The organism is Peribacillus sp. FSL M8-0224 (assembly GCF_038003055.1).
GTDB lineage: Bacteria > Bacillota > Bacilli > Bacillales > DSM-1321 > Peribacillus > Peribacillus frigoritolerans.
The window spans coordinates 1,499,463-1,730,148 of sequence record NZ_JBBOOJ010000001.1 but is presented as its reverse complement, the minus strand read 5'-3'; the positions used below and the strand labels follow the sequence as shown (position 1 = coordinate 1,730,148).

Sequence of the window (230,686 nt, the reverse complement as noted above, 5' to 3'; positions counted from 1 at the left end):
CAACGATTTCCAATGGATATTTAGGTGTTAATTGATTTTCTGCAAATAGGGCAGCCACTTCAAGTGCGACCATTACACCGGCTGGTCCGTCATACGCACCGCCATTTGGTACGGAATCAAAATGTGAACCTAACAGAACGCTTGGTGCATCTTTTAAAGTACCCTCAAGCTTTCCAAAAACATTTCCAAATCCATCTTCCTTTACTGTCAGGCCGTATTCCAACATTTTATTTTTTATATAATTACGTGTAAGCAAGTCTTCCTTGCTATACGTAAGCCGGGTAGTCCCTTCTCCGGGTGTTGATGTAAATTCGCTCAAATCATTTATTTGCTTTTCTATACGTTCGCTAAGCCTCACTTAGAATCCCTCCTATTTTACAAGAATTGTACGAATATTCCTGCCAAAATAACCGATACGATTGTTACCGATATAAATCCGCCAACAAGCATCGGCGGCAGCATATGGCTTAGCAATGCTTCTTTTTCATTTTCGTCTTTTGTTAATGAATTGACGACTTCATTGGTGATAATGTAATCAGCTGGAAATCCGTATAATGCAGTTAAAGATACAGCAAAGGCCATTTCTTTGCTGACTTTTAACAATTTCCCTGCTATGAATGAGAATATATACATACCAATCACAGCTAAGATAATGCAAACAACAAGTGGGTAAAGAATCTCCATCATCATACTTGGTGTTGCATTTTTCAATCCATCAAAGACGAAAAGCATAAGGGCCATGATGGCAAATCCAAATCCATTTGCTTTTTGCAGTGTCTGTCTTTCCAAGAAACCGATACTTTTTCCAATAACCCCGAATAGTAAGCAAAGAACAAATGCATTTATAGATATAATCGGCTCTAATCCACTCGAAACTAGGTAAGCAAGTAAAGCAACAACTGCAAGTCTTAAAAATTTGAAATACTCTGTATTATATTTTTCAGGAAGTTTCTTAAACAGCCTAAGTTCCGTCAGGCCTTCTGCAGCGGCTGCAGTTTCATCCTTTTTTACCGTTAACTTTCCATTGCGGTATTGCCCCAAAAGCTTCTTCCCTTCTTTCTTCAAGACAATTGAAGTTAAAGGATATCCAGCGAAGCCTTGCATGACATAAATAACAATGGCAAAAACGGACAAGCTCGTAAGTCCTGCATCTGCCGCTCCTTCTGACATGATTATTGAAGAAACCATACCTCCCACTAATGGTGGAACCGCTACAAGGACAGTTTGCAGATCAAAAATAAAGATGCCAATTCCGAATAATAGTGCAACAATGCCAAGAATACCAGATAAGGAGATGACAATCGTCTTCCATTGATTCACCAATTCCCTTATTGAAAGCAATGTTCCCATATTCGTGATCAATAAGTACATCATCATGGTTGCCACTACCGGTGGAACACCTGCTATTGAAACGATGTCTTGCGGGAAGAATGTCCAATAACCACAAAGAAATAGAATCGCGGAAATGAAAACGGAAGGTACCCAGGCTTTTGTTCGAACCGCCACTATGTCCCCTACAAATAAAATCAGAATAACAATAACCAAAGCCAACATCTGTGACATATGAGTTCCCTCACCTTCCAATTTAATAGTTTGAATATTCTTATAAAATAATAACACTGAATCATCTGAATTTAAAGATAATTTCATATTTTCAGGTATTTATACACAGATAATAGGAAATGTAAGTGTTTTAATTTCAATTTCACACACCAAACATTCTCAAATAATTAAGGGATTGGATATATCAAAATAATTTTTCTTTGGATACTTCTTTATCTCGAGTGACTAAAACATCTAACATAAACTAATCAAGACCTATTATTTCAAAAAGAAAAAGCCGTCAAAGGACAGCTCTGATTAATTAGTAATTAATATCCTGTTATTTTTCACTGTAAAACAGTTCTTGTTTCATTCGGATTCATCCTCTAGCAAGTTTTTCCTTTGTGTATACTCGAAAATGATGGTCCAGATCAATTAGTTCAACTTTTTTAGATAAAACTGTCTAAAAGTTTATAGGCAATTGTGTTTTTATTCACCCAGTTTTTCTTTTATTATGGTGTCTTCAAGAGACAGGATCGCTTCCTTTTCATCAGTTCCTTCAGCTATGATTTTAATTTGATCTCCATGGGCAATACCAAGTGACATAACCCCCATAATAGACTTTAAATTGACCTTTTTGCCATTGTATTCAAGGTTTACTTCCGAGTTAAATTTGCTAGCGTTTTGAACTAATGTTGTTGCTGGGCGGGCATGGATACCCGTTTTTTCAATTATGGTAAATGTTTTTTCTGTCATTTTTAAATCTCCTTTTATCTAATATTAATTAAAATCAAGCTAAACTATTTATATTATTTGTTAGGGTTATATGTGTGGTACACGAATTAATATCCTAGAATGTTATATAAGTTGAACTATGAATCGAGATGCTTTGAAAGGATGTTTTGTTAAGTAACGGAAAAGAGACTAGGATTCAAAAAGGGTACGAAATGATTCAGTTCATAGCATAGAAATTATGAGATTATGACGCAATAATAACCTTAATTTGGCTTCCAGCCATTACTGCCTCAAATCCTTCGCGCCATTCTTCTAAAGGAACAATTTTTGTAATCATTATGTCTGTATCAATCTTTTGTTCTTCTAGAAGTTGTAAAGCTATGTGCCATGAGCTAGGTTTTTGGGAACGTGTACCAAGATACTTTAATTCTCTCTGAACAATCGATTCTTGATCCAGCTGGTTCATTTTATTCGCAAAAATACCCACTTGTACAAATGTTCCTTTTTTCCTTACCAATGGCAAGCCTTGATTAAGCGCTGGCACTGCACCAGAGCATTCAAACGCTATATCAACTCCATAACCATCGGTATGTTTCATGATAACTTCTTCTAAACTCTCTTCTTGAACATCGACAATTACGTCTACACCAAATGATTTAGCTAATTCTAAGCGCTGCTTATCCTTTGTGATGCCTGCTAAAATGACAAACGCACCTTGTGCTTTCACAACTTGGCATTGGAGTAGACCAATTGGTCCTGGTCCAAAAATAAGAACTTTGTCGCCTTTATTAATAGTTGTTTTTTCTAAAGCCGCATGTACACAACAAGCTAACGGCTCAGTTAGGGCTGCTGCTTCAAGGCTTATATTCTCAGACAAAACGTGAACACTTTCTTCGCGAGAAACTACATATTCAGACATACTGCCATTTACTTGAGTTCCGATTCCTTTACGGGAAAAGCATAAATTATAATCTTTTTCTAAGCAGTATTCGCACAAGCCGCATGTTGTGAATGTGGTTTCGCTTGTAACCCTGTCCCCTACCTTAATATTTTTTACTGCGTCTCCAACTTCTACAACAACTCCGGAAAATTCATGCCCCAAAACAACGGGAGTTTTTGAATTTCTATATTCTCCGGTAAATGTATGAATGTCCGTACCGCAAATTCCAGTGTAAGCAACTTTAATTTTAACTAAATCCCCTATTCCTTTTGGTTCTGGAATTTCTACTAGCGACATATTGTCATAACCTGGTTCTGCTTTCACTACTGCTTTCATTGTACCTTCACTCCTCTCTTGCAAATATTTACGCCTTGCCATAAGATTGTTCACGGCTAATAATCCTGTTTGAAGACTATCTGGGTTCCTTGAGTCTTTATCTATAAGAGATTAATTCTTCCATTTTTTTAAAAGTAAATTTCATATGTTTTTTGATATATACCTATAGAAAATCCCCTTCTCGATTAGAAGATAAAGTTCTTTTTTATCTGTCTATTAGAAAGGAGATCTCAGAGAGGATGGAGCTTGCTTAAAATAGCATTTTCCATCCATTGTTGTTTAAGTTCTTTTTGGAGATATAAATAAACCGTTTTAAAGTCGCAATATATTTCTCGTCCCGGTCGTCAACGCTTACTTTATGGGCAATTGTGCGTGCTAGGTGAACAAAGCACGTTTTGTGCGTGAGAATTTTCAAAAACACAAAATTTCAATGTTACGCCTTCTAAGACACTCTTGTAAACAATTTCAATAATTTACAGTTCGAACATAACCTTTGTAAATACCTCTTTATTACTTATGATCCGTTCAAACATTTCTGGTCCCATCTCAAGGGGAACACGATGAGATATAAGAGGTTTTACTTGTAATTGTCCTGTATTCATACAGTGAATGGTTGCATGAAACTCCCTACCGGGGAACGGCGAGGATATGGCGTTCCATGACCCATAAACATGTAACTCTCGACGAACTATTCTTTCAAAATAGAAACGGTCAATCGGCACATCAGCATACGGAATACCCATAAAAACTACTTCTCCCCCTTTTTTTGGTAAGGCGAATATTTGAGCAGAAGTAATGGGAGATCCGGCAGATTCAACTGCCAAATCAACTCCATGCCCGTTAGTAAATGTCATGATTTGTTCAAATGTATTTCTATCTTTCGGATTTATTAATACATCGGCTCCAACTTGTTTAGCTAAGGTTAATTTCTCTTTTTCAATATCAATAGCATATACTCTTTCTGCACCAAAAATTTTTGCCCATTGGATTACAAGTAAACCAATTGTTCCACATCCATAAACAGCAACAGAGTATCCTGGCTGCATGTTTGTTTTAAAAAGTCCATGAAGCGCAACTGCAGATGGCTCGACAAAGGCAGCTTCTTCAAAAGAAACACTATCTGGGATACAAATAACATTTTCTCTTGGAACCTTCACGTATGTAGCAAATCCGCCGGGGACTTTTGCGCCTGTTACAAGTAATTCAGGACATGCTGCAAAGTAGCCTGAACGACAATACTCACACTTTCCACAATAAAGCGCAGGACATACAGCCACTCGAGCGCCCACATGCAAATCCGTTACATTATCGCTAAATTCAACTACCTCACCAGCATATTCGTGTCCCCAAATGTTACCGGGAGTCACAGGGCCCAATTTTTTATAACGTGAAATATCTGAACCACAGATACCTGCATTTCTTACTCTAATAATAACTTCATCGTTCTGTTCAATTGTTGGTAGAGGAGACTCTTCATATCTCAAATCCTGAATTCCATAGAAACATAATGATTCCATTTCCAATACCACCTCCGTACTTACTGCATCCCATAAAATTTAATTACAGCATCAGCTGCTTTTCTTAAAGCTTTCATGTGTTAAGCATCAAATCTCCGTCGACTTATATAAATCAAATTCTCTTTTTATTTTTGAGAGTGGAGTATACATCCTGTTAAAGTACTCATCATACAGTTTAAAATTTTCTTGTGATGGAAGATACCTATCAAATGAATTAACGTGTATCTGGTCAATAAAGTTTTGCTTTAATGCTGCTAACATGGCGCCGCCTTTTGAAACAGCTTCCTCTGTTTTATAAGAAAGTACTTCGCAGTTAAGAATATCTGCTTTTAACTGTAGCCATAATGGGTTTAATGTGGCCGGGCCAATAACTTTAATACTCTTGATATCTTGATCTGTTAGATCTATATATGCGTCTTTTAAATTTCTCAATTCGAAGCATAGGCCAGCAAAAATCGAGTATAAAATATCTCTCTTTTCTGTTTGGTCCTGTATTCCATATAAGATTCCTTTAGAATGAGAATCACGATGTGGGGGACCACTTCCTCTTAAATGTGGAATAAAAACCAGCAAATTTTCTATAAACTCCTTCGAGTTTTTCTGGTATTCTTTATATAATCCATCACTCATTTGAGTTAATTCATCAAGAGAGGATAAAAAATTTCTTGTAAACCAATTTATACTATAACCAGCTGTTGGCATTGATCCATAGAGACTGAACAAATTGTCTTTTACATATAAACCATTTGAAATAGCATTTTGCTGAAAGTCACTATTTAAAAATGAATCTTTTTTCAATAAAAGTAACCCTTCTGTTGTTCCAGTTGAGTTTAGCAGTTCCTTATCCACATCCAAATTAGTAATTATTGATCCTGCCATATGATCGTGACCAGCTATTGAAATAGTTGTATTAGGACTTAATCCAACCTCAATAGCCAGAGAATCTTTAAGAAAAGAAATAGCTGTACCAGACTCAACAATAGTAGGAAACGTTTGAACTTCCAGTTCAAAGTCTTCAATTAAATGTTTTGACCATTTTCGGGTAGACATATCTAGCAGTAACGTTCTGGATGCAAGGCTCACATCTGTCGCGTATATTCCAGATAGCTTAAAAGCAATAAAACCTGACAAGCATGTCCATTTTTTTAATTTTAGATATTGATCAGGAAAATGATCTCTAATCCAAAGTAGCTTGGTAAGACTATGATTACTGTGAGAGACTATCCCAGTAATCTTATATATTTCTTCCCTTCCAACAATATTGTTGACTAGTTCAGCTTCAGATTTAGAGCGAGGATCATACCATGTGATGGTGGGTTCTAAGATTTGATTATGTTCGTCTAATAAAACGATAGTTTGAGCTGCACTGGCTATCGAAATAGTTTTTATCTCTTTTGGGTTTTTAATTTTTTTTGAGAGAACGTAAAGCCCTTCCTTCACACCCTCCCAAATTTTATCCATTTCAAACTCTGATTCTTTTTCATTCCATTTAGTAGGAGTAGAAAAACGATACACTTCCACTAATTCGAAATTTGGTAATTGAAATAGACAAAGTTTTACGTTAGTTGTTCCAATATCAATTCCAATTACATACATCTTCAACCCCATCCTTTAGAAACATTATCTATTTAAAGTGCTAAATTTATTAATAACTACTTCTTTAACCTCAGATTGTGCTTCTAGCAATACGCTAATAAGGTTATATTCATTTGGGTTTTGTTCATACCGTTTACCGACAGACGCAATAAATCGTTTACGAAGATCACTCGCAAGATTTATTTTGCGTACATTGTAATTTTTTAATTGCTTTAATATATCATCAGGAATTCCAGAGCCTCCATGAATGACTAATGGAATCTCAACAGTATCTGCTATTTCACGAAGTAATTCCAGGTTAATTTTTGGTTGTTCATCTAAACCATGAATATTTCCTACGGATACAGCTAAAAGATCGATTCCTGTACGCTCTACAAATTCTCTTGCAAGGTTAGGATCTGTTTGTGCCGAATCATCACTCTCGTGATCATCTTCTTTGCCACTTAATTCTCCTAATTCAGCTTCTACCGAAACTCCTCGAGCATGACAATACTCTACAACTTCTCTAGTAAATTGAATATTTTCTTCATACGGTAATTTTGAAGCATCAATCATGACAGAGTTAAAACCAGCTTCTACGGCATTTTTTACATCCTCAAAGGTCATGCCATGATCTAAGTGTAAAGTTACAGGCACTTCTACTTTCTCCGCAGTAGATTTTACAATATTGGCAATGTAATCGTATCCAGACAGCTTAACGTTTGTAGGAGCAATTTGGACAATAACTGGAAGCCCTGCCTCTTCTGCTCCCCTGATAATAGACAGTGTCATTTCTAAATTGGTAGTATTAAAGGCTGGAGCAATAAGATTTTTCTCTTCTAATAATTGTAAGAACGATTTCATATTTACTAATGGCATACTAAATCTCTCCTTATAATTTAATCTACAATAACTACTTTCATAACTTCTTCATCAGGACTTGCGGCAAATGTAATCGCTTCGCCTACTTGATCAATGGCCATTTCATGTGTAATCATTTTTTCTGCATCTATTGTTCCATTTGATATGTTTAAAATAGCTTCCTCAAATTCATATGGGGATACACTGTAGGTACCGACTATTGATATTTCGTCCTTAAAGAATCTTCCTGCATCAATAGTCACTTCAGGATATTTTTCAAAGGGAGAAAAACAGATCACTCGTCCGCCGCGTCTTAGCAGTTGTACTGCTTCTGGTAACAGAGAGGAAACACCTGCAGCAATGATAACAATATCTACACCTTGATTATCAGTAACCTTATCAACAACATCCTTGAGACTATCATTTTTAATATTTACTGTGTAATCGATACCAAACTCTTTAGCTTTTGACAGCTTATACGAAGAAACGTCAGAAATAATTACATTACTTACATCCTTATGTTTTAGGAGTTGGCCATGAATCACCCCGATCGGTCCTGCCCCCATAATTAAAACATTATCTCCAGGACGTATTTCTGCAGCTTTTTGTCCATGAATACAACAAGCTACTGGTTCTGCTAAAGATGCGTGCTGGTAGCTCATACTGTCAGGAATTCCAAAAAGTAAATGGCGTACATGTTTTTCAGATAATCGGATATATTCTGCAAAGCCGCCAGGATCAATATTCGTTTCTCTAAATTCAGGACAAAGTGTATAATGCTGTCGTTGACAATAATGACAAGTGAAACAGGGAACATGGATAGCACCAACAACTCTGTCTCCAATTTTAAATTTCGTAACACCTTCCCCTACCTTAACAATCTCACCTGCATATTCATGCCCAAGAACAGTCCCTGGATTAACGGTTTTATGAATTGCTTTGTGAATATCCGTCCCGCATAATCCACAGGCTTTTAACTTCAAGAGTACTTCTCCGAAACCAATTTTTGGATCTTCAACTTCTTCTATTCGAAAATCATTAACATCGTGAAATGCAATAGCTCTCATTATTAGATCTCCTTTTTAAGAATAAGAGGAGAGGTACCTTACTAAAAGCATTGTCCCTTTAGTTAGCAAGTACCTCCTTGTCTTTAATAAACTAACTTCAGATAGTCTAAGAAACATCCTTCAATTTACCATTCTCATCAAAATCTTTTTTGGTTATTTTATATGCCGACCAAATAACAAGACCTACAACTGGAATGGCTCCAATAGCATAGATATTCCCTTGGGATAACATGACCATCCAATAGCGGAATGGATTACCGCCGTCTAAGAAGCTGTTCACCAATTCTGATGCCCCTTCTGGGAATTGGAAATTAATACTTTTTGCTACTTGCGTAACAAGTGGAGCCAGATAAGAAGCGATGTATAAGTTTGCGATAATAACTGGTATACCAATAATAATTGATCGTATAATATTACCTCCGCAAGCAAGAACAATCATTGCCATTGGCACAGTTAAAGTTGATAAATCACCTAGTGGAATAATCTTATTTCCTGGAAGAATAACAGCTAGCAATATTGTAATTGGTGTCATCAATAAGGCTGTTGAAATAACTGCCGGATTACCAATCGCAACTGCAATATCAAGTCCGATGGTAATATCATCCCGATCAGGGAATCTCTTTTTGAGCAAGGCACGAATTGCATCAGACAGTGGGATTAAACCCTCCATAAGGATACGAACCATACGAGGCATAATAAGCATAACTGCTCCCAAGTTCATTCCTAATTTCAATACTCCATCCGCATCGTATCCTGCGAGAATTCCAATAATAATTCCCAAAATCAGACCGATCATCATCGGTTCACCAAATACTCCGAAGCGTTTTTGAATTGAATCTGGATCAGCTTTTAAGTTCCTTACCCCAGGTATGGAACCAATAATTTTATTTCCTAATACTCCAACTGGAAAAAATATGACTGCCGATAATGTGGGAAGGGAAATACCAGGCAAATTAAATCGTTTCTGTATATATGGAGCAGACCAATCAGCCATTTTAAGAATTGTGACTGTAGCTATGGCGGCAGCAAGCAATCCTAAGAAAAAGTTACCTGTTGCACTATAAACTAGCGCCCCTGCAAAGGCAAAATGCCAGTAGTTCCATAAATCAATATCGACAGTTTTTGTCCAACGAAGCATTATCATGGAAATGTTTAGTAAAACAACCATAGGAATTACAAACGGTGCGATTGGTGATGCAAAAGCAATTGCAGCAAGTGGCGGCCATCCAGTGTCGACCACTGGTAAATCAATTCCTGTTCTATCCACCATAGCTTGAGCTGCAGGTCCAACGCTCTCAATCAGTAGATTGAATATTAGGAAAATTCCAACAAAACCCATACCTATAATTACAGAGGATCTTAAAGCCTTCGCTGGTTTAACTCGAAAACAGATCGCTAGTATAAATACAACAATTGGCAACATAACCGTAGGTCCAAAACTAAGAATGTACTGGAATGCTTCTAATATCTGTTGTCCCATTTAGTTCACCCCTTCAACAGTTTAATAATTTTATCAAGCAGCTCTTCTTCTCCAACCCCTGTAATAATAGGTAATGCGTTGACAAGAGGTGTATTTAATTTTGTTTCTACTTGTGAAGTTACTACAATTAAATCAGCTGAGTTATCTAGTGAAGGTAATTCCCCTATGATTGCCTGTTGATACACAACATCAATCCCATGGCCTTTACAATGCTCTACTACCTTCTCTGCTACTACCGTTGAAGTTGCAATCCCACTCGAACACGCAAATACAATATTTTTTTTCATTTTGAAATCCCCCAATTATTATTTATTGATCAGCAAATCTGTTGTCCGATTTAGTTCACCCCTTTAACAATGTAATAATTTTATCGAGCAATTCTTCTTCCCCAACGCCTGTAATAATAGGTAATGCGTTGACAAGAGGTGTATTTAATTTTGTTTCTACTTGTGAAGTTACTACAATTAAATCAGCTGAGTTATCTAGTGAAGGTAATTCCCCTATGATTGCCTGTTGATACACGACTTCAATCCCATGGTCTTTACAATGTTCTACTACTTTCTCTGCTACTACCGTTGAAGTTGCAATCCCACTCGAACACGCAAATACAACATTTTTTTTCATTTTGAATTCCTCCTGATTTATAATTTTACTCTGCAGTCAATTTCTCTTCTAGATAACTATAAAGATGGGTCTTAGACATACTCGAAATTTCACCTAGAGACCCTTCTTCTTTAATTAACTCAAAAATTTGTTTTAGAATATTTAAATGCTTTGTACTTTTCGACAAACCTAGTAGAAAAATGACTTTCACATTAATACTATTGTTTTTATCCACCATATCTTGAAATAATATTGGTTTATCCAAAACAGCTACAGCAATAGAATCTTGCTTAACATGTTGGGGTTCAGTGTGGGGAATGGCAATTCCCATGTCATAGGTTTCCAAGCCCGTTGGAAAATTTTTTTCTCTTTTTATCAAGCTTTCATAGAAACTATCATGGATAAACCCTTGATCTAAAAGTGAGTCTGCCAGTATCCTTAATGCCTCCTCTTTATTGGATACTTCTAAATCAGTGAAAATAGATTCTTCTGAGATAATAATTTTGGACATTTTCTCGCTCCTTTCGCTTTTTTCATTTAGAAAACTTCTCAATAACCGAGAATATTTCTTTCTTTGTTTCTGCATCTTTTATTTTTTGTATATCTTTTTGGCTCTCTGCCATTCTTCTAAGCTGTAATATAGGGCGAATATGTTGTTCCTTATCCACTGCAGCAATAACGCAAATAAGCTTTACAAAATTCCCACCTTCAAATTCCACTGGTTCATTCAACTTTAAAAAGCTCATGCCTACTTGATAAACATCGTTTTCTGGTCTGGAATGGGGAATGGCAATATTTTTTGCTAACATAATGTATGTACTATCGTTTTGATATTGTTCGATCATTGCCTCCACATAGTTATGACCAATACAATTGTTTTTTAACAAAGGTTCTGAAGCAAACCATAAAGCTTCTTTCCAATCTTTCACCTTATCTCGGATGTTGATTGTTTCATAATATACTAGGTCCTTAAGCGTTAATTTTGAATTTGTTTCAACATTCGTAGCACTTACAAAACTATTTTTATTAAAAAAACTACTTAAGCCTTTCAATAACCCACTGGAATCTTTGACCTCAGCATATTTACTAATGACTTGTATAAGTTCGTTTAAATCAACATTGTTAGGTACAAGCCCATATTTTTCATTAAGTATAGTTTTCCTAATCTCGTTTTGCTCTCTCTCATTTATTAAAGATGGAACAATATACTGTTTAATATCAGTAGGTAATCTTTGTGTAGTAAATAAGACATCAATTTTTCCCTTATAATTAGAAAACTCTCTGTGGGACATAGACTCAAGGAACATAAACTCAGGAAATAGGGATTTTAAATTCACTTGCAGTAATTTTGATACTGATACACCATTAGGACAGACAACAGCTGCAATTTTCTTGTGGTTTAGTTGAACACCATGTTGAGTCAACCATCCACCAACAATCATGGTTAAAAAGGTACTTTCACTCTCAGGGATGGGACAGCCCATTAAGGATTCGATAGGACTAGCAGATACCTTGACAATCTCATGTAGATCCTCTAATTTCTCATCGAACTTAATAAACATTGACGTCATCAAACCTAAATTATATTTGATTCTATAATAGGCCGGCTTTACATGAAGGAATAACTTATCTATCAATTCCTGTTTGTTTGGAATATCAATAGCACTAATATTTTCAATAATTTTAACCATCTCAAATAGTGAGCTCTTTAAGTCTGACAACTTATTATCATTCAGAACTTGAGATGAAGATATATTCATAGTTAAAAGCTGCAAAGTAAGAAAAAGTAATTCCTTAGGTGGTATAACCTCAAGTTCAGAGAAAACTTTTGTTACGGCATGATATTCTTTAGTTTCTTTAAGATCAGAGAAATCAATATTAAAATTAGGCTCAAGGATTTTCCCTTGTTTCACTCTATTTATCCAAACAGCAATAATATAAGGTAGTGTCACTAACCTCTCGTCCGTAAATTTTATACTTAAGTGAACTTCAATCTGCTCAAGTTTTTTACGAAGAGTTTCCACCTCTCTATCCTTAAAAGAGGAATACTGTAGTAGAACCTTTTCCCCTTTATAGAATGAGACTATCGACTGGATGACCGTAATTAGTAATCGTCGTTTATCAAACTCTTTACCTTGAATTCTGTAACCGCTTTGGCGTGAGTAAATAATTTTAAGCTGATATTTTTCCAACTCGTATTGAGCTGCCTTTATTGTCCTTAATACAGTATTCTTACCAACTCCAAGCGCTGAGACCAAATGAATTAATGACAATTCCTCGTCTCTACTAAGTAGCATGAGAAGAATAACAGCAATACGCTCATTCTCAGAAAAAATATATATCTCCACATCATTATCATCATTATCAATTGGGAGTATATGCTTTAATGACGAAGAAACAATGAAATTTCCAGTTTTCGTTCTTTCAATTTTTGTTTGGTCTAAACTGCTTAACCAATTATTGATCTTTTCAAAGCTATAATTAATCTGACGCCGATTAATTCCAAGTTTGCTCTCTAAAACCGATAATGTTGTGTTTTGATTATTTAAAATTTCTTGTAATAATTTCATGCTTCTTTCATCAATCACTTAATACTCACCTCCTCCTTGACTTTATTGTAAGCGTTAGCATCATTGTCGGTATACACTATTTCATCCCCTCTTTTTGTATGTGCATTGATTCACATAAAAATGTTGTTTTAATATTAAATTATTTTAAAAAACTTTACGTCAAGTAAAACTATTACAGGTTTTGTATTGCGGAAGAATTTTCACGTCACAATCAGAATGAGTTGGTTATTTGGCGCAAGCTAGTAAGATCCCTGAAAGATGATTAATACTATTATCGAACCGACTATCCAATACTTCTGCTTATCGTTTTTCATCATTTCTTCTGCCTTACATTCACAGTCGGTTAATACAGTCTTTGGTATCATCTTTAATGCAATAATTGTCCCTAATTGAACAAGAAATAGTAACCAAGAACGGGTATAAAATCGGGTATTAGGGTCGATCGGACTGAATGCATAAGCTACAACACAAGCCGTAAATACTTTTGCTTACCAAGGCACCCGTTCAGTTTTACAAGCAAAGTAAAGGATAAAAAATCTGTCGTTTTGAATTTCTCGTCCAGTCTTAATATTCTCTATCATATTATCTCCTAATAATACCTAATAATAGTTAAGCTTTTATTCCTATTATAACAAAATAGGATTTACAAAAGATTGTTATTCCACTTACCTAATTATTAAACTAATCACGATTCCTCTATAATTCATAGGATTTTCATAGCGATATCATTATCCATTATCTATGTAAGTTCAGCATTACTCCTCAAGGATAGGGATTTATCGAATAGCAGTCTTTACCTTTGCCCTAGCATTGCAAGTACTTCCAATCATTAATGTTTGTATTCAAAAAAAGGCATGCTCCCTTTTTCGGGAATCATGCCTTATGCAATGTTGTAGCAGCCTAGGCGTTTCTAGCAACATTCTCACTTAAATGATAGGTTTGACTGTGTATAGTATACTTTTTGATTTTTTCCATGCTTGGTTCATAGCCGATTCCAGGCAATTCTGGAACACTGATCATTCCGTTTTCCACTGTAACTTCGGGGTCAGTGATATCTTCTGCCCAATAGAGGGAGGAAGCTGCGGTGTCACCGGGAAGAGTGAAGTTCGGCAGTGAAGTGATTGCAATATTATGAGCTCTTCCAATGCCTGATTCCAGCATACCTCCACACCATAGCGGAATGCCATTTTCTAGGCATAAATCATGGATTTTCTTAGATTCAGTCAAACCTCCGACACGGCCAATCTTGATATTAATAATTTTACAGCTGCCCAATTTAATAGCTTTCCTGGCATCCTCTAATGAGTGTATGCTTTCATCCAGGCAAATAGGTGTTTTTAACCTTGACTGTAAATCTGCATGGTCAATGATATCATTATAGGCAAGCGGCTGCTCAATCATCATTAAATTAAAATCATCCAAGGCGGATAACCGGTCTATATCTTTTAAGGTATAAGCTGAATTTGCATCGGCCATGAGCGGGATTTCAGGATATACTTTTCGTACCTTGTTTATTAATTCAACATCCCAGCCCGGTTTGATTTTTAGTTTAAAACGTTTATAGCCTTCACCGAGACGAGCTTCAATTATATCCAGGGTCGAATCGATCGAATCCTTTATTCCGATGCTTACCCCCACTTCAATTTTCTTTTTTGTTCCACCTAACACATTTGAAAGAGAAGCACCTTGCTTTTTAGCATACAAATCCCAAATGGCACCCTCTAAAGCGGCCTTTGCCATATAATTTCCGCGAATATGGGTGAAATATTTTTCGGAAATTTCATCAGGATGCTTGATTTCATTTTTTAGGATTATTGGAATTAGATAGTCTTCCAGTATATGCCAATTTGTTTTTAAGGTCTCTTCATTATACAGGGGGTCGAGCATCGCAACCGATTCAGCCCAACCGGAAATGCCATCATCGCTTATGGCTTCCACAAGGATAAAATCCCTATCGTATTCCGTCCCAAAGCTAGTTGTAAAAGGTTCAAGCAAGTCTAGCTTAAGATGCCTTAGAATAACTTGTTTAATTTTCACTTAGAAATTCTCCTTCTGTGATAAAACTGTTAATGGACACAGTCTTACAAATTTTTTATTAATAGCTTACACAGCCTGAAATTACTAAACACTATATATATTCTTCTAGTTCATTTCCTTGATAGCACATAAAACTGAACGGGAATTTCCGTCATGGAATTCTTCATAAAACCTGTTACCTGCCATCCTTGCTGAAATAATCCGGTAAAAATGTCCCTGGTTTTCATCCGCCATTCTTTGGCCGCTTGAATATTTGTGACTCTTATTGTTCGGAAGTCCTTTGGAAGGGCCACAAAAGCTGTTTCACATTCTTGTTCAGGCAGCGGACGAGTGAAAGTTGGAACAGGTAATCCCTTTTCAATGGTATCCCATTGAATAAGCGAGTTTTCCATCACAAAGTCCAGCGGCATTCCCCCTCCGCTAGAATCCGTTGTCTCTTTTTTATCAATATGCCATTCGACAAGAAAGCGGTCAGAAGGAATTCCGCTGTTTAAAAGATCTTCCATTTCACCATAGCAGTTTGCTATATATGTGGAGCATACCCCACCGAGCTTGGCTATATTTAAATACCCATTAACACTTTCCAAAGGATCGTATGTCCAGGTAATAAGGGAATAGCCAAGCTTTAGCGCTTCCTCACGTTGTGCTAACTTTAACTTCTCGCCTATACCTTTGTTGCGAAATTGCTCATCTATGCCTAGTATATGTGAACAAAGATAGGCTGATTGCCCATTGAATCCCGGAAAGCTGTATTGAAATCCAATCAGCTTTCCTTCGCAATAAGCTCCTATAACCAAACCGCCGTTTTTCACGGCTGTTAAGGTTTGGTGTGTGGGGATTGAGTCGGTTTCTCCCCAAATGCTGGACTCTAGCTTTCTTACGTCCTCCAGCTCTTCAATTCCATGAATGGAACGAATTACAATTTCCTGTGATTTCGTCATGGTCAACCTCCTTGGTATAGCACAAGTGTCCTTATTGACAACATAAGATGACAAGGCAGTCCACAGCTGACGGCATGTCGTTACGGGGCACTGGGCTATCATGTAAATGGTCTTTCTTAATAATACTTTCCTGCTTTTTTACAAAAGAGGTTATTCCACTTTACTGAAATCGGCCTCTTGCAATGGAGTCATTTTTGTTCTCTTTACGATTTTATAACCTAGAAAAGCCAGGAAAAATAAAGGAAGCCCGATATAGGAAATTAAAATTCCATACCAATCAATCTCAGGACCGAAAAATGCAGAGTAATTTTGTCCCAGGATTGCCGTAACACATAAAAGTGTGGCTAATACCGGACCGAATGGATACCATTTTGATACATAAGGCAAATCTTTCAAATCTCTACCTTGTGCAATATATGCCTTCCGGAAACGATAATGTGTAATCGAAATTCCTAACCAGGATAAAAAACCGGATAATCCTGCAGCATTCAATAACCAAGTATAAATCGTGCCTTCACCGAAAAGAGAGGTCAGGAAAGCTGCCATCCCAACGATGGTAGAAAAGTACACAGCGTTCACTGGAATGCCGCCTGAATTCACTTTTTTTAGAAACGAAGGGGCTTTGCCTTCTTTCGCCAGCACCCAAAGCACGCGAGAAGCTCCGTACATGGCCGAATTGCCTGCAGAAAGAACGGAAGTAAGAATGACCACATTCATAACGGAGGCAGCGATGGCAAGCCCAGCGTTTTGAAAAACTAGAGTGAAGGGACTTACCGCAATATCTTCAATATCCGAGCTTAACAAACGCGGATCATTATAGCTTATTAAAAATCCAATCACAATTATCGCCAATACATAAAACAAGAGCAGTCTCCAGAAGATTTGCTTAATGGCTTTTGGTATATTTTTTCTTGGGTTTTCACTCTCGCCGGCCGCAATTCCTACTAACTCGGTACCTTGAAAGGCAAATCCTACCACCATAAAGACACTTATAATAGATAAAAAGCCTCCTTTAAACGGTGCCTCCCCTTTGGTGATATTTTCAAAACCTACGGCATCCCCTCCCATGATCCCAACAATCATTAATAAACCTACTGCAATAAAAATGATAATCGTCAAAACCTTTATAATGGCAAACCAGAATTCTGATTCTCCATATCCTTTTACCGATAAAATATTAAGGCCAAATATGAGTGCAAGAAATAATGCGCTCCAAATGATGCCTGGAACAGAAGGCAGCCAATATTTCATTATCAGGGAGGAAGCTGCTAATTCCAGCGCGACTACGATTGCATTGTTATACCAATAGTTCCATCCGACCGCAAATCCTAATGCAGGATCGACAAACCTTGATGTATAGGTACTAAAAGAGCCTGTAATAGGAATAAGGGCAGCCATTTCGGCTAAGCTTGTCATCAAAAAGTAAACCATGATCCCGGCAATTATATAAGCAGCCACAGCTCCTCCAGGACCCGCAGTATGAATAATGGAACCGCTTGCTAAAAATAGCCCCGTTCCAATGGTGCCGCCGATTGCAATCATCGATAGATGCCTTGGTTTGAGTTTTCGCTCCAGTTGTTTTTCATCAGCAGCTGTTTGGTCCCCGGTTTGTGATGTTTGTGCCGTATTTTCCATAAAACACCCCTTCATTAATTTTTTATGTGAAAAATTTTACTCTTCTGCCGCCATCATGACTGTGTTAATTAAAATTTTCGTTCCATAAATAAGTGCTTGTAAATTAAACTTCATATCCGGATGGTGCAGACCAGGCGTTAGATCGCAGCCTAACCCTATCATGGTTGCAGTTATATCAGGATTTTCGGCTGTATAAAAATGAAAATCCTCTCCTCCTTGAGAAACACAGACTGAAACGACATTTTCCATCCCAAGGATATCTGCAATTGCGGCCTCAGCCAGCTTTATCGCCTTTTCATGCAAGGTCGCAGCTGGGACAAATTCTTCCGCAGACCAGGAGATCGATGTTTCAGTTTGTTCCATTGTCTGTTCAAAAGCTACCTTTGTTAAGCGATTTAGTTCATTCATTACATCATTTGACTGCGCTCTGGCATCAATAGCAAAGACAGCTGTTTCCGGGATAACGTTTGATGCTTTATTGTTTGTTTCAAATTGAGTCATTTTGATGGAATAAGGAATTTCGGTTTCCAGATTAATCTGCTGTAATTTTTGGACAAGCAAAGCTGCTGCTTCAATTACATTTATTCCATCTTGCGGACGGGATGCATGAGCCTGAAGGCCTTTGATTGTACCCCTTATTGTTTCGGCTGAACCATGGACAATGACGGGGGAAGCCTTCATATAAGGAACCTCCGTACTGGGTCTTACATGTACCCCGAATAAATATGTAACATTCTCCAACGCGCCATCATTGATCATTTGAAGAGCGCCTTCCCCTGTTTCTTCTGCAGGCTGAAATATAAATCGGAGAGTGTGTTTAGGCCGGATTCCGCTGGAGGCAATGGCCAACGCTGTATATAAAACCATTGTGCTATGTGCGTCGTGTCCACATGAATGATTGGCCTTAACAACTCCATCTACTTCCTGAACAAGCGCATCCATATCAGCCCTTAATGCCACAACCTTTTTTGAAATGCCTGGAACCTCGGCAATAATTCCATAATGGCCCTGAAATGTTTTTACGGTGATGCCCGCTTCCCTAAGACATTTTAAAATATAGCAAGACGTTCTTTCTTCCTGCCAGCTTGGCTCTGCCAAAGAATGCAAATCATGGTAGGACTTCATCAATGTTTCTTGATGGTGATCAATATATTGAATCGGGTCCATAATGATGCCCCTCCTCCTTTACATGAATTTTAACTTTATTAAAAACTCATTCATTAAACACCTCATAACTTGAATATAGTCTTTCTAATTTTTGCTGATGGGTATATATCCGTTTTGCGTCTTTTTGATGGATGCCAGCAATGACTAAGTCCAACAAGCTAATAACGGAAGCGATTGAATTGGTTCCGGTTTCTGCGTTTTCTTCAGTTGTCAGTGAAATATCAGAGATGCGTCCGACTGGTGACAGAAGGCGGTCTGTAACTGAAATTAAACAAACTCCTTGTTCTTTGGCACACTCAGCAACTTTTAATGTTTCATTTGCATATCTTGGAAAGGAAAAAACAACTAATGCAGACTTATTTGTGAGATTACAAAACTTTTCATAGAAGTCTCCTGTAGGTGAACATAAACTTACATTTTCCCTTAATGAACTTAGCGTATAGGAGAACCAATAGGCGGCGGCATGGGAAATTCGATGCCCTGCAATCAATATTTGGTCAGCCTGGATCAGAACATCGACTGCTTTCCATATGTCCTGAACGTTCGTATGATCTAATAGATGTCTTAAAATATGAACTTCGTTTTCTATCACTTTTGTAAAGGGATCTTGCTTGTCATCAATGCGGAGAATGGAATCAGTATTGGATAAGTCTATTTGATTTTGGTGCAGCAGCTGTTTTTGAATCCTCGACTGCATTTTACTAAACCCTTCAAATCCCAATGAATAGGAAAACCGAATGACCGTTGTTTCACTAACCTCTGCTTCCCGACCAATTTGAAATGCCGTTTTAAAGGCGGCTTCATCCAAATTTTCAATCAGATAAGCGGCAACTTTTTTTTGACCTGCCGATAGATGATCAAATTTTTCTTTTACTAATAATTTAAATGGAAGATGTTCCACCATATCACTCCTTTCTGATGAATTAAATACTTCTTTTTGAAATTATGATGAAGGTAATACTTCTCTTTTTTTATACACTATCACAATTTAATTAGAAAAAGAAGAAGTTTTTGATTTTTTTGATAATTATTAACTTCAAACTTCCCTATGTTTTTTATAAAATAACATGCCCGTTGATTTCTGAAATCCGCTCCCTTTCCGCCGACTGCCCCTGCCAAGACTCCTTGACGCAAGCGCTTGTGGGGTCTAGACTAGCCAGTTTTTCGGCAGGAGTATCGCAAATTTCTTTAATCTATTATTTATTACAGTAAAAAAACTTGAAGGATCATCCAGTCTTAAAATAATTCGGGATGAGACTATCCATCATTTTTGTCTTAATGGTCGTTCCCGGTGATTTCTGAAATCCGCTCCCTTTCGCCGACTGCCTGCCAAGACTCCTTGACGCAAGCGCTTGTGGGATCTAGGCTAGCCAGTTTTTCGACAGGAGTGTCGTAAATTTCTTCCATCCAATGAGGATTACACCTGAAAAACTTAAAGTATAAACTAGACTAAAGCTTGGTTCCGAATAGAGCAGCCTACAGTTTTTTCTTTTAAAACACAAAGTTGATTGGAGCGGGTGTACGTGACTCCTGCGGGAAAAGCGTGGCATGGGAGACCCCGCAGGCGCGCCGAGGAGGCTCCCGCCCGCCCGCGGAAAGCGAGTGCCTGAAGTGAAAATCAACGTTCCCATTTATAAACACACAAAAAAAGACTGTCGGCAAACAAAAATTTTCTAGTTTGTAGACAAAAGTATTCTATCTAAATAAAACAAAGTTGATTCGAACGGAAGGTGCGAGACTCCTGCGGGACAAACGTGTCTAGGGGAGACCCCGCAGGCGGAAGCCAAGGAGGCTCCCCAGACCGCCCGCGGAAAGCGAGTACCTGGAGTGGATATCAAATCCACCACCAAATTACATTTCTTGGTTGGGGATGTGACCATTCCCGAACCACTTTTTTAGACAAAAGGGTTTCATCAGAATTTTTATACAAGTTGATTGGAACGGAAGGTGCGAGACTCCTGCGGGAAAAACGTGTCTAGGGGAGACCCCGCAGGCGGAAGCCGAGGAGGCTCCCCAGACCGCCCGCGGAAAGCGAGTGCCTGAAGTGGAAATCAACCAACTCATAATTTTTCTTGGTTCGGGTCTCTAATTACTTTATTTGTAACAACAACTTCATTGACACCAAGATATATGTTAGAATATTCTGTAGTTTCAACTTATTCAAGGGGGGTATTTAATGGGGGAACCATCTAAAGGAAACGAGCTTTTACAAGTTATTACGGAGGGGAAACAACCTCCGAATTGTGATCTAACGTTACAGATTGAAGCAAATTATGCCCAGGATGGAATTGCGAGAGGTGTATGGAAAGTAGATGAAAAGTTTATTAACGGAATTGGTGTAGCAATGGGCGGTTTTGTCACTTCTGCAGCAGATATTATGATGGCTTATGCGATATCATCTAAATTAAGCATCGGACAATCCTTCGCATCCATTGATTTACATACTACCTTTCATCGGCCAGTAAGATTAGGAGACGTACAAGTTGAAGCAAAAGTAGACCGAATCGGAAAAAAAACAGCTTATGTACTTGCAGATTTATTTCAAAATGATAAAAAGGTGGCTAGCGTTGTGTCATCAGTTATGATCCTTTAAACCATAAAAAAAGCATGTTGCACAAAAAAGCCCTTTCGTAACATGCTTCTTTCATTTAGACCATTCGATAAAATCAAGATAGCACAAGATTCACCGCTTCGCCTAATCACCTCATTGTAAATCAATTTTATATTTTCTTTGGATAGACATCTCATCAAACAAGCCATCGCAGCACGGGGCTTTTGAGATCCATGGTGAATAGACCGTAATCAATGACGACCATTTCATCATTCTCGTTATATCCGACATTATCTAAACGCAAATCTATTGGGATCATACCGTGCCTCAGGAATTTTAATTCCAACTTGAACAGTTTCGTATATTCCTTGATTGCAAACGGCACTTTCGTGTCCACCTTCTTCATGATTATCCAGCCCGTCCCATACTCCTTAACTGGACATAAATACTTTTTGACTTCCTCATTACAGTTATTATATATATAGGCTTCATTTGCATTGCTTATTAGTCCTACTTGTGACAATGCAATTTTTAAAATATAGCCATTATTTAAATCATAGACGACCCGGTTAAAACCATGCCCGATTATTTTATACTTGAACTTGAGCGTTTTTCTGGCGGTGGATACTAATTGTCCAGCGGTTATATATATTTGGAATATCCCTATTTGAGATATCCAGGACTCAATGGCTTTCATCTCTTGCATGGACAGCATTGCACTTTTATTTGGCTGATGTAACCTTTCCTTACCATTGTTAATTGGCCACAACATATCCTAAACGTCTCCTTTTTTTAAAATTTGTTACTGCAGAGGTCTCCAAGGATGAGAAAACTATAAAAGAATAAAAGCATGTTCTCAGTTTTTCAAGATTTCCCCTTCGTTATAAATATGATATGAATCTTTTATAAAACGGCTTGTACTGTAGCTGAGAAATCATTATCATGGACAGGGAACTTCGAATCATTTGGATGAACATGTTCTAGGCACTCCCCTTTCCTTCTTTTGCAAAAAAATGGTATATTATTCTTTGACATCATGGTTTAAGACAAGGAGTGATGAAGTATTCGTAAAAGTTGGATCATTTCAGCAATGGTTGGATTATTGCTTATTTGTTTAAGTGTGATTGCCTTAAATTATTTCAAGAGCGATAAAACTGAAAAAGGGGAAAATGCGGAAGCCAAGGAATCCAAAATTCCTGAGGTTGAGGAATATGGCGGGATCCATCTTGAAAAAGTCGGGGATAAGGTTCGCCAAAAAAATTGGGGAACCTTCAGATTACTAGAAACGAAGTCTATTAATGAGGCTTTTGAATTGGCACCGATGGTCATCACAGTCAAGGATATCCGCAGGATTCAATTATCTTCACTCACAGATAAAGTAAAAGAGGAACTCAAGTCCTATACGGGATTGAGTTTTGAAGAGGCCTATTCGATATATTATAAAGAGAATTTATCCATGGAGGAAATCGATCAACAGGCGGCGTTGTCTAAAACGGATATCGTTGAAGAGGTTTCTTATCTAGAGATAACTTATTCTGTTGAAAATAAAGATTCGAAGGAACTTCAGTTCTTCAGCATGGAAAATGTTACTTTCAATGATGATCTTACATATGATGTGCCTTCTAAAAATTTCATCCATTCCGGGGATACTTTTATGGGGACAAAAAAAGTAAGTCGATCCGATTACCAACCAGGAGAATTGAGAAAAGGCACAATTGGTTTATTGGTTGATCCAGAGGCAAAATTAGATCGGCTCGATTCCTTTTCATTCACTACCGATGATATAGCGGATGGTAAGTCTCATGAATTATTGGTGGATGGGACTTCATTTGAAATTCCCCTAAAAGGAAAGTAGATTTTTAGTCTATAAACCCTAAACAAGGGGAACCTTGAATAAAGGTTCCCCTTGTTTAGGGTTTCATCTGAGCTCCCTTACGATAACTGATATGCTTATCTCCCTCCGGCAGTAGGGCTCTGTGCTTCCTCCATTAATATTCTGCGCAAGATTTTACCGACAGCTGATTTTGGCAATTGCTCCCTGAACTCAAAACTTCGCGGCACTTTATATCTGGCCAATCGCTGCATGCAAAACTCCCTTATTTCCTGCTCCGAGACTGACTTGCCTTTCTTTAAAACTATGGCCGCTTTTATCGTTTCCCCACGGTATGAATCCGGTACTCCATACACACAAGTCTCTTTTACGGCTGGATGCTGATAAATAATATCCTCGACTTCAATTGGATAAACATTATAACCGCTTGCAATGATCATATCTTTCTTTCTGCCTACGATATAAAAATATCCCTCTTCATCCATCGTCGCGATATCCCCAGTGTAAAGCCATCCATCCCGCAAAGCTGTTGCCGTTTCCTCTGGATTTTCCCAATATCCCTTCATTACTTGCGGACCTTTAATGATCAGTTCGCCTCTTTCTCCTGCTGGCAATTCATCAACGCCTGTTTTCAAATCGACGATTTTAGCATCGGTATTTGGGTATGGAATTCCGATACTTCCTTGTTTTTTCTGTCCTATGACTGGATTACGGTGTGTAGTGGGGGAAGTTTCCGACATCCCAAATCCTTCTAATATTGTAACCCGTAATTTTTTTTCGAACTGTTGAGTGATTTCTATCGGAAGCGGCGCAGAACCACAGCTGCAGTACTTAAAGCAGCATAAATCGTCCGCCGTCAAATCCGGGTGATTCAATAAAGCAATATACATGGTCGGGACACCAGGAAAAATGGTTGGCCGATGTGTTCGAATCAAATCTACCACCTTATCTATTTCAAATTTCTCTAATGTGATATAAGTTGATCCGGCATATATGGCACTATTCAATCGTCCATTACCAAAGACATGGAATAATGGGGTCAATCCAAGCATCCGTTCGCCAGGACTTTGGAGTTGAAGGGCATTAGCCGTGAAAGCAAAATCTTGAAATACATTCGAGATCAAATTAAAATGCGTGAGCATGACCCCTTTTGATTTCCCTGTAGTTCCCCCTGTATATTGAAGAACAGCCACAGCTTCCTTTGGATCGATGTCCAGAACAGGAAGTTCCTTATCTTTCCTTGATAAATCCGTTCCAGTTTCCATTAATTGCTCGGCAGATATGAACGTTAACCTTTCAGAAAAACTTGTTAGCGCTAATATTTCCCGTTGTATCTCCCGCCCAATGAACCAATTTGCTCCGGAATCCCGTAATATATAGTCCAATTCACTCGACTTATACAGTGGGTTCACTTGAACGACCATACCTCCCAAACGATGGGTGGCATAATAGGCAATGATATATTCTAGACAATTTGGCAGCATGATTGCTATACGATCGTCTTTTTGAAATCCACGGTTGTCTAAATTCACAGCAAAACGATCTGCGGCATCCTTTAATTCCATATATGTCATTTCCCGATCCCCATCTATTACGGCCTTGCAGGTTGGGTAAAGTCGGGCTGAACGTTCAAGGAGTCCATATAAGGACAATACTGGAATGTCAATTTCTGCTGGGGTTTCTTTCGGATAAAATCGATGCCAAGCTCTAGTCAATTTTTTCACACCTCATTTTTCACTATTAAAATGGAGCATACTCACTTGTCAGCCAATTTGATCACCCTTACCTCATTTATCGCGAATGATTTTAAAAATTCCTGTGCCCTTAGCAATGATGTTGCCTTCAGCATCTTTTATTTCTCCTTCAGTAAAGGCAATTTTGTATCCTTTTTGCAGGACTTTTGCTTCCGCAAATAGTTCCCCGCTTGATATGCTGGCTAAATAATGTACTGTTAAACTTGTCGTAACGACTTTAGATTTGGTGACGGAACGAGTCACCATTCCTAGGATGGTATCCAGCATGGTGGCATGAATGCCTCCGTGCAGTGTTCCATTGACATTAAGTAAATGTTCTTCAATGTTTAGCTTTATTGTTACATTCCCTTCTTCAAACCGGATGATTTCAAACCCAATATGTGAAAAGAATGCACTACTTTCGAATTGATTCCGAATATCCTCCACTTCAACAGGCAATCTTCCTCCCCCTCACTTATGCAATTCAACTTATATACGGAAAGGAGCAGAAACGTATGGGGTTTCCGCTCCTTTATCGTTGGACTATATCGTTTCAATCATGATCGCCATTCCCTGGCCGCCGCCTACACAAAGTGTAGCAACTCCATATTTTTCTTTTCTGCGAATCAGTTCATATATTAGTGTTGTCACGATCCTTGCGCCCGTTGAACCGACTGGGTGCCCAAGTGCAATGGCGCCTCCGTTTACATTCACCTTGTTTTCATCTAACGATAAATCCCTGATTACTGCCAATGCCTGTGAAGCGAACGCTTCATTTAATTCGAAAAGCCCAATTTCTTCTACTTTTTTCCCGGTGCGCTCCATAAGTTTTCCAACGGCTGGTACTGGACCAATTCCCATCACTTCAGGAGAAACTCCGGCAGTCGCCCAATCGACGATCTTTGCGATTGGCTGTACTTGCAACCGTTCCGCTTCACTGGCCTTCATTAACACCAATGCAGCTGCCCCGTCATTTCGGCCACAAGCATTCCCTGCAGTGACGGTTCCGTTTTCCCTGAATGCCGGTTTTAAGCTTGCAAGCTTTTCCATTGTGGTATCCGGGCGTGGATATTCATCCGTTTCAACGGTAACCGTACTCTTCCTGTCAGAGACCTGGACAGGAACGATCTCATCCTTGAACTTTCCTTCTTTTAACGCTTGCGCCGCTCTTCGTTGACTTTCCACTGAAAAGGCATCTTGTTCTTCCCTGGAAATGTTGTATCGCTGTGCGACATTTTCAGCGGTGATTCCCATCACCAAACTTTTTCCATAAATTTCTTGAGGCTGCTGCCCAGCTTCAGTATTAGAATCAACTAGTTGGGTCCGGTCTCCCCCAAAACGGGCACTTCTTAAATAAAGCGGTGCCCGGCTCATGCTTTCCGTACCCCCGGCAACGACTATATTTGCTTGACCTGAGCTTATCTGCTGTGCTGCTGAGGTGATGGCTTGCATTCCAGATGCACATAAGCGGTTTACCGTAAAGGCCGGTGCAGAATCGGGAATCCCTGATCGCAATGCTGCCACCCTCGCGACATTCGAGGATTCGGTCGTTTGCCTAACCTCCCCGAAAATGACTTCATCCACTTGTTCCGCTGCAATATTTGCCCGCTTGATCGCTTCTTTAATGGCAATGCTAGCCAAATGACCGGAACTAATCTCTTTAAATGCTCCACCGTACCTACCAATTGGTGTTCGTACAGCACTCACGATCACGATATCTTCTCCCATTTCGTTCCTCCCCCTTGAAATTCCGTATACTTGGGCAAAAGACTACCTGCCCGAATAAAACAGAAAACATTCAGCACTCTTCCAAGACATTTCTTGCAATGATTAAACGTTGGATTTCATTCGTTCCTTCATAGATCTTCGTTATGCGGGCATCCCGATAAAAACGTTCTACTGGATATTCAGCCATATATCCCATCCCGCCATGAATTTGTACCGCTTTATCCGCCACCCGATTAAAAACGTCAGAAGCGAACAGTTTTGCCATTGAAGCTTCCTTGATCACTTTTTTTCCTTCATCAATCTTTTGTGCCGCCATCATCGTCAATGCTCTTGCGGCTTCCGTTTCGGTTGCCATATCAGCAAGCATCCATTGAATCGCTTGGTTGTCAGCGATCGGTTTACCGAATTGGATGCGCTCTTTGGCATATTTGGCTGATAATTCAATTAATTTTCCACTTGAACCCACTGCTCTTGCGGCCAATCCTACTCGCCCTTCACCTAAAATTTTAAGTGCAGAAATATATCCCATTCCAACTTCGCCGATTACATTTTCTTCAGGTATGATACAATCTTCAAAAATGACCTGTGAGGTATATGATCCTCTTAATCCCATTTTTTTGTCCTTTTTGCCGACAGTCAAACCAGGAAAGTCTCTTTCCACTAAAAAAGCGGTAATCCCTCCCTTTGCCCCTTTATCTTTATCCGTTAAAGCGAATACGGTATAAACATCAGCTATCGGCCCATTCGTGATGAAATGTTTCGTACCGTTCATCACCCAGTAATCACCCTTCTTTTCTGCACTCGTTGCCAAATTGGTTGCATCCGATCCCGCTCCGGGTTCAGATAAAGCAAAGGCGCCAATTTTCGTGCCTGCTGCCATTTCAGGCAAGTATTTATTTTTCAAATGTTCGGATGCCAGCTTAACCAGACCTGTACTGCCAATCCCGGTGTGAGCGCTTATTAATGAAACGAAACCATTATGGGTCCTTCCTAACTGCTCTAAAACGGTAGCCTTTCCCACCGCATTTAAGCCAATTCCACCGTATTGCTCGGGAATGCTTATCCCGAATAAGCCAAGGTCTTTCGCTTTTTCCACCAAATGCCCCGGGATGGCATCTTCTTCTTCAATTTGTATGGCGAAGGGCTCCACTTCCCTTTCAACAAAATTACGGATCATTTCCTTCATTTGCTGCATTTCCTTGGTTAAAGTGATTGTCATGAGTTTATTCCTCCTTAGTACTGTTCATGTATAGTAGCCATCGACAAGTAGGGCATTTAGGTCTGAATGCTGTGCTAAATTCATTGTTTTTTTTGTAAACACACATGTAAAATCAGGCTTCACGTTCAATTATCGTAGCAATTCCCTGTCCGCCTCCAATGCAAGCTGTAATAAGGGCGAACCTTCCGGCAGAACGCTTCAATTCATGAACCGCTTTCGTAATGAGGATGGCACCCGTCGCACCTAGTGGGTGTCCATGTGCAATGGCTCCCCCGTTCACATTCACTTTTGCTAGATTCATATCAAGCTCCCGATTACAGGCAATGACTTGAGCGGCGAATGCTTCATTAATCTCAATGATGTCCATTTCATTTAAGGAAAGTCCTGATTTCTCCATTACCTTCCTTATAGCGGGAACAGGTCCTATTCCCATATAATTTGGATCTACCCCTGCAACTGCCTGTGCCCTGATCATCGCTAAAGGTTTAATCCCCAATTCCACCGCTTTTTCCCTCGACATGATGACCAATGCTGATGCGGCATCATTCAATCCCGAACTATTGCCTGCAGTCACGGACCCGCCTTCTAGAAATGCAGGCGATAATTTGGCTAGCCCTTCTTTCGTTATTTGCGGTCGTGGATGTTCATCCAAATTAAATTCGATATCGTCACCTTTTCTGACGGGAATGTGGATAGGCACAATTTGTTCATTGAACCGGCCCTCTTCCACGGCTCTGGCCATATTTTTTTGGCTTTGTAGAGCAAAGGCATCTTGTTCTTCCCTGCTGACCTCATATTTTCCCGCTAAGTTTTCAGCCGTGATTCCCATCGGGGGATCGCCAATCTCTTTTGGGGACAACCTGGACTTTCTGAACTGCGGCGGCTTTGCACTGTATGGTTTTTCCGGTCGGTCCATCAAGTATGGCGCCCTGCTCATGCTCTCGACCCCACCGGCGATATAGACATCGCCTTCGCCAGCCCGGATTGCTTGTGCAGCCAAGTTGACAGCATTTATTCCCGAGCCGCATTGACGGTCGACAGTCAGTCCCGGAAGATGAATCGAGAGGCCCGTTTCCAGTGCAGTTAACCTGGCAATGTTTCCACCCCCGCTTAACACATTCCCCATGATTACATCATCTACCATACGAGGTTCTACATTCGCTCGTTTCAAGGCTTCTTTCATCACTTCTGCTCCAAATACGTGGGCAGGAACAGATGCAAGTGCACCTCCCTGTTTTCCAATTGCTGTTCGAACTGCAGAAACTATGACGGCTTCTCTATTCATGTCCCATCCGCTCCTTTTCCTTTTATTCACTCCATTATTTGAAGGCATTCCTTCTCTTCACTAGTTTCATTGAATGTAAGCAGGTTCGACCCTGCTTATGAGGACTTAAGGTCAAAATTATCAGAACTTTTATTTTTAAGTTTCCCGGCCGGTTTAACGAATATCGCAAACAGGATGCCAAAAGCCAGGACAAGGATGGCCATGAACAATATCGATAGGTTATAACCCAATAGTTGATTTCCTCCAGCTAGACTTATGATATAGCCAGTTAATAGAGGTGCAACAATGCCCGCTAGATTTCCTGATGATGTTAAGATGCTTGTCATCAATCCCCCCCGCTCCTGCATTTCATTGATCATGATCGTTGGTCCGATTGGTAAAATGGCGTATGTAAGGCCCTTTGCTAAACACATGGCGACTATCACCCAGATTGGATTTTGAAATATCATGATTGAGGAAAAGAACAATGCACCAAGAATCATGGCGCCCGCAACGACGAATACTCTTGATGATCGCCAATTCTGATTCTTCTTGAATAAATGATCGGACGCCATCGAAACCCCCATATAAATACATACGGAAACGACTCCGATTATCGCAACGCTGGTTCCCATTTGACCTGGACTCATTTTAACGGCTTCCACTAAATAAATCGGGAGCCAAACAGAAAACCAAACAACTAAAATATACGTTGAAAAATAAGCTAGTGTAGTAAAAAAAGCAGTAGGTGAGGCCAGTAGCAGCAAAAAGTCTTTCACTTTTATTTTTTCCAGTTTTTGTTTCTTTTTCTTTTGGACGTTTTCATATACTTCAACTGGATTTTCCTTTGTTAAAAATTGAAAGAGGAAGAACCAAACAAGGCTTGCTGCACCAAGTGCTGCAAAGGCAACCTTCCAGCCGAATATCGTAATTAAGGAAACGAGGATCGGTGCCACGATCATCGCACCAACGGTCCCTCCGCCAACAACAACCGAATTTGCAAAGCCTTTCAGTTTCGGCGGAAACCACTTATCGGCATGGCTGTAAGCAATTGGGCTATAAGGCCCTTCGAATGCGCCAAGTAAAATCCTGTATAGAATTAATAACGGAAGAGCGGTGATGGCTAAAACGCCGAATTGCAAAACGGTCCATGTCAGCATGATGAACCCCAGCACTTTTTTAGCCCCCAGCCGATCAGCCCATGCTGCCCCAAAAATCCCTGTTACTGGGTAAAGCCAATAATAACTGCTTCCAACAAGACCCCACTCTGCATAGGTAAGATTGAATTCCTTCATGATGGGAACAGCTGCGAGGCCCACGATCGATTTATCTGCAAAATTGATGACGGCTCCAAAGAATAATAGAATGAGAACAACCCAACGCATATGAATCCCTCCTCTTCTTTATTTGTTTACAATGGCATACCAACCAACGTAAGGTTCAACTTAGATGGTTGAAATCACATTCCTCCTCTTTCAATCCTTCTCTAATTCCTCTTTAACTAACAATCTTTTTAATAGTTTACCCACTGTATTACGCGGAAGTTCTTTTCTTAATTCAAATACTTTTGGTACTTTATAAGGCGTCAATTGGGAATAGCAATATCCTTCTATTTCTTCAAGATCCACGGAAGCGCTTTCTTTAGGTACGATGAATGCTTTCACTATTTCTCCTTTTTCTTTATGGGGGATGCCAACCACAGCTGCCTCTTTAATGGACGGATGTTCATACAGAACCCCTTCTACCTCCTGCGGGTAAATATTGAATCCGCCGACGATGATCATTTCTTTTTTCCTGCCGACGATATAGAAATATCCTTCGTCATCCATCACAGCAAGATCGCCAGTATATAGCCAATCATTCTGTAAGGCCTTTTTGGTTTCGGCTTCGTTATTCCAATAACCCTTCATGATTTGCGGGCCTTTTATGAGCAACTCCCCGACGGATGTGTTAGGCACTTCATTATTTTCATCGTCAATGATCATACAGTCCGTGCCTGGAAAAGGGATGCCAATGCTTCCTATTTTCCTTTTTCCGAAAGGCGGATTACGATGAGTGGAAGGTGAAGCCTCAGACAAACCGAAACCCTCTCCGATTTTGGCACCGGTCAGCCCCTCAAATCGCTTTATTACTTCAACCGGCAGGGGGGCCGATCCACAAGAACAACTTTTTAAACAATTCAGTCCATAGTTTTCAATTCCTGGATGATTGACGAAAGCGTTGTACATCTTTGGAACTCCTGGAAAGAAAGTCGGACGGTACTTTTTTATTTTTGCAAGTACATCTTCAAGTTCGAATTTAGGAAATAAGAGGATGGCAGCTCCAATATAGATACCTAGATTCATTGCACTCGTCATGGCATAAACATGGTAAAGAGGCGTAGCTGCCAAAACGATTTCTTCTCCAGGTTTCAGGGAATCTCCATACATTTCAAAGCTCTGCACGACATTGGAGGTTAAATTATGGTGAGTAAGCATGACACCCTTCATCTTTCCAGTGGTGCCGCCAGTATATTGGATGACTGCCGTATCTTCATGCGGGATTATCACTACTGGCTTCTTAATCGCATCCCCGGTTTCAATCATCGTTTTAAGGGAATAGGAGCCATTTTGATCATTTTCCGTATCAATGCATACATCAAATTCATATATCGCTTTCGTTTCTTCGATTGTATTTGCGGCCGTTTGGTCAAATACAATTTTCTTGGTATCCGAGTCTATTAATATTTGCAATAGTTCCCGCGGTTTATACAAGGGATTAATTTGTACAACCAACAGACCCAGTGCCTGGGCAGCATAATAACTGATTATGAAATAAGGGTGGTTGGCCATCATCAGTCCAATCCGTTCACCTTTAACAAAGCCCATTTCTCTCCATTTACCTGCAAGTTTGTCTACCTGCATTTTTAGATTCTTATAATCCATTGACTGGTCTTCATAAATGATGGCTGTATGGTGTGGAAACTTACTTGCTGTTATATCAAGCAGTGAATAGACGGATATTTCCGGTAGCTTCATAGATTTCATACTTTCAACATACCATTGCTCCCATGGTTTATTTATCGTTTTTCGCACCATTTATCCCCCCGCACATAAACGAATTTCATATCGTGCATGTTTGATTTATAACTATTATTATGCAACTTGCATGCCAAGTCCCAATTTAATGTAAAGTCGCTTATTATTAACATCAGTCAATTCATTAATGAATTTTATTCGCAAATAATGCCTTTCTATAGGGGATTCATCGAAATGCCCATAATTCATTTTTGAATTTATATAAACTCAGCTCTTTACTAACGATATTGAAAAGTTGACTTTTACCATATTATAGATTATACCTACTCACAAATCGTGTTATAGACTTTGGGGATTATAAAATTGAAAAGCCCATCCAGCTGAGGATGGGCTTTTCGAATTTTATTGACCTACGGTTAAATAAAAAATCTATAGCTCCCTTTCCATTCCTGGATTTTTAGATTTTGCGCGTTCGTAGACTGATTTTGCCACCGCTGAATCCAAGAATCATCAAAGCCACACAACTAGTTCAATCGATCGGACCATCCTGTAAAGACCTAGATATCAAGTTCTTTAAGAACATTATCCAACATGGCCTGAAGTTGTCGTCCTTCATTTTGATCTTTGCTACTCACTCTTATGTATCCAAATTTACGGACATCCATTTTTTTACTCCTTCATCTACTTTTCTCTCTCTTATTCTATCAAAAGCGTTCGTAAATGTTTTTCTAACTTTTACGAACGGGTGTAACAATGCTATACAGACCATTTCGGAAATTTTTTAGCTTTAAACGGCGCTCAACCATTTTTGTGAAATACAACATTTTCTTTTTTGGATATTATTAAAATAATAAATCTGCTGATTTTGTTAATTTTAGCCCCTTCTTCCTATCAACCTGTCATCCTTTTATCATACCAAGAGGTTTTTGCTCGAATTTCCAAATGAAATTCTTGACAATGTAAGCGCTTTCTTTTATGATAATAATAGGTTGGATGGCATGCGTGGCCGTCATAGTATCTGGCGTAGGTGGGGCCAATACCCGGAACAGTACATAGAAAGAATAGCTTCTTCCGAATAGGAAACAGTGATTCATCAATCATATTATTCAAATACAAAAAAAACTCTGTATTCGGTCAAATTCAGGGTTCCCCTAGCTTAAAAGCTCCCCTTTAAATCCCTTATGTTTTTATTACAAATATGTATGCTAGTTTTATTGTAGAATGAGGAGGTACTTTATGAAGATCAAAAAAAGTTCCCTTTACGATGAATTACCGTTAGAATTATTGGCAGGATTTTATTATGAAATAAATAAGAACATTGAAAATGAAATCTTGTCTGGTGCTATGCAGCATGAAATTAGATTAATTGAACAAACAGCATTAAAAAGGAGTATCTCACTTGAATACCTACATGACAAGGGTGCTTGTATAATTGAAGCCGAGAAACTACTAAGAGAAACTACCCTGCAACCCTAAATTGTAGAAGTCCAATGATGTTTTCTAGTCTACCCTAGGTAAAGAATAAATTCCTTTTAATTAACCCTCTTGGCTACCAAAGGGTTGTTTTGGGTGGCATTCACCAAAAGAGATCTTCGCCTTAAAAATTCCTAGTCATTTTAATCTGTCCTTTAAAAGGCCTACAACTATAAAAGAAATGCTATTTTTAAATCATCAGCATTAAATTCCCCGTGCCATTGGAACTTTTATAATGAAGGAAAACTTCTTGTATATCGTTAAGTATTCCCAAACCTACAAATTATCAAAAATATTTTCAATGGCTGATTCCAATTCTTCTTTTCCTTCTCCTATATAACGTTTGGTCATGTTCAAATCTTTATGCCCCATCAATTTTGAAACGGTTTGAAGGTCTATCCCCTTATCGATTAATGTTTGGCAAAACGTATTCCGCAGCCTATGGGGAGTCGTATTATATTTAGTCAACATATATTGCACGGACCTTGGCGTTATGCGTTGATTCACACTGGATATGAAGATGGCTTCCGTTTCCATATTTAAAAATTCCTTGTATGCCTTGATCTTTTCACTAGCAGTCATGGAGAGTGGAATCTTCCTGTCTATATCACCTTTTGAATCCCGAATGAGGATATATTGCCTTTCTCCCTCTTTTTGAATGTCACTATGGTTCAAATCACAAAGTTCGGACACCCGGATACCCGTATGAATCATTGTGTAGACAATAGCAATATTCCTGAAATGCCCAGAGGCCTCGATTTCTTTTAGGAGAGCAGCTTGCTCAAGCATGTTCAGGGCTTTTGGCGGATCTTCTTTCTTTTCCTTTGCTTTACGATCGATGTTGAGGACGATTTCGGGTTTATCAAGGAATCTGGAAAACATGGTAATGGCTGAATAATGTTTTTCAATCGTTCCTCCACTCTTGTTTGACTGTTCCATATCGTCTAAATAGGTTTGGACGTGGAATTTTTCAATCTCTTCCGCCTCATCTTTAAACCATTGAAGAAACTGGGAGATGACTCCCACATAGGTTTTAATCGTACCATCGGATTTATTTTGACCCATTAACCATTTCGCAAAAGAATGAAGAATTTGTTTATTGTCCAGGATTTCTTCTTTACTGGTCATTCGAGAAGCCCCCTACCAAAATCATGCTATTAATAAGCCTTTCCAACGAATTGTGGAATTTATACAAAAAAACCTTAGGATAATCCTAAGGTTTAGATGCGTAGATAGGATTTGAACCTGTTTATACGGGTTTATGAATCCTAATTGATGTGATAAACATTGCTTGGCGGCGTCCTACTCTCACAGGGGGAAACCCCCAACTACCATCGGCGCTGAAGAGCTTAACTGCCGTGTTCGGAATGGGAACGGGTGTGACCTCTTCGCTATCGCCACCAAACATAAAAGGAACGTTGTTCCTTCAAAACTAGATAATAAGAAGGTATTTCATTTTTTAAAAAGCGTTGGTTAAGTCCTCGATCTATTAGTATCAGTCAGCTCCACATGTCACCATGCTTCCACCTCTGACCTATCAACCTGATCATCTTTCAGGGATCTTACTAGCTTGCGCCATGGGAAATCTCATCTTGAGGGGGGCTTCATGCTTAGATGCTTTCAGCACTTATCCCGTCCGCACGTAGCTACCCAGCTATGCCTTTGGCAAGACAACTGGTACACCAGCGGTGCGTCCATCCCGGTCCTCTCGTACTAAGGACAGCTCCTCTCAAATTTCCTGCGCCCGCGACGGATAGGGACCGAACTGTCTCACGACGTTCTGAACCCAGCTCGCGTACCGCTTTAATGGGCGAACAGCCCAACCCTTGGGACCGACTACAGCCCCAGGATGCGATGAGCCGACATCGAGGTGCCAAACCTCCCCGTCGATGTGGACTCTTGGGGGAGATAAGCCTGTTATCCCCGGGGTAGCTTTTATCCGTTGAGCGATGGCCCTTCCATGCGGAACCACCGGATCACTAAGCCCGACTTTCGTCCCTGCTCGACTTGTAGGTCTCGCAGTCAAGCTCCCTTGTGCCTTTACACTCTACGAATGATTTCCAACCATTCTGAGGGAACCTTTGGGCGCCTCCGTTACTCTTTAGGAGGCGACCGCCCCAGTCAAACTGCCCACCTGACACTGTCTCCCACCCCGATAAGGGGCGCGGGTTAGAATTTCAATACAGCCAGGGTAGTATCCCACCAACGCCTCCACCGAAGCTGGCGCTCCGGCTTCTCAGGCTCCTACCTATCCTGTACAAGCTGTACCAAAATTCAATATCAGGCTGCAGTAAAGCTCCACGGGGTCTTTCCGTCCTGTCGCGGGTAACCTGCATCTTCACAGGTACTATAATTTCACCGAGTCTCTCGTTGAGACAGTGCCCAGATCGTTACACCTTTCGTGCGGGTCGGAACTTACCCGACAAGGAATTTCGCTACCTTAGGACCGTTATAGTTACGGCCGCCGTTTACTGGGGCTTCGGTTCAAAGCTTCGCTTGCGCTAACCTCTCCCCTTAACCTTCCAGCACCGGGCAGGTGTCAGCCCCTATACTTCGCCTTGCGGCTTCGCAGAGACCTGTGTTTTTGCTAAACAGTCGCCTGGGCCTATTCACTGCGGCTTTTCTGGGCTATTCACCCTAAAAAGCACCCCTTCTCCCGAAGTTACGGGGTCATTTTGCCGAGTTCCTTAACGAGAGTTCTCTCGCACACCTTAGGATTCTCTCCTCGCCTACCTGTGTCGGTTTGCGGTACGGGCACCTTACATCTCACTAGAGGCTTTTCTTGGCAGCGTGGAATCAGGAACTTCGGTACTATATTTCCCTCGCCATCACAGCTCCGCCTTAATGGAAACGGGATTTGCCTCGTTTCCGGCCTAACTGCTTGGACGCGCATATCCAACAGCGCGCTTACCCTATCCTTCTGCGTCCCCCCATCGTTCAAACGATGTATAGGTGGTACAGGAATATCAACCTGTTGTCCATCGCCTACGCCTTTCGGCCTCGGCTTAGGTCCCGACTAACCCTGAGCGGACGAGCCTTCCTCAGGAAACCTTAGGCATTCGGTGGAAGGGATTCTCACCCTTCTTTCGCTACTCATACCGGCATTCTCACTTCTAAGCGCTCCACCAGTCCTTCCGGTCTGACTTCAACGCCCTTAGAACGCTCTCCTACCATCGACACCATACGGTGTCAATCCACAGCTTCGGTGATACGTTTAGCCCCGGTACATTTTCGGCGCGGAGTCACTCGACCAGTGAGCTATTACGCACTCTTTAAATGGTGGCTGCTTCTAAGCCAACATCCTGGTTGTCTAAGCAACTCCACATCCTTTTCCACTTAACGTATACTTTGGGACCTTAGCTGGTGGTCTGGGCTGTTTCCCTTTCGACTACGGATCTTATCACTCGCAGTCTGACTCCCAAGAATAAGTATTTGGCATTCGGAGTTTGACTGAATTCGGTAACCCGTTGGGGGCCCCTAGTCCAATCAGTGCTCTACCTCCAATACTCTCATCTTGAGGCTAGCCCTAAAGCTATTTCGGAGAGAACCAGCTATCTCCAGGTTCGATTGGAATTTCTCCGCTACCCACACCTCATCCCCGCACTTTTCAACGTGCGTGGGTTCGGGCCTCCATTCAGTGTTACCTGAACTTCACCCTGGACATGGGTAGATCACCTGGTTTCGGGTCTACGACCTCATACTCATTCGCCCTATTCAGACTCGCTTTCGCTGCGGCTCCGTCTCATCAACTTAACCTCGCATGAAATCGTAACTCGCCGGTTCATTCTACAAAAGGCACGCCATTACCCATTAACGGGCTTTGACTACTTGTAGGCACACGGTTTCAGGATCTATTTCACTCCCCTTCCGGGGTGCTTTTCACCTTTCCCTCACGGTACTGGTTCACTATCGGTCACTAGGGAGTATTTAGCCTTGGGAGATGGTCCTCCCTGCTTCCGACGGGATTTCTCGTGTCCCGCCGTACTCAGGATCCACTCAGGAGGGAACGAAGTTTCAACTACAGGGTTTTTACCTTCTTCGACGGACCTTTCCAGGTCACTTCATTTACCCCGTTCCTTTGTAACTCCATGTTGAGTGTCCTACAACCCCAAGAGGCAAGCCTCTTGGTTTGGGCTAATTCCGTTTCGCTCGCCGCTACTCAGGAAATCGCGTTTGCTTTCTCTTCCTCCGGGTACTTAGATGTTTCAGTTCCCCGGGTCTGCCTTCAGTACCCTATGTATTCAGGTAAAGATACTGTTCCATTACGAACAGTGGGTTTCCCCATTCGGAAATCTCCGGATCAAAGCTTACTTACAGCTCCCCGAAGCATATCGGTGTTAGTCCCGTCCTTCATCGGCTCCTAGTGCCAAGGCATCCACCGTGCGCCCTTTCTAACTTAACCGTTAAAAAAGATCTTACAGATGCTTTGAAAAAAATTAATTGCCTTCTATCTATTATCTAGTTTTCAAGGAACAAAGCAGAAAGTATCCATCACATCGTGATGACTGTCTTTCCTATTTGAATGAATTACTCATTCAAAACTGAACAAAACAAAAGCGCTCTCGTAATTATCCTTAGAAAGGAGGTGATCCAGCCGCACCTTCCGATACGGCTACCTTGTTACGACTTCACCCCAATCATCTGTCCCACCTTAGGCGGCTGGCTCCATGAAGGTTACCTCACCGACTTCGGGTGTTACAAACTCTCGTGGTGTGACGGGCGGTGTGTACAAGGCCCGGGAACGTATTCACCGCGGCATGCTGATCCGCGATTACTAGCGATTCCGGCTTCATGCAGGCGAGTTGCAGCCTGCAATCCGAACTGAGAATGGCTTTATGGGATTCGCTTACCTTCGCAGGTTTGCAGCCCTTTGTACCATCCATTGTAGCACGTGTGTAGCCCAGGTCATAAGGGGCATGATGATTTGACGTCATCCCCACCTTCCTCCGGTTTGTCACCGGCAGTCACCTTAGAGTGCCCAACTGAATGCTGGCAACTAAGATCAAGGGTTGCGCTCGTTGCGGGACTTAACCCAACATCTCACGACACGAGCTGACGACAACCATGCACCACCTGTCACTCTGTCCCCCGAAGGGGAAAGCCCTATCTCTAGGGTTGTCAGAGGATGTCAAGACCTGGTAAGGTTCTTCGCGTTGCTTCGAATTAAACCACATGCTCCACCGCTTGTGCGGGCCCCCGTCAATTCCTTTGAGTTTCAGCCTTGCGGCCGTACTCCCCAGGCGGAGTGCTTAATGCGTTAGCTGCAGCACTAAAGGGCGGAAACCCTCTAACACTTAGCACTCATCGTTTACGGCGTGGACTACCAGGGTATCTAATCCTGTTTGCTCCCCACGCTTTCGCGCCTCAGTGTCAGTTACAGACCAGAAAGTCGCCTTCGCCACTGGTGTTCCTCCAAATCTCTACGCATTTCACCGCTACACTTGGAATTCCACTTTCCTCTTCTGCACTCAAGTTCCCCAGTTTCCAATGACCCTCCACGGTTGAGCCGTGGGCTTTCACATCAGACTTAAGGAACCACCTGCGCGCGCTTTACGCCCAATAATTCCGGACAACGCTTGCCACCTACGTATTACCGCGGCTGCTGGCACGTAGTTAGCCGTGGCTTTCTGGTTAGGTACCGTCAAGGTACCAGCAGTTACTCTGGTACTTGTTCTTCCCTAACAACAGAACTTTACGACCCGAAGGCCTTCTTCGTTCACGCGGCGTTGCTCCGTCAGACTTTCGTCCATTGCGGAAGATTCCCTACTGCTGCCTCCCGTAGGAGTCTGGGCCGTGTCTCAGTCCCAGTGTGGCCGATCACCCTCTCAGGTCGGCTACGCATCGTCGCCTTGGTGAGCCATTACCTCACCAACTAGCTAATGCGCCGCGGGCCCATCTATAAGTGACAGCGTAAACCGTCTTTCCATCTTCTCTCATGCGAGAGAAGAACGTATCCGGTATTAGCTCCGGTTTCCCGAAGTTATCCCAGTCTTATAGGCAGGTTGCCCACGTGTTACTCACCCGTCCGCCGCTAATCTCAGGGAGCAAGCTCCCATCGATTCGCTCGACTTGCATGTATTAGGCACGCCGCCAGCGTTCGTCCTGAGCCAGGATCAAACTCTCCGAAGAAATGTTTGACTTGCTCATTTGCTTTTTTGATAGTGTGTGCTCACTTAAAATTTAACGTTGGCGCTTTGTTTTGTTCAGTTTTCAAAGAGCAATTTGTTGTAGGTTTTTCAACTATTTCATCTTAACATAACGTTGAATAGTTGTCAACTTCTACGAAGTATTTCTTTTTTAAAAATCGCTCATTAATTAGGCGACTTCATTATCATACTGCTATTTTTCTTTAGTGTCAACATTTAATCCGTAAAATAAGAATCTCTAATAACATTTTCCTCTTGAAACCATCTTGTTAATGAATTCAAAAAAAACACCCTATTTGTTTCATCTTTAAATTAATCAACTGGGACGCACTAAACTGAAGATTTTATCAAAACATGCCCTTATACTATTTAATTGGATTATTCTTTTATAAAAAAGATTGATCATTTTAATGTTCCTTAATCAACTAAACCAGCTAATAGGATGTCAACATCTTTCTCTAAAATTTTCATTTCCCTTATGATATACTATTTTTGCTCATGACAAATAACCCTCCAAAACCCTTTTGGAAGGATTTTTCTCTGTTTCACAAAATCGTTAATCAGGCTAAATCTAGGAATGCTTCTTTTCTTATTAAATAAAGCGTAATCCAATGAAGCAACTTAACTTCAACTTTATACACTTCATCTATCTCATCGGAAAAATCAACATCATTTTTCATACTCTCTACTACTTCTCTACATTTTTCACACGAGTTCATATGTTCCTCAATAAAATGAATACTATCTTGGCTGCACAAATGATCGATATAAGATGGGAGTAAACCTCTCACTATATTGCATTTATTTCCATTGTTATCCTTACCCCTTTCCCTTAATTTCATCTTTGCCCTATAAAAAGTAACTCTTGCCCAGTTTTCATTTTTCAGCTGAATTTCTCCTATTTCTTTGAAACTAAGACCACCTAAGATTCTCAAAAGTAAAACCTCTTTATATGGTTCTTCAAGTAAGTGTATTATTCGGTATAGGGCAATTTTGTCTTCCGAATAAATAAGTTCAGCTTAAGGAGAAGTATGTATTGCGTCATCTTGAAGCATATGTCTTTGTTGTTTCTTATTACGTTCAAGATGCTTATAATAGGAGTGCTTCGCTATTTGACAAAGCCAAACTGACATTTTACATTCACCATTATATCTATCAATGGATTTTACAGCTTGATAGAAGGTTTCTTGTGTTAGTTCTTCTGATAAATCTGAGTTGTGACAAAGACACATTAGATATTTAAAAACTTCTTCAGCATAATTGCTATAAATTTCATCTAGTTCTCCCAAGCCTTTTCCTCCTTTCGTCTATATATCCGATTCAAGTCAATTTTGTTACAAAAAATATTTTTTTTATTGGCTACAGAAAACCGCCAAACAAAATGGCGGCTAAAGCATTTAATTCAACATAACTAACCTGCCCCGTTACTTTAAGTGAAATTTTTCACAATATATTCTCTTATACAAACAAGAATATTTTTAATGTTTGTTTCCTTTAGCCTCTATTTGCACGTGTGAAATGAACAAAGCAGCATAAGACATACATATTAGAGTGAACTATGTAAGCTGATTTTCATAATACATTCCATTATCCTTCTTTTATTTTGAATATTTCAACTGATTACATTCCTTGCAAAAAACAAGAATAAGAAGAGGGGCAGGACACAAAATATGCTAAAAAGGAGAGTGTATATCATGGATGAAAAGGGTTTAAAACAGAACGCTAGTAATACTTTACGTACGAATAAAAAGAAAACTTTAGAAATAATAGCAAGTGTTGATGAGTTAAAAAAAGAGCATGAACCAGAGTATGTCTTTTTATATTGGGATGAATTGAGATAGCCTTTAGTTTAAGAAGTTACATGCTTTATAAGCCTTATTTGTACTTATAAAGTTACAATCCTTCTAAAAAATCCACTCTTTTAGAAGGACTTATGACCCTTTCTTTTATAACTTGTTCTGCTTTTTAATACCCGCATACCAATCGTTTCTTTGCTTTAGTTGCTTTTTACATTTTTGAACCAATTTTTCATTCACCATTCTTCATGCTCCATCATATAATACCTCAAAGGAAAACCGGGGGTATCAACATGCAAGACAATCAACATGGATCGCAAATGACTGAGGTTGAAAAGTTTGATGAATGGGTAAAAAGTTTTTTTCTGGATCCGGAAACTTGTGCGTTGGATCATCAACTTTTTTCAATTGATATATACGAAAGTGACGATGAGTATATGGTGGAAGCGGTTTTGGAAGATCATGATGTGAAAGATATTAAAGTATGCCTAAGTGATAATGAGCTATCGATCATCGTTGACGATACTCATAAGCCATTTCTTGAAAAAAAAGAAGATAAGCTACCCACACAAAGAAAAATCCCTTTCCCCTTTTCGATTTGCTCACGCAGAATTACCGCTGAATTCTCGAATCCGATTTTGGTGATTCGCATCCATAAGTTTTCCCCCGGAAAAACAGCAGAAGATATTAACATTGAGTAGTTCGTTCATAAAACTAAAAAGAATGGCCTAGGGAACCACTTCCTCCCTTAGCCATTCTTTTTTCTTGATTATCCAGCAAAATAAAAGGACGTCCGACTTCCTTTTTGTGTCGAAATGACTTGAAGCTGGGCATCGATTCTTTCTTTCAATTCCGGGACATGGGATATTATCCCGACCAATCTCCCGGTGCTTTGTATATCCATTAATGCTTCAATTGCATGATCAAGAGATTCAGGGTCGAGAGTACCGAAACCTTCATCGATGAACATGGTTTCAAGTGAAATTCCGCCAGCATTCTGCTGGACAACATCCGCAAGACCCAAGGCAAGTGCAAGGGAAGCCTTAAAGCTCTCTCCTCCCGAAAGGGTTTTGACATGCCTCTCTTGTCCTGTATATTGATCATACACAGATAACTCCAGACCGCTCTGGATATTCCTTCGTGTAGGATCAAGCTTTCGCAATAACTGATATCTTCCGCTTGTCATTTTCAGCAGCCTTGAATTGGCTTCTTTTAAGATATCATCTAAAAAGGCTGCCAGTACATAACGTTCAAAAGTTATTTTGAAGGAGTTTTGACCTTTGGAAATCTCAGACAGATGACCGACGATACTGTACCTTTCATCCAAACTTTTCTGTTCTTCCCTAATTTGCGCCAATTTCCTTTGGATTTCTTCGTTAGTCCGTTTTTCAGCCTGCAACTCATTCTGTTTTTGGCGTAACGACTCCAATTCTTCATCTATGAAATCGAATGTCTTTTTCAATCCTTCAAGATCCGGTTTGGTCACATCTTTTAATTTCATTTCCAAATCATGAAACAGACTTAAAACACTTTGCCAATTTTGATTATACTGCTGAACTTGGTCCTCCAAATTTCCAAGAGCTGCTTCCGATATTTTTGCTGCCGTATATTCTTTATAATTGGAAAAACCTTGATTGGTCATATCCGCAATTAACTTTTCCCGCTCCTCTTTCAATTCTGTATTTAAAGCCTCGATATTTCCACTTAGGGATTCTTTTTTTGCACGGATGGCCGATTCTCTTTCCTTCACCAGTTGAAGGTTTTTTTGTGCAACTTCCAAGGCCGATTGTAAGCGTTTCTGCGTATTTACAGCCATTAGATAAGCTGCATTATATTCTTCCTCTGTCCGTATTCCGTCTGGCAGGGAATCGGTTAATCCTGTTAGTTTTGTAGAGTTTTCAATATACCTGGTTTTCCCTTGGTCCTCTTTTCTCTCTAAAGAGATCAGATTTTCCTTTAGCTCGGATGCTTTCTCTTTTAAATCCAGCAACCTTTTTTCCAGATCATTTAATACTGACTTTTTCCGCATCAATTCTTTTAGCTGTTCTTGCAGCACTTTTCCTTTTTGTACAAACTGCAGCAAATGCTCATTAATATCTTCATTCCTAAACTCCGGCATGTCATTTTGTAAGTCACTTAGCTTCTCTTGTGAAGACTCTAACAGTGCGTCATATTTGGATTTCGCTTGATAATATTCACTTTCAGCTTGGCTTTTTTGTTGTTCCGCCGTTTTCAGCTTGTTTTCTTGCTCTTTCAGTTCCAAATCCGTCGGCATATGCTCATGCATCTGTGCTGGTTTTGGATGACTTTGTGAACCGCACACAGGACAATTTTCTCCAGAGTGCAACATGGAAGCAAGCATACCCGCTTGGCCTGATCGCCAGTTTCGGTTCAGGGTTTCCAGTTTTTCCTTCTCCTGAATTTGTATTCTTTGTAACTCCTGGAACCGATTATTCTTTTCATCCAGCACCCGTTTCGTATTCTGGATTTCATAAAGAACTTCTTGAAGCTTTTTAATTTTCGATAAAGCTGAATGATTTCTTTCTGCTTCAATTTCCTGATCACGATAAAGAACAGCCGCTTTTTCCGCTTCTGTTTTTTCTTGAGCGACTTTCTCAGCTTCCGCTTCGACCGACATATGTTCCGAAACAGTTTTTTCACGAAGTCGTTTACAGGTTTGCCACTCTTTTTCATCTAAGGTAACCTGTGCTTTTAAGCTTGCAAAAGTCATGACAGCCTCTTTTACCTGCTCAAGCTGATGAACAGCTCGGACTGCCTGCTCTCTTTCATTTTCCTTCAACATTTCCTTATCATAGCAATCCTGCTTCTCAATGCGCTCAGTACGTAACTTCTCGGACTGCTCACTTAACTTTTGAAGTTCGGCATTCGCATCTTGCACTTGTTTGCCAATTCGCAAATAGTATTGTTCCTGCTTTTCAAGTGAAGCCGCTTTGTGTGCCATTTTCATTTGGACTTTCACTAGTTCCATTTCTGGCAGCTTTGCTTCAAGGGCCTCTTTTTCTTTTCGAAGTTTTTCTTTTTCCGAAAATCGATTTAATAAATCGACAGCTTTTGAAAGCTCTTGATTTACTTGATCACGAGCTTTTTGCTTTTCCTGTATTTGGTTATTAATATATTCATTTTTTTCTGTTGCTTGCACAATGACTTCCTGTAACAACGGTAAAACCTGCTGTTCATTAGGCTCTTCACCTTGCAATTGCGCCTGCAGCTCTTCATGATTTCCAGGATGGATGCCTTTCATCAATTCAATTCGCCGCTGAGCACTTTTTTCGCTTTGTTTTCTTAGGATGGAAGCCTCTTCTTTTAATTTTTCTTCTATTCGTTTATAAAGTTCAGTATGAAATAATTTCTGGAGAATCTGTTCTTTATCCTTGCTGTCGGAAGTTAACAGTTTTCGGAATTCATTTTGTGGAATCATCAGGATTTGCCGGAATTGGTTCGCATCAAGTCCAATGAGTACTTTTATTTTTTCTTCAACTTCCCGTACATTCGCACCCAGCAATTTTTTTCCTTCAGGCAATACCTCATATAATTCAGCCTTTGCTCCAACCGTAGTTGTTCCTTCACCTGCTTTTTTCTTCCGTTCCTGCTGTGGCGACCGGGTCACCAAATACGTTTTTCCACGCAGGATAAATTGTAATGATACTTCAGTCAACAGGTCATCTTCGGCAAACTGACTTCGTAAATCTTGCCCGCTCCGATCTTCACCGCTGGCTTTTCCATATATCGCAAAACTAATCCCATCAAATATCGTTGTTTTCCCTGCGCCTGTCTTTCCAGAGATGACAAACATGGTCCGTTCCCCAAGGGAATTAAAGTCAATGGTTTCCCTTCCTGCATATGGTCCGAAAGCCTGCATCGTTAAAATATCCGGTCTCATTTCAAAGCCTCCTCTTTCTTAACAGCTTCAATTACCGAAACCATCAAATCCTGCTTTTGTGTATCAAAGTCCCTATCTGTCATTTCTTGATAAAACGTTTCAAACAGGTCCAATTCTGATTTCTTTTCATCTTTTACAGAAGTGAAGGAATTTTTCCTCCTAAGGTCGGTCAAATCCCATTTTCGCTCCAGATGAAGTACGTTCGGATAAATCTGACGCAAGCGGTTAATAGGATCGATGAGTGCACCCTCATCATTTAGTGTTATTTTCAAATAGTCATCCCTTTTTTGCGATTGATAGAAAGCGGGATCAAGCAACTCTTCCATAACCCCGGATATTTCCCTCATATCGAATTTGGGTGTCAAAGAACGATAGCGTATATTAAAACTTCCATCTTCTTGCATATCGACGATGGAAAGCGATTTATTCTGCTTGGCCTCGGAAAAAGAATATTTTAATAGTGATCCAGAGTAAAACACCTTAGGATGACGTATCGCGTCTGGACTATGTAAATGCCCAAGTGCCGTATAATCGAACGCATCGAATAAGTCGGATGAGACACAGCCAGAACCACCTACCGACAAGACCCTTTCCGAATCGCTCGTTTTTCCGCCTAATACAAAAGCATGTCCTACAAAGACATTCGGCTCATCCATATTGAAATTCTCGGCTATCGTTCCGGTTATCCGCTTCATTGCTTCTTGATGGGAATGGATACTATCATCTTCAAAAAGATGGCGGACCGTCCCAGGTTCTGCATAAGGAACACAATAAAAGTTCACGCCCTTGATGCGAACCGGCTCACATGTTTTTGTCAATTTCCCATGAATGTATAACTGACTATGACGATACCATGATGAACCGAATGCGAGTCTTTCCGCAGAATCATGGTTTCCCGAGATCGCAACGATCGGTGTATTCATTTTCACATTAATCGTATAAAGGATTTCATCAAGAAGCTCCACCGCTTCAGTCGGCGGAACGGAACGATCATATAAATCACCGGCAATCACCACGGCATCCGGTTTTTCCTCTTCGACAATTTCTATGAATTGCAAGAGTGCATGCCTTTGGTCATCTGTCATATGTACCCCGTGAACGATTTTACCTAAATGCCAATCAGCCGTATGGATAAATTTCATAGTTTCACTCCGTCCTAAATTTTACTTACTATTATTATATCAAAAATTTAACGAATAGCATGGTTTGGGTACAAACGTTCTAATTTTTACCACACAGCTCCATTCTTTTCCTTATTCAAATGCAAAAAGCAAACTCCAAATGAGTCTGCTTCTGAATTTAGACAAACGCGATGAAAATCGAGTTTGTCTACATTTTTTTTGCTTGTACAAATTTTGACGTTGATTTCCACTTCAGGCACTCGCTTTCCGCGGGCGGTCCGGGAGCCTTCTCGGCGCACTCGCGCCTGTGGGGTCTCCCTTAGACTCGCTATTCCCACAGGAGTCTCGCACACCTGCTCCAATCAACTATGTTTAAAAATTTGGATAGAACTCCTTTTGCCTACAGTCTTTTTTGTTTTAAAATAAATCTATTAAAACTTGAGGTGATGAGGATGCTTTCGAAACATCATTCTATTCAACGAGAACAACTTGAAATGATTACTTTTGATCAACTGGTGCCGCCGAACCATTTGGTTCGTAAAATGGAGGCTTCCATTGACTTCACTTTCATTTATGACTTGGTGAAAGATATGTATTCAGAGGTAGGACGCCGAAGTAATGATCCAGTTATTTTAGTTAAACTGACATTCATTCAATATACCTTCGCTATTCGTTCCATACGACGATTAAGTGTGTATTCGCGGATGCAAAAGAAAAGCAAGGTATGCGTTGGACTACTTTAAGGGGACTTAAAAAATTGTCGATGCAAGCGATGCTTACTTTAACTGCCATTAATTTAAAGAAGATGGCCATGTGGACATGGCAAGGTCCTAAAATAGCATAACCTAGTGGCTCGAAGAGCCCAAATCTCTTAATCTTTGGTCAAAATTTCAAAGGGAATTTTAAAAGGGGTTCGAAATTTTTTTATTCTGAACCCCTTTTGTCTACAAACTGAAGCAGACTCCAAATGAGTCTGCTTTTTTCATCATTAGCTGAATAAGTGTTCATATGGACCCATATTCACCTTTCTTTCAGCTAATTTTTTTTGCAAAAATTTATGGTCCCGCTTTGGTGTGGCAATGATATAGCCGCGTATCACTAAATCTTCCGTTATATCGCCCGCTTTTTCCTTTAGCGCCAACTCCCCGATTTTTCCCGCAATCTTATGACGTGCAACATCACGAAAAAGTTCTGGCACAGGACTCACTAAATCTTCCAGTAATTCCTTTTGCTGCTTTGACCATAAGTGCTTTGTTTGATCCAAATAGTATTCTTCCCAATCCATATCGGATTTCCCATCTTCTTTTGGAAATCTTTTCAGGAACTTTCGAAACATGAAAAAGCCACCTATGCTCATCAATATAATTAAAAGGGCTACCCAAAATAGAATGAACCATAAAAACCATCCGCTAAGCAAAGTACCACCTCATATGTATAGAATGATCGTCACTATTATTATAGACAGTAACCCATATCTTTACAAGACTGGCAATGCAATCATTCTTGACCGTTCACTTCCAGCAAGACGAGTGAAAAATCCCCTACCGCATTTTCTTCATATAGATTCGTGACCGAAGTTGCATAGTTAAAAATCTCTGCACGAAACTCCTCGTTTGACTGTGGAATCTTTAAATCAAAAACCATCTGATAAAGAAGTGTAGTAATATCATGATATTCACTATGTGTGACCTTGAAATTGAAACTGACTTTTCTGATTTCCTTACCTTCAGAATCCTTTACAGTTTCAGAAAGAAAATCCGTAACTTGCAGTGGAACATCATTTAAAATGACCTCGTCAACCATTATCAACATCTCCTTAATAAAGTGGTTAAAGACATGTTATCACTAGAAACATTCAGCGCCAATTATTCAACCTTGAAAAAATGAAAAAACGTGCACAGGAAACCTGAGCACGTTTTCTTCAAATCAATTTACTTTCCTTTTTTAACGATTATACGCCATTTAGCGTCATCGATTTGCTCGAACTCAGTGATTTCATGACCTTCTGTAGCAGCCCAACGCGGAATGCTCTCCGTTGCTTGTGTGCAATCGAAATTAATGATCAATTCCTCACCTTTTGCCATGTCCACGATCGCTTCTTTTGCTTCCACTAAAGGAAATGGACATACCATTCCAGTCGTTTCCAATACTTTTGCCATTTAATATTCCACTCCTTGATTAAAAAGTTTTTGACTTGTATCTTAAGCCGCTTTGGAAGCAGCGGCCGCCTTCTTTTGCTTACGGATAATCGTGAAATATGTTGCTACCCATGTACCCAGTAAGAAAAAGACAATCGCAATCCAACCTTGCCAAGCAAATAACGCCGAGTTCACCAGGCCATTTCCGATTGTGCATCCCCCGGCAACACTTGCACCAAATCCCATGGTTATACCGCCAATTGCATTATTACGTAACGTTTTCATATCAGGCAAACGCCAACGGAATTCCCCGCTCCCTTTGGCAGCGATGAAAGAACCTAGGAAAATTCCTACTACTAAAAACGTGCCCCAATCGATTAACGCATCATCTCCAGTGATAAGGAAAGTTAAAATGTTCGCGGAAGGCGCTGTAATTCCAAGTCCGAACATTCTCCCTGTCATTGCACTTAGCGGCCAAGCCATGATTGCAATAAGGCCGACCAATAATGCTGTCACAAAAGGATGCCAGCGTTTCTCGAATAAGATGTGGGCCAATCCCGTTTTTTTCGGTTTCATTTTAAAGATTGGAAGTTTCGGTTTTCTCAATTCACGAATCACCAATATGCCAACCAAGAGTGACACAATAATCACAAGCACCCAAGGCGAAACATTTAACGTTTCATGAATATACGTATCATTAGTACGATAAGATAACAGATTATCCCCTGCCACTTTCCATACACCATATTTCGTCATTGCTGCCCCTAGCATATATCCAAATAGGGCAACCCAACTTCCGATCATGCCCTCTCCGACACGATACCATGTTCCAGTGGCGCAACCTCCTGCCAGAACCATACCAATACCAAAAATAAAGCCACCCACAATGGTTCCCAGCCATGGAAAACCATCATTTCCAAACTGAATGACCCCTGTATCATTCAATGCATAAACTCCAATACTTTGTATCGCTATAACAACAAATGTAGCCAAAAACATCCTTCCATCTTTAGCTAAAATTAAATCACGATATGCACCAACAACACAGAAACGGCCTCTTTGAAGCACAAATCCCAGCAGTAAACCACAAATAATCCCTAACACAATCATTTGTAACATGTACCGTTTCCTCCTTAAGTAAAATAATAATAATACTAATATAATATAATCCGGATGAAATTACTAGGTTTTTGGCATGATTTTTTTCTAATGAAGTACCCATGGAAATGAAAAACCCGAGTCATCATGAATAACGACTCAGGTTTTGTAGATTATTCCTTTGATTATCAAACCATACTGCCTCCGCCGAAACTGGCTGCTTTAACTTTCTTATATTGATAAAGCATGGCAATTCTCCACGGAACGATCATCGCAAAAGCAAGTAAGAAAAACATTCCGCTCAATACACCGATTTCAATCGTGCTTCCCAGCATCAGCTTTGCCACCAGTCGAATCACCATGAGACCAATCAATATGAATATGAACGCTTTAGAGCGCAGAATATAAATTTTTTCATCTCTTACTTCAAATTTAGATGTTTTGATCAATAAGATGGAAAATAACATCCCTGCAACAAGAGCCTCCAACAATTCGTATCGAGTGACCCTGAACATCGGGAAAATAAACATCAAGGCACCGGTACTCATAAACAGCGGCGGTAAAATGATTTTCTTTTCATTCACTGGTTTTTTCGTTTCCTTCATCCGTAATATGAAAACACCTATAGCCATCACAATCGCTATACCTGTTGATATATATATCATCTCTTAACCATCCCTTTTAACTAATAATAGGTAAGTACCATTAAAAATTATATAAGACTTCAATTTATAAACAAAGTATATATTACCTATTTAAGATAAACAAGGAGGTGTTTATTAATTAAGCTCGCTTTTGATGATGCTTCCAATACCCGCCCTCGATTAAAGGCTTGACGATAAAACCTTGCGCCCCGGCTTCTATAGCCTTCGTCAACCATTTTTGCATTATGACCTTTGCGGCCTGAAATTCCTTCTTAATATCTTAGATCAGGATTTAATTTCTATATAATATTCAATGCTTACCGCCCAATCCCGCCTTCATCAACCACTTAGTGACTGACCTTAGACCCAAAATCAACGAAATGGACACCATAAGAACTAATAGCAGGCCTCAACTAGAATAATATTGAAAAAATAACTTATTATGGACTAAAAACCTGTAAAGCCACCGAATAGTCTAGACAGGACTGCAATTATTTTGGTCATCCAATCAAAAAATAAAACCACACCCATTATAATCATTAAATATCCGCCAATCTTCATGATGTATTGGCTGTACTTTTTGATCCATTTCAACTTTCCGACAAAGAAGGATAATATGAAGAACGGGATGGCAAATCCTAAAATATAGGCTGTCATATAGCTCATGGCAGCACTTGGATTCGTTGCACCCAGTGAAATGACAGCACCTAAAAGCGGACCTGCACAAGGGGTCCATCCAGCGGCGAAGGCCAGTCCGATAAGAATGGAACCTATATATCCGCTAGGTCGATTCTTGAATTCAAAACGACTGTCTTTCATCAAAGATTTCGGCTGAAAGATTCCTACAATGAATAAACCAAAAATGATAATCAGGATGGCACCAATCTGACGAATTAATTCTTTGTAATCCGAGAAAAAAGAACCTAAGTATGAAGTGCTAAAACCAATTGCAATAAAAACCAGGGAAAACCCAAGAAGGAAGAATAAAGTATGCAGCATGCTTCTTCTTTGAAGCATGGCGTTCTCGGATTTGATTTCACCTACACTCATACCAGTGATATAAGATAAAAAGGCCGGATATAGCGGTAAGCAGCACGGCGAAATAAAACTCAGGAATCCCGCCCCAAAAGCTAAAAACATATTAATATCATTCAAATAAGCTCACTCCTATGTATGTCAACCTATAAACATTGTAACAAATAAGATAAAAAAATACATTTATGGAACTGTGAATATTTCATGACAACCAATAGCTTATAACTGATGGGCGACGGGCTAAGTTAACTTATTTGAATTCATTAGTCCAAGCCGATATAATTGTTATATTCATACAGATTTTACAACGAATACATAAATTAAGGGTACCTTGAAATAAATGTTGGGGCCAGAAAGGAAATATAATGGCTAAAAAGAATGAATTTCTCGAACAGATTGAAATAAAGAGAAATGAACTTATCAAAATTGTCGCTAAAGATGGTTTAAACTCGCATGTTGCCGTTGAATATAGCCAGCAACTTGATCAGTTACTAAATAAATATAATGAACTTTTTTATAAAACCGGTACAAATTTTTAATCCGGTACATCTCCCATTGATAACCACATAAGTTATTATATGATTTATTTTGCTGTCAATCTCCCCTTTTTCATTCTTTCACAATTTGAATACATAGGCATGACATTTGCTATATTAAAAAACAGGCAAGCACTATGTGCGCTGCCTGTTTTCCTGTTTTTTATTTAAAATAATGCTTAGAAATCATGTAGCAATATCAACATCGGATGTCGGTGCATAGTTTGTCACAACTAGAACAGCAGAAGATCCAGCTAAGATGGAAGAACCGTCCGGACCACCTCCTACCCCAGTGTGACACCCGGTTGTGTACGTTATTTAATTCTCGTTGCAGTACCCTAGACAACACATATGAAGTATTTTCGATTATCTAAACATCTTAAGTAATGGCGGCCGGTTCTTAAACAATTCCTTAACTGTACTTCCAAGTCGGCAGCCTCAATTGATTTCCATATGTATTGATCACGAGTAAATGCGGAATTCACGAGTAAATGCGGAATTCACGAGTAAATGCGGAATTCACGAGTAAATCAGCTAAACTCACGAGTAAATAGAGCGAATTCACGAGTAAACGCAATATTTACGAGGGAAACAGCTAAATTCATTAGTACTGTGACAAAACTCACGAGTAACAGTGTGAAATCATGTGTAAGATGTATGTAGCAGGAGGGCATTCGTTTAAAGACCATAATTGCAAAACTATCAATGGACTATGGAGCTATTCGTTTAATAGATATCCCTTACAAATAAAAGGAGTGGTTTTTTCTACCTAAATGTATTTATTTTTAAATTCAACCTGGAAACCTCACCTATCCTCGTTCCTTTTTCTAAAGCAATCATTATAAATTTAAATGATAAAAATTGTGTTTGACAAATCGATCAAAACATATTATCTTTAATTAAAGATAAATTAACTCGAGATAATATCACTGTGTTTTTTTAAACATAAATCTCGAATTAAAGATATCTAAATTCGAAATAAATTCCAGGAGGAATCATAAATGATTGGTATTGGTTTATTAGTTATACGTATAGTAATAGGGTTATCGTTTGTTGGACATGGAGCTCAAAAATTATTTGGGTGGTTTGGCGGTCATGGCTTGAAAGGTACAGGAGGCTGGTTTGATTCAATTGGGATGAAGCCAGGAATTACCATGGCCCTATTTGCCGGTCTATCTGAACTTATTGGCGGAGCGTTATTTGCTTTAGGTCTCCTTACACCCTTTGCAGGTATATTAATTGCACTTACAATGCTCGTTGCGATCGTTAAAGTCCATGGAGCAAATGGCTACTGGGCAACTCAAAACGGTTATGAATATAATCTTGCCATTCTTGCAGTGGCGATTGGCGTTGCGCTAACCGGAGCTGGACCTTACTCTCTTGATTCCTTTCTATTTTAAGGAAGCTTGGGTTTTATAATCCCTATATTATGAAAAACACGGAGTTGGCATTAACCACTCCGTGTTTTTACTTTTTCCTTAGAAAGAACCAGAGCATATTTTCTCCAGATTCTAATCTTTGGTACGAATGCATTAGGATCAGACTTCCAACAAGTGATTTTCCATTTAAGGATTCCCCTTAAAATCAAGTACATTTACTATTGTCCCTAGGTACTAGTCTAAAAGTTCATATCAATTATTATCAGAGTCTTCTCATACAGTTTCTTGTCTTCTATCCATTATTGAAATTTATCCAGATTGGAAAAATGAAGATCTACCGGATATTTTACAACATTCCCGCATAGGGAAACCCCTCTTCAATGAAAATAGGCCTGAAGGCTATACAAATTCCTTCAATAAACGAAAGTAGATTGTTAGGCTGTCGCAGGACCTAACAAATTAATAGTGTTTCATTTTCAAAATAACCCATTTTATTTTAGAAATTTATTATAATTCTCTTTTGTTTATTGTTAAGAGGAAGGTTATTCCAAACCTTTCAAACAATTAACGGAGGAGAAACCATTGAAAAAAATTGTTGCAAAAGTCTTATTATGCAGTTTGGCACTCACCCTCTTTGTCTCAATGTTGCCTACGAAGCAGCCAAAAGCAGAAGTAAACAAGTCTATGATTGATTTAGCTGTCTTTGAAGATTCACTAAGGAAACCTGTGTCTGCACCAAAACCCGCACCTAATATTATTGAACGTAGAACTATTAATACAAAATACGAACGCATGGAATCGCCTTTTGTTGAAGCAATCCCTTACGATGATGGCACCGGTACAGGTTATCTAGATGTATCGTGGGAGCCTGTAGCAAATGCTCAAAAATATCAAATTCTTCTCTTTAACGGATCTAAACACCACTACTTTACTGTTAACGGTGATATAACTGAATGGACAACTAAAGGCAAAAAAATGTTCCCTACTCCAAAACATATAGAGACTGGTATGATTGATTACTTAAGAGATGGATCTGGTATGGAACTATCTATTGATCCAACTTCTTTATACAAAAAAGCTTTTGAAGTCGATGGTATGTACGATTATTCAAAAAGTCCTTACTATTACGTTCGTGTTACTGCTATCTTCGAAAATGGTGCAAGCCCAATCTCTTATGCTACAATATCTTCATTACTAAAATATGATTTCGATGAAAATGGTGTTATAGAGCAAATCACTCCCGAAGAAGAAGCGATGTTTGAAGATATTCCAAGCATAGAAGAGATGTCGGCAGAAGAACTTCAAGTATTTAATGAATCCTTAGATGAGAATATAACAGTCATGTCACCAAGCGAAGCTGATATTGTGAAAGAAGCTGTAATTGATTTATACTCTGAAAATGGAAGCAATATAAGTGGGATGAGCAAGCGATTAGGCCTGAGTTTATCAAATAAAACAGTTGCTGTTGGTATTAATGTGGCTTTGGACATGGCAGTGTTTGGAGTAGCTGCTGGTTCTGTGAAAGCATTTATTGTTAAGAAAGGGAAGAAAGAAGCAGCAAGAGTTTTTACTAAAACAGTTAAAAGTCGATTAATTGCATGGGGAGCACCTGCTCTTGCTGTTAGTGCTGTTTATGCAATAAACTATGCTATTGTATATTTTGATATTGGAGCTAGGGTAGCTATATACCTTGACGGAATCGATTATAAACCTAGAAATGGAAGGATAAACTTTTAATTGTTTAAAATTAAATTTTATCATTTAGAAATAATAAACTTCGTTTTACTTGGATTAGTATACTTTTTTATTAGATTCTATGTAGTGTTTTCCGGATGGCAATATACATTATTTTTTTTAATATACTTCTACTTTGGTTACCATTTTGTATTTAATCTGCCCTCTAAAATACGAGAGAAAAAGACAAAAAAATAAACTTACAGATAAAGCCCTCGTCGTATAGATGAACTGTGCCCCTATTTACGGGCAATAAAAAAAGTGCCTAAGCAGCTAATAAGTGGTCCCGGTATTGTACCAGGGCCTTTTCTTTAGCCCTATTGATAACGATGATTATTATATTCTTCTATAACTCGAATTGGGTGCTCTTTTTTATATTGCCTTTAGAAATAAACAGTTGGAAAAAACACTCAATTATTCTTTCTTTTCAAGGATTCAATCTAAAAATAACTATATAGATTCTTTACTCTTTTCAATGACTCTTCTATAAACATAAATAACCCTGGATAAGGAACATTTTTATATGAGTTCCTTATCCGGGGTTATATGAAAACCATTATGCATTTTTTATTTCACTAATATAAGAACGTTTATTTATTCAATCCCCGGAAACCATCCTGAAGAGTGGATGATCGCTTGCCATAATGGGTCTGGAATATCAAGTTGCTGCTGATTTTCTTTGTTTATTTTGGTCACGATTTCAGCTTCCCTGCCTTGTTCCACTTTTTGTACCCATTCCGGATCAATTATTATTTCACGCCCTAATGCGATTAACGGAACCCCCGACTGCAATGCTTTGATCGCATCATCTGCTGTATAGATGGAACCCACACCAATTAATGGAACTTGATCTCCGATACGTTCTTTAATGATCTCTATCCGAGGTCGGTCAACGTCGGTTCCCCGTCTTGCTTTCGACCAGAAATCCATTAATGAAACATGAAGATAATCCAGATCCTTTGTTACAAGCCCATCAATTAATGCAAGTGTATCATCCATGGTGATTCCTGGTGTTTCCGGTTCTTCCGGTGAAAAACGGTAACCTACGATGAACGGATCCTTGGCATGTTTGGCAACCGCCTTTTTCACTTCATCCACAACCGCTAATGGAAAAGTCAGGCGCTTTTCAAGAGAACCGCCCCACTTGTCTTCACGACGGTTCGAATGCGGCGAAAAGAATTGCTGTAGCAAGTAACCATTTGCACCGTGAATCTCGACACCGTCAAATCCCGCTTCAATGGCACGTCTGGTGGTTTCACCAAAGTCGAGAATGATCGATTCTATTTCCATTTCAGAAAGTGGACGTGGAACTGCTTTCCCTTCACCTTCCGATGGGATATTGCTTGCACTGACAACATCACCATTTACCAATTCGGGTGGAACCTCTCGGCCGCCATGAAAAATCTGGAGAATTGCCTTTGCCCCTTTCGCTTTAATCGCTGATGCCAAACGACTTAGACTAGGTATCAATTCATCCTGATCTCCGCCAAATTCCCCGTGGAAACCTTTGCCATTAGCCGTCACGTAAGTACATGCCGTTATAACCATACCGACCCCGCTTGACCGACGTTCATAATAGTTAACTTCCGCGTCGGTTACAGTCCCGTCAGGATTAGAAGAGAAATTTGTCATAGGTGCCATCACCAATCGATTTTTCACTTCTAATTTCTTTCCTAAATTGAACGATTCAAATAATGGTGTATATTTAGAATTCATTTAGTAATCCTCCATTTAGTTACCCACCATGTTGGTTGGTATAAGTCCTTAATTCACAATATCATCCGCGTATTATGATTATAATCATGCATATTTTGCGATTAATGCCGAAATGGCTTCTTTTGGCTGGAAGCCAATAGCTTGATCTACCTTTTCTCCATCTTTGAATAGAATAAGGGCTGGAATTCCCATCACTCCATATTCGCTCGTCGTATCTGAATTTTCATCCACATTAAGTTTAACGATCTTAACCTGATTACCCATTTCCTCATCGATTTCATTAAGAACTGGGGCAATCATTTTACACGGACCGCACCATGGTGCCCAAAAATCAACCAATACTAAGCCTTCCTTGATTTCACTAGCAAAATTATCATCTGTAACATGTTCTATTGTCATGATCATTTCCTCCTTGTATTATCCGAAATATTTATGATCTTTACTCACATCTATTTAAAATCAAGTTTTGCGATTCTATTTCCCGGGATTTGAACCTCTGATTTCCGGGCAGTTATTTTCGGGTGGATTTTGATGGATTCCAATTTACCGGATAACTCCATAAACCATGTTTCATCTTTAGAAAGTAAAGCCAAATCAATTAAGGCCAAAAGATGAGCTTCGTTACTTATTTCTAGATCCGGCAGTTTTTCAGTCCATTTACTCGGAATCCAAATCGATTTCCCAACCGCTTTTTCATTGTCACTTTCAACTACATTCACTTTAATGATTTCTCGATTATCGCTTACGGTTTCAACGAAACCATGGATTAGTTCCCCATCTCTTGATTTTCCCTGTACCCAATCCCCATTTTTGAACAGATTATTTTCAACCATTTCCTTAGCACCCCTTTTATGTTCATTTATTATTGAAACTATAGTTATTAACTGTATTAATAAAATATACATTTTGTGCAAAGAAAAAACTAAATCAATATCACGGACATTGTTTAATTTTTTCCAAAAATGTGCTGAGAGTTATATCTTCTAAATATTTTTCGAAATATAATTCAGCTTCATCAAATATTTGATCCATGACTACCTGGGTATTTGAAGATATGACACATTTTTTCTCCGGATCACCTGTACACCACTTTGGTTTCAGGGTTCCATGTGAGACCGCTATATAAATATCCGCCAAACTTACCTCTTCAGGGTTACAGTCTAGAATATAGCCTCCGCCCACACCTTCTTTAGTCTTAACAAATCCCTTTTTTCTTAAGCTGCTCATCATTTTCCGAATCCTAGCCGAGTTTGTACAAACGTTTTCTGCAATGGACTCACTGCTTGCCATATGATCTGGTAGATAAGCTAAATAGACCAAACTATGCACAGCTATTGTAAAATCACTATTCACTTTACATATCCTCCTCAAGGAGATTACTGTAATATTAATATTTACAGTTGAAAAAGTCAACTCAAAAACCTCAACAGCTTCCTCCACTATATTTGATCGATTTAGTATTGCAGTGAAACCCCCACTTTACGCTTTTATTATTGCCCATGTTAAAGATCCTTAAAGTAAGACTCGGTGATATTATTTAAACCTTAATTATAGATACACTAAATTGACAACAAATCCATTCTTTCTTCATGAATGGTTTTTCTATTTACAAACATTCAAATAAAAAACACCCGATTACTCGGATGATTACTTTAATCAATTTTATATTCACTAACTCATTATTGTATAGTGCTTAAATAAAAAGATTAATAGAAAAGATTTATTATTTTTTACATTTAGATTTCAATTTGAATTTTGATTCCCATTTGTTGTCTTTAAATTTACATTTGTGTTCAAATTTAAGTTCACATATGGGAAAACACACCTTACATTTTTTTACAAGGTCTTTTATCATTCTAACCACCCTCCTTAATACTGTATATGCATCTTTTGATAGAAAGTGTGGACAAGTATAATTTTTTGTCGTTTTAACTTTCCAAATAAAAAAGCCCTCACATAGATTGAGGACTTACCTTACCCTTCCAAAACAAAAACCACCTTTTCTGAAACATTCATTCAGAAAAAAGTGGCTTAAGAAACAAAAATGAAAGATAAACCAAAATTTTATATAAAATCGGTGGAAGGATTCAGACTAAATCCATTTCGATATTATATAAAATTTTGCATCCAATCTTCCAAGAACATTGATATATCAAGGTTTCATGCTATCTTATTTTGTTTGTTGTTTATTCATGGCGCTCATCATTTGATTAATTTTCTTTTGGGATGGTTTCATACCCATTTGCATCATCATCATTTTCAACATTTGTTCGTTAATTGGCGGATTTTTCTTTAAGTAATCCATCATGTATTTACGAGCGATGAAAAATCCCAGCACTACTCCAGCAATCAATGCCAGTACGCCAACTAGAATGTAAACCCACATACTATTTCCTCCTTCATGTTGTCTAACATCAGTGTACTAGACCAAAGGTTATTATACAATACCCGCTACCGAAAAGTCCCCCATTTAGACAAATTTTCTTTCTTTTATCGGTTTTAACCAACCGTATTTTTCATGTTCAAAATCAATGGCCAGAAAACTCGCTTCATATTTTCGAATACTTTCAAAGAAAGCCGTCTCCGCTTCATAGTCTCCTTCAGCTTCAAGAGTAATGGAATCATTCTGAATGATTAAAACGGCTTTACTTGATCCGTTTGTTTTTTCTAAATAGTATTTTCCATTTTGAGTCCAATAATTCATCTTTTTTTGCAAACGTTGTTCAATAGCAAACTGCAACTGGATAATCGGGACTTTTTTGGTGACATATTCGATTTGTTTTTGCAAAATACTCTTCAGTCTGCCCCTTGCTTGAATATATTCCAAAAACAAATTGAAAAATAGCTTTTCTCTTCCATAATAATGATGGGCAAATTCATCTTCGATTAAATAAATTTGATAGGTTCTCATCAGCCAATGCCTCCTAGCTTTCCTATTTTGGTCACGAAAACATCTAACTACCAGCAACCTGTCCACTATTTTCCACTATTGATGACTTTCCCCTTTAACTGACACATTTAAACGAAATTTATTTATTCTCATTATATATTGACAAACTAAAAAGATATGTTGTTTGCTGGAGAAATTTTCTTCTTTTTTTGTCGAATGGAAGATTTCCTTTAGTATAGAAGCACATTCAATATGTATAATAGGATTTTTTGATAAAAAAACTGACACCAATCTAGTTGGTGTCAGTTCCGCATTACTGTTATTTAAGCATTTCTTTCACACGGGCAACTACATTTTCTACAGTGAAACCGAATTCCTCCATGATTTTACCGCCTGGTGCAGAAGCTCCAAAATGATTGATGGCCAATATTTCACCCTCATCACCTGCATAACGATCCCAGCCAAACGGTGAAGCCACTTCGATAGCTAAACGTTTTTTCACTGCCGGATTGATTACGCTTTGTTTATATTCTTTTGATTGAGTTTCAAATCGATCCCATGATGGCATGCTGATTACCGCAACATCAATTCCTTCGTTCGCTAAAGCATTCTGTGCTTCCACAGCCAAGTTCACTTCGGAACCAGTCGCAAGAAGTAATGCATCGGCTACTTCTTTCTTAGAAGCAGAGATGATGTAAGCACCTTTTGAAACACCTTCATACGCAGTTTCGGAAGTGCCCTTTATTGTTGGCAACCCTTGACGAGTCAGAACAAGAGCATTTGGTTTATTTGTAGACTCCATAGCCACTTTCCAGGCTGCTGCCGTTTCATTGCCATCAGCTGGACGGATTACCCCTAGGTTAGGCATAGCGCGCAATGATGCCAATTGTTCGATTGGCTCATGAGTCGGTCCGTCTTCCCCTACAGCAATGCTGTCATGAGTGAATACATAGTTTACAGGCAGTCCCATTAGTGCTGCCATTCTTATGGCAGGACGTAGATAATCAGAGAATACGAAGAATGTTCCTCCGTATACTTTTAAGCCACCATGAAGTGCCATTCCATTTAAAGCCGCACCCATAGCGAATTCACGTACACCGAACCATATATTACGGCCGCTGTAATTACCAGGTAATAGATCTGTCTCACCTTTGATGGCAGTATTATTAGATCCGGCTAAATCCGCAGAACCCCCAATGAAGCTAGGGACCTTTTTGGCGATCGCATTCAGTACTTCCCCACTTGAAGCACGGGAAGCTAATGTTTTACCTTCTTCATAGACTGGAATTTCCTGATCCCAATCAGCAGGCAGTTCACCTTTGATGGCAAGCTCCAATTGCTGTGCTAACTCAGGATGTGCTTCTTTGTAATTTTTGAACAATTCATTCCAAGCTTCTTCTTTTTGAGCACCTGCATCAACAACAGCTTCATTGAAATGTGAATACACTTCTTCAGGTACATGGAAGTCCTCTTCGAATGTCCATTTATATGCTTCTTTTGTCAATTTAAGCTCATCTGCACCAAGCGGAGCGCCGTGAACGGCAGATTTACCTGAACGGTTTGGTGAACCGTAACCAATAACCGTTTTCACTTCGATTAATGTTGGGCGTGCATCGTCGGTTTTCGCTTCTTCAATCGCTTTAGCAATTTCCTGAAGATCATTGCCATCCTCAACGCGGATATATTGCCATCCATAAGATTTGAACCGGTCTGCTACGCTTTCACTAAATGATTGACTTAAGTCGCCGTCAAGGGAAATATCATTAGAATCATATAAAACAACAAGTCTTCCCAGTTGTAGATGTCCAGCTAATGAAGCGGCTTCTGCAGAAACACCTTCCATTAAATCTCCATCTCCACAAATGCTATATGTATAATGATCGACCACATTATAAGAATCGCGGTTATAGCTTTCAGCCAAGTGACGTTCAGCCATTGCCATCCCGACTGCCATTGCAATACCTTGTCCAAGCGGCCCGGTAGTTGCATCTACACCAGCCGTATGTCCGAATTCAGGATGTCCTGGAGTTTTACTGCCCCATTGACGGAAGCTTTTCAAATCATCGATAGATAAGCCATAGCCCGATAAATGAAGAAGGCTGTATAACAGCATAGAACCATGTCCAGCTGAAAGAACAAAGCGATCTCTATTAAACCAATCTGGATTTTTCGGGTTATGGTTCATATATTCGGTCCATAGTTTATACGCCATTGGCGCTGCCCCCATTGGCATACCTGGATGGCCGGAATTAGCCTTTTCAATTGCATCAATTGATAATGTACGAATCGTATTGATAGAAAGTGCATCTAATTTATCTAACATATTGTAAAAACATCCCTTCCTGTAATGTACCTCTTTATATTATAGTGACAAGCATAATATCACAACTAAAATCACTATTTACTGCCTCAATATTAAAATTTTCTAGAAATAAGAGAAGCCCCTATTTAGATTAAACTAAATAGGAGAATACATACATGAATGCACTCTCTTTTTACTCCAAAATGCCAAAGAATCCTCAAATGGAATGTTCCATCAGAGGAATCCAAGCATTAATGTAAATTTCGTTTTTCTTTTATATTTTTTATCTTTTGAGGAGTGACGTCATTACCCTCTGGATCCACGACTTTCACATGCTCCAACGTGTCGGACATGGATTTTCTGAATGTTTCCAAATATTCACTTCTCAATTGGGTTTGCTCTTTCGCTTCAACTTCCGTCAAGCCTTCAGCCTTTGCCTTTTTAGAAAGTACATTTATACGGGCTATTTTTTCTTTTGATAACATAATTTCGCTCCTTCATAATCTGCGGATATTGTCATGGTATTAAAAAAAAAGCGAAATTACAAGTTCTATGATTTACTTTCCTTTGTATTCATTCGATGTTCGAGAAAACGCCTGTTCACAGTAGCCTTAGATACATTGTATCCAAAGCCCCTTAATGTGGCTGCGATTTCTGAGAATGTCAACCCATTGGCACGCAGTTTAATAATTTCTTCAATAGGAATCTCCATACGGTCCCTTCCAGTGGAATTCCTTTGGTTGTGAAGATTTTTTTGAGGACGGTACCCTTTTTCAACGGCTCTCATCATTCCGCGCTTTATTTTAAGATTATGTAGTTTCCTTTGATATTCTTCTACAATGCCCACTATCTGGATGACCATGGCATCCGAATCCGATAACTCCAGCTCCCCATCGTGTGAGAGCGTATAAATTTTCACATCTTCTTTAAGGATGACATGGAAAAGGGCTATTTTGGCATTCCCTCTTCCCAGTCTTGTTTCGTCCTGGATTAATAAGACTTCAGCTTCTTTGGTTTTAAATAGTTCGAGCATGTCAAAAATGCCATCCCGATTCAACTCATAACCACTTGCCTGTTCTTTTATAATGGAGACAACTTCCACATCCATCTTTTCAGCCAATTTGACTAATTCATCTTCCTGCCTTGCCAATGATGTTTCCTGTGACTCTTTTTCGGTGCTGACCCTACAATAGATTACCGCCTTCATAATACCCTACCTTTACTACTTACTGCTCACTGGCCAAATTCTGGACAAGTTCTTCCCCTTTAACCGGTATGACAATGACTTGTCCAGGTTTTATCGAATCCGCACTGACTCCATTATTCTCTTCTATCCAACCAATGAATTCTTTTTTTGTCAAATTTGTTTCTTCATATTCTTCGGCAATTCCCCATAGGGTGTCACCTTCGCTTACTTCTATAGAAAGGAAATCCTTTTTTTGATCATTGTTCAATGTACAAGAGAATAAAATTGAAAAGATGAATACTGATCCCGCTAATAGAATCGTATAAATATAATTTTTGTATAATTTTTTCATAATAATCCCTCCAAAGCGAATGTTCGTTCGTATGTTATGATCAAATTATAATACGAACGTTTGTTTCAGTCAACAACAAAATTCGAACTTATGTTTGTATAGAGATGGGGGCCATGCTATAATGTAGCAAAGAACATTGGGGAAGAGGTGCACAAATGACAAAACTATCAAAACGGCAGCAAGATATTCTTGATTTCATTAAAGAAGAGGTTCGCCAAAAAGGGTATCCGCCTTCCGTACGGGAGATTGGCGAAGCAGTGGGACTTGCATCAAGTTCAACAGTACACGGACATTTATCCCGCCTGGAAAGTAAAGGCCTTATTAGACGTGACCCAACCAAGCCAAGGGCCATTGAAATAATGAATTTGGAGGAAGCGAACAATATTCCCAAAGCCAATGTCGTGAACGTGCCGTTACTTGGAAAAGTAACAGCGGGCATGCCGATAACAGCTATTGAGAACATTGAAGAATACTTTCCGCTTCCCGAAAGCATGGTTCCACATGATGACCATGTATTCATGCTGGAAATCATGGGTGAAAGTATGATTGAAGCAGGAATTCATGATGGAGATTATGTCATCGTGAAACAACAAAGCAGTGCCAATAATGGAGATATCGTCGTGGCGATGACGGAAGATGATGAAGCCACTGTAAAACGATTCTTTAAGGAACCGGATTACATAAGGCTTCAGCCTGAGAACTCAAATATGGAACCAATTATTTTACGAGATGTTTCGATACTTGGAAAAGTAATAGGCTTATATAGACAAATACACTAAAAGCGCTTCCCGCGCTTTTTTTGTTTGTTTAATTTATGTCCAGAATTCTCTCAATATGCATTTGAAAGAGTAGATATTGAAATATTTTTTAATAGAATCTAGTTTCATGGGAAATTAAACATCCTTTATAACGGATGAAAGTTAGACCATCGCCTTTCTGGTAATATGTACTTTGGAAGAAAGCTCATTGAAATAAAAAAAAGAGGGTTTAAAATCCCCCCTTTACAATTAATTTCACTTTTAACCTTTGGTTCACTTTAATAAGGTTAGATCGACCAAGTCATTCCACCAATATGTCCTGTTTAATTTTCTGGCCATAAGGAGCAATTTGCTTAATGAATGTTTCCTTGCTCATTAGATCTTTCATTACCAAGCATAAATCTTTATTTCCAGGGAACTCACTCCTAAATATATCCACCTAACACCCGTTGAATTAATACTTTTATATAGGAGTACGGCTGTTTACATTGGCGGAATTACCATCTCCCTAGTTACCCGTACCATTTCGCACCTACCTCATATTTCATAAAAAAATGCCTCCTCAACTAAGAGAAGGCATTTCGCTATTTCTCAATATAGACCGAACGAATCAGCGTCCGGGTTCTTTCGGTACCATCCACATTTTTTTCCTTAACATCTATTGTTACATTATAAACACCTGACTTAGGTACTTCTGGAAGGGTGCCAGTAAAATTTTCAGTATCCATTGCCTTAATTGAGTTTTTTTCACTAATTTCATTACCGGTTTCATCTATCAGATGAACCAAAAATGTTGTACTGATTGGTCTTTTTTTATCATTCATTGGATTCTTTATTAAAAATTTTGCATCTTTTTGCTTAACTTTACCGGCCATACTTAATGTAATGGGATTCTTTTCGTTAAATTGGGCTGTGAACAGGAAGGCGTCTTTTGGCGATTTAGTCTTCATTCGTACTTTCCAGTCACCAATTTCAAGGTTATTTCTGTAGAATGATTGGATGGTTGCACCATTAAAAAAGGAAGTTTCATTTTTGGCTGAATGGACCTTTAAGGAAGGTGAATACTTTTTATTGGATGGAGAAATCAATTCAACCTCGACATCATTTGAGGCTGTATATATGCTTATATTACCTGGGGCCGCTTCATTTACATGGAAGCTTTGTTCGACCCAGACATTTTGTTTCAGGACATCACCCAGAACGGTTTGAGCGAGTGCGGTTGTAATGACATCATCTTCAACTCGTTCTTTATAATTGACATGATATGCAGGAATCCCAGTGGTGGATGTGCTTTTTAAATAGGGTTCAATTCTTGAAAATACAGCTGAGCCAACTCGAATATTGTCGTGATCAAAGTTGGGATCCGTAAATAAATGTGTTGCATAGGGTATTTTTGTACTCCATACATTCACCAGTCCATCATTTTCCCCATATGATGATAAATATTGTCCCCCCATTGATAAGGCTGATAGTACCGGGCCTCTGTTCATACCTGCCACAGTGAAATACAAGTTTTTACGAGAGTTAACATGGTTATCCGTGACAGAACGAAATTCAGCCATTTTACCAACTTGTAAAGAATAAGTTCCCTCATCTTTTTGACCTAATAAGGAACCAAGCCAGCCCGCATACCAGCTATAAGCCAAATCAGCTAGGTGAGAACCATGATGTGGGGAAGCTAAAGTGATCACCCTTCCAACATATTGGTGTGCTCCATAGTGGACTAGAGCCGCTTGGGTGTCTGGGCCCCCTTTGCTGTGAGCTATAATATTTACTTTTTCGCCCCCGAAATGGTTACTGATTTCTGAAAGCATTTGAGCTAATAGCCTTCCATTGGCATATTGGCTCACTGATCCATTTCCAGCTGAATCATGAAGCTGAACAAAAACCGTTTGGTAGCCTGCTTCATACGCTTTGGTATACATATCATTGACGCCATGATATTCCGTTTCACCATACCAGCTGGTTGAACTGCCGTTTTTCCCTTGTACAAACACGATTGGTGGTTTGTTTGTATCAAGATTGGGAGGAATACCTCCAAGAAACCAATCCCCTGGACTGAAAGTTTCGGAGGGCGGTTTCAATTTTCCTGCTGAGGAAATGTCTGGCTTTGCCATAATTAATAGAGTTAGAATGAGGACAAGAAAAACGACATAATTGATTACATTCCTTTTCAAGGGTTATCTCCTCCAATATCATCTGGAATTTTTTTGAACTCATCCAATTATCAATGCCCTCCTTCCATAGCCTTCTTTAGCCTTCATTAATATATAATTGTACTTTTGCATACCATTACCTGCTATCTTCATAAAGATGGGAGAAAAAAACTAGAAGAAGTTTTATTGATAATGGAGAAAAAGTATGAAGATTTGCCTTCCATTCATTTAGGTATGGGGTCTTTTTCATTTTATGAAGACGTGCTTTGAGAGGAAAACATGCTGCCAATTCACGAAAATAGAGTACAAGCCCTTATCCTGCAAAGGATAAGGGCTTGTTCATCCAGATTAACTTTTCCTTCGAATTTGCCATTGTCCATTTGCTCCTATTCATGGTGTTTAGAAGTCCGCCCTATACATTAAGTAAATAATTTTCTTTCACAGCAATTGGCTGACATTTTTGGAATCACTGTATCAATCGTATATTTGCACAAGAAGTTTGGATTTGTACACCTTTTACTACATACAGGTATTTTACAAATGTTCTAATGTCAGCAGCTCCTATGCAACTTCAAAAGAATTAATTTCCCTTTCCTCTTTGTTCCCCTTCTTTCCATCGTTACTTGAATCTTGTCCTATGGAAGTCAGGATTTTATGGATTCAAATGGCCAATCTGTTGAGGAAATGCTTGGTACAATTGAACTTTCAACTACATTTGAAGTGTAGGTCAGGGTCAAAAAAAATGATATCGTCAATCGAGAACCCTACACATTCAGCAAATAAATAAGCCTTATCGATTCGCAAAGGAATCTTATATTGCTCATAGTCAATGTAAGTCCTCTTGGCCATCTTCAGCACTTTAGCCATTTCATCTTGAGTTAATCCTTTATACTTCCTGGCTTGTTTAAGTGTGAACTTAACGCTTGTCATATCTTGTCACCACCTATCTAAAAAAATAATATCACACTTGAAGTATAGTTACCAACAATTTTTCGCAAAATTCACGCACTTTACGTTTACTCACTTTCACTCATAGTGTATATTCAAGTAAGAGGTGAAGAAATATGCACATTGGTGAACGGATTAAAATGTTAAGAAAAGAAAGAAAAATGACACAAGAAGATTTGGCAAATGTATTAAAAGTAGCTCCTACGGCAGTATCAGCTTGGGAATCCGGACGGAATAAACCTTTAATGGATAAATTGAGCATGATGTCCACTTGTTTTGAAATACCGCTATCCCACCTCATTGAAGGAGCGCCTATCGTTAGAAATAATCCTGGAATGGAATTCCTAAATGAAAAGAATGTAAGATTAATTGGTGTCTACGGAAATATCCCTGCTGGAGAGCCTAATTTCACCAACGAATATATAGAAGCCTATATGCCGACATTAAATTCGATGCTTAAATCGGATAAAGAATATTTTTTCCTTAGAGTGAATGGCAATAGCATGAATAAAGAATTCAGAGACGGATCATTGATTCTCGTTGAAAAAACAACCTACCTTGATAACGGGAAAATTGGAGTGGTCTTGATAAATGGACACGATGCTACGGTCAAAAAAGTGAGAATCAATGAAGAAAACATCATACTCACTCCCTGCAGCACGGATCCTTTTTATGAAGAAAAAACCTACAACATAAAAAATGATAGAGTCCGTATTTTAGGAAAAGTGGTTCAAGCCATTAAAATATACGATTAATATCCAACTCGAGGGTTTCATACGGAAAGAAAGTAAAATAAATGAATAATGAGCAGCCATACATAGATTCAATTCATACAGTTTTTATCAACTTAATTGCTGTTGCATTTTAGGTACAAGCCATCATGGTTTGTGCTTTTTAGTATTGTTCTTTTATTTGTCTTTACATAAAATCCTTTTAATTTGTGTCAGCCCATAAAAAAAAAGGCATACCTTACATTAATAAAGGAGTGGAATAATTCATGCGAAATTATCCATATGGAAGCCAAGATAACGTATTTATGCCAGGTCATTATGCGTGTACGAGCAACTTTCCGCAAACGATGAAAACTTTATCACCGACTTATACAATTCCCACAGAACCAGTTCTCTTTGACCATCTAATGATGAATTTAGGTAAAACGATCACTATCGTAACAATGAAGGAATCATTAAAGGGCAAACTTACCGGCGTCGCTATTGATCACCTGCAATTATCAATCGGCGATTTAAAATATCATATCCGTTATCCCCAGATTACTTATTTCATTGAGTGAATGTATTTGGAAACTTTAGTAGGGGCCATTTTTAGTATATTTTCCTTTCATGCAAAAGAATAAAATTGTTTATATCGGGTAATAAAATCATCATATTTTTATAATGCGGTTCACAACCCCCTATAAGAATCTTATAATTGAAGATAAGCATTTGCCTCTGTAGCTCTAGAAGGGAAGAGCGCCGGAAAACATTGTAGCCACCGGGTCGCAAGGTAAGGGTTTCAGAAGCACCGAAAAGCAATTACGCTGAGGCAGGTGGAATTCCTGCCGGTGAAAATCCGTAGGGAAGCGTGTTCTCCCCTAGCCTATGCTTACGAAAGGAGTGCGGGTTCGAATCCCGTCAGAGGCTTACTTCCTGAATAATGCGATTATATATACTCACAGAAAGTGACTCCAAATTGCACAAGTCCACTTTGGCCTTCTGTGTAAATTATTTTCCCCTTGCATTCCTCCCGCTTTTATCGAAGGACCGAATCAGGATGGCAGAATGTACAGTTTTTCATTACATGCATATTCCTGAATCAAAAAGGCCCCTCTCTTTTTGAGAAGGGCTTACTGCGTGGTGTGCTTCTGGAAATTATAAATAATTATTAATTATTAATTATTCATTTCACCCGCAATTTCTGGTTAACCGTAATGGTGTACTGACTGTCAAGACCGTTCCAATCTTTAATTTGCTGAACCGTACTGCCATAAGAATTGCTTAAGGAATATACTGTATCCCCACTAACGACAGTGTGGTATACAGCTGTACTTTTCTTAGTTAGATTGAAGCATTTAACTAAACCGTTTACATGTCCGCGAGCCAGTGATTCGATAAAGGATGACGTTTTCAACTTTGCTGCGTCATTTACATTATCGATAAATCCATTTTCAGTCAGGAGTGCAGGCATGTCCGTTTCACGGAGTACATATAAATCTCCTGTTTTTTGTCCTCTGTCCTGGATGTTGATAAGCTTCATGACCTCTGAATGAATATGATCTTGATACGTTTTCGTTATCTGGTTAGTGGACGTATAAATGTAATCCTCGTACCCAGTTCCGCCGCCGGCATTAATGTGGATGGAGAGAAAAAAGTCAGCTCCCCACGCGTTCGCTGCATTCGTACGATCGTTTAAGGAGGGGTAGGTATCTTGGGTCCTGCTCATTTTCACAGAAACGTTATTATATTCTATCAATAAGATGTCTTTGATTCGAGTTGCAATGGATAAAGTTAAATCCTTCTCTCTCAATCCATTCCCGACCGAGCCTGGATCCGTACCGCCATGGCCGGGATCAATAAATACTTTCACCATTTCTATCACCTCTATTAATCTTATGTTACGTATTAACAAATGCTTGTACACGTAACTATCGGATTAAAGAAATTCTGCCGTTCTCAAAAAAATACACCCCCTAAAGGTGTAGTGGCATTATTTGATGATATTCGCCCAATGAACGGGAATTCTTTGAAAAAGACTTTTTCTATTTTTTTACATTCGCATCAGGAATTTTTGGAGAATAAGCAATCTATAATCAAAGGAACAAGAAGATTGAGAAATATTAAGAAAAGTCAACATTAACACAAATTTATCGGTTTTTGGTTTGTTTTATTTATCGCTTCTGCGCACTCTTTAATTGAGTCAATCACTATAGTCGGTTCTGATAATTGCGGAAAATGTCCACTCTTTTCAGCGACACTGTGTTTGCTGTTTCTTGTCAATGAAAGTAATGCCATTAATCAAAACTATATTGGGTTTGCCGTTTCCACTAATATTATATTGTAGCGTCCCTTTCGCAGTTTCCACCTTATATTTTTCTATTTTCAATGTCAGCACCACACCTCACTTTGTTTAGATTAATTCACGTGTGTAACAAGCTATTGGTTTCATTTATAAAAATTGCTAAATGGATTCTTTGAATTTTTTACGAAAGCTATAGAAAATGATAATGTGAACTTTCATTCCTAAACATTGTACAGGATTTTAAAAGGAGAGATCGTATGATAAATGAATATGATAAGTTTGAACAATTAGTTAAAAAGTTGGATCAAGGAAACATGCTAATTCGCGCATGGGAATTAATGGGCGGAATTTCTGCAAATGTGACAGGACTGGAAATATTACAATCGTCAGGGCGTATCGTAAAAATGATCGTTCGTCAGCATGGTGATAATGACTTGAAACGGAATCCAAATATTGCTTCATATGAACACAAGCTCTTAGGGATATTGAAAGCTGCCGGTTTGCCTGTACCAATGCCATATTACTTTGAGCAATCCTGCGAGATATTTTCCAAGCCATGCATACTTATCGAGTTTATTGAGGGTAAGTCAGAATTCACCCCCTCAAATCTTAATGATTATATCTTGCAATTGGCAATCAATCTAGCAAAAATCCATCGTGTTAATTGTGCAGATTTATCTTTATCATTCATGCCTAAACTGGAAAATACATATGTCGAGATGTTAAATAATAAAGATAGGGTAATCCTGGACGAAACATTAAATTTGAGCTTGATTAGAGATCTGCTGAAATCCTCCATGCCCCTACCCTCCATGAATAAGGAAGTGATCCTTCATGGTGATTATTGGCCAGGAAATATATTATGGAAAGAGGATAAACTAGTTTCCATAATTGATTGGGAAGACTCAGGTTTAGGGGACCCTTTGACTGACCTTGCCAATAGTCAACTCGAAATTTTATATCATTTTGGAATGCAAGCGATGAATGACTTCACCAATCAATATAAATTCATGATGCCGGAGGTGAATTTTACTAACCTACCCTTCTGGCAATTATTTGCCGCATTACGGTTATCTACATTTCCCGAATGGGGCTTGGAAAAAAGCAAGGAAAATAACTGGCGGAAAAGACACAAGTCATTTGTTCGTGAAGCGATTAACCGAATTCGGTAAATTAATGTTTATTCATTTTTTTTGAAAATGATTGAAGGATCTGATATGCCCGTAATTTTTGATAAAGGCATTTATACCAGTCCCTTTATCATTTATTTTCATAAACTAATAATGACTTTCAAAAAAATCCCAGGAGGTGTTTACATGTATAATAAGCTCTGGGGGCATCCGAAAGGCGGTCAATGTCCACAACAATATTGCCCACCTCACAGAATGCCCACTCAATATAATCCATCTCAAACCTCCCCGACCAAGCAATATGTTAAAACCAATGTCATTAACACTGTTATTCCGGTTTTTCACCCGACACATACAACAACCGTGAATAAACACTTCAACACCTATATACCGCATACCCGAAGTATCGTAAAAGAGTGTTATTCACAAAGTTTTGTTTGTGGAGTACCTCAACCCCCCAGTTATTCGAGGAGAATGTTAAGATATTAATTAAAAAAACCCCGAATCGGGGTTTTTATTAATTCCTTCAACCTCTTGAATTGAGTTACAAAGGATTTACAACTGTCTGAATGCAAACTCCCTATACTTTTTAAAATTTTGTTTCTTATAAAACTCTTTTGCTGCCATGTTTTCAAACCAATAATCCAGTTCAATTAAATCTATATCATTCTTTTTAGCAATATCATAGACCTCATTCATTAGTTTTTTACCGTAACCTTTATGGGTTTGACCTTCAACGATACTAAGCTGATGCACATATACTGATTTATACTCATTTTTAAAAGCACTTTCAGGATAGTTTTTAATTTCAATCCATGCGTAACCAATTGGCACTTCATGTTCTTTTAAAACTAGAAAAACAAAATTATCATTTTCAACCAAATTTTTAAAAGTTTCTTTCATTGCATTATAATTATATTCCTTAAAATACTTAGGATATAGTTTTGCATGCAGATTGTGAACATTTCGATTTAATTTTGCAATTACTTCATGATCCCTGGATTGACTTACATACATAATTATCCCCCCTGCCTATACTATATTACAATCAAGCAACGTCCATATTCCAAATGTACAACAATCCTAGCCACTATCTGATAAATTCATTCCAAAACATCAGTTCCACCAAACCTACTTTAGTTACTTCAAACGCTTCGCCACCACAAGCTGCTGGCAATGGATCACAGACAACTTGCCTAAATGAAGGAACATTAATCTTATAAAAGCAGATGGAGCTTCTGATGAAACGCTTACGGCTTATTCGAAAGCCAAACTTGTCTGCCGCTGGCTTTCTTAACGCAACCTATGAATTGTACTTATTATAAGGAATCCCATTTTCATAGGATAACGTCAGCCAAGTGAAAAAGGTATCGGAAACAGTTAATGAGCGAAAAAAATATTACGGAGAGAATCTTCTTAATGTCCTTGCATATGTAATAGTTGAATATGTGAGTTCAAGCACGATAAAACACGATCCTTCCTTCTTGAAAGCGGATAAGGGTCATGAGCTTTACAACTTAAAAGCGTGACCCTTTCCTTCCTGCACGGTTTGATTTTGTACATTCGAAATACGTGTTATGAAGGGTTGCTAGTACACTCTAAAAGTGGTTACCTATTTCGCACTAGAGAACATTGTTTAAACGCCAATATGGATGATATTGCGTTGATTTTTTTACAGTTGGGTATACCTTAAAACGGAGCCATATAATCATGCCCGATTAACCAAAAACTTTTGTTAAGCTTTGATTTAAGGGTCTTTAGTTGAATAAGTAGTAAAAAGGGGGCTTCATACAGAAGATCCCTTCAGATTGTGGACAAACTCGATGAAAATCGAGTTTGTCTATTTTTATGGCTTGTACAATTTGGACGTTGATTGGAACGTAGGGCACTCGCTTTCCGCGGGCGGTCGGGGAGCCTCCTCGGCTCTCGCCTGCGGGGTCTCCCCTAGACGCGCTTTTCCCGCAGGAGTCTCGAACACCCGCTCCAATCAACTTTGTCTTACCTTTTAGATAGAACACTTTTGCCTAGATTCATTTTTGTTTTAAAATAGAAGTATTAATGAGGATGCTTTCTATACATGATTCTATTCAGCGAGATCAACTTGAAATGATTACTTTAGATCAACTGGGGACACTGAAAAAAACACGTGAAGCGCAACTACTTCCGGGAAAACTTCAGCTTGATCCCTTTGCGTTTAGTAGTTGAGCTTCCTCTTAAAGGAGTATTTTACCCATAGTATATGAAATTTTAGCAGTTGGAACACATGAATATTATATATTCTATCGAGGTATATCTTAAAATAAACTATGTCTTTACAAAGGTTCTTCAAACTGTCGACAGGTTTTTCCATTCAATTGATGGACGGATGTATTTGGCTAGATGAAAGGTTCTACCTTTACCTTCGAGATCAAGTTGCCGGCCTTACACCAAGAATGAAGACCCTTTTTCCTATCACTATGAATATAATGGGTCCAGATTTTACAGGATCTCTTTTTCTTGGTGATTGACCGTTACCATATCTTCGACCTGAAGTAATAGGCTGTTGCCGTTCCCCCGTTATTCGTTTCTTAGACTTTGTTCCTCAGTATGCTCTCACTGGTGATATAAGATGACGATAGGAGGAATTATCGCTTGGCTCGATTAAGACAGGTCTCATTGGACCGCCAAAACTTAGCTTTACCTCGTTTTCTTTTATCGCTTTTAAGGCATCCAATAAAAAGCTTCCATCCAGTGATACACTTAACCCCGCCTCACCTCTGATTGACTTGATGCTTTGCGTTTCTTCTATTTTCCCTAATTCCGATGAATTAGAAGATATCCTTAACTTACTTTTATCTAGGATTTCTATAAGTACATTGTTATTTCTCCATTCACTTGCAAAAAGGCAGGCCCTATCAATACCCTTTAATAGTGTTTTGGTATCCACGGTGATGATCGTTTTCAAATCTTTTGGCAGCAATTCTGATACATTCGGATAATTACCTTCAATCAGCCTTGAAAAAAGTGATATATGATTTGTTTGAAAGACGATATAGCGTTCTGTGATGAAAATATGTATGGTATCCGCTTCATTATTAAATAACTTGGTTAACTCATTAAGGCTTTTACTTGGAATGATGAAAGACCCAGTCACCTTCGATTCCAACGGAAGTTCTCTTAACGCTAACCGATGGGAATTCGTTGCAACACAAGTAAGCTTGTTTTCCTTGATAGACAAATTGACTCCTGTAAGTAGAGGTCTGGTCTCGTTTTTAGACACGGCAAACGCAGTCTGTTTTATGATTTCCAATAATTCAACACTTGGGATATTAAAATAACCAGCTCCATCTATTTGAGGAATATTTGGGTATTCCCCGGAATGTAGTCCATTTAGGTTCATGACTATTTCATTTGATTTAATAGTAACTGATTGATTTCCGTTCAGCTTTACATGGATGACATCAGGTAATTTTTTGACGATTTCACTTAAATATTTGGCTGATAAAACAACCGTACCCTTTTCAAAAACCTCCAATCCTGATACACCATCAATCGTTAAAGGAATGGTTTTTTCAATGACAATATCGGAATTACTACCAAGAAGGGTTAAGCAATCGTCATTAGCCACTATCTTTATTCCTGATAAAATGGGTATTGCCGTTTTTATGGAAACGGCATGGCTGACATCTGAAATCGCCTTATTGAAACATTCTTTGTTTATTATAAATTCCATGAAATTCGTCACTCCTATATAATCGTTAAAGGAATCTTTCGACAAAATACCTGTTCAACCCTCTTTTTATGTTCCTATCAGGTTGGAGGAAGCGACTTATTGTATCACTTTCAGTCTAAAATTGAGCGTAAGTGGATATTTTCTGCCATGACAGAAGATATGTGACTGACTATAGGTGGTATTGGTTTAATATGAGTCCTTTAGATGTTAAGATTCTTGGGGGAAGAGATTGAAAAATAGTAATCAATATTTAGGAGGAGTTCATCTTGAATCCTTATGCATTTTTGGCAATTGCCATCCTAAGTGAAGTGTTTGGCAGTTCGATGTTAAAAGTATCAAACGGGTTTAAAAGGTTATTCCCTTCCATTGGTGTGGTTATTGGGATGAGTTTGGCTTTTTATTGCCTGTCATTATCTCTGATAACCATCCCGCTTGGAACGGCTTATGCCATTTGGTCGGGAATAGGCACAGCTTTAACTGCTTTAGTGGGAGTTATCGTTTATAAAGAAAGCTTTAACCTGAAAAAATTTTTAGGTTTAGTCCTGATCATTGGCGGAGTGGTTGTATTGAAACTCTCTAGTGAAGGCACTCATTAATTCGGAGGTAACAATATGAAAGGATACATAGCTTTAGGAATTTCAATCATAAGCGAAGTATTTGGTACGACCATGCTTAAACTGTCTGAAGGCTTCACTCATTTATTCGCTACATTTGGGGTTATGATAGGATTCGGCATTGCATTTTATAGTTTATCTGTTTGTCTTAAAACAATTCCATTAAGCTTAGCATACGCCATTTGGTCAGGAATAGGCACAGCTTTAACAGCATTGATTGGCGTGCTTTTATGGAATGAGCCATTTAGTATCATTACATTAGGCGGCTTAGTATTAATAATTGGCGGAGTGGTTTTACTAAATGCTTCCCATACCTCCAAACAAGCGGAAGGAGAATCAAACTAAGTTTGACTCTCCTCCTCTCCCCGCTCATTCAAAAATATTAGTAGACTTCACCAAGTTCTCCGTGCAAAGTCCGTGAACTTGAATTTATCGGGTCTATGCCTGGATTCGCTATACTGAAACAAGCTTCCATCGATTAAATGGACTGTACTTTTCACAACTGCCACCATATCGAAGTCTTCAATGTCCAATAATTGTTTATCTTCTTCACTGCATGGCTCCACGGTAATTTCCTTATTTGAAAAACCAATCTGGAGCCCAAGTTCCTTTTCGATATATCCATAAATCGAATCCTCACAAATTTCCTTTGTCAGGTTGTTTACGAACTCGCTTTTGAAATAGTCTTTGTCCAGTATGATTTTCTTCCCATTGATTTGCCGTATCCGGAAAACCTTCCATACTTTACCACCATCAGTTAAGTCTAGAAGCTTGGCCATATTGGAGTCGGGGGTCTCAAGCTCCAACTTATGAATGATCGTTTTGGAATGCAAATTCAACTTTTCCACCATTTCTTTATAGGAAATCAACCCTGCTACAGGAAAATTAAATTTGCTGAAATCCAAGACAAATGAACCCTTGCCTTTGACTTTATGGATATATCCATTTTGTTCAAGCAACTGTAAGGACTTTCTCACAGTATCCCTGGATATGTCATACTCTTCCATGAAGCTGCTTTCGGAAGGAAGCTTTGAATTTGTCGGAAAGGTTCCTTCTTCAATTTTTGAAACGATATCACCATATAGCGATAGATATTTGCTGTTCATTTCATCACCACAATATATTTTTCTTAGTCTGCTACTCGTCCTTTTTCAACAAATAGACAACCGATTCATAGGGACGGAGGATAAAATCACCTGCAAGTTCTTTCGAATCGATATAGTTTGAGAGCAGGAGCTCTGAGTTGTACCCGGATAGGTCAATATCCTTTGGAATTTCGAAGGACGCTTCTTTTGCATAAAAGTTATTGATGACCAAAAGTTTCTCGTTTTCATAACTGCGTATATAAGCGAACAAAGCGTCATGGTCGCCAAGAATTTCCTGATAGTCCCCATATGCAATGATATCATGTTTCTTGCGTAAGAATATAAGTTTTTGGTAATGATGAAAAATGGAATCCTGATCCATCAGTGCGTGTTCAGCGTTGATGTTCTTAGCATGATCAGGCACCGCAATCCATGGCGTCCCTTTTGTAAAGCCTGCATGCTCCGTATTTTCCCACTGCATGGGAGTTCGCGAGTTATCACGGGATTTAGCTTGAAGGATTTCAATAATTTCCTTTTCATCCTTGCCTGCCTCTTTTAAAATATTATAATAATTAATCGATTCCACATCCCGGTATTGTCCAATATCATTGAACTTCGGGTTGGTCATCCCTATTTCCTCCCCTTGATAAATATAAGGGGTTCCCCTAAGCATATGAATGGCTGTTGCCAGCATCTTGGCAGATTCGTTATGATACTCTTGATCATTCCCGAACCTGGATACAATCCTCGGCTGGTCATGATTGCACCAGAACAGGGCATTCCACCCATTTCCTTCTTGCATCCCATATTGCCAGCTGCTTAAGATTTCCTTTAACTGCCTGAAGTCAAAATCTGCAAGTGACCACTTTTCCCCGTCCTTATAATCCACCTTTAAATGATGGAAACTGAATACCATGGACAGCTCCTTTTCAACAGGAGATGAATATTTGATGCAATGGTCAATGGTCGTCGATGACATTTCCCCTACTGTCAGCACCTCATCATCCTTCCCGAAAGTTTCTTCATTCATCTCTTTGAGGAATTGGTGAATCTTGGGACCGTCTGTATAAAAACATCGTCCATCTCCATTTTTGTCATTTTCATAGATGTCAGGTTTCGAAATAAGATTGATGACATCCAAACGGAATCCTTTGACACCTTTATCCATCCAGAAGTTTACTACATTGAAAATCTCCTGCCTTACTCTGGGATTTTCCCAGTTTAGATCAGCTTGTGTCCGATCGAACAAGTGAAGGAAGTATTCATCATGTTCCGCTACATATTCCCATGCAGGGCCCCCGAATTTCGAAATCCAATTGGTAGGGGGCTCTCCATCTTTCGATTTCTTGAAAATATAATAGTCCTTATATTCTTTATCTCCAGCCAATGCTTTTTGGAACCATTCATGCTCTGTTGATGTATGGTTTAATACCATATCAAGCATGATTTGGATATCCCGCGAATTCGCTTCTTTCACCAGTCTTTCGAAATCATCCATCGTCCCAAAAACAGGATCAATGGATGTATAATCGGCTACATCATATCCATTATCATTTTGCGGTGAACGATAAAAAGGGGTGAGCCAAATATAATCCACTCCCAGTTTATTCAGATAATCAAGTTTTTCAATAACACCATTTATGTCCCCGATGCCGTCACCGTTCGAATCCTTAAATGATTTAGGATAAATTTGATAGATGGTACTTTTTTTAAAATCCTTCATTGTAATTCCTCCTCTTCGATTCCCGATGTATCTTTCGTAAGTATCGTAAAAAGGAGGGAGAATGCTTCTCCCTCCGCGTTATCAAGCATTTAATTTCGTTGTTTTCGTTCTAGTTTTCAAGTTCATTTTAGGACGTTTGGAGAATGCTATAGTCAAAATGAACGGCACAACGAAAGCAACCAACATCGCTAGTGCAAACATCCCCATATGCTGCGGCTGGATGGATAGGATACCTGGGATCCCTCCAACACCGATTGAGTTTGCCATTACTCCAGACCCGACTGAAACGATGCCTGCAAAAAGTGAACCGATCATACCGGCTAAGAACGGAAAGCCGTATTTCAAGTTAATGCCGAACATGGCTGGCTCAGTTACACCGAGATAACAAGAAATCGTGGCAGGTATGGATACTTGCCTTTCCTCCTGGTCCTTTCTGTTAATGTAAATCATCGCAAGCACTGCTGTTCCTTGTGCAATATTGGATAACGCGATCATCGGCCATAGATTCGTACCGCCAAGTTCACTCATAAGCTGAAGATCGATTGCGTTTGTCATGTGATGCAGGCCTGTAATGACAAGCGGTGCATAGGCAAAGCCGAAAACGGCAGCAAATAGCCAGCCAACTGATGAAGTCAATCCGGAATATACAATCGTAGAAATGACAGAACCGATTTTCCAGCCTATAGGCCCCAGAATGGTATGGGCAATGATTACAGTTGGAAGTAAAGCGAAAAATGGAACGACGATCATGGAAATGGAATTATGCACTTTATCTCTCAAGAACCGTTCTAAATACGCCAAGACAAACCCTGCAAGTATCGCTGGGATGACTTGGGCCTGGTAGCCGATCATATCGACCTGGGCAAAGCCGAAATCCCAAAAAGGAATATCACTTGCCTTTGTATTTGCCACTGCATATGCATTAAGAAGCTGTGGGGAAACCAAGGTCAAACCAAGGACGATGCCGAGAATCTGAGTCGTGCCCATTTTCTTCGAGATCGACCATGTAATCCCAACAGGAAGAAAATGAAAAATTGCTTCACCTATCAGCCAAAGGAAGGCGTGTACCCCTCCCCAAAATTGTGAAATATCCACAAGGGTCTTTGTGCTGTCATCGAACATTTTAATATCGCCAATGATATTGCGGAATCCAAGAATGAGTCCGCCAACGACTATGGCAGGAATCAGCGGGGTGAAAATATCCGCAAGATGTGCAATCATACGCTGCAGCCAGCTCATATTCTGTTTTGCTGCATTTTTCACATCTTCTTTTGACGCTTCCTGAAGTCCAGCTATGGAAACGAATTCATTATAAAACGATGATACTTCGTTCCCGATTATGACCTGGAACTGACCAGCTTGTGTAAATGTTCCTTTTACAAGCTTAATCGATTCGATATTCGTTACATCCGCCTTGGCGGGATCTTTCAACGCAAAACGCATCCTTGTTGCACAATGCGTAACCGTCGCAATATTTTCTTTCCCTCCGACATGTTGGAGCAAATCCGTTGCTGGTTCTGTGTATTTACCCATTCCAATACTTCCTTTCCCTAGAAAGCAAAATAATTGTTTTTATAACCTGTACGTATAGGTTCTGTATACGCTTTCATATTATCCTGTACGTACAGGTTATGTCAAGAACTTTTTCCCTGACTTTAAAAGAATTGATTATCATGGACTTTCATTTACGATTCTGTTCTTGCTCATTTGGATTTTGATAGCATTCATATTATCCGTAATTTAAGACGAGTAGCTGAAAAATTCAGAAATAAGGTATAATGTAGATATAACCACTCAATTAATATTTTAATGGTTAGAATTTAGCAGGGTATGGGAGATGAACTTATGTCTGAAACTAATAAATTTCCACTTATATCAGGTAATCTTTCTCTGGATATAGTGAATACGGAACTGGTCAGTCGTGGCCAGCGGCAAGACTTATTATTATCAGAACGGGATGTGCTGGACTGGCTTACTGTAATAAAGGGGAATAACTCATATTTGGATAATCAGTTTTCATCAAAAATTAAAGAGAGAATTCAACGAATATTTGCAAGCATTTTAGAAATGCGTACTATTTTAAGAAAACAATTTGAATTAATAGCAGATGGGAATCCGATTCCTGATGAGTTTATCGCCTATTTAGAAAAAAAAATCGAAAAATCGCCTTTCACATATAAATTAATTGATCAAAAACTGGTTCCCATACCTGTTGGAGAAGCGGATGATATCCTGCAATCTTATATTGCCTTCGACTCATTAACTTTAATTGAAAAAAATAAGCTGTCATCATTAAAGCGATGCTCGAATGATGCTTGCGTCCTGTTATTTATCGATGAAAGCGGAAGACGTAAATGGTGTTCAATGAAAATATGCGGGAATAGGAAAAAGGTAGCCAGATTTCAACACCGGAAATCTGATGATGAATGAAGATCTACCTTATTAAGTTTGTCAGAATGCAAACAAATTTGAAGTAAGCTGGTTGCCTGCAATTTATTCATTATAAAACGGTTCCAGTTGATTTAAGAAATCCGCTCCCTCTCCGCCGACTGTCTGCCAAGCCTCCTCAAAGCGAGCGACTGTGGGGTCTTATCTAGTCAGTCATTCGGCAGGAGTGTCGTAAATTTCTTCTTAGGATTTCATAAAACAGTAAATTGATTCGAGATCTGAACCTCCTCTTGTCAACACACTTAGTTGGCTTTTTTTATGTATTTTTAAACTAACCACTAAAATTATTTTGACGGGTTAGTTTATTTCATGTAAAGTCTAATTATATAAAAAAGGAGGGTTCACTTTGGACCGTATTTCAGCTGCGAGACATAAAGAAAAACGCTATTTTCATATTCATTATTTATCGAAGATGAAGGGAAAAGGAAGAAGCCCTTTACAAATAAATGTAAAGGACGCAATAACGGGGTTGATTGGGGGATTTTTAACTATATTCGCCTTAATTCTCTTAACAAAAATAACATCAGCAGTGTGGTTAATGGCTCCATTTGGTGCCAGCTGTGTGCTGGCGTTCGGCCTGTGGAACGCACCATTATCACAACCGCGGAATATTATAGGCGGTCATTTTGTTTCAACATTCGTAGGTTTAGCTTCCTATCATGTTTTTGGCGATGAACCTTGGGCAATCGGCTTGGCTGTCGGATTAGCAATTGCGGTGATGATGCTGACAAAAACGACCCACCCGCCAGCTGGGGCAGACCCGCTAGTAGTCATGCTTGGCCAGTATGGCTGGAGTTATTTATTTACACCTGTTTTAACTGGTGCCGTGATAATCGTTTTACTGGCATTGTTAATTAATAATTTGCGCAGCAATCGGAGCTATCCAACTTTTTGGATTTGATTGCTTTTTAATGTGTTATTTGCAATGTTTCACTATCATGAAATAATAAACGAGGAACGCTCAGGCTCCTCGTTTTTGTCAGCCATAATTGCTGGTATTCCTGTTAACTTTTCAATAACCTTTATCATCCATCATTTAGTTTGACTTGCGTTTCTGCAACTTCCACTCCGTTCACAAGGAGTGATATTCGATGGATCCCCATATAATGTCGACGTGTCGCCAGGTCTTTCCAATTGTGAATCCTCACTCTTTCAACTCCTTCACCATCTGAGAAATCCCTATCTGCCAATAGGAAAATTTTACGGGAAGTTTTCTGATTTGCTTTCACAAAATCGATGGCATACTCGATGCGAAGTTTCACAGAGTTCTTTTCTTGAACTTGAAAACCGAAATGAAGTTCACTCGTTTCCCCAATACAGATCGAGTCTGGTTCATTTCTAATAAATGCGTTTGTAATGATATTCGGATTATTCAATATATCCGTGTATCCAAATAAAGAAAGGACTTCTGGATCTGCTTGACGAACTAAGGTCCTGCATCCACGTCGAATAATCCAAATCGTGTTGGGTTCTCCGCTTTCATGCCAGCGCTTGGCTGTTTCTATTACGGTTTTCGGATGGTCTTTGGCAATATCATTCAAGTTATTGGCCACACTTTTGCGAACATATAGGGACGGATCGTTTTTCAGGTTCTCAAGTAATTCCAAGACGGGTGCCGGATCGGATTTGAACATCGGTAAAGATTGGCCCCAAGGTAACCTGGGCCTGCATCCCTCACTAGCCAGCCTACGGACATGCTCATCATCATGATTGGTCCATTCCTTCATCTTCTCGATCATTAAAACGGGATCAAGCAAGATAAAAGCACGGATTGCAAACTCGGAGGATGACCTTGCTGTAAAACGCTCCAACGCATCTAGCGATAACGGCCAATCTTTCTTATTCAATCCATGTACCTCTACAAAATCCGGGAAAAATAAATATCTAAACCCTTCACAATCCTTATCAAGCCGATACAAAATATCCAAAGCCTCTTGATAATCACTTGGAAGATGCTTTCCAAGAGTAATGGAAATGTGCCTTATCCGTTCTTTTAACTTCCTCTCGTCCCAATGCTCATCAATTACTTCCCCTATAAACGATTCAGTAGAGAAGGACGGATGGACACCCTTTACTTTTTCACCGAATTCACGAATGAACGTTTCATTATATAAATCCTTTAAAGGCTCAGCCATTTCATTCACTTCTTTTCTTCAGGTTAAATTTGCTTTTGGGTACTTGCACTGCCTATCAGCTATCATTTCAAACTATGTTATGCACGATACAATCATTAAAAAAGGACAGCTTACTTTACAGAACAAGTCTGTCCAAAATCAAGTGAAGTTCATTCATCACTATTTGGAATGGCTGCATAATAGCTGATTCTATAGGAATCTATATACCTCTTTCCAATGGATGTAATCTTTGCACCAGAACCCGTTTCCATAAGTCCATCTAATATCCCCATACAAAATCCCTCCAGGAGTTTTCCTTTGTGTATAGTATGATAGTAGTAGCATATAAAGTAAAATATTCCTACCATATTAATGAATTAATCAAAACGACAAAAAGCCCACTCTGAAGAGCAAGGGCCTGCTTCTAGCTTTTATCAAAGAAAAACGGTCAGTCCCCACTGAGTTAATACTTTAACACAGTGGGGACTGACCTAATTGTCTGTTAGAAATTTTGATTTTAGCTTTATCTGACCTTTCTACTTATCTATTTAATTGTTTCACTTTTACAGGCTTTTTTTCCTTGCTTAATTTGATGATTTGACCGATAATACTGATGGCAATTTCTTCTGATGTTTCCGAGTCAATTTCCAATCCGATTGGAGAATGGACCTGCTCCAACTGTTCTTGCGTGACCCCTTCACTTTTTAACTTTTCAAATATGCTTATGACCTTGCGTTTACTGGCTACCATCCCAACATATGCAATCGGAAATTGCAGTGCCGTTTTTAATACAATATCATCACAATCTTTTGTAACAATTACCACATATGATTTTTCATTTAGGTTGGCTGCGAGCAAAGCCTTTCCAATATCCTCGTTCACAAAAAGGTTTGTCGCATTCGGAAAGCGTTCCTTTGTACAATAACCAACGCGATCATCGACAATGCAATAAGGATATTCAAGGAAATCAGCGAGCTTTGCCAACGCATGGCCTAAATGACCGGCCCCAGCCAGAATGAGTTCAGGCCTGCTTGTATAGACTTCAATAAAGACACGTAACGTGCCGCCACAATTCATCTGAATTCCGTCTTTTGCATGTTTATTCAATTTATATTCAACGATTTTCGATTGGCCATCTTGGATCGCCTTTACACTATCTTCGATCACATAGTGTTCAGCCAAGCCCCCTCCGACAGTCCCTTCAATGGTACCATCCCGGTAGACAATCATTTTTCCAACATGCCTGGGAGTCGAGCCCTTTGATTCAATAATCATGGCTAAAGCAAAGGTTTCGTTTTGACGCGTCAGCATGGCCACTTTTTCCATCAGCTGCATGAAAAGCTCCCCCCTATCTTTAAACATTAATTCGGTTGATATTGCTTCATGCTAAGAAAATAACGTAAAAGATGTAAAGCAACGTTTTTTCTGTATGCCGCAGTGGAGCGTTGATCGTCGATTGGTCTAATGATCTTATCGAAGGCTGCCACAATTTCAGCGATGTCTGCATCGGCTAATGGTATCGTTTTTCCAACCAGCTTCTTCTCAATATCAACGGAACGAACCATCGTAGGTCCGACCGCCCCGAAGGCAAATCGAATGTCATCGATTCGATCTTTGCTTATCCGGACGAAACCCGCAAACGATACTTTTGCAATGGCATCCGCGTTGCGGTTGCCGACTTTCTCGAAAACGACATGTGAATCTCCTAATACGAATGGCAGAATAATCTCCGTTACTATTTCATTGTGAAAGCGTTGAACCTGTCGTGGACCTTGAATGAAATCGCTAATCGCAACCATGCGATCACCATTTACGGAGCGCAACAGAAGCTTTGCATTGTATACATATAATAAAGGAAGCATGTCACCGGCTGGAGAGGCGTTGCAAATATTACCGCCTAATGTTCCCCGGTTTCTAATTGCCGGGGCAGCAATTGTTTTAATTGCATTCTTTAAAGCAAAAGGAATCAACGGATTTTCAAGTAATTCACTATAGGTACAGCAGGCCCCGATGTGGAGATCCTTGTGATGTTGATACACCTGCTTTAATTCGGAAAGATGATCAATAAAAACAATCGGTTTAGGGATTTTTGGAGGTACTCCCCTTCTACTTTTGTGAAGAACCATAACATCGGTGCCCCCGGCTATGATTGCACAATCTTCTCTATTCAATTGGCTCAAAGTTTCGTCTAAACGCTCGAAGCGATACGCTGTTATTTTCTCTATCATAAGCCATCACCTTTTTTAGCTGCTAGGTTAATCGCCTCAACAATCATATTGTAGCCCGTACACCGGCACAAATTTCCGGAGATGCCCTCACGAATTTCAGCCTCTGAAGGATGAGGATTTTCAGATAACAAAGCTGCACTTGCCATAATCATTCCCGGTATGCAATAGCCGCATTGCACTCCCCCGGCTATGGAATAGCTTTCATCTAAAATTTTAAATTGTTCCGTTTCAATGATGCCTTCGATCGTTTGAATATCGGCACCAGCAATCGAGCCAATTGGAATAAGGCAGCTGTTTTGCAGGAGGTTATTCACAAAAACACTGCAGGCTCCGCACTCCCCTTCACCACAGCCTTCCTTTGTACCGATTAACTCAAACTCATCTCTTAATAAATCTAGTAATCTTGCTGTAGCAGGGGCGTCAGTTTCTACCGTTCTTCCATTTAGTGTGAATTTAATCAACCCTCTTCACCTTCTTTCATCCAAAGACTTTCAATAATGACTTCCGGTGTAATCGGAATTTGCTGAAAAGAAGTGTGCAGGGCATCCTCAATCGCAGCTTGGACTGCTGGAGCGCCTCCGATTAAAGTCAATTCACCTGCGCCCTTCGCCCCGTATGGACCATCAGCATAGGGGTTATCAAAGACCTTGCTTTCAATTGAAACAATATCCAATGAAGTCGGCGGTCCATAATCCGATATGCTTTTTTGTTGGATTCTACCTTGTTTTGACGTCATCTTTTCTAGATAACCGTATGCTAGCCCTTGAGCCAAACCACCGTCAATTTGGCCTTTCATAATCCGTTCATCGATGACCTTCCCAACTTCATAATTGCCGTATACTTTTTCTAACTTTAAATTACCTGTTAACGTATCAACTTCTACTTCAACGATATTAACGCCCCATGAATAAGCCGGGTACGCATCTCCAGTGAAGGTTTTCTCGTCCCAAGGAATCATTTCACGGTGAACATAGTGCTCAACCACTTCCTGTTCCACCCCTGTTTGCCACTGATTCTTAAGTTTTTTTGCGGCCCGTTCAAGCAATTTTCCGACAATCATCGTCGTCCTGGAAGCTACGGTCGGACCCGAGTCGGGAACCTCTTTTGTGTCGGGATAAGGGTACAGAATATCTTCGAACGGGAGGTTAAGTTCTTTGGCGACAATTTTACACAACGTCGTCAAAATACCTTGTCCCATATCAGAGTTTGAGATTTTTAGTGATACCTGATCGTCCTTTGATTTAACCAGTTTCACCGTTGCTTTAATATGATCTCTTTCGCCACTGCCAGTAAATCCACAGCCGTGGAGGAACAGCGAAGTTCCTATGCCTTTTTTATAGCGCTGATTTTGTTGATTTAAGCGCTGAAAGTCTTCTTTTTTCTTGTTGTATTCTGACACGTTGAGTACGTCCTCAATCATATCTTCCACTAATATCGGGTCGCGGAATTTACCTTTGGTGATGGTGGGGTCTCCTTGTTTGACGAGGTATTTTCGTTTATATTCAAGCGGGTCGATTTTTGCCAGTTTACTAAGATGTCCAATATGACTTTCGATTCCGGCAAAGCTTTGAGGAGCACCAAAGCCTCTGAAGGCGCCGTTCGGAACGGTATTGGTTTTTAAGACATAGCCTTTTGCATGAAAATGCGGAATTTTATAAACACCAGCACTGTTTAATAATGCGCGCTGCAGCACGACAGAGCTCAATCCAACATTTGCCCCTCCATCGAGAAAGATGTCAACACACATGCTTAAAATATTTCCTTCCTTATCAAGGGCCGTCCTATATTTGAGTTTGGCCGGATGCCTTTTCGTCGTTACCAGCATATCCTCAGAACGGTCGAACACGAGCATTACCGATTTTTTGACTGCTCTTGCGGCAACGGCTACGTGACAAGCCATCATAGAAGGATAATCTTCTTTGCCGCCAAAACCTCCGCCGGTAGGACTTTGAACAACCCTGACTTCATCGTCACCACAGGCTAATGCGCTTTGCAATGCATTTTTTATATAATAAAGACATTGCATCGATCCCTGGACGACAATTTCATCATCCTTATAAACGGCGAGCATTCCTTGCGGCTCAAGATAGACATGCTCCTGATAACCCGTATCATATTCTTCTTCGATGATTTGATGGGCTCCCTGCTCGATAGCTGAAATGTTTTCTAAGCTTTCCCCAAATTCATAGCTTGCCAAAACTGAGGATACTGATTTTTGCTTGATCGCTTCGTCCAATGTATAGATAGCCTGATGTTCTTCAAATTCAACCTTCACTTCATTTAACAAACTGTACAGGATATCCAGATCTTTGCCCGTGAGCATGAGAATTGGCTCACCAATATAATTGACCCACTCATTGGCAAAAATGGGCTGATCTTCTTTGATAATTTTGACATAATTCGGTCCGGGGATATGCTCTGCTCCAACAGCTTCATACCCTTCCGGAAGATTAGGTAATTGAATGGATATTATTTTCCCATAAGCAATTGGCGATCGATACAAAACACCATAAACCATATTTTCCACTTTTACGTCACTAATATAGGGCAACTGGCCCGATACTTTACCTTTATGGTCCTTTTTGGGCACTGAGGTGCTTATGTCTTTGAGATTCATTGCAACAACACCCTTCGACTCATTTTTTTATTGGGACATATTCTGAATAGAAACCTCTTCCAATGATTTTATCAATGAGAATGATCTTTTATGATTCATTTCTATTCAAGATTTTCGTAGTTTTTATTTTTATTTTCACTTCGAGAAATTTAAAGCATTATCATAATCAATGGCTTTTTGGTAATCCTCCGGTGTATCAACATCCATTAATACTCCCGCGTCATCTACATTCATGTATTGCTTTTCGTAACCGCCCAGGACCACACGCAAATTACCTTCTGGATTGGTTTCGAGAATTTTCTGTTTCACTACGCTTGATAATTTAATGGGATGGCCGCCTTTATAGTCAAAGCTGGGAATAACCACGTTTCCTTTGTGTTTTGCTAGTAGCTGAACAGTCTCTTTTTTTACAAGCGGACAATCGCCGGGTGTTATAAAGAAGGTTGGGGCATTCACTTCGTTGCAGCCCTTTTGAATGGAATGAAACATTCCCTGGTTAAAGTTTTCATTATAAACAAACTTGATCTGAAATGAATAGGCATTTTCACTGATGATTTTGACAATTTCCTCTTGGATGATTTCCGCTTGAAATCCAGCTACGACGATGACCCTGCTGCATATACCTTCAAATTTAGAGATCGTTTGCTCCAACACGCTCATTTGCCCTATCGGCAAAGTCATTTTAAATGCATTCGCTCGGCTGGAATATCCAGCAGCTAGGACGATTGCTTCCATATTTGTCACCTTCTACCTATCATTTTTCTTAAATCTCACAATAAAATCACAAGCGGAGGAAGGCTCTATGGACTAATAAGAGAACATTGATTGTTTATGTTTTGAATTTTAATTAAAGAATCTGGATAGTGTTTTTTCTTTATATGCGTAAAAACCTCATTATATTACTTATTAACACACTTGATACTATTTTTAAATTATCAAAAGATATAAAGAGATAATACATAGTCCTAGGCGCAACGCCCTTTTCTTGACATAAGTTCACATTTACTTCTGTTCAACAAGATTGACAGAGTTTTGTCCGCATATACGAAACCCTAAAAATATATAAGAATTCAATAGTTGTCCAGAGGCTTCAGGGATTTTGCTTTTAACCAAGACAGGAATTTCGAGGAATCGCATCGCCAAATAGAAAAAACGTTCGCAAAAGTGACTCTTACGAACGTTCATGTACGCCTATCCTCTTTTAATCAGAGGAATCGTCCAAATTTTCTTCAATATCTTTTTTTGCGCTATAAAAACCACAAAAAAAGATAGTCAGGATAGAAATTATATAAAAAGAAATACTTACAGCCAAATTGGGGATGAAGTCTAGAATATCTGTAAGGGAGAAAATAATTAAACACAACCCTGGTATAAAGGTAATGAACCATATATACATTTTATTTCTAATAATGAAAATAGAAGTTATGACCAAAAATGCTGCACCATACATTATATAAAACAACTGAATCACCTATTCATTATTTTTTGCTCTTCTTAAGATGTACCATTTAAATAAGGTAATGACATATTATTTATCAAAAGGAATCAGCAAATCCATCTAATAATCCTTCATCCACTTCTTCCTCATTAAATTCCCTGTTCTCTAACCATTGTTGGTAATGAATTATTTCATGAGCAAAACTTCCTAAAATAGCCCAAAGAGCATCTATTTCCCCTCTTTTAGAACATAATTCTTCAAAATCCCCAATAGCTATTCTAATATAACGCTATACGGTTTTTTAATATGGCGCAAAGAAAGAAGCGCTTGCCGTTTTTTTTGTATCTTTGGTTATAATTTGATAACCTTTCTTTAAATACACAACGACTCTTATTGGAAACTGGCTATTCACACGTATCCAAATTGCAAAATTCAGACATGATTTTTCTTACTTCTTACTTTTTGATTTACTCCTTCCTCACCTCTAACTCTTAGCCCATATCTAGGTGGGGGATAAGACTCTTCAGCCATGAGTATTCTTCCTTTCAAACATTATGTGTTTTATAATCCGGAATTAGAATTCATATCATTGCCATGTCATATATGAAAAAGAAACAAATTTACGAACCAAATGATCACTTGCACCAGTTTATCTACAAGTTGCTCTCGCAAAATATTATGTTTAGAAAGAATTCTCCCCAGTTTGATGATCCTTCCCTTCCATTCGTGTACTTCATCTTGCACATAGTGTCTAGATCGTTCACTTTTACAGCTACTCATTTATGAGTTTATTTCTCCAAGAGCTCCTTGTAAGGAAGAACGTGCTGCATCTGTCTGTTCGTTCTTTAGTGCGGATAGTAAGCTTTGTTTGATTAGATTTACATTCTCTTGATTTAATAAATCCACAACGCTATTGGCAACAGCGCATCTTACTCTATAAGAGGGGTCCTTAAGTAAATCTAACATTAATTTTAAATATTTCTTTTCACCTAATAGGTATAATCCTACAAAAAAACCTCGTTTTTACAAGCTGCTTGTTTCATATTTAAGATATTTTTCTAAGATCGGTATAGATGCAGCTTTTCCGATCTTACCAATCCCTTCTGCCGCATACCCCCTTACAATTTCTTCTTTATCCGTTAATGCTTCGTAAAGATGTTCTAGTCCTTTTATTTCATTTAGATCACCTATGGCTTCTACCACTGAAATACGTACCAATTCATCACTATCTTTTAACTTTCTCACTATTGCTTCGAATACATCTTCTCCATCATATCCCTTAAGTGATTCCAGAGCATAATAACGAATTTCCTCATCAGAATATTCAGTTAATTTAATCAAGATGGACTTAATACAGTCGCTATTAGGGAACTCCCCCAATGCTTCGATAGCCGTCAATTTAACAGCTAAATCATCATCTTCTAGAAATTTTACAATTTTCAAAATCGAACTCCGTTCCTGATGTTGTTGTAACTTTTTAATTATGTTTATTTTTTGTTCAGTATTCATGGGATAAGTTCACCTCTTCCTTTAACTTGAGACACAAGTTTTACCCAAAAAAAGCCCCAACTATGTTCTAAGCCGGGGCATTTGTTTAATGTCAAAATTTAAATGGTTTTCTATTATTTCAGCATACTCATCGACAAGTTTCCTCAGCTTCTTCATCATTTCTTTCCTTCTAATTGTATACCTGGACCCTCTTTCGGGCCCGTAGCACCTTAAGCAGTTCTATTGGTATTTCGTCTAATAAGCTAAATTAAACATCTGTGTTGAAAAAATTAAACAGTTGCTACTAATATTAAGACCTAAATAACAGTTTTCACTGTTAAATCTACTGACCTGGTCAACCAACTAATGAAATTAAAATTTATAGTTATAATTAGTTAAGCTTGTATAACCTTTTCAAGTCCTTTTTCAAGCTTTTATAGTGCCAATTGATGTGGTCTAGTTCAATCTCTATTTCGATTAATTTGTTTATCATTGCCTGTTTATCTTCAATAGATTCTATATCTTCCATTAATTTCCCTAAGTTGTTACTACTTTCATAAATATCATGTAAATCAACGTCTGTTACAACCGGTTCTTTTGGTTGTGATAATAGAGACAGTTTTTTTTTTATTTGCTCTAATTTAATATCTTCCATGTTGTTCCTCACCTCCTCATTTTAAACGTTTCTTCAGCCTTGCTATCTCCTTTTCCCAAGCCCTAATTTCCTTTTCCCAATGTTTCCTATCTCTAGAACGTGGGTTTTTAGATATCTTATCTTTGTGTTTTCGTACTTGTTTTTGTAAACCCTCAATTCTCTTTTTTGTTTGTTTATTATTCTGAGCTTTTATATAGTAATCCTTTGCCTTTTTACCGATCCAGGTCCCTGCTTTATATGCTATTCCGCCTAATACGACAGAACCTGTAGCCATTAGCGCTACTTGACCGATACCTGGAACAAAATAAACTGCTAAAACAGCTGCATTCCCAGATGGATCATAGTACATCACCGGGTTATTATTAGCATAATTATATCCATTATTAGTAATCGGATATTCTTTCTCTCCTAACATAGGATCTAATGTTAAGAACCTCCCAATATCTGGGTTATAATAACGTTGTTGTAAATAATAATACTTCGTTTCATTATCATATCGATATCCCGCGTAACGGAATGGTACCTGTGAGGCAAAGGTGCCTAATTCTTTTAGATGGTTGCCCCATGCGTCGTATTCAAAGCTTGCAACTATCGTTCCTGCTTCATCTGTTACCGAAGTGATATCATCATGGGCATTTGCATGGAAGGTGTAGGTCTTTCCGCCCTTTGTCATCGTTAATGGGCGGTTGGCGTTGTCATAGACGTAAGATGCGAGAACTGCACCACTTTGATTGGTTTCTAATACCACATTATCATTTTCATCATAGGTGTAATAAGTGGTTGTCGAGCCAATGGTTTTGCTGGTTCTTAGGCCTTCAGAGTTGTATTGGTATTTTCCTAGACTCGTTGCCCCTTCTTTTACTTCTATTAAACGATCTTGCGCATCATATACGAATGTTCTTTTTCCGTCGTTTGTCAGATTTCCATTTTTATCGTGGGAAATGGAAGCTCCATTATTCGTGGCAAGCTGATTGGCCGCATCGTAAGTATACGTATGGGTCGTCATGTTCGAGCCCTTTGTTACTTTTTTCATCAGACGATTTCCTACTGCATCATACGTGTAATCAATTGTATCCCCATTTGGACGGACTTCCTTGGTGAGCTGTCCACTCTTATCGTACGTGAATTGGCTTGTGCCGTCTTTCGTCTTTTCTGATGAACGGTTTCCTTTTGCATCATACGTATAGTCAAAAGATTCAAGGATCGTGCCGCTTACATTAGTTGTTAACAAGCGGGTCAGTTGATCAGCGCCATTATAATTATATAAAGTGAACGTCCCGTTTTTATTTTTCAATCCTGCAAGTTGATCATTTTCTGTAAACGTAAAGGACGCGGATGTATTCCCGCTAGAAATATTAGTGATCTGATCGTTTTTATCTACCTTACGATTAACCGTTATTTCCGTAGATCTAGAGGAAAATGAGCTCGTCAACGAATTGCCATTTTTATCGTACGTATACGTGTTTTTCCTTCCGTTTGAGTAATCTTCTCTTTTAGCTTGTCATCGGCATCGTAGACGAAGTTGGTCGTTACTTCTGTTACGAGGTCCTTTTCACTTAGCTGGTTACCATTTGCATCATACGTAAACTCATAGCGCTTTATCCCATTATAGGAGGTGGATGTTTTACGATTTACATTATTAAACGTATTGTCTATGAAATTCCCATTTGGAGAGGTAACCTTCGTTTCATTTCCTATTAAATCGTAGGTGTAAGAAATACTCCTGCCTAAGCCATCTGTTAAAGTTGCAATATCATTTCTTTCGTTATAGGTTGAAGTCGTTTTATTACCTTTAGCATTCGTTGTCGCCGTGTGATTTCCTGCTTTGTCATACTCATAAGTAGTTGTTCTACCATTCTCATCAATAACCTTCGTTAAATTATCATTCGAATTGTTTTCGTATTTCCTGGTATCCCCGCCAATTGTTTCTCCTGTTACATTTCCAATGGAATCATAAGTTTTCCATAACGTGTTCCCTTCAGGGTCGGTACTATTCACGACATAGTTTCCTTTTGTATCATAAGCTTGTTTGGTTCGAATAGAACCTATTTGCACTTTAGCTGTATCAAACCAGGCCGTTCCCGTCTGATCCTTATATTGGTAGTACACAGTCAATGATTTGAAATCTTTCGCTGTTACGAATCTTAATGAAGTATGCTGCCAATCATGTGTTTTACTACTGTCGAAATTTCCGTTTACCCATTGTGTCGTGCCATCTTTATGATTAATCGCTACGTTCATTTGATAAGGTCCTGCAGAAGCGGTTGAAGAAGTGGCCTTTGAAAACCCTGAAACCGTAAGCTCTTGTCCCGCTTTTCCGTTTACGGAAACCTCCTGGCGAACAAACTTGTCCACCCCGCGCTTACCCGTTAATTTTATTGACTTTTTCCCGGTATACGCTGTTGTTGCATCTACTCCATCCGAAGATGTTAAGGTACCCGGAAAATACCAGCCATCTGCAACTCCGTTCTTATCCGTCATTTCAAAATTACTATTATTTATTAAATTGAAGGCTCCATAATATTCCTCTTCAACTTGTAAACCATCAAAATAAAAGTCTCCCTTACCAGCATTGACATAGGCCTTGAGCGTGAAGGATTCAGTATCACTTGATAGGTCACCAGGGTTAATGACAAGCTGCGTCCGCTCTACATTGCTTGTCCCAGAAAACATCGGACTACTAATGGTTTGAGTCATTTTACCACTTGCGTTTCCGCCGGTAATCACTAATTTAGCATTGGAATTGGCATTGGTCGTTTTCATGTACCCACTGATTACATACTTTTTTTGAGCATTATAGGGGATACGTCCACTTTCGACTGCTGCCGCTGTGGTTGGATTGGAAATTTTAAGTTGCTTTACGCCAAGGTTAGATTTTTGAATCGATATGCCAGTTGAATCGTAGGTGAATGTAGCTGTACCGATTTTTGTCCAATGATCTGGCCATTTATCATTGTTGGCATCTGTTTCAAAACTGCCATTTTTCAAGAGATTTTCACCGATACTTAAAGATGATGTTTCCTCTATGGTATTCCCGTTCGAATCATACTTTACAGCAGAAGATTTCGTTGCTGCATCCGTTGACGCCACATTGTTATTGTTACTGTCATATTCCTCGGTTGATACATTACCTTTCGCATCAATAAATTCGATGGGATTATTGTTTTCATCGTACTTAATTTTTTCTTGCTCATTTAATGTATTGCTGAATGATGTTACATTCCCTGCCTCATCATAGCTATAATCATATGTTGCATTGGAACCCGATTTATTTGCATTTTCATCTTTTTCTTGAATGATGTTATTTTGATCATCATAGTTAAATGTTCGCGTATAATTAAGACCACCGACATCTGAAACAGACTTTATCACGTTTCCGTAAGCATTATGGGTGTATGCTGTTTTAACACCTCTTGATGGTGACTCCAGTTGACTCATTATAGGACAATGTATAATAATCTTTTTGGAGAGCTCCGGCAATTGTAACGGGCTGTTCATATTTTATGAGCTGTTTTTCAGTATTGTAGGTCATGAATAATTTTTTGCCTTTTTCATCCGTATAAGACGTCATTTGATGCTTTGCGTCATAACCATAGCCGGTATTTTGGGTAACGGTTCGTTTGGAATCCGTTTCAGAATATCCAGTCAGGTTGCTGGCTGCATCATACGTATATTTATATTCCCGGTTTGCCGGATCTACAATCGAACTTACCTTGCCGTTGGAACCATAACTGATCGTCATTTTTCTTCCGGATGGATCGGTTACAGATACGAGTTTATTCCCTGAATAGGTGTAAGTCGTTTTATTATTATTCGCATCCATTGCGTTCACTATTTTCCCTGAGGCATCAAACGTTGTATAAGATTCATCCTTTTCTATGAGCTTAAATGTTCCATTTGTGTTTTTCTCAAGTTGTACATAAAAGCCTCCAGGTGAATCACTCACCAAATGCATTCCTTGAAAAAATATGATTCGTGCCATCCTCATCGCGATAAAGGACAAGGTCATCACTTGCAAAAATCAGTTTTTGATCAAGATTCGAACTCCAGCCAAATCCAAACATGCCTGATTCAGCGGAACGGCTATTATACGTACGATTCACGGTTAAAGGCAGGCCGCGTCCATCAATTGTAAAGTCCGTTTCCTCTGTATAAAAGTTACCGTTATACGTATTGACATTGGAGCCCGCTGAGGTCCAAAAACTTTCTAGGCCAATGGGTTCAATCGTATAAACGACAGTTAATTTAGGCTTTTTCAATGGATCTGTAGAGTAATCACTAGAACGAAACATTTTACGATTTACGGTTTCATTTGCATTTATCAGCATGATGCCATGGTTCGCTTTTTTTCCGCTATACCATTCTTTAACAAGATTTGTCATGAAGAATGTATACTCGTTATCTTTTGTCACATTCAAGTTTGATACTTGCGATTCAATTGATGGCTGGTTACTCCAGGTTGCTGAATCGGAAGCCCATGGCTTTGAAATGGGATAAACCCCAACACTTGCTGTATGATCGAATCCATTTAAGTTAGAATGTGAGCTTAATTTTAAATTTGCAGATGTAATCTTTGCACCGCTTAATAAATTTTTCAAATTAAATTTAACTAAAGATCGAGTTGTTCCGTAATATATTTGTTTTCCTGTGATAAGAGAAGGATCCAGCCAGTAATTCACTTTCGGATATGCGGATGAAATGAATGTGTCGGAAGTGGTGTGATCTTGGATTCCAACTGTTGGATCAATGACAATGGGGTATTTCCGTTCTTTTGAATTTAGCCAGCCTTCATCAGCGACTACATCGACATAGGTCTTCCCTTTCTCATGACGAAGCTTCATGGAAAGATCGTGTGAAATATTTTCAGCCGCATCATACATAAAAGGCTTCGTTAAAACGAAAAATTCATTTTTGTCTTTATCTTCAAAATGATATCTCCATTATCGCCTTCTTTTGCTTGTAGACTTTTCAAATTAAACTCATAGGAGAACTTATTTTTTTCAGGCTTGCTCTCAAAAACCAATTCTTCTTTTACGGCATTATTATCGACATGAAAAACTAAATCAGCGTTTGAAAAAACACGAGGATATGTCATACGATTTTCTTCAGCTACACCTTTTACCTTCTTTGCACCGACTAAACCAAATTCAAGCTGCTTATCTTGCTTTTTTAATCGTATCGTTCGATTCTTCTTACTTTTCTTAGAGAACTTTACCTTATAATCATTCGCTTTATTTCCAACAGATAAGTCCCCATCGTCTGATTCAGCTTTTTCAGCGACAATATCATTGTTAATATCCTCCCATTTATTGTCTTTTTCAAAGTGGATGGGTTCTGTATATTCCTCTAGCACATATTCCCGTGTCTTAGTATCAAGGTACGTCTTAGAATTTTCCGTTCTTAGTTCATCCATCTCTTGTAATTCATGTACATCTTTGATTGGTTCGTTCTTCTCTGCAACAGTGACACTTCCCTGAAAAGGCGGAATAATTGATACAATCAGTGCAAGAATCAATGTCCATACTACCAATTTATATTTATTTAGCTTTCTTTTATTAAACTTCATGTAATTTCCCCCCCATTAATTTATGGTCGTGCTGCATAAGTATCGTAAGTGATGTCGTAATTTGTTATTTAATTGAATACTATTGGTACCGGGAATTCAATCAATGAATTCCCTCTTTCACCGGTATATGTTGTCGGGTTTGATGATCTCCAAAAGCACTAGAGACTGATAAATAACCTTTTGTAGGTTTATCTTTTTTGGGTACAGTTGTTGTTTTTAATTGGTGTCATTGTAAACGATGACATGAAGTGGAATCATTTGTTTGGAGGAATAATCAAGTATACATGGGTATATACCGACTTTGTAAACAGGAATCCTTATCCCTTTCTGTTTATAGGAACTTCGAATAAAAAGCACTCCCTAACAACTATTGGAGTAAAAGAAAATACTTGAGCTTGTTTTTTATACCATGGAGCATGACTATGCATATTGGTTAATATTTTTTTTGAGGTACATTCGGAAAAGTATGAGGTTTTTCAGTGGGATTAGCCGGATTGTCGTTCGAATACAAATTATGTGGTTTGTGTTCCCTTGAAGAAATTGAACAACAACACAACAACACCCTGATTGGCAGCTGCATGTACCAGTCTTCGGTGATTAACTACTAACAAATGAATAATCAACTTACATGGGAGCACCTTCCTGTCAAAGATATGGTTGCTTCTGTATCCTTCATTAGCCCCTCCTATATTTCTACAATTTTCCTCAAATGGAATTAAGGAAAGTATAATTGACCCATGAAAAATAGGAATAGGGCAAAAGGTTAGTAGGTATAATGAACTATAATTTTTAACATATATTAAAAAAACATCATCATAATAGGTATAATTATTCCCACTAACAATTTTACTTTATAAAACATGTTTACACATGAAGTTTTTCGAATGGAGAAATTGAATGACTCGTAGAGTAGACTTTACCCCTGATTTTGGAGTTCGGACAGTTACAAGATACATTTCATTTAATTACTTTCAATGATTTTTGAGAGGATGTGTTCGTTTAATAATATTTCAGTAGAACATTTTTGTTCATTATCACTTGGGGAATTCGGTCAAAAAAAAGAGGAGTATTTGAAGCTTTATTCATAAAAGGGGTAAAGATTGATGTTCCAGTCGTTCACTTGATTTGATAGGTCGGTCTTTGCGGAAGTTTTGGAGAAATGTCATGAGAGGTTTGTTTAAACGATACCCTGTGTACAACTGAGTGATTCCCAATGATTTTTTACACAAAAAGAAAAGACTCCTTCTTGGAAGTCCCATTCTTTTTGTTCATAGGTCTGTTTATTACGGAATATCATGTCCCATCGAGCTTGTTAATATGTTAAACCATTGCTCTTTTTCCATGCTTAAGTTTAGTGAATCAATGGCGCTGTCCAACCGTTCTTTCTTACCGGATCCAATGATTGGAATGATTTTTGCGGGATGCCTCAACAGCCAGGCATACATCACTTCATCGATTCCATTGGCACCGATCTCTTCTTTCACGGTTTCTAACGTTTTTCTTAAACGGACAGCCTTTTCGTTCGATTCCTCAAAGATGCTGCCTCCTGCAAGCGGTGACCATGCCATAGGCGCAACGCCCTTTTCCTGACATAAGTTCAAGGTTCCGTCTTCGAAGTTTTCAAGATTGTATGCCGAAAGCTCCAGCTGATTCGTCACAAGCGGATAGTCTAGATATGATTGGAGCATATCCCATTGCGGTTTTTTGAAGTTCGATACTCCAAAGTTCCGGACCTTTCCTGATTCCTTTAATTGATTAAACGCCTCAGCCGTTTCCGCCGGGTCCATCAGGGGATCCGGACGATGGATAAGTAATAAATCAATATAATCCGTTTTAAGATTCATAAGGGATTGTTCAACAGACTTTATGATATGGGTTTTACTAGTATCGTAATGGTGACTTTTATGGGAAGGACGGTTTTCTGATTGAAGAACGATGCCACATTTCGTAACGATCTCCACTTTATCGCGTAATGAAGGCTTTAATGAAAGTGCGTTCCCAAAAATCTCCTCACACGTATAGCTTCCATATATATCGGCGTGATCATATGTAGTGACGCCCCGATCCATTCCGTGTTCAATAAGAGATAGGATATCCTCGGCAGGAAATCTCCAATCTGCCAATCTCCACATACCGTGTACAATGCGTGAAAGACTAAGATCTTCAGTTAGATTGACTCTTTGCATGTTTTTCTCCCCTTTTATAAAATGATTGCGCTTGCTAATTAGTTGTTTGTTTTTCTATCATGACTACCCTACGTTAATCAGTGACAGTATCTATTGCTGCTGTCATGAACCTAGTATAATTTAAATTTTCGGAGAATCCTAATCTTGAGTGACCCTTATCTGCCATATTCATTTAACTTAGGTTCATGAAGGAGGATATCTCCGCCTTCTCGTTGAAGTTCACACGTTATAAACATAAGAAAAAGGCTGCCGCAGCAACCTCCTGAATATTGTTAGTTCTTTTGTGTTTTCTTGTGTAATTCCACGATTTCTATCGCTAAATCTTTTGTTGTCATGGAAGTCATCAAGTGATCTTGAGCATGGATCAAGAGCATTGGAATATCGAATTTCTCACCATTCACTTCTTGTTGAATCAATGCGGTTTGGATTTTATGTGCCGCAACAAACTCTTGTTCCGCTTCCTTTAATTTATCCTGGGCATCGCTTGATTTACCTTGTTTTTGCAAGGCGATGGCCTCCATTGCACAACTGCGGGCATTCCCGCTATGGAGAATTAATTGAAATGATAATTCTGATAGATCCTCTTTCGTTATCGTCATATTAACACTCCTTATGTTGTTTTGAAATTAATTGGAGGGCCGTACGCAATACTTCCTTGCCATTACATGATCCATTATTTATTGGATTTTAATATTTTTCTTTCTTTTAAAGCCTTCAATCTTTCTTCTAGCATTTTCTGCATTTCAGTTATTCAATTTAATCTTTAAAGAATTAAAATTTTTCTCTTTTCCTATTTAAATTAAAGATAACTGCCATCATTAAAAAATTTCACCTAATTTTTGAAACATATTTATTAAAACAGTAAATTTTTATGACAAACTGCAGCCCTAGACTAGCCTAGTCTAGAGCTCATTTTTTTCTTTTCCTAGTATCAAATTCATTTATTTTCTTTACACTTTTCATTAAAAATAGAATGATATAGCGTAGTTGAATATTTACATAATGAAATTAATGGTTTCTTCCAACGCATCATTTGCATCCGGAGATTTCCCTAGCTCGTAAACGATTTCCCCGTCAATCATCGTCATTTCAACCCGTAATTGATCAATACCGTCGATTGTTACATCCAATATTCGGTCGTTTAGCACAATCAAATCTGCTAATTTCCCTACCTCGATGCTTCCTTTTTGGTCTTCCTCGAAGCTTGCGTAGGCTCCGTTCCAGGTGTACAACCTAATCGCTTCCATGACGGAGATTTTCTGCTCTTCCCCAATGACCGCGCCGGAAGGTGTCAGTCGGTTGACCGCCCCATGAATGCCGATAAGCGGATTGCAGTTCGAGACGGGGCTATCCGAGGCTCCTGCTACGACAATACCAGCTTTTAAACAGGCTCCAATTGGGTAAAAATAGTCGCTGCGAGCGCCTAAGTGCTTAATGTATATATCTCCAAATTCAGTGAAAAAGTTCGGGTTAGGAACGGTCACTATACCCAATTTAGCCATTCGCTCGATGAGATCGGGCATCGCCAAACCGGCATGCTCGATTCGATGTCTGTGATTGTGCCGCGGATATTGTCTAAGCGCTTCTTCGAATGTATTCAACAACATCTCGATTGCAAGATCGCCCTGTGCGTGAGCCGTAATTTGATAACCATCGCGATGGGCTGAGATGAGCGCGTCGTTCATATTCTCTTGCGTGTAATACAGAATGCCGCTGTCTTCCGGATTCGTCTCATATGGCTGACGCGTCGCAAGCGTCGGCGCGGTGCTGGCTCCGTCTATAAAGATTTTCGCCGGACCGATACGAAATCGATCGTCGCCGAACCCAGTGGACAGGCTCGTCTCTCTCATTCGGTTAAAGTTAGGCTCGTGAACGACCATTGCATACACCCGAACCTTTAAGCGACCAGAACGAACCGCTTGCTGTAGGATGCGAAGATTGACCGGCTCGTACCCTCCGGCATCATGAATTGTCGTAATGCCTAACGATACGAAATCGCGCGAAGCGATTTCCGCCGCTCTGGCCAAGACCTCTTCTGTCGGATTCATGACACGTTTTACCGGATCCATTGCTGCTTCCACTAGTAGCCCGTTTAATCTCCCGGACTTGTCCCGACCGAACACTGCACCTTCCGAATCGCCCGATTGGTCGTTTACACCTGCCAATTCCAACACTTTACTGTTCGCAATCATAATGTGGCCGCATTGTCGCACAATTAGAATCGGGTGTACCGTCGACACTTCATCCAGTTCATGTCGGGTTAGGTACCGCCCTTCCAACATAAACATTTCGTTGTAGCCTACTGCTATGATCCACCCTCCTATAGGGATAGATTCCGCCTTCCGTTTCAATTCACAGATAATATCTGCATTGGATTGAATCGATGCGTCTTTGCAATTAATCGCTAGCCTTGTAAGTCCATAACCGAGCAAGTGCAAATGCGAATCTATAAATCCTGGCAGTAGAGTCCTACCTCGCAAATCCATCACTTTGGTGCTCTCTCCGATCCAACGTTTGATATTCTCATTCGTCCCGACTGCTTCAATTCGGTTACGTTTAACGGCAACTGCTTCTGCGATCAGATTGTTCGAATCGACGGTAATGACTTGTCCGTTTACAAATACTACATCAGCAAACATACGATCACCTCTTATTTTTTCTGTAAACAATGACTATACTTTGTTGTGTTCTAGTTTTTCAGCCAATTCAGCCTACAAAACATAATTGATTTCTACTAAGCTTCTACTTGATTCATTGAATCGGCATCTCTGTTTGAGAGATAATTAAAAACCAATGTAATAAACATCTTTCCGATATACAACATTGATTTTTCATCTACATCAAATTTCGGATGATGATGCGGGTATATCGCATTCTTCGTAGGATTCGCACCTCCCACGTAGAAAAACGTTCCAGGAACCTTCTCTAGATATAAGGAGAAATCTTCCATTCCTGTTAACGTATACGGCGGGATTTGTATTACTTTTTCCTCTCCCAGAAGATTTTTTGCTAACTTGTCCGCTTTTATTGTTTCCTCCGGATGATTCCACAAAGCGGGATATCCTCTCTCGTACTTAAATTTCACAGTGGCTCCTGCACCTTCGCAGTTAGATGTTGCGATTTGGCCAATGGCTTCTTCTATCAAAACCTGCACGCTTTCCTCGAAGGTTCGTACCGTTCCAGTAATTTTGGCTGTGTCGGGAATGACATTAAAAGCCTGTCCGCTTTGAAAAGAACCAATCGAGACAACCGCTGTTTTAGACGGATCAACGCGGCGGCTGACGATTTGCTGCAAATTGAGCACCAGTTGGCTGCCCACCACAATTGGGTCTACCGTCAAATGAGGAGTCGCTCCATGCCCTCCTTTCCCATAAACCTCAATTTCAAATGTATCTCCTGCCGCCATTATATATCCCTCTCCAACAGCAACCATACCAAGCGGAAGAATGGAAGATACATGGGCTCCATAAATGACATCGACTCCATCCAGACAGCCATCTTCAATCATGGGCTTTGCTCCTCCTGGAATTACCTCTTCCGCAAACTGATGGATAAAGACAACATTTCCTTCGAGCTCATCCTTCACTTCGCTTAATACTTTGGCTACTCCAATCAAAGCTGCTGTATGAATATCATGGCCGCAGGCATGCATCACCCCAGGTATACGGGACTTGTACTCCACGTTTTTCTCGTCTGATATCGGCAATGCATCGAAATCCGCGCGCAGCGCTACTGTCTTGCCCGGTTTCCCTCCTCTCAAGAGTCCAACTACTCCTCTTCCGCCAACTTCTGTTCTTACTTCCAATCCCAAGTTGGTTAAAAAATCAGCGATCATTTTTGGGGTATTGATCTCCTGGAAGGATAATTCAGGATACATATGAAGATCTCTGCGAAATTTAACCAACTCCGGATATAACTCTTGAAGTCTACTAAATAAGTTTTTTAGCATCATTACCACCCCGATATTTGTTCTAGCATTAATCCACCGGATTGCTTATATACATGATCAACATTTCAGTTCCACCTTACTAAATTTGTTTTCCCATTAGCCAAACACCACTATTTTACTTAGACATTCGACTGTATTTGATCACTCACGTCCCCGTGAGAAACAAGATTGCTGTTTCGAATGGTTAGTCCGAACAGCGCGGAGGACAAACCAGCCGCAATTAAGAACCAGAAAGCGCCGTCGTAAGAACCTTTTAATTCTGAGATGAGTACACCCATCATGATCGGTGCAATGAATCCACCAATCATCGATCCCAGATTCATAATTCCAATCGCGGAACCAATCACACTCTTGTCAAACAATTTGTGAGGGAGTGCGTATACTGCACTAAACACAAAACCATAAAAGATTGATGACAGTGTCAAATAAGTAAAGACCATTCCAACATTAGGTGCGAAGAGTGCTAAAAATAAAAATACTGTGTAAAAAAGTCCATTCATTAAAAAGTACATTTTCTCCCTACCGGAAAATTTGACTAGCAACCAACCACCCGCTGCCGTTCCCAGAGTTGCGGCCGTAGTCGGAAGGAGTCCCAACACCCCTGCAGAAACCAAATCTAAATGGCGTACTGTTACCATATACATGGGCAACCATGAAGACGTGCCCCACGAAGCAATGCTGATTGAAAACCACGTTAGGACCAATGCCCATGTCTGACGAGTTTTCAATAAAGAGAGCATGGAATCCTTGTTTACTGGTTGTTGTTCTTTTGCTTCTTCCAATTGAATCGGAATACGAATGTATTTCCAAAGCAGTACTCCGATGATGACACCTGCTGCTCCAAGAGCAAAGAACACGTTCCTCCAGCCTAACCAGATTAGGAGTGTTGGCACAAGAACACCCGTAATTAGACCGCCAAACGAATTCGATGACATTAAGATGGACTGTGCCTTACCTTTTTCTTTCTGAGGGAAATACTCAGCGATGGCTTTTGCACATGCAGCAGGATATCCCCCCTCCATAATTCCGAACAAAAAACGAATCACGATTAAAGCGGTAAACGACCAAGCGAAACCGGTGAAGACTGTAAAAAGCGACCAGAGGACAATAGAAAAAATAATCACCCTTCGGTAACCCAACTGATCTGTCAGCCAGCCGGCCGGAATTTGCATGATGGCGTAAGCCAAGAAGAAGGCGCTGATTACTGTTCCCGTGGCAGCCGGACTAAGATTGAATTCTTGACCAATTGGCACAACAGCTAGATTCATAACTAACCGGTCCATATAAGAAACCATATAACCCACAAATAGGAGAGACAAAATGAACTTCCTGTTGTCCCCTTGAACAGCCATACCCTTCACAAATCATAACCTCCCCTTAATGATGCCCAGCAAATAATGGATGGCAGCTTGCACCAAGTTTCTGTAAAAAGGCAACTTCCTCTTACGACAGTTCTTCAATTTAGTTCATTACGAATTTACTAACTCAAGTGCATTATTTTTTGTTTTCTTATGGATCTCTTTACCTCCTTTACACCAATTTGTTTATGCAAATTTTATGCCAAGAAAAAGATCACTTTACAATGAAAAAAGGACGTAAACGGGTTTATTTATTTTAATATTCTGAATATTTACGGTATAATTTTTATTAATCGATTCAATTGAATCGAAATTGAATCAACGCTACTCAAAATAATGATGAACTTTGAATTATTTTCGATTCAAAATAAACGGTGGATCCACCCGTTATCAAAGGAGAGACAAGTGATGAATCAGAATATGTCAACCATCGAACCGGAATATTTATTCAAAATCATGAACTTCATGAATAAACCTATTTATATAACCGATAAGAACGGTATGATTCTTTTTGTTAGCGACATGAGCTGTAAGCTGATTGGGAAAAAGAAAGAGGAGCTAATCGGAAAAAACGTCTCACAATTGGAAAAAGAGGGGTTCTTCAAGCCGTCTGTTGCAAAAATAGTTTTAGATAAGAAACAAAATGTCAGCGTCATTCAACAAGGTGGAGAAGGAACAGGGGTAATTACAGGACATCTCATATTGGACAAGAATGATGAACCAAAATATGCAGTCACATTGGGTTATGATATTCCAGATTTCGTCGGTTACAGTTCTCAAATTAAAATTGAAGAATTGGATTCTGCTTTTCGGTATTATTTACAAGAATTACAAAAACTCAAAGCGAAACTTGTACGGACCAAAGAAGTACCTTTTTTTATCGGACAAAGCCGGGTCTATGATATGCTCAAGGAAACAATTGAAAAAGTTGCCTGTGTGGAAACGACCGTTCTTATTACAGGGGAAACAGGTGTTGGAAAAACGCTTATAGCTGAACGTATTCATCATCTGAGTGACCGGAAAGATCGTCCGTTTATCCATCTTAATTGCGCAGCGATTCCGGAATTGCTCCTGGAATCCGAATTGTTCGGCTATCAAAAAGGAGCGTTTACCGGGGCAAATGCGAACGGCAAAACCGGACTTGTCAAACTTGCGGAGAAAGGCACCCTTTTCTTAGACGAGATTGGCGAACTCTCACATTCTTTACAGCCCAAACTCCTTCAATTGCTGCAAAATAAAACATACATGCCGATTGGAGCTTCCCAAACGGTACAAGCCGATGTGCGTATCATTGCAGCTACCAACAGTAATTTGGAGGATATGGTCAAAGAAGGGAAATTCCGGGCTGATTTATATTATCGCCTCCATATTTTACCGATCCGCATACCCTCGCTTCGAGAGCGGAAGGAAGACATCTTTTGTCTCCTTCAGTATAATTTGGAGAAGTTTAATTACTTGCATAACCATAAACGAGTGCTTTCTACAAAAGTGGTCGAAGTGCTTCAAAACTATCATTGGCCTGGAAATGTACGGGAATTGGAAAATATAATTGAGCAGCTTGTCATTATGGCAAAAGAGGATGAAGTTGCAATTCAGGATTTGCCAAAACGCTTGATCGGTTCAGTCTCCGAAGAGGTTTCTATCTCTTTAAATGCAGGAAATTCTTTACATGAAGTTTTGGAATGCGTCGAAAAAAGAATGATCACACAAGCATTCCATCATCATAAAACAACCCGCGATGCGGCAAAAGCACTGGGCGTTACTCAGTCATTATTTATGCGAAGGTTGGCGAAATATGAGATTACAAAAGAAGAAAAATAAGCTGGAACGGTGGATGCCGCCGTAACTGATAAAAATGTTAGGAAACCTTGACAGTGTGAGGGGCCAACCAAAAGTCATGCTTTTTTGTAAAAAAAAAAGCACTTAACCCCTTGGTAAAGTGCTTTTTTCAATTTTTCACCTCATTCGCTTTCTGCATTCTCCTTATTCTGGAGATGACGCTGCCAACCAGGCTTTCATTATTCTTTAATATCCCACTGCGGATTCCAAACGACTTCCCAAAGGTGTCCATCAGGATCTTGAAAGTGTGCAGAGTATCCTCCCCAGAAAGTGTCATGTGCCGGATCGGTTATGATCGCGCCAGCTCTTTTTGCTTTTTCCAACACAATATCCACTTCCTCTTTACTGCCTACATTGTGACCAAGGGTAAATTCAGTAGGACTTGCCGGAGACAAAGGAACCTTGGCCTCATGAGCTATATCCCTTCGATTCCATATGGCAAGCTTTAGGCCTTCTTGCAAGTCCAAAAAGGCAACGGCTCCATGCTCAAATTCTTTGCCCACTATTCCTTCTGTTTGAAATCCCAGGCCATCCCGATAGAATTCCAGCGATTTTTCCAAATCATCCACACCTAATGTAATGACAGTAATACGTGGCTTCATGATTGTCCCCCTTCTTACTTAGTTTCTCCTTCTATTGTTTACCAACGCTTCTAGTTCAAACCAAATCAAAATAAACAGGTTTTTTTGTCAATCTAAACTGAATTCCTGTATAGTAGAATGATTAACTGATCCAGCTCGAATATAAGGATTTACTCATTCACTTTACTTAAAATGTAATGATCCGCAAGGAAAAGCGATTATCAATGATTTCATTTATCCTCACCTTGAAACGTTTTCTAAAAGCGCTCTGGTCCGCTTTTAAACTGAAGAACTTCCAGGTTCTTTTCGTCTTGGTCCTCGTTATGTTATTTTCCGGCACGATTTTCTATGTTAAGCAGAAAGGTCTTACTGTGATTGATTCCCTTTACTTCTGTGTTGTTACTCTTAGCACGGTTGGGCATCCCAGCTTTGAACCGCAGACAACATTAGGAAAAGTGTTTACAATGATTTATATTGTAGGCGGCACCGGATTATTTATGGGCTTAATAGGATACCTAGCATACGCAATCATAAAGAAACCGGAAAACGAGAGCAACAGCAACAAAATCTTAATGCATAGGAATGCTTATAATAATTGGCATTCCTTTTTGATTGGTGTAAATAATCGCTTCTAATCAAATCCCCATCTAAATGAGTCCCTTCTGCATAAACTTGGTTAATTTTAACATTACCTATCTTTTTTTTCATTATTTTTCACTAATCCAATTCATTGGTTGGTATTTAAAGTGTAAAATTTCTCTCCACTTTAACCGCTCTTTATCCAAGAAAAGGCCCCTCTTGTTTGAGTGGGGCCTTAATATGTTGCATTTAACCTTCAAGCTCTTTTTTCTTGTTCAAGAGTTGGAAGTATTCCCTATCCAATTCCTCTTTTTCCTCTTCCTTCATAACATTGGATAGTTTACCAAGTGTCTCGATGATTTGCACTTCAATCATAAGAAGCTCAGCCTGTTTATCTTCAAGGCCATCCTTGCGAGTGGCCGATTTTGTTGATTCCTTATTTATAACACTTACTCTCGGAGGTTCATTTTCAAATGAAAGTGAATGTGTTGCAAGAGATTGGATCAATGAACGATCATGAGTCACAAAAACGATCGTTCCTGGATATGCTTTTAACACTTCGGTTAAAGCCTCTTTAGTATGAATATCCAGGTAATTTGTAGGTTCATCCAAAACCAGTACATTATAGTTTCCCAAAAAAACTTTTGCTAGGGAAGCCCTGACTCTTTCCCCACCGCTTAAAAGTGAAACTTGTTTGTGAACGTCATTTCCTTTAAAAGCTAATCGTGATAATAGTGTACGAATGAAGGCTTGATTGTAGGGACTGTCCTCCAATATATTTTCGAGAACCGTTTTACTTTCACTCAAATTTTCTTGTTGTTGGGCAAAAAATCCAATCTTTGCTGGCATCGCGACATATAAATCTGGGTGCCTTTCCACTATCTTTTTCAATAATGTCGTTTTTCCTGAACCATTTTGACCATTGATGGCGAGTCTGCAAGCTAAGGGGACATCTCCAAAAATATGTTGTTTCAGCACCCGTGACCCGACTTTCAGGGAACAGCCATTAAATCGAATGACCCTTTTGCTATGCAAAGATGGAAATTCTGAAATATCAAAGATGATGGGGGGATCTTCCCTCGGTTTTTCTTTTTTTGCTAATTTTTCGATTCGAGTTTCGATCGCTTCAGCAGAACGGTTCAATTTCGCCTTCTGTTTCCCGGAGCTCCGTTTATGCAGCCTTGCTTCTGAATTACCCATTCGTTTAGGGGCTTTCCTAATTGAATCGGATTTGGCTTGAAGGTTTTGTGCAGCCTGTTTCAACCGGTTCTTTTCACGGCTATACTCTTCATATTGCTTATTTTCCTTTTCTGTTTTTGCCTGCTTTTGTTTGATATACGCTTCGTAATTCCCTTCATATACCGTTACCTTGCCTTGCTCAACTTCCCATATTGTTGTACATAGATGATTCAAGAATGCTTTATCATGTGAAGTAAGCAAAATAGCGCCATTAAAAGATTTTAAATCCTTTTCCAATTGTTCAATTCCGGATATATCCAAATGGCTGGCAGGTTCATCCGCGATCAATACATCCGCATTGGAAGAAAGGGCTGCAGCGATTTTTCTTCGAGTTCGTTCACCGCCGCTTATGATTTCTTGATCCTCATCGGGCAGTTTCCATATGCTCGTTAATACCCCGCTTATTTCTTGTTCAGTTTCTTCCATCTGCGGGATATAGCTGACTGTTCCATAGCTCTCGATATGACCGGAATCGGCTTCCCTCACTCCCGCTAGTATAGAAAGCAGGGTCGTTTTACCTTCTCCATTCCTGCCAACCAAACCAACACGGTCATGACTGTAAAGATGAAGTGTATCGACGGAAAGAACTTCACGGCTTCCGTAGCTTTTCTTTAAATCATTCGCTTTTAAAAATAACATAAAAAAATCCCCCTCCATTTTTCTAGAGAGAGATCGCCTGTTACTAAATTAATATACATAAACCAAATATACCTCTTCTGATTGGATATCAGAAAAAGTAATTGTATATGAATTAGTACCTATAAACGAACAGACGAATCCCATCTCTAAACATAATCATTAAAAATCTCACATGGGTATCCAAAAAGATTCTTGTTCAAATGAAAAAATGAATTCACTTTACTTACCGATAAAGCAAACAAAGTGACACGTATTTGCATTGAACATATCTAACCGATTGCACCCATTGAAATTGATTCAGATTTACTGTTTATTAGATAAGATTACTGCTTCATTGTATAAGGTACCTTTTCCTTCCAATGTAATGAATTAATGATTGCATATTATTCATATGTTTGTAAAGCAGATTTATACCTTTTTTGTTAATTCATATTGAAAGAGACAGTTAATTGGGCTCTACATGGACATGAACGTCATACACTCCATGATCTTTCATCATCACTTTTTCTACATGTGTCGCTATATCATGTGCTTCTTTAATATCCAAGGTGGAATTGACAAGGATCACAACATCAATCACTTCATTGTTCCCGTAATTTCTTCCTTTAATTTCTTTTATCCCCTTGACTCCATCCACATTTGTAATTACATCCTTATATAGATGAATTTTATTTTCATCAAAACCGTCAGAAAGTTCATGCGAGGCTTGACTGAATATATCCCAGGCTGTTTTGCATATTAATAATCCAACAATGATGGCAGTAAGGGGATCAAGCCAAGGCATGTTTAATTGGGAGCCGAAAATCCCTATAGCTGTTCCTATACTTACCCAAGCATCGGAAATATTATCTTTCGAAGCTGCCATAACTGCTTTACTGTTAATTTTCATAGCAAGCTTTTTATTATATCGGTATACAAAATACATGGCTATTGCTGATAAAACACCTACATATCCGGCAATAATGTCAGGTGATTCCTTTCCACCTTTAAGCATGGAAGCAACAGCATCTATCAATACTTGTACACCAACAGCAAACATGATAAACGAAGCTACCATTGATGCAATCGTTTCACTCTTCCAATGGCCATAACCATGATCTTTATCGGGGGGTCTTTGTGCTAGCCTTAAACCGATCAGTACGGCAAGTGACGCGATAATATCAGTCGTGTTGTTCAGCCCATCCGCTTTTAAAGCCGCTGAGTCGCTTATGTATCCGATAGCTAGCTTCATGACTGATAGACAAATATAAGCAATAATACTGATGATTGCACCACGTTCGCCTAATTTGAGGTCATTATATTTTTGTTCTTCCATTCAACTTCCCCCCACAATTAAGTACCTGAATATCATATCAACTTAAAAATGGGTGGGTCTATAGCAACCTTTTTGTATCTCTTTATATAAGTAAGTGATATATAACTATGTTGCATGAGGCAAACTATCTGAAAAGAATGATATTGATGAATCCCTGACGAAATCCCCGGATGTCATCCCCGCAAAATATCCTAATTCAACTGAGATTCATATGTATTTTCGACTGTAAAACTAAATAAAGTTCCGCTTTCATTAGATTCCAAATTATATTTTATATATAGTGTCTTAGCTATATCCTCAATTATTTTTAAGCCAAGTCCCTTACTTTTACTTTCGATATTAAAACCAATTCCATTATCCTTGATACTGACCACATTATTTTCAATGGTTATCACAAGTTTATCAGCCTTCGAATGGTTTAATACATTTTGAAAGACGTTATCGAATAACCTTTGCAGCCACAAGTCATTACTCATCCATTCCAGCTCTCCATTTAAAGGATGATATATTAATTCAATACCATGCATGTTATACAAATAGCCCCATTTTTTAACCATCATTTCTAATAAAGCGTGCATATTCACTTTATCATTCAAGATATAAGAATTATCTAATTCAGCTGTGGATTGAATATTATATTCATTTGTTAATTCAGAAATATAATTTATTTGTTGATATAGTGATTGTAATAGTGGAGCTTGTTCCTTATATTGGCCTTCTAAATAAAATAATTGTAACCTTACTGCTGTTAAAGGTGTATTGATGTCATGCCTTAATTTATTTAAGAGTTCCTTTTTCATTTCCTCTTGTTGCTTTAATTCCAATTCCCGATAGGTCGTTCTTTCAATTAGTAAGTTTACCGATTTAGTTAATTTCCCGATTTCATCATTGTTATTAACCTCTAATTTATTCGGAATTTCCTCATCACTAGCTAAATTCCTGATAGTTTCATTCAATATATTTATTTTATTTAATAGTGAGTTAATAGATTTGGAAAATAAGAAGGCTAACAATAATAATGATAAAATGAAAACTCCCAGCATTGTAGGATATGCAAAAGATTCATGAAAAGGAATGTCACCATTTTTAGTTTTAAAGGCCCAATCATAAATTAGTGACATAAGGATACTGATCATCAGTAAAATACATGGCACGCTAATAACGGCACTGAATAACAATAGCTGGTATTTTTCCTTTAATTTCATTTCTTTATATAGGTATTCAATCTATACCCTTCTCCATATATATTTTGGATGATTTCACCGGTGTTATCATTGATTTTAGTTCTAACTTTTTTTATATGTACATTCATAATATTTTGATTCCTATCTTCGAGCTGCCATAAATATTCAAAGAAATGTTCTTTCGTTAAAATCCGATCCCTATTTTCATATAAATAGAAAAAAATTTTACGCTCTATCGCAGTAAAAACCACTTCATTATGCAAGTCATTATTGAATACCCTCTTATGTTCGGCATCAATATATAAATGTTTAATTTGTGCGAAAGTACCATATTGACTTTCCAGCAACTTCTCCATTCTTAGTAATAGCTCCTTGGGATCAAAAGGCTTAGTCATATAATCCTCACCAATTCTCAAACCTTGAAGTTTGCTATCCATATCATTTCGGGCAGATAGAAAAATAACTGGAATATTCAATCCTAGACTTTTTAGTTTCTTTGTAATTTGATAGCCATCATCTCCTGGCAGCATAACGTCCATAATGACTAAATCGATTTCATTGATGATATCATTAATATCTTTTCCTTCTTTTATCCAACATACATTGTACTCTTCGCGTTGCAAAATTTTTTTCAGTAAATCACCAATCATCCAATCATCTTCAACAATTAAAATATTATATCTTTTCATCACAAAGCCTTTCTTTATTCATTTGATAAATTTCATGGAAAGATCATATATCACATCAGGCGCATACAAATAAATGCTGTGCGTCCCTTTCAGTTTTATTACATCCGCTTTTAATAGTTTCTCTGCAAAATCCTCATAATCTTCGTTTTTTTGTTTTGTATATTTTGAATTTTTATTTTCATCGGCTATCGCATCTAAAAATAAAATGGGTGTATCTTTTGGTATTGGCAAGTTAACTGATTTTGTACCATTATTGTAACTCTGTAAAAGTTCTTGCTCCATATCATCATTAAAAAACTGTTTATAAGATAGTGTTTTATACATTTCCTTTTCATGGTCAGTCAAAAATGATTGCCGGATCACTTCGGGATTATAAACAGCAGAAGGTACAAGACGGTGCAAACCCATTTTCGTTAAAAGATTCACTCCTCTTACTGTCAATGAATCAACCATGCCCATTTTATGAGTCACATATTGGTGCGGTAAACCAATATCCAAAGCAATAATTCCCTTTACTTCACTCGGGTATTTTTGTGCCCAGTAAATAGCCTCAATACCTGATACCGAGTGTGGAACCAAAATATAAGGAGGTTTATTTCCACTTTCCATTAACGATTTCCTGCTTTGTTCCAATATTGTATCGATATCCCTATCATCATGAAAAACATCACTGTATCCATATCCAGCTCTTTCAATGACTGCAATCTTATTTTCTTTTGCAAACTTACTATATAATCCTTTCAATTCATAAACAGGAGCAGCAATTCCGGAACCGGACATAAAAACGTATGTATCCTCACCGCTGCCTTCCGTATATACATTAATTTCTTTGTTATTAAAATCAACGGGTGTCCCTTCACTAGTTAATGATGATTCCTTTCCCTTTTGATAATTATGGTAGATAAAAACAGCTATCGCTACAAATAAGATCATAGCAAAGAAGGTAAAAAATATATTCTTTGATACTTTTACTATTTTTCTCATATAGAAAACTCCTTTCAAGTTATACTGAAAGGGTATATGTTAAAAATAAATTTCTAATAAATTTTCTTTGTATATTTTCACTAAGAAAAGTTTAACTTTTAATGACCAGTGAATTTCATTAGAAAAAGGCTGCGCCAAAGCAGCCCTAACTATTGAAGGAAAGAAACCCTCTACCCTATTCCTACGTATAAATAATATTATATGTAGGTTTAAGCACCCCGTTTGGATATTGTTTCATTTCAACTAAATCCAATTTTAGACTTGGCTTAACACTGCCGAAAAGAGGGATGCCTTCACCGATTATGACTGGATTCACTTTCAGCACCAATTGATCAATGAGTTTATGTTTCAATAACGTTCCAGCCAGTTCTCCGCCCCCGCAAAGCCATAGCTTTCCGTCACCTTGCCACTTAAGGTTTTCAATAAACGCAACGGCGTCACCTTCGATAAGTTCTACCTCCTCATTCGATTCAAACTGAAGGGAGCTCGAAAATATATAATGTTTCAAACCCTTATAACCTGGTTCACCCGGTTTAGCTCCGAATTGAAATCCAAATTCATATGTTTTACTACCCATCAACACCGCTTCATAATGCTGGATATCGGATAAAAAGTCCGGGACATGCTCTCCTTCAAATAAGAAAAAAGAATGATTGATATCCCCTTCCAACATTGCTTGGTCGGCAATGAAATTATCCAGTGAAACTGCTACATGATATACCAATTCTGCCACTTAGCATCCCTCCAAAAGTGATTACACATTTTACCCGAACAAAGAGTGTGCCATAACCGATTGTAAAAGGTATCAGATAGCCATATCGATAATTCTTTTGATATGGTCTTCATTTGTTTCGACACCCAATTGAGTACATAAGTATTCATTTAGTCTGAGGAATTCCGGGATCATACGTCTCAGCGTTTTAATAATTTCATTTGAATTGCGCCCACAATCCCAACTTTCCAACAGGGATAATTGCTTTCCAGCTAATTTACTTCTATTGCCCTCGATTTTTGTCCATGCTCCATAGGGGACATCCATATGTTGTTCCATTTCCATATACCAACCAGACACAATCAGCCACCGTATCCTATCAAGATTGGATAGTGCATATAACATTTCCCTTCTCATAACGGCCCTGTAAGTTTCATGGACAAAAGCAAGCAGCTTTCCTCTCCAATGCTCAACTTCATCCGGTGTAGGTTTATACACTTTCTTTGCCGATTCCTTAATAACAGGACTCATAATATTAAAAGGATCATAGATGACTTCTACCTCTTTTAACCAGATGGAGGGAACAATTTCCTCAGGTGCATGATACCAGCTATCCACTTTCACAAAGGTATTATAATGAGTGACGACATACGGTGAATAAGGATTGCAGTCTTCGTGAAATGAAACATCTCCCCAATTATTGGCTCTCTCCCTTTTTCCCATTAAAAATTCTGCTTTACGTTTTGGAATTACAATGGTGTGCAAATCTATATCGGAGTAGTGATCATCGTTTCCTTTTGCTAATGAACCAGCTATGTAAATAGCCAAAACATCAGGATCTGCCGTTAAATCTTTTAATGCTTTTTCCAAAAGAATATCGCGTTGTTTCGGTAAATATGCATCTCTTTCTATATGTTTGCTAACGAATCCCGCACACAAGACCATCTCCTTTTTTTGTAAAACCGTCAAAGTAATATATATTCGTGAATTAGAATAAAATCCCTTTAGCAGTATTGCCGTGCCAGAGATATATACTGCTTCTTACCGCCTTGTTTTCTTTGCTGAGTACCCGCTTTACCGGGCATCTATCCATGCATTTTCCGATATGATATTATTTTGAATATTAAGTTAAAAGGAGGCATCATTTCATGTTTTTTGCAAATACCCCCGAACCGCCCTATTACGCTTGCATTTTCACTTCCCAAAGAAGCGATAAGGATGCCGCAAGCTATAATTCAACCGCTGAATTCATGGATGAACTTGCCGCTCAACAAGATGGCTATTTAGGAGTCGAAAGCGTGAGAGATCAAAACGGGTTAGGAATTACCGTATCCTATTGGAAGTCCTTGGATGCCATAAGGCTTTGGAAGGAAAATGCTGCTCACAAAAAGGCTCAAGAAAAAGGTATGAAAGATTGGTACTCGTCATACACTACCCGAATTTGTAAGGTTGAAAGAGATTATAAAAGCAAATGAGTAAACTAAGATTTATGTATATATAGTTATAAAAAAACCGCTCTACTATTTTGGGTTTGTAAATTCGAACGTTGATTTCCATTCTAGGCACTCGCTTTCCGCGGGCGGTCCGGGAGCCTCCTCGGCGCTCTTCGCGCCTGTGGGTCTCCCTTGGACGCGCTTTTCCCGCAGGAGTCTCGTACCTTCCATTTCAATCAACTAGATTTTTTTCACTTTAAGATGTTCATCCCAAACCATGTTAAAGACTAATTCCCATTATGGATTTTTACTGTTTTGTGAAACACTTATTAAATCGGACAATTTCACCATACCCTTGGAGAGTAACTTTCAGACACCAAAGCCGCTTGCGGTTAGAACTTTTTTTAACTGAAATCAAACTAGCTTTCCATTGAGTTTGTCTTCAGCATGAGACCGCTAAAACCCCAATTGGTAATCATTCCCTCAGTAAAATCATAAAAGAGCTTCGGGATGAGTGCATTCCGAAATCCGCTTTTGTCGACAAACAGAGACCGCTTCTTAAATGATCTTCACAATGAATTAATTAAAAGGAAATGCCGTTAAGATCTTCTTTTATGAGTGAGTACATGTATAAATCATCGAATTTGCCACGGGTATATTCATAATGCCTAAGAAGTCCTTCTCTTCTAAATCCTTGTTTTTCAACTAGTTTTTGGGATGGGTGGTTATCAGGTTCAATTAAAGCTTCAATCCTTTCCAGGTTAAAGTGGCGATAACCATACATAACAACGGCTTCCAATGCTTCACTCGCAATGCCTTTTCCCCAATGGTCTTTACTTAATTCATATCCAATTTCAGCACGATGGTGTTTGGTTACCATATTCAGAAAACCACAACTTCCTATAACCTTACCGGAATCTTTTAATGTAATTCCCCATCTAATTCCCGAACCTTTTTCAAATATAGATTCGTACCACTTAATTTCATCCCATACATCATTTACTGTCTCGAATGGATCTAACCCCATTGGCTTCACCACATCTGTATCAGATAGATATTTGAACATGTCACCCGCATCTTCCAGTGTTACTTCCCTTAATATCAATCGTTTGGTTTCAATAACCGGAAATACCTTCTCCATCAAATTCCCTCCTCTAAATCCCCTTTTCCATATTTAACTATTTTAATCATTACCTAATTAAAGAAGATAATCAACGCATTATTGCTTAAAAAATTAATGTTAATAACTAAAAGGCGTCCCTACTTTCGTAGAAACGCCTTTTTTTCGTTTACTTCATTATTTTCGGTTCCTTTACTGCTGAAATGATTAAAAACATGGTCTTCGATTTTCATCTTTCATTTCAGGAACACTTTTTTTACATTTCATTAGAAGGCATCGGTTCCTTTACTGCTTTATTGCTGAACAAAACAACTTAAGCGCTATTAGTGTTTAAAATTCAATATGAGGCAAAAAAAAACAGCCATTAATATTTGTTGTCTTTTATTTTGACAACAATAAATAGGCAGCCCTGTTTTGTTGTCCATCAATGTCCATATAGGACCCTTCCCACCCTTTGTACATAGTCTGAAGGGTAAACAAAAAAAGGAGGATTTCTTGAATGTATAATTATAACGCTTATTACCCTAATGTGCATTATTATATAGATGGAGAACGAATACCTGGCCCGGGCGGCCGTCAATGGGACGGACACGGTGGTGGTCATGGCGGCGGTCATGGCGGCGGTCAATGGGACGGACACGGTGGTGGTCATGGCGGCGGTCAATGGGACGGACACGGTGGTGGTCATGGCGGCGGTCAATGGGACGGACACGGTGGTGGTCATGGTGGCGGTCAATGGGACGGACACGGTGGTGGTCATGGCGGCGGTCAATGGGACGGACACGGTGGCGGTCATTGGGAACACGGACAATGGATTCCACGCTGTAGGAGAGTATGGGTTCCCGGATTTGGTTGGACTTGGATTTGTAGATGATGAAAAAAAAGACAGCTTATGGCTGTCTCTTTTTTTGCTTTTTCTTCGTTTTGTCCATTAACTCCAATTACCAGTATGCTTGTTTTCCTACTCCCCATCTGATGTTCAAATTCCTTCAAACTACATCTCTTCATATTATTGATTTCTATCCATTGAAAACCTTGATTTAACAAGTTAAACAAACCATCAGGACTTATTCCCTAATGGGTTTTGTAGAAATAAGACTTTTTTACTCATCCTTAATAAGTTACCGAGAAGATAAGCAAACTATACCATATTACAGCTGTACGGAATCTACCTTGGCTTAGTACGCTACAAATTAATCCAGGTAGTAAAAAGGATAAATGTATATCGCTTAATCAAAATGTAACGGGGTGATGTTTATGAGAATGAAAAAAGCATTTATAGGTCTCTCACTCTTATGTATGATTGTTCCTGGTATTGCCAAGTCAGCCGATTCTTTAAATTCCGTTGCTGAAAATGATCGGAGCAGTATCGTTGCAAATTGGAAATTCACAAAACAACATGTTAAAAGCGGTTCAATCGATAAAGGTAATTTAATTATTGAAGATACAACCAAACAAGGAAATGATATAGAGTTAGTGACGATAGGTGACCCTGCATCACCCGAATTAAAAAATATGTTGAAATGGTCTGAAGAAGATTATTATGCTCAAGATAAAGTTGATAGCTTGAAATTCGCCAATTACGAAAACGCCCCTGCAGGAAGATATTTTAAAACCAAACGGGATGCACCTATCAATTCAGAGAATTTCGATAGGGGTTTTACCATTGAATTTGTATTTAAGATGCCAAGGAAACCCAAAAGTGACATGGGGCTTTTTTCAAGACAAGGACAGGCGGCAGATCTTAATAAAATGGAAGGAGAGAAAAAAATCCTTTCTGCTTTATCTATATCCAGTGATCAAAAATTGCACTGGACAAGCCATCCATCCAATTTAAACTATAATGTAAGCAATTGGTCTCGTTCTTTGAATGCTGGTGAATGGTACCATTTGGCAGTCGTTAATGATGGTAGCACAACGACTCTAACTTTAAATGGCGTTAGTGATTATGGAGAATCAGAAAGGGCCATAGGTATTGCAGCATTAAAAGGTAAAGGCTGGAATATCGGTGCAACAGAGTTAGGAAATAAGTTAGATGCACTTTTCGCAGGGAATATTCAGGAAATACGAATTGCCAATAGGGCATTAACTGAAAAAGAATGGCTAGTACAGGATGCTCGTGACGATGAACCCTTTGAAGGATCAAACAAGTCCTTTCCCATTCTAACGAATAAGAAGAATTATAATTTCCTTTTTGTTCCAGATACCCAGAAATATTCAAGCCAAAATCCTGAGATTTTCAATAGCCAAATGAACTGGATATCCACTAACACCAAGAAGAACAATATTATCATGAATACATTTGTTGGGGACATTGTCGATAGTGATTCAGAAAAACAATGGCAGAATTCACTCAGAGCCATTTCCCTTTTGGAAAAAAAGGAAATTCCATATATGATGGCGGCTGGGAATCATGACTATGCTGCCGGAGATCCTTTTTTAACACATTATGGGCCACAGCGTTTTATGAATAAAAAATACTATAAGGGGTCGGCCCCCTCTGGGTATAGCTCATATGCAATCGCTAAGGCAGGGAGTTATGAATACTTAGTTTTAATCGTGGATATGAAAAATCTGCATAAGGACTTGGAATGGTCAAAAAAAGTTCTGGAACGGCATAAAGATAAACCGACAATCCTCGTCTCACATGATATTATTTTTCCGAAAGTTAAAGATGATAAAACCATTGCCGTCGATTCGACCAATGGCCGGCTGATATGGAATGAACTTGTAAAGAACCATAATCAAGTGTTCATGACGGTTAATGGACATTTTTATGGGATAGCGCATCGGGTAAAACAAAACTCAGCAGGAAATGATGTCATTCAAATGCTGGTCAATTACCAAACGAATTATCGAGGGGGAAATGGCTGGCTAAGACTTGTAGAATTTGATGAAAAGAAAAATGTATTATTATTCCGGACTTATTCCCCATATGTCGATGGAATGACTAGGAAAGAAAAGTCCTATATTGATTATAAATTTTTAACAGGTGAAAATAATTCATTTAAATTGGATTGGGACTTTAAGCATAGATTTAATTTCAGGTAATGAACAGGGCGGAAAAATCCAATTCCCCAGGTGTATTTGATTGACCTCATCAACCTGGGTGAATTCCTTTTATTGGGCTGCCCTCCTATGTGTTGAGCCGTCCAAGAAGGATAGACATACATTCATGATGACCTGGAATGCCGCTATTTTTTCTGGTTTTCATGCTGCTTTTTTCACCACTGATTTATACTTTCCGAAACCATTAACGACAAGGACCCCCAATATCGCAATACTGCCGCCAATGACTGAAAGGGTACTAGGTACCTCCTGCAGCCAAACCCAAGCGACGAAAATGGCAATCACAGGTTCAATGTACAACAAACTGGAAACGGAACTGGCTTTTCCTAATGATAAAGCGATTGCCCAAGTTACATAACCGATGGCCGCAGGGAAAATACCAACAAAAACCGCTGATAAATGACCTTCCAAAGTAGCTTGTTGAATTTCTTGAAATAGCCCAGGAAAAAATATAAAAAAGGGTATTGTACCGATCCATGTGAAATAAGCTGTCAACTCAATCGGATTATAACGGCTAAACAGTGGCTTTTGGAAAACAAAAAACACCGCAGAAGCAATAGCTGACATCAGTACTAAAAAAGCTCCTTCAGAAATATTCAGGGAAGGGCCTGCGGTACCTAATGTTATTAAGGTGATCCCTGTGAATCCAATTCCTAAACCAATCCATCCGTATAGTCCAAGGCGTTCTTTTAAAACGAACGCAGCAATGATCGCGATGAAGACAGGTGCTGAACCGATCAGCATTCCAGCCGTTCCCGCCGAAACTGTTTGTTCCCCGAATGTCACCCCGATATGGTAAATACTAATACCAATAAATGCAAGGATCGAAATCCTTAACAAATCCTCTTTTTTCGGGAGTCGAAATTTCACCCCAGGCCAGAGAGCATATAGGATAAAAACCCCTGATGCTATAAGATAACGAACAAGTACCAAATGGCCGGCTGAATATCCGCCATGTAAGCTTGCACGAATAGCAGCGAATGTAGATCCCCAAATAATAACTGTAATAGATGCCAATAAAAATGCCTTTGTGTTCAAAACCTATTCCTCCCAACCATTCCCTATAAACTGAAGGTATCATGGATACGTGAGAACTTCAATAAATTTTCTATCTCGCTGTGAAGTGTCACAGTAAAATAACGAATTAAAGCACTATCTGTCAGTAATCATCGCCGACGAAGTAAATACCAGATAGGCTTGGAAAGGAAATCTTTTTTGATCCCGCTTAGAAAAGCATGCTAAACAAAAGCTGCTTCGTATAGGAAGCACCTTTTGTTTAGACTGTAGACAAACTCGATATAAGATTGCCTATATTTTTTTGAGTGAGTGTAAAATATGAACGTTGAATTCCACTCCAGGCACTCGCTTTCCGCGGGCGGTCCGGGAGCCTCCTCGGCGCTCTTTGCGCCTGTGGGGTCTCCCTTGGCCTCGCTTTTCCCGCAGGAGTCTCGTACCTTCCGTTCCAATCAACTTTGTTTAAAAATTCAGGTGGAAACCCTTTTGTCTACAAACTTGTTTACAATTAATTTTTCCAAATTAAAGCTTACTTGAAATATTGTCTTGAGACTTTTACACTGTAACCGTTTTGTGCTGCAATACTGAAAAATAACGTTTAAAGTGTAAATTTAATTAACTATTTTCTGGTTTCCAAGATGAAAAGCGTCTTTCAATAATGCCTAATAATGAAGTAAGAATGATTCCCGTAATCGTAATGACCAACACGCCAACAAACATGCGATCTGTTTGTAGATTTTGTCCATTGCTTGTCAATTGGTATCCGATACCAGCTGTCGAAGCGAATAATTCACCTACAACCACTGCAATTAATCCTTGACCGATACCTAAGCGAATACCGTTTAAAAGGAATGGTACCGTCGAAGGCAATGCAATTGTTTTAAAAATTTGAAATTCACTTGCACTAAATGTCCTTGCTGCTTTTATTAAGTTTTGATCTAATGTTAACATAGCTTTTTGAGCGCTCATCACTATTGGAAAGAAGGCCATCAAAAATACGATAACAATTTTTGATGCTGGTCCTATTCCGAATGCGATGATGATCACTGGTAATAGGGCGACTTTAGGAGTTACATATAGTCCTGAAATGAAAGGGTTAACTACAGCATTAAAGGTAGAATTCCAACCCGATAACACACCAATTGGGATTCCAATAAGTATGGCTAAAACAAAGCCTGAAACAAATTCGTAACCACTTACCTTCATATTTTCCCAAAAGGAAACTTCTTGGACCATTAAAACTGCCGCGTGTGCAATTTCAATTGGTGAGCTAATGAACAATGGATTTATCCATTCATTTTGAGAGGCTGCTTCCCAAAGCAACAGGAATAGTAAAACAGACGCAACACTGATAAAAAATGACTTTTTTTCTTTTTTCATTTTCTTCGCCTTTTTTATCTTGTGCTTTGATTGTGTAAGTTCTATCATACCCTTCGTCATAGTATTCTCCTTTCACATTAATTATTTTTCTTTATTATCGAAACCTTGTTTTGAAGACTCCTGTTCAATAATGGACCAAATATGATCAACAAACTCTAAAAATTCCGGGCTGCGCTTCACATGGAGATCTCTCGGTCTAGGTATATCTACATCCACAACCTCCACTACACGTCCTGGTCTTGCCCCAAAAACAAAAACTCTATCAGCTAAAAATACCGCTTCATCAATTTGGTGTGTAATGAAAAGACTTGTCTTTTTTGTCTCATCCCATATTCTAAGTAACTCACCTTGCATAAATTCCCTAGTTTGTGCGTCCAGTGCCGAAAATGGTTCATCCAGTAAGATTAATGACGGGTTTACCGTTAATGCCCGAGCCAAGTTTACCCGTTGCTGCATCCCCCCTGACAATTCATGTGGATAATGGTTTTCATAACCTTTTAAACCGACCATTTCAATAAATTCATGGGCCTCTTTCTTTTTCTCTGCGGTTATTTGCTTTAACAGTTCAACTCCATAAAGAACATTTTCCAAAACAGTTCTCCAAGGTAAAAGACTCGGGTTTTGAAAAACCATTGCCCTGTCCTTGCCGGGACCATCAATTTTTTGCTGATCTAATAGAATTTCACCCTTACTTGGCTTAAGTAATCCAACTACAGTATTTAAAAAAGTGGTTTTTCCACAGCCGCTCGGCCCAACAATACATATAAATTCACCATCTTTGATATTCAAGTTTATATTCTGCAGAGCAATCACTTCTGTACCAGTTTTATTGTTTACGTAAGTAACATCTAAAAAACGAGTAGACAATTTGAAATTTTCCAGTTGTGCATTTTCCATCTTACCTATCATCTCCTTTCTATCTAATTATTTTTTAAATGCTTCTTCTATATAACTATTTGTCCAAATAACATCTTCAGTAGTATCCTGTTTAGTAGAAACGCCTGACAACTTGCCGAATTCAACTAATGGATCCTGGGCATTATCCCAAGCTTCTTGATTCATTTCCCCATAGCCTTTAAAAGTGTTTTTCAATCCGATTAGTGATTCCTCTAGGATATCAACATCAATTCCATCAAAATAAGATACGATTGATTCGGCAGATTCTCTTGGATTATTACGTGTGAATTCCATACCTTTACCTATTGCCCAAACTACTTTCAAAGATGTTTCCTGATTTTTTTCTAAATATTCCTTTTTAGCAAAAACAGCTTCCCAAACCATATTCCCATACATTGGCTCTTCACTTGTATTGATTACAATCTCACCAACATCTTTACTCTCCGCCTGTAAACCCATTGGAGGCGATGCTATACCACCGTCAACAATCCCCTCCTGCATACCGCCAATCTTCGATCCATCTCCTGCTAATTTGACAGTTTTAAGCGTATCGGGGTCAACATCATGCATTTGCATTAAATAGCGGGTGTATACGTCCCCAGAATCACCAACAAGGTTTGTACCAATAGTTGCCCCATCCAATGAAGCAACTTTATCTTCAAATGATGAGTCTTTAGAAACATTCTTTTTCTTTAGATATTGTTCAGAGAGTGTAATTTGATAGGTTAGCGCCGAATTTAATGATTGAATAGCCAATAAATCCTCACCTTTGTCAAGAGGTGTGAACATACTTCGAGGACCTGAGACCGCAAATTGAGCCTCACCTGATAATACCGAAGCAATTACTTGTGCTCCTCCACCACCAGAAACAATTTCAGCTTCAATTCCTTCCTTTTCAAAATATCCTTGCTCGATGGCTACATATAATGGGGCAACCGACAACAACCGTGCAGGTTCCGTAAAAGTAACCTTTACCGTTTCCCCTCCTGAATTTCCTTTATTTTCTAGTGTTGTTTCGTCACTTGAACCGCATGCAGATACTATTAACACCAAACAAAGCAGAACGAACGCCAATTTATTCTTAAACATATTACTTACCTCCCTAAGTCTTTTTTACTTAATTCCTAACTTTTAGAACACTATTAAAAATTGTCCATTAGACATACATCCCCCCTAAATGGTTTTATATATAAAACATAATTTCATATACACATCAATTCTAAATCAGCAGTCCCATTTGGGTCAATTGTAATTTTGTAAAATTTAGATAATTCAGTAGATTCCAGCACAAAAAAACACTCATTTAAAATCATGAGTGCCCTCTAACTCTTGGGATATAACCTTCTGCTAAATAAAGGAAAAAGACTTAATGCTTCAGCAATTTTAAAGATTACAATATAAGAATCGAAGTCAGTACTAAGAATATGTTTTTGTTAAGGCTAAAGACACCTACCATTCTACATAATGGGATAAATTAAGATGTCCTAACGACTATTATTATGCCTCAATAAATCAAGTTATTTAATTAGGCCTCCAATGGAAAGGAGTCTATATTCATCTTGTATTTTTACTATTACGAACGCTTTACTTTACTCTTCAGCATACTAGGATTATTTTTTTCAGTTAATAACAGGGATTTAATCCGAATCCAGGGACGCTCATTCTCCCATTCTACTTTGACTGGGACACGGAAGGTCTTTTCCAATAATGATTCGGTTAATACGTCCCTTTTTTCTCCTTTATCCATAACGTTCCCCGAATTGATTAACATAGCATGGGTTATGGATGGTACGATTTCTTCAATATGATGTGTAACATATAAAATGGTTGGGCCGTTCGGTGCAGCAGTCATATCTTCAATAGATGCTAACAGCTCTTCTTTAGAGTAAATATCCAGTCCATTGCAAGGCTCATCTAAGATTAATAATTGCGGTGAAGACATGAGGGCCCTTGCAATCATTACTTTTCTTTTTTCACCTTGAGAGAGTGTGTGGATAAATTGGTTAGACAAAAGTTTGATTCTGAATTGGTCAAGTAATGCTTTTGCTTTCTTTACATCATCCTCTGTAATTTCCTCATATAATCCAATTGAAGCAAATTTTCCGCTTAAAACTACTTCAAGTGCTGTATCATTTGGGCGTGACTGATATTCCTGATCTAATGCGGAACTGACCCAGCCTATGGATTTCCGCAGTTCAGGAATATTCGTTTTTCCAAAAAGATTTCCTAAAACGGATACTTCACCACTATTCGGCCATTGATAACCTGTAATCATTTTTAAAAGAGATGTTTTCCCTGATCCATTTAGTCCTAGAAGTGCCCAATGTTCCCCTTTTTGGACCTCCCATGAAACCCCATTCAATAACAGCTTTCCATTTCGCTTCCAGATAATGTTTTTAAGTGAAATGATGCTTTTCGTTCGACTCACTTTTTCTCCTCCTTAAGGTATTAAAGCCTTTTACAAACGGTTTTCCGCATGTACAAAATTTTTAAAATGTTTCCTTGGTCCCTTGCTACTAGTAGACAAGAACCAATGTCCCCTAGCAATCAGGGTTAGGGAGAAAAACAATTTAACTGAATAATGCAATTATACTGATATTTTAACATTTTAAAATATAGATTCTATCTTATAGAGCTCCAATTTGTCGCATAAATAAAGAGTTAGTGATTTTACAAGGATTGAAGTTTGCAGGACTGCAAACAGTTGCCAGCCATAATTCAAGTGAACACTTTACCCCGTTTGTTACAAATGCGAAAGCTTCTCTAACTGCATGCTTAACAAACTGTTAATAGCAATATTGCGGTAGTCAGGTTAGTGAGACGATTGAATTTCTTAAATAACATGCAAGTTGAACTTTTAAAATGTCTTCTGGATTCGAAAAGGTAATTTGAAGCTTGTCTTCGATTCTTTTTAGCCTTTGATATAAAGTATTAACATGGATATGCAAAATTTTAGCTGTTTGTGTTGCTTGACGGTCGTTCTCCATATAGGCAAGCAGGGTTTGTTCTAAATCCAAAGTACCATCTTTATCAGATTGGAGAGGTTTAAAAACTTCATTTACAAAAGAGTTCAAGTCATCAATGGGTTGGTGAATAAAAAGATGATTAATGCCAATATCCTGATAGTTCACGATATTTTTAAGCTGCCTCGAGATCAGAAAAGAAAGGGCTTTATCCGCTTCGGAGTAACTTTTCGTTATATTCTCCATACTTGGATAGCAGGTACCCATCCCTATTTTTAGAGATTCTTCATGCACATTATTCCAGTTGGTATGAATAAGCGCTAGTCTCTTTTTTACATAATCTTGATCTGCAAAGTTATTAAATTGGCATACCAACGTCACTTTATTTCCATAACCAAAAACGAGTGAAACAAATATTCCTAAATGCCTTTTAATTTGTGCAATTAGTTTGTGCATTTGCATATTAACAAAATGGAAATCTGCATGAGGATGTAGATGAATTACGATCGCCATATAATAGGGATGTTGATTAATTCTAAGCTCAATGGCCTTCTTTCGTATCAGATTATATTCTCGGCTCTGAATAAAATCATTGAATAGATCATTTGTTTTTTGATAAAAAGAATCCACTAATGTTTGTTTTCTGATAATCTCTAATGCAATTACTGAGCTTGCCTGTTCAATAATCATTTTGTTTAAAGGAAAAAGATCATCTTCCTCCATTTCTACGGCCATTATTCCAATCGGAACATCGATAGCAATAATGGGGTGAATATACAATGACTGACTATTATAAGACTCAGTAAAAAAAGACTGAGTTGGTAATTTTGTATTTATTTTTATCAGCTCTGAAGGAAGCTCCGCTTTCCATGGGGTTGGATTAGAATATAATTGATCATCTGTTAAGTCTACTATCATTAATGGATGGTTTATCATCTTTTTTATTTCATTTGCGATTTTTTGTAAACCTTTACTTTGAAGAGACAGTTTTATTAAAGAATTGTGAATGGTATCTCGTTGAATTAAAAGGTCATTTTGTTTTTTTAGATTTTGGTATAGCTTCGAATTTCTTAAGACAATAGAAACCTGATCGGAAAAACTTTCTAACAGTTGTTGATCATCTTTCGTTAAAAGAGGATAAGCACCATTTTGGTAGACGATCAAAACACATAAAGTACTCTCCTCAACCTTTATTGGCACTGAGATAATGGATTGTAAATCGTCAAATTGGACAGAGTTATACAAATGAAAAAGATTACCTGGTGAAATATTAGAGGATTCTGAGAGAATTCCCTCTATATTTGTAAGAATAAAAGATTTATTATCTTTAAAGGTTTTTCCGATAATTCCCTCCCCGACCCTCATTCTCATTTTGCCAATTTCTTTATTAGGACCGCCTGTCCATGCTTTGGGAAAAAGCACGTCTATGCTTGGTTCGTATATCCATAAAACTCCCATATTAGCCACAGGTATAACAGACAAGGCATTTTCTAATATTTTTTTTAACAAATCATCTAAATCTTCGTGTACGGATATATCACGGATGCTCTCCATCATTTTGTTCCTAATATATTTTTCTCTATATAGCATTACTTGCAAGTAATGTAAATCGATTATCGTTTTAAGTTTTTGCTTGCTTTCGATTTTTAATACGGATGATTTGCTGATCCTGAGGACAAAGGTTGTATGATTCACATAATGATAGTAAATATCGGTGTAATTTTCATGGGTGCGAATTTTTTCATTGAAAAATCTTTCTGGTATGTGTGTTGCTTTGTCAAAATGATGAGATAAAACAAGTGAAAAATCTAATCCATTTAAGCTTTGCCACAGCTGAAAATGTGAAAAGCAACAGTCACCCACTAAAAATTGTTTGATTTTCATCAATGTTTCCACTTTATACAACCTCCATAGGAATATGTAGACCTCCACATAGTTTATGTAATTATTATATAGAGTCAAACATTGTTTGAATAGTTAGAATTTTTTATAATTATACAGAATTCAACTAATTTCGCTAGGAGGAATTATATGGTATCTAAATTGTCGCAGAACTGGAAGTATGTCATTATCATCTTGCTATTTTTAGGATGGTCAATTGGAAACTTTGATCGATTTTTTATGAATTATGCGATTTTAGGTATTTCAGAGGATCTACATTTAAGTGCCTCCCAGACTGGAATTGTTTTAAGCAGCTTTTTTGCAGGTTATGCCTTAATGCAAATTCCCGGTGGGTGGCTCGCAGATCGGTTTGGCTTCCGAAAAATCATTATCATGGCTGTTTTTGCTTGGTCCGTCTTCACGATTTTGTCGGGAATGGCGTGGTCCTTCATGTCCTTAATCCTCATTCGATTTCTTTTTGGACTTGGGGAAGGCAGCTTTTTTCCATCTGCGTCAAAAGGTATTGCGAGTTGGTTTCCACAAAATGAACGTAGCCGTGCCATGTCCTTCATGCTCACTTCTGGGACGATTATGGGGGTAATAACACCAATAATTGGTACCCAGTCCATGCAAAGTATCGGTTGGAGAACAATCTTTTATATTGCGGGTGCCATTGGTATTATATTTGCCTTCCTCTATGTATTTTTCATAAAAGAGCGGAAAGATTCAACTGTAGGAAAAAGTGAAAACCCTTCAAAAAATAAAGCACCTTTAAGAGAAGTTTTAAAAACTCCGATCATCTGGAATTTGTTCATAGCCTATTTTGCCATTTATGCCGTGCAATGGGGATTAATGGCGTGGATGCCAACTTATTTAGTAGCGGAACGCAATCTCGACTTAACATCAGTCGGGTATATTTCAGCTATTCCAGCGTTTGCAGGAATTATTGCAATGATTGTAAGCGGCTATATTTTGGATAAATTGCCTGAAGGGAAAGATAAGGTAATTGCAGCTGTATTTGCAGTATTAACGGCGGTTTTTCTATATTTAATGGCTTATGCACCAAATATAGCAATGTTTGCTGTCTATCAAAGTGTTGTTACTGTATTCATGTCGTTTAATATTATTCTGATTATCTCAGCTCCATTAAAAATGCTGTCTGAAGAGGTTGTAGGTACTGCAAATGGGTTCATTAATACCGGAGCCCAATTCGCTGGGGTTCTTACTCCGATGTTAATAGGATTTTTAGTCGATGCTTTTGACGGTTCTTATACAGTTGCTTTTATTATGCTGATTATGTTTGCTCTATTGTGTGCGGGATCTTTATTTTTAATTCGCACTAAGAAAGAGGTTCCTTCTTTCAAAAATAATGCAATTTAGGAGATGGAAAAATTGACTACTCTAACAGAAAAAATTACAAATTTAATAGATAATAAACGCACCTTGTTTACACAGCTAAGTGATCAAGTATGGGAGTTTGCAGAAACCAGATTTGAGGAATTCCGTTCAGCTGATTTGCTTAGCGAAGCAATGGAAAAGGAAGGGTTTACCGTAAAAAAGGGAATAGCTAGTCTTGAAACAGGTTTTATTGCCTCATATGGATCTGGTCATCCGGTCATTGCGATTCTCGGGGAATATGATGCCTTGGCAGGGCTAAGTCAACAAGCACGCAGCAGTACATTCGAGCCCATTAATAAAAATGGAAATGGCCATGGCTGTGGACATAATTTGCTGGGAGTAGGTTCCTTAGCGGCAGCTATTGCGGTTAAGGATTATTTGATGGAAAATAATCTTGGTGGAACAGTACAATATTTTGGCTGTCCAGCAGAAGAAAGTGGATACGGGAAAACTTTTATGGCAAGAGACGGTCTTTTTAAAGATGTTGATGCTGCCTTCTCATGGCATCCTTCAACAATGAATGCTGTCATGAACTCCACTGCCAACGCTGTCATCCATGCACACTTTAAATTTAAAGGGAGAAGTGCCCATGCCGCTGCATCACCACATTTAGGAAGAAGTGCCTTAGATGCAGTCGAACTAATGAATGTTGGAGTCAATTATTTGAGGGAACACATGATTGATGAAGCTCGGATTCATTATGCTGTAACCAATACAGGAGGATTGGCTCCAAACGTCGTTCAAGCTGAGGCGGAAGTGACATACTTAATCCGTGCACCGAAACCAGATCAAGTAAAAGAGCTTTATGACAGGGTAGTTAACTGTTCCCGCGGTGCGGAACTTATGACGCAAACGAAGGTTGATTTCGAAATTCAAGGTTCCTGCCATAATTTAATTCCTAATATGACACTTGAAAAAGTGATGCACCAATATATGCAGGAAATAGGAGCTCCTCTTGCTACTGAACAGGATATAAACTATGCAAAAACAATCTATGAAACGTTGACTGACGAGGAGAAGCGTGCGGCAGCTTTACAAGTTGGGAAACAAGGAGCTTCTCAATTAGCAGAACGACCTATTGCCGACTTTATCGTTCCTTTCTCTGAAAAAGAAACATTTATGGGAGGGTCTACAGATGTTGCCGATGTTAGCTGGAATGTTCCAACCGCACAATGTGTTACTTCCACCTGGGCGTTCGGAACACCCTTTCATACTTGGCAGGCCGTCGCACAAGGTAAAGAAAGCTACGCCCATGATGCCATGTTATTAGCTGGAAAAGCAATGGCATGTACCGCTATTTCGGCTCTTGAAAACCCAGAATTACTTGATAATGCTAAAAAAGAGTTAGCTGAAAGACTCGACGGGGAAACGTATACATCCCTAATTCCAAAAGACCTTACCCCTCCGAAAAATAAACAAAAGGGTATCAAACAAAAATTGTTTAATTGATAGTTTGATCAATGAAAAATAAAAATATCATTTAGATGCATTACGGGAACCATAAGTAAAGGTGTTTTATAAAAAAATAAATAAGCCTACTCGAGAGTTGTTCTCGAATAGGCTTATTAGATTTAATCACTGGCGCTTCATCAGGAATTGGAGAAGTAACTGCAAAATACTTGGCGAGTAAAAAAGCTAAAATTGTTTTAGGCTCTCGTCGCGAAGACAAATTAAAAGCAGTTGCAAATTTGAGATGTTTAAATATAGGCTATATTAATGGTTAATGTTGATATTTCGATAATAAAAAAAGAATGCCTATATATAGGCCTTCTTCATCGTTTTTTATGACCATTTTTCTTCATCATCAATCCATTGATTATTTTTTAACTCATATGATTTAGTATCATCGTGGAAAACAAAGAACGATGGTAAATTCAATATATCCCCACCTGATTTTTTCCAACATTGACTAAACCAATCTGTAAACGCTTTTTGTTCTAATTCGTATATTGCGGGATAGTTTTCTTCGTAAAAATTATCAAAAAAATCATCCAATGAATTGTCGATTAACTGATAGTATGTAACATCAGGAACTATATCAACACTACCTGCAAAAACTGTTGTGTCATTACCTTCATAGAAAACTTCGTTAGCTTCTCTATCCATAGAGAACATCCTTATTGAAATTTCAAAATTTGTAGGTTCAATAAATGCGGTAAAATCCAACAAATCTATTTCAGAAAAATAGTTGTATGTAATGATATTTTTAAGGTTAGCTACTAACAAATCTGAATGTTCCTCAAGGTTAGCTTTAATGGAATCAATATAATTATCGACTGTTAACATATTTTATGGTCTCCTTTTTTAATGCCTTATTCAAACAAATGCACCTGCTATTATGAAGTCACTAAGCTAAATTTTGCTTACGGAATCCATATCTATATAAACCTAGAAAGAAAGGATACATTATGATAAGCGTGAAAGCTGTAACGAAAATCATTCCCCCTACTCCAAGTTCTGGATCATTAAGCACATCCAACATTGTGTATGCACGCACTTCAATTACAGTTATTATAAATACGAATTTCCAGAATGACTTTGATAACCATTGTTTGTTATATACATAACCAAATAATCCAATTGTGGAAATAATACTGATAACAGTATCAGTAGTTTCTATCACCGGACCATGAACCGCTTCTACAAACATTGAAGCTATCGATATAGCTATAATTAGCCAAAAGTAAATTTTCCAGAGCATTTTTTACACTTCCCTACTAATTAAAATGAACCTCTCAATTTTTCCATTCTAGTATATCAAACCAACCTAGTAAAATAGGCTTATTTTTAAAATAATCCTTTTGAAGCGCATCCCAATACAATATACGCTCATTACTCCCAAAATACCTAGAATTAATTGGGTGTTTATATTAGCAACAAAAAAAAAGCCCTCACAATGAGGACCTCGAAAAAACCTACTCTTATGTAACCTCCCGTAAATTGTTTCATCGAGCATATCTTGTTGGACGAGCTTTATAAACTTATTTCTGCTGTTCTTCAATCACCACGAGCAATTCTTCCCCCGACTTATATTATTGTGGTCTTCACTCATTTTGTATAGAACTACACTACCGTTAGTTAACTACGGATTTTAACTCATCCCAGATGCTTTTTACTTCTACTATAAAAAAATAGTAGTACAAACCATGACCTTGATTTGTACTACTAATGTTAGTTTGACTCTTGTTTATGCTAAGTAAGAGCGCTTAATATCCTTCATACTTAGAATCATCTTCATACTGAATTTGCTCCGATTCTGGTTCTTCCTCAGGTGTTTCTTCCGGCTCCGATTCCAGTTCTTCCTCTGGTTTTTCGTCTGACTCCGATTCTGGTTCTTCCTCTGGTGTTTCTTCCGGCTCCGATTCCAGTTCTTCCTCTGGTTTTTCGTCTGGCTCCGATTCTGGTTCTTCCTCTGGTGTTTCTTCCGGCTCCGATTCCAGTTCTTCCTCTGGTATTTCGTCTGGCTCCGATTCTGGTTCTTCCTCTGGTGTTTCTTCCGGCTCTGATTCTGGCTCTTCCTCAGGTGTTTCTTCAGGCTCCAATTCTGGCTCTTCCTCTGGTGTTTCTTCAGGCTCTGATTCTGGCTCTTCCTCAGGTGTTTCTTCCGGCTCCGATTCTGAATCTTCCTCTGGTGTTTCTTCCAGCTCCGATTCTGGCTCTTCCTCAGGTGTTTCTTCAGGCTCTGATTCTGGCTCTTCCTCAGATGTTTCTTCAGGCTCTGATTCTGAATCTTCCTCTGGTGTTTCTTCAGGCTCCGATTCTGAATCTTCCTCAGGTGTTTCTTCCAGCTCTGATTCTGAATCTTCCTCAGGTGTTTCGTCAGGCTCCGATTCTGAATCTTCCTCAGGTGTTTCTTCCGGCTCTGATTCTGGCTCTTCCTCTGGTGTTTCTTCCGGCTCCGATTCCGGCTCTTCCTCTGGTGTTTCTTCCGGCTCCAATTCCAGCACTTCCTCTGGTGTTTCTTCCGGCTCCGATTCCGGCTCTTCCTCTGGTGTTTCTTCTGACTCCGATTCCAGCTCTTCCTCAGGTGTTTCTTCCGACTCCGATTCTGAATCTTCCTCAGGTGTTTCTTCCGGCTCCGATTCCGGCTCTTCCTCTGGTGTTTCTTCTGACTCCGATTCCAGTTCTTCCTCTGGTGTTTCTTCCGGCTCCGATTCTGAATCTTCCTCTGCTGTTTCTTCCGGCTCCGATTCTGAATCTTCCTCTTCCGACATTCCTTGTTCATATTCAGCCAGTTGGTCGAACTCGTCTGGCTCGTTTGGTGGTACGAAGTTCTGTTCATTTATTGACTCTATCTCTTTTGGATGACTACGACATTTGTAACGTTCGAGTGTTTCTTGTCGTGCGTTAAATTCCTTTTCAAATTTCTCGAACGCCTTCTGTCGGTCTTCAAGCGATTTGTTTTGCGAGCTCCATTGATATATATTTTGCACAAAATTCGTTACTTTCGTCCCGAGTGGGCTATATTGTAAAAAATGCTTCGACTGCAGCGCATTTTCCTTTAATGCATCCGTTAAACCGGTCCCTTGTAGAGGTGTGCCAATGTCGATTCCTAGGCTACTAAATAGTACCGGCGAGCCAAATTTAATCGTCGTATCGATGCGGTCCATAAGCTGATCCGTTTTATACTGGGGCATTAAGCTCGGATTTTGCAGTACTTGTTTCATGTATTCATTTTTTTGTTGATATTTTTCAGGCGAACTAAACACTTTGACAAATAAATCGGATTTCGTATTTTGATAAAATTCTTTTGGTGATTGTTTTATTTCCTCTGCTGCCGTTTTTGCCTTTTGATAAGAAGCTGTAATTGCTTTTGTAATATCAAACATACTCCATTACCACTTTTCAAGGGCTAAAAACCCCCGGCTTATTAAATGCGGAATCCATTTCATTGAAAGTTCGATTGTTTGCTTTTCATCATGTCCTGTAATAGCTACGACATTCTCAAAAAGTGTTTCGAGCGTCCAAAAAGGATTTGCAAGACGCCATAATGTCGTTGGTAAAATATCAAAAGCAATCATCGTGTCTCCCATCAGTTCTCGAAACACCCATTCGTCGTTTTCATATTTAATTATTTTTCCTTTTGGCACGAGGGTGTACGTTGCTAAAAATTCCTTGCTAGGGTTAGTTGGCCAGTCCAAGACTAATCCTTTCTCTCTTAATACCTGTAACTCCTGTTCAACTCTATCTACTGGAAGCTGCAATGCTGCGGGTAATTCGCTGAGCTCATAGGCAGCCATATTCGCAATCTGCCATACGCTATACGCTTGTTTTGTTAATGGAAATGTCTGCTTATAAAATCGGACGCCATAAGTAAGCCCTTTGTCTTGTTCAAAAAATCCTAATCCTTCGCCTGCTCCTACAATCATTTTGTTCACTCCTGTTCTCCTAAATCGATATATTCTAAGTTCCATAGGCCGATCTGGACAAGACGGAATCCATTATTTACGAGTAGCGCGAATGCCTCCGCTAGCGGCAGCTTACGCTGCTTCATAAGTGTATCGATTACTTCTAATAGCATCGATTTACCAGCTGCAGCATTCCAAACATCAAATTGGTCTTTCGTTAACACAATGCTTTTTGTTGCCTCGGTATCGGACATGAGCCATTTACCGTCCACCAAGCCATGCGCATAGCCTTGACGAGTTGCGTAAAGACGCATTAAGTTTGGATCTTCAATGGCGAAAAATTCCCAACGTGCGATAAGCTGTTCGTCCGTTAATTTTTTCAGTACAAGCGGCCAGTTAAAGTTTTTTACATTGGCAATCTTTTTCTGAATCGCTGACTCCCACTGCTCTAACGTTTCAAAGCGGCTCACTTGCCCCCAAGCCTCATATTCAAACGGTGTGAGCTGCTGTTGCTTCACACCATTCATTACTAAAAATACACGGCTACCGTTCTCCATTGGGAACTCTCCAAGGCCTCGACCGAGCTGTACAAATGGTTTATTTTTTTCCAAAACAAAATGCCTCCTTATTTTTCATAGTTCAATGGGTAAAATTTAAACGGCTCACCGTTAAACGGGGAGACGATGCATTGACCAATCGACAACTCCGTTAAATCCCAATCCTCGATGACATGCCCGTCAATCATTTGATCCTGCACGCCTTTACTTGCATTCGAGGATACATAGGCGACAAATTTCTTATTCATTCCGTGACGATTCGTAATAAAGCGGCGGCTTTGCTCGTCAAATAAGCGGAACGCAAACACTGTCCCAAAACCACTTAAAATACTATCACCGAGCGCCTCAGTATAAACGTGGCGTACTTGCCCAACGTTTTGAATGCCGGCTATTACACGAATGCCTAACGAGCGACCGAAGTTCAACGCATTGTCCATATAATTCAGTTTCGGAATTAATGGTAACTCATCTAAAATGAAAATGACATTGCCGCGTGCTTCAGTTTCCTTTTGTCCAAGCGCATTTTTCATCGCTATGTCTAATAATAGCGTATAAATTGGCTTTAAGACGTTGGCGCTGGCAATATCGTATTCTAAAAACACAGCACGTCCGCCGCGTTCTTTCACCGCGCGCGTTAACGAAAAATTGCCGCTTTCGCGGAAATTGCCGGTAAAGACGTTAAATAAGTTTTGGTATAGATGCATAAAGAACGACTGATTCGTTTTCGGGTCGTTGGACTTATGAATGTAGTTGCGCACCCAAGCAAAATCTTGATGCTTTAACAATAAGTTACGCACCGTCACGTCTGATGCCTCCTGTAGCCATCGAATAAAGCTAGCATGATCCTCTTTTGTACCATTTTTATCCATTTCACGTACTTTCGCACATAAAATGGCAGCGAATAAGTCTCTTGCACCAATCGAGAAAATCGGTGCGCTGGAATTTTCCATATCCTCTTTAAAAAGGGAAGAGGCAATTTCCCAAATAACTTCCTCGCGCTTTTCTTCCTTTGTGGCCATTATATCATCGAAAATATTCCAGCTCACCATTCCCGGCACGTCCTCGCTTGCGTTCGTCAACACGTAGTCCCCTATTTGATAAAACTTTTCTAAATAATCACCTTTCGCATCGAAAAATACAAACACATCATCTGTTGTTGCATTTTTACGCAGTCCATTGATTAAATGGAACATCGACACGGATTTCCCGCTGCCGATTGAACCGATAAAAAGCATATGTCGACGCAGTAAATCCGGATGAATCGATATCCCCGTTCGCTCTTGTCCAGGAATGCCGTATTTCGAACTACCGTACCATCTCACTTCTCCTGGTTGTAACGTTGCTAATGTTTGACCGTCAATGACTTGATTTTTTAAATAACTCATTGCTGCTCCTTTCAAAAAAAGTTGTCCTTCCTAGGAAGAACAACGCTTTGATTATCCGAAAATGTTTTCTTGCGCTTGTTGCTTTTTACCGCATTCTGTACAAAACTCTGCTTCTGCTAGTAGTGTCGTGCCACACTCACATTGCTTTGTTGACTTTGGGCTTTCTTTTGTAGCTTTTGTCTTTTTCGACACTTCCACAACCGAATCCGTCGCCGTTACTGCTGTTTCTTTTACCATTGTCGCTGTTTGCTTAATAGTTTCTATCGTAGATGTTAATTGCTCTTTTTTACTATATTGCCGAAAGTTTTCAATAGACATTGGCTTGTCAATCCATTTGCTGACTGCTAATTCACCCATAATTTGAATATCTTGCACAAGTGCCCCAATTTCACGAATCATTTGTTCAGTATGTTTCCCTGGGCCAGAAGCGGCAACCGTCATTACCGCATCATGTTTGCTAATGCGTGAGAATAAACCGCGGCTTGCTTCAACAGCAACGCTAATCGCTGGAGCCGCTTGGCTACTAAAGATAGATAAATACATTTGTACCCCACCAGCACTAATACCTCTATAGGCAATGTAGCTACCAAGAAGTAAAACGAGCAGCATAATAATATTAAAATCATTAAAGATGCCGACTAAGCCAATGAGAGCAATAATTACGCCGATAATAATTTGGATAATACTTTTTTTACGTGTTAACCCACCGACCACACCGGTAATGTTATCGATTTTCGTATCGCGAACGATAATGCTTGAGCCCATCGCGGAGGATGTGCTACCGGTAAAAATTAATCGACGATTCGTCGTGATGATATACCCTTCTGATTTAGGCACATCAATATATGATGCTTCATACTCGCGGATGACGACTTCATCTTCTGCTAAAATAATGCCACGTGCCGTTTTCACAAATATTTCCTCCTATTGCTTCGTTTTCTCGGTATTTAAAATTTCAATATTACCAATGAGGTAACCATTGCTCTTCTCATCAAATACCAGCGTATAGCGCTTATCACGCTCATACAAATATGCTTCTCCATCCGAGGTAAAGATTAACGATTCAAACGTTTCAACCGTTACCGTTAAATCTTTCGCTTGTTCAAAACTTTTAAATTTATTTTCCATAAACGTATAATTGTACGATTCAAATTCACGATGAGCATTAACGAATTTCTCATATTCTTTATACGTCTCCGTACCCGATTGGAAATAATCGCTCACATAAGAGAAGTCTGCTGCGATAATCGCTTGCTCATAAGCAGCGCGGTAACTCTCTAAAAAGGTTTGTGCTTCTTCTTTACCAAAAGTTTTAGCTGTTTGAATGACTTCATATTCTGGAAACTCAAAATACACCGTTTCCTCAGAAGATACTTCAAATTTTTCAGATTTATACGTGTCATCGTCAACTTCTAATACAGCTGAAACGCTTACCGTTTGACCTTCTGGGACACTTGCAATGACATCACCGTACTGTGCGATAGTTTGACCAGTGGTCTCACCATCAATGATGAGCTCCGCCTCTGGATACGGCGTATCTAAATAAATAGCATACGTTTCAAAATACACCTCTGCCGTACTTTCCTCAAAACCGGTCGGGTGAACAATTTGTAGCTTATGCGTTAAGTCACCAGTAGACGATGTCGCCTTTGCATCTAACGTATATGTACCTGGTAAAAGCATACCAAGCGATGTATGTCCACTCTCATCGGTCGTGGTTGTTTCATCGAGCATTTCAAACGTGACATCTTCCATATTGGCTTGTGCATTTAGCTCATAGCCAACCGCTTGCAAAGTATACGTTGAATAAATGCCGAATTTTTTCTGTTTTATAACTTCTAGTAAACGATTGCCGTTTGCATCAAGTACATACGGTGCACTCTCCTTGTCTTCTGCAAGCCTCGTTACCACTGATTCAATCGTATCAGCAATAGTGTGTAAATTATTCTCTTTCAAATAATCTTTGTACGAACCTTCAGAGTATTTTACATTCGCTGGTACTGTAATTTGCTCAAACAACAAATCAACATTGTCTGTTTCCGCGGCTTTTGTTGCAGCCGTTATCACCATATTTTTGTTATAGAGGAACAAGCCGGTGACATACAACACCACGACTAAAATAACCACACTGATGACGCTAATAAACCAAGGCTTTCTCCAAATGACTGGTCGGCTCAATGCATGCTCACCAGCAGCCATTACTGGTTCTTCACTGGAAAATGCATGCCCACATTTCAAACAAAACTTCGCATTAAAATCATTTGACGCAAGGCACTGCTCATTTTCACAACGCTTTAATCTCCCCATGTCTCCCTCCAACTTCAAAACTAGTAGTATTGTATCATAAATTCACGCTCTGAAAAGAAAAATTTTTCATCTCCGTAAAATTTCCCCAATTTGATACATCATTTCCCCCTATAATGTAGAATAAAATCTAATATTGCTTTTGAATAAAGTTTGAGAAAATTATTATTAAGCACTTTGATTAATGAACAGATAGAAAGAGCATAATTTTGAGAAATATTGATCAAAACATGCTCTTAACATAATTAATTGTAAGATACCCTGTATAAGAAACTGGTTGTGACAGTATCGAAGAACCATTTAGTGTACTGCTAGTACGTATACAAAAATTAACAAATCTCTGTCATATATATTGTTAATCTTTTTTTGAGGTGATTCTCTTATGGGAGCAATAATTGAACAGTGTGCTGGCATAGATGTACACCAAGAAACAGTAGTAGATTGTGTATTATTTGGTCCATTAGATAAAAAGCCAAAAACCTCTATTGAAACTTTTTCAACAACAACGGGACTCTTGGCATTAAGTGATTGGCTGGCTACCCTTCAGGTATCCGATGTTGTGATGGAAAGCACCGGATTCTACTGGAAACCAATATGGAATATACTCGAAGGATCTTTTCACCTTGTTCTTACCAATTCCAGGCATGTAAAAAATGTCCCAGGGCGTAAAACTAATGTAAAAGATGCCGGTATCTTCGTTCATTTTTCTTACGGCAGAATTTATGTCTTTTTTCTATTCACAACAAAAAAGCCCTTACAAGAGGACCCCCAAATAACTTTATAAAGTAAACGTTCCAGACAATGCTTCATCGAGTAAATCCGTTTGGATAAGCTGGATAAACTTCTTTCGCTGCATAATCACCAGTAATTCCTCCCCCGTGTCGCAATTCAACCGAGGTAAGTACTCTATATTAATTTCCTGACGATAGGGCTCAACGTTTAAATAATCTATACTCCATGTTTTTTTTCACGATGTACAACTCTTTCAGCTGTAGCCATAATAGCATACAATATATAAGCCTTCAAAGTATTTAGGGGCCCCGCTTAATATCAAAAAGAGTTTCTGTGATCCCTCCCCATAATATATAAAGGATGTGTCAACGTACCCGCTAGTCGTAATGACACTGCTGCTTCCTCATGCCATGTTTCCTTTACTGGTGTCTTTACAAACATCCTAATGCCTCCCAATTAAAAGTATATTGATCGTAGTTTAAGATTTCTAAATCAGTTTCAATACTATCCAACAGATCTTCAGGGTACCAAAAAACCTCCTTATAAACCGTATCGATAGGTTTTATAAGACCTGTTTCGAACAGGGATCTTCATCGTATTTAGAAACAATTCCTTTGAATCTGCGTTTGAATCCTTTGACATAAACTTCTTGTCCGATATCAAAATCATACGGAATATCAGGCTGAAGAGCACGAACCTTCCTAACCATAGAATTTCGGTGATTATAGTCAATCTCTTCCCCTGCACTTCTTTGTTGATCCAGTTTTCGAATCTGCTCTTTTAATGAATCGCGATATGCTTTTTTATTTTGCATGGGTTTGTCTCTCCTTTAACAAATTAAAAAAGACTACTCATTGTGGGCTTCTCTCGTTTTATATAGAACTAAAATACGGTTAGTCAAAGGTTCTGAAAGGTATTAACTAACTATTTCAATATTAATGTTCTTATTACAGGTCTTTGGGTATCTCGAAGCGGCACTCAATAAATACTCCCTTGCGGCCTGCTCCACATTAGTTAAGTCGTAATTATCTCCGACCCTCTCTTTAAACGTGTGTAATAAATCGATATCCCCTTGAAATGAAATGCTATGCTGGGTATTGACCAATACCATAACCACTAACGTCCATAGGCATAACTCCAGCTTGCCCAAGGTTGTTTTTATCAACCCATATAGAAAAAAGCCTTGGGTTAGCATCTGTACAACTCCCTATAAGTACTACAAACTTTGCACCTTCATTAACTTCATTTTCAGACATGTGTTGCTTAATATGATTTAAAGTTAATTCTGCTAAATGAGTTATTTCACAATCATTTTCACGAATAAATTCTATGAAACCATCATGAAATTTTGAATCGACCCTTCCTGACATACTAACTAGCTTATCGTTAATTCTAAAGACTTTCCTTTCATTTTCGATTCTTATCTGATTGGAAAGATTATCATTTACATTTACATTTATTCTTAAGGAATCAGAACCCATAAGAAGATAGGGATTAATCCCCGTTTCAGGATTCGGTTTCACAATTACACCAAGCAATACGGTCACAGTATTTCCCCCTTTTTAGTTTTGATTCTATTCATACAATAGAATTCCTTTTATCTTAGTCGGAAATTAACCCAGGATTTAAAATAAAGACCCCTGCCTATCTCCGTTTCCTTCAACGTAGCATACTTTATTAATCAAATACACTAATCCGGCTTCGGAGATGGGTGTCTTTTGGTCAATCAGCGTGAATTGTTTAACGAGGTAAGGGTTATAATAAACTTTAGAAAAGTGCGCAAGATCCATATGTAGTCTGGCACCATGAAAATCGCTTTCCACACCAGCATGGACCCGCTTGCGCCTTTCTTTAACTGTTTTTAAACGGCCAGATTCAGACACTGGAATTTACATACTCCTTTAAGTAGGACGGTTTTAGTGTAAGCTACAAAGGACCCTGACTTTAATCAAGGTCCTTTTCTTTAAGGTTTATTAATGTACTCCACTACCACTGTTTGGCTTCCTTTTAAGTAATTCAGCAAATTCAGGAGGCATATCGTCAAATCTCTCTACCGCTCGTTCTTTTACGGATTGTATTAGATCCATTAATTCTTTTGGCATACCATTTGTTGCTTCTTCTTGAACAGTAATGACCCTGTATCCATATCAATTGAATAAGCACCATCTGAACTTAAGGTTAATTCTTTTTCGATGGCTGCCCACAATTCATTTTTTCGATTCCTCATGTCAATTTGGCACTTTTTTAAAGTTAAACAAACTTTATTTTCCTCATCTTTTTTGTTGATTCAATTGATAAGTAATATTCAATATCTATAATATTTTGTTTATCTCTAATATTTAAAATTAGATATTGATTTAAATAAGATACTAGTTTTGCCGAGTTAATTTTCAACTCTTCTAAGGATTTAATTCTTTCCTGTGTTATTGAACTAGTATATGACGTATATTTACTAGTCTTTTGTGCATTTACTAGAGTTAAAAGTTAAATATCACAGAGACTAAAAGTGCTCCAATTGCTATTATCCGTGTCTTTCATTCTATCACCCTTCATCGAATTCTAAAAATTCATTGATTAATTTACTAACAAATTGCGCACTAGTATACCCCGCATAGTCTTTAGCATAATCGTCTTTTGTGTTATCAGCCATATCACTGATAGACTTAACTACCAAGGGTGAAGGACGGGGAGCTAAAGCGTGTAGAGCAGCAAACATAAAACCAAAAGCTTCCATATCCACTGCGGTAATCTTACGATGTTGAGATTGTATTTCTCTCTTTTTTTCACTAGTTGCGATTACAGCTGAACCAGATACAAAGGGAGCGATGTACACTGAAAGGCTATGAATGAATAATTTCGATTTATAATTTGAACGTATTTCGTCAAGAACATGACTCGTGGTTCTCAGCCTATTTATATAACTCAAAAGGTTTATAGGCGCTCTTAATTGGTATGGACTATCTTCAAACCTAGTACCTCCATCTTCGTCAATAAATTTGCCATCACCGTAATCCCAACATGGATCTGCTATTATTATATCGCCAAATTTCAAATTCCCTTCGATTGCACCAGCAACACCTGTCATAAATATATATTTCGGTCTAAAATGATGAATTAATTTAGTTGTTGCTACTGCAGCAGCACTCATTCCCATTTGCTCACAACTAACTGCAACTAATTTTACTAAATAACCTTCATTATTTAAAAGACTTCCAGTGTAATAAATTAAATTATCTGATGGTATATTTACCCTTTCCCAATTAGCATCCAATTTCAGTATATTTTCTAATTCTATATCTTCTAATGCGCAAACAAATCCAACATCAAAATAATAATCTGGGATAGCGATGTTAAATTTAGATGAATTTACTTCGGATACTTGATTAGTAAGTCTTATTTGCCAGTCATCGGTTTTTTCATCAAACTTAATTAATAAATGTAATTTATCTTCAAAGTTATTTCTGTAATTATCAAATTCAGAAAGACCAATAATATAATTAGGCCTTTTATATCTATTTGTATCATGAATTAGTCTTAATATTTCTAACCCACCATCAGTTAAGGGTTTATCTCCGGTTCTTTCAGGGAGTTGGACGTCTAAAATTAAAATATCATATAATTTATTTCTTAACTTTTTTTTCCCTTCAACAATATCTGATACTGTCTCTATATTTTCTATTACAACACTTGCTTGAACTAAACACTCTCTTATTTGTGAAACTTTTCGAGGATTATCATCAATGATTAATATTTTTATCAATACTTATATTCCTATATGTTCTTTTAATAAATTCATAAGTTCTATCTTCCAAGAGTCATTTGTAGTGTTGTAATAAATAGTATCTATATAGTTAGAGTAACTTTTGTCTGCTATCGATTTTCTTAATTCTTTTAAAGACAGATCACGTTCAAATCGATCATATTGAGTAATAACAATTGTTGGAACCTTTATATTTCTACGAGATAACTGTCTTAGAATCTCTTCTCCTGCGAAGGACATTGGTTTACCGCCAGATTGTTCAACAGTTATTTTAAAAGTGGGCAAACTCATATCTAAAAGTAATAAATTATAGTCTTTTATTGCTAATGCTCTTAAACCATTCGTATACGAGCTCTCTAATTCAATAATAGTATTATTTAAATGTTCTTCTAAAAAGCCTATAAGTTGTTCAGACTTTTGTTGGTCATCTTCTATTACTAATATTCTCATACTAATAACCCCTCTAATAAGATACAAAGATCTACTTGGAAAGAATCCTCATAGATGTTAAATTCCAGTTTACCTCTAGTTCTTAAATCAATTTGGATTAATTTATATAGTTTAGGCAAACCAGAGCCACCTTCTGTACTTATAAAATCTTTTGTATTACTTTCGGAAGAAATTTTTCTTTTAGAGGCTTCAATATTTTTAATTCTTATTTCTAAGGGCACTGCTTCAAAGTTAACTTTATTAAATACTTTAATATTTAAAAATGGTCCATTTAATATTCCTTCTACTACAATTTCTAAATTATTAAATCCACTACGTTTCATAGCATTATCGAATAGAATAGTAAACAAATGAACAAATGAATTTAAATAATTACCCTTAAATGTTATTTCTTCATTAATTGTACTATTTATTATACTCATAATATTAATATTCATATTTTTAGCAGCTTTAAAAGCAATTTCGATAGGCAAACTCAAATTAAAATTTTCAATTTCTAAATCTTTATTCCTAGTAAACCAAGCAATAACACTATCAATATCTCGATTAGTTCGAGTTTTTACTTGCTTAATTTTATTCGTTAATTCCAATAAATTAATATATTCGGGTGCTTGATCTAAATTATAAAATAATTCATCGTAGTATGAATTAATACTAGCTCTAAAATCACGATCCAAATAAGATCTAATTTGTATTAGATTATTTTCTGTTATATCCCAAAGATGACTTATAATATATTCTATAAATTCTGCTAAAGTAAGATTCTTCTGAAATGATACTTCGTAATACAATGATCTTATAACAGCTTGGTATAAAGTGTAATCAAATAAACCATTTAAATTTTTCTCAGTTTGGATTTGAATATATACGTCTTTTAATTTAGCAATTTGATTATCATAACTCTCAGAAAAAACATTTAAATTTTCTTGGATAAATTGTTTATTTGCCTCATCACATTTAATTTTTTCTAACCAATACTCATTTTTAACATATAAACCTGTTTTAGAATCTATTTGAGTAATTATCTTCTCTCTTTCTAATTCTCTTCTCAATTGCCCAATTAATGAGCCATGTCTAATTCCAACACTTAAGTATCCATTTAATCCATAATGCTTACTATAAACAAATTCGTCTCTTATACTTTTAACTAACGAAACAAATAAACCCCATCTTTCATTAACATAGAATGGAACAAATTTTGCATTTTGAAAATCAGATAAAGAAAAATAATTGTTTGTAACCTCATGATTATTAAAGTAATCAAGAGTTTGGAATCTTGAGAAGTCTTCTTTTAAACTTTTAATTAAGGTAGTTTTTATGCCTTTTTCATCTACGTATATTTTATTACTTTCAATAACTCTAGTTAGCTTTTTAAGTGTCATTTTCTGTGTTATTTCTTGTATTTCAATATCATATAATGATTCATTCTTAGGATCTAAGTCTTTCAGTATATTACAAATTTTTATCCTTTCTCCCTCAACTTCTGAGTGATTTTCAAATTCAATTGATTTAGACATAATATCAATTGAACAAATATTTTTTAAAAAGAATTTTAACTTAGATTTTTCAAACACCTCATCTAACTTATTTAAGTCAGAAGGTTTATTTAAATCATAAGCATATAAAAAATCTTCGTAAATATCTGTTAGTAAGTAGTCTCTGTCATTAGATAGTTTTTTTGAATAAAAATAATACAAAATAGGAATATCGATTATAGTTTTGTCATATGTTTGTGCGTCTAATAGTTCTATTAGATTCTTGAAGTCTTCATTAGAAAGTAAAGAAATGTTTTTTAAATAATGTTCAACCACAATTTTTGTAGTAGTATTTAATTCAAAAGTCTTAATATAACATTGAGCTAATATTGAATAAATTTCAAATTTATTTGTATCTGTTGTAATTTTGAGTAAATCTTCATAAGTTTTAATGGCTTCAATATAATTTTGATTACTGAAGTAAATTGCACCTAAAAATTTTAGTTCCCTATCTTTTGGTAGCTTTAATGTAGGTAACTCTTTGAAATCATTATTTAAGAATAAAAAGTGTGATTTTAAAGTAGGTGAGTCCTTAACATATTCCTTATATTTATTCAGTATTTGTATACCGTTTTTATTACCATAAATCTCTGTGAATACGCTTGATTTTGGTAATAAAGAAGTTTTAAAACCCATTCTGCAAAATTGATATCTCAAAATATTATTTGTAGGTTCAATTGAGTGCATAGTAATAGAGAATAGCTTCCATGCCCAAGCCTCTGAAGAAAACTCATAACAAATTTTTAAAAGTGGCTGGATTTTTAATAAAGTATCCGTTCTATCTAAATAAAATTTATGTAAGAAATTTAGTATCCTTCCTAAAAGTTTTTCATCATCAAACTTAATATTCTCATCTAAATAGATACATGATTTTACATATAACTCATAAAGCTCAACATAATCTGGAGAGCTTTTTAAGAAACTTTCACACAAAGATTTTACGGTTTTATAGTCTCCAGAAGAGTAACAATCTAAAATGTTTAGCACAAGTATATCTTCATCTGCAGGTGTATAATTTGACCTGATTTTAAAGTTATTAAAAAGGCTTTTATCCTGAATATTTTTAAGATTATTGAGTACAATCTCTAGTACTTCACGATTTATTAAACCTTTTTCTGTTAAAGAAACCAGAGACTTTGTAAACTCTAAATATCTATCTATTAATGGAAGGGAATGATCAAAAGCTAACTTAAAGTGTTCATTTTCAAATTTTTCATCCTTTAAACTTAATTTATTTAAAAAATAGCTTCTTCCTACAGCGTCAGGAAAATCTTTAAAAAGACTGTCTATATATCCTTTTAATTCAGATTCGTATTTTTCCGTTGAAATCACTTCTTCAATACTCATACTTTTAAAGTGTAAAATTATTTTTATTATCTCTGAAACATTATCGTTTTTAATAATTTCTTGGAAAAACTCTTTATGCTTAGATACCCCATATTGTCTTTGATATAATTTCATTCTACTTTCAATTAACCAAAGGGATAATCCTAACTCTGTTTCAATTTCATCAAGTATTTCATTTGCTTCTTCCCAATTATTCTCAAAAACAAAAAAATTATAACCATTCCTCAAATCAACAAAAAGCTTAATTTTATCTGAATGGTAGCTGATTATTGCTGATATCCATATAATTTCATTTTCTACATCAATATAGTGTTGAGTTTTTTTTCCACCTAAACATTCATAACTCTTAGGAAAAGTATTCCCTTCCAAAAAGCTTGTGATATTAGGTATCTTTTTTAAAGAAGAATAAAGATTAGTTAGATCATTATTAGATGTATCAAGCTTTAATTTTGTAATCAATTTATATGGATTTTTATATTTAGCTAACATCCTTTTATATAATTTATAATTCATAAAACACCTCCAAATAATTTATGATGTAATTTAATCCCCATTATTAAATAAGATTATTATAAAAGGCTTGTCTGAAAAGAATATTTAATTGACAAGCCCTTTTATAAGCTATCTTCTTAAAACTAGTCTTCTAACGGTTCTCCTTCATTAAATCAATAGTATTATTTTTGTTATTTATAAATCATTATAAATAAATTTTAGAATTGTAAATGCAGTTAAATTCCCCTTGACTAACAGAAAATCCCCTTCTTGAATTTTTATCTCTTTAAAAGTTTTTAGTTGTAATTGCTTTCCTCTTAATTTCTGATAAAGATTTTTTGCTATCTCAAAAATCTTTGTAGTATTCCCTGCCTTAGTTGCTTCTACCAGTCTTTTTTCTTGGTTATTTTTAAAATTTAAATCATGTAGGTCGTATTTGTTAACCAGTTCAATCCATTCACTAAAAATTTACGAGCTTTTTTCATTTAATATATATAATACTATTTCATCACCTTGAAAAACAGTATTGAAATACCATTCCCATTTTACAGTAGATAATTTATTAAGCATTTTATTTGAATATTGTTGTGCATCATTGGAAACTCCATACCTGTTTCCTAATTTACAAGCTATTATCCAGACAAACATGTACCCAAAGCCGCCCAGGAATTGTAGTACCAAGTTGTAAAAGAAGCTTCGCGGCTGCTGGTTTCTTATGGAAATTATCAAAACCATAGTGGATATCAGATAACTTTTTTGTTACCTCTATAAATGAACGAGATCTTAAATCTTCTGGTACATAATCAAAACCCTGTGTTTGGACTTATTCTTTTAGGTTTTTAAATTGGAACATTGGTACACTATTATCTAAAGAGAAATATGCTCCGATTAAGTCGTTTTCAAATTCCTTCAAGTGGTTGACTTTTGCACTTTTAATAACACAATAGGAGCACTTTACTCCTTGATCCCAATCCTTTCTTATATGCGCCCTTAATCGATTTTTCAATTGTTTTGACTTGCCAATATATAAGAGGGTATTAGTTTCAAGACCCTTTATACGATACACACCTTTTTCATATGGAACATCAGAAAATTGCTCCATTTCTATAAAATCTGACCATGGAAGCCCCATAAAGTCTGATGATAACGGCGTACCTTGAAAATGCAATGGATTGCCACTTTCTCCCCATGTATGGTTACGTTGATCTAAAACTTGTAATTTACCTCCACGAAAATCACTTTTACGATTTTTTGATTTTTCATAGTCCTGATGAAAATGACCATGATTACAAAACGTCGATCCTCTATTTCTATTCGATATATCCATAAAAGAAAACATTCTAGCCCTTCACGGTTCTCTTTTGTCAAATCCACTTGAGAAACTGAGCATTCAAACTCCCATCCTTCAGCATCCTTCCAAGCCCACAATGAAGGAGCAGCGGTATGTGGTTCGTTAAAAGGCATCTGATCTTTAAGGGTATTTCTAATAAGCCCTGTAACTCGCTCATGTAAGTTCCGGCCCGTTTGACCAATGTACATGAGATGGTTTAGCCCCACTGGCTTAATACGATACATACCGGGGGAATTTGGGAGTAAGCGTTTTGTTTCCATGACTTGATTAAAAGAATACCAAGGAGTCCAGGTCAATCCTCCCCAAGTTTCTCTTAAATAAGACTGCCTCATAGTAATGCTGCGCCTTTCTAACATTTTATCTTACTGCTTAATTATTGAAGTTGATCACCGATTTCCATCCCACTTAATGGGACATGAAATTTGATACCTGCTTTTTCGAGTTGGGTAGCAGGTATTGTCTATATTTTTCACCCGCAAAGAAGTATATTTCTGTTTGACTTGAAAAGTCCCTTAATAGTTCTTTAGCAACGTTGTATGCCCACTTTCTTCTTTCTACAGCCCTGATCTTTAGTAACGTTACATCATAAGGGGAAATTACTTTGCTTTTATTTATCAAACCATATTTTGCCGATAGTATATACCAGTCATCAAATTGAGAGTGCTTAATATATGTGGTTATTTTCTTAAATAAAGTTGATGCTCTGCCGCCTTACATGGATGATTTTGCTTCTTCTTTGTACAACTTACCAATGCGATTCTTTTCATGACATCTCCTAACTACTCTATAAAGATAACAGAACAGCTTTTCATTCCACATGATAAAACGTGTTTGCTTAATGGGTATTGGCAAAATAAGATATTAAACTCTATTATTCTCCACAAATACATTCTTCTTATGTCACTTAAAATAAAGCTTATTTTCAGGATGAACGGGTATTTTTACGTTTTTAGCCAAACCGTACAGAACATACTCTTCTTTAGGAATCTGCTTAGAGATATGCAGTCTACCTTGACCGTCAAACGAAATCAAGCCTTTGTCATACAGCGCATCATGGTTGAAGCATAATAGTATTCCGTGGTATGGATCTAGTCGCTTTCTGATCTGAGCTGTCCTTCCATAGTTTAGCGTGACTAGCTCTTAGAAGGACTTCCATTCCAATGCCACATAGCGGGCATTCATTATACCAGAGTAGCATTAAGCTCTTTCTAAATTTTTGCTGGCCGCGTCGGATTTTCATTTTGGCCTCTGATTCAGTTTAGGCAATGATGGTTCGTAATGGGTTACGCTCTTTTTCAATGACTTCATCAACAGGAAGTTCTAATTGATCTTCCCCTGTATACAAACCCTGAGCAGGAGAAGGCTAACTTAGATGGTATACTTTTATTTCTACACACATACAAAAGGAGAAGACTAGAAAATCTTCTTCTTTTTAATTTAGTATAAAGATTTTATATTTTAAATCTTTTTGTTTCTTTTTTCACTTTATTCCATTCAATTTTTATATGATTTGATAATGCTTCTTGTAAATGTTCTTCAATTAGATTTATTTTCCAAAAAATTAAATTTTCAATATTTTTAGATTTATACTGATTGTTTTTAATATTTATTATGAATATCTTATCAAGTTTTTCAGTACATTTAATCAAGTCTTTATTTTTTTTGAAATCTATGAAAATATTCAAAACTTTTTCCAAATCGTCTAACTGTTTAATTAATTTTTTCTCATATATATTTTCTTTATTTAACTGAAAACGTATTCTCCACTTTAAATATTCAAGTTTTTCTACATTTTCATTTATAGCCATATTTTCTTCTAATAAAAACTTCAACTTCTTTATTTCCGAAAAGTATTGAGCAGTATTCTCTTTTAGAACTGTTAAAGAATCTATTCTTTCTTTAGTTACAGAAATCAAAAATGCATTTTTCTCACTTATCCTAAAGGTATTAAGTAACGTTAAAAATGAGAATATTGCTGTAGATATGACTCCTAATGCTGTAAATCTATCTTTTGGTTCTAAAGATAAAAAAATATCTATCATGAATTTCATTTCTCCTATTCTAGATAATCTCTTAAAATTAGATCTATAAATGATGAATTGGTGAAGCAAGCATATTCATGTAAGTCATCATTTTTATCGATATCACCAAAGTCTGAAATAGACTTACACACAAAAAACTTTGGCGATGATAAGATACTATTTTTGCTTGCAAATTCCACACCATATGCTTCCTCCAAAAATGATTTAAATCATACATAATAGAATTATGAATGTTTTAATATAAAAACACGGTTATTTATTTAGATCCAATAATAATTTATTTATAATATTTTCTCCTAGGTGAAATACAATTTTACACTTCGTTTTGTACGCTTTCATGTTTTGTAAGAATTAAATTTTTCGAATCGTTTATTAAATTCTCCTCTGGATAGAAAGCAAAATCTGGATTGATACTCTCTCCCGAACTAATTTGATTATATAGGTTCAATTCTTTTTTAGATCTATTAAGACTACTATCTAAAAACATTAAGTTACCTATAGTTCCCATAGGTAAATTTAAATATTTATATATATATATATCCTTTATTTTATTTCTAGCAATTAAATGTTCAAAATCATAGTTTCTACCTATTTTTAATCCACTATTACTTTTATCTAAATTATAAAAGATTGTAATTAACATTTTAGAATTATCATAAAATTGAATACTTGGATTCGTAATTCTTTCTTGCCACCAGATTGCTATTGCGTCTTCTAAATCCTTTTTCGTTGGTTTATTTAAATAATTTCTAGTTTGATCTAAGTAATATTTATTTAACCTTGAATCCCCAGCATTCCTCCAATTTCCTAACGCTGAATCCAAAATATAATAGTATATTAAATTTTCTATAGTTTTTGAATATTATATATCTCCGCCGTTAGGGGTCTTTCCCCTGCCCGATACTCCCTTACCCCTTCATCAAATGGCAACCATTTCTGAATATTGGGTAAGTAAAAACCCCATTCATTGTCCTTGTTCCTTATAACACGTGCTTCAGGAACCTTGCCTGAATGAAATTTCTGAAATAAGACAATATCGTGACTAGGATAATAATACTCAAATCGTTTTGGGCGTTGGGATTCAGATGATTTCAGTAATCCGGCGGCTTCCTCATATGCTGTTTCTGATATAATCGTCCTCTCATCACCATAAGGGACAGCCTCAGCTTTTATTGAACCATCTTGTATATATTTATAAACACTTTGAACAGATAATCCCAATTTCTTTGCAACATAATTAGGACTCATACCTGTAGGGAAAGATTGCTTTTCATATACTAGTCGATCCACTTCCGCTTTTTCATAACGGGCCTCTTTATGTAATCGATGTGGGTCCAGAATTTTAATGATTTTCTTCTGCTTTCCATAATGGTAGACCGTTGCCTTGGATACTCCTAATAAATCAGCTACTTCTTTTTGTGTATACCATTCCACTTTATCCCCCTCCCATCCTTCTTGATTATCCGTTCCTGTTATTGGAACATCCCGTTGGTTCCCATTCGTCAATTCCTCATGATACAAGACTGCTTCCGCCTGGCCAAATTTCACACGATATTGGAGACGTGGGTGCTCGATCACTTCCAAAATCACGCCTTCTTTTTTTTCAAATTGTTTAAAGAATGGCGCGCTCTTAAATGATCCAGTTTCGAAAAGGGTTTAAAGATTGAAGAATATGAAAAAAGTCCAGATTAATAAAAGATACTTCCACACCTACATCTAATTCATGTATGTTTACTTCTTTTTATAAAGAAAGGAAAAGATAAAAGAGGGAGAACAAATAATCTGGATGACTTGTTCTCCCTCTTTTTTAGAATCCCTTAGGTATACACGACAAAGGAATGATAGGACATGTTAGGGAAAGCCACCAGGGGCGGCGTTGGAAAATGTTCATAACAAGTTAAAAAATGGAGTTCTAATTATTTAGTTTGAAAAACTCAAATTCAAATATTTAATTCTTCTCCCCGAACTCTTTTCCTGCTGATTTTTGATCCTTTATTTTAAAAGAAATGAGGAAGCTAATTAACGAAAGTGCAGCGATGACAATAAATGAGATTTGCGCGCCATACATATCAGGATGGACTATCTCGGGACGCTGCTGAGCATTTTCGGTAGCTGTTGTCATCACAGTAACAAGTATTGCTGTACCTACAGATGCGGCAATCATTTTCATCGTATTATCCATTGCTGCACCATGGGCAAGTAAACGTTTAGGCAGCTGGTTTAAGGCGGCCGTTGAAACAGGCATCATTACCATGGCTAATCCGAACATCCGAATACTGTACATTACCATAATAAATGTAAAACTTGTCGAAGGACCAACATCCATGAAAGTAAAGGAGGAAGCGGTTATGAGGAGTAATCCGCCAATAACCAGCCACCTGGCCCCAATCCGGTCAAAAATACGTCCAATGAACGGTGACATTATTCCGGTAATAAGTGCTCCAGGAAGTATGGCTAATCCAGCTTCAAACGCAGTAAATCCTCGCATGTTTTGCATAAATAGCGGGATGAGCGTTTCGGCACCTATCAGACCCATAAAGGTAATGGCTCCAATAATGATAGCAATCGGCAATAATGAATACGTGAACACACGGAACTCCAGCATTGGATGCTTCAATCGCAATTGCCTGTTGATGAACCAAACAAGTGAAATTGTCCCAATGCCTAGGGATATGATGGTACTCTCGTCTGTCCAGCCATAATTACCAGCAGCTGTAAATCCATACAATAATCCACCGAAACCTACGGAAGATAAAACAATCGAAAGCACATCCACTTTTGGCCGTGTAACTTCTGTTACATTTTTTAAAGCGAAGAACGCAACAATGATATCAATAATAGCAATTGGAAGAATGATAAAGAATAACACCCTCCATGAGTAGGTCTCCGTAACCCAGCCCGACAAAGCGGGACCAATAGCCGGCGCGAAGGAAATGACCAGACCGACCAGTCCCATGGCTGCACCCCGTTTATGAACAGGGAAAATCATTAGGAAGACTGTTTGCATTAACGGGAGCATGATTCCTGCTCCGCTCGACTGAATCATCCTTCCTAGCAGCAGCATTCCAAAATTAGGAGCTAGCCCAGCTACCAATGTACCAATAGCAAAAATCCCCATCGCGGAAAGGAAAAGCTGTCTGGTGGTAAAGCGCTCCAGTAAAAACGCGCTAACAGGGATCATGATCCCATTAACCAGCATAAAAACGGTTGTTAGCCACTGTGCACTATTTGCCGTAACATTCATCTCCTCCATCACAGGAGGAATAGCGGTAATCATTAATGTTTGATTCAAGATCGCAATAAATGTACCCGCAAGCAAAAGAGCAACAATTGTTGTCTGTTTACGATTTGTTGAACTCAATTATGGTCCCCCTTTACGATTTGGAAAAAAACATACTTTTGTAGATTACACGAATTCACATCAGATTTCCAGTAATTTGCTGTTAAAAATAAAAGCAATAAAGTCGGCATTAAATAATTACTTTCCCTACCAAAAATAGGGGATCCCCTTTGAAGAACAAGCTGCAATCGATGTTCGTATTGGACTATTTTAAAGGGTTGCTGTTGGGCCAGATACGTTAGCACTTTCAATAGTCACTCCATTTTAAGAGTTGATCAAATAGCGGAAGCAGACATCAAAACAATCTTCAAGTGATCGACCATTATTGCATAAAAAGCACTCTTAACTGGCTATAACAAATAATCACCATTGCAATTACGTTGCCGATATTTGCTTAGTATATTTCCGCGTTTTGATACCGTAGTCCATATGTTCTAAAAGCGAATGATACTTTTTTAATTTTGTTCATCAAAATGGCCATTATCTACAGTATGTTTTTCAGCCATATTTATAGTTATATAGAAGAAAGTCGTCATATTCAGAGTAGTTTTGCTGTATTTTGGATTCTATTGAATGACGCTCTATTAAAACCCAAGACCCATAAATGGTTTAAAAATTAAAGATATGAAAAGTAGTACAATTTTTAGATATTTCCACAGCTAATCCTGCAAATTAAAAGCACCCAATTTAATGGATGCTTAGATTTCCTTTCTTTCGTAATCTTATTTCAAATTTATCACTGAAAAACTCATTTGCATTAAAAATAGTACTAATGTCTGAAATATCACCTATGTTCACAATTAAGGCTTCATCAACTTCTTGATCTGTGAGAACTATGCGATATTCATATTGATTTTCAAAGTATCTATCTTTCCAAAAATAAATATCAGTCCCTTGATTTTTATAAGAGCTCATCCTTGCTGAGGAATTGATGTTATAATCATCATATTTTACCAAGCCCCCTCTGTAAGCATAGCCTTTTTCATTGAGTGTTCTAGTAATTCTGTCAATAAATTGCGATGGAGTAACAAAAATTAAGCTATCTCCGAACTCCCTGATCATTTTATCGATTTGTTCATTAGGTAAATCAAATTTGGTATAGTAATACTTTTCATCCTCGTTAACCACTTTTAACATATCGCCAATAATTGCAAACATACAATATAATGGTCTTTTTTCATTTATATTTTTTCTGAAATTCAATTTTTTAGTTCGCCCCGACATTATTAATTCATTGGTATCTTGAGTAAAGAAATTCATTGTTAATTCCGTAAAAACATGTGCTGCTTCAAATTTGTCTCCTACACCTTTTTCTCCTGAAGCACTTTCTATATCAATATACTTTTTGAAATTATTCATATATAAATCTCCAGACAAAAAACTTTCCACAAAAGGTGTGAACTTTATAAATCCAAAAACTTGACCTTTAAATCCAACGTCTGACATTTTCATACGCTTCATTCCCTCCTATTTAACTACTAAATTCACAAAAGGGACTATTCACCGGTATTTATTCCCAGACTATTATGAACGTTTACTATTAGTGAACATGTAAAAATGTATGCCTAGTTTACAAAGAATATACTTCAGTAAAAAACGCTTATCCAAAGGTATACAGTCTTCTTTTTAACCTCTCCTGATTTCATAATCTCTCCCCAAAAAAGCAACCAATTTATCACGTGCATTTTATCAAAAAAATCCTTGTAGAGACGACTCAAAATTAATGTTTAGAAATAAACGTAATAACGCTTTCCATTTTATTGTTGGTCCAATATTCTTTTTTTAAAGCAGGAATCGTGAATATACCGAATATCCTAGGGCAGCGGTACTGTATAATGGAAGTATAAGTTTACTTATTTTTAATGCTAATTAATTGGCGTTCAACTTATTTAATCCATCGGCAGAAAGGTTGGTAACTATTTTGAGTATAAATCCAAATATGGTGGAGATAGCCTCCCTCCTTGGGGAAACGTCACGTGCAACAATACTTGCAAGTCTGCTGGATGGGCGTTTTCATACGGCAGGTGAATTAGCATTGATGGCAGCAATAACACCTCAAACCGCCAGCTTTCACCTTTCTAAATTAGTGGAAGGTAACCTTGTTATAGTTGAAAAACACGGACGACATCGCTATTATCAGCTAGCAAATGGAGAAATTGCGCACATTTTGGAATCGTTTCTGGCCATTTCCCCACCTCCTGAAGTACGGTCGTTAAAACAATCAAGTCAAGTCAAAATGCTTCAGGAAGCCAGAACCTGCTATGATCATTTGGCAGGAAAACTAGGCGTCCAATTAACTGAATCGATGTTGAAAGCCGGATATTTGAAAAAAGAAGAGAGAGAGTTTACAGTTACACCCAAAGGAGATCATTTTTTTTCAGAATTCGGCATCGATTTGCTTGATTTAAGAAGAAAGCGCCGTTCATTTTCCCACTCATGTTTAGACTGGAGTGAACGTCACCATCATCTTGGCGGAGCTTTAGGGAATGGGATCCTTACACATTTTTTTGATTTAGGCTGGATAGTCCGTGTTCCATCTATTCGCGCAGTAAAAATCACACCTAAAGGGAAAGAAGGATTTAAAGAAGTTTTTTGTATAGAGGTATAATTTAATAATCCCTCATGATGAAAAAGAAAGGTTCTTTTTCATCATGAGGGACTTTGCTTTAGCGGCTTAAATCCATGCGATTACTATAAAGCTCTTTTAACTAATTTATTTTCCTTTTGGAAATTGCTATTTACAAGATAGATGCCAATGATGATAAACAGTCCGCCAATTAAGAGTGAAGTGTATATCTGTTCACCTAATAGTGCCCACCCTGATAATACACCGAAGAAAGGTGCCAAAAATAAAAAGGCACTTGTTTTTCCGGGATCACTCTTTTGTAAAAGGTAATACCAAACAGCAAATTGCACGATCGATGACATGATACTTAACCATAATAAAATGAACAACGAATTACCATTCAGTATGAAAAATGGTTTTTCAAGAATAAAGCTGCCAAGTAAAAGCAGTAAACCGCCAAAAAGCATCTGATAGGCAGATAATACCCATGTATCGGAAATCGCCCCCCATTTTTTCGCCAATAAAGTGGAAATCGCCCAGAAAACAGAAGAAAGAATGCCGAAAAGAATACCAACCTTAAATTCAAGTTGCGCTCCCATCGTTATAATTACTCCGACTAATCCTAATAAAACACCAATCCATTGATATAGTTTATAGCGTGTTTGTGAAAAGATCGTACCGAAAACAACAACAAGCAACGGGTTCGTGAATGTAAGAATGGAGGATTCACTTGCTGTAATCGTGCGTAAACTCAGGAAAATGCACCCCATTACTCCGGCTGTTTGAAAAGTGCCGATAATGAGCATTTTTATCCAATCCCCTTTAGAGTTTGGGTGCGGTCTTTTTAAAAAGATTACGATTATCGCCATTATGAGTCCGGCAAGTGTGAAGCGTAATGCTGCTAATAATAATGGGGATGAATAAGGTAGACCAATTTTAACTACTGCAAAAGAAGAACCCATCAAAAATGTCGTTAAAAGTATCAACACTGTAAATTTGTAAACATTCATTTTTTTATCTCCTGACATATTTAAATGACCAATCTACAGATAGTATAGCCGGTGATTATTTCAGCTCTCATCGAAATATGGAATACAAGTGGATCAAACTTAATGGTATCGACATATTATAGGGAATCTTCATAGTTAAATTGATATAAGTAACCTCTTTAAATCATCGTATTCAATAGAGGTAACCTCATCCTATTTTTCATATATTTCAAGAGGCAAATCATCCGGATCACTAAAAAAAGTGAACCTTTTTCCTGTTAACTCATCAACACGGATAGGTTCAACTGGAATGTTTTCGTTTTCTAAATCTTCAATCGCTTGATTAATATCCTCCACTTCAAAAGCAAGATGTCTAAGCCCTCTAGCTTCAGGATAACTAGGACGATGGGGACTATCAGGAAATGAGAATAATTCCAGCTGATATTCCCCTCCGACGATAAGATCCAATTTATACGATTTCCTTTCTGACCGATATGTTTCCTTCTCAATATCACACCCTAAAATATTTACATAGAAGTTCTTTGACTTTTCATAATCAGAACAAATTATTGCTACATGATGTATTTTTTTAACCTTCATTTGTGTCCTCCCTAAGAACATTGATTATTTTTATAAACTAATTTTACCAAAGTTATACATTAATAAACACTTAGATTTCAGTGCTTCCTTCGGACTCCACTGCACGATACTGGTACATCCATTTTCCTTTCATCGGATATAGGTCTAAACACTACTCCAAATAGATTAATTGCAGCACATTAGAAAAATTGTATTTTAAACATGAAAAATACCCAGGCCATACTGTTTGAATAATATTTATGATAATATCGTATAAAAAAATAAAAAGCCCTGTTAACTGAAATTCAGTAACATCAGGCTTGTCAAGATAGTAGCTGAAGACTTTTATTATATCAATCTATTTTACAGCAGGAATTGTTTGTGGATTTTCTGATATGAAATTTTCCCTACCCGATTTCAAGGTCATAAAAGCGATAAAACAAACGACCCCGAATGAAACCAATAACCAAACAGCCCCATTAAATGATCCATCGAAAGCGTCTATGACAAAACCGATCGTTAAAGGAGCGATGAAGCCAGCCACTTGCATCCCTAAATTGACCACTCCCACTGCAGATCCTCCGATTGCTTCCGGTAAATACTTTAGCGGCAGACTAAAAATGATAGTGGATAAGGCTGCGGAAAATATAGGTATAATGGATTGATAGATGATAACTCCCGTTACCGTTTCTGCATGAAACATGAGATACACGAATAACGCTAGTCCTAATCCACTAAAGCCCCCTATCCATTTTTCCCGACCAACTTTCACTTTATCCAGTACATAACCGGCGATAATATAGAAAGCCACAGAAGCTATTGCAGGGATCATCTGTAAAAGACCCATGGAAATTAAATTCAGGCCACGTTCCTGCACCAAGTAAGTCGGCATCCATGACATCACTCCCCAGCTGATGAAACCATATGCAAACGAGGCAACCATCAAACTAAGGACCAAGGGGGTTTTAAACAGCTTAATAAAAGAACCTTTGACAGGAACTTCCGTTAAGGAATCTACTTCTCGCGGGCCCTGACTCCCTACTCTTGGTTTTAATAAGAACAAATATAGCAACCCAATCGTAAACCCAAAAATCCCAATAATGCCAAACATCATCCTCCATCCGATACTAACAAGCAGAGTGGCTGCGAGAATGGGTGAAATGACACCTGCAAAAGTGAGTGCGGAAAGAAACAAAGACATTGCCCGGGATCGCTTTTCTTCCGCAATGGACACTGCTATCATTTTGGCCCCAGCAGGAAAGAAACTTCCTTCCCCCAATCCGAACATAAAACGAATGACCAACAACGATACAAAAGACCATGCCAATCCTGTCAGACTGGTAAAAATGGTAAAACTAAAGACAGAGACAATAAGCACGATTCTAGCGCCGAAACGATCGGCCATCCAACCGCCGGGAATCTGCATAATTGCATATCCTAAAAAGAAGATGCTTAATATCAGACCTGTGGAGGATGCGCTTAATTGGAGGTCATCGGATATATGGACAATCCCATAATTAATGACGAAGCGATCCAGTGCCGAGAACAAATTACCTGCAAAAAGTAATAACAAAATCATTTTTGGATTTTGACCGAATGCTAATTTGTTCACTAGCATAGCCCCCTAGTTTAGCTTTAATTTTCATCACAATTTTTTAAACTCTAAGGAAACAGGATCATGGAGTCTCTAATGTCGAGGATGCGGGTTCAATGATAATCGGTGCTTTATGTCAAACATATAGGATTTTCTTTTATAATTAAACGCAGTAATTTCCGGTAGGAAATTAAGTAGTCTTTACCTTTTCTTGTCCATATACTGGGTTTCCATCTATGAAGGTGGCCAGAATTGCTATGTCCCTAATTTCTTCTGGATGAACAGCTGTAGGGTCAGTCTCGAGAATGGTAAAGTCTGCTTGTTTTCCAATTTCTATGCTTCCTGATCGTGACTCATCAAAATTTAGTTTTGCGCCAAAAATAGTCATCGACTTTAAAGCTGTTTCTACATCAATGCGCTGTTCTGGGCCTAAAACATGACCTTCTCTCGTTATTCTATTAACTGCAGCCCATACTGAAAATAGGGGTGAGATTGGGGTAATTGGACAATCGGAATGCAGGGTGAACAATAAATTGTGTGCAACAGCTTCAGCTAACGGACTTATACGCCTTCCACGCTCCGGACCCAGGAAAATTTGTTTATGCCTGTCCCCCCAATAATATACATGATTGATGAAGAAGGATCCGGCTACATCATGTTCCCTCATCTTCATGATGTCCTCGGTGGTTGCGGTTTGGACATGTTCGATTCTATGACGATGCCCTGTACGAGGGCTATTGGATAAAGCATATTCATATGCCGCTAATATCGAACCGATCGCACGATCCCCGTTTCCATGCGTTGTGATCCTAAACCCTCGTCTGTGCAGGTCTAAGACTTCTTCATTAAATGCTTCCTGATGATGAATGAGATCTCCATATACATCTTTATTTTGATAATATGGAAGACGTAAAGCTCCTGTTAAACCTTGTATGGAGCCGTCCTGAAACATTTTTGCGCTATCTAATTTAACCCGTCCCCCAGACCTTTCCCTGAGTTCCAGGTCCAGTTGAGCTGGAGAATAACCCCCGAATGGCTGTCCTTCACGAAGCTGCTGATGCATGATCATCAGTCTCGTTCGCATCGGATTAATTTTTTGTTCAGCCGCTTTAAGATGAACCTCTAAATCTTCCAAATTATTAAATCCAACTGCAGCATCTGTATTCGTGGTAATTCCTTGAGCTACATAATCTTTTGAAGCCTTTCCTAACATGTCAACCTGTTGCCCTATTGTCATTTGTGGTATGTGATTATTTATTGGTGCCATTGCCGCTGGTTCATATATTACTCCATTCAGTCTTCCGTTCTCATCCCGACCATAATGTCCGCCTTGGGGATCAGAAACTTCATCAGTTAAACCTGCTAATTGCAAAGCAAGCGAATTTACTGCGGATAAGTGCCCTGAAGTGTGTGTGATGACTACAGGGTTATTTGGCGAAACCTTATCTAAATCACTCCGTGTAACATGGCGCTTTTCATATAAAAGCGTATCATCATAGCCATATCCCCTTACCCATTCGCCATCGGGAATTTCTTTTGCTTTTGCACCTATTAACTCTAAAATATCTTTTATGGATTGATTGGGCGGTGTACCGCAGTTCACCTGTCCCATCGTTAATCCATACATTAAAATATGGTTATGAGTATCGATAAAGCCTGGAATTAGGGTGGCTCCCTTTAAATCTACAACATCAGTACTTGCTGTAATCTCCACTGCACTTTTAGGCGGCTCACACTCATCCCAAATCCCGACGATTTTTCCATCTGCTACAGCAATTGACCTAGCCCGACGATTCCTGTTATCTAGAGTCAGCACATTTGCATTTTTAAATAAAAGATCGATTTTCATCATAAAATAAAGTCCCTCCCTTTTTTTGGGTTTTAAATCCACTTCATTTCGTCATAGTACTAACTTGGCAAACTGACAGATAGAAATACTGAAAAGATAGGGCAAATACTCACAAATCAATCCGGTGTAGAATGACACATCCTTTCTTTAATGAAACAATAGATTTACCCCATTTTACTAGTGGTGTTAACATCACGTCGTCCGAACCAGTATAAAAGGCATAGTTACATTAAAACATTTAAATTTATAATTTTCAATATTTTCTAAAAATAACAATAAATATAGGGTGCTTTATTCGGCTATAAATGTTATTTAATCTAAAAAAAACTGGAATCGAGCAGTTTATGTTTCGCTTATTTTGATAGGACTTCATTATGATTAGAAATAATGTAAATTTGTATTGTCCCATATATTCAGCAAATAAAATAGGCAGCACAATTACCACCTTTATCCCAATACGACATTCCCCCTCTTTTCACATTGATATATATGTCCCTAAAAAGAGAGGATTTTTGAATGTACTATAACTATATGTGCCATATTACTTTGATTCTGAGATTATTTGAAAAAGGAACTCTCTTTCAATTGTTGGACAATGTTCTTTTTCATCTTAAACATGATGATTCCAGATATCATGATTATGATCCCGATCAATTTATTTATGGTAAATGGTGCTTTTTCAAATCCGAACCACCCAAAGGTGTCAATCAGAACTGCCATGGTTAGTTGTGCGACAAGGACGATTGATATGGCATAGGCTGGTCCTAGAAGGCGGATAGCCTGCATGATGCAATAGACGAGCAGGACTCCCAAGACACCACTTAATAGATACAGCTTATTTATATGCCCAATCGCTAACAGGTTCTTATCATCCATCATAATGAAGATCGATAGTGATGAAATAAAACCAAGCCCGAGAACAATTGTTGTGGTCGCCCAAGCTCCCACTTTCTCACTAACTCTTGTGTTAAGGACCGTTTGCATACTGATGAAGACACCAGCCACCACGGCAAACAGAATTCCTTGCATAATTTACAGCCTCCTGACTCATTCATAAATATTTCCCTCTGCCCTTTCCCGAAGCCGAGCTAAATCTTTAATATTAATAACTCCTTTTTTTCTTTGAATGATACCTTCTTCACAGAATTTATGAATGACTCGATTTAAATGCCGATAACTTGTTCCTATGAGATCAGCTATTTCCGTCAGATTCAATTTGTCCATTTCTTTGTGAAACATAGAGCTGCTTCCTTCTGATGAAAGAGACAACAGGTAGCTTGCAAGACGTACCTCGACGGGATAGAGCCTGTTCAAACTTGCGGCATGGGATTCTGTGAAAAATTTTTGTGTAACAATCTCCAATAAAAAATGCAGAAACTCGAATCGGTTCGTTTCCATCGTTCGTAAGTCATTGAAATGAATACCGATAACAATTCCTTCACTGACTGCCTCAACTGTATTGAGTGCTTGCATCCCTTTTATATACTCCACATCTCCAATAAGGGCCAATGGCGTTTTAAACCGAACAATTAACGATTTTCCTTCAGGTGAAGTTGTAAAAATCTTTAACTTTCCCTTTACTAGAAAATACATATATTGAATACCCTCACCCTTTGAACATAAAATGTCTCCATTATGGAATTGGTAGAGAGAGATTTTCTCCTTCAGTTCCTTGGAAAATATCATATTCAGCTCAAACTTTTCGAGATATTCATCGAGACCTGATCTATCTTTTAATTTTTTCAATGTCCTATCACCTTTTTACAATTTAAATATGACTACACCCGTTAACATCATAGCCATTCCGATAACTTGTTGAAACGACACCTTCGTCTTAATCATTCCGAAAAGTCCCCTTGAATCTATTATGAAGGCACATATAAGCTGTGCAATTAAAATGGTTGCTATTGCAAAAGACATGCCTAGCAGATTGATCGCCGTCATTTCCCCAAACACAATCACGATGCCTAGCACTCCTCCAAGCAGATATAAAATGGGAACCTCACGAAACCCCTCCGCTCTTCCATCACGGACACATAAATAAATGATGATGGAAAAAATAAATCCGACTAGATGGACAATCGCGGTAGTATGCCACGCACTTAGCTCCTCACTCATTCTTGAATTGAACACACCTTGCAACGATATGAACACGCCTGCAATAATGGAAAATATGATCCCTTTCACTCTGACTCCTCCTCTATGGATTTCTTCTATTATTAAAATACGGAAAAGGAGTATAGAGAAAGGACATATGTCCCATTTTCATTTTTAATTTTACGAAAAATTGATTTCAACTTAAAATTCACGAAAAAAACCGCTGATATCGTTTGAAATTTTATTAGTATTTACGGGAATTTTTCGTTATATGTAAAAAAGAGCCCTTCAGTATGATTTGGGTGTACGAACACCACTCATCTTACAGAAGAAGCTCTATTAATTGGCACCTCAAACCTAATTTGACTGATTGAGAGACCGAGCGAATAATCCTTAAAATTTATACTGCCGTATAACCGCCGTCGACAATTAGGCTAGTGCCAGTAACAAATGATGCATCGTCACTTGCGAGGAAGAGAACGGCTTTAGCCACTTCTTCCGCTCTGCCTAAACGGCCGATTGGATGTAAATCGATCAAACCTTGTCTTATTTCACCTTGTGCTTCGGCAATAAGTGGTGTATCTATATATCCAGGGCAAACTGCATTGACACGAATGCCATCTTTCGCATAAGTCGAACCTAACGTTTGTGTTAACAGTTTGACCCCGCCTTTCGCAGCAGAATAGGCTGTTACCCCCGGTTTCCCTGCATGGCTATGGATGGAGCCTGTATTGACAATGGCGCCGCCAGTAGATTGTTTTTGCATTTGCTCTATCGCATATTTATCGGATAGGAAGACACCGGATAAATTAATATCAATTGTTTTTTGCCATTGTTCATAACTTAACTCATGGATGTTTCCGTCTCTGGCAATTCCTGCGTTTGCGAACATGATATCCAGTTTTCCATATTTGTTAACTGTCTCTTCGATCATATTCTTTACGTCATTTTCATTCGTCACGTCAGTTTTAACAAAAAGAGTATCATACCCTTTTCCATTTAACTCTTCTGACACCGCTTGTCCATGATCAGCAAAATCGGCAATGACCACCTTTGCTCCTTCTTCTGCAAATAATTGAGCCGTACTTGCTCCAATCCCGCTTGCTCCCCCTGTTACGATTGCCACTTTGTTTTCAAGTCTCATCATATTACCAGATCTCCTTTTCTTATTTCCTACGGATTCCTTGAGCAACAGAAATCTCCATCCCTAGAGGTTCTCCCTGGACGACCATTCTTATACAAACAAAAAGCTGATGACAATGTTGAAATAAAATGGCCATCAAATAGCTTCATTCTGTGTTCATACATTTATTTTACTCCTTACAATTTGAATTACTATCCTATAAAGTGCTGTATAATAATAGGGTTAGTTTCCCCTTTTTATAGGGTATTTTGTTTTTAGGAGAAGGAATTCACATGGCTCATCCCTTTCATGCATATGAAGAAATAACATGGCAGCAATTCATATTATTCATTAAAAGTCATAACAAACGGATTGAAGAAAATATTAATATTCATTTGAATCTAGAGCCCTTCATATTAGAACCTGAACGTAAGATGATACAAACATTACTGGAATCATTTTTACTATTTTTATCCGCTCCAAATATCGACGACATAAAAGACACATACGAAGAGCATTTGGATACTTGGCTTCAATCACATTTACCCCTTTTAAAGGATAATCATTTCAGCATGTTCCGATTGATCTTTGAAAAGGCCATCGTTACCTCATTGGTAAACCTGAAACATGCCCAAACCCTTTCCATCCTTATGTTCTTATTATCCATTTTCTCTCATCTCATCCATAGCTATAACAAGTGGACAGGCGACGAACCGGAGCAACACCACAAAACCAAACAAGAGAATGCAGAACTTAAGGGACTGCAGCTACTGGACCAATTAGATGAACTTTTAATTATCTCAGCAGGATTTAAGGATTTTGCTTTTATCCTAAAAAAATGTGAAGAGTTCTTTAACTATAAAAGATGTGTATTTTATGCTTATATTCCTTGGTCCAATCAATTATACGGCACCATTGGATCCGAGCTGCCAAAAGTTCAAAGCATGAGGGGGCAACTCAGCTCCAAGCAATCCATGGTGTTCAATTCAAAAAAGCCGGTATTTTTAAAGAATCCCCATAATTACATTAAAGAGGAACATATACAGCTATTTAATCTTTCATCTGTCATCTTTGTACCGATTGTTCATGACCAGCAAGTGTTCGGCTGGCTGACCTTTGATCAATTAGGGGAGGAATTCGATTATTCAATGGATGAACTGACTTTACTTGAACAGGTAGGAAAACGGCTCGGTTTATATTTATCAAGAAAGGATGATGAGGTATCAATAGGTACCGACATACAATTGACGGAACGTGAATCCATGATTTTATATTTGCTGGCTGAGGGCTATAACAATAAAAAAATGGCCGAATTGCTGCAATTAAGCGAGCATACAGTTAGAGATTATGTAAGCAGTTTAATGACAAAGTTTAAAGCTAAGAACCGTACACAGGCAGTCGTTTATGGTTTTCGGTTAGGCCTACTGAAGTAAAATTGAATTACTGATTTTTATGACGATTTGTCAACATTACAGAATCTATAAAGAACCAAAAAAAGACCGAAAAATTTTTTCGGTCTTTTTGAAATTTTCATTTATTACAAAAGAATATACTTTATTCACCTTCACTTTTTTTCACTGTTTTTCCAGATAAAAACCATCCGCCTATAGCGATAAGAAGCATGACTGACCAAAAGATTATATTCCAAATCGGTCCTTCAACAAAATCGTGAGAGATAATGTGCACGGCTGGATGCGCAAGGGTATGCATTAATAACTTAACCCCTACCCAACCAACGATTAACATGGCTGCCGTTTCGAGGCTTGGTCGTTCCGTCAGTATCTTAACGAAGTATCCTGCCGCAAACCGGATGACGATTAAACCTGCAATGGCCCCTAATAAAATAACAATGAACTTTGCCCCATCCATACCTCCTATATCACCCATTGGCGTATCTGGCAAGGCAATCACAAGAGCGACAGCAGCTAAAATGGAATCAATAGCAAAAGCAATATCAGCTAATGCAATTTGCGCAACGGTCATACGGTAGCTTTTCCCTTTTTTTTCTTTGTCACCGTGGTCCCTTTTTAGTAAATGCTTTAATGAAATGAAAATCAAATATGCAGCCCCAATTGCTTGAACTTGCCAAACATGGAAAAGGTACGAAATGATGAAGATTGCACCAATCCTAAATATAAAAGCCAAAAGCAACCCAATATTAATCGCTTTTTTTTGCTGTTCTTTTGGTAAATGCTTTGACATTATGGCTAAAACCAATGCATTATCAGCAGATAATAAACCTTCTAAAAAAATTAGAATAATTAACACCCAGCCATATTCCAATAATAACGATAGTTCCATGATACCCCCCTAAAAAGCATGTATAAGAATGCGTATATGACTTCAAACCCAACAACACTTTCTCCTCCAATATTGTCCCATCTTCTCTTCTTCCTTATTCAATCCTTCCGTCCAATTAGCTTCATTAAAATAAGGTACCGAAGCCACTCCCTATTTAAAGTAAAGCATCCGTCAGCTCTATAATATTCTTTTATGCTTAGACTTCATTCCAATTAGGAAAAGTTAGGATTTACATCTTCGCACTCCGAAAAGCTCCAACTCAATTCCTATTCTGCCATTAAATGATATTTCTGTAAAATGTTTTGTGATGTTCCTGGCGTCTGCAATTGTACCGGGGAAATATTCGTAACAAAAACATATTCACTTTCCTTTGACTCAATATTTTAAGATTAAGAATTCCCATCTTTTCATACAAGCTTAATTAAAAAAGAGCTACGGCGGATGTTCCTTATATACAACCTTAATCAAATGAATAAAATCAAGGCTTTTCCTAAATAATAGGAAGACTAATTAACAGGGAGGGATTTATATGGATGCTAAGCGTATAAAGCAGATTCTTTCGTCTTCATCTGACATTGAGGTTAGATATAATGGGACTTCAGTTTGGATTGATAATTTAAATGAAGATGGAAGAACGGCTACAGTACATCTAAGAGGCCCATTAGAGGAAAGATCAGACGTAGCAATAGACGAACTTAAAGAAATATAATATCCATTAAAATAAGCTCCTCTTTAATAAGAAGAGCCAGTTTGTCTACAGTAAATTAAGGTTTTGTACAATTTGAATGTTGATCTACTCTCCAGGCATTCGCTTTCCGCGGGCGTTCAGGGAAGCCTCCTCGGCGCCTTTGCGCCTGTGGGGTCTCGCCTGGACTTGCTTTTCCCGAAGGAGTCTCGCACACCCTCTCTCTTCTACTTTGTTTTGACCTTTTGAAAGAACCCATACCCCTCGTATTAAAAAATTCCTTTACTCATTTCAGCCTTAATTTTTGACCGATATAAATTTTGTTTGGGTCTTTAATTCCGTTCAGACTGACAAGCGAGTTTACGGTTGTTTTATGTTTTTTTGCAATGAAGCTAAGTGTGTCGCCTTTTGTTACAGTATAAGTTGAGGTTGTTTCAGTTTTCAATGCACGGGGTTCGTCAGTCCTAAAAGTATTTATGGTATTTGTAAAATCCCTATAGGCTATATTCAAATCCACCTTTGTGCTGATCCCACTTACCTTACCTGAATCAGAATGCTGCCAAATGTCCGTGCTGCGTCCCAACGTCCTGTTGTATCTGGCAATCCAAAAAGCGAAATTCTTCAACCTTGATTCATCTAAAGTATTTTCGAGAAAGTATTTACCAGTATACAGCATAGCCGTGTATCCAGCTTTTTCAATGGCTTCTAAAAAAGCGATCGCGGCATCGGTCAGCGTTTTTTTATTTGCCTTTTTTTTATTTTCCTCAAGATCAAGAACAACAGGGTAATTTAAAGCAAAAGAGCTGATTGAATCTAAAAAATAAGCAGCCTCAGCTTTTGCTTCTGCAACAGTTGCAAACTTTGCATAATGATAGGCCCCGACTTTCAATCCCGCTGCCAATGCTAGTGGTGCATTTTCTTTGAAATAGGAGAGCTTAGAATAACTCGTTCCCTCTGTTGCTTTAATGAAAACGAACTTCACGCCTGCCTTTGCAACTTCCCCCCAATTTATAGCACCTTGCCAATGTGAAACATCGATTCCCTTGATATATTCCATATTAAAGTCCTCCTTAAGGAAACAACCCTATGGGGGTAAATGTTTTATCATTTTAACATATCCCTTATAAACACATCATAAAGTGAAAAATGCAGTCCTGTTGCCTACTGCCCACCTTATAATAAGATATTTGATTGTGTTAATACAATTATAAATCTTTAAATTTGGCTCTTTTCGTAAAGATTGTTGTTTTTAAAACGAAACTATTTAAGGTTGATTGGAGCGGAAGTGCGAGACTCCTGCGGGAGCAGCGGGACAGGTGAGACCCCACAGGCATTTACGCCGAGGAGGCTCACCGCCCGCCCCGCGGAAAGCGAGCATCTGGAAGGGAAATCAACCACACCTCACTACTTGGTAAATAGCAACAAAGTATGTTATAACAGCCTTAAATTTAGATTGAAAGCAAAGTAATATGCTGTTTCCTTTTGTTTTAAAATATTATTTTATGCTATACTGATTTTATTAATATCAGAAGGGATGATGGGTGGCCGATGATTAACTAATCTTATTTTTAAAATTTGAAATCGCATATTTCAAATCATACAAAATAGGATTAGTCTGCCCATTTTCTATAAATTTTAGAGCTATCGTGAAAATAGCTCTTATTTGATAATGCACAGGTATGACTAATCCTTCCATATGAACTGGGAGGATTTTTTTCATTCTCCCTTAAAGAGAGGGATGGATTATATGAAAGAACTTTTAAAATTAACCAATATTAGTTATGAAGTATTGGACCTGAACATTTTTGAAAAAGTTAATGCTACAGTTCAACAGGGCGAGATCATCGGTATCATTGGTAAAAATGGTGCCGGAAAATCTACGTTGTTACAATTAATCAACAATGATTTAGAGCCTGCACATGGACTAATCCAATGGCTGCAGCAAGACGTGAAAGTATTTATGGTTGAACAAGAAGTCGAGTCCCATTCTTCAGAAGATAAGACGCCTTCAGAAGTTAAATTACTTGATAAAATGCATGTACCAAGCCATGACTTCCCACTATTAAGCGGGGGAGAAAAACTGAAAGCCCGGTTAGCAAAAGGACTTTCCAAAGATGCTGACCTTTTACTATTAGATGAACCGACGAACCACCTTGATGAGGATAGTTTAGAATTCCTCAAAGGACAAATTAAAAATTATGGAGGTACCATCATTTTTGTTTCGCACGATCGTTATTTTTTGGATGCTGTAGCAACGAAAATTTGGTCGATTGAAGATAAAAAGCTAATTGAGCACAGAGGGAATTATTCTAGTTATATGGAGGTGCGCAAACAGAAAAGACTTACACAACAACGTGAATATGAAAAACAGCAAAAAATGGTTGAACGGATTGAGGGACAAATGAAAGAAATCACTACTTGGTCAAAAAAAGCCCATTCCCAATCGACCAAAAAGGAAGGGATTAAGGAATATTATCGCGTAAAAGCAAAGCGCATGGATGCACAGGTAAAGTCTAAACAAAAGCGTCTTGAAAAAGAGCTTGAAAAAGCAAAAACTGAACCTGTTGAACCGGAATACACTGTACGCTTTTCAATTAATGCAAAAAACAAGATGGGAAAACGTTTTTTGGAAGTTAAGAGTTTAACTAAGTCTTTTAACGGTCGCACACTATTTAAAAACGTCAATTTCACGATTCAGCATGGTGAGAAGTTTTCCATTATAGGTTCCAACGGCAGCGGAAAGACGACATTATTAAAAATAATTCTTGGCCATGAAACTTATGCGGGCGATGTATGGATTTCACCATCTGCGAAAATAGGCTATTTGACGCAGGAAGTGTTTGATTTACCACTTGAACTAACACCGGCCCAGCTATTTCATAAAGAAACTTTCGAGTCTAGAGGGCACGTTCAAACTTTAATGAAGCATTTAGGCTTCACGGTATCTCATTGGACAGAACCTATTAAGAATATGAGTATGGGTGAGCGAGTAAAATGTAAGTTAATGGAATATATATTAGAGGAAAAAGATGTGCTCATTTTGGATGAACCGACAAATCACCTGGACTTAGCTTCACGGGAACAACTTGAGGATACCTTAGCACAGTACACCGGCACGCTACTCGTCGTTTCGCATGATCGATATTTTCTCGAAAAAACGACAAGCAGCAAACTCGTCATTTCAAATAATCGCATACACAAGCAATTGTATGAATCACCTTTAAAAAGAGATGATCTGGAAGAACTTCGATTAACGCTTGAAACAGAAAGACAAGAAGTTTTAGGAAAGCTTAGCTTTATGACTCCAAACGATAAAGCGTACAAAGAACTCGACCAAAAGTTTAATGAGCTTACGAAAAAAATAAACGAACTTGGTGACAAATGACTATCAACTGTAACTTATTGAAACTGATAAATTAAATGTAGAAACCCTTAGAATGATTTAAGTCTAAGGGTTTTTTAGATAGGCTCTTTTCGTAAAGATTGTTGTTTTTAAAAGAAACTATTTAAGGTTGATTGGAGCGGAAGTGCGAGACTCCTGCGGGAGCAGCGGGACAGGTGAGACCCCACAGGCGTTTACGCCGAGGAGGCTCACCGCCCGCCCCGCGGAAAGCGAGCATCTGGAGGGGAAATCAACCACAACTCACTACCTGGTAAATAGCAACAAAGTATGTGAAAACAGCCTTTAGATAAGACTCAAATCGTCCAGGATTTTTGTCCCCCCTCTTTTTCCTTCCTCTCTAAAATGCATGAAATAGCTTATACCGGTTTGCTTTTCTTCAAGAACATGGATGAATCACGGTATTTTTCCTATAAGAGAAAACAAAAAAACTCATTGGTTTGAGATGTTAAAAGGATATCGGTAATGATAGGATTTGCAATTTGAACAGAATAATAATGCCCCCTCGTTAATATGCTTTTAATGATGGATTTGTTAAAAGGGGGCATTAGTTATGAATGAGAACACACAGGAAACCAATATGAGGAATAACTCGGGAATGTTTGTTGCACGCTCTTTAGATGAGATTCGTTTTTGGTCAAGAATAATGAAGGAACACTCGTTATTTCTAAGACTAGGTTTCAGATGTGAAGATACACAGTTAATTGAGGAAGCTAATCAGTTTTATCATTTGTTTGAACGGATAGAACAGCAATCCCATTCATTAACAAATCAAGCTGATCCCGAACAGATCAGGAGATTTAACTCGGAGGTGCAGCAAGCTGCTACAGGCATATTTTTATTTAAAAGAAAAGTATTGGGATTAATACTCACGTGTAAATTGCCTGGTGCGAACAATTTCCCGCTATTAGTCGACCATACAAGCAGGGAAGCCAATTATTTTAGGAAACGATTAAAAGAATTAAATGAGGGTAAATTGAAACCTCTTGCAGATGCGATCATCAAGGAAAATGTTTTCTTTTTAAGAATAATGGCGGATCATGCAAAATTCATCGGACATCTCCTTGATCCATCGGAAAGAAAGCTAGTGGATATGGCGCGAAACTTCAGTAATGATTTTGATCAATTAGTCTTTCAAGCTGTAGACTTAGAGTCCATGAAACCGCAATCTCAAACCGCCCCTCTTTTGGATCAATTTCTAGATCAGAACCGTGTTTCCGTCGTATCACTTCGGGACTTTAAGAAAACCGCCAGGGATTTAATCGAAGAATGCAAAATCAAGAGCATTATCCATCCACTGTTAGCTGATCACGTTTTCCGTGAGGCCGAACGCTTCCTTGAAATCATCGATATGTTTGAATCCCACCTTACAGGTGAAACATACAATTAATTAGAGGTTTTTATATTATTGCTATTATGGATTAATATATTCAAATAAAAATTGGCCCTTCTGGATATCGAGTTTGTCTACAGTTTTTTTTGTTTTAAAATAGATTTATTAAAACTTGTAGTGATGAGGATTCTATCGAAACATCATTCTATTTAACGAGATCAACTTGAAATGATTACTTTAGACCAACTGGTGCCGGCGAACTATTTGGTGCGTAAAATTGAGGCTTCCATTGACGTCACTTTCATTTATGACTTGGTGAAAGATATGTATTCAAAGGTAGGACGCCCAAGTATTGATCCAGTTATTTTAGTTAAACTGACATTCATTCAATATTCCTTTTGTATTGGGAACGATTGAACACCTTAATACACATGACAGTCATATTTTGGAGCCACTTATTGAGCAAGTGTTTGAGAAAGTTGGAAAACCAGAGCAGTTGCCGCAGATGCAGCTTATCAAACACCAACGATTACAAGCTACCTATTTAACAAAGAAATCACACCTGCTTTACCCTATACACGTCCTCGAACAAAAGAAGGATCCTATCGCAAACATGACTATGTTTACGATGAACACATTGATTTTTACCTTTGCCACTTCGGCGAAACTTTAAAGTACTCAAACAACAAATAATGAGGGCTATCACGAGTACAAATCGTCAAAACAAATTTGTGCAACATGCTCATATATATATCACGGTGTACAGAAAGCAAAGACCACCAAAAAGAAGTGACACGGAATATCTGGCAAGCAAGGTATACGTTGGACAACTTTAAAGGGACTTAAAAATTGTCGATGCAAGCGATGCTTTAAAGAAGATGGCCACGAGGACATGGCAAGGTCCTAAAATGGCATAACATAGTGACTCCAAGAGCCTAAATCTATTAACCTTTGGTCAAAATGTCAAAGGGAATTTTAAAAGGGGTTCGAAATTTTTTAATTCCGAACCCCCTTTGTCTACAAACTGGCCCTTCTCGATATAGAGAAGGGCTTTGATATGTAAAAAGTTAAGATTGGGAGTTCACCAATGTTTCAAGTTTCTCTTTATCAGAAACAGAAATCCATGGTAAATCCTGATTGACTTCATTAATACCAGGTTGGATAACGCGGCTGTTTAAGAGGTCACAAATACACTCATTTATTAATTGGATATCCTGGTCTGATATTTTCCGGTTATATGTAGCGGCTCCTGTTTGTGTGGTCATCCCCCTATCAAGCCTCTTTGATTTAATGAACTCCTGATCACTTCTCTGATAGCCTCTAGACTAGTCAACGGAAATACATCAAGGTGCTTAACAATCATTCTAAAAATATCCTCTCTAGATAAATCCTGTTCAAAATGTTGTCTCAAATAATCCACCCCCATTAGTCAAAACATTCTCCAAATGAAACGTAAAATCCTCCTATTCAGAAAAACCATTTAACAAATCCCAAAACAAAAAACCCTCTCAATTAAGAGAAGGGCTTTTAACAATGGAGGAGTACCACTTAGGGGGTAGTACAATATTATAATTATCGCCAAACGAATACATTTATATTCACCACTTCCTCAATTTGGTGAAAACGGCCTTACGTGACATTGAAAATTGACGCCTTAGTCGTTCCCACTCTGCCTTTGCATTACTTTTTTCTTTGTTCCATGACCATTCTTAACTCCTTCTATAATAAGATCCTATTATAACGGCCCTTTAATGTTTTTTGAATGGAAAATAGCGTTCATTTTCCATTGATCGGAGTGCCGCCATTGCATCATATTAAGGGGTTTAATTGATTAAACGGATGGATGGTCCTATCTTTGGTATTAAGGATGCCTCTTACACTATTTAATTTTCACCATGTTTCTGATATGCTTTTATCAATTGAAAAAAGAAAGGTGTAGTTACAATGTTAAAGGAATTCAGAGAATTTATTACCAAAGGAAACGTTCTCGATCTTGCGATAGCTGTAGTAATGGGTGCTGCTTTTGGAAAGATCGTTTCATCACTAGTAAATAATATTATCACACCGCTAATAGGAATTTTATTAGGTGGGGTCAATTTTGCTTCGTTATCTATCACAGTTGGAAAAGCAGATGTTCAATACGGTCAATTTGTCCAAGCTGTGATTGATTTCTTGATCATTTCATTCGCGATTTTCATGTTTATGAAGGTAGCGAATTCTCTTATTAGAAAAAAACAAGCGAACGAGGAAGAGGTATTGGAAGCGGTACCTGCATCCGAGCAATATTTAAAGGAAATCCGTGATCTTTTACAAAAAAATGCACGGCAGGATGAAACATCATAAGTATATAAAGAATCAGTGAAAAAGTGCAGAAGTAGTCAAAAATCAGAATAAGAAAAAGCCCCTCTCTTAATTGAGAGGGGCTTTTTAATATCATAATGAACTACGTATACGTTACTATAACAAGACAAGCGACACTTATTAAATAACCGTGTATCGGAATTCTTAAAGCAAAGTGACAGTAATGTTGGCAATCAAAAGAGGCTCTCTATCAACCCAATAGCAAGTACTGCTGTAATAATTTTTATTATATGAACAGAATTATCCCCTCCCCCTGCTTCTACATATTATTTATCGGCAATATTTATCGCGTAAAGCAAGGGTATACTTAACCGATTGTACTGTACCTTTTTCTTGATCTTCAATCATTTGTTCTAAAAGTTCTTTTGGAGGATAATAGTAATCCAATGGTTTAATGACACTTAAATCATATGGAGGTTGTTCGACTTTGAAAGCTCCTTCTCCAACCGCAAAGACTCCGCCAGCACCATGCTCTCTCTTAAAATTGATGGCATATGGAAAACACATTTCAACGTTGATTCTAGTTAGGGTAGATTTCTCAACCAGTATTTTAAAACATTCTTCTGTATCAATATTGCCTGTCCCTACTGGTACACCACATACCCTATAATCCTCGCCATCATGAATGATAATATGATCTTTAAAATGGGTTGTGAATGCATATGGTGCTAATTTTCTTACAGCTTCAACCGGATCCTCCCATGCCATCATTCCGTTGCCCACATCACAATGAGCGCTAACCCAAGGGCTGTTGACTTCATTTATAATTTGAATAACCTCATCTGTTAACTCTTCCTCATGATTTTCCACAGCTAGTTTTATCCTGTATTTCTCCAATAGTGGTATAATTTTTTTTATATCTCCTGGTGCTTTTTTCAATCTTTCCGGATCATACTCTCCTAAGCATGCATACGTACGAATCACATCCGCTCCGATTCTATGTGCTGCCTTAATGACTTCTGTTAGATGTTCCGGATCACTTCCATTTGTGTCTATTTCAGCGAAAAATCCATACTTTTGAATTTCTTTTCTTACTCTGTCTAAATATTCCGGTTCAAATGATTCTAATGTACCCCATCCTGACAACCCTGGCCATGGAACAATATTGATCATGACTCCGTCTAATCCCAATTCAGCTGTTTTTCTGATAAAACCGAAAATATCCATTCGCCCTGTAATAAATTGCAAGTGATAGCTTTCTGTTTCTAATCCAATTTTCATTTTTTCCCCACCTTCAATTAAGTATTTAATTTTTTTGTTGATTTTCTTTTTTCTTGTTTACGATTTTATCTAGCTGTTTCAAAAAGTATTTTTCGATTAATGTCCAGAAGTCATTTTAATACCTATAGCCCCTGCAATGATACACATAATGAAGAGGTTTAATCTTAAACTTCTAGGTTCATTAAAGAAAATCATTCCTGCTAAAACACTTCCAACTGAGCCGATACTGGTCCATATTGCATAGGCAGTCCCGACTGGAAGAGAAGTTAATGACAAGGATAGAAAATAAAAGCTTAAACTACCCAAAAAAAGACACGCTACAGAGGGGAGCAATTTTTTAAAGCCGTCTGCACGTTTCAGGCTAATAACACTACCAATCTCGGCAAATCCGGCAATAATAAGAAAAAACCAAGCCATTGAATCATCCCCTAACCTTGTATATCAGTTCATTTCCTTTATTGTTTAGGCTCTGCTGGATTAACTTTTATTCCAATCATCCCCAATATCATTAAAGCCATAAAAAATACTTTCAGTGGATTAATGGTCTCACCCAAAAAAAGCATCCCAATTACTACAGTTCCAACCGTTCCCAATCCAGTGAAAATGGCGTAACCAGTTCCTAAGGGTATTGAATGTAAAGCTTTTGAAAGTAAAAAGAAACTAAAGATTATAATAACTACCGTAAATATACTAGGTATAATTTTGGTGAATCCGTGTGAATATTTAAGACCAATCACCCAGACAATTTCCAAAAGTCCTGCCATTATGATATATATCCATGCCATTTTATCGCTCTCTCCTTTGGCATTGACACTTATTTTTGAACCACGAAGTTCTCCATATATCGATAAATCGCATAAGCTACCCCATTTTCATCATTATTAAGGGTTGTCGTTGTACAAACAGTTTTTATGACATCTTTTGCATTTCCCATCGCTACGCTGTATCCAACTTTCTGGAACATGGATAAATCATTGTTGCTGTCCCCGATTGCCATTGCCTTATCTAATGAGCCATTCATCAAGAAAGCCAATTTTTCAAGGGCTATTCCTTTTGAAGCTCTTTTACTGGTAATTTCAATGTTATGATCAGCAGATGAAACGACCATCAACTCATCAAACTTTTTGAATTGGTTCCAGGCTTCCTCTAATTTATTTTCATCAAAAGAACATGCTAAAATGTTATAGAATTCTTCCTCCTGTTTTAAGATATCATGATAGTTTTCAACTAAAACATATCCAAACTGGTCAAATTGCCTTTCCGCTATTTCAACTAATTCTTTCATATCTGGATTCAAATCTGCGCTTTTCAAACTTTTAATCTCGTTATGGAAATGTTCTCTTCCTTTTTTAAGAGTATAGATGGCTTTATCAGTGAACACTTCGTAATAATAATTCCGTTCATCTAACCATTGGAGAATGGATTCAACACGATCTTTAGTTATCGTAATAGAAGAAATGCACTTTGCGCTTTTTGAATGAATGGTTGCTCCATTTGTCCCGATTACAAATGGGGATATCCCGGCTTTTTCACATATTGTTTGAACGTCAAAATAAGCCCGTCCTGTTGAAATAACTACTTCAAAGCCTCTATTTTGGGCATATTGAATCGCCTTTATATTTTCTTCACTAATTTCATTCTGGTCGTTTAATAATGTTCCGTCTAAGTCTATCGCAATGAAACTCATGCTATATAGCTCCTTTTCATTCTATCTATTAAATTTTCTTTCTAGCTTTTTTTTTGCTGCTATCAAAAAAAGAGAGTACTCCCTCTTCCATCTCTTTTATGGGCTATGCTTGAATCCAATTGACTTCCTCTAATTTTGAATCATTTCTCCATTCCTCTGGAAATGGCTGCTCGCAGACAATCACATCTACTTTTTCTAGAGGACAAACTTTACAAAAGGTGTCGACACCGATTTTAGAGTAATCCGTTAACAATATGACGTGCTTTGATACCTCGACCATTTTGCGTGAAACTAATGTTTCACGTAAATGATAATTACTAACACCACTTTGAATGGAAACACCGCCAGCTGAAATGAACGCTTTATCGATATTAAATTGATTTAACATTTGTTCAGTGAGACCCCCGCATATGGATTGATGCTTTGGATCAATTTGTCCTCCCAGTAATAGAATTTGTCCTGTAAACTTATTTTGATTGAGCAATTCGGTCAACACAGACGACACAGGAAGAGAATTGGTTAAAATCGTAATGTCTTTTTTATTTTCAATACACTGGGCAAATTCAAGCATGGTTGTACCTACATCAATGGCAATCACATCTCCATTGGAAATGAGTTCCACCGCTTTTTTCCCAACCTTGATTTTCGCTTCTTGATTCACCGTTGTACGCTGTGTAAATGGAGGCTCCTCAAATTCAAAGACTGTTTTAATCGCTCCACCGTAAACCCTCTTTAACAGTCCTTTTTCCTCTAATATCATCAAATCGCGTCGAATCGTTTCCTCTGAAACATTAAATTGATCAACTAATTCTATTACTTTTACTTTTCCCATTTTGTTAAGTTCTTTTAAAATTTCATTCTTTCTTTCTTCAGGCAAAACAGACATATTTCTCCCCCTAGATCATCAATACTTTATAACATAATGCATTCTTTCTTCGGTACAAGAATTTGAACGCGTGCTCCTTGCTCAAACATTTCCCCACGGTGGTGAAGATAGTCTACATGAAAAGCGCACTCCTCTGTTTCTACTTCATATCTTAAAACATTACCTGCCATGGTAACATCTTTAATAAATCCTTTAATCCCCCAATTCCCTTGTAAGTCCAAGCTGTCTTCACCAACAGAAACTAATTGTAAAACTTCTGGACGAATGGCAACTTCATTCCCTTTTAATTCTTTGGTACGAACAAGTTTTCGGAAAACTTCCATATTACAGACATTATAATTCCCGATAAATTTGGCAACAAATGTATTGACTGGAGAAGTATAAATTTCTGAAGGAGAACCGGATTGAACAACTTGTCCTTTATTCATGACAAAAATTCGATCAGACATCGTCATTGCTTCTTCCTGATCATGTGTAACAAAAATAGTTGTGATATCTAATTCTTTCTGTATTCTCTTTAATTCTTTTTGCAAACTTTTTCTAATTTTAGCATCTAATGCGCTTAACGGCTCATCCAGAAGCAGTACTTTTGGCTCCATGACAAGCGCACGGGCAAGAGCAACCCTCTGCTGTTGTCCACCAGATAATTGATGAGGATAAGACTCTTCTTTTCCTATTAAATCAACCATATCAATCATATTTTTCACTTTTGACTTAAGATTTTTCACCTTTTTCATTTTAAGGCCGTAAGCGATATTATCAAAAACATTCATATTCGGGAAAAGCGCATAAGACTGAAACACCATACCGACTTCACGCTGACGCGGTGATAAATCAGTAATATCTTTTCCATCAATTAAGATTCTTCCTACATCAACGTCTTCAAGTCCCGCAATGGAACGTAATAATGTACTTTTTCCACACCCGCTTTGCCCAAGAAGTGTAGCAAATTCACCTTTTTTTAATGTTAAAGAAATATTATTTAAAACTAATTGATTGTCATATCCCTTAGTCACTTGTTCGATGGTTACATAGCTCATTAGTTTTCACCTTCTAAAGTAGTATTTTATGACGGTATTTTTCTTAAAAAAATGAAGGAATTCGCTTCTTATTTTGACCCGACAGGATTTCTTTTGTTTCTAAACGTAAGCTTTAATACAGTCCCCGTTAAAAGTAAAATCATTGAATAATAGGTAATAACAATTGCACTTGTTAAGTGACCACTGCTGTTTAGTTTGTCGGATAGATAAATTTGAAGGGTTTCGAATCGGCCCCCGACAAGCAAATTGGCAAAAGCAAACTCACTAAATAAAAGAGAGACAGATAATAAGGTAGACACTAAAATTCCAGATATAATATTTGGAAACACCACCGTACGAAAGGCTTGGAATTTTGTGGCACCGAGTAATTCAGCTGCATCAACAAGTTGTACAGCATTAAGCGTACGAAGGCTGTTACGAATTCCTTGATACATAAATGGTAGAATGGTTATGAAATAAGCACCAATTAAAATCCAAGGTGTTCCGGCAATTTGAATCGGTCCAGCAGAATATAGCTTGATTAATCCTACGGCTCCAACAATCGGAGGAACTCCATAAGGAAGCATGGCTGCGGCTTGGAGCAATCCTTCCCATTTACTGAAATATACCGTGATAATAAAAATTGTCGGAAGCATAATAACAACACTAAGACCTACAGACATGACAATTAAAAACAGTGTTCGTCGGAAAGCATCATAAAACCGTTCATCTTGAAACAATTCAATATACCATTTCAGCGTATAACTCTCAGGTAAAATCGTATGATCCCATTTACCAGCAATCGAGAATAAAAGTGTTCCTACAAGGGGAATTAATAAATATATAACTAGTAATCCAACAAACAATTTATGAAATGTCAATGAAGACTTCATCGTAAATCCCTCCTAACTCTACGCATCATTCGTTCATTGAACCACATCGCCCCTATCATGGTCGTTGCTAGAAGGACTCCCAATGCACTACCTAGCTGCGGCTTTAATGCAACATCACTAGCAACTAGAGAAGCAATTTGCAATGACAATATGTTATAGTTGCTGCCCACCAATGCATAGGCTGTTGCGTAGGCTCCCATCGCATTAGCAAACAAAATACTGAATGTACCTACAATACTAGGTAAAAGAACTGGAACCCCTATCCGAAGCCAAAATGAAAATGTTGACCCTCCTAATAATGAAGATGCTTCTTTCCATTGTTGCCTAATTCCTTGATAAGACGGGTAAATGAGCATAACGGCAAGTGGAATTTGAAAATAAATATAAACAAGAATGAGGCCTGTCCAGGAATATAAATTAAAATCTGCAAACAGGTCCCAACCAATCTTGGCAAATAGCAACGTAAACAACCCATTGTTTCCAAGTAAGATAATATATGAAAATGAAAGGGGAATCCCTTCAAAGTTCGAAGTCATATTGGTAACCATCAGTAGTCGGTTTTGTATTTTTTGAGAGAACTTTGTAAACGAATAGGCTGCAATGACTGCTACAATCACAGAAGTTATAGCAGAAAACAAGGAAATGACCAGGCTATTTTTAATGGCTTGTAAGTAAAATTCACTTTTGAATATGGTTAAGTATTGATCAATCGTAACTTGAATTCCATCATCTGCATAAAAACTATTTTTAATCATTGCCACTAATGGTCCTATCTCAAATCCAATCACAAACATAATAAATGGCAGTAAAAGAGCTAATAAGTAAATTTTTTGTTTTTTTATTTTTCGCAAGACTTCTCGCTCCTCTATGTTCTCTAACAATTTGGGAATTGGTCTAACTACATTCGTTAAACCAATTCCAGTCAATCTTGAATCATCATTTAATGTTTTTACAGGGTGACTTTTCCTTTCAGACCTGGAAATTGATATGAAATCATTTTATCGGACGGCTCAATATTTAATAGTTCACAAACGAGCGGTGCAAAAGCTAATTGCGGAACCACTTCACCATAAATGCCAGGCTCAACTTTTGGACTAATGATAAAGAGCGGTACATCACGTTCACCATCAGTTATGCCGCCATGGTTGCCATATTCACTCATGCCATGATCCGATGTAATTAATATGTGGTAACCTTCTTTGATCCAAATTGGCAATAGTTGTGCCAACAAGCTTCCCATTTTTAGGATTTGCTCACGATATTCTTTTGATTCCGAGCCAAAAATTTCTCCTTTTACATCTACACCGAGCGGATGAATATATAAAAAGTGAGGGTCATACTTTCTGCGTAAAGCTTCTGCATCCATTAACACATGGCTATCTGGATAGTCATCGTCCCAATAAAATTTTCCGTATTGAATTGGATTGGATTCATCTTCTTGCTCACGGTCTTCAATAAAATGGAATGGCGCACGATTATAAAGTTCACTTACCCAGTAATAGGACACTGTTCCGTTTCTTAACCCGTTTTCTTTCGTAAGATGAAAGAGACTTTTCTCAGTAGATAAACGAACGGCTTGATTGGACGTAATCCCATTCATTGAAGCCGGCGTACCTGTTAACAACACTTCATATAATGGACGGGAAAGACTTGGAAGCTCCGACTTAACTTTGTAAAGTGACGCTTGATTCGTTTCGACTAAATGCTGAATAAATCCCAGCGCTTCGCATGCTTTATCGTATCTCATACCATCAACAACAATTGCTATTACTTTATTTGACATGGACTAACACCTCTTCTTGCCAAATCTGAGGTAAATTTTTAGCCGTTTCTTCCCAAGCTTTGTAATCTTCAATTGGTTTTGCATTTTTGTACTGTTCTTCTGGAACCATTTTTTCAGCTACTTCTTTCGGAAGTTCTACATCGCGAATTGGACGGGCAAACCCTTTAGCTAAATTAATTTGTCCTTCATCGCTTAAGATATATTCTCTAGTTGCCATCGCCGCATGCGGATGCTTTGCAAATTTGTTAATAATGGTTGCGTAGCCGCTTACGACTGAACCTTCACTTGGAATGGTCACTTCAAATTGATCGCGGTTAATTTGGTCAGCGTAACCAAGAGCATTGAAATCCCAAACAAGTGCAACTTCCACTTCCCCTTTTTCGATGTTAGCCGGCTTGGCATCAGTCAAGCTAAGGCGGCCTTGCTTGGCAAGCTTAGCAAAATAGTCAATTCCTGGTTGGAGATTTGTTTCATCACCACCGTTAGCGATAGCGGCAGCAAGTACGGCCATTTGATTCTGTGTACCACGCTGAACATCTCCAACTGTTACTTTATAATCCCCTTTTAATATGTCATCCCAAGATTTAGGCGGGTTATCTACTAATTCTTTATTAGTAAAGAATGCAATCGTTCCTTGGTAGCCAACAACCCAATCTCCATTGTCATCTTTTGCCCACTCAGGTACCTCGTCCCAATAGGAAGTTTTATATGGCATCGTTAATTCTTTTTGTTCCGCGATTGGCCCAAAGGACATCCCTACATCGCCGATATCGGCTGTTGCATTCTCTCCTTCAGATTCCATTTTGGCAATCTCTTCGGCACTGGACAAATCTGTATCATTGTGTTCCAATGTATATTTTTTCATCACTTCATTCCAAGTTTCGCCCCAGTTAGCCCATGAATCAGGCATACCGACACTATTAATGGTCCCCTCTTCTTTTGCCTTTGTTTCAATTTCTTTCAAGGTTAACGAACTTGGATCCTTAACCACTGGAGCAGCCTCCTCATTAGTAGCTCCACAAGCAGCTAATCCCAGTACACTCACCCCTAACATCAAAGCTTGAATAGACTTGTAACAATTCTTCTTGAATGTGCGATTCATAAAAAGTGCCTCCATTTAGTGTGGGATCTTTAATGTTTATTACTGTTTATTACGGTTTAATCATAATCAGTAAACATTAATTCCACATAAACCAAATGTTAAGATTTTGTAAATCAGCTCTAATTTCTCCTACTCATCAGCTTTTATCTTCATAAGCATTAACAACAATCCGCAAACAAGACCAAGTAAAAGCAAGTCTATAAAAGAGAATGTGAAAAACTTTTATTTAAAACATATCACCCTTTTCCCCTTCTTTTTAGCTCGCCGTTAACAAAAATCCATATTAGCTAAATAAATTTTCATGAAAAAAAACTCTCTTGATACAAGAGAGTTTTACATAGAACTTATTAAACAGATAGAATTATCAATGTGGCTATATAATAATTGTTCTGGGCGGAGTTTTTATGCCTCATCCATTCCCCAATTATAGCGCACACTACTAAACTGACAATAACAATATAAAAGTCTTTAATCTTCAAAGCCATGTCGAGACTATGAATTATAACAGCCACAACAATTACAACCATCACCGTTTATTTCATATGATCTGGAATTCTTCTTTCAAAAGCCCAATTACTGTTCCGAGCACTATACCTAGTGCATTAGCTGAAGAAGCCCTTTTTTACCTTTTCTTGTAGAAATCCCATTAAACTTTCGTACAATAATTCGTCAATTCCACTATCCTTAGCGCTTTTCTTTTTCCACTTATTTAACTAAGGGAAGCTTCCTCCGCACAATGAAAAGCTCCTTCCCCCCTGCCTCGACTACACCAGTTCATTCAATGAAGACTGGGCTAAATCACCAGCGGCTTTCACACGAATACGGGTTGCATTCCCAGGCATATATGCTAAAGGTACATCTTCTATGTCGACAATAACAAGCGTTTGAGGATCGGCTCCAGCACTGATCGCTTCTGACATCGCTATTTCCTTGGCCTGTTCCAATGCCGCTTCCCTTCCTATTTCCGCTAGTGCATATACTTTTTCAATCTGCCCGCTAACCTGGGAGATAGCCGACCCAATGGCATTTGCTACACATGAATGTAATGGGCGTATGACTTCAGATGCACCTTTTAATTCCTCAGGTAAGAGGATGCTTCCGCCCCCCACGAGAATGACAGGCACTGGTGCAGCACTTGTTTTCATCTTATCGATAGCTTCTTCGACCAGATTGACCATATTTAAATAGACCGATCAAATCCCCTAAAGGATGCACTTACATTGTTTCATAGTTTTTTATTTCAAATTCATTTAAAGGCCGATTAATCGACTTACTCAATTTTTTAGTAAGCTCTTGGTAATCCTTAGTATCATTTGGATCTATACCTTCTCTGACGTTTAGTATCTCGTATCGGTCATACTGTTCTGGAATAAGTTTTCCGTCTACATGGATATAAAGCCTATATTTGATCCTCAGATTCATATTACCATCTCCTTTACTATCAGTTCGATATAGGGAGCTATTTTCCTGCAAGAAAAAATGCCTATATGTGATGCTCCACTATTATTCATTTTATGACCTGAATGTTCTTATTATCTCAAAACCTCTTATTTTATATGTATTACATTTAAGGAGCACATATACCCGTAGAATCATAAGGAGGAATTGTTATATAAATTATAGAACAGCATATTAATGAATATACTGCATTGAATAAACCTGAATACTTTGTTCTTACTGCATAAATAGTCCAATCCGAAAAAACTAGTGTATATGGAGGTTTTTTAATGAATCACCCCGAGCCAGTATTAGAAATGTATAACTATCACGCATGGGCAAATGGAGTCATCATCGATCGGTTAAATGAACTTCCAGAACACGTTTACCATAAGGAAATTCAGAGTGGTTTTTCGTCGGTATCAAAAGTGTTGTCTCACATTTATCTCACAGATTACGCGTGGTTTGATATTATCTCTGGTATAAGTATGGATGAAGCAATGGCATCTTCTAGTGAATTAAAAGAAGAGGTCGAAAAGAAAAGTATTGAGGAAATGAAAAAAACATTTATGGACTTGTACGAAAGAAACAAAGCACTTCTGAGTACAGTGGATATGGAAAAGGTAATGGTTGTGGATAACCCATATGCTGGGTCGCTTGAAACTACCATTTCCGAATCGGTATTACACGTTGTCACTCACGGATCATATCATCGTGGCAATATAGCTACCATGTTACGGCAAATGGGGCACACTTCCGTTATGCAAGATTTTGGCCTTTACCTTTATACAAAATAGAACACCAAACTATATACCATTTCCTGAATAGGGGGATGTATCGATGGATGAACTAGTTGGCTCTTGTGTTCGCTGTGCACATGATGTGTATTGTACGGCTGGTTTTCTGAACGGTATTCTTTTAGATAACAAGAATATCTTATGTTTTAATTGTAAGGATATTTTAAATGCGATGATCAAAGAAGAAAGTTTGGATGAGGAAAATCAAAACTAGATGTTTAAATAGGTCATGCCAAATTAATGGCATGACCTATTTTGCCCGATGAACAGTCAGATTGACCTTGTTGGTTTCACACATGAACGTTGAGAGGTGCACAGGCTGGTCGTTTGCATCGAAAGCAATCTTCACTATTCTAAATAAATTTGCGCCAATATCGCATTCTAAATATTTAGCATGGATTTTTGTAGCACCAATCACGTCTATAATTTTATCGTTACTGACTATTTCGGTATGGTAATCTTCCAATAGGATCTTATAAGTTGATTCATCCCTTGCAATCTTCTTTTCCAAATCCGGAAAACGAAGTAACGAATAATGAGCGGTATCGTAGAAAAGCGGACGCTCATCTACATACATGAGTCGCTCTAGTTCGAGAACGGGGCTTCCTTCTTCAATGAGGAGATGACCTGCAACATCTTTTGGTGCGGCTATGACCTCACTTCTTAAAATCCGGGAATTCGGTATCTTCCCAAGCTGATGACTAAACTCTGAGAATCCACTTATGGATAACAACTCATTATGAAACTTATTAGATGCAACAAAGGTACCCCTGCGCGGAATACGTGTCAATGTTCCTTCCTTCACCAATTCCTCGATTGCTTTTCGAATGGTGATCCGGCTAACGTTATAAGTTTCACAAAGCTCTGCTTCGGTTGGGATTTGTTCATCTGGTTTGTATTTACCGTTCTGAATATCATTCTTCAACATTTGCCTTATTTGCATATATAGTGGCTGGGGGGTTGAAGGATTTAAATTCATATTAGATTCATCCTTATCCGTCAAAATTTATTATTTACTACCTATTATACATGATTTACAGTCCCAGTCACCACGCACCGAAATAGCTAATGGTTTTCGCAGCAGACTCTGTGCCCAATTCTAAGCAATTTTCGATAGATTGGCCTTTCAATAATCCATAAATAAAACCGGAAATGAAGGAATCCCCCGCACCCATTGTATCCACCACATTCGCTTCAACGACACCGCATTGATAAAATTGAATGCCGTCATAGGCAAGTGAACCATTTTCACCTAAAGTGGCGACCGCAATTTTAGATCCTTGATTTTTTACATCCTTTAAAAATTGGCGGATAAAAGCATCATCCTTCGTATAAGAGAAAAAAGGATAATCAACAAACTGCGGTAAAGTCTTCACTAGATCGTGATCTAGCTGATCTGAGAAATCAAAAGACGTGAGCATTCCATTTTCTTTAAATAAGGAATAGTACTTATCCGCATGTCCCCAAATCCCTGAATGTATGAGCTGGTATGTTTGAATGTAATGGAGTTCTTCCGTCGTTAAGCGGAAATGTTTCATGACACCTTCATCGTATTCTCCAAACCTGCGGTCATTTCCTACCATTTCAACAAAAGTAACAGCTGTTTTTCCTTCTTTCCGCGAAAGATGAGAAATATCAACACCTTTTTCCTGTATCGCCTTCACCATTTTTTCACTGTATTGATCGGATCCCACCCAGCCGATATAAGCAGAGTCAGCACCTAACCCTCTTAAATAGACAGCCACATTTAAAGGATTACCCCCAGGATAGACCTCCCCGCTCTTTTGATAAACATCCATACAGTTATCTCCGACTGTAACCGTTCTCATCATTTTCCCCCGCTTTCTTGAAACTTAAGAGCACTACTAAGTAGTGCTCCACTTATCTTAATATTCCATTTGGCGATAGTATCTTCTAAGTGTTAATGGATGATTTCTTTCACGCTCAAGGTATACGCTGATTCGACTTAATACTGACCAGTTGATGCTAACTGAAAAGTGCTTTCTGAATTCTTCGCTGATGCCTTCCATTTCAAAGCTTTTGGTATCAATAACCGTTATATTTTTGGAGATTTTTTCTACAAATCTCTCTACACGGTCCATCAGCGGTCTAGTTTCATCTTCCCCTTTTAATAAAATAACACTTGTATCTTCAACAACAAGTTCAAGCGTACCATGGAAAAACTCAGCAGCGTGGATGGATTTCGCTTGAATCCATTGCATTTCCTCTAAAATGCACATGGCATATGAATAAGTGTTTCCCCATAGGTTACCAGAACCGACCATCATGTGGTAATCCGTGTCTTTATGTGTAATGGCAAACTCCTCTGCTTTTTTGTCAAAAGATTTAACGGCATCTAGAATTGCACGCGGAAGTAGAGAAACCTCCTTCGTGAATTGTTCATATTGCGGGAATTCATTGTTGTTATGCATGAAACGGAAGACGACCATGTACAAAAGCATAAAGAAAGTATCAAAAGAGTGCGTTTCAGAACCAGTCGTTATACAGTAATCCGCAATTTGTGTTAACGGAGTATTTGGCTCTGCAACTAAAGCGATTGTAGTGGCGCCTTTTTCTTTACAATATTCAGCCGCTGCAACTGTTTCTTGAGTAGTCCCGGATACAGATGTAAAAATGCAGACTGAATCTTTGCTGAAATGCTTATGATTCATCACCATGAACTCAGCAGCAATTTCTGCATGGACATCAATGGTAGAATTTGATTTTAAAATGTATTCATATGGATACATCATGGCTATGGTGCCACCAGCACCGATAAGGAAAATATTCCTGTAGCCCCTTTTTGTGATTCCATCTACGATTTCTTCAATCTGGCCTCTAAAAGCAAGGCCCTCTTTTTCTACAAGATTTAGAAATAACTCCTCATCAAACTTTAGCATTAACAGCTTCCTCCCTTATCCCTGTTTATTTGTTATGCCTTGTATTATATCTAAACATAATAATTTGCACAATTGTTTTATTTTAAAATTTTTTTGGTTTATCAAAAGAAGGCCTAACTTCCCTTATCATTCTGCTAAGCCACGATATCGCTGTCGTTATTTTTCTTTGATCCATATTTCCTTTCCCAATAATAGTATACCGGCAGACCTGTTACGATAACGATCAGCGCTGCAATCACTCCTTGAATAGGCGCCCAAGTAAATGTTCCCCAGGCCAGCCATGATGCTCCAAGAATAGCTAAAACCGTCGTTAACCTCCACATTGGCATACGATAGATTGGATTATAATCATCCCTTTTACGGCATTTATAAACAGCGGCAAAGTCCAGGATGTTAATTACCAATTGAATCAGTGTGAAATAGCCAAGTAACACAGTTAAATTACTGAAGCACACAAGTATACATGCATACGTAACCTGAACGATGATAGAGAAACTTGGAGTTTCATATTTAGGATGAACTCTTGCAAAACGTTGAAAGAATAGTCCGTCCTTTGCCATTGCGTACTCAAGGCGGGGCTGAAACATTATGCAAGAGCTCAGCGAACCCAAGATAACAATAATCGCCGTAATGGCCACGAATGATGATGCAATATCCGATAATCCCGGAATATATTTTACAGCTTCGGAAACAGCCGCATTGGAGTTGATTAATTCATCAAATGGCATCAAGCCGATGACACAAATGGCTAGCAGCGTATATAAAGCCAACACGATGAATACCGAACTAATAAGAGCTCGTGGAAGTATTTTCCCTGGATTTTTGAACTCCCCAGCCATGAAACAAATCGCAGCCATTCCCGTATATGCCCATGTGGTTGCGGATACACCACCTATTAAACTTGACTTTTGGGCACCTGGTCCTGGTGTATAAGCAAAGTTATCAGGGTTCATGTACATAATTCCCAAGACAATGACAATCAGGAAAGGAATGATCTTGATAGCCGTGATAATGACTTGGAAAAGACCTCCTTCTTTCACACTTCGATAATGAATCGATGTGATGAGCAGGATGATCGCAATACCCAATAATTTCCCGGCGACCCCAGAGAAAAATGGGAAAAAGGTTGCTAAATAAGAAACGATCGCTAAAGCCATAATCGATATGGATGGAGGATCCAACGCCCAGAAAGTGGCCCATCCATATAAAAATGCCAGAGGCCTCCACCCAGCTTTATTTAAATAAACGTAACCGCTTCCATTTTGGGGGTATGCTGTCGATAACTCCGCCAGCACCATTACTTGCGGAATGGCAATCACCCCGCCTATTATCCAGGCTAGAATGGAAATGGAAGGAGTACCCGCAGCCTTTGCAACATCACCGGATGAGACAAAAATACCCGACCCTATTGTAGTTCCAACAGCAATAGCCAGAGCAGACCAAAAACCCAGTTTTCGTGTAAGTGTGCCATTACTCATAAAGAGTTCCTCCAAATTAGATGATTAAATTCCCAATTCCCTAACTTTTTCAATTGATTTCTTGATTGCATCTCTTGGATTTTGATAATAATTTGAACCCATAATCTCTAAAGTACAACTTCCTTTGTAACGATGGCTTTGAAGGCTTATTAAATATTCCCTCCAATTTAAAACCCCATCATCCAGTGCCAAATGTGCATCTGATTGACCATCTCCGTCCATTAGGTGAAAATGGCCTAATTCGGGAAGGAATGAATAGTACTCATCAGGTGTTTCACCTGCCAGATGCATGGAAACCGTATCTATCATTCCTTTTAATGAAGTAGATTGGATTTCCTCTAACATTTTCTTTAGCCCTTTTGAGTCGATTACAAGATTGGATTCGTACTTTGTCAATGGCTCTAAAACAAGAATCAAACCTTCCATCTCAGCTACTTTGGTTAATTGAAAGATTGAGTCACTGGCATATTTCCATGATTCCTCTTGTGAGACAGAAAAGTCCCCTATTCCAGAAGTGATAAGCATCATGTTTGTGTCTAACTCCAGCGCGGCATAAAGATTTTCCATAAAATACTCCATGCTTTTTTTTCGCCAATGAGCATCCGAGGATGCAATGTTATAAGGATAGATACATTGTTCTGGAGTATAGCAAATGATTTTCATATTTCTAGACTTAATTTCCCTTCTCAAACTCCTTATATTTCCTAATATATTTCGATAAACATACAAATGTGGCTCCCCACCCCATAACTCAATGCTATTAATCCCAAGGTTGTCCATGCAATCCAAAAAATAATGAAAAGGGAAATGCCTAAAAGTTATATTCATCCCTGCAATATTCAATTATTTCACCCCCTCATAATGACTTTTTATTTGTTATGCTTTGTATTATAATTAACCAATACATTGATTGCAATAATTATTTTGAATATTTAAAAAATAATTATTCGCAAAATACGGAAAAGTCGTGATTTTATTATTCAACATTAATTAACTATTTTTTAATGAATACGAATGGTAGAATGTTAAAGTATTTATACCTAGTACACAAATTTCTCTGGTACATTGTAAGTAATATATGAGTGATTATTGTTTGAAATATGATATACCTGTAGAATGGATGTTAACCTGGGGGATTTCCAAGAGATAATGTATCCTGAAATATTGTCAAGTGAGTGGTTAATAAAGAATAAACACCTCAAAAAAGCCGTAATTGAGGTGAATCTCCTTACATGCTGTATTTTATCGGAAAATATAGGTGGGTTTACACTAATACTTCGTGAGACGAATTAGTTTCTAAAACTTTTAAAAATAGCAGGCAGTACAATTTGTACTATCCTAGCGGAAAGGACGTGCCATAATAATGAATCACGACAAAACAGCCATCACTAAAATCCGTACAGGTCCCATGTTTGCGGTGATGCTGGCTGGTGCTCTAGTTGCTTTCTTAAATCAGACTTTAATCAATATCGCATTGCCTCAATTAATGACTCATTTTGACATATCAGCTGCAACAGCGAATTGGCTTACTACTATCTTCTTATTGGTCAATGGGATTGTCATCCCGATTACCGCTTTTTTAATGGAACGATTTAATACAAGACAATTATATCTAGCTTCGATGGGACTCTTCGCCTTAGGAACTTTTTTATGCGGAATTGCCCCCAGCTTCTCCGTCTTATTGATCGGACGTGTGGTTCAAGCAGCAGGTGCGGGGATTTTGTTCCCGTTGATCACAAATGTGATTTTCACTTTATTTCCGCCTAACAGACGCGGTTTCGCAATGGGCATATTTGGTATCGCGATGAATTTTGCCCCAGCTGTAGGACCTACACTATCAGGATGGATTATCCAAAACTATTCTTGGCGGGTTCTGTTTTTTATCATTTTCCCATTTGCCCTGCTTGACTTCATATTTGCCATTTTCATCATTAAAAAGGTAGGGAAAACCAGCCGGCCTAAACTAGATAAACTGGGTGTAATTCTATCCACTATCGGATTTGGCGGGGTTCTATATGGATTTGCTACTGGCGGTACCAAGGGCTGGGGCAGTCCCGAAGTACTGACGATGTTCCTTGTTGGAGGAATCAGTTTAGTTTTATTTGTCTGGAGGCAATTTACTGTCTCTCATCCTATTTTGGAATTTAGAATTTTTCGGTATCGGATGTTCACTTTAACGACAATCATCAACATCATCGCAACCATGGGTATGTTCTCTGGAATGATCATCATGCCAATCTATATGCAGAATATCCGTGGGTTCACTCCGATGGAATCCGGTCTCATGCTATTGCCTGGCGGGATTTTAATGGGGATCATGTCTCCTATCACAGGTAAGCTGTTTGATCGATTTGGTGCAAGATGGCTTGCGGTGAGCGGACTTGCCATCACTATCATTACAACCTATCTTTTAACGCGGCTTCAAACAGATACGTCCTATTCTTATGTGGTGTGGGTATATACCATTAGAATGTTCGGAATGTCGATACTGATGATGCCTATCTTCACAGCCGGATTAAACGAATTGGCACTTAGCCTAAATAAATATGGCACAGCAATGGTCAATACATTGAGAATGGTGGCAGGTGCTGTTGGCATGGCATTCTTCGTGTCCATCATGACAAACCAAGGAACGAAACATGTTCAGGAAATCTTATCTCAAAGGAACATATCACCGGAAAATACATCACAAATGGCGATGGCCATTAAACAAGGCAGCGTAATGGGAGTGGATGATGCATTCATGATAGCAACAGGTTTGACCATAGTTGCATTCATACTTGCCTTTTATATACGGCAAACTTCACCACAAGAAGATACCATTACAAATCGCCTATCAAAAAAAACATCTTGAATTAACAAGGCTAAATCCAACCTATTTTCCAAGGTATAAAAAATTCTTATATTATTAAACTGACTTGCCCCATGAAAACAAGGCAAAAAAAAAGAGACTCTTTTAGTGTCTCTTTTTTTTTTGCCCTAATTACATCATGGCCTCAACGTGAACGCCTTTATTTTGATTAGCGTACCCCATGTGAATTAAAAATACTAATGGAACAGGCGGGTAAAAAGGCTGGAGGAAAAATTGTTAAGGTAAAGATAAAGTAAGAAGAAAGCTAAGGAGTAACATTCTGACTTTTATTACGAGCGTAGAATATTTGCTCAGAAAATTGTTCCTTCTACCCGAAGGCGCTACTGTAAGTTTTAGAGGTTGCATCAAGCAACCGTCATGCAGGCTCGATGCCTGCTCTAAATCGAGAAAAAAGGATGTTTTTTTCTCCATGCATGAACGCACCAGCTGACGATCCAGCCGGTGTGCCTCCAGGTAATTCAACTCTTTCTTGTGTTCCATTGCAAAAAATCCACTTTACATCACAAAATTATTGAATGTATTGATTCTTTTCTTTCTTGACAAAAGAGATTTCTGCTGAAATTGCGTAGGTGTGATTCCTTCGTATTTTTTGAACACCCTAGCAAAATAATTGGAATCGGTAAATCCGCATTTCTCGCTTATTTCCATTACAGTTTCCCTACTGTAGCTAAGATGCTGTTTCGCTTTTTCCAGCCGACGGGACGTTATATAGTGAGTGATAGTGCAGCCCGTCTCTTGTTTAAACAGTCTGCTGAGGTACTGACCGTTAAGGTAAACTAATCTAGATAATGTGTCTAAGTTTAAATCTAAATGAAGATGGTTTTCTATATATTCTATAAGGGTTACAACATCGTCATGCGTGCAGGATGCTTTTAAAGAGGGTGGAGCCGGGCTTTTTACCACCGGTATATATTTAATTAATGTTTGTCTGATCTCATTCTGATGAGCTGGTTTTAATAAATAATCATCTGCTTCCAATTTACTCGTTCGGTTGGCTAAGTCACACTCATCATACGCTGTAAGGAAAATGATGCGACAGTCTGGAACATCGTTTTTGATTATTTCTGCTGCTGCCAAGCCATCCATAATAGGCATTTTAATATCCATTAGAACGATATCCATGCGATTTTGCTTCGCCAGGTCTACAGCATCCGCTCCATTTTTAGCTTCAAATAAGTGGCTTATTGCGAGGTTTTCTCTATTAATCATCATCGTTAATACTTCCCGTTCTAATGGTTCATCATCCACTATCATCACATTCAATACAAAACTCCTCCTGAATTTGGAAGGACGAGCCGCACCGTTGTACCAACTTCTGGTTGACTTTCAATGGCAGTAATCCCGTACTCTTCTCCAAAATAATATTGAATTCGTTTTTGTACGTTATTCATCCCAATTCCTGTGGTATGACTGTTTTTTCCCACTCCTGAATGCGAAAAAATAGAGGCTACTTTTTCTTCCGTCATCCCCACTCCTGTATCAGAAATTTCTAACACTACGTGGTTATCTACTAAAAATCCGTGAATATTAATAACCACTCTACTATCCTGTGGCTCAAATCCATGGATGATAGCGTTTTCAATTATAGGCTGGATAGAAAGAATGGGCATTTTTATGGCTTCTGTATCAAAGTCTATTATCTCTTCGTAATGAATTTGATTACGGAAACGAGATTGTTGAATATTCAAGTAATTTCTTGTGTAATCCAGTTCTTCCCTTAATGAAACAAGCTGGTCTATATTTCGCAGGCTGTATCTCATGATTTTAGCTAGCGAGTACGTCACATTTTGTGTCTGTTCCGCATTCTCTAAATAGGCAAGTCGTGAAATGGTGTTCAAAGTGTTAAATAAAAAGTGCGGATTAATCTGTGATTGCAATACCTTTAATTGTGTTTCCTGAAGGAGTTTCTCCAGTCTGGAACGAACTTTTATCTCTTCCATTAGTTTTTGATTCTTCTCATTTAGCTCTTCTTGTACAAGGTTATTAGCGCCCAATTTGACGATATAATTGGCAACAAGCTGCAGCATTTCTGTTGATGCTTCGATCTTTTTTTGACTTGTAAATTCAATCTTCTCAAAATAAAGTTGGAGGAGTTCTTGATCAATTGGCAAGTGTTTTGTTTTCTCTCGAATCTTGTCCAACTGCTTTTCATCTTGATCTTCTAGTAACACCTGGCCACACAGAACAGATCCAAGGTGTTTATCGTTAAGAACAATAGGAGCAGCTATATCAACTAGACCAGAATGGCAATAATGGATGCTTGGCTTTGCTTGTTTAGCCGCAATCTGTCCCACCTTTTTATCAGACCATACACAGCATCGCATTCCTTCCTGTGAGGAACGCATATGTTTGCAAAAATTTGTGAAATTAGTTGGACTGGTGACAGGCACTCCTTGATCATCGGCAATGATGACTCCCAAACCAGTCACATCGGAAAATCGCTCCTGGATTTCCTGAAGAGTCTCAACATTCACAATGCTCCGTAATGTAAATGCATTCACCATGTACCTCCTTATCAATTTACTTTATATTGTGAAATTTACACTTTTTGTAACATTTATACCTATCATTATAGCTTATTCCTCTCTAGCTAAAAAGTATATTGTCTCCTTCGATAAAGTGATGGTAAATGCACATAACGGGCCAATACAACGAAAGAGCTAATCCAATCATGGAATTAGCTTCACCACCCGTTCCTTAAGCTTCTACAGAAATAGATGCCTTTTTACATTCTATTTCCATATACAAGGATATTATTTCAACTTTATCACCGGATTTTGTGTAAATCTTCATTTTTTGCAATCTCTTTATTTTGTCTTTCATTTCAAACATACTAACCAATTTAACTTTCATCAAACAGATGATATCCTTGGAACCAAACAGATTGAATCGTTGGCTCCAAGGATATTATTAACTGGATGGCAGGAAGACCTCCAATGAATACCATACGGACCCTATCTGATGAGACTAGAAGTTAATTCTATATCATTCAGCACATTAACAGCCGCTTGGGCTACTCGTATATCCTCCTCGACCGAGCCGCCGCTTACGCCAATTGCCCCAATAATTCGGCCTTTTTTGTGTAAAGGAATGCCTCCGCCGAACACGACAACCCGTCCATTATTGGTTGTATTAATACCGTAAAGTTCTTTTCCCATTCCTGCTGCCTGAGCTAAGTCTGCTGTGGGCATTTTCATTGCTACTGAGGTCCAGGCTTTGTTTTGGGCAATATCCACACTGACCAATAAAGCATCATCCATTCGATGGCAGGCTATGAAGTTCCCTCCTTCATCCACAATGCTAATGACCATAGGGACTTCGATTTCGTTTGCTACCTTTTCAGCACCCTCAATTAGTTTTTTTGCTAATTCTAAATTAATCTGCTCCATATTTTTCATCCTTTCCTATTAAAAAGATTAAGGGTAAGCCTTTGATTAGACGAGCCGCGTTCTTTCCTAATCTGCGCCCGTTTTGAAGGCTGTCCTGTAAATAGGGTTCTTCTGGTTTCAATTTTTCGTGATGTAAACATAAATCGCCATTTTGTTCAATGCCTATACCAACTTGCAAAGGGGATATAGATGCTGCTTCCCACCCTAGTTCTATAAAACTACTTGCTTTGTTCCCCTCTTGAAGTAAGAATGGAACCCCTTCTTCTTCCAAGCCCGCACACACTTCTTGAATTTGTCTAGGGGAAAGTGCGCTGTTATATAAAATTGTAATGTATACGTCTCGTTTATTCATTTGAATACCTCATGCCTGATAGAGGATAAGACCAAACCGGTTGCCACCGCATTTCTTGGGCCTTCTGTACCGCGAATATTGGCAAAACCGGCAACGATACCATACTTACCTAGTTCTTCTGTCAACATTTGTGGAATTTCAAAGTCAAGTGCCGATCCCCCCACCATGACAACAAAGGACAAGTGTTTTAAATTGCCTGTTGGGATTACTCGCTTAAGCGCACGCAGAGCATTCGTTAAAAATACTCTTCGCTTGGCGCTGCGGCGTATTTCCCTGACCTTTTCCATGGATACCTTGGTTGATAATGGCGTGAGATCTTTTTCTTCCCGAATGACTACTTTTCCGAAGGTATACGGAGGAAAAGGCTCTTCAGAAAATAACATTGTTCCATCTTCTAGTTGCATATGGAACAAGCTCAGCACTTTTCCTAAAGGGAATTTTTTTATTTTTTCAGCTAGTTCCTTGTCTCTCAATGCGAGTTCAGAATTAATCAGCATCGTTACCATGTCTCCTGCACCAGCCAAGTGGCTTGAGATGATGTTGCCGGATTCATTCATCATGGCAGCATCGGTTGAGCCACCGCCCATATCGAGAATGACAATTGGTTTTCTCGTGCCGGGAGTCGTTAAGGCCCCGCGGATGGCCATTTCCGCTTCAACTCCTCCCACTTCAACCTCGATGCCCATTTCTTTTTCCAATAAAGAAGCCACTTTTTGGACCGGCACTTTATCTGTTTTGACCATGGAGGCTAATGCGACGCCACTTTCCATGGAAAGCTCACCCGCCATGGAACCGCTAATGGAGGTCGGGATTACCGCATCAACCGCTAGAAGATCTGAGATGGTAATTTCAAGGGGTGATTGTCCGGTGAGTTGAGCTAAATCATGACGGAGCCCGTTAAACATCCCTCCGACATTAGTTCCTGTTTCTCCCTTGACGTCTATCAGCGTTTCCAGTTTTTCATACTTTTTCATAATGGATTCTGCCCCATCGTTAATGGATACTTCTAGCTGCCGGTTGTTTGTCCCAATTAACATGAATCGTCCCGCTTCTATTTTCCGTTCAACGACTTCCCCCTGCGGTGTCCGGATTACTACGGCAGAACGGTTGCCAACTAATGCTTTAGCGACTAAAGCAATTTGTAACGTCTGGTCCGGATCCAACTGAAAGACAGTAGAGAGCCCGTATGGATTACTTAATGTTCGAATGACATGACCTGGTAAAGCAACTTCAATCGCGGCCAACTTTAAAAGAGGAACTTTATCAATCAACGCAACCTCATCGACGATAGGAATTTTTTTGTACAGTCGATTGTGTATTAACACCCCATCATCCTTTTGTACAATTGCCCCGGTAACAGAAATTCCTACGCTTTTTGCCTGATTTAGGCGGTGAGCCACCCATTCATAATCAAATAAATTAGGAATCACGGCGATATAATCCTGCTCTTTTTCTTCGACGTTCAACAATTGATCGATTAAAACCGTTGTCCCAACACCTAAACCGGCTCCGCCTGGGGTATCCGGATTATGGCCAATCATGGACGATTCCGTGATAATCGTTTCGCTAATAAGATCCATGGCCAAATCGCCAATGACTGGCACAGCATCATTCAATCTGATAAGATCAATATCCTTCAACTCAATATCTGCTTTTTTGACCGCTTCCTGCAAAGCAAGACGGATGCCCTTCACGTTATCAGTCGTTCCTTTAATACCCGTAGTTTTGACTAAATGTTGGGAAAGAAAATATGCATGGTCCTCCTCCACACACGCGATTGCCACTTCAGTGGATGAATTGCCGATATCTACACCGGCTAAAATTTTTTTGACCACACCTTTAGTCCTCATTCTTCTTTAATCTTCCGCGTCTTTCGTACACATTTGCCGCTTCACGGATTAATTCTGCGTTTTCTGTCGCTTCGTATTCTTCTTCTAATTCATCGGCAATCGCTAAAAGCTCTTCTTTCGTAGAACGGTTCGGGCGCAAAGCATTATAGATTTCTAGTATACGGGCATCAGATATTTTGATCATTTCAGCTGCTCGGCGAAAATTTTTCGCGAGTTGTGTTCTTCCTAAACTGTCACTAATGTTTGCATGCATTTCAAGCGTTTTGGGGCTGATACGTAAATCAGCTCCTGTTATCTCTCCTTTTAAAGCAGCATCCAATGTTAAATCGTTGTAAGCCTGTTCTCTAGGTGTAAACAATAAATCCGGCCTTTTTGAACCTAGTGGATAGTCTTCTTTTGTTAGAAATTCTGTTTTTTCTTTCATTGTATTTTCCATGTTCATCCCCCTATTCTTTTATGAAAAATTCGGCTTTCAATTCAACTGGCTTCTGTTCTGGAACCAGTGACTGACACTCTTTTAAATAAAGCAAGGCAGCTGCCGCCTGATATTTAGGACGTGTCATTTCGTCATTTACTACCAGTACTGGATTAGGGCTTTCCCCTAACGCATACATGGCAGCATTCCGTCCAATCTCCCGGTACATGTCTAACGTAATGACTGGAGATTGAGGGAATAATTCAAGATTACTTAGCGGATCCAAATCGCGCTGGTGGATTACAATCGTTCCCCTCGACTGCAAGCCAATGCTGATACCTGAACCACTTATTTGGGCTGCTCCATGCGCCATAAAAGCTAAGTCAGCCGTTCGCAAGCTACGAATCACCCGGGGAACGGCTCCCTGCTCTTCAATTCCAGATAGGATTTCACGCAGAACCAAAGCGTGATCAACTTTCACGATTGTTTTATTCATCTCTTTTCCAAAAGCTGGGCCTAAGGCTACTATCACTTCTCTTGCGTTCGTTCCTTTTGCTGGCGTCCCAATTTCTGTTAATTTCATTTCAATAGAAAATGTTGGTACCGTCATGTTTGCTCCCTCCTTTAATCAAAGTCTTTCGGACTGATAGCTTGACGAATGTTTTTGATTTCTTCCCATCTTTCCGGACTAAGGCGATAGCCCGTTCCAGGTCCTTTATAGTCATTTTCATCATTGACCGCACTTATCACCACATTATCCTTATTGATAATGGCTGATGTATGCAAATAGTCACCAGCAACCCTTTGTTTTAACAAATCGAAAATCCGTTCAGCTGTTTGTCGATATCCGCGTTTCGCTAAAATAAGCGCGATGTCAAATCCTGAAATCCCATCCTGTAAAATCTGCTCGGCCGACTTTAAGTCCTCTACCACGTTTCTTTTCGGCATATCTTCGCTACTGTTGGCATAAGTGGCAGCTTCCACTTCTTCATCTGTAATGACCGGGAATCCTAGCTCATCAAAAATAGCTTGCAACGCTTTCGCCGCTTGATAACGGACTTTGATTACCTCTTCTTCGCTTACTGGTTTTAAACCGCCGTCCACCATCATGTCGCGCTGAAGAATCAAGTAATCATCCAGATCGCTGGAATCCATATTTGATCCTGCAAACATATCCTCGTTGTTCGGTACAGCACTAAATCCAGCAAAGATAAAATCTGTACCAGGTAGCATTTGGCACAGCATTTTAGCGCTACGTCGGATTTCCGAATGGGAAAACGTTTGGTCGTTTCCTGATGCTACTTCCATATCAAACAAGGTAGTCGCCAAATTTTCTGCTAACACGGCGCGGATTCCGCTCGGTACAGAGGCTGGTATACCAATACAACTAATGGAACCATTTTGTAGCCCTTGCACGCCTGCTCCCTTGGCCATCATCACGCAGCGAATTTCTAAATAGAGCATTGATTTCCCTTCAGCTCCGGCCATTTGCACTTCTGAACCTGTACCTGATGTAAAGCGCATTTTAGCACCGCGTGAAGCATATGCAGAGGCTAAAAATGATTTGGACCATGGGGTATCATCTCCGTCCATGAACACAGACTCTGTGCCATAAATTGAAATGGTTTCAGCGTAAGACGTTAATCCAAGCATGGCTAAACGAAGTTCTGTCGCTTCTTCTAATGAATCCTGTGTTAAGATTCCTCCTCTCGCGGTTTGGGAACCAACGAGTAATGCTAACGCATTGAAGGGGGCATAACGAACAACTCCAACAGTTGTTTCCTGTTCATCAAATCCGTAAACTCCCGCTTCTGCAGCGTCCGCCGCCATGAGGACAGGATTATCACGCACGTTCGTGACATGACATTGGTTGGACGGCGTTTTTCTTGCCCTCATCTTTTGTAAAGCCATCATCATTTCCACGACATTCATATGATTAAGTACTTCCAACACTTTTGCTGGCGTGAGTCCTTTTGACAGCTCTACGATTTCTGAACGAGGGACATTAATATCCACAAGTTTTCGGGCAATTTCCAAGCTGTCAAGAGCCATGATTTTTTCCGTTACGCTTGCATCAATCGTATAATCGGCAATAAACTGGTCGAGCATATCGAAGTCTTCTCGTCTTTTTTCATCCAATTCTACAATCGTGCCCTTTTCTACTTTGATAGAAGGCTTTGGATCATTAGGACCTGTCATTGCAACAAATCCCATTTCTGGCCATTCTTTGACAAATCCATCTTTATTCACGGGTCTTTCTTCTAAAATCTCAAATCGTTTTGAACGCAGCATAAGAAATATCCCTCTTTCTATCAGTATTTGGTTAGATAATTTTTTAAGATGTGTGTTTCCGTAGAAGCAGTAATTTCTTCCTGAGTGCTTACTATTTTCAGAGACGCAGTGTCTTTAGAAGGTAGATACTTTCCAATGAGAGAGTGATACAGTCCTCCCCCTATAATCGCTGAGGTTAAATATAGAGCCAAACTCACCGCTATTCCCCAAATGATGGCTAAACCCTAAATCGTGTATTGGGCATCATTTAAGACAAGAGCAGCGACACAGCCAGCACCAAAGAAAATCAGAATAAAGCAGCCAATAAACTCGGCGATTAATACCCCTTTTCATGCTTTTATGGGATACACCTTCTTTCCATTTTTTAAAAGCCACCTCCATGAAGCGATGGGGCGTATCCTAGTTTCCTTCCATTGGAAGTTTGTTGCTCAACTAGCTGGCAAGGAGCCTACGTTCTGCTAACGTAATAGGTTGAATATTTTCTTTTGACTATAACCTCCTCTTTTTTAATTCGATAAACTTATTATAATTTTCTGAATTTTAAATGTCCCTAGACATAACTTACATGTCCTAGCACTTTTTCTACTTTTTAAATCAAGGAATTTTATTAGTACCTAACTAGACATGTGTATATGGACCACTTTAAAAAAGAAGGTGTCTCCCTTATGCCATTTGGTTAAATATAAGAGGTTAAAGTGGTTTGTTAGTCTGCTACAAAAAAAGACATGTATAAACGTTGTCACACGTTCCGTACACGTCTCACCTCTTACTAAAATGATTTTATATAAAATGGAAGAGTTGGAGGACTTAGTCCATGTTCACCCAGACACTCTTCACTTCTGTATAGTTAACTAATACGTTACTTCCCATTTCACGATCAATACCAGATTGCGTGTAGCCGCCATATGGACTTGCTGCATAAATGCATTATAGCAGTTGACCCATTCTGTACCCACTTAAATCCGTTGTGCGAGGTAGTGAGCTTTCTTAATATCCTGTGTCCAAATTCCAGACGCTAAACCGAAATCGGAATCATTTACTTTTACAATCAAATCATTTAAATCATCAAACGGCATTGCCGCTACAACAGGGCCGAAGATCTCTTCTTTGGCAATAGCCATCGAATGGTTTACATCAGGGTAGGACGTACGGTGCTTGGGACCATGATCCCGTCCATTGAGACTTTGAAGGTTTCTACTTAAACTAAAGGGGCTTATGCATTAAATTCCAAATAATAGTTTCACTTAAAAGCGCCTTCTTTTCGGTTCACCACTATTTATCCTTACTAATTTACCTTTTGTAAGTCAGCGCAATTCTTCCTTCGCAATCTGGCCAATTGTTGAATAACTCCTTATGTACTCTTCAACTAGCTGCCCCGATGGTTCCATAAGAAAAAGCTGCCTTAAAGACAGCTCTGATCTTCAGCTAACTAAGATAAGCGTTGTTTACTTCTTGAAAAAGGTTAAATGTTTTAAATATTTAATAATTGTTCTTCCCAAATGGTGACCATTTTTAATCGCTTCAATCGTTTGAGGTAATTCTTCAAGTGAAATTTCACTTATTAGAGTAGTTTGAGAAATATTCCATTCATTCACTATTTTCTCCCAAATATAACCACGATCTTTTATTGGTACATTTACAGAAGCAATTCCCAAAAGGTTAATTCCTCTAAGTATAAACGGCAATACTGTTGATGTTAGTTTTATACCACCTGCATTCCCACACATACTCATACATCCACCATAAGAAATTTGAGGAATTAATACAGAAGCAATTTCCCCACCAACAGTATCTAGGACAAAGTCAAACTTTTGCTTATATAATGGTTTATTTTGCACTCCTAATTCATTTACAAAAATGACATCGGTAGCTCCTAAAGATATAGCTACCTCTATTTGGTGTTCTTTTCGAACTAATGCAGCAATATTTTTGTAACCAATTTTAGATAAAATTTGTAAAGCAATACTACCTACTCCACCAGTTGAACCAGTGACTAGAATCCTAGGATTTTTAATTATATCCATACCTTTCTCCTCTAAAGCTATGATAGAAAGGTCAGCCGTAAACCCTGCTGTTCCAAAAACCATGCATCTTTTAAGGATAAGTTGACCGGCATAGGAACAATCCAATCTCCAGGGACTCTAGCATAGTTTTACTAGATACTAAACTGGATCAAGGAACTAAAACACATGAAAAACCTAGACACCACGATAGTCGGAATGGAACCTACCGGTCATTATTGGATGAACCTCTCAAAGTGGCTAGTCAAACAAAACATGGATGTCGTTACGGTCAATCCTTAATGTCAAAAGAAACAAAGAAAATCGTGATAATACGCAATCCAAAAGTGATAAAAAAGATGCCCTTGTCATCGCTGATATGGTAAAGAATGGCTACTATGCCTTCATTCGTTCCACTTCAGATCATTTGAAAAACTTCGTGTCCTTATGGCTAACCGAGATGTGATCGTTAAGCGTCTTGTTAGCTCCATCAACCAAATTAATCGCTGGGTGGATGTTGTCTTTCCCTATCCGTCTTCAACTATTCTGCCCCTTTAGCTCTATAAGAAAAAGGCTGCCTTAGCAACCTTCCCCATGAACATTTTACATATTGAATACAAGTAATCTCTTATTGGCGTTGCATGATTCTTATATTTAAAACCGACCGACCTTTCTAATTTAAACTAAGTTCAATTATGCTGTTTAAGAGATACCTTTAATGATTTGAGTTAAGCCCTCACTAATTGGTGTAGCTGACCGTCCAAGAAGTTTTTCGAAATCATTGCTTTCTACTTCAAGGGTGCCTTCTCGAACGCCTTTTTGGATATCAACGAGCATAGGAATAAGGAAATCAGGTAAGCCAACATTTTTCATAATATCAGCATAAGTAGCATCATCAACCTGTTGAACAGGTACTTCTTTACCCAATACATTACCAACTGCAGATGCAAGTTCTTCCTGAGTCAATAACTTGCCTGAAAGCTCATAGATTGTATTTTCATGTCCGTTACCAGATAGTACCGATGCCGCAGCTTCTGCATAATCTTGTTGTAGTGCCCATCCTACCTTGCCATTTCCTGCTGATGTCACCCAAGGAGCTCCTGCTTGAACACCTTGAATACTTGAAATTTCATTCTCCAAATACCAGTTGTTGCGTAAGAAGGAGTATGGAATGCCTGTTTTCAGAATGGATTCTTCTGTTGCCTGATGCGTTGGAGCAAGAAAATTTTTACTTTCCTTTGCATTGGCCAAGCTAGTATAAGCAATAAATTTAACTCCAGCACGCTCTGCCGCAACTACCGCATTTGAATGCTGACGTATCCTTGTTTCGTTGTCTCCATCCGCAGAAATAATTAACAAGCGATCAATTCCTGCAAAAGCTGTATCCAATGTTTCTGGACGATCAAAATCTCCTTGACGTACGTCTACTCCGCGAGTTCTTAATTCTTCAGCTTTCTCTGGATTTCGCACACTTACAGCCAGTTGATTAGCTGGTACAGTTTTCAATAAGGTTTCTACAACTTTCGTTCCCAACTTTCCTGTTGCTCCTGTTACTAATATTTTCATTTGGGATTCCTCCAATAATTTTTTATATTCAAATTAAACATCCATTAACCTGTATCTATATCTAATACATGTATTTATAATAGATACATGCATTTGTCTTGTCAACCAATTTATAAACCTTTTATATTTTCTTCAAATTTTAAGGTATAATACGTTGTAATCAAATTAAATACATGATTATCCGTGTAATAAACTTTGCGATGAAGTAAAAGGTAGGTGAATGATATGTCCATCAGCAGCCGATTTACCGTTGGTGTTCATATATTAGCTCTTATTGAATTAAATAAAGAGGGAATAAGCTCATCGGAGTTCTTAGCGGGGAGCGTAAACACGAACCCAACCTTGATAAGAAAAATTATGGGTATGTTAAAAAAGGCAGGGTTAATTGAAGTACAACCTGGTATTGCAGGGGCAAAACTAGCCAAGGAACCTTCTTATATAACATTACTTAACGTTTATAAGGCGGTCGATGTTGTGCAGGAAAAAGAATTGTTTAGTATGCATCAAAATCCGCACCCTGATTGCCTTGTGGGCAGGAACATTCAAGATTCGATCACTCCTGTGTTGTCAGCGGCTCAAATTGCTATGGAAAAGGCACTGGAAAATGTAACCATCGAAGATATTGCTAAGGATATTGTTGAAAAAGAAAAGCTTAAAATACAATACTAAATTAATAAAAGACATTCTTGAAAACAGAATGTCTTTTATTCGTAGTCCAAATCCCTTCTTTAACCTGCCCTGCACCGATTGTTGCATAAGAAAAAGAGCTGCCAAAGCAACTGTTAGTGGGACAAGGAAGGATTAAGTGTATAGTTCTTTTTTTAAAGCCTTAATTCCATCCATTACACTTTTTACATTTTCATCATTATTCAATTTGTTTCTTGCATGGAGCAAAACTGGTCTAACAGATTCCACAGAACGTCCAAAATCGTACATCCATTCATATCGAGGAACCATCCAAGTATGAAAATGGTGAGTAGTATCTTCATTATAAAAGTAATAAACATGTTCTATCCCTAATACTTCCCTTTGAGCCTTTCTAATCTTAGATAATAAGTTTATGTAATCAACCTTTTCTAAGTCATTTAATTCGTCCAAGCACTTAATATGGCGTTTTGAGGCTAAAATTACTAAACCTTTAATGGGATATGCAACGTCTTGGTGAGCATGAAAATATTCAGTTTCGACTATTACACAACCATCCGGCTCTATTTCCCCACTTGTTAAAGCACAACTTAAACATTCGACTTCAACTGTTTTTCCATTAGACAAAGTAATTTCCCTCATAATTCCCTCCAAAAACAAAATATTATCTCTCTTAAAAATATAAAAATAAACAAACCCTTATCCTGCCCCGATAGTTCCATTACTCCGATCTTCAGCTAACGCACCCGTTTAAACACAACAAATAGTTGATTATTTGCATTTAAATTCAAATGTATTTTTTTCTAGACATATTGCTTCATCAAAAGTTTTGATAATAATATCAAAACGCTGACTGTATGGATGCATAAATACTTCGTACTGAATCCGACGTTCTTCATGAGACTGCCTTAAATAATTGGTTCCTCTCTCAACAATATCACGGCTCGACCTTCTAATTAATTCCGTTTCACTATCTGTATAGAAGTAAATTTTTAAATCAAATAAATCTGGATTAATAAATGCGACACTCATTCCTTCTACAATCGTTACTTTGTTTTTCGAAGAAATTAACTCACTTTTCATATAATGCGTATCTATTGTATATAAATCTAAACCATCTCTAACCATCTGAATATCTCTTTCTAAAGAATGCAAATGATGAGCTGATGGATGGCAAGCCGTCATTTTATAACGATGATTTTCGTTTTGATATGTATAGTCGATAACTGCATGTTTTCGTATGTTCGAACTAACAATATATGGATCTGCATTAATATAATTCACTTCATTTTGATTTAGTAGGATTGCGAGCCTATTGGCAAACGTCGTTTTTCCAGCAGCACCATGTCCTGAAATGCCAATAACAATCTGTTCAGCAGTCATTCTTACCCAATTTATGATTTCTTGTAATAACTTATCCACCCCTCTCCCCCTTTTACTAAAATAATGCTCTTTTCAGGCATAACTTACAAATTCCAGATGAAGCATCTGATTTCCTTTCTTACTCCAGAATATGGCCAATTGTTGAATAAAGATCCAACAGTACACTTCAACTATCCTTCCCCGTTAGTACCATAAGAAAAAGGCTGCCTCAGCAACCTTCCTTTTTAAAGTAAGAGATCCATTAGTTGAAGAGCAAAGTATTATTTTACAAAGACCCAAACAGAATTACAGCTTTGAGACCTGGGATTAATGCTATTTTCGTCCTAAAGATCAGACTTTTTGTTTTTCTGAATGAAAATTTGCTCTTTGTTGTTGTCCACCTGTCCATGCTCCGATAAAAACCCTGAAATAACAATACTTATTATCCCAACAATAAGAATCCTTTTATATTATATTTTGTGTCCAGTTTAAGTGAATTTTACTATTTAAATAATTTGACTATCATCTGAACTTTTAACATTTCTTCTCCATATATTCTCCATCTGTTCAAGAGTCTTGCCTTTGGTTTCAGGAACCATTTTCCAAACAAATAAGGCAGAAAGCACGCTCATTGAACCATAGAAACCGTATGTTAGTCCCCCACTATATTCCATCATCATAGGATATGTAGAAGAAATAAAATAGTTAGCCGCCCATTGGGCAGCTACAGCAATAGCTACAGCCCGACCTCGAATTTTATTAGGGAAAATCTCTGAAATTAGCACCCAGCAGATCGGACCCCACGACATCATAAATGAAGCTGTATAAATAACGATAAATACAAGCGTCCCTATTCCAATTATATTAGAAAAGGCCATGCTTGCTACACCAAACATACCAATTGCCATTCCAATAGAACCTACTATTAATAATGGTTTTCTTCCCCATCGATCAACTGTTAAAATCGCGATAACTGTAAAGATAACATTTACTAATCCCATAATAATGGTTTGCAGCATAGAAGAATCTTTAGCTGCTCCCATGCTTTCAAAGATACGCGGTGCGTAGTATAAGGCTACATTTATACCTACAAATTGTTGAAATACTGAAAGCAGTACACCTACAATAATAACTAATTTTCCATAAGCGAATAATTTTTCGGAAGAAATATTGATAGTGGTCGTTTTTTTAATATCACTCAAAATCGCTTTCGCTTCTGAAGATCCATTGATTCTTGTAAGTATAGCTAAAGCTTTTTGATCTTGATTCTGTATTGCCAAATAGCGAGGTGTTTCTGGAACTAATAACAAAAGTACAGCAAAGATTAAAGCTGGTATCGCTCCTGAAGCAAACATGTATCTCCATCCTACATCATTTATCCATTCCAACGTTTCACCATTTGCAATACCCCAGTTTACAAAGTAAACGACTAACATACCAAAAATAATCATAAACTGATTAAATGATACCAATCTGCCGCGAATATCAGCCGGAGCAATTTCTCCTATATAGATTGGACAAATGGCAGACGCTAATCCAACACCAATCCCCCCTATAATTCGATAAAAGTTAAAAGCTAGTAATAAAGAAAGTGTTGGTTCACCTTTTGTAAAAAATAAAAATTCGGGATAAGAAGCACCTAATGCTGATACTATAAAAAGAATCGCTGCAAGTATAAGTGATTTTTTACGTCCTAATCTTGATCCAAAATAGCCGGAAATTAATCCTCCGATAATACACCCTATTAAAGCACTTGATACGGTGACGCCATGTGCCAAAGGTCCTAACCCTAAGCTATCGATTAAATAAACCTTTAAAGATTCTTCTGCTCCAGAAATTACAGCTGTATCATAACCAAACAGTAATCCTCCAATTGCGGCGACTAATGTAATCGAAAAGATATATAATGAGTTTCGTTTTTGCTTCATGTTTTACTAAAAACAGTTATGAATGAAGTCTATTTAATATTAAAGCGCATACTTTTGGTTGCGCTTTCAAAATTAATGAACAAGAAGGACTTCTTCCCTCACTCATTCTACTAACTGCTTTTATCCTCCCTTCCATTGTAAATTTTCATTTCACTAAAACAACATTAGACCATTGAATACCAAAGGTTTTTACTCGACGGTAAACGTAAAACGAGTTTTAGAATGATACTCTTTATTTTTTTCTAATAAAATAGAAGGTAATTGCTGATTATGAATGGCATTTGGCGGATGTTGAGTTTCGAAACATAAGTCAAGGTGTTTTTGACAAGGAATTCCTCTAATTAGAAAAGTATCTTCTAACATATTTCCCGTATATAAAACAACATATGGCTCATTTGTTTCCACTATCATTTTCCGTCCGTTAGAAGGATTAACCAAACAAATTTCCTTTTGATGATTTTCACTTAATAAGAATGGATGGTCATACCCATTTCCAACTATTTCATTTTGTTGATGTTTGGATTTTACTCCTTCAATAATTCGCTTTCCCGCTCTAAAATCAAAAGGTGTATGTTCAACGTCTATTAAATTACCTGTTGGCAGTAAGGACCGATCAAGCTCTAAAAACTTATCACTTTTCATAGTTAATTCATGCTGTAAGATATCTTCTTATTGCCACTCAGATTAAAGTAAGTATGATTGGTTAAATTTAATAACGTATTTTTATCTGAAATACCATGATAGGTTATTATAAGATCATTATTATCAGTGAGAGTGTAAACGACGCTTACCTCAAGATTTCCAGGATAACCAGCTTCTCCATCTGGACTCATATAAGTAAATGTCACACTAGCCTCATCTACACTCTCACTAGTAGAGGATTTCCAGATTACGTTATGGAATCCCTCAGGACCACCGTGTAAATGAGTTCTCCCTTCATTCTCAGCGAGGTGGTATGTAAGCCCCTTTACCAATTCTCTATTTATTTCACCGAAAATTCCCTCTTCTATTTTCATATTACTCTCCTTTTCGAGGAAAGGGATGCATGATTCAAATGCAACCAGTTACTTTCTGCTAAATTGATTCAGCCTTTTGCTTAAGTCTTTTGTTTGGTAATATACCTCTTTATATAAAGCATAAAGTTGTTTATACACTGAAACATTTTCTAATTTAGGTTGATATGTTTTTGAAGTAGATATGAATAAATCTGCGCATTCTTCTAATGAGTTGTACCACCCACATCCATAAGCGGCTAACATGGCTGCCCCTAGCGCCGGTCCTTGCTCAGTAGATAGTTTTATAATTTTCGTGTTAAAAACGTCTGCTTGAATCTGAAGCCAACTATCGTTTTTTGCTCCCCCGCCAATTGATACAATAGACGTAATTTCTTTTCCATTTTCTCGAATAATTTCTATTGATTCATTTAATGAGAAGGTAATTCCTTCAATGACTGCCCTTGTAAAATCCCTCTTTTTATGAGAAGCATCCATTCCTATAAAGCTTCCACGTATAGTAGCATCTGCATGTGGTGTTCGTTCCCCAACTAAGTATGGAGTAAATAGAAGCCCATTTGAACCAATTGGAACATTGTTTATATCAGCCAGTAGTTCTTCAAATGACTCATTTTCAGCAAAATTATCTCTAAACCAACTTAAACTATGGCCAGCAGATAATGTAACTCCCATCGTATAAAAAGCATTTTCTTTTCCATGATTGAAATAATGCACTTTCCCAGCAAAGTCCCTATCATTTCGCTCCTCATAAGAAAGTACGACACCAGATGTCCCGATGCTGCATAACGTTTCTCCTGATGATAGAATACCAGCTCCAATTGCTCCACAAGCATTATCAGCTCCACCCGCAAATACCTTAGTCGATAATGTTAGCCCTGTTTTTTGAGAGAATTCTTCATTAATTGTTCCGACACATTCACTGGATTCCACTAGCGATGGGCAAATGCTGATATCAATGCCCACTAATTGACAAAGCTCTTCGCTCCATTTTTTCTCACCCACGTTCAACAATAATGTACCGGCAGCATCTGAATATTCACTATGAATTAAGCCTGTCATTTTGAAGCGTAAATAGTCTTTAGGCAGCATAAATACAGCTGCTTGATCAAATATCTCCGGTTCATGCTCTTTAACCCATAGCAGCTTAGGTAGTGTAAATCCTTCCAAAGCTTGATTTTTTGTTATTTCTAAAAGACGTTTCTCCCCAATCATTTCATATAGCTGATGACACTGTGCTGTCGTCCTTGTATCGTTCCATAAAATAGCATGACGTAAGAGATTATGATTCTTATCCAACAGTACGAGACCGTGCATTTGCCCAGAATAACTTATTCCATCTATATCTTCTGGTCTTACACCGGATTTGGAGATTAGCTCATTTAAAGCACTAGCAGTCTGCTGAATCCACTCCTCTGGATTTTGTTCACTATATCCTGTTTTTTCATGCAGAAGAGGGTAATTTTTAGAAGCTTCTGCACAGATCTCACCTTTTGTATTAACTAAAACAGTTTTGACAGCGCTCGTTCCTAGATCAATTCCTATAATATATTTCATCTTGATTCCTCCACTTTTATAAAAGAGAGCAGAATTTATTTCTACTCTCTTTTATCCGTTAAACTTCTAAAATATATTGATTTAAGGTGGCTTTTAATCGTTCCTGTCTTCCTGAATTATTCGTAATGTTTGGATTATTCAATGCATACTGCTCAAGTGTTTGGAAGTTGGCTCTTCCTTCAACAATCTCAAGACCAATTCCTTTTTTGAAACTGCTGTAGCGTTCATCAATGATGTTTTCAAAAACACGATCTTCCAATAATTTATGAGCCACTTTTAAACCTCTAGCGAACGCATCCATTCCTGCCACATGAGCATATACTAAATCTTCTTGTTCAAAGGAACCTCTGCGCACTTTTGCATCAAAATTTAACCCTCCACTACCTAATCCTCCATTTTGTAGGACCTCATACATTGCTAAAGTTGTAGAATATAGATCTGTTGGGAACTCATCGGTATCCCATCCTAAAAGAGGATCACCTTGGTTTGCATCCACTGATCCCAAGAAGCCTTGAACTCTGGCTACGCGTAATTCATGTTCAAACGTATGCCCAGCTAAAGTAGCATGGTTAGCTTCAAGGTTTAATTTAAAATGGTTATCTAATCCGTATTGTCTTAGGAACGAAATGGTCGTAGCTGCATCGGTGTCATACTGATGCGTTGTTGGTTCCTTTGGTTTTGGCTCAATTAAGAATTGACCTTTAAATCCAATTTCCTTAGCATAATCTACAGCCATATGCATAAATCTAGCCAAGTTATCTAACTCTAACTTTAAATTTGTATTGAGCAGTGTTTCATAGCCTTCACGGCCGCCCCAGAACACATAGTTTTCTGCTCCTAATTCTTTTGCCGTTTCGAGTCCTTTCTTTACTTGGGCTGCTGCATAAGCAAATACATCTGCATTACAAGAAGTTGCTGCACCATGAACGAAGCGAGGATTTGTAAACATATTAGCTGTGTTCCACAATAACTTTACGTTACTTGTTTTCATATATTCTTTAATCATGCTAACGATTACTTCAAGATTTTCATTCGTTTCTTTCAATGTGTTTCCTTCAGGTGCGATGTCTCGGTCATGAAACGCAAAGAAAGGAACCCCTAATTTTTCGAAAAGTTGAAAAGCTGCCTCTACTCTAGCTTTTGCTAAGTCCATTCCATCATATTTATTCCATGATCTTTGCATCGTAGCTGCACCAAAAGGATCTGTCCCATCAGCTGTAAATGTATGCCAGTAAGCAACTGAGAATCGTAGTTGTTCCTTCATTGTTTTACCGCCTACTACTTCTTCTGGGTTATAGTATTTAAAAGCTAAAGGATTTTTAGAATCTTTTCCCTCATATGAGACTTTGTTTACGCTTTCAAAATAATTAATTTTATTAGTATCAGTTTGAATCATGTGTTACTTCCCCCTTTAATTAAAGTGAAAAACTTTCTTCAGAAATATGAAACGAGAAAGTTTGTTGTGTCAATAAACTAACTTTATTTCATGATATACAAAATAATTAGTTATTTCAATGTTTTTTTTTTAAAATTAACGTTATAATATGAAATATACTATTTCCATACTATATTTTTGTTAAACAAAAAAACACTTAGTCCAATGGTAAAACAAAGGAGCGATTATCATTCCGATAGCAGATCAAGCATTAGTAAAGAAAATGAATCAAAAGTTGATTTTAAATGAAATTTTAAAAAACTCACCAATCTCAAGGGCAGCCCTTTCTGAGATTACAGGGTTAAATAAATCCACTGTTTCTTCCCAAGTAAATGAATTAATTGAAAAAAATCTTATTTTTGAAATTGGAGCAGGACAATCTAGTGGCGGCAGAAGACCTGTGATGCTTGTTTTTAATAAAAATGCAGGCTATTCAATAGGTATCGATATAGGTGTTGATTACCTTAATGGAATTCTAACCGATTTAGAAGGCAACATTATCCTTGAGAAGGCTTCTGACTTGTCTAGCCCTTCAGCTGGTGAAGTGAAAGAAATTCTGTTTGCACTTATACATGACTTTATCATTCATTTGCCCGACTCTCCTTACGGTTTGGTGGGAATAGGTATTTGTGTACCAGGTCTTGTAGATAGCAATCAAAAAATTATTTTCATGCCCAACTTGGAATGGTATATTGAAGATTTGCAACTCTTAATTGAAAGCGAGTTCAATGTACCAGTTTTTGTTGAAAATGAAGCTAATGCAGGCGCATGCGGTGAGAAAGTGTTTGGAGTTACTAAAAACTATGAAAACATCATTTACATCAGTATTAACGTTGGAATTGGAGTCGGAATTATTATTAATAATGAATTATATAAAGGAGTAAATGGCTTTTCTGGAGAAATGGGCCATATGACGATAGATTTTAACGGTCCCAAATGCAGCTGCGGGAACCGAGGATGCTGGGAATTATATGCATCAGAAAAAGCATTACTGGATTATTTTTCTAATGACGAAAAGAATATGTCACGAAAAGAAATTGTTGAACGTGCAAATAAAAATGATGTAGCCGTCTTAAATGCACTCCAGAACTTTGGCTTCTACGTCAGTATTGGCTTAACAAATATTCTCAATACATTTGACGCACAAGCTATTATTTTGAGGAATAACATTATCGAATCTCACCCGATAGTGTTAAATACCATTAAGAATGAGGTTTCTTCTAGGGTAAATTCTCATTTGGAAAGTATGTGTGAACTATTGCCCTCTTCATTAGGAAGAAATGCACCTGCATTAGGGGCTGTTTCAATTGTGATCGAACATTTTTTAAATGTTACTACAAGCTAATCTATTTCAGAGTATAGATGATAGATGTCTGAATATCTTTCCTAACATAACAAGAGAGGTCTTTCTCTACCTAGAGTAAGACCTCTCTTGTTTATTTTCGCCCTTACATCCAGAAAGGATAATCGTATTAAATGAGTTAGGTTCTAGATAAAACAATTTGTTGTACATCCATCATTTGGATACCACTCTCTTTCATCATTAATAATGATTCTTTTGGTTTGGCTCCAGACACAGTTCCTCATCTATATCCTAAGGAGGAATATAATTTCTTTCATTCTTCAACGGAGAATAAGAAGTGGCACCACTGCTATTGGCATTGGAAAAGGAGTGGATTTCTGAAGTCAACTGAATATTTCCCTAAATACCTGAAGGCGAACTCGCTTTTCCTCAAGTTATCCTACAGCCAAGCTTGATTCCTAAAGGATTGCGACACAACTGTTTAAGATTAAGATTTTTTAGAATGCATTAAAAAAAGAAAAGTGGAATATGATTAAAATGTCAATCTAAGGGAGGGAATGAGAATAAATGAAAAAAACAAAAATTATATATTGGATTTTCACAGGACTTTTGGTGGCACTAATGGTTTTGGGTTCTATTCCGGATATAATGTCTGTTCCCGATGCAGTCGCTTTATTTAATCATTTAGGTTATCCTACCTACCTCCTGCCCTTTATTGGGATTGCCAAATTATTAGGTGTCGTGGCAATACTTATTCCAGGCTTTCCGAGAATCAAGGAATGGGCTTATGCCGGTTTTGTATTTGATTTGACGGGGGCTATGTATTCAAGCATTTCAGTGGGCGACCCTGCCAGTGGATGGCTGATTTTCATTATCGGGTATATATTGATAGCCGGCTCTTATATTTACCATCATAAAATATTAAAATCCGCTTCATCGGGCACTTCGAGCAAGAAGAATAGTTTAACAATATAAATAAATTGGCCATGAAAAAACACCGTGAAAGGTGTTTTTTCTAATTGGTTTAAAAGTGGAGGAAGTGACATCATCTTCGCTTTTCTTTCTAATAAGAAATAAAATCAAAAGCGTCCCAATAGGTTTCCTTATTGGGACGCTTTTTTTAGTACATTTGATTAACTTACTGTTTTTGAAGTTAAATACGCGACAAGGATATAGCGTTCAGGTGCTGACCCAATATAATCGAAAGGGTAACAGGTACTGACGGTTAGCGTTGCCCGTGGCTTTGGTACGATTACGGTTCGATCATCCTCATCCACAATTCGAACTTTGTTGACTTTGTATGTGAACTCTCCTGCCGATGTTCTTACTATCAACAAATCTCCTTCGCCCACTTGCCCGAGTTTACGGAATACCGTATCTCTATGACCGGAAAGTACGGAATTGTCATTTTCGCCAGGTAACACACTTCCTGCAAAGTGACCAACGCCTTTTTCCAATTCATCCTCATTTGTGCCATGGAAAATAGGGAGTTTTGTTTTTAGTTTGGGTATATACAGCTCCCCGATTTCTTCACCCGTTTTAGGGCGGACAGGATATAGCTCTTTCTTTGTTGTGTTATTACTTGTTGTTTTATCAATTGTTGGTTTATCACTTGGTGGTTTCTGTACAGTTTCATTTACTTGGCTACTTGGAGCATGAGTCTTGTAAAGAAAGTAGCCTTTTGCAAACTTATACATATTGGATGTTGAAAACCAAACCCCAAATAGAATGATGGCAATTGTACAAGAAAGCAGCAGTAACCGCTTTTTCTTTAATTGTTTCATATTAAGCTTTCCTGATTTTTCGATACATCAAGCTTCCGAACAAGACTAGAAATAGTCCGAAAAGGGCACTAGGCAAATAATTGGAAGCGGTATTTGGCAGTTTAGCCCCTTTTACGGTTTGATGTTCTGAATTAGTATGGCCACTGATTTTTTGTTTTACTGGTTTAGCAACTGGTGCCTTTTCAATGGTCTTTTGTACCTCTTTCGCAGATTCCTTTATTTGTCCGCCTGCATTAGTAAGATTATCAGAATCGACCATATCACCTGTTATTAACAGATCAGCCAAGAACTTCCCGTCAGTATTATATATCGATATTTTCAGGTTAGCACCCTTCAATTCTTCCAATTTCATTAAATCCAAAAGGGATACAGGTGATTCCGAGCCACTTTTCACAAGGGAATAGGAAACATTAAGCTTAAAGATGGAAAGTAATTCTTCATAGATTGAGGCCATTTCAGCAATCTGTTCGGCTGTAAGCTCGGTTGCTACATCAAATTCCTCGAAAGCCATCATGCGGTTGCCCAATTCTTCAAGTTGCTTGACTGTTTCTGGGTTGGAAAGATGGTCTTCCAAAGACATCAAGTGGTCTTCAAGCCGCTGTAGTTCCTCTTCCGTTAGACCGAGTTCCTGCTCGAAAATAGGTAGAAGATCTTCGGCAACTTCGCCATCAATCCCTCCGCCAGTAAGGTTCCAAACAGTTTCTTCAAGATTATCTATGTATATATAATCGTTAATATTTTCACCATTTTCTTTTAACATTTGAATCAAGGCTTGTTTATCCAATCCATAATTCTCATTAAAATAATCTAAGTTGCTTAGATCTGCCTTTATGACGTCACCTAGGAATTCGCTAAGCTCTTCGACAGATTCAAATTCTTCCGTACTAAAATCATAGGGTTTCAATGACGCTTCGATATCTTCTTGTGTTACTTGGAAGCCTCTTTCCTTGCTAACCTTGGCTAAATAATTGACTAATTCTTTGTCAAAGTTCGGATCGCGTTCAAAATCGCCCTCTTCTGTCTCTTCTGTATAGAAATAAACAGTTTCATCGAGGTCCCAGATAAAGATATAATCGTCTAGTTCTTCGCCATTTTCGTGTAATAGATTAATTAGGCTCTCTTTAGTTAGATTATAATCTTCATAAATGGCATCTAAATTACTCAAATCAGCCTTAATAACTTCGCCCAAGGCTTCTTTTAGATCACCAATAGATTCAAAGTTCTCAATACTTTCATCGTAAAAAGAAAGAGATGTTTCAATATCATCCTTCGTCACTTCAAAACCCCTGACAAGGCTTACCTCTTTTAAATACTTTGTAAGTTCTTTCTCAAAATTCTTGCTTGGTGCCGCCGATGCTAATTGCGGGAATAAGCTAATCAACAACGTAAATGAAACTAAAATGGTCCACAGTTTTTTCATACTTTTCTCCTATTCATAACATTTCATATGTTTCTAGAAAATTATAAGGTAATAACAATAATTTAACAATGAAGTTATTTTTTCCAATAAGGAAAAATTGCTATATTACTTACTTTGCAAACAAACTTTTTAACAGTATTTACATTTGTTTACGTAAATCTATCCGTATTTCTTCCTATTTAATATATTGAATACAAAAAGAGGGATTAAAGCACTCCCGCTACTGTGACTCCAGATAAAAGAATTATTAATATTTTAGGGGAAACATAACTTAGCTCAAGCAAAATGAATATAAATTCACCACCGGGCTACATCAATTTCAAGTAAAGTAGTCAGTCTATAAGTATCAGACCTCATATCCTATAAAGTTTACGCTTAGACAAAGCGAAAAAAGACATACTCGACCCTGGAATGGGTCGAGTATGTCGGAAACAGCTATCCAGCTTAATGCTCCTTCTTCTACAACTAGACAAAAAACTACAGGTTTTTTATCATTATTAATCACCGGTATTAACTACTGCTACTAAACCGCTTGAGAGATTTAAAATGAGTGTTTATTTAATGAGGTCCCCGTATCATATCTAAGACTACTTAAATAAAAAAATGAATCAGGAAGTTAAGCAGTATTACCTGATCCATTATTATTATTTTATTTCCTTTATTGAATTCCTTTTACCTTATTAAATAAAGAATATAGATATTTCACGCAAAGATAAATTGTTTACCATCTTTCACTCCTTTGAAATTATCTAGGTGTACTCACCCGTACAAACCTCCTAGGGCCGATACGTCGTTTAAAACATAAAAGGAGAACGACAGCCCCCTTTGCAAGTTAATTATTTTGTTCGCTAATCCAATCATTTAACTTCATCTATAATGATTTCTGGTTAGTTAATCCATATCCAGCTTATGAATTATAAGAGTAGTCACCATTTTTAATCGGCTAAAAAACTACTTATTGTCCTTCAGGGATTTTGCAACAGATGATTTAAAAGTAATGAGTTCAGAGCAAGCGTTCAGCATTTTTTAAATTACCAAAGCCGAATTCATTGCTGAATCCGGCTTTGGCTAATCCTACTATTTTTCGAAAATTGCATTAGATAGAAGACGGAACAAGTAATCCGGGTGGTCGCGGAAACCTGCTTCTAACCCAATAAGAGTTACATCTTTATTCTGTTCTTTTACGATTACGGCTTGGCCCTTGGCGGTTATGTTATTTTGCCAGTGACCAGCTACGAAGAAATTATCTGAATCTGCAAGGGTCGCGACAATTTCATCATTACCAGTATCCGTGAACCATGTTGGACGATAGACAAATCCGATATCATTTTCTCCATAACCTGCTGTTAAACCAGTTCCCTCATAATCGACTTTTACGATACCATTACTGTTGGAACCTCCTACATTAATGATGTCGTCTGTAAGACCGAGTGTTTTAGTTGCTCTAGATGCACCAGCACCTACAGCTATATATTTGCCTCCTTCATTTAAGAAGCTTTTCACATTGTCTTTAAATGCATTAAGTTGCCCGGCGTTCTGTAATCCAAATTCTTTATTAGCTTCGGAAAGGTTAGTAGAAATGAGACTTTCCGTTCCACTATAGACAAAAATATCAAAACCGTTAAGGGGATTTTTAGCCACTTCGACTGGCGTAACTTCTGTCACATCAAAACCTAGTCTTTTCAAAGCAAGCTTTGTTCCTGCGTGTGATTTCTGTTTACCCATACCTCCATCCTTTAATATAGCCACTTTTAAAGACGTAATAGCCACTGCATCTGCTGGTACATCAGCAGTTCCAACCTGTAACCCAGATTCTTTCACCGCTGCTGATACCTGATTAGCTACTGTTTTTGCAAAGAAGTTACCTTGTGCATCACGTACAATAGGTATTCCTTGCTTAAGCAATCTATTTACTAAATTTACCGATTTGACAGAGCTGTTCGGAATCATAAACGGTCCTTTTCCTGAAACCTTGCCTTGACCTGTAATCTGGTTTACTTTCGTTGCATTGACTTTAATAGGATTTTGTGTGGCTACTGCCTCGAATCCCCAAAGCTCCGGTAAGCTCCATGCGGAAATGTCGTACATTGCTGGGGTATCGTTCGTGATGTCTTCCCCATCCCAGAGCATCGTGTTTGCTAATCCGGCTTTCGCCTGGTCCATCTCAACGAGATAAGTTCCTTTTGGATATAACACTCCATCCGCTTCAAATGCATTCACAGCTTGAACAACTTCAATATCATTATTGATCAAATGATTTACAGCCTTATTCGTAACAGTCGGATCCTTAGGGTCTAGTGGAAGTATGTAGGCTTTTGGAAATAACCCTTCCTTATGAAAAGGATGGTCAAAGTTAATTCCTCTTTTAAAAACTTCAATTTGATCAGTAATCATGGATTGCTTGTTGGCTGTTGCAAATTTCAGTGCTCCCATAATCGAATTATACATCCATCGTACGCCGTCCCAATCATTTGTTGGAGCTTCTAATGTATGACCGTAAGCACCATGATACATCGCATACATTGGTGTGAAAATTGGTGGGTAATCATCCCAGCCAGCGGAGTCATCGCGCAGCGGAATATAGGTACCTTTCATGTTTTGATACAAGGATCCTGAATAGTTCTCATGATCCTTCATTATTTCCGCTTCCATCGCTTCTGCCTGTTTATAGGCCCATTTTCCGTATAAGTCATACTCGTAATTAGGATTATGCGGTGGCGTACAAGGCTCAATTAACCCCTGCAGATTTGGCTGATAATTCTTCACATAACCATGAGTATCAAGGAACACCATCGGGTTCCATTCTTTAATGAGCTCAACCATCTCTTTCGTTTCTGGCTGCGATTGGGTGATAAAGTCACGATTTATGTCAATTCCTTCGCCATTAAAGCGGGTGGCATCAATACGTCCATCAGGGTTTTGTACGACATTGAAAATAAGAATATTATTCTCTAAAACGTCTTTGGTTGTTTCATCATTTTGGGTAGCAAAACGTTCAATTAATTGAAGGATTGCATCGCTTCCGACAAATTCAGTCCCATGAATAGAACCATTAATCATGATTGGAACTTTAAAGTCAGGATTATTGGCAACCCATTCTTGAGCTTTGCCTGGATTCTTAAACATTTGCTTTCTAAGTGCCTTCACTTTTCCGAACTTTCCTTGTGTTGTTGGGTCGGCAATCGTGACAACATAGAGTGGGTTTCCATCAGCTGATGTTCCACGGACTTCAACTTTCACACGGTTTGAAAGTTTTTCAATCTCTTTTAATTTGGAACCAATTTGTGAAAATTTCACAAAGTCATAGTTTTCGCTATTAAACTTGCTTCCGTCCTGTTCCTCATATGTATTCAGATTTGTCCATTGAGGTTTCTCAGCATGTCCAGAACTCCACGGTATTACTGTTAGTAAACTCACAGCCATCAGGCCGGATAATGCTTTTTTCTTTTTCATCCTAAAACCTCCAGTATGATTTTTTTGTATATATCCCACCAAGTCGTTCAATGTTTATTTTATTGGGATTCGCTCTCCTATTGCAGCACTAGTTTCGGAAGGTCAAATTTATGTAGTGTTACTTGCTGGGGGAGCTTATCAAATTTTATAAAGAATATTTTTATCGATGTGGTTTGTTCAACGTTATAAAATTAAACCGCTTTCAACAGGATTTGTTCAGCCCTTTAGCGAGTCATTTCGTGTTGTATTCAATTAAAATATGTATTAATTAATTAACACAATACCTAAACCCGCATTGGCTACTGTAGCTGATTAAATTCCTTTCTAGACTAATTAATTTCTCCTTTTCTGCACCCTACTAATATTTTAAATTTCCATACATGTTTAAGAGTATCGCCTCCTTATTAAGAAATAGTAACCCGCAAACTTAGATAACTGTTTTTAATATTATACACTTATTTTGGTGCGAATTAAGAATTTTCAGTTAATAATAATTGAATTTTTTCTCCTTTTTTCATACTTCAGAAACATAATATTATTTACAAATAATTTCCATGCGCTAAATTGATAAAACGTGGTCATTGTTTTAAAGATGGTAATAAACGAACTTCTTATTTAGCAGTATTCACCTTCTTAGATTTGAACGGCTAAGATTTAATCGTTCCGGATGAAGAAGTCTTTAGTTTTATCATGCTCATAGCAAACGATAAAACGAGGCCGCCATTTAAAGAAGCGGTGTATTAGGTTGAAGCTCATATGCATAAACAAGAAGAATAGTCACTTCCGGTAACAATCGGAGGTGGCTATTTTTGTGTTCTCATTTAAATAGAAGAGGAGTTTTCCAAATGAATTACAAAATGATACTTATGTTATCCGCTGATACTCCGGAGCAGTCACGCTCGACCGATGTAGACAAAGTTATGCTAGCAACTTATGAACAATATTGTTTCCAAGGTTCTAAAGATTATATATTGTCACATAGATTACAGGAACGTAGTCGTGAAATAGATTCTTTCCCTTTCCCTCTACTGATAATAAAAAAAACGTATAACCCCATTGCTTTCACAAAAGAATTATACGTTTTCCAATTATAAACTTTAACAAATTTACTTTTTCTATTAGTTAAGACCTAGACCTAAACATTTATCTATAATTTTTAGTAATAAATATAAAACAACTGATTATAACTAAAGTTCAATCAACTTGATTTCTCATACTATAAAAAACACAATAAATGATAGTCAGTATGAAAAGAATATAAGAAGAAATCATCTTTAACAATTTTGGTATGAAGTCTAGAATATCTGTAAGGGAAAAAACTATTAAACACACCACTGGTAATAAGCATATTAACCATATATATTCTTTATTTCTAATTGTTTTAACCATAGTTATTATTATAAATACTGCACCAATCACTATATTAGACAATTAAACCACCTTATCGCTTTCTTTTTTTATAACTTTTAGCTCCTTTATAGTAAGCACGACCATAAGTATAAATATCGCCACCCCAGGCGGCAGGTCCTAGGATCCCTCTTCTTGCTACTTTGAAAGCTAATCTACTTGGCTTACTCTTCTTCAATACCCTACCTCTGGCTTTCTTTACAGACTTTTTATTCTTCCTGTAAGCGTTAGTCGCCTCATATGCGCCACCAGAAGCTCTTCCAACAAACCCACTATAACCATCACTCGTATATGATTTTTTTAATGCTTTCATTCCTTTTTTATGGGCGTACATGTGTCTTTTATTTCCAGTTAAAACTAATGTCATCCCATATGCCCTTTCCCCATCAGGATCAACCAACATAACTGGATTATTAACTGCGTAAGAATAACTATTTTGAGTAATTGGATTCTCTTTTTCTCCCAGTTGGGGATCTAATGTTAAAAACCTTCCAATTTCAGAATTATAATAACGCTGTTGTAAATAATAAAGCTTCGTTTCAGAATCATATCGATATCCTGCATAACGGAATGGTACCTGTGAGGTAAAATTACCGGATTCCTTTAGCTGGTTGCCCCATGCATCGTATTCAAAACATGCCACTACTGTTCCTGCAGCATCTGTTACTGAAGTAATATCTCCATGTGCATTTGCATGGAATGTATAGGTTTTTCCGGACTTCGTCATCGTTAGTGGACGGTTCCCGTTGTCGTAAACATATGATGCAAGAACTGCTCCACTTTGATCTGTTTCGAGTACAACATTGGCATTCTCATCATACGTATAATTAACAGTTGTAGATACTGTTGTTTTGCTAATGCGTAGTCCTTCTGAATTATACTGATATTTGGCAACCGTAGTCGTTCCTTCTTTGACCTCTACTAACCGGTCTTCCGCATCATACACTAATATCCGCTTTCCATCATTGGTTAAATTCCCATTTTTATCATGTGTAATGGTCGTCCGGTTAATAGAGGAAAGCTGATTCGCTGCATCATACGTATAAGAATTTGTATCCGGGTGCCACTTTGTATCGCTCAATTAAATAAGAGCAAACCCATTTACGATTTGCTCCAGAGAAATATTTTTATTAAAGGAATGCCTTTGATTTAGCTAAATTTATTATTCGCATTTTCCATTCAGGGGAGAATTAGATTATCGAATTTGAAACTGATTTTATACACCTAGGCCTTCTATTTTCATCATTTCATCAATATTAGACAGCGCTTCTTCTGCATCATCGCCTTGAACAATTATTTAATTGTTTCTCCCTGCGGGATTCCTAGCGAGATTACACCCAAAATTGATTTTAAGTCTACCTGTTTTCCTTTATACTCAAGGATCACATCTGAAGAAAATGGCTTAACCATATTAACTAATAAGGTCGCAGGTCTTGCATGAATTCCAGAATCGCTAATTATGAATATATTTTTTCAACCATTTTTATTCCTCCATCTTTAAAAAACTCTTTTATTTTATAAGTGAAGAAATTCGATAATTCTCTTACTTTGTCAGGACATTCTCTACAGTAAAATCGTATCCTTCAAGCCCTTAAATTCTGCACCAAGGGTTATATGCTCAAAGAGAAGAATAATATTAATGAGATTAAAAAGCCCCTAAGTTTTGGATTTTAAAATTCTTTGCTAGTTCCAGAAATGTACATTTTAATGTACCCCAGTCTTATATCTTCCAACAACATAGAATAATTCACTTTTGTAAAATCTGATACATCCACTTCATATAAAGTTCCTAATTCAAACGTGTCATATCCTCTCGTTGTACATCTTTTTATAAATTCCTCATAGTTCAATAAGTTATCTGCAATACTTCTATCAGCTAACTGATCCCCTTTTTTGTAGGAAGTTACGATATGACTCAAATGCCTTGTCGGATCCAAATCTCGCTTTTTTTGTCGTTCAAACAATACATCTAAATCTGCAATTAACCGAATAGTAACAACCTCATAACTATATCTTTCTACTAATTGCTGAATATGAGGCTTTTGTTTTTGACTAAAAGGATAATCAGACATAATATTGCTACCTACTTGCATTTGCTGTTCCATTATTTCAAAGTACTTCGCCCATGCTATCTTTTCTATCTTCTGCTTTTCTTCTAGATTACGATAACCATACATATCACAATAATATTCTTTCAAGTCATCCTGAGAAAGATTATAAAATGACCCTAATTTACTATTGAGGATATTACTTAAGTAGGTTTTTCCTGTTCCAGGTAAACCTGCTAATAAGATTAAGACTTGATCCATCTTACCACCTCATATCTAACGAATAAAGAAAGAGTACAAGGAATTCCTAGTACTCTCTTTATTAGCCACATCTTCACCAACCCTTATGAAAAAGACTAATGAACTTTTTATGTCATTATTTTACTTGGAGGGTTCGGTCTTCTTTATTCATGAAGATTCCAATTTTATGTTTGACAATTTCTTTTACTGCCTGATTACATGGAATAATATTATGTCGTAATGATTTCGTTACTTTTGTTTCTCCGAATGTTTCTTTCGCTGTTTTCGTCCATGTTACTAACAACTCAGTACCTACATTAAATTTACGAATCCCGTTATTAATTAATTCATGTACATCCATTTCATTAACACCTGTACCCCCATGAATAACTAAAGGTACATCTACTACAGCGTTGATTTCTTTTAATAGTGGTAGATTTACTTCTGTTTTAGATTTATATTGACCATGATTAGTACCAATGGCAATGGCCAAAGCATCTACCCCTGTTGCTTTAACAAACTCTTCTGCATCTTTTGGGTCAGTATAAACCTTATCATTCTCATCTACATGAATCCCTTCTTCAGTACCGCCAATAGTCCCTAGTTCGCCCTCTACTGAAACACCATATTTGTGTGCATATTCTACTACTGCTCTTGTTTTCATAATGTTCTCTTTGAATGGTAAATGAGAACCATCAAACATCACTGATGTATATCCTTTATGGATTGCCTCTTTAATATCATCAAAATCCCTTGCATGGTCTAAATGCAATACCACATCTACCATTTCATTTGTGGCCATCGTTTTACATACAGCAACAATATTTTCATGACCAATGTATTTCGCAGTATCTATACTTGTTTGAATAATAATTGGTGCTCCTTGCTCTTTTGCTGCACGGATCATATCAGGTAACATCTCTAAATTATGTGCATTAAATGAACCAACTGTATAATTCAATTCTTCAGCCCTACGTGTTACTTCTTTTAATGTTGTATACATGATCAATTACTCTCCCTTTATACTAATCTTTTATTTTCTTCCTTATCGAACACCACGAGTAACCTCTTTAGAAACTTGCATCATTTGATCCATTTTCTTTAGATATATCTGTAATAATTCTTCATTATTCACTTTTGCTGCTTCTGCACGCTTCTTGTTATAAAGTTTTAATAAAGTTTTGTAACCATTACCTAATGACTTTTTGGCCTGAATACTTTTTTCTAAAGAATCAATAGCATGATCTTCTTCACCAAGTTCATTAAATGCTAAGCCAATCTCCTCATAAATTTTTGCTTGTTTTTCTCCAGCTACTTGATTTACTTCTTCTTTTTTAAAGGAAATGGTACGTAATAACTCTTCTTTTCGTTCAACTGTTAACAATACCTCTTCGGTTGTTTCTTTTTTCGGTTCTTTAGGTTTTTTCTTTCCAAATCCAAACATTACTTGTGCCTCCTTTTCTCTACCTACATCCTAGAAAGCTTTTAAAAGTGGACCAATGAGCCATGCATATAGCAAAGCAGCTGTTACTGTATCAACATCTGTTGCTGTTGCATTGACAAACCCCATAGAATTGAATGTTGTTACTAATAGTGCTGGTAATAATGTAATGAAGAAACCATGTACAACACCACCAATAATTGCTCCACGAATACCACCTGTTAAGTTACCAAATATACCGGCGGTACCCCCCGCGAAGAAAGCTGTAAGCATACCTGGTAAGATCATCGCCAACCCAAAGACAGGTAATACAAACATTGCAATAATCGAACCTATAGTAGTTGTGATAAACCCTACAATGACTGCATTAGGGCTAAATGGAAATAGGACTGGACAATCTAATGCAGGAATTGCATTTGGGACCAACCGCATGGCAATCCCTCTAAATGCCGGAACAATTTCACCTAGTAATAAGCGAACTCCTGCTAATAATACATACACTCCAACTACGAATTGGATAGATTGTAAGAACGCAAACATTAAATAATTGGTATCTCCTGATAATGTAGAAGCGAACTTTTCACCTGCAAACGCTGCTGTAATAATATAAAGAGGAGTCATTACCACCATCAAAGATAGATAGGTATCTTGTAAGAATTCAAATTGAGCTGGTAATTTCAAATCTTCAACAGATTTTTTCTTTTCGCCTTTTCCCCCAACTAGTTTCGCTACACCTGCTTCAAACACATACCCAACCGTACAAAAGTGTCCTAAAGCAATATCATCCATACCAGTAATCTTACGAACAAATGGTTGTGCAATCGCGGGCATAGCTACCGCAAATACGGCCCCAATGAAACCGCCTACTAAAATCAATGCAACACCACGTAAACCTGCAAAGTAACCAAATACTGTTGTCATAGTAGCCATCCAAAGAATTGCCTGACCAGTTAAAAAGATGTATTTCCATTTAGTGAACCGTGCAATGATAATATTAAAAACAAAGATAGCTAAGAAAGTTAGTGCGATATCACGACCCAATCCTAACTCATTCATTGCTTGGCCATTAATAGCTTCAATCGAAGGAATAATCCCTTGCATATGGAAACCTTCTGTAAAAATATGACCGAAATAGACTAAACTACCAACAATAATGCTAGAACCTGCGGACAATACCATAAACCCTAACATCGTCTTTAAAGAACCAGAAATAACTTGCCCTGTTGATTTCTTTTGCAAAATTAACCCCAACATAGCAATCAACGCGATTGTAACAGATGCCTGTGTCAAAATATTTTCGATAATAAAGTTAACTACACTCATTTTTTCCCACCCCATCTCTAGCTATCTCTATTTATTTTTAAGCTAAAACGCCTTTTTCCCTTAATACCGGGGTAATTTTTTCTTCAATCTCTGCCTTAGATACAATATTTCTCAAATAAACAATTGTCGTTTGTTTAGGATCAACTGAAAATTTCTCGAATTGGGATTTGAAATTCTGTGCCGTAATAATAATATCGGGTTTTACTGAAACAGCAGACGAGATATCACTATGATCTAGCTTGGCGTTGACACCTAACTTGCTTAATACATCCTCTGCCGACATTTGACAAGCAAAACTGCTTCCTAAACCTGCTCCACATACAAATAAGATATTTACTTTTTTCATTTTGCCCTCTCCTCATTTTTCAATTTTGGGGTTATATACTTATCAATTGCTTTTAAAACTGTTACTTCCTCACTTCACTACCATATAAAACTTGATTAAACATGTTTACATCTTGTGCTGTAATTAACAGGTCTAATTTCTCTTCATCATTAATTAACTCAATCAGATTTTTCATCACATTTAGATGCGAATAAGAATCCACTGCGGCTAGACAAAAAACAATTTTCACCGGATCATTATCCGGATTTCCAAAATTAATTGGTTCCTTTAACGTCATGACACTAATGCCTAATTTGTTTACTCCATCTTCCGGCCTTGCGTGTGCTAACGCTAAATGCTTCCCTACTACTATATAAGGCCCATACTCTTCAACAGATTTAATCATGGCGTTTATATATCGTTCTTCAATGACCTCTTCTGTTAACAATACCTGGGCAGATTTCGTAATTGCCTCTTTCCAATCTTTACATTCTTGCTTTAGTAGGATGTTGGAATCCCTCAAAATATCCTGCAACATCGGCTGTATCTCCCTTGTATTAATTTTTAAATGATGTTCTTTAAAAGTATCTTCTACTTTGTGATAGCTTTCCTTTGTTACCTTACCGCCGCTTTCTACAATTAACATCAAAATATCCTGCATTAGCTGTGTAGCATCTAACTTATTGGAAACGATCCTTCTCTTATTCTTATTTTTGAGTAAAAAAACTTTAATTTCCTTCTTGTCACTTTCTCTTAATATTGGATTAAGCAATAATACAGGTTTTCTTGGATAATCAATTGAAATGGTCGTAAAAACTAAATCAACATCCAGCTTGTCAATAAAGGCTAATTCATACGAACTCAATATTGCAACAATCTCGATATTGAAATGCTCTTTCAAATTCGCAGCCAACAGCTTTCCAGTTGAAACCCCATGATTACAAAGCACAACTGCCTGATAAACATATTGTTCTTTCTGCTTAATCTGGCTGGCAGACGTTGAAAAATAAACGGTCAAAAACCCGATCTCATCTTCTGATAATTTTTTTTTGATGTAGTCCTCTATTTGCTTACTAAAGCAAGTGACTGCCTGATAAATCTCGGCATAGGACTCCTTAATAGTGTCTTTCAACGGATTAAATACCTGTAAATCGTTCTTCACCCTGCTTAATAACCCTGTGATATGCCTATACAAACCTTCATACAAATCTTCTTCTCTCTGAGAAAAGGGGATTCTGGTTACTTTTTCTACATGCTCAATTAATTGAATAGTTAATAATTGTGCGGTAACCCAATCGAATGAATTATTCATATCTTTTGGATTAAACGATTCGATTGTAAAAGTAGTATATTTAATTTCATTTAATGATGGATATAAACCAAACTCCATACAGATGGAATCGACAAAATTTCTGACAGGATCTTCTTTTATTTCGGCTCTAACTTTGGCTAATTCCCTAAGGGTATTTCCTTCTTGCAATCGCCTTACCCATATACCTAAAAAAAGAATGCTTTGATTCCGGTATACATGATTAATCTCCACTCTGGACTTTTCAAAGACTTCGTCATAATGTTCTCCAATGACCCTTAATGCATTTGTATCCAAATAATCAAGAACAAATTGATCTGTAAAAGTATTTACTGTATCTATATCTCGGTACTCCATTAGTTTAGCAATATCTGTCATACTGTTAATCACATCGTATAACATAGTGCGTATTGAGCGTTCATCGCCTTTTAATACAATACCTTGCTTCGTTAAACTCACTACAGAAATCCCATATTCCTTTAAAAACTGACGAAGTCTTCTCATATCCTCATCCAATGTACTTTTCGATACCTGCAGTTTTTCTTCCATTTTAAAGAGCATTGTCGTTCTTGTGGTATCGGCAATATCTAAAAGTAAGGCAAGAAAACGTTCATTGGGCCGATAATAATCTGTTTCTCTGTCATCACCAATTTTGGACAGGAGCTTTTCGCGATCCACATCAGTTAGGTCTAACTTCAACCCTTTTCCTCTTGTCGTCGTAATTGATGGATAATTATTTTCTGCCAGATATTTATTAATCAGGACCAATTCGTTTCGAAAAGTACGCTCGCTAATATTGAACTCTTTACTTAAATCCTCACAAGTCAAAAAGGTATTTACTGTCAAAAACCTGGTAAGTACTCGTTGAGTCCGTTCTTTCATGATAGTAACTCCTTTCATAGTTTCATTATAATTCGCAATATTTAAATAGTTTAGTACATCTTATTGCAACTTCAATTTGCAAAAATGTAAGCGTTAACACTTTTTATTCAAACTATAAATCAAATATCCATCGAAAAAAGATGTATCTCTTATAGGGGTACAGACACATACCTGTCACTTTAGGCGATAATTTGCCCTTATTTTAAGTGTTATTTTGCACATCGAACTTTAAAAACCCAGCTACCTTTTCAAGAGAAGATTAGCTGGGTTTCTTAATTATTTACATTCAATTATTTTTAGAACTATTCTAATCAGTTTAGTAAATAAAGCGATTGCGGGAACAGTATTTTTTTAAAAAAAACATATTGATTTCAAACCCTATATTACGTTTGATTCAAAGAAAAAGCGAAAGACCACTCATAAATTCTTCACATTTTTAATTAAGGGAAACGTGG

General features: G+C 37.9%; 205 protein-coding genes, 3 rRNA genes and 10 pseudogenes (2 of these 218 only partly in view). 44 read left to right on the top strand and 174 right to left on the bottom strand.

Going from position 1 to position 230,686, the window contains the following annotated elements; genetic code table 11:
• The 18 genes from MKX49_RS08390 to MKX49_RS08305 all read right to left on the bottom strand — a co-directional run.
• Window positions 1–358: the start of a Zn-dependent hydrolase gene (locus MKX49_RS08390; protein WP_340876034.1), read on the bottom strand. It extends 869 nt beyond the left edge of the window; only the first 358 of its 1,227 coding nucleotides appear in the window; it begins with the start codon at window positions 356–358; the stop codon falls past the left edge of the window.
• A 17-nt stretch (window positions 359–375) separates the two neighbouring features.
• A complete protein-coding gene (locus MKX49_RS08385) occupies window positions 376–1,563 on the bottom strand; it encodes a hypothetical protein (RefSeq protein ID WP_072272834.1) in 1,188 nt (395 codons plus the stop codon).
• A gap of 468 nt (window positions 1,564–2,031) precedes the next feature.
• A complete protein-coding gene (locus MKX49_RS08380; protein ID WP_072272833.1) occupies window positions 2,032–2,298 on the bottom strand; it encodes a phosphocarrier protein HPr in 267 nt (88 codons plus the stop codon).
• A 223-nt stretch (window positions 2,299–2,521) separates the two neighbouring features.
• Window positions 2,522–3,553 (bottom strand): zinc-binding dehydrogenase, encoded by a 1,032-nt coding sequence (locus MKX49_RS08375; protein ID WP_323598130.1) that lies wholly within the window; start codon window positions 3,551–3,553, stop codon window positions 2,522–2,524.
• Between the two features lie 473 nt (window positions 3,554–4,026).
• Entirely contained in the window at window positions 4,027–5,070 is a 1,044-nt protein-coding gene (locus MKX49_RS08370) for a galactitol-1-phosphate 5-dehydrogenase (protein WP_340876031.1), read from the bottom strand.
• A gap of 87 nt (window positions 5,071–5,157) precedes the next feature.
• Entirely contained in the window at window positions 5,158–6,666 is a 1,509-nt protein-coding gene (locus MKX49_RS08365; protein WP_072272830.1) for an FGGY-family carbohydrate kinase, read from the bottom strand.
• A gap of 24 nt (window positions 6,667–6,690) precedes the next feature.
• On the bottom strand, window positions 6,691–7,524 hold the full coding sequence (locus MKX49_RS08360; RefSeq protein ID WP_072272829.1) for a class II aldolase: 834 nt from the start codon (window positions 7,522–7,524) through the stop codon (window positions 6,691–6,693).
• Between the two features lie 20 nt (window positions 7,525–7,544).
• Window positions 7,545–8,573 carry an alcohol dehydrogenase catalytic domain-containing protein gene (locus tag MKX49_RS08355; protein ID WP_101221693.1) on the bottom strand — a complete coding sequence of 343 codons (1,029 nt, stop codon included), beginning with the start codon at window positions 8,571–8,573 and terminating at the stop codon, window positions 7,545–7,547.
• A gap of 106 nt (window positions 8,574–8,679) precedes the next feature.
• On the bottom strand, window positions 8,680–10,053 hold the full coding sequence (locus MKX49_RS08350; RefSeq protein WP_340876027.1) for a PTS galactitol transporter subunit IIC: 1,374 nt from the start codon (window positions 10,051–10,053) through the stop codon (window positions 8,680–8,682).
• Between the two features lie 5 nt (window positions 10,054–10,058).
• Entirely contained in the window at window positions 10,059–10,340 is a 282-nt protein-coding gene (locus MKX49_RS08345) for a PTS sugar transporter subunit IIB (RefSeq protein WP_101221691.1), read from the bottom strand.
• Between the two features lie 55 nt (window positions 10,341–10,395).
• A complete protein-coding gene (locus MKX49_RS08340; RefSeq protein WP_072272825.1) occupies window positions 10,396–10,677 on the bottom strand; it encodes a PTS sugar transporter subunit IIB in 282 nt (93 codons plus the stop codon).
• Window positions 10,678–10,702: 25 nt separating this feature from the next.
• Window positions 10,703–11,167: a PTS sugar transporter subunit IIA gene (locus tag MKX49_RS08335; protein WP_340876024.1), complete on the bottom strand. Its 465-nt coding sequence runs from the start codon at window positions 11,165–11,167 to the stop codon at window positions 10,703–10,705.
• A 22-nt stretch (window positions 11,168–11,189) separates the two neighbouring features.
• On the bottom strand, window positions 11,190–13,244 hold the full coding sequence (locus MKX49_RS08330) for a BglG family transcription antiterminator (protein WP_340876023.1): 2,055 nt from the start codon (window positions 13,242–13,244) through the stop codon (window positions 11,190–11,192).
• A gap of 882 nt (window positions 13,245–14,126) precedes the next feature.
• On the bottom strand, window positions 14,127–15,263 hold the full coding sequence (gene menC, locus MKX49_RS08325; protein WP_340876021.1) for an o-succinylbenzoate synthase: 1,137 nt from the start codon (window positions 15,261–15,263) through the stop codon (window positions 14,127–14,129).
• A gap of 110 nt (window positions 15,264–15,373) precedes the next feature.
• Entirely contained in the window at window positions 15,374–16,204 is an 831-nt protein-coding gene (locus tag MKX49_RS08320; protein WP_340876020.1) for a GNAT family N-acetyltransferase, read from the bottom strand.
• Window positions 16,205–16,354: 150 nt separating this feature from the next.
• A complete protein-coding gene (locus tag MKX49_RS08315) occupies window positions 16,355–17,839 on the bottom strand; it encodes an amino acid permease (RefSeq protein WP_340876018.1) in 1,485 nt (494 codons plus the stop codon).
• Window positions 17,840–17,875: 36 nt separating this feature from the next.
• Window positions 17,876–19,006, bottom strand: a complete 1,131-nt coding sequence (locus tag MKX49_RS08310) for an amidohydrolase (RefSeq protein ID WP_340876017.1) — start codon at window positions 19,004–19,006, stop codon at window positions 17,876–17,878.
• A gap of 46 nt (window positions 19,007–19,052) precedes the next feature.
• Window positions 19,053–19,910, bottom strand: a complete 858-nt coding sequence (locus MKX49_RS08305) for a MurR/RpiR family transcriptional regulator (RefSeq protein ID WP_251542149.1) — start codon at window positions 19,908–19,910, stop codon at window positions 19,053–19,055.
• A 1,272-nt stretch (window positions 19,911–21,182) separates the two neighbouring features.
• Here MKX49_RS08305 and MKX49_RS08300 point away from each other — a divergent pair.
• Window positions 21,183–21,599: a PaaI family thioesterase gene (locus tag MKX49_RS08300; RefSeq protein ID WP_034312878.1), complete on the top strand. Its 417-nt coding sequence runs from the start codon at window positions 21,183–21,185 to the stop codon at window positions 21,597–21,599.
• A gap of 154 nt (window positions 21,600–21,753) precedes the next feature.
• On the opposite strand, the gene MKX49_RS08295 is transcribed toward MKX49_RS08300, so the two are convergent.
• Window positions 21,754–22,329, bottom strand: coding sequence for a hypothetical protein (locus MKX49_RS08295; RefSeq protein WP_340876014.1), 576 nt, complete (start codon window positions 22,327–22,329; stop codon window positions 21,754–21,756).
• Between the two features lie 318 nt (window positions 22,330–22,647).
• Here MKX49_RS08295 and MKX49_RS08290 point away from each other — a divergent pair, with 318 nt between their 5' ends.
• Window positions 22,648–23,412: a hypothetical protein gene (locus MKX49_RS08290; RefSeq protein ID WP_340876013.1), complete on the top strand. Its 765-nt coding sequence runs from the start codon at window positions 22,648–22,650 to the stop codon at window positions 23,410–23,412.
• 95 nt (window positions 23,413–23,507) lie between these two features.
• On the opposite strand, the gene MKX49_RS08285 is transcribed toward MKX49_RS08290, so the two are convergent.
• The 8 genes and pseudogenes from MKX49_RS08285 to MKX49_RS08250 all read right to left on the bottom strand — a co-directional run.
• Entirely contained in the window at window positions 23,508–25,112 is a 1,605-nt protein-coding gene (locus MKX49_RS08285) for a long-chain-fatty-acid--CoA ligase (protein ID WP_340876012.1), read from the bottom strand.
• Window positions 25,113–25,175: 63 nt separating this feature from the next.
• Window positions 25,176–25,580, bottom strand: coding sequence for a PaaI family thioesterase (locus tag MKX49_RS08280; protein ID WP_063576637.1), 405 nt, complete (start codon window positions 25,578–25,580; stop codon window positions 25,176–25,178).
• Window positions 25,581–25,664: 84 nt separating this feature from the next.
• Window positions 25,665–26,849, bottom strand: coding sequence for a thiolase family protein (locus MKX49_RS08275; protein ID WP_340876010.1), 1,185 nt, complete (start codon window positions 26,847–26,849; stop codon window positions 25,665–25,667).
• A 70-nt stretch (window positions 26,850–26,919) separates the two neighbouring features.
• Window positions 26,920–28,068: an acyl-CoA dehydrogenase family protein gene (locus MKX49_RS08270; protein WP_072272816.1), complete on the bottom strand. Its 1,149-nt coding sequence runs from the start codon at window positions 28,066–28,068 to the stop codon at window positions 26,920–26,922.
• A gap of 112 nt (window positions 28,069–28,180) precedes the next feature.
• Window positions 28,181–29,353: a thiolase family protein gene (locus tag MKX49_RS08265; RefSeq protein WP_340876008.1), complete on the bottom strand. Its 1,173-nt coding sequence runs from the start codon at window positions 29,351–29,353 to the stop codon at window positions 28,181–28,183.
• A gap of 95 nt (window positions 29,354–29,448) precedes the next feature.
• Complete coding sequence (locus MKX49_RS08260; protein WP_340876007.1) at window positions 29,449–30,717, bottom strand: MFS transporter; 1,269 nt, start codon at window positions 30,715–30,717, stop codon at window positions 29,449–29,451.
• A gap of 90 nt (window positions 30,718–30,807) precedes the next feature.
• Complete coding sequence (locus MKX49_RS08255) at window positions 30,808–32,406, bottom strand: long-chain-fatty-acid--CoA ligase (protein WP_340876006.1); 1,599 nt, start codon at window positions 32,404–32,406, stop codon at window positions 30,808–30,810.
• 503 nt (window positions 32,407–32,909) lie between these two features.
• Window positions 32,910–33,014, bottom strand: a pseudogene (locus MKX49_RS08250) (recombinase family protein); the annotation flags it as partial.
• A gap of 571 nt (window positions 33,015–33,585) precedes the next feature.
• On the opposite strand from MKX49_RS08250, the gene MKX49_RS08245 reads away from it, so the two are divergent.
• Entirely contained in the window at window positions 33,586–33,825 is a 240-nt protein-coding gene (locus MKX49_RS08245; protein ID WP_323598149.1) for a hypothetical protein, read from the top strand.
• 273 nt (window positions 33,826–34,098) lie between these two features.
• Here MKX49_RS08245 and MKX49_RS08240 read toward each other — a convergent pair whose 3' ends face one another.
• From MKX49_RS08240 to MKX49_RS08215, 6 genes are all read right to left on the bottom strand, one after another.
• Window positions 34,099–34,950, bottom strand: coding sequence for a tyrosine-type recombinase/integrase (locus tag MKX49_RS08240; RefSeq protein ID WP_340876005.1), 852 nt, complete (start codon window positions 34,948–34,950; stop codon window positions 34,099–34,101).
• A 161-nt stretch (window positions 34,951–35,111) separates the two neighbouring features.
• Window positions 35,112–35,227, bottom strand: a 5S ribosomal RNA gene (gene rrf, locus MKX49_RS08235).
• Window positions 35,228–35,291: 64 nt separating this feature from the next.
• Window positions 35,292–38,224: ribosomal RNA gene (locus tag MKX49_RS08230) — 23S ribosomal RNA — on the bottom strand.
• Between the two features lie 176 nt (window positions 38,225–38,400).
• Window positions 38,401–39,951 (bottom strand): 16S ribosomal RNA (locus tag MKX49_RS08225).
• Together the 16S, 23S and 5S rRNA genes form the textbook arrangement of a ribosomal RNA operon.
• Before the next feature lie 577 nt (window positions 39,952–40,528).
• A complete protein-coding gene (locus tag MKX49_RS08220; RefSeq protein WP_340878501.1) occupies window positions 40,529–40,945 on the bottom strand; it encodes a zf-HC2 domain-containing protein in 417 nt (138 codons plus the stop codon).
• 42 nt (window positions 40,946–40,987) lie between these two features.
• On the bottom strand, window positions 40,988–41,257 hold the full coding sequence (locus MKX49_RS08215) for an RNA polymerase sigma factor (protein WP_283867621.1): 270 nt from the start codon (window positions 41,255–41,257) through the stop codon (window positions 40,988–40,990).
• Window positions 41,258–41,662: 405 nt separating this feature from the next.
• Here MKX49_RS08215 and MKX49_RS08210 point away from each other — a divergent pair, with 405 nt between their 5' ends.
• Both MKX49_RS08210 and MKX49_RS08205 read left to right on the top strand, forming a co-directional pair.
• Window positions 41,663–41,809: a hypothetical protein gene (locus tag MKX49_RS08210; protein WP_156404311.1), complete on the top strand. Its 147-nt coding sequence runs from the start codon at window positions 41,663–41,665 to the stop codon at window positions 41,807–41,809.
• 248 nt (window positions 41,810–42,057) lie between these two features.
• The gene (locus tag MKX49_RS08205) at window positions 42,058–42,465 is read left to right on the top strand and encodes an Hsp20/alpha crystallin family protein (RefSeq protein WP_034312897.1); all 408 of its coding nucleotides are present in this window, start codon (window positions 42,058–42,060) and stop codon (window positions 42,463–42,465) included.
• A gap of 68 nt (window positions 42,466–42,533) precedes the next feature.
• Here MKX49_RS08205 and MKX49_RS08200 read toward each other — a convergent pair whose 3' ends face one another.
• Together MKX49_RS08200 and MKX49_RS08195 are read right to left on the bottom strand one after the other, a co-directional pair.
• Window positions 42,534–45,665: an AAA family ATPase gene (locus MKX49_RS08200; RefSeq protein WP_340876003.1), complete on the bottom strand. Its 3,132-nt coding sequence runs from the start codon at window positions 45,663–45,665 to the stop codon at window positions 42,534–42,536.
• Window positions 45,662–46,807 (bottom strand): exonuclease SbcCD subunit D, encoded by a 1,146-nt coding sequence (locus MKX49_RS08195; RefSeq protein ID WP_340876001.1) that lies wholly within the window; start codon window positions 46,805–46,807, stop codon window positions 45,662–45,664. The genes MKX49_RS08200 and MKX49_RS08195 overlap by 4 nt, the downstream gene beginning before the upstream one ends.
• A 431-nt stretch (window positions 46,808–47,238) precedes the next feature.
• Here MKX49_RS08195 and MKX49_RS08190 point away from each other — a divergent pair.
• Both MKX49_RS08190 and MKX49_RS28390 read left to right on the top strand, forming a co-directional pair.
• Window positions 47,239–47,472: pseudogene (locus MKX49_RS08190) on the top strand (IS5/IS1182 family transposase); the annotation flags it as partial.
• A pseudogene (locus MKX49_RS28390) lies at window positions 47,469–47,630 on the top strand (transposase); the annotation flags it as partial. The pseudogenes MKX49_RS08190 and MKX49_RS28390, both read left to right, overlap by 4 nt.
• Before the next feature lie 144 nt (window positions 47,631–47,774).
• On the opposite strand, the gene MKX49_RS08185 reads toward MKX49_RS28390, so the two are convergent.
• The 6 genes from MKX49_RS08185 to MKX49_RS08160 form a co-directional block, all read right to left on the bottom strand.
• Window positions 47,775–48,203 carry a DUF2621 domain-containing protein gene (locus MKX49_RS08185; RefSeq protein WP_034312903.1) on the bottom strand — a complete coding sequence of 143 codons (429 nt, stop codon included), beginning with the start codon at window positions 48,201–48,203 and terminating at the stop codon, window positions 47,775–47,777.
• 80 nt (window positions 48,204–48,283) lie between these two features.
• A complete protein-coding gene (locus MKX49_RS08180; RefSeq protein WP_048685982.1) occupies window positions 48,284–48,589 on the bottom strand; it encodes a DUF3219 family protein in 306 nt (101 codons plus the stop codon).
• A gap of 128 nt (window positions 48,590–48,717) precedes the next feature.
• Window positions 48,718–48,945 carry a sulfurtransferase TusA family protein gene (locus MKX49_RS08175; RefSeq protein ID WP_048685981.1) on the bottom strand — a complete coding sequence of 76 codons (228 nt, stop codon included), beginning with the start codon at window positions 48,943–48,945 and terminating at the stop codon, window positions 48,718–48,720.
• A gap of 42 nt (window positions 48,946–48,987) precedes the next feature.
• Complete coding sequence (locus MKX49_RS08170; protein ID WP_340876000.1) at window positions 48,988–50,043, bottom strand: YeeE/YedE family protein; 1,056 nt, start codon at window positions 50,041–50,043, stop codon at window positions 48,988–48,990.
• Between the two features lie 167 nt (window positions 50,044–50,210).
• The gene (locus tag MKX49_RS08165) at window positions 50,211–50,687 is read right to left on the bottom strand and encodes a CcdC family protein (RefSeq protein WP_034312912.1); all 477 of its coding nucleotides are present in this window, start codon (window positions 50,685–50,687) and stop codon (window positions 50,211–50,213) included.
• 426 nt (window positions 50,688–51,113) lie between these two features.
• Window positions 51,114–51,821, bottom strand: coding sequence for a cytochrome c biogenesis protein CcdA (locus MKX49_RS08160; RefSeq protein ID WP_034312916.1), 708 nt, complete (start codon window positions 51,819–51,821; stop codon window positions 51,114–51,116).
• A 245-nt stretch (window positions 51,822–52,066) separates the two neighbouring features.
• Here MKX49_RS08160 and MKX49_RS08155 point away from each other — a divergent pair, with 245 nt between their 5' ends.
• The 3 genes from MKX49_RS08155 to MKX49_RS08145 all read left to right on the top strand — a co-directional run bounded on the left by MKX49_RS08155 (window position 52,067) and on the right by MKX49_RS08145 (window position 55,353).
• A complete protein-coding gene (locus MKX49_RS08155) occupies window positions 52,067–52,240 on the top strand; it encodes an aspartyl-phosphate phosphatase Spo0E family protein (RefSeq protein ID WP_072272814.1) in 174 nt (57 codons plus the stop codon).
• 998 nt (window positions 52,241–53,238) lie between these two features.
• Window positions 53,239–53,637: a DoxX family protein gene (locus tag MKX49_RS08150; RefSeq protein WP_034312918.1), complete on the top strand. Its 399-nt coding sequence runs from the start codon at window positions 53,239–53,241 to the stop codon at window positions 53,635–53,637.
• A gap of 561 nt (window positions 53,638–54,198) precedes the next feature.
• A complete protein-coding gene (locus tag MKX49_RS08145) occupies window positions 54,199–55,353 on the top strand; it encodes a hypothetical protein (protein ID WP_340875999.1) in 1,155 nt (384 codons plus the stop codon).
• 591 nt (window positions 55,354–55,944) lie between these two features.
• Here the strand turns inward: MKX49_RS08145 and MKX49_RS08140 are convergent.
• The 10 genes from MKX49_RS08140 to yneA form a co-directional block, all read right to left on the bottom strand.
• A complete protein-coding gene (locus MKX49_RS08140; protein ID WP_340875998.1) occupies window positions 55,945–57,066 on the bottom strand; it encodes an NADH-dependent flavin oxidoreductase in 1,122 nt (373 codons plus the stop codon).
• Window positions 57,067–57,150: 84 nt separating this feature from the next.
• Window positions 57,151–57,465: a thioredoxin gene (trxA, locus tag MKX49_RS08135; RefSeq protein ID WP_034312928.1), complete on the bottom strand. Its 315-nt coding sequence runs from the start codon at window positions 57,463–57,465 to the stop codon at window positions 57,151–57,153.
• Between the two features lie 50 nt (window positions 57,466–57,515).
• The gene (locus tag MKX49_RS08130) at window positions 57,516–57,899 is read right to left on the bottom strand and encodes an IDEAL domain-containing protein (protein ID WP_053534614.1); all 384 of its coding nucleotides are present in this window, start codon (window positions 57,897–57,899) and stop codon (window positions 57,516–57,518) included.
• A gap of 100 nt (window positions 57,900–57,999) precedes the next feature.
• A complete protein-coding gene (locus MKX49_RS08125; protein WP_034312932.1) occupies window positions 58,000–58,419 on the bottom strand; it encodes an RrF2 family transcriptional regulator in 420 nt (139 codons plus the stop codon).
• Window positions 58,420–59,236: 817 nt separating this feature from the next.
• Window positions 59,237–59,452, bottom strand: coding sequence for a YneF family protein (locus tag MKX49_RS08120; protein ID WP_034312934.1), 216 nt, complete (start codon window positions 59,450–59,452; stop codon window positions 59,237–59,239).
• 84 nt (window positions 59,453–59,536) lie between these two features.
• On the bottom strand, window positions 59,537–59,977 hold the full coding sequence (sirA, locus tag MKX49_RS08115) for a sporulation inhibitor of replication protein SirA (RefSeq protein WP_053534613.1): 441 nt from the start codon (window positions 59,975–59,977) through the stop codon (window positions 59,537–59,539).
• Window positions 59,978–60,275: 298 nt separating this feature from the next.
• Window positions 60,276–62,279, bottom strand: a complete 2,004-nt coding sequence (tkt, locus tag MKX49_RS08110) for a transketolase (RefSeq protein ID WP_340875995.1) — start codon at window positions 62,277–62,279, stop codon at window positions 60,276–60,278.
• A 230-nt stretch (window positions 62,280–62,509) separates the two neighbouring features.
• Window positions 62,510–62,743 (bottom strand): DUF896 domain-containing protein, encoded by a 234-nt coding sequence (locus MKX49_RS08105; RefSeq protein ID WP_214773833.1) that lies wholly within the window; start codon window positions 62,741–62,743, stop codon window positions 62,510–62,512.
• A gap of 65 nt (window positions 62,744–62,808) precedes the next feature.
• On the bottom strand, window positions 62,809–63,465 hold the full coding sequence (locus tag MKX49_RS08100) for a YneB family resolvase-like protein (protein WP_340875993.1): 657 nt from the start codon (window positions 63,463–63,465) through the stop codon (window positions 62,809–62,811).
• A 19-nt stretch (window positions 63,466–63,484) separates the two neighbouring features.
• Window positions 63,485–63,796, bottom strand: coding sequence for a cell division suppressor protein YneA (gene yneA, locus MKX49_RS08095; RefSeq protein ID WP_048685961.1), 312 nt, complete (start codon window positions 63,794–63,796; stop codon window positions 63,485–63,487).
• 155 nt (window positions 63,797–63,951) lie between these two features.
• Between yneA and lexA the strand changes: the two genes are divergently transcribed.
• Window positions 63,952–64,575: a transcriptional repressor LexA gene (lexA, locus tag MKX49_RS08090; protein ID WP_048685959.1), complete on the top strand. Its 624-nt coding sequence runs from the start codon at window positions 63,952–63,954 to the stop codon at window positions 64,573–64,575.
• Between the two features lie 563 nt (window positions 64,576–65,138).
• On the opposite strand, the gene MKX49_RS08085 is transcribed toward lexA, so the two are convergent.
• Together MKX49_RS08085 and MKX49_RS08080 are read right to left on the bottom strand one after the other, a co-directional pair.
• Window positions 65,139–66,671 carry an esterase/lipase family protein gene (locus MKX49_RS08085; RefSeq protein WP_340878499.1) on the bottom strand — a complete coding sequence of 511 codons (1,533 nt, stop codon included), beginning with the start codon at window positions 66,669–66,671 and terminating at the stop codon, window positions 65,139–65,141.
• Between the two features lie 744 nt (window positions 66,672–67,415).
• A complete protein-coding gene (locus tag MKX49_RS08080) occupies window positions 67,416–67,640 on the bottom strand; it encodes a helix-turn-helix transcriptional regulator (protein ID WP_034312951.1) in 225 nt (74 codons plus the stop codon).
• Window positions 67,641–67,774: 134 nt separating this feature from the next.
• Here MKX49_RS08080 and MKX49_RS08075 point away from each other — a divergent pair, with 134 nt between their 5' ends.
• Window positions 67,775–68,413 (top strand): LexA family protein, encoded by a 639-nt coding sequence (locus MKX49_RS08075; protein ID WP_340875992.1) that lies wholly within the window; start codon window positions 67,775–67,777, stop codon window positions 68,411–68,413.
• 242 nt (window positions 68,414–68,655) lie between these two features.
• Entirely contained in the window at window positions 68,656–68,949 is a 294-nt protein-coding gene (locus tag MKX49_RS08070; protein ID WP_340875991.1) for a DUF2642 domain-containing protein, read from the top strand.
• 605 nt (window positions 68,950–69,554) lie between these two features.
• Here the strand turns inward: MKX49_RS08070 and MKX49_RS08065 are convergent.
• Window positions 69,555–70,244 carry an N-acetylmuramoyl-L-alanine amidase gene (locus MKX49_RS08065; RefSeq protein WP_072272809.1) on the bottom strand — a complete coding sequence of 230 codons (690 nt, stop codon included), beginning with the start codon at window positions 70,242–70,244 and terminating at the stop codon, window positions 69,555–69,557.
• A gap of 686 nt (window positions 70,245–70,930) precedes the next feature.
• On the opposite strand from MKX49_RS08065, the gene MKX49_RS08060 reads away from it, so the two are divergent.
• The gene (locus tag MKX49_RS08060) at window positions 70,931–71,845 is read left to right on the top strand and encodes an aminoglycoside phosphotransferase family protein (protein WP_340875990.1); all 915 of its coding nucleotides are present in this window, start codon (window positions 70,931–70,933) and stop codon (window positions 71,843–71,845) included.
• A gap of 27 nt (window positions 71,846–71,872) precedes the next feature.
• Window positions 71,873–72,292, top strand: coding sequence for a CotD family spore coat protein (locus tag MKX49_RS08055; protein WP_340878498.1), 420 nt, complete (start codon window positions 71,873–71,875; stop codon window positions 72,290–72,292).
• A 66-nt stretch (window positions 72,293–72,358) separates the two neighbouring features.
• Here the strand turns inward: MKX49_RS08055 and MKX49_RS08050 are convergent, their stop codons facing one another.
• Together MKX49_RS08050 and dnaN are read right to left on the bottom strand one after the other, a co-directional pair.
• Entirely contained in the window at window positions 72,359–72,820 is a 462-nt protein-coding gene (locus MKX49_RS08050; protein WP_063592965.1) for a GNAT family N-acetyltransferase, read from the bottom strand.
• 1,564 nt (window positions 72,821–74,384) lie between these two features.
• The gene (gene dnaN / locus MKX49_RS08045; protein ID WP_340875988.1) at window positions 74,385–75,515 is read right to left on the bottom strand and encodes a DNA polymerase III subunit beta; all 1,131 of its coding nucleotides are present in this window, start codon (window positions 75,513–75,515) and stop codon (window positions 74,385–74,387) included.
• Between the two features lie 266 nt (window positions 75,516–75,781).
• Between dnaN and MKX49_RS08040 the strand changes: the two genes are divergently transcribed.
• Window positions 75,782–76,111, top strand: a complete 330-nt coding sequence (locus MKX49_RS08040; protein ID WP_340875987.1) for a DMT family transporter — start codon at window positions 75,782–75,784, stop codon at window positions 76,109–76,111.
• Between the two features lie 15 nt (window positions 76,112–76,126).
• Entirely contained in the window at window positions 76,127–76,474 is a 348-nt protein-coding gene (locus MKX49_RS08035) for a DMT family transporter (RefSeq protein WP_340875986.1), read from the top strand.
• Window positions 76,475–76,521: 47 nt separating this feature from the next.
• Here MKX49_RS08035 and treR read toward each other — a convergent pair whose 3' ends face one another.
• From treR to treP, 3 genes are all read right to left on the bottom strand, one after another.
• Entirely contained in the window at window positions 76,522–77,235 is a 714-nt protein-coding gene (gene treR, locus MKX49_RS08030; protein WP_340875985.1) for a trehalose operon repressor, read from the bottom strand.
• A gap of 31 nt (window positions 77,236–77,266) precedes the next feature.
• Complete coding sequence (gene treC / locus MKX49_RS08025) at window positions 77,267–78,937, bottom strand: alpha,alpha-phosphotrehalase (protein WP_340875984.1); 1,671 nt, start codon at window positions 78,935–78,937, stop codon at window positions 77,267–77,269.
• Window positions 78,938–79,018: 81 nt separating this feature from the next.
• The gene (treP, locus tag MKX49_RS08020) at window positions 79,019–80,470 is read right to left on the bottom strand and encodes a PTS system trehalose-specific EIIBC component (RefSeq protein WP_048685938.1); all 1,452 of its coding nucleotides are present in this window, start codon (window positions 80,468–80,470) and stop codon (window positions 79,019–79,021) included.
• A gap of 312 nt (window positions 80,471–80,782) precedes the next feature.
• Between treP and MKX49_RS08015 the strand changes: the two genes are divergently transcribed.
• On the top strand, window positions 80,783–81,367 hold the full coding sequence (locus MKX49_RS08015) for a CGNR zinc finger domain-containing protein (protein WP_340875983.1): 585 nt from the start codon (window positions 80,783–80,785) through the stop codon (window positions 81,365–81,367).
• A 364-nt stretch (window positions 81,368–81,731) separates the two neighbouring features.
• Entirely contained in the window at window positions 81,732–82,286 is a 555-nt protein-coding gene (locus tag MKX49_RS08010) for an HPP family protein (RefSeq protein ID WP_340875982.1), read from the top strand.
• A gap of 124 nt (window positions 82,287–82,410) precedes the next feature.
• Here MKX49_RS08010 and MKX49_RS08005 read toward each other — a convergent pair whose 3' ends face one another.
• Window positions 82,411–83,520 (bottom strand): DNA alkylation repair protein, encoded by a 1,110-nt coding sequence (locus MKX49_RS08005; protein ID WP_340875981.1) that lies wholly within the window; start codon window positions 83,518–83,520, stop codon window positions 82,411–82,413.
• Window positions 83,521–83,611: 91 nt separating this feature from the next.
• On the opposite strand from MKX49_RS08005, the pseudogene MKX49_RS28385 reads away from it, so the two are divergent.
• Window positions 83,612–83,700, top strand: a pseudogene (locus tag MKX49_RS28385) (IS6 family transposase); the annotation flags it as partial.
• Window positions 83,701–84,039: 339 nt separating this feature from the next.
• On the opposite strand, the gene MKX49_RS07995 reads toward MKX49_RS28385, so the two are convergent.
• The 18 genes from MKX49_RS07995 to MKX49_RS07915 form a co-directional block, all read right to left on the bottom strand.
• The gene (locus MKX49_RS07995; protein WP_063592958.1) at window positions 84,040–84,834 is read right to left on the bottom strand and encodes an XdhC family protein; all 795 of its coding nucleotides are present in this window, start codon (window positions 84,832–84,834) and stop codon (window positions 84,040–84,042) included.
• A 26-nt stretch (window positions 84,835–84,860) separates the two neighbouring features.
• On the bottom strand, window positions 84,861–85,727 hold the full coding sequence (locus MKX49_RS07990) for an FAD binding domain-containing protein (protein WP_340875979.1): 867 nt from the start codon (window positions 85,725–85,727) through the stop codon (window positions 84,861–84,863).
• Entirely contained in the window at window positions 85,724–86,188 is a 465-nt protein-coding gene (locus MKX49_RS07985; RefSeq protein ID WP_034312987.1) for a (2Fe-2S)-binding protein, read from the bottom strand. The genes MKX49_RS07990 and MKX49_RS07985 overlap by 4 nt, the downstream gene beginning before the upstream one ends.
• Window positions 86,185–88,344: a xanthine dehydrogenase family protein molybdopterin-binding subunit gene (locus MKX49_RS07980; RefSeq protein WP_340875977.1), complete on the bottom strand. Its 2,160-nt coding sequence runs from the start codon at window positions 88,342–88,344 to the stop codon at window positions 86,185–86,187. Before MKX49_RS07980 ends, MKX49_RS07985 begins: the two co-directional genes overlap by 4 nt.
• Window positions 88,345–88,479: 135 nt before the next feature.
• On the bottom strand, window positions 88,480–89,079 hold the full coding sequence (locus MKX49_RS07975; RefSeq protein ID WP_340875975.1) for a nucleotidyltransferase family protein: 600 nt from the start codon (window positions 89,077–89,079) through the stop codon (window positions 88,480–88,482).
• A 1,483-nt stretch (window positions 89,080–90,562) separates the two neighbouring features.
• Window positions 90,563–90,748 carry a hypothetical protein gene (locus MKX49_RS28380; protein ID WP_445670115.1) on the bottom strand — a complete coding sequence of 62 codons (186 nt, stop codon included), beginning with the start codon at window positions 90,746–90,748 and terminating at the stop codon, window positions 90,563–90,565.
• A 57-nt stretch (window positions 90,749–90,805) separates the two neighbouring features.
• Window positions 90,806–91,291 carry a HEAT repeat domain-containing protein gene (locus tag MKX49_RS07970; RefSeq protein WP_340875974.1) on the bottom strand — a complete coding sequence of 162 codons (486 nt, stop codon included), beginning with the start codon at window positions 91,289–91,291 and terminating at the stop codon, window positions 90,806–90,808.
• Window positions 91,292–91,661: 370 nt separating this feature from the next.
• Window positions 91,662–91,925: a hypothetical protein gene (locus MKX49_RS07965; RefSeq protein ID WP_340875972.1), complete on the bottom strand. Its 264-nt coding sequence runs from the start codon at window positions 91,923–91,925 to the stop codon at window positions 91,662–91,664.
• Window positions 91,926–91,941: 16 nt separating this feature from the next.
• Complete coding sequence (locus MKX49_RS07960; protein ID WP_340875971.1) at window positions 91,942–93,357, bottom strand: RHS repeat domain-containing protein; 1,416 nt, start codon at window positions 93,355–93,357, stop codon at window positions 91,942–91,944.
• Entirely contained in the window at window positions 93,354–95,363 is a 2,010-nt protein-coding gene (locus MKX49_RS07955; protein ID WP_340875970.1) for a hypothetical protein, read from the bottom strand. The genes MKX49_RS07960 and MKX49_RS07955 overlap by 4 nt, the downstream gene beginning before the upstream one ends.
• The gene (locus MKX49_RS07950) at window positions 95,329–95,871 is read right to left on the bottom strand and encodes an RHS repeat domain-containing protein (RefSeq protein ID WP_340875969.1); all 543 of its coding nucleotides are present in this window, start codon (window positions 95,869–95,871) and stop codon (window positions 95,329–95,331) included. The genes MKX49_RS07955 and MKX49_RS07950 overlap by 35 nt, the downstream gene beginning before the upstream one ends.
• Window positions 95,864–96,805, bottom strand: coding sequence for a DNRLRE domain-containing protein (locus MKX49_RS07945; protein WP_340875968.1), 942 nt, complete (start codon window positions 96,803–96,805; stop codon window positions 95,864–95,866). The genes MKX49_RS07950 and MKX49_RS07945 overlap by 8 nt, the downstream gene beginning before the upstream one ends.
• An 11-nt stretch (window positions 96,806–96,816) precedes the next feature.
• Entirely contained in the window at window positions 96,817–97,491 is a 675-nt protein-coding gene (locus MKX49_RS07940) for a hypothetical protein (protein ID WP_340875966.1), read from the bottom strand.
• 1,283 nt (window positions 97,492–98,774) lie between these two features.
• A complete protein-coding gene (locus MKX49_RS07935; protein WP_340875965.1) occupies window positions 98,775–99,677 on the bottom strand; it encodes an aldo/keto reductase in 903 nt (300 codons plus the stop codon).
• 272 nt (window positions 99,678–99,949) lie between these two features.
• Window positions 99,950–100,276, bottom strand: coding sequence for a PTS lactose/cellobiose transporter subunit IIA (locus MKX49_RS07930; protein ID WP_340875964.1), 327 nt, complete (start codon window positions 100,274–100,276; stop codon window positions 99,950–99,952).
• Between the two features lie 396 nt (window positions 100,277–100,672).
• Window positions 100,673–102,316, bottom strand: a complete 1,644-nt coding sequence (locus MKX49_RS07925) for an amidohydrolase (protein WP_340875963.1) — start codon at window positions 102,314–102,316, stop codon at window positions 100,673–100,675.
• A gap of 95 nt (window positions 102,317–102,411) precedes the next feature.
• Window positions 102,412–103,626 (bottom strand): M20 family metallopeptidase, encoded by a 1,215-nt coding sequence (locus MKX49_RS07920; RefSeq protein WP_340875962.1) that lies wholly within the window; start codon window positions 103,624–103,626, stop codon window positions 102,412–102,414.
• A 119-nt stretch (window positions 103,627–103,745) separates the two neighbouring features.
• A complete protein-coding gene (locus MKX49_RS07915; RefSeq protein WP_340878497.1) occupies window positions 103,746–104,978 on the bottom strand; it encodes an MFS transporter in 1,233 nt (410 codons plus the stop codon).
• Between the two features lie 414 nt (window positions 104,979–105,392).
• Between MKX49_RS07915 and MKX49_RS07910 the strand changes: the two genes are divergently transcribed.
• On the top strand, window positions 105,393–106,805 hold the full coding sequence (locus tag MKX49_RS07910; RefSeq protein WP_340875961.1) for a sigma-54 interaction domain-containing protein: 1,413 nt from the start codon (window positions 105,393–105,395) through the stop codon (window positions 106,803–106,805).
• 197 nt (window positions 106,806–107,002) lie between these two features.
• On the opposite strand, the gene MKX49_RS07905 is transcribed toward MKX49_RS07910, so the two are convergent.
• Window positions 107,003–107,425, bottom strand: a complete 423-nt coding sequence (locus MKX49_RS07905; RefSeq protein WP_340875960.1) for a VOC family protein — start codon at window positions 107,423–107,425, stop codon at window positions 107,003–107,005.
• Between the two features lie 203 nt (window positions 107,426–107,628).
• Between MKX49_RS07905 and MKX49_RS07900 the strand changes: the two genes are divergently transcribed.
• Window positions 107,629–108,039: a potassium channel family protein gene (locus MKX49_RS07900; RefSeq protein ID WP_340875959.1), complete on the top strand. Its 411-nt coding sequence runs from the start codon at window positions 107,629–107,631 to the stop codon at window positions 108,037–108,039.
• A gap of 193 nt (window positions 108,040–108,232) precedes the next feature.
• On the opposite strand, the gene abc-f (MKX49_RS07895) is transcribed toward MKX49_RS07900, so the two are convergent.
• The 7 genes from abc-f (MKX49_RS07895) to MKX49_RS07865 all read right to left on the bottom strand — a co-directional run bounded on the left by abc-f (MKX49_RS07895) (window position 108,233) and on the right by MKX49_RS07865 (window position 115,684).
• On the bottom strand, window positions 108,233–109,861 hold the full coding sequence (gene abc-f, locus MKX49_RS07895) for a ribosomal protection-like ABC-F family protein (protein WP_340875958.1): 1,629 nt from the start codon (window positions 109,859–109,861) through the stop codon (window positions 108,233–108,235).
• A gap of 445 nt (window positions 109,862–110,306) precedes the next feature.
• Window positions 110,307–111,176: a cation diffusion facilitator family transporter gene (locus tag MKX49_RS07890; protein ID WP_340875957.1), complete on the bottom strand. Its 870-nt coding sequence runs from the start codon at window positions 111,174–111,176 to the stop codon at window positions 110,307–110,309.
• A 191-nt stretch (window positions 111,177–111,367) separates the two neighbouring features.
• Window positions 111,368–112,381 (bottom strand): sensor histidine kinase, encoded by a 1,014-nt coding sequence (locus MKX49_RS07885; RefSeq protein ID WP_340875956.1) that lies wholly within the window; start codon window positions 112,379–112,381, stop codon window positions 111,368–111,370.
• Window positions 112,378–113,049 carry a response regulator transcription factor gene (locus MKX49_RS07880; RefSeq protein ID WP_340875955.1) on the bottom strand — a complete coding sequence of 224 codons (672 nt, stop codon included), beginning with the start codon at window positions 113,047–113,049 and terminating at the stop codon, window positions 112,378–112,380. Before MKX49_RS07880 ends, MKX49_RS07885 begins: the two co-directional genes overlap by 4 nt.
• 18 nt (window positions 113,050–113,067) lie before the next feature.
• Window positions 113,068–114,033: an alpha/beta fold hydrolase gene (locus MKX49_RS07875; RefSeq protein WP_340875954.1), complete on the bottom strand. Its 966-nt coding sequence runs from the start codon at window positions 114,031–114,033 to the stop codon at window positions 113,068–113,070.
• A 181-nt stretch (window positions 114,034–114,214) separates the two neighbouring features.
• The gene (locus tag MKX49_RS07870; RefSeq protein WP_340875953.1) at window positions 114,215–114,766 is read right to left on the bottom strand and encodes a dihydrofolate reductase family protein; all 552 of its coding nucleotides are present in this window, start codon (window positions 114,764–114,766) and stop codon (window positions 114,215–114,217) included.
• Window positions 114,767–114,838: 72 nt separating this feature from the next.
• Window positions 114,839–115,684 (bottom strand): aminoglycoside 6-adenylyltransferase, encoded by an 846-nt coding sequence (locus MKX49_RS07865; RefSeq protein WP_340875952.1) that lies wholly within the window; start codon window positions 115,682–115,684, stop codon window positions 114,839–114,841.
• A gap of 209 nt (window positions 115,685–115,893) precedes the next feature.
• Here MKX49_RS07865 and MKX49_RS07860 point away from each other — a divergent pair, with 209 nt between their 5' ends.
• Entirely contained in the window at window positions 115,894–116,220 is a 327-nt protein-coding gene (locus MKX49_RS07860) for an antibiotic biosynthesis monooxygenase family protein (protein WP_340875951.1), read from the top strand.
• 541 nt (window positions 116,221–116,761) lie between these two features.
• Here MKX49_RS07860 and MKX49_RS07855 read toward each other — a convergent pair.
• Window positions 116,762–117,319: a GNAT family N-acetyltransferase gene (locus MKX49_RS07855; protein WP_340875950.1), complete on the bottom strand. Its 558-nt coding sequence runs from the start codon at window positions 117,317–117,319 to the stop codon at window positions 116,762–116,764.
• 524 nt (window positions 117,320–117,843) lie between these two features.
• Between MKX49_RS07855 and MKX49_RS07850 the strand changes: the two genes are divergently transcribed.
• The gene (locus MKX49_RS07850) at window positions 117,844–118,233 is read left to right on the top strand and encodes a hypothetical protein (protein WP_340875947.1); all 390 of its coding nucleotides are present in this window, start codon (window positions 117,844–117,846) and stop codon (window positions 118,231–118,233) included.
• Between the two features lie 322 nt (window positions 118,234–118,555).
• Window positions 118,556–120,349, top strand: coding sequence for a LamG-like jellyroll fold domain-containing protein (locus tag MKX49_RS07845; RefSeq protein ID WP_340875946.1), 1,794 nt, complete (start codon window positions 118,556–118,558; stop codon window positions 120,347–120,349).
• A 159-nt stretch (window positions 120,350–120,508) separates the two neighbouring features.
• Here the strand turns inward: MKX49_RS07845 and MKX49_RS07840 are convergent, their stop codons facing one another.
• The 6 genes from MKX49_RS07840 to MKX49_RS07815 all read right to left on the bottom strand — a co-directional run bounded on the left by MKX49_RS07840 (window position 120,509) and on the right by MKX49_RS07815 (window position 128,517).
• Window positions 120,509–121,405 carry a DMT family transporter gene (locus tag MKX49_RS07840; RefSeq protein WP_340875944.1) on the bottom strand — a complete coding sequence of 299 codons (897 nt, stop codon included), beginning with the start codon at window positions 121,403–121,405 and terminating at the stop codon, window positions 120,509–120,511.
• Window positions 121,406–121,996: 591 nt separating this feature from the next.
• Window positions 121,997–122,761: an ABC transporter permease gene (locus tag MKX49_RS07835; RefSeq protein ID WP_161798615.1), complete on the bottom strand. Its 765-nt coding sequence runs from the start codon at window positions 122,759–122,761 to the stop codon at window positions 121,997–121,999.
• An 81-nt stretch (window positions 122,762–122,842) separates the two neighbouring features.
• Window positions 122,843–123,658, bottom strand: a complete 816-nt coding sequence (locus MKX49_RS07830; protein ID WP_340875942.1) for an ABC transporter ATP-binding protein — start codon at window positions 123,656–123,658, stop codon at window positions 122,843–122,845.
• A gap of 27 nt (window positions 123,659–123,685) precedes the next feature.
• Window positions 123,686–124,747, bottom strand: coding sequence for an ABC transporter substrate-binding protein (locus MKX49_RS07825; protein ID WP_340875940.1), 1,062 nt, complete (start codon window positions 124,745–124,747; stop codon window positions 123,686–123,688).
• A 484-nt stretch (window positions 124,748–125,231) separates the two neighbouring features.
• Window positions 125,232–126,086 (bottom strand): ABC transporter ATP-binding protein, encoded by an 855-nt coding sequence (locus MKX49_RS07820; protein WP_340875939.1) that lies wholly within the window; start codon window positions 126,084–126,086, stop codon window positions 125,232–125,234.
• Between the two features lie 379 nt (window positions 126,087–126,465).
• Window positions 126,466–128,517 (bottom strand): helix-turn-helix domain-containing protein, encoded by a 2,052-nt coding sequence (locus tag MKX49_RS07815; RefSeq protein ID WP_340875938.1) that lies wholly within the window; start codon window positions 128,515–128,517, stop codon window positions 126,466–126,468.
• A 135-nt stretch (window positions 128,518–128,652) separates the two neighbouring features.
• On the opposite strand from MKX49_RS07815, the gene MKX49_RS07810 reads away from it, so the two are divergent.
• The 3 genes and pseudogenes from MKX49_RS07810 to MKX49_RS07800 all read left to right on the top strand — a co-directional run.
• Complete coding sequence (locus tag MKX49_RS07810) at window positions 128,653–129,882, top strand: MFS transporter (protein WP_328151931.1); 1,230 nt, start codon at window positions 128,653–128,655, stop codon at window positions 129,880–129,882.
• A 12-nt stretch (window positions 129,883–129,894) separates the two neighbouring features.
• Window positions 129,895–131,349, top strand: a complete 1,455-nt coding sequence (locus tag MKX49_RS07805; protein ID WP_340875935.1) for a M20 family metallopeptidase — start codon at window positions 129,895–129,897, stop codon at window positions 131,347–131,349.
• Window positions 131,350–131,456: 107 nt separating this feature from the next.
• Window positions 131,457–131,576 (top strand): annotated as a pseudogene (locus tag MKX49_RS07800) (SDR family NAD(P)-dependent oxidoreductase); the annotation flags it as partial.
• Between the two features lie 106 nt (window positions 131,577–131,682).
• Here MKX49_RS07800 and MKX49_RS07795 read toward each other — a convergent pair.
• From MKX49_RS07795 to MKX49_RS07760, 8 genes are all read right to left on the bottom strand, one after another.
• Window positions 131,683–132,186: a hypothetical protein gene (locus MKX49_RS07795; RefSeq protein ID WP_340875934.1), complete on the bottom strand. Its 504-nt coding sequence runs from the start codon at window positions 132,184–132,186 to the stop codon at window positions 131,683–131,685.
• Window positions 132,187–132,247: 61 nt separating this feature from the next.
• Window positions 132,248–132,601, bottom strand: coding sequence for a hypothetical protein (locus tag MKX49_RS07790; RefSeq protein WP_340875933.1), 354 nt, complete (start codon window positions 132,599–132,601; stop codon window positions 132,248–132,250).
• A 505-nt stretch (window positions 132,602–133,106) separates the two neighbouring features.
• Window positions 133,107–134,729 carry a hypothetical protein gene (locus tag MKX49_RS07785; protein WP_340875931.1) on the bottom strand — a complete coding sequence of 541 codons (1,623 nt, stop codon included), beginning with the start codon at window positions 134,727–134,729 and terminating at the stop codon, window positions 133,107–133,109.
• A 6-nt stretch (window positions 134,730–134,735) separates the two neighbouring features.
• A complete protein-coding gene (locus tag MKX49_RS07780) occupies window positions 134,736–135,269 on the bottom strand; it encodes a hypothetical protein (protein ID WP_340875930.1) in 534 nt (177 codons plus the stop codon).
• A gap of 5 nt (window positions 135,270–135,274) precedes the next feature.
• Window positions 135,275–135,805 (bottom strand): hypothetical protein, encoded by a 531-nt coding sequence (locus tag MKX49_RS07775; RefSeq protein WP_340875929.1) that lies wholly within the window; start codon window positions 135,803–135,805, stop codon window positions 135,275–135,277.
• A 68-nt stretch (window positions 135,806–135,873) separates the two neighbouring features.
• Window positions 135,874–137,127 carry a type IV secretory system conjugative DNA transfer family protein gene (locus tag MKX49_RS07770; RefSeq protein ID WP_340875927.1) on the bottom strand — a complete coding sequence of 418 codons (1,254 nt, stop codon included), beginning with the start codon at window positions 137,125–137,127 and terminating at the stop codon, window positions 135,874–135,876.
• 114 nt (window positions 137,128–137,241) lie between these two features.
• Window positions 137,242–138,102 (bottom strand): hypothetical protein, encoded by an 861-nt coding sequence (locus tag MKX49_RS07765; RefSeq protein WP_340875925.1) that lies wholly within the window; start codon window positions 138,100–138,102, stop codon window positions 137,242–137,244.
• Window positions 138,103–138,114: 12 nt separating this feature from the next.
• Window positions 138,115–139,497: a TcaA NTF2-like domain-containing protein gene (locus MKX49_RS07760; protein ID WP_340875924.1), complete on the bottom strand. Its 1,383-nt coding sequence runs from the start codon at window positions 139,495–139,497 to the stop codon at window positions 138,115–138,117.
• Between the two features lie 379 nt (window positions 139,498–139,876).
• On the opposite strand from MKX49_RS07760, the gene MKX49_RS07755 reads away from it, so the two are divergent.
• Window positions 139,877–140,278, top strand: coding sequence for an IS110 family transposase (locus MKX49_RS07755; RefSeq protein WP_340875922.1), 402 nt, complete (start codon window positions 139,877–139,879; stop codon window positions 140,276–140,278).
• 266 nt (window positions 140,279–140,544) lie between these two features.
• Here the strand turns inward: MKX49_RS07755 and MKX49_RS07750 are convergent, their stop codons facing one another.
• From MKX49_RS07750 to MKX49_RS07680, 15 genes are all read right to left on the bottom strand, one after another.
• A complete protein-coding gene (locus MKX49_RS07750; protein WP_340875920.1) occupies window positions 140,545–140,667 on the bottom strand; it encodes a hypothetical protein in 123 nt (40 codons plus the stop codon).
• A gap of 121 nt (window positions 140,668–140,788) precedes the next feature.
• Window positions 140,789–141,040, bottom strand: a complete 252-nt coding sequence (locus tag MKX49_RS07745) for a hypothetical protein (protein WP_340875919.1) — start codon at window positions 141,038–141,040, stop codon at window positions 140,789–140,791.
• A 271-nt stretch (window positions 141,041–141,311) separates the two neighbouring features.
• Entirely contained in the window at window positions 141,312–141,773 is a 462-nt protein-coding gene (locus MKX49_RS07740) for a hypothetical protein (protein WP_340875918.1), read from the bottom strand.
• 78 nt (window positions 141,774–141,851) lie between these two features.
• On the bottom strand, window positions 141,852–142,109 hold the full coding sequence (locus MKX49_RS07735) for a hypothetical protein (RefSeq protein ID WP_340875917.1): 258 nt from the start codon (window positions 142,107–142,109) through the stop codon (window positions 141,852–141,854).
• 203 nt (window positions 142,110–142,312) lie between these two features.
• Window positions 142,313–142,453, bottom strand: a complete 141-nt coding sequence (locus MKX49_RS07730) for a hypothetical protein (RefSeq protein WP_340875916.1) — start codon at window positions 142,451–142,453, stop codon at window positions 142,313–142,315.
• 315 nt (window positions 142,454–142,768) lie between these two features.
• Window positions 142,769–143,986 (bottom strand): phosphorylase family protein, encoded by a 1,218-nt coding sequence (locus MKX49_RS07725; protein ID WP_340875915.1) that lies wholly within the window; start codon window positions 143,984–143,986, stop codon window positions 142,769–142,771.
• 3 nt (window positions 143,987–143,989) lie between these two features.
• On the bottom strand, window positions 143,990–144,436 hold the full coding sequence (locus MKX49_RS07720) for a response regulator (protein ID WP_340875914.1): 447 nt from the start codon (window positions 144,434–144,436) through the stop codon (window positions 143,990–143,992).
• A complete protein-coding gene (locus MKX49_RS07715; RefSeq protein WP_340875913.1) occupies window positions 144,433–147,831 on the bottom strand; it encodes a hypothetical protein in 3,399 nt (1,132 codons plus the stop codon). Before MKX49_RS07715 ends, MKX49_RS07720 begins: the two co-directional genes overlap by 4 nt.
• Window positions 147,832–148,633: 802 nt before the next feature.
• Complete coding sequence (locus MKX49_RS07710) at window positions 148,634–149,149, bottom strand: GIY-YIG nuclease family protein (RefSeq protein ID WP_340875912.1); 516 nt, start codon at window positions 149,147–149,149, stop codon at window positions 148,634–148,636.
• Window positions 149,150–149,566: 417 nt separating this feature from the next.
• Complete coding sequence (locus MKX49_RS07705) at window positions 149,567–149,800, bottom strand: DUF6884 domain-containing protein (RefSeq protein WP_340878496.1); 234 nt, start codon at window positions 149,798–149,800, stop codon at window positions 149,567–149,569.
• A gap of 812 nt (window positions 149,801–150,612) precedes the next feature.
• On the bottom strand, window positions 150,613–151,203 hold the full coding sequence (locus MKX49_RS07700) for a hypothetical protein (RefSeq protein WP_340875911.1): 591 nt from the start codon (window positions 151,201–151,203) through the stop codon (window positions 150,613–150,615).
• 313 nt (window positions 151,204–151,516) lie between these two features.
• A complete protein-coding gene (locus MKX49_RS07695) occupies window positions 151,517–152,026 on the bottom strand; it encodes a hypothetical protein (RefSeq protein WP_340875909.1) in 510 nt (169 codons plus the stop codon).
• A gap of 23 nt (window positions 152,027–152,049) precedes the next feature.
• Complete coding sequence (locus MKX49_RS07690) at window positions 152,050–152,781, bottom strand: helix-turn-helix domain-containing protein (RefSeq protein ID WP_340878495.1); 732 nt, start codon at window positions 152,779–152,781, stop codon at window positions 152,050–152,052.
• A gap of 370 nt (window positions 152,782–153,151) precedes the next feature.
• On the bottom strand, window positions 153,152–154,564 hold the full coding sequence (locus tag MKX49_RS07685; protein ID WP_340875908.1) for a DHA2 family efflux MFS transporter permease subunit: 1,413 nt from the start codon (window positions 154,562–154,564) through the stop codon (window positions 153,152–153,154).
• Window positions 154,565–155,230: 666 nt separating this feature from the next.
• Complete coding sequence (locus MKX49_RS07680) at window positions 155,231–155,995, bottom strand: hypothetical protein (RefSeq protein ID WP_072272786.1); 765 nt, start codon at window positions 155,993–155,995, stop codon at window positions 155,231–155,233.
• Window positions 155,996–156,464: 469 nt separating this feature from the next.
• Here MKX49_RS07680 and MKX49_RS07675 point away from each other — a divergent pair, with 469 nt between their 5' ends.
• Window positions 156,465–157,151 (top strand): ArsR/SmtB family transcription factor, encoded by a 687-nt coding sequence (locus tag MKX49_RS07675; protein ID WP_340875905.1) that lies wholly within the window; start codon window positions 156,465–156,467, stop codon window positions 157,149–157,151.
• Window positions 157,152–157,234: 83 nt separating this feature from the next.
• Here the strand turns inward: MKX49_RS07675 and MKX49_RS07670 are convergent, their stop codons facing one another.
• The 8 genes from MKX49_RS07670 to MKX49_RS07635 form a co-directional block, all read right to left on the bottom strand.
• A complete protein-coding gene (locus MKX49_RS07670) occupies window positions 157,235–158,119 on the bottom strand; it encodes a DMT family transporter (RefSeq protein ID WP_095679473.1) in 885 nt (294 codons plus the stop codon).
• Between the two features lie 192 nt (window positions 158,120–158,311).
• Complete coding sequence (gene gloA2, locus MKX49_RS07665) at window positions 158,312–158,698, bottom strand: SMU1112c/YaeR family gloxylase I-like metalloprotein (protein WP_340875903.1); 387 nt, start codon at window positions 158,696–158,698, stop codon at window positions 158,312–158,314.
• Window positions 158,699–159,035: 337 nt separating this feature from the next.
• Window positions 159,036–160,289, bottom strand: coding sequence for an MFS transporter (locus MKX49_RS07660; protein ID WP_340875902.1), 1,254 nt, complete (start codon window positions 160,287–160,289; stop codon window positions 159,036–159,038).
• 172 nt (window positions 160,290–160,461) lie between these two features.
• Window positions 160,462–162,123 carry an amidohydrolase gene (locus MKX49_RS07655; RefSeq protein ID WP_340875901.1) on the bottom strand — a complete coding sequence of 554 codons (1,662 nt, stop codon included), beginning with the start codon at window positions 162,121–162,123 and terminating at the stop codon, window positions 160,462–160,464.
• 555 nt (window positions 162,124–162,678) lie between these two features.
• On the bottom strand, window positions 162,679–163,149 hold the full coding sequence (locus MKX49_RS07650) for a DMT family transporter (protein ID WP_340875899.1): 471 nt from the start codon (window positions 163,147–163,149) through the stop codon (window positions 162,679–162,681).
• Between the two features lie 18 nt (window positions 163,150–163,167).
• On the bottom strand, window positions 163,168–163,866 hold the full coding sequence (locus MKX49_RS07645) for a Crp/Fnr family transcriptional regulator (RefSeq protein ID WP_340875898.1): 699 nt from the start codon (window positions 163,864–163,866) through the stop codon (window positions 163,168–163,170).
• A 15-nt stretch (window positions 163,867–163,881) separates the two neighbouring features.
• Entirely contained in the window at window positions 163,882–164,307 is a 426-nt protein-coding gene (locus MKX49_RS07640) for a DMT family transporter (protein WP_323598748.1), read from the bottom strand.
• Between the two features lie 310 nt (window positions 164,308–164,617).
• Window positions 164,618–165,361, bottom strand: coding sequence for an SDR family NAD(P)-dependent oxidoreductase (locus tag MKX49_RS07635; protein ID WP_076368734.1), 744 nt, complete (start codon window positions 165,359–165,361; stop codon window positions 164,618–164,620).
• Between the two features lie 272 nt (window positions 165,362–165,633).
• On the opposite strand from MKX49_RS07635, the gene MKX49_RS07630 reads away from it, so the two are divergent.
• Entirely contained in the window at window positions 165,634–166,773 is a 1,140-nt protein-coding gene (locus tag MKX49_RS07630) for a LuxR C-terminal-related transcriptional regulator (protein ID WP_340875897.1), read from the top strand.
• Between the two features lie 121 nt (window positions 166,774–166,894).
• Here the strand turns inward: MKX49_RS07630 and MKX49_RS07625 are convergent, their stop codons facing one another.
• Window positions 166,895–167,641, bottom strand: coding sequence for a TerC family protein (locus MKX49_RS07625; RefSeq protein ID WP_323598750.1), 747 nt, complete (start codon window positions 167,639–167,641; stop codon window positions 166,895–166,897).
• A gap of 529 nt (window positions 167,642–168,170) precedes the next feature.
• Here MKX49_RS07625 and MKX49_RS07620 point away from each other — a divergent pair.
• Window positions 168,171–168,350, top strand: coding sequence for an H-type small acid-soluble spore protein (locus MKX49_RS07620; RefSeq protein ID WP_048679567.1), 180 nt, complete (start codon window positions 168,171–168,173; stop codon window positions 168,348–168,350).
• A gap of 262 nt (window positions 168,351–168,612) precedes the next feature.
• Here the strand turns inward: MKX49_RS07620 and MKX49_RS07615 are convergent, their stop codons facing one another.
• Window positions 168,613–169,383 (bottom strand): GH25 family lysozyme, encoded by a 771-nt coding sequence (locus tag MKX49_RS07615; RefSeq protein ID WP_340875894.1) that lies wholly within the window; start codon window positions 169,381–169,383, stop codon window positions 168,613–168,615.
• 690 nt (window positions 169,384–170,073) lie between these two features.
• Between MKX49_RS07615 and abc-f (MKX49_RS07610) the strand changes: the two genes are divergently transcribed.
• From abc-f (MKX49_RS07610) to MKX49_RS28375, 3 genes and pseudogenes are all read left to right on the top strand, one after another.
• Window positions 170,074–171,711: a ribosomal protection-like ABC-F family protein gene (gene abc-f / locus MKX49_RS07610; RefSeq protein ID WP_340875893.1), complete on the top strand. Its 1,638-nt coding sequence runs from the start codon at window positions 170,074–170,076 to the stop codon at window positions 171,709–171,711.
• A 568-nt stretch (window positions 171,712–172,279) separates the two neighbouring features.
• Complete coding sequence (locus tag MKX49_RS07605; RefSeq protein WP_323599244.1) at window positions 172,280–173,116, top strand: DUF2935 domain-containing protein; 837 nt, start codon at window positions 172,280–172,282, stop codon at window positions 173,114–173,116.
• Window positions 173,117–173,287: 171 nt separating this feature from the next.
• Window positions 173,288–173,464, top strand: a pseudogene (locus MKX49_RS28375) (IS5/IS1182 family transposase); the annotation flags it as partial.
• A 662-nt stretch (window positions 173,465–174,126) separates the two neighbouring features.
• Here the strand turns inward: MKX49_RS28375 and MKX49_RS07595 are convergent.
• A complete protein-coding gene (locus tag MKX49_RS07595; protein WP_340875892.1) occupies window positions 174,127–174,324 on the bottom strand; it encodes a hypothetical protein in 198 nt (65 codons plus the stop codon).
• Between the two features lie 679 nt (window positions 174,325–175,003).
• Between MKX49_RS07595 and mscL the strand changes: the two genes are divergently transcribed.
• Window positions 175,004–175,402 carry a large conductance mechanosensitive channel protein MscL gene (gene mscL / locus MKX49_RS07590; RefSeq protein WP_072272777.1) on the top strand — a complete coding sequence of 133 codons (399 nt, stop codon included), beginning with the start codon at window positions 175,004–175,006 and terminating at the stop codon, window positions 175,400–175,402.
• 288 nt (window positions 175,403–175,690) lie between these two features.
• Here the strand turns inward: mscL and MKX49_RS07585 are convergent, their stop codons facing one another.
• The 12 genes and pseudogenes from MKX49_RS07585 to MKX49_RS07530 all read right to left on the bottom strand — a co-directional run bounded on the left by MKX49_RS07585 (window position 175,691) and on the right by MKX49_RS07530 (window position 185,433).
• A complete protein-coding gene (locus MKX49_RS07585) occupies window positions 175,691–176,641 on the bottom strand; it encodes a sugar phosphate isomerase/epimerase family protein (protein ID WP_340875891.1) in 951 nt (316 codons plus the stop codon).
• 96 nt (window positions 176,642–176,737) lie between these two features.
• On the bottom strand, window positions 176,738–177,058 hold the full coding sequence (locus MKX49_RS07580) for a DMT family transporter (protein ID WP_057276213.1): 321 nt from the start codon (window positions 177,056–177,058) through the stop codon (window positions 176,738–176,740).
• A gap of 38 nt (window positions 177,059–177,096) precedes the next feature.
• Complete coding sequence (locus MKX49_RS07575; protein ID WP_048678100.1) at window positions 177,097–177,426, bottom strand: DMT family transporter; 330 nt, start codon at window positions 177,424–177,426, stop codon at window positions 177,097–177,099.
• A 29-nt stretch (window positions 177,427–177,455) separates the two neighbouring features.
• A complete protein-coding gene (locus MKX49_RS07570) occupies window positions 177,456–178,328 on the bottom strand; it encodes a Cof-type HAD-IIB family hydrolase (protein ID WP_095394165.1) in 873 nt (290 codons plus the stop codon).
• 103 nt (window positions 178,329–178,431) lie between these two features.
• Window positions 178,432–179,214 carry a DeoR/GlpR family DNA-binding transcription regulator gene (locus tag MKX49_RS07565; RefSeq protein WP_048678105.1) on the bottom strand — a complete coding sequence of 261 codons (783 nt, stop codon included), beginning with the start codon at window positions 179,212–179,214 and terminating at the stop codon, window positions 178,432–178,434.
• A gap of 26 nt (window positions 179,215–179,240) precedes the next feature.
• Entirely contained in the window at window positions 179,241–180,254 is a 1,014-nt protein-coding gene (locus tag MKX49_RS07560; protein ID WP_048678108.1) for an ABC transporter ATP-binding protein, read from the bottom strand.
• Window positions 180,255–180,322: 68 nt separating this feature from the next.
• Window positions 180,323–181,126 carry an ABC transporter permease gene (locus MKX49_RS07555; protein WP_034313149.1) on the bottom strand — a complete coding sequence of 268 codons (804 nt, stop codon included), beginning with the start codon at window positions 181,124–181,126 and terminating at the stop codon, window positions 180,323–180,325.
• Window positions 181,123–182,052 (bottom strand): ABC transporter permease, encoded by a 930-nt coding sequence (locus MKX49_RS07550; RefSeq protein ID WP_340875888.1) that lies wholly within the window; start codon window positions 182,050–182,052, stop codon window positions 181,123–181,125. Before MKX49_RS07550 ends, MKX49_RS07555 begins: the two co-directional genes overlap by 4 nt.
• A 23-nt stretch (window positions 182,053–182,075) precedes the next feature.
• Complete coding sequence (locus MKX49_RS07545; protein WP_230134985.1) at window positions 182,076–182,909, bottom strand: alkaline phosphatase family protein; 834 nt, start codon at window positions 182,907–182,909, stop codon at window positions 182,076–182,078.
• Window positions 182,899–184,011 carry an ABC transporter substrate-binding protein gene (locus MKX49_RS07540; RefSeq protein ID WP_340875886.1) on the bottom strand — a complete coding sequence of 371 codons (1,113 nt, stop codon included), beginning with the start codon at window positions 184,009–184,011 and terminating at the stop codon, window positions 182,899–182,901. The genes MKX49_RS07545 and MKX49_RS07540 overlap by 11 nt, the downstream gene beginning before the upstream one ends.
• A gap of 764 nt (window positions 184,012–184,775) precedes the next feature.
• Window positions 184,776–185,201 (bottom strand): annotated as a pseudogene (locus MKX49_RS07535) (hydantoinase/oxoprolinase family protein); the annotation flags it as partial.
• A gap of 25 nt (window positions 185,202–185,226) precedes the next feature.
• The gene (locus tag MKX49_RS07530; RefSeq protein ID WP_048678486.1) at window positions 185,227–185,433 is read right to left on the bottom strand and encodes a hypothetical protein; all 207 of its coding nucleotides are present in this window, start codon (window positions 185,431–185,433) and stop codon (window positions 185,227–185,229) included.
• A gap of 305 nt (window positions 185,434–185,738) precedes the next feature.
• Between MKX49_RS07530 and MKX49_RS07525 the strand changes: the two genes are divergently transcribed.
• Both MKX49_RS07525 and MKX49_RS07520 read left to right on the top strand, forming a co-directional pair.
• Entirely contained in the window at window positions 185,739–186,245 is a 507-nt protein-coding gene (locus MKX49_RS07525; protein WP_283906898.1) for a DinB family protein, read from the top strand.
• A gap of 43 nt (window positions 186,246–186,288) precedes the next feature.
• Complete coding sequence (locus MKX49_RS07520; RefSeq protein WP_340875884.1) at window positions 186,289–186,459, top strand: hypothetical protein; 171 nt, start codon at window positions 186,289–186,291, stop codon at window positions 186,457–186,459.
• A gap of 36 nt (window positions 186,460–186,495) precedes the next feature.
• Here the strand turns inward: MKX49_RS07520 and MKX49_RS07515 are convergent, their stop codons facing one another.
• From MKX49_RS07515 to MKX49_RS07495, 5 genes are all read right to left on the bottom strand, one after another.
• On the bottom strand, window positions 186,496–187,224 hold the full coding sequence (locus MKX49_RS07515) for a GntR family transcriptional regulator (RefSeq protein WP_048678490.1): 729 nt from the start codon (window positions 187,222–187,224) through the stop codon (window positions 186,496–186,498).
• Window positions 187,225–187,291: 67 nt separating this feature from the next.
• Window positions 187,292–188,074: a fructoselysine 6-kinase gene (gene frlD, locus MKX49_RS07510; protein WP_340875883.1), complete on the bottom strand. Its 783-nt coding sequence runs from the start codon at window positions 188,072–188,074 to the stop codon at window positions 187,292–187,294.
• A gap of 57 nt (window positions 188,075–188,131) precedes the next feature.
• On the bottom strand, window positions 188,132–189,145 hold the full coding sequence (locus MKX49_RS07505) for an SIS domain-containing protein (protein ID WP_340875882.1): 1,014 nt from the start codon (window positions 189,143–189,145) through the stop codon (window positions 188,132–188,134).
• Between the two features lie 134 nt (window positions 189,146–189,279).
• Entirely contained in the window at window positions 189,280–190,623 is a 1,344-nt protein-coding gene (locus tag MKX49_RS07500; protein WP_340875881.1) for an amino acid permease, read from the bottom strand.
• Window positions 190,624–190,647: 24 nt separating this feature from the next.
• Window positions 190,648–191,466 carry a TIM barrel protein gene (locus MKX49_RS07495; protein WP_340875880.1) on the bottom strand — a complete coding sequence of 273 codons (819 nt, stop codon included), beginning with the start codon at window positions 191,464–191,466 and terminating at the stop codon, window positions 190,648–190,650.
• 520 nt (window positions 191,467–191,986) lie between these two features.
• Here MKX49_RS07495 and MKX49_RS07490 point away from each other — a divergent pair.
• Window positions 191,987–193,477, top strand: a complete 1,491-nt coding sequence (locus MKX49_RS07490) for a DHA2 family efflux MFS transporter permease subunit (RefSeq protein WP_323599256.1) — start codon at window positions 191,987–191,989, stop codon at window positions 193,475–193,477.
• 513 nt (window positions 193,478–193,990) lie between these two features.
• Here MKX49_RS07490 and MKX49_RS07485 read toward each other — a convergent pair.
• The 10 genes and pseudogenes from MKX49_RS07485 to MKX49_RS07440 form a co-directional block, all read right to left on the bottom strand.
• Window positions 193,991–194,749, bottom strand: coding sequence for a response regulator transcription factor (locus MKX49_RS07485; RefSeq protein WP_318262233.1), 759 nt, complete (start codon window positions 194,747–194,749; stop codon window positions 193,991–193,993).
• A gap of 5 nt (window positions 194,750–194,754) precedes the next feature.
• Entirely contained in the window at window positions 194,755–195,996 is a 1,242-nt protein-coding gene (locus tag MKX49_RS07480) for a sensor histidine kinase (RefSeq protein WP_340875879.1), read from the bottom strand.
• A 453-nt stretch (window positions 195,997–196,449) separates the two neighbouring features.
• Window positions 196,450–196,884, bottom strand: a complete 435-nt coding sequence (locus MKX49_RS07475; RefSeq protein ID WP_340875877.1) for a GlcG/HbpS family heme-binding protein — start codon at window positions 196,882–196,884, stop codon at window positions 196,450–196,452.
• A complete protein-coding gene (locus tag MKX49_RS07470) occupies window positions 196,871–197,236 on the bottom strand; it encodes a glycerol dehydratase reactivase beta/small subunit family protein (RefSeq protein WP_095394189.1) in 366 nt (121 codons plus the stop codon). Before MKX49_RS07470 ends, MKX49_RS07475 begins: the two co-directional genes overlap by 14 nt.
• Complete coding sequence (locus tag MKX49_RS07465) at window positions 197,233–199,071, bottom strand: diol dehydratase reactivase subunit alpha (RefSeq protein ID WP_241637629.1); 1,839 nt, start codon at window positions 199,069–199,071, stop codon at window positions 197,233–197,235. Before MKX49_RS07465 ends, MKX49_RS07470 begins: the two co-directional genes overlap by 4 nt.
• A 4-nt stretch (window positions 199,072–199,075) precedes the next feature.
• Entirely contained in the window at window positions 199,076–199,522 is a 447-nt protein-coding gene (locus MKX49_RS07460; protein WP_340875875.1) for a diol dehydratase small subunit, read from the bottom strand.
• A 10-nt stretch (window positions 199,523–199,532) separates the two neighbouring features.
• Window positions 199,533–200,111: a propanediol/glycerol family dehydratase medium subunit gene (locus tag MKX49_RS07455; RefSeq protein ID WP_241637631.1), complete on the bottom strand. Its 579-nt coding sequence runs from the start codon at window positions 200,109–200,111 to the stop codon at window positions 199,533–199,535.
• 14 nt (window positions 200,112–200,125) lie between these two features.
• Window positions 200,126–201,790 (bottom strand): propanediol/glycerol family dehydratase large subunit, encoded by a 1,665-nt coding sequence (locus MKX49_RS07450; RefSeq protein ID WP_340878494.1) that lies wholly within the window; start codon window positions 201,788–201,790, stop codon window positions 200,126–200,128.
• Window positions 201,791–202,600: 810 nt separating this feature from the next.
• Window positions 202,601–202,941: pseudogene (locus MKX49_RS07445) on the bottom strand (aldehyde dehydrogenase family protein); the annotation flags it as partial.
• 297 nt (window positions 202,942–203,238) lie between these two features.
• Window positions 203,239–203,817 carry a zinc-binding dehydrogenase gene (locus MKX49_RS07440; RefSeq protein ID WP_340875874.1) on the bottom strand — a complete coding sequence of 193 codons (579 nt, stop codon included), beginning with the start codon at window positions 203,815–203,817 and terminating at the stop codon, window positions 203,239–203,241.
• 135 nt (window positions 203,818–203,952) lie between these two features.
• Here MKX49_RS07440 and MKX49_RS07435 point away from each other — a divergent pair.
• Window positions 203,953–204,321 (top strand): annotated as a pseudogene (locus MKX49_RS07435) (IS110 family transposase); the annotation flags it as partial.
• Window positions 204,322–204,495: 174 nt separating this feature from the next.
• On the opposite strand, the gene MKX49_RS07430 reads toward MKX49_RS07435, so the two are convergent.
• On the bottom strand, window positions 204,496–205,359 hold the full coding sequence (locus MKX49_RS07430; RefSeq protein WP_241637633.1) for an SDR family oxidoreductase: 864 nt from the start codon (window positions 205,357–205,359) through the stop codon (window positions 204,496–204,498).
• Window positions 205,360–205,584: 225 nt separating this feature from the next.
• Here MKX49_RS07430 and MKX49_RS07425 point away from each other — a divergent pair, with 225 nt between their 5' ends.
• Window positions 205,585–206,028, top strand: a complete 444-nt coding sequence (locus MKX49_RS07425; RefSeq protein ID WP_340878493.1) for an Rrf2 family transcriptional regulator — start codon at window positions 205,585–205,587, stop codon at window positions 206,026–206,028.
• Between the two features lie 132 nt (window positions 206,029–206,160).
• Here the strand turns inward: MKX49_RS07425 and MKX49_RS07420 are convergent, their stop codons facing one another.
• The 7 genes from MKX49_RS07420 to xylA all read right to left on the bottom strand — a co-directional run bounded on the left by MKX49_RS07420 (window position 206,161) and on the right by xylA (window position 213,257).
• Window positions 206,161–206,646, bottom strand: a complete 486-nt coding sequence (locus tag MKX49_RS07420) for an HIT family protein (protein ID WP_340875872.1) — start codon at window positions 206,644–206,646, stop codon at window positions 206,161–206,163.
• Between the two features lie 129 nt (window positions 206,647–206,775).
• Window positions 206,776–207,426, bottom strand: coding sequence for a uridine kinase family protein (locus MKX49_RS07415; RefSeq protein ID WP_340875871.1), 651 nt, complete (start codon window positions 207,424–207,426; stop codon window positions 206,776–206,778).
• Between the two features lie 446 nt (window positions 207,427–207,872).
• A complete protein-coding gene (gene xylE / locus MKX49_RS07410; protein ID WP_340875870.1) occupies window positions 207,873–209,294 on the bottom strand; it encodes a D-xylose transporter XylE in 1,422 nt (473 codons plus the stop codon).
• 189 nt (window positions 209,295–209,483) lie between these two features.
• Window positions 209,484–209,936 carry an aldose epimerase family protein gene (locus MKX49_RS07405; protein WP_340875869.1) on the bottom strand — a complete coding sequence of 151 codons (453 nt, stop codon included), beginning with the start codon at window positions 209,934–209,936 and terminating at the stop codon, window positions 209,484–209,486.
• A 2-nt stretch (window positions 209,937–209,938) separates the two neighbouring features.
• A complete protein-coding gene (locus tag MKX49_RS07400; RefSeq protein ID WP_340875868.1) occupies window positions 209,939–210,310 on the bottom strand; it encodes an aldose epimerase family protein in 372 nt (123 codons plus the stop codon).
• A 48-nt stretch (window positions 210,311–210,358) separates the two neighbouring features.
• Window positions 210,359–211,861, bottom strand: a complete 1,503-nt coding sequence (xylB, locus tag MKX49_RS07395) for a xylulokinase (RefSeq protein WP_340875867.1) — start codon at window positions 211,859–211,861, stop codon at window positions 210,359–210,361.
• Window positions 211,862–211,919: 58 nt separating this feature from the next.
• The gene (xylA, locus tag MKX49_RS07390) at window positions 211,920–213,257 is read right to left on the bottom strand and encodes a xylose isomerase (RefSeq protein ID WP_340875866.1); all 1,338 of its coding nucleotides are present in this window, start codon (window positions 213,255–213,257) and stop codon (window positions 211,920–211,922) included.
• 229 nt (window positions 213,258–213,486) lie between these two features.
• Between xylA and xylR the strand changes: the two genes are divergently transcribed.
• Complete coding sequence (gene xylR / locus MKX49_RS07385) at window positions 213,487–214,641, top strand: transcriptional repressor XylR (RefSeq protein ID WP_340878492.1); 1,155 nt, start codon at window positions 213,487–213,489, stop codon at window positions 214,639–214,641.
• A gap of 525 nt (window positions 214,642–215,166) precedes the next feature.
• Complete coding sequence (locus MKX49_RS07380) at window positions 215,167–215,574, top strand: DoxX family protein (protein WP_340875865.1); 408 nt, start codon at window positions 215,167–215,169, stop codon at window positions 215,572–215,574.
• A 158-nt stretch (window positions 215,575–215,732) separates the two neighbouring features.
• On the opposite strand, the gene MKX49_RS07375 is transcribed toward MKX49_RS07380, so the two are convergent.
• From MKX49_RS07375 to MKX49_RS07365, 3 genes are all read right to left on the bottom strand, one after another.
• A complete protein-coding gene (locus MKX49_RS07375; protein ID WP_340875864.1) occupies window positions 215,733–216,383 on the bottom strand; it encodes a class D sortase in 651 nt (216 codons plus the stop codon).
• 1 nt (window position 216,384) lies between these two features.
• On the bottom strand, window positions 216,385–217,803 hold the full coding sequence (locus MKX49_RS07370; RefSeq protein ID WP_340875863.1) for a processed acidic surface protein: 1,419 nt from the start codon (window positions 217,801–217,803) through the stop codon (window positions 216,385–216,387).
• Window positions 217,804–218,880: 1,077 nt separating this feature from the next.
• Window positions 218,881–221,256 carry a M14 family zinc carboxypeptidase gene (locus MKX49_RS07365; protein WP_340875862.1) on the bottom strand — a complete coding sequence of 792 codons (2,376 nt, stop codon included), beginning with the start codon at window positions 221,254–221,256 and terminating at the stop codon, window positions 218,881–218,883.
• A gap of 845 nt (window positions 221,257–222,101) precedes the next feature.
• Here MKX49_RS07365 and MKX49_RS07360 point away from each other — a divergent pair.
• On the top strand, window positions 222,102–222,350 hold the full coding sequence (locus tag MKX49_RS07360) for a hypothetical protein (protein ID WP_340875861.1): 249 nt from the start codon (window positions 222,102–222,104) through the stop codon (window positions 222,348–222,350).
• Window positions 222,351–222,697: 347 nt separating this feature from the next.
• Here the strand turns inward: MKX49_RS07360 and MKX49_RS07355 are convergent, their stop codons facing one another.
• The 9 genes and pseudogenes from MKX49_RS07355 to menB form a co-directional block, all read right to left on the bottom strand.
• Window positions 222,698–223,744, bottom strand: a complete 1,047-nt coding sequence (locus MKX49_RS07355) for an RHS repeat domain-containing protein (RefSeq protein WP_340875860.1) — start codon at window positions 223,742–223,744, stop codon at window positions 222,698–222,700.
• 135 nt (window positions 223,745–223,879) lie between these two features.
• A pseudogene (locus tag MKX49_RS07350) lies at window positions 223,880–224,130 on the bottom strand (HPr family phosphocarrier protein).
• A 203-nt stretch (window positions 224,131–224,333) separates the two neighbouring features.
• Window positions 224,334–224,972 (bottom strand): AAA family ATPase, encoded by a 639-nt coding sequence (locus MKX49_RS07345; protein ID WP_340875859.1) that lies wholly within the window; start codon window positions 224,970–224,972, stop codon window positions 224,334–224,336.
• Window positions 224,973–225,087: 115 nt separating this feature from the next.
• A complete protein-coding gene (locus MKX49_RS07340) occupies window positions 225,088–225,954 on the bottom strand; it encodes a class II fructose-bisphosphate aldolase (protein WP_057276237.1) in 867 nt (288 codons plus the stop codon).
• A gap of 42 nt (window positions 225,955–225,996) precedes the next feature.
• Entirely contained in the window at window positions 225,997–226,395 is a 399-nt protein-coding gene (locus MKX49_RS07335) for a hypothetical protein (protein ID WP_057276238.1), read from the bottom strand.
• Window positions 226,396–226,425: 30 nt separating this feature from the next.
• Window positions 226,426–227,715 (bottom strand): PTS sugar transporter subunit IIC, encoded by a 1,290-nt coding sequence (locus MKX49_RS07330; RefSeq protein WP_057276239.1) that lies wholly within the window; start codon window positions 227,713–227,715, stop codon window positions 226,426–226,428.
• A 37-nt stretch (window positions 227,716–227,752) separates the two neighbouring features.
• Window positions 227,753–228,061 carry a PTS sugar transporter subunit IIB gene (locus MKX49_RS07325; protein WP_057276240.1) on the bottom strand — a complete coding sequence of 103 codons (309 nt, stop codon included), beginning with the start codon at window positions 228,059–228,061 and terminating at the stop codon, window positions 227,753–227,755.
• Window positions 228,062–228,122: 61 nt separating this feature from the next.
• Complete coding sequence (locus MKX49_RS07320; protein ID WP_323599287.1) at window positions 228,123–230,231, bottom strand: BglG family transcription antiterminator; 2,109 nt, start codon at window positions 230,229–230,231, stop codon at window positions 228,123–228,125.
• A 440-nt stretch (window positions 230,232–230,671) separates the two neighbouring features.
• Window positions 230,672–230,686 carry the final stretch of a 1,4-dihydroxy-2-naphthoyl-CoA synthase gene (gene menB, locus MKX49_RS07315; RefSeq protein WP_340875858.1) on the bottom strand. It continues 804 nt past the right edge of the window, so 15 of the gene's 819 nt are visible here — the last part of the coding sequence; its start codon lies off the right edge, out of view; it ends in the stop codon at window positions 230,672–230,674.

Excerpts from the sequence above, each read along its gene's own strand:
- MKX49_RS07360 (WP_340875861.1), top strand. The coding sequence starts at position 222,102 with ATGAATTACAAAATGATACTTATGTTATCCGCTGATACTCCGGAGCAG.
- MKX49_RS08035 (WP_340875986.1), top strand. The coding sequence starts at position 76,127 with ATGAAAGGATACATAGCTTTAGGAATTTCAATCATAAGCGAAGTATTT.
- MKX49_RS07560 (WP_048678108.1), bottom strand. The coding sequence starts at position 180,254 with ATGAGCTATGTAACCATCGAACAAGTGACTAAGGGATATGACAATCAA.
- MKX49_RS07955 (WP_340875970.1), bottom strand. The coding sequence starts at position 95,363 with ATGAGTCAACTGGAGTCACCATCAAGAGGTGTTAAAACAGCATACACC.
- mscL (WP_072272777.1), top strand. The coding sequence starts at position 175,004 with ATGTTAAAGGAATTCAGAGAATTTATTACCAAAGGAAACGTTCTCGAT.
- MKX49_RS08105 (WP_214773833.1), bottom strand. The coding sequence starts at position 62,743 with ATGTTATCAAAAGAAAAAATAGCCCGTATAAATGTACTTTCTAAAAAG.
- MKX49_RS07555 (WP_034313149.1), bottom strand. The coding sequence starts at position 181,126 with ATGAAGTCTTCATTGACATTTCATAAATTGTTTGTTGGATTACTAGTT.
- MKX49_RS07630 (WP_340875897.1), top strand. The coding sequence starts at position 165,634 with ATGGCTCATCCCTTTCATGCATATGAAGAAATAACATGGCAGCAATTC.
- MKX49_RS07810 (WP_328151931.1), top strand. The coding sequence starts at position 128,653 with ATGGTATCTAAATTGTCGCAGAACTGGAAGTATGTCATTATCATCTTG.
- MKX49_RS08140 (WP_340875998.1), bottom strand. The coding sequence starts at position 57,066 with ATGAATTCTAAATATACACCATTATTTGAATCGTTCAATTTAGGAAAG.
- MKX49_RS07710 (WP_340875912.1), bottom strand. The coding sequence starts at position 149,149 with ATGTTTTCTTTTATGGATATATCGAATAGAAATAGAGGATCGACGTTT.
- MKX49_RS07750 (WP_340875920.1), bottom strand. The coding sequence starts at position 140,667 with ATGTTTGTAAAGACACCAGTAAAGGAAACATGGCATGAGGAAGCAGCA.
- MKX49_RS07945 (WP_340875968.1), bottom strand. The coding sequence starts at position 96,805 with ATGTATGATGCGGCTGAAAATATTTCACACGATCTTTCCATGAAGCTT.
- MKX49_RS07485 (WP_318262233.1), bottom strand. The coding sequence starts at position 194,749 with ATGATAGTGGATGATGAACCATTAGAACGGGAAGTATTAACGATGATG.
- gloA2 (WP_340875903.1), bottom strand. The coding sequence starts at position 158,698 with ATGAAGGTTAAAAAAATACATCATGTAGCAATAATTTGTTCTGATTAT.
- MKX49_RS28380 (WP_445670115.1), bottom strand. The coding sequence starts at position 90,748 with ATGTTAGATTTACTTAAGGACCCCTCTTATAGAGTAAGATGCGCTGTT.
- MKX49_RS07880 (WP_340875955.1), bottom strand. The coding sequence starts at position 113,049 with ATGAAAAGATATAATATTTTAATTGTTGAAGATGATTGGATGATTGGT.
- MKX49_RS07900 (WP_340875959.1), top strand. The coding sequence starts at position 107,629 with ATGATTTCATTTATCCTCACCTTGAAACGTTTTCTAAAAGCGCTCTGG.
- MKX49_RS07930 (WP_340875964.1), bottom strand. The coding sequence starts at position 100,276 with ATGACGATAACGAAAGAGGATCTATCAGAATTATCATTTCAATTAATT.
- tkt (WP_340875995.1), bottom strand. The coding sequence starts at position 62,279 with ATGTTAGATAAATTAGATGCACTTTCTATCAATACGATTCGTACATTA.
- MKX49_RS07575 (WP_048678100.1), bottom strand. The coding sequence starts at position 177,426 with ATGGCATGGATATATATCATAATGGCAGGACTTTTGGAAATTGTCTGG.
- dnaN (WP_340875988.1), bottom strand. The coding sequence starts at position 75,515 with ATGGAATTTATAATAAACAAAGAATGTTTCAATAAGGCGATTTCAGAT.
- MKX49_RS08300 (WP_034312878.1), top strand. The coding sequence starts at position 21,183 with ATGGGGGAACCATCTAAAGGAAACGAGCTTTTACAAGTTATTACGGAG.
- MKX49_RS07345 (WP_340875859.1), bottom strand. The coding sequence starts at position 224,972 with ATGGATCAAGTCTTAATCTTATTAGCAGGTTTACCTGGAACAGGAAAA.
- MKX49_RS08205 (WP_034312897.1), top strand. The coding sequence starts at position 42,058 with ATGCAAGACAATCAACATGGATCGCAAATGACTGAGGTTGAAAAGTTT.
- MKX49_RS07455 (WP_241637631.1), bottom strand. The coding sequence starts at position 200,111 with ATGACGGTACCAACATTTTCTATTGAAATGAAATTAACAGAAATTGGG.
- MKX49_RS07775 (WP_340875929.1), bottom strand. The coding sequence starts at position 135,805 with ATGGAGAACGGTAGCCGTGTATTTTTAGTAATGAATGGTGTGAAGCAA.
- MKX49_RS08200 (WP_340876003.1), bottom strand. The coding sequence starts at position 45,665 with ATGAGACCGGATATTTTAACGATGCAGGCTTTCGGACCATATGCAGGA.
- trxA (WP_034312928.1), bottom strand. The coding sequence starts at position 57,465 with ATGACAATAGAACATGTTACAGATGATAATTTTGCTAGTGAAATCAAG.
- MKX49_RS07910 (WP_340875961.1), top strand. The coding sequence starts at position 105,393 with ATGAATCAGAATATGTCAACCATCGAACCGGAATATTTATTCAAAATC.
- MKX49_RS08350 (WP_340876027.1), bottom strand. The coding sequence starts at position 10,053 with ATGGGACAACAGATATTAGAAGCATTCCAGTACATTCTTAGTTTTGGA.
- xylB (WP_340875867.1), bottom strand. The coding sequence starts at position 211,861 with ATGAAATATATTATAGGAATTGATCTAGGAACGAGCGCTGTCAAAACT.
- MKX49_RS07585 (WP_340875891.1), bottom strand. The coding sequence starts at position 176,641 with ATGAAAATTGGATTAGAAACAGAAAGCTATCACTTGCAATTTATTACA.
- MKX49_RS07500 (WP_340875881.1), bottom strand. The coding sequence starts at position 190,623 with ATGAGTAATGGCACACTTACACGAAAACTGGGTTTTTGGTCTGCTCTG.
- MKX49_RS08375 (WP_323598130.1), bottom strand. The coding sequence starts at position 3,553 with ATGAAAGCAGTAGTGAAAGCAGAACCAGGTTATGACAATATGTCGCTA.
- MKX49_RS07845 (WP_340875946.1), top strand. The coding sequence starts at position 118,556 with ATGAGAATGAAAAAAGCATTTATAGGTCTCTCACTCTTATGTATGATT.
- MKX49_RS07635 (WP_076368734.1), bottom strand. The coding sequence starts at position 165,361 with ATGAGACTTGAAAACAAAGTGGCAATCGTAACAGGGGGAGCAAGCGGG.
- MKX49_RS08365 (WP_072272830.1), bottom strand. The coding sequence starts at position 6,666 with ATGTATGTAATTGGAATTGATATTGGAACAACTAACGTAAAACTTTGT.
- MKX49_RS08240 (WP_340876005.1), bottom strand. The coding sequence starts at position 34,950 with ATGACCAGTAAAGAAGAAATCCTGGACAATAAACAAATTCTTCATTCT.
- MKX49_RS07700 (WP_340875911.1), bottom strand. The coding sequence starts at position 151,203 with ATGATAGATATTTTTTTATCTTTAGAACCAAAAGATAGATTTACAGCA.
- MKX49_RS07855 (WP_340875950.1), bottom strand. The coding sequence starts at position 117,319 with ATGGAGAAGGTATTTCCGGTTATTGAAACCAAACGATTGATATTAAGG.
- MKX49_RS08175 (WP_048685981.1), bottom strand. The coding sequence starts at position 48,945 with ATGGCAAAAGTATTGGAAACGACTGGAATGGTATGTCCATTTCCTTTA.
- MKX49_RS07335 (WP_057276238.1), bottom strand. The coding sequence starts at position 226,395 with ATGTTTGGATTTGGAAAGAAAAAACCTAAAGAACCGAAAAAAGAAACA.
- MKX49_RS07680 (WP_072272786.1), bottom strand. The coding sequence starts at position 155,995 with ATGAAAATGTCAGACGTTGGATTTAAAGGTCAAGTTTTTGGATTTATA.
- MKX49_RS08055 (WP_340878498.1), top strand. The coding sequence starts at position 71,873 with ATGATTGAAGGATCTGATATGCCCGTAATTTTTGATAAAGGCATTTAT.
- MKX49_RS07565 (WP_048678105.1), bottom strand. The coding sequence starts at position 179,214 with ATGTCTGTTTTGCCTGAAGAAAGAAAGAATGAAATTTTAAAAGAACTT.
- MKX49_RS07530 (WP_048678486.1), bottom strand. The coding sequence starts at position 185,433 with ATGAATCTGAGGATCAAATATAGGCTTTATATCCATGTAGACGGAAAA.
- yneA (WP_048685961.1), bottom strand. The coding sequence starts at position 63,796 with ATGAAAAAATTATACAAAAATTATATTTATACGATTCTATTAGCGGGA.
- MKX49_RS08210 (WP_156404311.1), top strand. The coding sequence starts at position 41,663 with ATGGATGAAAAGGGTTTAAAACAGAACGCTAGTAATACTTTACGTACG.
- MKX49_RS07875 (WP_340875954.1), bottom strand. The coding sequence starts at position 114,033 with ATGAGAAAAATAGTAAAAGTATCAAAGAATATATTTTTTACCTTCTTT.
- MKX49_RS07430 (WP_241637633.1), bottom strand. The coding sequence starts at position 205,359 with ATGAAAATATTAGTAACAGGAGCAACAGGAAAGTTGGGAACGAAAGTT.
- MKX49_RS07605 (WP_323599244.1), top strand. The coding sequence starts at position 172,280 with ATGAATGAGAACACACAGGAAACCAATATGAGGAATAACTCGGGAATG.
- MKX49_RS07925 (WP_340875963.1), bottom strand. The coding sequence starts at position 102,316 with ATGTTTGCTGATGTAGTATTTGTAAACGGACAAGTCATTACCGTCGAT.
- MKX49_RS08340 (WP_072272825.1), bottom strand. The coding sequence starts at position 10,677 with ATGAAAAAAAATGTTGTATTTGCGTGTTCGAGTGGGATTGCAACTTCA.
- MKX49_RS08155 (WP_072272814.1), top strand. The coding sequence starts at position 52,067 with ATGGCTAAAAAGAATGAATTTCTCGAACAGATTGAAATAAAGAGAAAT.
- MKX49_RS08195 (WP_340876001.1), bottom strand. The coding sequence starts at position 46,807 with ATGAAATTTATCCATACGGCTGATTGGCATTTAGGTAAAATCGTTCAC.
- MKX49_RS07720 (WP_340875914.1), bottom strand. The coding sequence starts at position 144,436 with ATGAGAATATTAGTAATAGAAGATGACCAACAAAAGTCTGAACAACTT.
- MKX49_RS07615 (WP_340875894.1), bottom strand. The coding sequence starts at position 169,383 with ATGGAATATATCAAGGGAATCGATGTTTCACATTGGCAAGGTGCTATA.
- MKX49_RS07940 (WP_340875966.1), bottom strand. The coding sequence starts at position 97,491 with ATGAAGTTTAATAAAAGAAAGCTAAATAAATATAAATTGGTAGTATGG.
- MKX49_RS07755 (WP_340875922.1), top strand. The coding sequence starts at position 139,877 with ATGGGAGCAATAATTGAACAGTGTGCTGGCATAGATGTACACCAAGAA.
- MKX49_RS08075 (WP_340875992.1), top strand. The coding sequence starts at position 67,775 with ATGCACATTGGTGAACGGATTAAAATGTTAAGAAAAGAAAGAAAAATG.
- MKX49_RS07905 (WP_340875960.1), bottom strand. The coding sequence starts at position 107,425 with ATGAAGCCACGTATTACTGTCATTACATTAGGTGTGGATGATTTGGAA.
- MKX49_RS07405 (WP_340875869.1), bottom strand. The coding sequence starts at position 209,936 with ATGAAAAGTGATAAGTTTTTAGAGCTTGATCGGTCCTTACTGCCAACA.
- MKX49_RS08290 (WP_340876013.1), top strand. The coding sequence starts at position 22,648 with ATGGTTGGATTATTGCTTATTTGTTTAAGTGTGATTGCCTTAAATTAT.
- xylA (WP_340875866.1), bottom strand. The coding sequence starts at position 213,257 with ATGATTCAAACTGATACTAATAAAATTAATTATTTTGAAAGCGTAAAC.
- MKX49_RS08150 (WP_034312918.1), top strand. The coding sequence starts at position 53,239 with ATGATTGGTATTGGTTTATTAGTTATACGTATAGTAATAGGGTTATCG.
- MKX49_RS08120 (WP_034312934.1), bottom strand. The coding sequence starts at position 59,452 with ATGTGGGTTTACATTCTAGTTGGCGTACTGGCATTGATTGCTGGAGTA.
- MKX49_RS07370 (WP_340875863.1), bottom strand. The coding sequence starts at position 217,803 with ATGAAAAAACTGTGGACCATTTTAGTTTCATTTACGTTGTTGATTAGC.
- MKX49_RS08170 (WP_340876000.1), bottom strand. The coding sequence starts at position 50,043 with ATGTTACAAATGATTGTGTTAGGGATTATTTGTGGTTTACTGCTGGGA.
- MKX49_RS07890 (WP_340875957.1), bottom strand. The coding sequence starts at position 111,176 with ATGGAAGAACAAAAATATAATGACCTCAAATTAGGCGAACGTGGTGCA.
- MKX49_RS07525 (WP_283906898.1), top strand. The coding sequence starts at position 185,739 with ATGAATCACCCCGAGCCAGTATTAGAAATGTATAACTATCACGCATGG.
- treP (WP_048685938.1), bottom strand. The coding sequence starts at position 80,470 with ATGGGTAAATACACAGAACCAGCAACGGATTTGCTCCAACATGTCGGA.
- MKX49_RS08050 (WP_063592965.1), bottom strand. The coding sequence starts at position 72,820 with ATGTATGTAAGTCAATCCAGGGATCATGAAGTAATTGCAAAATTAAAT.
- MKX49_RS08005 (WP_340875981.1), bottom strand. The coding sequence starts at position 83,520 with ATGGCTGAGCCTTTAAAGGATTTATATAATGAAACGTTCATTCGTGAA.
- MKX49_RS08360 (WP_072272829.1), bottom strand. The coding sequence starts at position 7,524 with ATGCCATTAGTAAATATGAAATCGTTCTTACAATTATTAGAAGAGAAA.
- MKX49_RS08265 (WP_340876008.1), bottom strand. The coding sequence starts at position 29,353 with ATGAATAGAGAAGCCGTCATAGTTTCTGCAGTTCGAACAGCAATTGGA.
- treR (WP_340875985.1), bottom strand. The coding sequence starts at position 77,235 with ATGAACAGCAAATATCTATCGCTATATGGTGATATCGTTTCAAAAATT.
- MKX49_RS07340 (WP_057276237.1), bottom strand. The coding sequence starts at position 225,954 with ATGTATACAACATTAAAAGAAGTAACACGTAGGGCTGAAGAATTGAAT.
- MKX49_RS07375 (WP_340875864.1), bottom strand. The coding sequence starts at position 216,383 with ATGAAACAATTAAAGAAAAAGCGGTTACTGCTGCTTTCTTGTACAATT.
- MKX49_RS07970 (WP_340875974.1), bottom strand. The coding sequence starts at position 91,291 with ATGAATACTGAACAAAAAATAAACATAATTAAAAAGTTACAACAACAT.
- MKX49_RS08070 (WP_340875991.1), top strand. The coding sequence starts at position 68,656 with ATGCGAAATTATCCATATGGAAGCCAAGATAACGTATTTATGCCAGGT.
- MKX49_RS07580 (WP_057276213.1), bottom strand. The coding sequence starts at position 177,058 with ATGGCTTGGTTTTTTCTTATTATTGCCGGATTTGCCGAGATTGGTAGT.
- MKX49_RS07655 (WP_340875901.1), bottom strand. The coding sequence starts at position 162,123 with ATGATGAAAATCGATCTTTTATTTAAAAATGCAAATGTGCTGACTCTA.
- abc-f (WP_340875893.1), top strand. The coding sequence starts at position 170,074 with ATGAAAGAACTTTTAAAATTAACCAATATTAGTTATGAAGTATTGGAC.
- MKX49_RS08015 (WP_340875983.1), top strand. The coding sequence starts at position 80,783 with ATGTCTGAAACTAATAAATTTCCACTTATATCAGGTAATCTTTCTCTG.
- MKX49_RS08245 (WP_323598149.1), top strand. The coding sequence starts at position 33,586 with ATGAAGATCAAAAAAAGTTCCCTTTACGATGAATTACCGTTAGAATTA.
- MKX49_RS07540 (WP_340875886.1), bottom strand. The coding sequence starts at position 184,011 with ATGAATCGCACATTCAAGAAGAATTGTTACAAGTCTATTCAAGCTTTG.
- MKX49_RS07570 (WP_095394165.1), bottom strand. The coding sequence starts at position 178,328 with ATGAGTTTCATTGCGATAGACTTAGACGGAACATTATTAAACGACCAG.
- MKX49_RS07795 (WP_340875934.1), bottom strand. The coding sequence starts at position 132,186 with ATGTTAACAGTCGATAATTATATTGATTCCATTAAAGCTAACCTTGAG.
- MKX49_RS07505 (WP_340875882.1), bottom strand. The coding sequence starts at position 189,145 with ATGCTAAAGTTTGATGAGGAGTTATTTCTAAATCTTGTAGAAAAAGAG.
- abc-f (WP_340875958.1), bottom strand. The coding sequence starts at position 109,861 with ATGTTATTTTTAAAAGCGAATGATTTAAAGAAAAGCTACGGAAGCCGT.
- MKX49_RS07515 (WP_048678490.1), bottom strand. The coding sequence starts at position 187,224 with ATGAATTTAAATCCTTCAACCCCCCAGCCACTATATATGCAAATAAGG.
- MKX49_RS07595 (WP_340875892.1), bottom strand. The coding sequence starts at position 174,324 with ATGACCACACAAACAGGAGCCGCTACATATAACCGGAAAATATCAGAC.
- MKX49_RS07995 (WP_063592958.1), bottom strand. The coding sequence starts at position 84,834 with ATGCAGCTGATGGAAAAAGTGGCCATGCTGACGCGTCAAAACGAAACC.
- MKX49_RS07545 (WP_230134985.1), bottom strand. The coding sequence starts at position 182,909 with ATGTCAAATAAAGTAATAGCAATTGTTGTTGATGGTATGAGATACGAT.
- frlD (WP_340875883.1), bottom strand. The coding sequence starts at position 188,074 with ATGAGAACGGTTACAGTCGGAGATAACTGTATGGATGTTTATCAAAAG.
- treC (WP_340875984.1), bottom strand. The coding sequence starts at position 78,937 with ATGAAGGATTTTAAAAAAAGTACCATCTATCAAATTTATCCTAAATCA.
- MKX49_RS08130 (WP_053534614.1), bottom strand. The coding sequence starts at position 57,899 with ATGGTTGAAAATAATCTGTTCAAAAATGGGGATTGGGTACAGGGAAAA.
- MKX49_RS08335 (WP_340876024.1), bottom strand. The coding sequence starts at position 11,167 with ATGTCCAAAATTATTATCTCAGAAGAATCTATTTTCACTGATTTAGAA.
- MKX49_RS08060 (WP_340875990.1), top strand. The coding sequence starts at position 70,931 with ATGATAAATGAATATGATAAGTTTGAACAATTAGTTAAAAAGTTGGAT.
- MKX49_RS07935 (WP_340875965.1), bottom strand. The coding sequence starts at position 99,677 with ATGCAAAGAGTCAATCTAACTGAAGATCTTAGTCTTTCACGCATTGTA.
- MKX49_RS08085 (WP_340878499.1), bottom strand. The coding sequence starts at position 66,671 with ATGGCAAAGCCAGACATTTCCTCAGCAGGAAAATTGAAACCGCCCTCC.
- MKX49_RS07965 (WP_340875972.1), bottom strand. The coding sequence starts at position 91,925 with ATGGAAGATATTAAATTAGAGCAAATAAAAAAAAAACTGTCTCTATTA.
- MKX49_RS07760 (WP_340875924.1), bottom strand. The coding sequence starts at position 139,497 with ATGGGGAGATTAAAGCGTTGTGAAAATGAGCAGTGCCTTGCGTCAAAT.
- MKX49_RS08100 (WP_340875993.1), bottom strand. The coding sequence starts at position 63,465 with ATGAAGGCGGTAATCTATTGTAGGGTCAGCACCGAAAAAGAGTCACAG.
- MKX49_RS07780 (WP_340875930.1), bottom strand. The coding sequence starts at position 135,269 with ATGATTGTAGGAGCAGGCGAAGGATTAGGATTTTTTGAACAAGACAAA.
- MKX49_RS07885 (WP_340875956.1), bottom strand. The coding sequence starts at position 112,381 with ATGAAATTAAAGGAAAAATACCAGCTATTGTTATTCAGTGCCGTTATT.
- MKX49_RS07460 (WP_340875875.1), bottom strand. The coding sequence starts at position 199,522 with ATGGAAAATACAATGAAAGAAAAAACAGAATTTCTAACAAAAGAAGAC.
- MKX49_RS08370 (WP_340876031.1), bottom strand. The coding sequence starts at position 5,070 with ATGGAATCATTATGTTTCTATGGAATTCAGGATTTGAGATATGAAGAG.
- MKX49_RS07915 (WP_340878497.1), bottom strand. The coding sequence starts at position 104,978 with ATGGCTGTTCAAGGGGACAACAGGAAGTTCATTTTGTCTCTCCTATTT.
- MKX49_RS08320 (WP_340876020.1), bottom strand. The coding sequence starts at position 16,204 with ATGACGAAATCACAGGAAATTGTAATTCGTTCCATTCATGGAATTGAA.
- MKX49_RS07835 (WP_161798615.1), bottom strand. The coding sequence starts at position 122,761 with ATGAAAAAAGAAAAAAAGTCATTTTTTATCAGTGTTGCGTCTGTTTTA.
- MKX49_RS08345 (WP_101221691.1), bottom strand. The coding sequence starts at position 10,340 with ATGAAAAAAAATATTGTATTTGCGTGTTCGAGTGGGATTGCAACTTCA.
- MKX49_RS07365 (WP_340875862.1), bottom strand. The coding sequence starts at position 221,256 with ATGAAAAAGAAAAAAGCATTATCCGGCCTGATGGCTGTGAGTTTACTA.
- MKX49_RS07850 (WP_340875947.1), top strand. The coding sequence starts at position 117,844 with ATGGAGAACGAATACCTGGCCCGGGCGGCCGTCAATGGGACGGACACG.
- MKX49_RS07625 (WP_323598750.1), bottom strand. The coding sequence starts at position 167,641 with ATGGAACTATCGTTATTATTGGAATATGGCTGGGTGTTAATTATTCTA.
- MKX49_RS08295 (WP_340876014.1), bottom strand. The coding sequence starts at position 22,329 with ATGTTGTGGCCAATTAACAATGGTAAGGAAAGGTTACATCAGCCAAAT.
- lexA (WP_048685959.1), top strand. The coding sequence starts at position 63,952 with ATGACAAAACTATCAAAACGGCAGCAAGATATTCTTGATTTCATTAAA.
- MKX49_RS07330 (WP_057276239.1), bottom strand. The coding sequence starts at position 227,715 with ATGAGTGTAGTTAACTTTATTATCGAAAATATTTTGACACAGGCATCT.
- MKX49_RS07670 (WP_095679473.1), bottom strand. The coding sequence starts at position 158,119 with ATGAATGTTTACAAATTTACAGTGTTGATACTTTTAACGACATTTTTG.
- MKX49_RS08305 (WP_251542149.1), bottom strand. The coding sequence starts at position 19,910 with ATGGTGGAACATCTTCCATTTAAATTATTAGTAAAAGAAAAATTTGAT.
- MKX49_RS07730 (WP_340875916.1), bottom strand. The coding sequence starts at position 142,453 with ATGAGGAATCGAAAAAATGAATTGTGGGCAGCCATCGAAAAAGAATTA.
- MKX49_RS08065 (WP_072272809.1), bottom strand. The coding sequence starts at position 70,244 with ATGGTGAAAGTATTTATTGATCCCGGCCATGGCGGTACGGATCCAGGC.
- MKX49_RS07650 (WP_340875899.1), bottom strand. The coding sequence starts at position 163,149 with ATGCAAGGAATTCTGTTTGCCGTGGTGGCTGGTGTCTTCATCAGTATG.
- MKX49_RS07475 (WP_340875877.1), bottom strand. The coding sequence starts at position 196,884 with ATGGAGCAGATTAATTTAGAATTAGCAAAAAAACTAATTGAGGGTGCT.
- MKX49_RS07790 (WP_340875933.1), bottom strand. The coding sequence starts at position 132,601 with ATGCTCTGGAAAATTTACTTTTGGCTAATTATAGCTATATCGATAGCT.
- MKX49_RS08260 (WP_340876007.1), bottom strand. The coding sequence starts at position 30,717 with ATGCGTTGGGTTGTTCTCATTCTATTATTCTTTGGAGCCGTCATCAAT.
- MKX49_RS08180 (WP_048685982.1), bottom strand. The coding sequence starts at position 48,589 with ATGGTTGACGAGGTCATTTTAAATGATGTTCCACTGCAAGTTACGGAT.
- MKX49_RS08310 (WP_340876017.1), bottom strand. The coding sequence starts at position 19,006 with ATGGACCCGATTCAATATATTGATCACCATCAAGAAACATTGATGAAG.
- MKX49_RS08270 (WP_072272816.1), bottom strand. The coding sequence starts at position 28,068 with ATGACAATCACTTTAACCAAGGAAATGCAGCAAATGAAGGAAATGATC.
- MKX49_RS07320 (WP_323599287.1), bottom strand. The coding sequence starts at position 230,231 with ATGAAAGAACGGACTCAACGAGTACTTACCAGGTTTTTGACAGTAAAT.
- MKX49_RS07380 (WP_340875865.1), top strand. The coding sequence starts at position 215,167 with ATGAAAAAAACAAAAATTATATATTGGATTTTCACAGGACTTTTGGTG.
- MKX49_RS07420 (WP_340875872.1), bottom strand. The coding sequence starts at position 206,646 with ATGAGGGAAATTACTTTGTCTAATGGAAAAACAGTTGAAGTCGAATGT.
- MKX49_RS07980 (WP_340875977.1), bottom strand. The coding sequence starts at position 88,344 with ATGAATCTCAAAGACATAAGCACCTCAGTGCCCAAAAAGGACCATAAA.
- MKX49_RS08315 (WP_340876018.1), bottom strand. The coding sequence starts at position 17,839 with ATGGAAAATACGGCACAAACATCACAAACCGGGGACCAAACAGCTGCT.
- MKX49_RS07400 (WP_340875868.1), bottom strand. The coding sequence starts at position 210,310 with ATGAAAATAGAAGAGGGAATTTTCGGTGAAATAAATAGAGAATTGGTA.
- MKX49_RS07490 (WP_323599256.1), top strand. The coding sequence starts at position 191,987 with ATGAATCACGACAAAACAGCCATCACTAAAATCCGTACAGGTCCCATG.
- MKX49_RS07440 (WP_340875874.1), bottom strand. The coding sequence starts at position 203,817 with ATGGATATAATTAAAAATCCTAGGATTCTAGTCACTGGTTCAACTGGT.
- MKX49_RS07520 (WP_340875884.1), top strand. The coding sequence starts at position 186,289 with ATGGATGAACTAGTTGGCTCTTGTGTTCGCTGTGCACATGATGTGTAT.
- MKX49_RS08080 (WP_034312951.1), bottom strand. The coding sequence starts at position 67,640 with ATGACAAGCGTTAAGTTCACACTTAAACAAGCCAGGAAGTATAAAGGA.
- MKX49_RS07975 (WP_340875975.1), bottom strand. The coding sequence starts at position 89,079 with ATGGAAGCAATCGTCCTAGCTGCTGGATATTCCAGCCGAGCGAATGCA.
- MKX49_RS07830 (WP_340875942.1), bottom strand. The coding sequence starts at position 123,658 with ATGGAAAATGCACAACTGGAAAATTTCAAATTGTCTACTCGTTTTTTA.
- MKX49_RS07920 (WP_340875962.1), bottom strand. The coding sequence starts at position 103,626 with ATGCTAAAAAACTTATTTAGTAGACTTCAAGAGTTATATCCGGAGTTG.
- MKX49_RS07425 (WP_340878493.1), top strand. The coding sequence starts at position 205,585 with ATGTCCATCAGCAGCCGATTTACCGTTGGTGTTCATATATTAGCTCTT.
- MKX49_RS07860 (WP_340875951.1), top strand. The coding sequence starts at position 115,894 with ATGTTTTTTGCAAATACCCCCGAACCGCCCTATTACGCTTGCATTTTC.
- MKX49_RS08355 (WP_101221693.1), bottom strand. The coding sequence starts at position 8,573 with ATGAGAGCTATTGCATTTCACGATGTTAATGATTTTCGAATAGAAGAA.
- MKX49_RS07470 (WP_095394189.1), bottom strand. The coding sequence starts at position 197,236 with ATGAATAAACGAGACGTATACATTACAATTTTATATAACAGCGCACTT.
- MKX49_RS07325 (WP_057276240.1), bottom strand. The coding sequence starts at position 228,061 with ATGAAAAAAGTAAATATCTTATTTGTATGTGGAGCAGGTTTAGGAAGC.
- MKX49_RS07990 (WP_340875979.1), bottom strand. The coding sequence starts at position 85,727 with ATGATAGAGAAAATAACAGCGTATCGCTTCGAGCGTTTAGACGAAACT.
- MKX49_RS07785 (WP_340875931.1), bottom strand. The coding sequence starts at position 134,729 with ATGTTTGATATTACAAAAGCAATTACAGCTTCTTATCAAAAGGCAAAA.
- sirA (WP_053534613.1), bottom strand. The coding sequence starts at position 59,977 with ATGAGAACCTATCAAATTTATTTAATCGAAGATGAATTTGCCCATCAT.
- MKX49_RS07620 (WP_048679567.1), top strand. The coding sequence starts at position 168,171 with ATGGATGCTAAGCGTATAAAGCAGATTCTTTCGTCTTCATCTGACATT.
- xylE (WP_340875870.1), bottom strand. The coding sequence starts at position 209,294 with ATGAAGCAAAAACGAAACTCATTATATATCTTTTCGATTACATTAGTC.
- MKX49_RS07715 (WP_340875913.1), bottom strand. The coding sequence starts at position 147,831 with ATGAATTATAAATTATATAAAAGGATGTTAGCTAAATATAAAAATCCA.
- MKX49_RS07825 (WP_340875940.1), bottom strand. The coding sequence starts at position 124,747 with ATGTTTAAGAATAAATTGGCGTTCGTTCTGCTTTGTTTGGTGTTAATA.
- MKX49_RS08275 (WP_340876010.1), bottom strand. The coding sequence starts at position 26,849 with ATGGGAGAAGATATCGTGATCGTGAGTGCTGTACGAACACCAATTGGT.
- MKX49_RS08385 (WP_072272834.1), bottom strand. The coding sequence starts at position 1,563 with ATGTCACAGATGTTGGCTTTGGTTATTGTTATTCTGATTTTATTTGTA.
- MKX49_RS07745 (WP_340875919.1), bottom strand. The coding sequence starts at position 141,040 with ATGCAAAATAAAAAAGCATATCGCGATTCATTAAAAGAGCAGATTCGA.
- MKX49_RS08165 (WP_034312912.1), bottom strand. The coding sequence starts at position 50,687 with ATGATATATATATCAACAGGTATAGCGATTGTGATGGCTATAGGTGTT.
- MKX49_RS08380 (WP_072272833.1), bottom strand. The coding sequence starts at position 2,298 with ATGACAGAAAAAACATTTACCATAATTGAAAAAACGGGTATCCATGCC.